200 protein-coding genes, 1 pseudogene and 1 riboswitch (2 of these 202 only partly in view) are annotated in these 230,686 nt (G+C 63.9%); of the genes and pseudogenes, 91 read left to right on the forward strand and 110 right to left on the reverse strand.

From position 1 onward, the window contains the following. The 8 genes from EA795_RS02425 to EA795_RS02460 all read left to right on the forward strand — a co-directional run. Positions 1-147: the end of an NAD(P)/FAD-dependent oxidoreductase gene (locus tag EA795_RS02425; protein WP_122075360.1), read on the forward strand. Its footprint begins 1,110 nt before the window's first position; only the last 147 of its 1,257 coding nucleotides appear in the window; the start codon falls outside the window, past its left edge; its stop codon occupies positions 145-147. 10 nt (positions 148-157) lie between these two features. Further along, entirely contained in the window at positions 158-682 is a 525-nt protein-coding gene (locus EA795_RS02430; RefSeq protein WP_170162208.1) for a DUF3261 domain-containing protein, read from the forward strand. Continuing rightward, positions 679-1,866, forward strand: a complete 1,188-nt coding sequence (locus EA795_RS02435) for a beta-ketoacyl-[acyl-carrier-protein] synthase family protein (protein ID WP_122075364.1) — start codon at positions 679-681, stop codon at positions 1,864-1,866. The genes EA795_RS02430 and EA795_RS02435 overlap by 4 nt, the downstream gene beginning before the upstream one ends. Continuing rightward, the gene (locus tag EA795_RS02440; RefSeq protein ID WP_122075366.1) at positions 1,863-2,312 is read left to right on the forward strand and encodes a hotdog family protein; all 450 of its coding nucleotides are present in this window, start codon (positions 1,863-1,865) and stop codon (positions 2,310-2,312) included. The genes EA795_RS02435 and EA795_RS02440 overlap by 4 nt, the downstream gene beginning before the upstream one ends. After that, positions 2,305-3,033 (forward strand): 3-oxoacyl-ACP reductase FabG, encoded by a 729-nt coding sequence (gene fabG, locus EA795_RS02445; protein ID WP_122075368.1) that lies wholly within the window; start codon positions 2,305-2,307, stop codon positions 3,031-3,033. The genes EA795_RS02440 and fabG overlap by 8 nt, the downstream gene beginning before the upstream one ends. After that, positions 3,033-4,259, forward strand: coding sequence for a beta-ketoacyl-ACP synthase (locus tag EA795_RS02450; RefSeq protein WP_122075370.1), 1,227 nt, complete (start codon positions 3,033-3,035; stop codon positions 4,257-4,259). Before fabG ends, EA795_RS02450 begins: the two co-directional genes overlap by 1 nt. A 136-nt stretch (positions 4,260-4,395) precedes the next feature. Next, complete coding sequence (locus EA795_RS02455; RefSeq protein ID WP_014851445.1) at positions 4,396-4,833, forward strand: hypothetical protein; 438 nt, start codon at positions 4,396-4,398, stop codon at positions 4,831-4,833. Between the two features lie 156 nt (positions 4,834-4,989). Next, positions 4,990-5,286 carry a hypothetical protein gene (locus EA795_RS02460; RefSeq protein ID WP_122075372.1) on the forward strand — a complete coding sequence of 99 codons (297 nt, stop codon included), beginning with the start codon at positions 4,990-4,992 and terminating at the stop codon, positions 5,284-5,286. A 48-nt stretch (positions 5,287-5,334) separates the two neighbouring features. On the opposite strand, the gene hemE is transcribed toward EA795_RS02460, so the two are convergent. The 11 genes from hemE to EA795_RS02515 form a co-directional block, all read right to left on the reverse strand. After that, complete coding sequence (gene hemE, locus EA795_RS02465; RefSeq protein WP_115027411.1) at positions 5,335-6,402, reverse strand: uroporphyrinogen decarboxylase; 1,068 nt, start codon at positions 6,400-6,402, stop codon at positions 5,335-5,337. 142 nt (positions 6,403-6,544) lie between these two features. After that, positions 6,545-7,963, reverse strand: a complete 1,419-nt coding sequence (locus EA795_RS02470; RefSeq protein WP_058074019.1) for an FAD-dependent oxidoreductase — start codon at positions 7,961-7,963, stop codon at positions 6,545-6,547. Positions 7,964-8,059: 96 nt separating this feature from the next. Next, on the reverse strand, positions 8,060-12,508 hold the full coding sequence (gene gltB, locus EA795_RS02475) for a glutamate synthase large subunit (protein ID WP_122075374.1): 4,449 nt from the start codon (positions 12,506-12,508) through the stop codon (positions 8,060-8,062). Between the two features lie 176 nt (positions 12,509-12,684). Then, entirely contained in the window at positions 12,685-14,205 is a 1,521-nt protein-coding gene (locus EA795_RS02480; RefSeq protein WP_122075377.1) for an AAA family ATPase, read from the reverse strand. Between the two features lie 9 nt (positions 14,206-14,214). Beyond that, complete coding sequence (gene aroB, locus EA795_RS02485; RefSeq protein ID WP_014851439.1) at positions 14,215-15,315, reverse strand: 3-dehydroquinate synthase; 1,101 nt, start codon at positions 15,313-15,315, stop codon at positions 14,215-14,217. Between the two features lie 23 nt (positions 15,316-15,338). Continuing rightward, positions 15,339-15,887 (reverse strand): shikimate kinase AroK, encoded by a 549-nt coding sequence (gene aroK / locus EA795_RS02490; RefSeq protein WP_276310931.1) that lies wholly within the window; start codon positions 15,885-15,887, stop codon positions 15,339-15,341. Continuing rightward, on the reverse strand, positions 15,888-17,993 hold the full coding sequence (locus EA795_RS02495; protein WP_122075379.1) for a type IV pilus secretin PilQ: 2,106 nt from the start codon (positions 17,991-17,993) through the stop codon (positions 15,888-15,890). A 53-nt stretch (positions 17,994-18,046) separates the two neighbouring features. Then, entirely contained in the window at positions 18,047-18,574 is a 528-nt protein-coding gene (locus EA795_RS02500; protein WP_058074025.1) for a pilus assembly protein PilP, read from the reverse strand. Continuing rightward, positions 18,571-19,194, reverse strand: coding sequence for a type 4a pilus biogenesis protein PilO (gene pilO, locus EA795_RS02505; RefSeq protein WP_122075382.1), 624 nt, complete (start codon positions 19,192-19,194; stop codon positions 18,571-18,573). The genes EA795_RS02500 and pilO overlap by 4 nt, the downstream gene beginning before the upstream one ends. Beyond that, positions 19,191-19,763 carry a type 4a pilus biogenesis protein PilN gene (gene pilN, locus EA795_RS02510; RefSeq protein ID WP_058074026.1) on the reverse strand — a complete coding sequence of 191 codons (573 nt, stop codon included), beginning with the start codon at positions 19,761-19,763 and terminating at the stop codon, positions 19,191-19,193. The genes pilO and pilN overlap by 4 nt, the downstream gene beginning before the upstream one ends. Continuing rightward, positions 19,763-20,827 carry a pilus assembly protein PilM gene (locus EA795_RS02515; RefSeq protein WP_058074027.1) on the reverse strand — a complete coding sequence of 355 codons (1,065 nt, stop codon included), beginning with the start codon at positions 20,825-20,827 and terminating at the stop codon, positions 19,763-19,765. The genes pilN and EA795_RS02515 overlap by 1 nt, the downstream gene beginning before the upstream one ends. 179 nt (positions 20,828-21,006) lie before the next feature. Here EA795_RS02515 and EA795_RS02520 point away from each other — a divergent pair, with 179 nt between their 5' ends. Next, positions 21,007-23,439, forward strand: a complete 2,433-nt coding sequence (locus tag EA795_RS02520; protein WP_122075384.1) for a penicillin-binding protein 1A — start codon at positions 21,007-21,009, stop codon at positions 23,437-23,439. A gap of 122 nt (positions 23,440-23,561) precedes the next feature. Here EA795_RS02520 and EA795_RS02525 read toward each other — a convergent pair whose 3' ends face one another. From EA795_RS02525 to rpmE, 3 genes are all read right to left on the reverse strand, one after another. Next, on the reverse strand, positions 23,562-24,830 hold the full coding sequence (locus EA795_RS02525) for a malic enzyme-like NAD(P)-binding protein (protein ID WP_014851431.1): 1,269 nt from the start codon (positions 24,828-24,830) through the stop codon (positions 23,562-23,564). Positions 24,831-24,974: 144 nt separating this feature from the next. Next, positions 24,975-25,775, reverse strand: a complete 801-nt coding sequence (locus EA795_RS02530; protein WP_122075386.1) for a thermonuclease family protein — start codon at positions 25,773-25,775, stop codon at positions 24,975-24,977. A 22-nt stretch (positions 25,776-25,797) separates the two neighbouring features. Beyond that, positions 25,798-26,010 (reverse strand): 50S ribosomal protein L31, encoded by a 213-nt coding sequence (rpmE, locus tag EA795_RS02535; RefSeq protein ID WP_122075388.1) that lies wholly within the window; start codon positions 26,008-26,010, stop codon positions 25,798-25,800. Positions 26,011-26,203: 193 nt separating this feature from the next. On the opposite strand from rpmE, the gene EA795_RS02540 reads away from it, so the two are divergent. The 3 genes from EA795_RS02540 to EA795_RS02550 all read left to right on the forward strand — a co-directional run bounded on the left by EA795_RS02540 (position 26,204) and on the right by EA795_RS02550 (position 30,962). Further along, positions 26,204-28,426 carry a primosomal protein N' gene (locus tag EA795_RS02540; RefSeq protein WP_122075390.1) on the forward strand — a complete coding sequence of 741 codons (2,223 nt, stop codon included), beginning with the start codon at positions 26,204-26,206 and terminating at the stop codon, positions 28,424-28,426. 130 nt (positions 28,427-28,556) lie between these two features. Further along, positions 28,557-30,296, forward strand: coding sequence for an arginine--tRNA ligase (gene argS / locus EA795_RS02545; protein ID WP_122075392.1), 1,740 nt, complete (start codon positions 28,557-28,559; stop codon positions 30,294-30,296). Then, positions 30,297-30,962, forward strand: a complete 666-nt coding sequence (locus EA795_RS02550) for an SPOR domain-containing protein (protein WP_122075394.1) — start codon at positions 30,297-30,299, stop codon at positions 30,960-30,962. It begins immediately after the preceding gene. Positions 30,963-31,009: 47 nt separating this feature from the next. Here EA795_RS02550 and EA795_RS02555 read toward each other — a convergent pair whose 3' ends face one another. The 4 genes from EA795_RS02555 to trxA form a co-directional block, all read right to left on the reverse strand. Next, on the reverse strand, positions 31,010-31,981 hold the full coding sequence (locus EA795_RS02555; RefSeq protein WP_122075396.1) for a CDP-6-deoxy-delta-3,4-glucoseen reductase: 972 nt from the start codon (positions 31,979-31,981) through the stop codon (positions 31,010-31,012). A gap of 106 nt (positions 31,982-32,087) precedes the next feature. Then, positions 32,088-33,554 (reverse strand): 4-hydroxy-3-polyprenylbenzoate decarboxylase, encoded by a 1,467-nt coding sequence (gene ubiD, locus EA795_RS02560; RefSeq protein WP_122075398.1) that lies wholly within the window; start codon positions 33,552-33,554, stop codon positions 32,088-32,090. Positions 33,555-33,677: 123 nt separating this feature from the next. Beyond that, a complete protein-coding gene (rho, locus tag EA795_RS02565; protein WP_122075400.1) occupies positions 33,678-34,937 on the reverse strand; it encodes a transcription termination factor Rho in 1,260 nt (419 codons plus the stop codon). Positions 34,938-35,168: 231 nt separating this feature from the next. After that, the gene (gene trxA, locus EA795_RS02570) at positions 35,169-35,495 is read right to left on the reverse strand and encodes a thioredoxin TrxA (RefSeq protein ID WP_014851423.1); all 327 of its coding nucleotides are present in this window, start codon (positions 35,493-35,495) and stop codon (positions 35,169-35,171) included. 151 nt (positions 35,496-35,646) lie between these two features. On the opposite strand from trxA, the gene ppx reads away from it, so the two are divergent. Continuing rightward, positions 35,647-37,158, forward strand: a complete 1,512-nt coding sequence (ppx, locus tag EA795_RS02575; RefSeq protein WP_122075402.1) for an exopolyphosphatase — start codon at positions 35,647-35,649, stop codon at positions 37,156-37,158. An 81-nt stretch (positions 37,159-37,239) separates the two neighbouring features. Here the strand turns inward: ppx and EA795_RS21355 are convergent. The 3 genes and pseudogenes from EA795_RS21355 to hemB form a co-directional block, all read right to left on the reverse strand. Beyond that, a pseudogene (locus tag EA795_RS21355) lies at positions 37,240-37,369 on the reverse strand (TonB-dependent receptor domain-containing protein); the annotation flags it as partial. 6 nt (positions 37,370-37,375) lie between these two features. Next, positions 37,376-39,583, reverse strand: coding sequence for a polyphosphate kinase 1 (ppk1, locus tag EA795_RS02585; protein ID WP_122075404.1), 2,208 nt, complete (start codon positions 39,581-39,583; stop codon positions 37,376-37,378). 19 nt (positions 39,584-39,602) lie between these two features. Further along, the gene (hemB, locus tag EA795_RS02590) at positions 39,603-40,616 is read right to left on the reverse strand and encodes a porphobilinogen synthase (RefSeq protein WP_014851415.1); all 1,014 of its coding nucleotides are present in this window, start codon (positions 40,614-40,616) and stop codon (positions 39,603-39,605) included. Between the two features lie 297 nt (positions 40,617-40,913). Between hemB and elbB the strand changes: the two genes are divergently transcribed. Further along, positions 40,914-41,579: an isoprenoid biosynthesis glyoxalase ElbB gene (gene elbB / locus EA795_RS02600; protein WP_122075408.1), complete on the forward strand. Its 666-nt coding sequence runs from the start codon at positions 40,914-40,916 to the stop codon at positions 41,577-41,579. 305 nt (positions 41,580-41,884) lie between these two features. Beyond that, complete coding sequence (locus EA795_RS02605; protein ID WP_122075410.1) at positions 41,885-42,352, forward strand: thioesterase family protein; 468 nt, start codon at positions 41,885-41,887, stop codon at positions 42,350-42,352. A gap of 112 nt (positions 42,353-42,464) precedes the next feature. On the opposite strand, the gene EA795_RS02610 is transcribed toward EA795_RS02605, so the two are convergent. The 5 genes from EA795_RS02610 to EA795_RS02630 are packed head-to-tail and all read right to left on the reverse strand — an operon-like array spanning position 42,465 to position 46,859. After that, positions 42,465-42,914: a YaiI/YqxD family protein gene (locus EA795_RS02610; protein ID WP_014851412.1), complete on the reverse strand. Its 450-nt coding sequence runs from the start codon at positions 42,912-42,914 to the stop codon at positions 42,465-42,467. 19 nt (positions 42,915-42,933) lie between these two features. Next, on the reverse strand, positions 42,934-43,566 hold the full coding sequence (locus EA795_RS02615; RefSeq protein ID WP_122075412.1) for a LysE family transporter: 633 nt from the start codon (positions 43,564-43,566) through the stop codon (positions 42,934-42,936). A gap of 34 nt (positions 43,567-43,600) precedes the next feature. After that, complete coding sequence (locus EA795_RS02620) at positions 43,601-44,362, reverse strand: TerC family protein (protein ID WP_122075414.1); 762 nt, start codon at positions 44,360-44,362, stop codon at positions 43,601-43,603. Positions 44,363-44,367: 5 nt separating this feature from the next. After that, positions 44,368-44,952 carry a mechanosensitive ion channel family protein gene (locus EA795_RS02625; protein ID WP_014851409.1) on the reverse strand — a complete coding sequence of 195 codons (585 nt, stop codon included), beginning with the start codon at positions 44,950-44,952 and terminating at the stop codon, positions 44,368-44,370. Next, on the reverse strand, positions 44,949-46,859 hold the full coding sequence (locus EA795_RS02630; RefSeq protein ID WP_122075416.1) for an ATP-binding cassette domain-containing protein: 1,911 nt from the start codon (positions 46,857-46,859) through the stop codon (positions 44,949-44,951). The genes EA795_RS02625 and EA795_RS02630 overlap by 4 nt, the downstream gene beginning before the upstream one ends. 65 nt (positions 46,860-46,924) lie before the next feature. Between EA795_RS02630 and EA795_RS02635 the strand changes: the two genes are divergently transcribed. Further along, the gene (locus EA795_RS02635; RefSeq protein WP_122075418.1) at positions 46,925-47,404 is read left to right on the forward strand and encodes a TIGR02444 family protein; all 480 of its coding nucleotides are present in this window, start codon (positions 46,925-46,927) and stop codon (positions 47,402-47,404) included. Here EA795_RS02635 and EA795_RS02640 read toward each other — a convergent pair. From EA795_RS02640 to EA795_RS02680, 9 genes are all read right to left on the reverse strand, one after another. After that, a complete protein-coding gene (locus EA795_RS02640; protein WP_122075420.1) occupies positions 47,380-48,072 on the reverse strand; it encodes an AlgP family protein in 693 nt (230 codons plus the stop codon). The two genes, EA795_RS02635 and EA795_RS02640, sit on opposite strands and share 25 nt — an antisense overlap. Positions 48,073-48,163: 91 nt before the next feature. After that, complete coding sequence (locus EA795_RS02645; RefSeq protein WP_014851405.1) at positions 48,164-48,628, reverse strand: Rsd/AlgQ family anti-sigma factor; 465 nt, start codon at positions 48,626-48,628, stop codon at positions 48,164-48,166. Between the two features lie 281 nt (positions 48,629-48,909). Beyond that, complete coding sequence (locus EA795_RS02650) at positions 48,910-49,401, reverse strand: disulfide bond formation protein B (protein ID WP_122075422.1); 492 nt, start codon at positions 49,399-49,401, stop codon at positions 48,910-48,912. Positions 49,402-49,454: 53 nt separating this feature from the next. Continuing rightward, a complete protein-coding gene (locus tag EA795_RS02655) occupies positions 49,455-50,708 on the reverse strand; it encodes a heme biosynthesis HemY N-terminal domain-containing protein (protein WP_122075424.1) in 1,254 nt (417 codons plus the stop codon). 5 nt (positions 50,709-50,713) lie between these two features. Continuing rightward, the gene (locus EA795_RS02660; RefSeq protein WP_122075426.1) at positions 50,714-51,850 is read right to left on the reverse strand and encodes a uroporphyrinogen-III C-methyltransferase; all 1,137 of its coding nucleotides are present in this window, start codon (positions 51,848-51,850) and stop codon (positions 50,714-50,716) included. 16 nt (positions 51,851-51,866) lie between these two features. Further along, entirely contained in the window at positions 51,867-52,628 is a 762-nt protein-coding gene (locus EA795_RS02665) for a uroporphyrinogen-III synthase (RefSeq protein ID WP_122075428.1), read from the reverse strand. Beyond that, entirely contained in the window at positions 52,625-53,563 is a 939-nt protein-coding gene (gene hemC / locus EA795_RS02670; protein WP_122075430.1) for a hydroxymethylbilane synthase, read from the reverse strand. The genes EA795_RS02665 and hemC overlap by 4 nt, the downstream gene beginning before the upstream one ends. 194 nt (positions 53,564-53,757) lie before the next feature. Then, positions 53,758-54,504: a LytR/AlgR family response regulator transcription factor gene (locus tag EA795_RS02675; protein WP_058074049.1), complete on the reverse strand. Its 747-nt coding sequence runs from the start codon at positions 54,502-54,504 to the stop codon at positions 53,758-53,760. Beyond that, the gene (locus tag EA795_RS02680; RefSeq protein ID WP_115027405.1) at positions 54,501-55,586 is read right to left on the reverse strand and encodes a sensor histidine kinase; all 1,086 of its coding nucleotides are present in this window, start codon (positions 55,584-55,586) and stop codon (positions 54,501-54,503) included. The genes EA795_RS02675 and EA795_RS02680 overlap by 4 nt, the downstream gene beginning before the upstream one ends. 249 nt (positions 55,587-55,835) lie before the next feature. Between EA795_RS02680 and EA795_RS02685 the strand changes: the two genes are divergently transcribed. The 7 genes from EA795_RS02685 (at position 55,836) to EA795_RS02715 (ending at position 64,985) form a co-directional block, all read left to right on the forward strand. Next, a complete protein-coding gene (locus EA795_RS02685) occupies positions 55,836-57,767 on the forward strand; it encodes a methyl-accepting chemotaxis protein (protein ID WP_122075432.1) in 1,932 nt (643 codons plus the stop codon). Positions 57,768-57,912: 145 nt separating this feature from the next. Further along, positions 57,913-59,307, forward strand: a complete 1,395-nt coding sequence (gene argH / locus EA795_RS02690) for an argininosuccinate lyase (RefSeq protein WP_122075434.1) — start codon at positions 57,913-57,915, stop codon at positions 59,305-59,307. 46 nt (positions 59,308-59,353) lie between these two features. Next, complete coding sequence (locus EA795_RS02695; protein WP_122075435.1) at positions 59,354-60,508, forward strand: NnrS family protein; 1,155 nt, start codon at positions 59,354-59,356, stop codon at positions 60,506-60,508. Between the two features lie 81 nt (positions 60,509-60,589). Then, the gene (locus tag EA795_RS02700) at positions 60,590-61,117 is read left to right on the forward strand and encodes a hypothetical protein (protein WP_115027401.1); all 528 of its coding nucleotides are present in this window, start codon (positions 60,590-60,592) and stop codon (positions 61,115-61,117) included. 84 nt (positions 61,118-61,201) lie between these two features. Then, a complete protein-coding gene (locus tag EA795_RS21150) occupies positions 61,202-61,624 on the forward strand; it encodes a hypothetical protein (protein WP_065985600.1) in 423 nt (140 codons plus the stop codon). 68 nt (positions 61,625-61,692) lie between these two features. Further along, positions 61,693-61,938 carry a TIGR02647 family protein gene (locus tag EA795_RS02710; protein WP_014851392.1) on the forward strand — a complete coding sequence of 82 codons (246 nt, stop codon included), beginning with the start codon at positions 61,693-61,695 and terminating at the stop codon, positions 61,936-61,938. 224 nt (positions 61,939-62,162) lie between these two features. After that, positions 62,163-64,985 carry a class I adenylate cyclase gene (locus tag EA795_RS02715; protein WP_122075436.1) on the forward strand — a complete coding sequence of 941 codons (2,823 nt, stop codon included), beginning with the start codon at positions 62,163-62,165 and terminating at the stop codon, positions 64,983-64,985. Positions 64,986-64,999: 14 nt separating this feature from the next. Here EA795_RS02715 and rnk read toward each other — a convergent pair whose 3' ends face one another. Continuing rightward, positions 65,000-65,407, reverse strand: a complete 408-nt coding sequence (gene rnk / locus EA795_RS02720) for a nucleoside diphosphate kinase regulator (RefSeq protein ID WP_014851390.1) — start codon at positions 65,405-65,407, stop codon at positions 65,000-65,002. Between the two features lie 156 nt (positions 65,408-65,563). Further along, a complete protein-coding gene (cyaY, locus tag EA795_RS02725) occupies positions 65,564-65,896 on the reverse strand; it encodes an iron donor protein CyaY (protein WP_014851389.1) in 333 nt (110 codons plus the stop codon). A gap of 145 nt (positions 65,897-66,041) precedes the next feature. On the opposite strand from cyaY, the gene lptM reads away from it, so the two are divergent. The 6 genes from lptM (at position 66,042) to EA795_RS02755 (ending at position 70,669) form a co-directional block, all read left to right on the forward strand. Then, the gene (lptM, locus tag EA795_RS02730; RefSeq protein ID WP_014851388.1) at positions 66,042-66,182 is read left to right on the forward strand and encodes an LPS translocon maturation chaperone LptM; all 141 of its coding nucleotides are present in this window, start codon (positions 66,042-66,044) and stop codon (positions 66,180-66,182) included. 13 nt (positions 66,183-66,195) lie between these two features. Beyond that, on the forward strand, positions 66,196-67,443 hold the full coding sequence (lysA, locus tag EA795_RS02735) for a diaminopimelate decarboxylase (protein ID WP_122075437.1): 1,248 nt from the start codon (positions 66,196-66,198) through the stop codon (positions 67,441-67,443). A 10-nt stretch (positions 67,444-67,453) separates the two neighbouring features. After that, positions 67,454-68,284, forward strand: a complete 831-nt coding sequence (gene dapF, locus EA795_RS02740) for a diaminopimelate epimerase (RefSeq protein ID WP_122075694.1) — start codon at positions 67,454-67,456, stop codon at positions 68,282-68,284. After that, on the forward strand, positions 68,281-68,976 hold the full coding sequence (locus tag EA795_RS02745) for a DUF484 family protein (protein ID WP_058074058.1): 696 nt from the start codon (positions 68,281-68,283) through the stop codon (positions 68,974-68,976). The genes dapF and EA795_RS02745 overlap by 4 nt, the downstream gene beginning before the upstream one ends. A gap of 92 nt (positions 68,977-69,068) precedes the next feature. Beyond that, on the forward strand, positions 69,069-69,968 hold the full coding sequence (gene xerC, locus EA795_RS02750; protein WP_014851384.1) for a tyrosine recombinase XerC: 900 nt from the start codon (positions 69,069-69,071) through the stop codon (positions 69,966-69,968). Next, on the forward strand, positions 69,965-70,669 hold the full coding sequence (locus EA795_RS02755; RefSeq protein ID WP_122075438.1) for an HAD family hydrolase: 705 nt from the start codon (positions 69,965-69,967) through the stop codon (positions 70,667-70,669). The genes xerC and EA795_RS02755 overlap by 4 nt, the downstream gene beginning before the upstream one ends. A gap of 169 nt (positions 70,670-70,838) precedes the next feature. Here the strand turns inward: EA795_RS02755 and sutA are convergent, their stop codons facing one another. The 4 genes from sutA to glnK all read right to left on the reverse strand — a co-directional run bounded on the left by sutA (position 70,839) and on the right by glnK (position 73,512). Continuing rightward, entirely contained in the window at positions 70,839-71,168 is a 330-nt protein-coding gene (sutA, locus tag EA795_RS02760) for a dormancy-specific transcriptional regulator SutA (protein ID WP_014851382.1), read from the reverse strand. A gap of 75 nt (positions 71,169-71,243) precedes the next feature. Further along, positions 71,244-71,669 carry a secondary thiamine-phosphate synthase enzyme YjbQ gene (locus EA795_RS02765; protein ID WP_122075439.1) on the reverse strand — a complete coding sequence of 142 codons (426 nt, stop codon included), beginning with the start codon at positions 71,667-71,669 and terminating at the stop codon, positions 71,244-71,246. Positions 71,670-71,821: 152 nt separating this feature from the next. Continuing rightward, positions 71,822-73,135, reverse strand: coding sequence for an ammonium transporter (locus EA795_RS02770; RefSeq protein ID WP_122075440.1), 1,314 nt, complete (start codon positions 73,133-73,135; stop codon positions 71,822-71,824). A 38-nt stretch (positions 73,136-73,173) separates the two neighbouring features. Next, on the reverse strand, positions 73,174-73,512 hold the full coding sequence (gene glnK, locus EA795_RS02775) for a P-II family nitrogen regulator (RefSeq protein ID WP_003096476.1): 339 nt from the start codon (positions 73,510-73,512) through the stop codon (positions 73,174-73,176). Between the two features lie 381 nt (positions 73,513-73,893). Here glnK and EA795_RS02780 point away from each other — a divergent pair, with 381 nt between their 5' ends. The 4 genes from EA795_RS02780 (at position 73,894) to rep (ending at position 79,954) form a co-directional block, all read left to right on the forward strand. Next, positions 73,894-74,157, forward strand: coding sequence for an accessory factor UbiK family protein (locus EA795_RS02780; protein ID WP_014851379.1), 264 nt, complete (start codon positions 73,894-73,896; stop codon positions 74,155-74,157). Positions 74,158-74,190: 33 nt separating this feature from the next. Continuing rightward, positions 74,191-75,690 carry a YifB family Mg chelatase-like AAA ATPase gene (locus EA795_RS02785; protein WP_122075441.1) on the forward strand — a complete coding sequence of 500 codons (1,500 nt, stop codon included), beginning with the start codon at positions 74,191-74,193 and terminating at the stop codon, positions 75,688-75,690. Positions 75,691-75,850: 160 nt separating this feature from the next. After that, positions 75,851-77,824, forward strand: a complete 1,974-nt coding sequence (locus EA795_RS02790) for a BCCT family transporter (protein ID WP_115027398.1) — start codon at positions 75,851-75,853, stop codon at positions 77,822-77,824. A 120-nt stretch (positions 77,825-77,944) separates the two neighbouring features. Then, entirely contained in the window at positions 77,945-79,954 is a 2,010-nt protein-coding gene (gene rep / locus EA795_RS02795; RefSeq protein ID WP_122075443.1) for a DNA helicase Rep, read from the forward strand. Between the two features lie 297 nt (positions 79,955-80,251). On the opposite strand, the gene EA795_RS02800 is transcribed toward rep, so the two are convergent. The 5 genes from EA795_RS02800 to gap all read right to left on the reverse strand — a co-directional run bounded on the left by EA795_RS02800 (position 80,252) and on the right by gap (position 85,569). Then, a complete protein-coding gene (locus EA795_RS02800; RefSeq protein ID WP_122075445.1) occupies positions 80,252-81,016 on the reverse strand; it encodes an IclR family transcriptional regulator in 765 nt (254 codons plus the stop codon). Between the two features lie 154 nt (positions 81,017-81,170). After that, positions 81,171-82,673: a CoA-acylating methylmalonate-semialdehyde dehydrogenase gene (locus tag EA795_RS02805; RefSeq protein WP_014851375.1), complete on the reverse strand. Its 1,503-nt coding sequence runs from the start codon at positions 82,671-82,673 to the stop codon at positions 81,171-81,173. 4 nt (positions 82,674-82,677) lie between these two features. Then, complete coding sequence (locus EA795_RS02810; RefSeq protein WP_122075447.1) at positions 82,678-83,844, reverse strand: iron-containing alcohol dehydrogenase; 1,167 nt, start codon at positions 83,842-83,844, stop codon at positions 82,678-82,680. Positions 83,845-83,971: 127 nt separating this feature from the next. After that, positions 83,972-84,559 (reverse strand): cyclodeaminase/cyclohydrolase family protein, encoded by a 588-nt coding sequence (locus EA795_RS02815; protein ID WP_122075449.1) that lies wholly within the window; start codon positions 84,557-84,559, stop codon positions 83,972-83,974. Next, positions 84,559-85,569: a type I glyceraldehyde-3-phosphate dehydrogenase gene (gene gap, locus EA795_RS02820; protein WP_058078873.1), complete on the reverse strand. Its 1,011-nt coding sequence runs from the start codon at positions 85,567-85,569 to the stop codon at positions 84,559-84,561. The genes EA795_RS02815 and gap overlap by 1 nt, the downstream gene beginning before the upstream one ends. Before the next feature lie 183 nt (positions 85,570-85,752). On the opposite strand from gap, the gene EA795_RS02825 reads away from it, so the two are divergent. From EA795_RS02825 to xpt, 3 genes are all read left to right on the forward strand, one after another. Next, positions 85,753-87,288 carry an alpha-amylase family glycosyl hydrolase gene (locus EA795_RS02825; protein WP_122075451.1) on the forward strand — a complete coding sequence of 512 codons (1,536 nt, stop codon included), beginning with the start codon at positions 85,753-85,755 and terminating at the stop codon, positions 87,286-87,288. Position 87,289: 1 nt separating this feature from the next. Continuing rightward, positions 87,290-88,909 (forward strand): alpha-amylase family protein, encoded by a 1,620-nt coding sequence (locus EA795_RS02830; protein ID WP_122075453.1) that lies wholly within the window; start codon positions 87,290-87,292, stop codon positions 88,907-88,909. 306 nt (positions 88,910-89,215) lie between these two features. Continuing rightward, positions 89,216-89,788, forward strand: coding sequence for a xanthine phosphoribosyltransferase (gene xpt / locus EA795_RS02835; protein ID WP_122075455.1), 573 nt, complete (start codon positions 89,216-89,218; stop codon positions 89,786-89,788). Here xpt and EA795_RS02840 read toward each other — a convergent pair. The 5 genes from EA795_RS02840 to EA795_RS02860 form a co-directional block, all read right to left on the reverse strand. Then, positions 89,778-90,311, reverse strand: a complete 534-nt coding sequence (locus EA795_RS02840) for a cupin domain-containing protein (RefSeq protein ID WP_122075457.1) — start codon at positions 90,309-90,311, stop codon at positions 89,778-89,780. The two genes, xpt and EA795_RS02840, sit on opposite strands and share 11 nt — an antisense overlap. Positions 90,312-90,451: 140 nt before the next feature. Next, positions 90,452-90,877: a c-type cytochrome gene (locus tag EA795_RS02845; RefSeq protein WP_122075459.1), complete on the reverse strand. Its 426-nt coding sequence runs from the start codon at positions 90,875-90,877 to the stop codon at positions 90,452-90,454. A gap of 132 nt (positions 90,878-91,009) precedes the next feature. Beyond that, positions 91,010-91,558, reverse strand: a complete 549-nt coding sequence (locus tag EA795_RS02850) for a cupin domain-containing protein (protein WP_014851366.1) — start codon at positions 91,556-91,558, stop codon at positions 91,010-91,012. A gap of 201 nt (positions 91,559-91,759) precedes the next feature. Then, entirely contained in the window at positions 91,760-92,131 is a 372-nt protein-coding gene (locus EA795_RS02855; RefSeq protein ID WP_115027390.1) for a RidA family protein, read from the reverse strand. Beyond that, the gene (locus EA795_RS02860) at positions 92,106-93,404 is read right to left on the reverse strand and encodes a D-amino acid dehydrogenase (RefSeq protein WP_122075461.1); all 1,299 of its coding nucleotides are present in this window, start codon (positions 93,402-93,404) and stop codon (positions 92,106-92,108) included. The genes EA795_RS02855 and EA795_RS02860 overlap by 26 nt, the downstream gene beginning before the upstream one ends. Positions 93,405-93,552: 148 nt before the next feature. Between EA795_RS02860 and EA795_RS02865 the strand changes: the two genes are divergently transcribed. The 4 genes from EA795_RS02865 to EA795_RS02880 all read left to right on the forward strand — a co-directional run bounded on the left by EA795_RS02865 (position 93,553) and on the right by EA795_RS02880 (position 97,995). Then, positions 93,553-94,041, forward strand: a complete 489-nt coding sequence (locus tag EA795_RS02865; protein WP_014851363.1) for an Lrp/AsnC ligand binding domain-containing protein — start codon at positions 93,553-93,555, stop codon at positions 94,039-94,041. 92 nt (positions 94,042-94,133) lie between these two features. Beyond that, positions 94,134-95,444 (forward strand): NAD(P)/FAD-dependent oxidoreductase, encoded by a 1,311-nt coding sequence (locus EA795_RS02870; RefSeq protein ID WP_115027388.1) that lies wholly within the window; start codon positions 94,134-94,136, stop codon positions 95,442-95,444. Positions 95,445-95,555: 111 nt separating this feature from the next. Further along, positions 95,556-97,100, forward strand: coding sequence for a phospholipase D family protein (locus EA795_RS02875; RefSeq protein WP_122075463.1), 1,545 nt, complete (start codon positions 95,556-95,558; stop codon positions 97,098-97,100). Positions 97,101-97,248: 148 nt separating this feature from the next. Beyond that, positions 97,249-97,995 (forward strand): hypothetical protein, encoded by a 747-nt coding sequence (locus EA795_RS02880; RefSeq protein WP_122075465.1) that lies wholly within the window; start codon positions 97,249-97,251, stop codon positions 97,993-97,995. On the opposite strand, the gene EA795_RS02885 is transcribed toward EA795_RS02880, so the two are convergent. Then, positions 97,971-99,572, reverse strand: coding sequence for a methyl-accepting chemotaxis protein (locus tag EA795_RS02885; protein ID WP_058077073.1), 1,602 nt, complete (start codon positions 99,570-99,572; stop codon positions 97,971-97,973). The two genes, EA795_RS02880 and EA795_RS02885, sit on opposite strands and share 25 nt — an antisense overlap. A 292-nt stretch (positions 99,573-99,864) precedes the next feature. Here EA795_RS02885 and EA795_RS02890 point away from each other — a divergent pair, with 292 nt between their 5' ends. Then, entirely contained in the window at positions 99,865-101,205 is a 1,341-nt protein-coding gene (locus EA795_RS02890) for a hypothetical protein (protein WP_122075467.1), read from the forward strand. Here the strand turns inward: EA795_RS02890 and radC are convergent, their stop codons facing one another. After that, a complete protein-coding gene (gene radC, locus EA795_RS02895; RefSeq protein WP_058077071.1) occupies positions 101,206-101,880 on the reverse strand; it encodes a RadC family protein in 675 nt (224 codons plus the stop codon). 119 nt (positions 101,881-101,999) lie between these two features. Between radC and coaBC the strand changes: the two genes are divergently transcribed. The 4 genes from coaBC (at position 102,000) to argB (ending at position 107,219) form a co-directional block, all read left to right on the forward strand. Beyond that, entirely contained in the window at positions 102,000-103,214 is a 1,215-nt protein-coding gene (gene coaBC, locus EA795_RS02900; RefSeq protein ID WP_122075469.1) for a bifunctional phosphopantothenoylcysteine decarboxylase/phosphopantothenate--cysteine ligase CoaBC, read from the forward strand. A gap of 5 nt (positions 103,215-103,219) precedes the next feature. After that, positions 103,220-103,675: a dUTP diphosphatase gene (gene dut, locus EA795_RS02905; RefSeq protein WP_122075472.1), complete on the forward strand. Its 456-nt coding sequence runs from the start codon at positions 103,220-103,222 to the stop codon at positions 103,673-103,675. A gap of 1,224 nt (positions 103,676-104,899) precedes the next feature. Beyond that, positions 104,900-106,288 carry a phosphomannomutase/phosphoglucomutase gene (gene algC / locus EA795_RS21280; RefSeq protein ID WP_204934983.1) on the forward strand — a complete coding sequence of 463 codons (1,389 nt, stop codon included), beginning with the start codon at positions 104,900-104,902 and terminating at the stop codon, positions 106,286-106,288. A gap of 19 nt (positions 106,289-106,307) precedes the next feature. Next, positions 106,308-107,219 carry an acetylglutamate kinase gene (argB, locus tag EA795_RS02915; RefSeq protein ID WP_014851353.1) on the forward strand — a complete coding sequence of 304 codons (912 nt, stop codon included), beginning with the start codon at positions 106,308-106,310 and terminating at the stop codon, positions 107,217-107,219. Between the two features lie 40 nt (positions 107,220-107,259). Here the strand turns inward: argB and EA795_RS02920 are convergent, their stop codons facing one another. Then, complete coding sequence (locus tag EA795_RS02920; RefSeq protein ID WP_205891464.1) at positions 107,260-107,844, reverse strand: DUF4124 domain-containing protein; 585 nt, start codon at positions 107,842-107,844, stop codon at positions 107,260-107,262. A 297-nt stretch (positions 107,845-108,141) separates the two neighbouring features. Continuing rightward, positions 108,142-108,783, reverse strand: a complete 642-nt coding sequence (gene pyrE / locus EA795_RS02925) for an orotate phosphoribosyltransferase (RefSeq protein ID WP_122075475.1) — start codon at positions 108,781-108,783, stop codon at positions 108,142-108,144. Positions 108,784-108,932: 149 nt separating this feature from the next. Here pyrE and crc point away from each other — a divergent pair, with 149 nt between their 5' ends. After that, a complete protein-coding gene (gene crc / locus EA795_RS02930) occupies positions 108,933-109,712 on the forward strand; it encodes a catabolite repression control protein Crc (protein ID WP_014851350.1) in 780 nt (259 codons plus the stop codon). Between the two features lie 18 nt (positions 109,713-109,730). Here crc and cpdA read toward each other — a convergent pair whose 3' ends face one another. The 3 genes from cpdA to nudF all read right to left on the reverse strand — a co-directional run bounded on the left by cpdA (position 109,731) and on the right by nudF (position 111,735). Beyond that, positions 109,731-110,546, reverse strand: coding sequence for a 3',5'-cyclic-AMP phosphodiesterase (gene cpdA / locus EA795_RS02935; RefSeq protein WP_122075477.1), 816 nt, complete (start codon positions 110,544-110,546; stop codon positions 109,731-109,733). A 128-nt stretch (positions 110,547-110,674) separates the two neighbouring features. Continuing rightward, complete coding sequence (locus tag EA795_RS02940; RefSeq protein ID WP_014851348.1) at positions 110,675-111,121, reverse strand: DUF1249 domain-containing protein; 447 nt, start codon at positions 111,119-111,121, stop codon at positions 110,675-110,677. Further along, entirely contained in the window at positions 111,118-111,735 is a 618-nt protein-coding gene (nudF, locus tag EA795_RS02945) for an ADP-ribose diphosphatase (protein ID WP_014851347.1), read from the reverse strand. The genes EA795_RS02940 and nudF overlap by 4 nt, the downstream gene beginning before the upstream one ends. Positions 111,736-112,215: 480 nt before the next feature. Between nudF and EA795_RS02955 the strand changes: the two genes are divergently transcribed. After that, complete coding sequence (locus EA795_RS02955; protein ID WP_122075479.1) at positions 112,216-112,947, forward strand: RsiV family protein; 732 nt, start codon at positions 112,216-112,218, stop codon at positions 112,945-112,947. A gap of 79 nt (positions 112,948-113,026) precedes the next feature. Here EA795_RS02955 and thiC read toward each other — a convergent pair whose 3' ends face one another. Then, the gene (thiC, locus tag EA795_RS02960) at positions 113,027-114,907 is read right to left on the reverse strand and encodes a phosphomethylpyrimidine synthase ThiC (protein ID WP_058077064.1); all 1,881 of its coding nucleotides are present in this window, start codon (positions 114,905-114,907) and stop codon (positions 113,027-113,029) included. A 103-nt stretch (positions 114,908-115,010) separates the two neighbouring features. Further along, positions 115,011-115,117, reverse strand: a riboswitch (TPP riboswitch). 175 nt (positions 115,118-115,292) lie between these two features. Between thiC and EA795_RS02965 the strand changes: the two genes are divergently transcribed. After that, the gene (locus EA795_RS02965; RefSeq protein ID WP_122075481.1) at positions 115,293-116,720 is read left to right on the forward strand and encodes a TolC family outer membrane protein; all 1,428 of its coding nucleotides are present in this window, start codon (positions 115,293-115,295) and stop codon (positions 116,718-116,720) included. A 20-nt stretch (positions 116,721-116,740) separates the two neighbouring features. Here EA795_RS02965 and EA795_RS02970 read toward each other — a convergent pair whose 3' ends face one another. The 3 genes from EA795_RS02970 to waaA form a co-directional block, all read right to left on the reverse strand. Next, on the reverse strand, positions 116,741-117,511 hold the full coding sequence (locus EA795_RS02970; protein ID WP_122075484.1) for a lysophospholipid acyltransferase family protein: 771 nt from the start codon (positions 117,509-117,511) through the stop codon (positions 116,741-116,743). Further along, entirely contained in the window at positions 117,511-118,254 is a 744-nt protein-coding gene (gene olsB / locus EA795_RS02975) for an L-ornithine N(alpha)-acyltransferase (protein ID WP_122075486.1), read from the reverse strand. Before olsB ends, EA795_RS02970 begins: the two co-directional genes overlap by 1 nt. A gap of 415 nt (positions 118,255-118,669) precedes the next feature. Then, complete coding sequence (gene waaA, locus EA795_RS02985; protein WP_122075489.1) at positions 118,670-119,941, reverse strand: lipid IV(A) 3-deoxy-D-manno-octulosonic acid transferase; 1,272 nt, start codon at positions 119,939-119,941, stop codon at positions 118,670-118,672. Between the two features lie 290 nt (positions 119,942-120,231). Between waaA and EA795_RS02990 the strand changes: the two genes are divergently transcribed. From EA795_RS02990 to EA795_RS03000, 3 genes are all read left to right on the forward strand, one after another. After that, positions 120,232-121,419 (forward strand): NAD(P)/FAD-dependent oxidoreductase, encoded by a 1,188-nt coding sequence (locus tag EA795_RS02990; RefSeq protein ID WP_122075491.1) that lies wholly within the window; start codon positions 120,232-120,234, stop codon positions 121,417-121,419. After that, on the forward strand, positions 121,416-122,225 hold the full coding sequence (locus EA795_RS02995; RefSeq protein ID WP_122075493.1) for an aldo/keto reductase: 810 nt from the start codon (positions 121,416-121,418) through the stop codon (positions 122,223-122,225). Before EA795_RS02990 ends, EA795_RS02995 begins: the two co-directional genes overlap by 4 nt. Positions 122,226-122,287: 62 nt before the next feature. Then, positions 122,288-123,172, forward strand: coding sequence for a metal ABC transporter ATPase (locus EA795_RS03000; protein WP_122075495.1), 885 nt, complete (start codon positions 122,288-122,290; stop codon positions 123,170-123,172). Between the two features lie 31 nt (positions 123,173-123,203). Here EA795_RS03000 and hldE read toward each other — a convergent pair whose 3' ends face one another. Further along, a complete protein-coding gene (gene hldE, locus EA795_RS03005) occupies positions 123,204-124,625 on the reverse strand; it encodes a bifunctional D-glycero-beta-D-manno-heptose-7-phosphate kinase/D-glycero-beta-D-manno-heptose 1-phosphate adenylyltransferase HldE (RefSeq protein ID WP_058074280.1) in 1,422 nt (473 codons plus the stop codon). Positions 124,626-124,716: 91 nt separating this feature from the next. Next, positions 124,717-126,534, reverse strand: coding sequence for a lipid A export permease/ATP-binding protein MsbA (msbA, locus tag EA795_RS03010; protein WP_043942490.1), 1,818 nt, complete (start codon positions 126,532-126,534; stop codon positions 124,717-124,719). A gap of 107 nt (positions 126,535-126,641) precedes the next feature. Between msbA and EA795_RS03015 the strand changes: the two genes are divergently transcribed. After that, entirely contained in the window at positions 126,642-128,489 is a 1,848-nt protein-coding gene (locus EA795_RS03015) for an O-antigen ligase family protein (RefSeq protein WP_122075497.1), read from the forward strand. Between the two features lie 145 nt (positions 128,490-128,634). On the opposite strand, the gene EA795_RS03020 is transcribed toward EA795_RS03015, so the two are convergent. The 13 genes from EA795_RS03020 to glnE all read right to left on the reverse strand — a co-directional run bounded on the left by EA795_RS03020 (position 128,635) and on the right by glnE (position 144,440). Further along, complete coding sequence (locus tag EA795_RS03020; protein ID WP_014851334.1) at positions 128,635-129,501, reverse strand: glycosyltransferase; 867 nt, start codon at positions 129,499-129,501, stop codon at positions 128,635-128,637. Continuing rightward, positions 129,494-130,639 (reverse strand): glycosyltransferase, encoded by a 1,146-nt coding sequence (locus tag EA795_RS03025; protein ID WP_043942489.1) that lies wholly within the window; start codon positions 130,637-130,639, stop codon positions 129,494-129,496. Before EA795_RS03025 ends, EA795_RS03020 begins: the two co-directional genes overlap by 8 nt. A gap of 2 nt (positions 130,640-130,641) precedes the next feature. Next, positions 130,642-131,556: a glycosyltransferase family 2 protein gene (locus EA795_RS03030; RefSeq protein WP_122075499.1), complete on the reverse strand. Its 915-nt coding sequence runs from the start codon at positions 131,554-131,556 to the stop codon at positions 130,642-130,644. Continuing rightward, positions 131,543-133,297, reverse strand: a complete 1,755-nt coding sequence (locus EA795_RS03035) for a carbamoyltransferase family protein (RefSeq protein ID WP_122075502.1) — start codon at positions 133,295-133,297, stop codon at positions 131,543-131,545. Before EA795_RS03035 ends, EA795_RS03030 begins: the two co-directional genes overlap by 14 nt. Before the next feature lie 172 nt (positions 133,298-133,469). After that, positions 133,470-134,891: a BUD32 family EKC/KEOPS complex subunit gene (locus EA795_RS03040; RefSeq protein WP_122075505.1), complete on the reverse strand. Its 1,422-nt coding sequence runs from the start codon at positions 134,889-134,891 to the stop codon at positions 133,470-133,472. Then, positions 134,888-135,643, reverse strand: a complete 756-nt coding sequence (locus EA795_RS03045; RefSeq protein ID WP_122075507.1) for a lipopolysaccharide kinase InaA family protein — start codon at positions 135,641-135,643, stop codon at positions 134,888-134,890. The genes EA795_RS03040 and EA795_RS03045 overlap by 4 nt, the downstream gene beginning before the upstream one ends. Beyond that, positions 135,640-136,356, reverse strand: a complete 717-nt coding sequence (locus EA795_RS03050; RefSeq protein ID WP_219851904.1) for a lipopolysaccharide kinase InaA family protein — start codon at positions 136,354-136,356, stop codon at positions 135,640-135,642. The genes EA795_RS03045 and EA795_RS03050 overlap by 4 nt, the downstream gene beginning before the upstream one ends. Before the next feature lie 17 nt (positions 136,357-136,373). Next, positions 136,374-137,189 carry a lipopolysaccharide core heptose(I) kinase RfaP gene (rfaP, locus tag EA795_RS03055; protein ID WP_122075509.1) on the reverse strand — a complete coding sequence of 272 codons (816 nt, stop codon included), beginning with the start codon at positions 137,187-137,189 and terminating at the stop codon, positions 136,374-136,376. A gap of 82 nt (positions 137,190-137,271) precedes the next feature. Continuing rightward, a complete protein-coding gene (locus EA795_RS03060) occupies positions 137,272-138,393 on the reverse strand; it encodes a glycosyltransferase family 4 protein (protein WP_122075511.1) in 1,122 nt (373 codons plus the stop codon). After that, positions 138,393-139,394: a lipopolysaccharide heptosyltransferase I gene (waaC, locus tag EA795_RS03065; RefSeq protein ID WP_122075512.1), complete on the reverse strand. Its 1,002-nt coding sequence runs from the start codon at positions 139,392-139,394 to the stop codon at positions 138,393-138,395. The genes EA795_RS03060 and waaC overlap by 1 nt, the downstream gene beginning before the upstream one ends. Beyond that, positions 139,395-140,444 (reverse strand): lipopolysaccharide heptosyltransferase II, encoded by a 1,050-nt coding sequence (gene waaF, locus EA795_RS03070; RefSeq protein ID WP_014851324.1) that lies wholly within the window; start codon positions 140,442-140,444, stop codon positions 139,395-139,397. It abuts the gene before it with no gap. Between the two features lie 81 nt (positions 140,445-140,525). After that, positions 140,526-141,449 carry a branched-chain amino acid transaminase gene (locus EA795_RS03075; RefSeq protein WP_122075514.1) on the reverse strand — a complete coding sequence of 308 codons (924 nt, stop codon included), beginning with the start codon at positions 141,447-141,449 and terminating at the stop codon, positions 140,526-140,528. Between the two features lie 45 nt (positions 141,450-141,494). Beyond that, positions 141,495-144,440: a bifunctional [glutamate--ammonia ligase]-adenylyl-L-tyrosine phosphorylase/[glutamate--ammonia-ligase] adenylyltransferase gene (gene glnE / locus EA795_RS03080; protein WP_014851322.1), complete on the reverse strand. Its 2,946-nt coding sequence runs from the start codon at positions 144,438-144,440 to the stop codon at positions 141,495-141,497. A 281-nt stretch (positions 144,441-144,721) separates the two neighbouring features. Here glnE and aceE point away from each other — a divergent pair, with 281 nt between their 5' ends. Both aceE and aceF read left to right on the forward strand, forming a co-directional pair. Continuing rightward, positions 144,722-147,367 carry a pyruvate dehydrogenase (acetyl-transferring), homodimeric type gene (gene aceE, locus EA795_RS03085; protein WP_065985680.1) on the forward strand — a complete coding sequence of 882 codons (2,646 nt, stop codon included), beginning with the start codon at positions 144,722-144,724 and terminating at the stop codon, positions 147,365-147,367. A 27-nt stretch (positions 147,368-147,394) separates the two neighbouring features. Next, positions 147,395-149,383: a dihydrolipoyllysine-residue acetyltransferase gene (gene aceF / locus EA795_RS03090; protein WP_122075516.1), complete on the forward strand. Its 1,989-nt coding sequence runs from the start codon at positions 147,395-147,397 to the stop codon at positions 149,381-149,383. A gap of 84 nt (positions 149,384-149,467) precedes the next feature. On the opposite strand, the gene EA795_RS03095 is transcribed toward aceF, so the two are convergent. Continuing rightward, positions 149,468-151,117, reverse strand: coding sequence for an acyl-CoA dehydrogenase family protein (locus EA795_RS03095; protein WP_122075518.1), 1,650 nt, complete (start codon positions 151,115-151,117; stop codon positions 149,468-149,470). Between the two features lie 189 nt (positions 151,118-151,306). Between EA795_RS03095 and EA795_RS03100 the strand changes: the two genes are divergently transcribed. The 10 genes from EA795_RS03100 (at position 151,307) to lnt (ending at position 160,973) form a co-directional block, all read left to right on the forward strand. After that, positions 151,307-152,098, forward strand: coding sequence for a bifunctional hydroxymethylpyrimidine kinase/phosphomethylpyrimidine kinase (locus EA795_RS03100; protein WP_122075520.1), 792 nt, complete (start codon positions 151,307-151,309; stop codon positions 152,096-152,098). Positions 152,099-152,112: 14 nt separating this feature from the next. Beyond that, on the forward strand, positions 152,113-152,754 hold the full coding sequence (gene thiE / locus EA795_RS03105; RefSeq protein WP_122075521.1) for a thiamine phosphate synthase: 642 nt from the start codon (positions 152,113-152,115) through the stop codon (positions 152,752-152,754). 53 nt (positions 152,755-152,807) lie between these two features. After that, a complete protein-coding gene (gene hemL / locus EA795_RS03110) occupies positions 152,808-154,091 on the forward strand; it encodes a glutamate-1-semialdehyde 2,1-aminomutase (protein WP_058074257.1) in 1,284 nt (427 codons plus the stop codon). Positions 154,092-154,096: 5 nt separating this feature from the next. Then, a complete protein-coding gene (locus EA795_RS03115; protein ID WP_122075523.1) occupies positions 154,097-154,711 on the forward strand; it encodes a hypothetical protein in 615 nt (204 codons plus the stop codon). Between the two features lie 121 nt (positions 154,712-154,832). Beyond that, positions 154,833-155,363 (forward strand): tetratricopeptide repeat protein, encoded by a 531-nt coding sequence (locus EA795_RS03120; RefSeq protein WP_014851314.1) that lies wholly within the window; start codon positions 154,833-154,835, stop codon positions 155,361-155,363. 230 nt (positions 155,364-155,593) lie between these two features. Further along, on the forward strand, positions 155,594-156,907 hold the full coding sequence (gene miaB / locus EA795_RS03125) for a tRNA (N6-isopentenyl adenosine(37)-C2)-methylthiotransferase MiaB (protein ID WP_122075526.1): 1,314 nt from the start codon (positions 155,594-155,596) through the stop codon (positions 156,905-156,907). A gap of 171 nt (positions 156,908-157,078) precedes the next feature. Further along, on the forward strand, positions 157,079-158,080 hold the full coding sequence (locus tag EA795_RS03130) for a PhoH family protein (protein ID WP_122075528.1): 1,002 nt from the start codon (positions 157,079-157,081) through the stop codon (positions 158,078-158,080). Beyond that, on the forward strand, positions 158,073-158,525 hold the full coding sequence (gene ybeY, locus EA795_RS03135) for an rRNA maturation RNase YbeY (RefSeq protein ID WP_122075696.1): 453 nt from the start codon (positions 158,073-158,075) through the stop codon (positions 158,523-158,525). The genes EA795_RS03130 and ybeY overlap by 8 nt, the downstream gene beginning before the upstream one ends. A gap of 36 nt (positions 158,526-158,561) precedes the next feature. Next, positions 158,562-159,410 (forward strand): CorC family transporter, encoded by an 849-nt coding sequence (locus tag EA795_RS03140; protein ID WP_122075531.1) that lies wholly within the window; start codon positions 158,562-158,564, stop codon positions 159,408-159,410. A 39-nt stretch (positions 159,411-159,449) separates the two neighbouring features. Then, positions 159,450-160,973, forward strand: coding sequence for an apolipoprotein N-acyltransferase (lnt, locus tag EA795_RS03145; RefSeq protein ID WP_122075533.1), 1,524 nt, complete (start codon positions 159,450-159,452; stop codon positions 160,971-160,973). A gap of 187 nt (positions 160,974-161,160) precedes the next feature. On the opposite strand, the gene EA795_RS03150 is transcribed toward lnt, so the two are convergent. After that, positions 161,161-162,000, reverse strand: a complete 840-nt coding sequence (locus EA795_RS03150) for a 23S rRNA (adenine(2030)-N(6))-methyltransferase RlmJ (RefSeq protein WP_014851308.1) — start codon at positions 161,998-162,000, stop codon at positions 161,161-161,163. A gap of 186 nt (positions 162,001-162,186) precedes the next feature. On the opposite strand from EA795_RS03150, the gene EA795_RS03155 reads away from it, so the two are divergent. After that, a complete protein-coding gene (locus tag EA795_RS03155; RefSeq protein WP_014851307.1) occupies positions 162,187-163,230 on the forward strand; it encodes an NAD(P)H-dependent flavin oxidoreductase in 1,044 nt (347 codons plus the stop codon). Here the strand turns inward: EA795_RS03155 and fni are convergent. After that, positions 163,227-164,264: a type 2 isopentenyl-diphosphate Delta-isomerase gene (fni, locus tag EA795_RS03160; protein WP_014851306.1), complete on the reverse strand. Its 1,038-nt coding sequence runs from the start codon at positions 164,262-164,264 to the stop codon at positions 163,227-163,229. The genes EA795_RS03155 and fni overlap by 4 nt on opposite strands. Before the next feature lie 435 nt (positions 164,265-164,699). Here fni and EA795_RS03165 point away from each other — a divergent pair, with 435 nt between their 5' ends. The 4 genes from EA795_RS03165 to selO all read left to right on the forward strand — a co-directional run bounded on the left by EA795_RS03165 (position 164,700) and on the right by selO (position 173,463). Beyond that, complete coding sequence (locus EA795_RS03165; RefSeq protein ID WP_122075535.1) at positions 164,700-166,502, forward strand: acyl-CoA dehydrogenase; 1,803 nt, start codon at positions 164,700-164,702, stop codon at positions 166,500-166,502. Between the two features lie 135 nt (positions 166,503-166,637). Continuing rightward, complete coding sequence (locus tag EA795_RS03170; protein WP_065985694.1) at positions 166,638-168,383, forward strand: potassium/proton antiporter; 1,746 nt, start codon at positions 166,638-166,640, stop codon at positions 168,381-168,383. A gap of 140 nt (positions 168,384-168,523) precedes the next feature. After that, the gene (gene mscK / locus EA795_RS03175; RefSeq protein ID WP_122075537.1) at positions 168,524-171,799 is read left to right on the forward strand and encodes a mechanosensitive channel MscK; all 3,276 of its coding nucleotides are present in this window, start codon (positions 168,524-168,526) and stop codon (positions 171,797-171,799) included. A 203-nt stretch (positions 171,800-172,002) separates the two neighbouring features. Continuing rightward, the gene (gene selO / locus EA795_RS03180) at positions 172,003-173,463 is read left to right on the forward strand and encodes a protein adenylyltransferase SelO (RefSeq protein ID WP_122075539.1); all 1,461 of its coding nucleotides are present in this window, start codon (positions 172,003-172,005) and stop codon (positions 173,461-173,463) included. A gap of 18 nt (positions 173,464-173,481) precedes the next feature. Here the strand turns inward: selO and EA795_RS03185 are convergent, their stop codons facing one another. The 5 genes from EA795_RS03185 to EA795_RS03205 form a co-directional block, all read right to left on the reverse strand. Next, positions 173,482-174,666 carry a hybrid sensor histidine kinase/response regulator gene (locus EA795_RS03185; protein WP_122075541.1) on the reverse strand — a complete coding sequence of 395 codons (1,185 nt, stop codon included), beginning with the start codon at positions 174,664-174,666 and terminating at the stop codon, positions 173,482-173,484. An 8-nt stretch (positions 174,667-174,674) separates the two neighbouring features. Next, a complete protein-coding gene (locus tag EA795_RS03190; protein WP_122075543.1) occupies positions 174,675-175,277 on the reverse strand; it encodes a chemotaxis protein CheB in 603 nt (200 codons plus the stop codon). Beyond that, entirely contained in the window at positions 175,274-176,092 is an 819-nt protein-coding gene (locus EA795_RS03195) for a CheR family methyltransferase (RefSeq protein WP_014851299.1), read from the reverse strand. Before EA795_RS03195 ends, EA795_RS03190 begins: the two co-directional genes overlap by 4 nt. Position 176,093: 1 nt before the next feature. Continuing rightward, positions 176,094-179,597 carry a response regulator gene (locus tag EA795_RS03200; protein ID WP_122075545.1) on the reverse strand — a complete coding sequence of 1,168 codons (3,504 nt, stop codon included), beginning with the start codon at positions 179,595-179,597 and terminating at the stop codon, positions 176,094-176,096. 232 nt (positions 179,598-179,829) lie between these two features. Then, positions 179,830-179,988 (reverse strand): YqaE/Pmp3 family membrane protein, encoded by a 159-nt coding sequence (locus EA795_RS03205; RefSeq protein ID WP_122075547.1) that lies wholly within the window; start codon positions 179,986-179,988, stop codon positions 179,830-179,832. Positions 179,989-180,415: 427 nt separating this feature from the next. Here EA795_RS03205 and EA795_RS03210 point away from each other — a divergent pair, with 427 nt between their 5' ends. Further along, entirely contained in the window at positions 180,416-181,408 is a 993-nt protein-coding gene (locus EA795_RS03210) for an SDR family oxidoreductase (RefSeq protein ID WP_058077024.1), read from the forward strand. A gap of 9 nt (positions 181,409-181,417) precedes the next feature. Here EA795_RS03210 and EA795_RS21155 read toward each other — a convergent pair whose 3' ends face one another. Next, positions 181,418-181,576, reverse strand: coding sequence for a hypothetical protein (locus EA795_RS21155; RefSeq protein WP_014851295.1), 159 nt, complete (start codon positions 181,574-181,576; stop codon positions 181,418-181,420). Continuing rightward, entirely contained in the window at positions 181,573-182,412 is an 840-nt protein-coding gene (locus tag EA795_RS03215) for an MBL fold metallo-hydrolase (RefSeq protein ID WP_122075550.1), read from the reverse strand. Before EA795_RS03215 ends, EA795_RS21155 begins: the two co-directional genes overlap by 4 nt. 190 nt (positions 182,413-182,602) lie before the next feature. Between EA795_RS03215 and EA795_RS03220 the strand changes: the two genes are divergently transcribed. Genes EA795_RS03220 through EA795_RS03230 form a run of 3 tightly spaced genes read left to right on the forward strand, consistent with a single transcriptional unit; the run spans position 182,603 to position 185,223 of the window. Beyond that, the gene (locus EA795_RS03220; protein ID WP_122075552.1) at positions 182,603-183,964 is read left to right on the forward strand and encodes an NfeD family protein; all 1,362 of its coding nucleotides are present in this window, start codon (positions 182,603-182,605) and stop codon (positions 183,962-183,964) included. A 3-nt stretch (positions 183,965-183,967) separates the two neighbouring features. Then, a complete protein-coding gene (locus EA795_RS03225; RefSeq protein ID WP_058074238.1) occupies positions 183,968-184,729 on the forward strand; it encodes a slipin family protein in 762 nt (253 codons plus the stop codon). Positions 184,730-184,737: 8 nt separating this feature from the next. Beyond that, positions 184,738-185,223, forward strand: a complete 486-nt coding sequence (locus tag EA795_RS03230; RefSeq protein ID WP_043942706.1) for an LEA/WHy family protein — start codon at positions 184,738-184,740, stop codon at positions 185,221-185,223. A 267-nt stretch (positions 185,224-185,490) separates the two neighbouring features. On the opposite strand, the gene treF is transcribed toward EA795_RS03230, so the two are convergent. Together treF and EA795_RS03240 are read right to left on the reverse strand one after the other, a co-directional pair. Then, positions 185,491-187,119: an alpha,alpha-trehalase TreF gene (treF, locus tag EA795_RS03235; protein WP_122075554.1), complete on the reverse strand. Its 1,629-nt coding sequence runs from the start codon at positions 187,117-187,119 to the stop codon at positions 185,491-185,493. Then, positions 187,116-187,883 (reverse strand): SDR family NAD(P)-dependent oxidoreductase, encoded by a 768-nt coding sequence (locus EA795_RS03240; protein ID WP_122075556.1) that lies wholly within the window; start codon positions 187,881-187,883, stop codon positions 187,116-187,118. Before EA795_RS03240 ends, treF begins: the two co-directional genes overlap by 4 nt. A 181-nt stretch (positions 187,884-188,064) precedes the next feature. Here EA795_RS03240 and rarD point away from each other — a divergent pair, with 181 nt between their 5' ends. Further along, positions 188,065-188,958, forward strand: coding sequence for an EamA family transporter RarD (gene rarD / locus EA795_RS03245; RefSeq protein WP_058077019.1), 894 nt, complete (start codon positions 188,065-188,067; stop codon positions 188,956-188,958). A gap of 31 nt (positions 188,959-188,989) precedes the next feature. Here rarD and EA795_RS03250 read toward each other — a convergent pair whose 3' ends face one another. Next, the gene (locus EA795_RS03250) at positions 188,990-189,508 is read right to left on the reverse strand and encodes a glycine cleavage system transcriptional repressor (RefSeq protein ID WP_122075558.1); all 519 of its coding nucleotides are present in this window, start codon (positions 189,506-189,508) and stop codon (positions 188,990-188,992) included. Positions 189,509-189,736: 228 nt separating this feature from the next. Between EA795_RS03250 and EA795_RS03255 the strand changes: the two genes are divergently transcribed. The 6 genes from EA795_RS03255 (at position 189,737) to EA795_RS03280 (ending at position 198,231) form a co-directional block, all read left to right on the forward strand. Then, positions 189,737-191,917, forward strand: coding sequence for a malate synthase G (locus EA795_RS03255; RefSeq protein ID WP_122075560.1), 2,181 nt, complete (start codon positions 189,737-189,739; stop codon positions 191,915-191,917). A 209-nt stretch (positions 191,918-192,126) separates the two neighbouring features. Continuing rightward, positions 192,127-193,749, forward strand: a complete 1,623-nt coding sequence (locus EA795_RS03260; protein WP_058074389.1) for a methyl-accepting chemotaxis protein — start codon at positions 192,127-192,129, stop codon at positions 193,747-193,749. A 22-nt stretch (positions 193,750-193,771) separates the two neighbouring features. Beyond that, positions 193,772-194,902 (forward strand): porin, encoded by a 1,131-nt coding sequence (locus EA795_RS03265; protein WP_122075562.1) that lies wholly within the window; start codon positions 193,772-193,774, stop codon positions 194,900-194,902. 11 nt (positions 194,903-194,913) lie between these two features. Continuing rightward, positions 194,914-195,318, forward strand: coding sequence for a phosphate ABC transporter substrate-binding protein (locus EA795_RS03270; protein ID WP_122075564.1), 405 nt, complete (start codon positions 194,914-194,916; stop codon positions 195,316-195,318). Positions 195,319-195,595: 277 nt separating this feature from the next. Further along, positions 195,596-197,530 (forward strand): putative nucleotidyltransferase substrate binding domain-containing protein, encoded by a 1,935-nt coding sequence (locus EA795_RS03275; RefSeq protein WP_014851284.1) that lies wholly within the window; start codon positions 195,596-195,598, stop codon positions 197,528-197,530. Continuing rightward, positions 197,527-198,231 carry a 3'-5' exonuclease gene (locus tag EA795_RS03280; RefSeq protein ID WP_014851283.1) on the forward strand — a complete coding sequence of 235 codons (705 nt, stop codon included), beginning with the start codon at positions 197,527-197,529 and terminating at the stop codon, positions 198,229-198,231. The genes EA795_RS03275 and EA795_RS03280 overlap by 4 nt, the downstream gene beginning before the upstream one ends. A 131-nt stretch (positions 198,232-198,362) precedes the next feature. Here the strand turns inward: EA795_RS03280 and EA795_RS03285 are convergent, their stop codons facing one another. The 6 genes from EA795_RS03285 to rloA2 all read right to left on the reverse strand — a co-directional run bounded on the left by EA795_RS03285 (position 198,363) and on the right by rloA2 (position 204,828). Further along, positions 198,363-199,016, reverse strand: coding sequence for a DUF2931 family protein (locus tag EA795_RS03285; RefSeq protein WP_058074393.1), 654 nt, complete (start codon positions 199,014-199,016; stop codon positions 198,363-198,365). A 12-nt stretch (positions 199,017-199,028) separates the two neighbouring features. Continuing rightward, entirely contained in the window at positions 199,029-200,642 is a 1,614-nt protein-coding gene (locus EA795_RS03290) for a phospholipase effector Tle1 domain-containing protein (RefSeq protein ID WP_240644980.1), read from the reverse strand. Between the two features lie 351 nt (positions 200,643-200,993). Further along, positions 200,994-201,515 carry a hypothetical protein gene (locus EA795_RS03295; protein WP_058074394.1) on the reverse strand — a complete coding sequence of 174 codons (522 nt, stop codon included), beginning with the start codon at positions 201,513-201,515 and terminating at the stop codon, positions 200,994-200,996. Between the two features lie 100 nt (positions 201,516-201,615). Then, positions 201,616-203,385 carry a sodium:solute symporter family protein gene (locus tag EA795_RS03300; RefSeq protein ID WP_058074395.1) on the reverse strand — a complete coding sequence of 590 codons (1,770 nt, stop codon included), beginning with the start codon at positions 203,383-203,385 and terminating at the stop codon, positions 201,616-201,618. Between the two features lie 6 nt (positions 203,386-203,391). After that, positions 203,392-203,655 (reverse strand): DUF4212 domain-containing protein, encoded by a 264-nt coding sequence (locus EA795_RS03305; protein ID WP_014851280.1) that lies wholly within the window; start codon positions 203,653-203,655, stop codon positions 203,392-203,394. Positions 203,656-204,318: 663 nt separating this feature from the next. Then, positions 204,319-204,828, reverse strand: a complete 510-nt coding sequence (gene rloA2 / locus EA795_RS03310; RefSeq protein WP_014851279.1) for a retropepsin-like aspartic peptidase RloA2 — start codon at positions 204,826-204,828, stop codon at positions 204,319-204,321. Positions 204,829-204,985: 157 nt separating this feature from the next. On the opposite strand from rloA2, the gene dbpA reads away from it, so the two are divergent. The 3 genes from dbpA (at position 204,986) to EA795_RS03325 (ending at position 209,961) form a co-directional block, all read left to right on the forward strand. Beyond that, the gene (gene dbpA / locus EA795_RS03315) at positions 204,986-206,365 is read left to right on the forward strand and encodes an ATP-dependent RNA helicase DbpA (protein ID WP_058074396.1); all 1,380 of its coding nucleotides are present in this window, start codon (positions 204,986-204,988) and stop codon (positions 206,363-206,365) included. Between the two features lie 112 nt (positions 206,366-206,477). Then, positions 206,478-208,673, forward strand: a complete 2,196-nt coding sequence (gene yccS / locus EA795_RS03320; protein WP_058074397.1) for a YccS family putative transporter — start codon at positions 206,478-206,480, stop codon at positions 208,671-208,673. A gap of 73 nt (positions 208,674-208,746) precedes the next feature. Continuing rightward, the gene (locus EA795_RS03325) at positions 208,747-209,961 is read left to right on the forward strand and encodes a BaiN/RdsA family NAD(P)/FAD-dependent oxidoreductase (RefSeq protein ID WP_058074398.1); all 1,215 of its coding nucleotides are present in this window, start codon (positions 208,747-208,749) and stop codon (positions 209,959-209,961) included. A 56-nt stretch (positions 209,962-210,017) separates the two neighbouring features. On the opposite strand, the gene EA795_RS03330 is transcribed toward EA795_RS03325, so the two are convergent. The 6 genes from EA795_RS03330 to EA795_RS03355 all read right to left on the reverse strand — a co-directional run bounded on the left by EA795_RS03330 (position 210,018) and on the right by EA795_RS03355 (position 214,759). Then, positions 210,018-210,197, reverse strand: a complete 180-nt coding sequence (locus EA795_RS03330; RefSeq protein WP_122075566.1) for a hypothetical protein — start codon at positions 210,195-210,197, stop codon at positions 210,018-210,020. A 62-nt stretch (positions 210,198-210,259) separates the two neighbouring features. After that, positions 210,260-210,595 carry a hypothetical protein gene (locus EA795_RS03335; protein WP_065985720.1) on the reverse strand — a complete coding sequence of 112 codons (336 nt, stop codon included), beginning with the start codon at positions 210,593-210,595 and terminating at the stop codon, positions 210,260-210,262. Positions 210,596-210,714: 119 nt separating this feature from the next. After that, positions 210,715-212,979 carry a putative bifunctional diguanylate cyclase/phosphodiesterase gene (locus EA795_RS03340; protein WP_122075568.1) on the reverse strand — a complete coding sequence of 755 codons (2,265 nt, stop codon included), beginning with the start codon at positions 212,977-212,979 and terminating at the stop codon, positions 210,715-210,717. Between the two features lie 151 nt (positions 212,980-213,130). Continuing rightward, positions 213,131-213,604 (reverse strand): PA2171 family ribosome-binding persister protein, encoded by a 474-nt coding sequence (locus EA795_RS03345; RefSeq protein WP_014851269.1) that lies wholly within the window; start codon positions 213,602-213,604, stop codon positions 213,131-213,133. Positions 213,605-213,684: 80 nt separating this feature from the next. After that, positions 213,685-213,960, reverse strand: coding sequence for a DUF3509 domain-containing protein (locus tag EA795_RS03350; RefSeq protein WP_115027349.1), 276 nt, complete (start codon positions 213,958-213,960; stop codon positions 213,685-213,687). A 178-nt stretch (positions 213,961-214,138) separates the two neighbouring features. Then, complete coding sequence (locus EA795_RS03355) at positions 214,139-214,759, reverse strand: class I SAM-dependent methyltransferase (RefSeq protein ID WP_122075570.1); 621 nt, start codon at positions 214,757-214,759, stop codon at positions 214,139-214,141. 362 nt (positions 214,760-215,121) lie between these two features. On the opposite strand from EA795_RS03355, the gene EA795_RS03360 reads away from it, so the two are divergent. After that, on the forward strand, positions 215,122-215,502 hold the full coding sequence (locus EA795_RS03360; RefSeq protein ID WP_014851266.1) for a response regulator: 381 nt from the start codon (positions 215,122-215,124) through the stop codon (positions 215,500-215,502). 198 nt (positions 215,503-215,700) lie between these two features. Here the strand turns inward: EA795_RS03360 and fba are convergent, their stop codons facing one another. The 7 genes from fba to EA795_RS03395 all read right to left on the reverse strand — a co-directional run bounded on the left by fba (position 215,701) and on the right by EA795_RS03395 (position 223,023). After that, entirely contained in the window at positions 215,701-216,765 is a 1,065-nt protein-coding gene (fba, locus tag EA795_RS03365) for a class II fructose-bisphosphate aldolase (RefSeq protein ID WP_014851265.1), read from the reverse strand. A gap of 172 nt (positions 216,766-216,937) precedes the next feature. Beyond that, positions 216,938-217,270, reverse strand: coding sequence for an MliC family protein (locus EA795_RS03370; protein WP_043942704.1), 333 nt, complete (start codon positions 217,268-217,270; stop codon positions 216,938-216,940). 29 nt (positions 217,271-217,299) lie between these two features. Next, positions 217,300-217,491 carry a hypothetical protein gene (locus EA795_RS03375; RefSeq protein ID WP_058078325.1) on the reverse strand — a complete coding sequence of 64 codons (192 nt, stop codon included), beginning with the start codon at positions 217,489-217,491 and terminating at the stop codon, positions 217,300-217,302. Positions 217,492-217,575: 84 nt separating this feature from the next. Beyond that, positions 217,576-218,736: a phosphoglycerate kinase gene (locus EA795_RS03380; RefSeq protein WP_122075572.1), complete on the reverse strand. Its 1,161-nt coding sequence runs from the start codon at positions 218,734-218,736 to the stop codon at positions 217,576-217,578. Between the two features lie 48 nt (positions 218,737-218,784). Then, a complete protein-coding gene (gene epd, locus EA795_RS03385; protein WP_122075574.1) occupies positions 218,785-219,831 on the reverse strand; it encodes an erythrose-4-phosphate dehydrogenase in 1,047 nt (348 codons plus the stop codon). A 109-nt stretch (positions 219,832-219,940) separates the two neighbouring features. Then, positions 219,941-221,938 carry a transketolase gene (tkt, locus tag EA795_RS03390; RefSeq protein WP_122075576.1) on the reverse strand — a complete coding sequence of 666 codons (1,998 nt, stop codon included), beginning with the start codon at positions 221,936-221,938 and terminating at the stop codon, positions 219,941-219,943. Positions 221,939-222,102: 164 nt separating this feature from the next. Next, complete coding sequence (locus EA795_RS03395; protein WP_240644981.1) at positions 222,103-223,023, reverse strand: LysR substrate-binding domain-containing protein; 921 nt, start codon at positions 223,021-223,023, stop codon at positions 222,103-222,105. 150 nt (positions 223,024-223,173) lie between these two features. Between EA795_RS03395 and EA795_RS03400 the strand changes: the two genes are divergently transcribed. The 7 genes from EA795_RS03400 to EA795_RS03430 all read left to right on the forward strand — a co-directional run bounded on the left by EA795_RS03400 (position 223,174) and on the right by EA795_RS03430 (position 230,360). Further along, a complete protein-coding gene (locus tag EA795_RS03400; RefSeq protein WP_122075580.1) occupies positions 223,174-224,067 on the forward strand; it encodes a TauD/TfdA family dioxygenase in 894 nt (297 codons plus the stop codon). After that, entirely contained in the window at positions 224,064-224,666 is a 603-nt protein-coding gene (locus tag EA795_RS03405) for a LysE family translocator (protein WP_014851257.1), read from the forward strand. The genes EA795_RS03400 and EA795_RS03405 overlap by 4 nt, the downstream gene beginning before the upstream one ends. 99 nt (positions 224,667-224,765) lie before the next feature. Then, a complete protein-coding gene (locus EA795_RS03410) occupies positions 224,766-225,767 on the forward strand; it encodes an ArsR/SmtB family transcription factor (protein ID WP_122075582.1) in 1,002 nt (333 codons plus the stop codon). A 14-nt stretch (positions 225,768-225,781) separates the two neighbouring features. Beyond that, a complete protein-coding gene (gene metK / locus EA795_RS03415; RefSeq protein WP_058074415.1) occupies positions 225,782-226,972 on the forward strand; it encodes a methionine adenosyltransferase in 1,191 nt (396 codons plus the stop codon). Positions 226,973-227,158: 186 nt separating this feature from the next. Beyond that, a complete protein-coding gene (locus EA795_RS03420) occupies positions 227,159-229,081 on the forward strand; it encodes a type VI secretion system family protein (RefSeq protein ID WP_122075584.1) in 1,923 nt (640 codons plus the stop codon). Then, complete coding sequence (locus tag EA795_RS03425; protein WP_122075586.1) at positions 229,078-229,710, forward strand: DUF2931 family protein; 633 nt, start codon at positions 229,078-229,080, stop codon at positions 229,708-229,710. The genes EA795_RS03420 and EA795_RS03425 overlap by 4 nt, the downstream gene beginning before the upstream one ends. A gap of 2 nt (positions 229,711-229,712) precedes the next feature. Continuing rightward, the gene (locus EA795_RS03430) at positions 229,713-230,360 is read left to right on the forward strand and encodes a DUF2931 family protein (protein WP_122075588.1); all 648 of its coding nucleotides are present in this window, start codon (positions 229,713-229,715) and stop codon (positions 230,358-230,360) included. Positions 230,361-230,382: 22 nt separating this feature from the next. On the opposite strand, the gene EA795_RS03435 is transcribed toward EA795_RS03430, so the two are convergent. Further along, positions 230,383-230,686, reverse strand: the 3' end of a protein-coding gene (locus tag EA795_RS03435; protein ID WP_014851252.1) for an ABC transporter permease. 458 nt of this gene lie beyond the right edge of the window; only the last 304 of its 762 coding nucleotides appear in the window; its start codon lies off the right edge, out of view — the gene reads right to left on this strand; the stop codon is at positions 230,383-230,385.

The raw sequence follows: 230,686 nt of genomic DNA on the forward strand, positions 1-230,686 counted from the left end.
ATCTACTACGAACACGCCCAGCCGGAGATCCGCCGGATGATCAGCTCGATTCTCGCCGGCTATGCCTGGGACGAAAAGAACCCCTATGTCGCCGAATCCAGACGCCGCCTGCGCGTACTGGCCGAACTCTGCCGTGGCGATCGCTGACCCGCCCCGCATGAGCGCCTGTCGCGCCTGGCTCTGGTTGCCGCTGCTGACGGTACTGCTGAGCGGCTGCGCCCAGCGACTGCCGTTGCCCAGCGAACAGCCGGGGCTGCCATTGCCCTTGCAGCTGCACATCCAGGAGCGTGACGGCTCGCGAACGCAGGATCGGCTGCTGGTGATCCAGCATGAAGGGGCCGCCCTGCGCTGGTCATTGCTGAGCCCCCTCGGCGTGCCGCTGGCGCGCCAGTTGCTCGTCGATGGCCGCTGGCAGGCGGACGGCCTGTTGCCTCCCAATGCCCAGGCGCGCGAGCTCTTCGCCGCACTTTTGTTCGCGCTGACCCCGGCCGATCAGCTGGACAGGCTGTACGCGGCGCAGGAACTGCACGTGCGCGATGCCGAGCGCGCGATGCTGACGAGCAATGGCACCCACTGGCGGGTGCGTTACACCCAGCCCGAGCGTTTCGATCTCGACGTCGGCGCGGCACTGTCCTATGGTGTCGCCCCCCTCGCCGCACCTGACGGAGCCAGCCCTCGATGACCGCCTACCTGAACGCGCTCGGCGTGCTCTGCGCACTCGGCCGAGGCAAGGCTGAAGTGGCCGCGCGCCTGCTGTCCGGTGATGCCAGCGGCATGCAGCCGTACCCGCAACCGGTTGCCGGCCGTCAGCTGCCGGTCGGCGCGGTTCCCGGCGAGCTTCCGGCCCTGCCTTTCCAGGACTTGTACTACCAGACGCGCAACAATCAGCTGCTGCTGGCGGCCGCGCAAGAGATCGAACCACAGATCCGCGCGGCCATCGCGCGCTACGGTGCCGGGCGTGTCGGCGTGGTGCTGGGCACCAGTACCACCGGCATCCAGGAGTCCACCCAGGGCATTGCCGGGCTGATCCAGCACGGGCAACTGCCAGACGACTACCACTACGGCCACCAGGAGCTCTCGGCCCCGGCGAGTTTCCTCAGCGACTGGCTGCAGCTGGCCGGCCCCAGCTACTGCATATCCACCGCCTGCACTTCCAGCGCACGCGCCCTGCTCAGCGCCAGGCGGCTGCTGGATGCCGGGCTTTGCGACGCGGTGATCTGCGGCGGCGTGGACACTCTCTGCGACCTGACCCTGCAGGGTTTCAGTGCGCTGGAGGCTACCAGCGAACGCTTGTGCAATCCGTTTTCGGTCAACCGCGACGGCATCAACATCGGCGAGGCAGCCGCACTGTTTCTGATGAGCCGCGAACCGGCGCCGATCGCGCTGCTCGGCGCCGGCGCCAGCTCCGACGCCCATCACATCTCCGCACCTGATCCGCAAGGCAAAGGCGCCATCGAGGCGATGCGCCTGGCATTGCGACAGGCCGACATCGCCGCCGAGCAGCTGGACTACCTCAACCTGCACGGCACCGCCACCGCGCACAACGACGCGATGGAAAGCCTGGCCGTCAGCACGCTGTTTCCCGCCGGTGTGTCCTGCTCGTCGAGCAAGCCCATGACGGGCCATACCCTGGGCGCCGCCGGCGCACTGGAAGCGGCCTTCTGCTGGCTGAGCCTCTCGCCGTTCAATCCCGAACAGCTGTTGCCGCCGCACCTGTGGGATGGCCAGCAGGACCCGGCCCTGCCGACGCTCGAGCTGGTCGCCCCCGGCACGCGTCTGAGCCGTTCGGCACCGCGCCGCATGATGAGCAATTCCTTCGCCTTCGGTGGCAACAACATCAGCCTGATTCTGGGAGATGCACCGTGATTGCCTGGCCGATCGCCGAACTCTTGCCACACGCCGGGGACATGATCCTGCTGGATGCCGTCGAATCGTTCGATGACGACGCCGTGGTGACCTGCCTGAAGGTGCGGCCCGGCCTGCTGAGCCTGCCGGACGGCGGCCTGCCCGCCTGGGTCGGCATCGAGATCATGGCCCAGAGCGTCGCCGCCTTCGCTGGCTGTCAGGCACGCCAGGCCGGCTTGCCGGTCGAACTGGGCTTCCTGCTCGGCACGCGCAACTACCAGTGCAGCGTCGAGCACTTTCCCCTCGGCAGCGAACTGCGGATTCGCGCCCAGCGCTCCTTGCAGGACGACAACGGCATGGGCGTGTTCGAATGCCATCTCGACGGCCCCGGCATCCATGCCGAGGCCCGTCTCAACGTGTTTCGCCCGCCCGAAGTGGCGCGCTACCTGGAAGAACCCCATGAGTGAAACCATCCTCGTCACCGGCTCCAGCCGAGGTATCGGCCGTGCCATCGCGCTGCGTCTGGCCCGCGCGGGCTACGATATCGTCCTGCACTGTCGCGCCCGCCGCGATGAAGCCGAAGCCGTTCAGACAGAGATTCAGGCGCTGGGCCGCCAGGCGCGCATCCTGCAATTCGACATTGCCGATCGCGCCGCCTGCCGTGAACAGCTGGAAGCCGACGTCGAGGTCAACGGCGCTTACTATGGCGTGGTCTGCAATGCAGGCCTGACCCGCGACGCGGCCTTTCCGGCGCTGACCGACGAGGACTGGGACCAGGTGCTGCGCACCAACCTGGACGGCTTCTACAACGTCCTGCAGCCGCTGACCATGCCGATGATCCGTCGTCGCCAGCCGGGCCGCATCGTCTGCATCACCTCGGTTTCGGGCATGATCGGCAATCGCGGCCAGGTCAACTACAGTGCGTCGAAGGCCGGGGTAATCGGCGCGGCCAAGGCGCTGGCGGTGGAACTGGGCAAGCGCCGGATCACCGTCAACTGCGTCGCGCCGGGGCTGATCGACACCGAGATGCTCGATGAAGACCTGCCGATCGAGGAGATGCTGAAGATGATTCCGGCGCAACGCATGGGCACGCCCGAAGAAGTGGCCGCTGCGGTGAATTTCCTGATGTCGACCGAAGCCGCCTACATCACGCGCCAGGTGCTGGCCGTCAACGGCGGGCTGTGCTGATGAAACGCGTGGTCGTCACCGGCATGGCCGGCATTACCTCGCTGGGCAGCGACTGGACCAGCATCGAAGCCAACTTCAGCGCCAACCGCAGCGGCATCCGCCGCATGCACGAGTGGGATCGCTTCAGCGAGCTGAACACCCGCCTGGCCGGGCCGGTGGACGTTTTCGCCGTACCGGCCCACTGGACACGCAAGCAGTTGCGCAGCATGGGGCGCGTCTCGCGTCTGTCGGTCAAGGCCGCCGAACAGGCCTTGCAGCATGCCGGCCTGCTCGACGACAGCAGCATCCGCGATGGCCGCATGGGCGTCGCCTGCGGCTCGTCCACCGGCAGCACCGAGGAGATCAAGGCGTTCGGCAACATGCTGCTCAACTCGGTGGCCGACGGGCTGAATGCCAACTCCTACATCCGCATGATGCCGCACACCACAGCAGCCAACATCAGCATCTTCTTCGGCCTTACCGGCCGGGTGATCCCCACCTCCAGCGCCTGCACCAGCGGCAGCCAGGGCATCGGCTACGCCTACGAGGCGATCAAGTTCGGCCGCCTGCCGATGATGCTCGCCGGTGGTGCCGAGGAGCTGTGCGCCACCGAGGCCATGGTCTTCGATGCACTCTACGCCACCAGCCTGAAGAACGACGCGCCGCATACCACGCCGCGCCCCTACGACAGCGGCCGCGACGGGCTGGTGATCGGCGAAGGCGCCGGCATGCTGGTGCTCGAGGAACTGGAGCATGCCCTGGCGCGCGGCGCCACCATTCATGCCGAACTGGTGGGTTTCGGCAGCAATGCCGACGGCTGCCACGCGACCAAGCCGGAGCAGCTGACCATGCGCCGCGCCATGGAGCTGGCGCTGGAGGATGCCGGCCTCGCGCCGGAAGCCATTGGCTACGTCAACGGCCATGGCACCGCCACCGAACAGGGCGATATCGCCGAGACCCAGGCGACCCAGGCACTGTTCGGCTCGTGTATGCCGATCAGCTCGCAGAAGAGTTATCTCGGTCATACGCTGGGTGCCTGTGGCGCGCTAGAGTCCTGGTTCAGCATCGAGATGATGAATCGGGACCGCTATATCCATACGCTGAACCTGGACGCCATCGACCCACGCTGTGGCGACCTGGATTACCTGGTCGGCGCACCTCGGACGATGCAGCACCAGTACGTGATGAACAACAATTTCGCCTTCGGTGGGATCAATACTTCCCTGATCTTCCGCCGTTGGTCCTGACAGGCAGTTGAAAACCACCTGCGTTGGCAATGCTGCGCTAAAAGCAGACTCGGAACGCTCGTAATTCCGCTGCCTCGCCTACGCTTTCAGCAGCCCGACTGAACGTTTTACTCAAAACACCGCAAGGAGATGAACAATGAAAAAAACCACATGGATCGGTGCGGCGCTCGTGCTTTGCGCCCTGCCCGGTATCAGTCAGGCGCGTGACACCACCCATTACCTGCCCTTCGATGCAGTGGTCGCCGAAGCCACCGCTGCGGGTCGGCTGGATGGCAGCGTGAAGTTCTACCTCGCCAAGCGCCCGGCGGGTGCGAAGATCATCCGTAGCGACGTGTCCACCAGCAAGAAGACCAATGCCTTCAACAAGACGGACGAAGCAGCCTGCAGCTGGGCCCTGCAGTCCGCGCTGATCGGCATGGAAAAGGCGGCCAAGGCCGCTGGCGCCAACGCCGTGGTGGATATCGTCAGCAACTACAAGCACGTCGAGTACAAGGACAGCAGCAAGTACGAATGCCACGCCGGCGCGGTCATCGCGGGCGTCGCCCTCAAGGGCAGCCTGGCCAAAGTCAAGTAAACGCTCCGCTCCTCGGCCCGCGCCAGCGGTGCCGAGGTTACCTGTCCATTCCCGACCCCGACCGTCGGGCGGCCTTCCAGCCAGGCCGAAGGCTTCGAACGAATAACTGGACCTGCGAGTCAACAGTGCAGTACCCAACCCCATTGGAGGACTGCCATGCTCGGAAACAGACCACCCCACAAGTTCGAAGTGAACTATATCTTTCAGAACGATCCACGCGCGCAGATCATCGAAGCGGACGAGGAAAGCCTTTCGCAAGGCGAGGCGGCCCGGCGCCTGATCGAGCACCACAACGCCGATGCCGAGAACAGCCTGGTCATGCCCGATGCACAAGCCGACGAAACCGAGCTGCTGCGCCAGGCCGAGGTCGTGGGAATCACCGACATCCGCATCACCCGGCTGGTCCACGAGCATGAGCCGGGTACCACACCAGGGCATTATCAGCAGCCCTGAAAAAAGAGGCTGGAAGCCTCGCCTCCAGCCCCCATCTTCTACGTTCGCTTACCGGTGGTATTGCGCCGACAGTTCGTGCACCGCCTCGAAGAAAGCCTTGGCGTTTTCGGGGTCGACTTCCGGCGTGATGCCATGGCCCAGATTGAACACATGGCCTGCGCCATGGCCGTAGGCCGCGAGGATGCGTGCAACTTCAGCGCGGATCGCTGCGGGGCTGGAATAAAGCACCGCCGGGTCCATGTTGCCTTGCAGCGCCACCTTGCTACCCACCCGCGACCGGGCACTGCCGATGTTGCAGGTCCAGTCGAGGCCCAGCGCTTCGGCGCCGACATCGGCCATGGACTCGAGCCACAGGCCACCACCCTTGGTGAAGAGAATCACCGGCACGCGGCGCCCTTCATGTTCACGGATCAGCCCATCGACGATCTTCTTCATATAGGCCAGCGAGAACTCGCCATAGGCCGCATCAGAGAGGCTGCCGCCCCAGGAGTCGAAGATCTGCACCGCCTGCGCACCGGCCAGGATCTGACCGTTGAGGTAGCTGGTCACCGACTGCGCCAGCTTGTCCAGCAAGGCATGCATGGCCTCGGGGTCGTTGTAGAGCATGGCCTTGCTCTTGCGGAAGTCCTTCGACGAGCCGCCCTCGACCATGTAGGTGGCCAGCGTCCAGGGGCTACCGGAGAAGCCGATCAGTGGCGCGCGACCATTGAGCTCGCGGCGGATGGTGCGCACGGCATCCATCACGTAGCCCAGGTCCTTCTCCGGGTCCGGGATCGGCAGCGCCTCGATGTCGGCCAGGCTGCTGACATGCTTGCGGAAGCGCGGCCCTTCGCCGGTCTCGAAGTACAGCCCCTGCCCCATTGCATCGGGGATGGTGAGGATGTCGGAAAAGAGAATCGCCGCGTCGATCTGCGGATAGCGATCCAGCGGTTGCAGGGTAACCTCGCACGCCAACTCCGGATTCTTCATCAGACTCACGAAATCGCCGGCCTTGGCACGGGTGGCGCGGTATTCCGGCAGGTAACGCCCGGCCTGCCGCATCATCCACACCGGGGTGACGTCGACAGGCTGCTTGAGCAGGGCACGAAGGAAACGGTCGTTCTTCAAGGCAGTCATGTCTGGGTTCCAGCAAAAAAGTGCCGAGCATTGTCGCAAAGCCCATGACAAAAGGCACGGCGGGGGCCGTGCCTTTTATGATCGCCTTGATTCATGTCAGGCCGCGCCGGCCGGCCGTGCCTGATTCAAGCTGCCATCGGTATCAGACGCCCAGATAGTCGAGGATGCCTTCCGCCGCCTGGCGTCCTTCGAAGATCGCCGTGACCACCAGATCGGAGCCGCGCACCATGTCGCCGCCGGCGAAGATCTTCGGGTTGCTGGTCTGGTGCTTGAACGTACCCATTTCCGGCGCGATCACCCGTCCCTGGCCGTCGGTCTGGATGTCCTGCGTGGCGAACCAGTCGGCCGGGCTCGGGCGGAAACCGAAGGCGATCAGCACCGCATCGGCCGGGATCACTTCTTCGGAGCCGGGAATCGGCTCGGGGCTGCGACGACCCTTTGCATCCGGCTCGCCCAGGCGGGTCTCCACCACCTTGATGCCTTCTACCCGGCCTTCGCCGACGATGGCGATGGGCTGGCGGTTGAAGAGGAACTTCACCCCCTCTTCCTTGGCATTCTTCACCTCGCGACGCGAGCCGGGCATGTTCGCCGCATCGCGACGATAGGCGCAGGTCACGCTCTTGGCACCCTGGCGGATGGAGGTGCGGTTGCAGTCCATCGCGGTGTCGCCACCACCGAGCACCACCACCTTTTTGCCCTTCATGTCGACGAAGTCGTCGGCGGACTTCTCGAAGCCGAGGTTGCGGTTGACGTTGGCGATGAGGAAATCCAGGGCATCGTGCACGCCCGGCAGATCCTCGCCCGGGAAACCGCCCTTCATGTAGGTGTAGGTGCCCATGCCCATGAACACGGCGTCGTAGTCGGCCAGCAGTTGCTCGATGCTGACGTCCTTGCCCACCTCGGTATTGAGGCGGAACTCGATGCCCATGCCGCTGAAGATTTCGCGGCGACGGCTGAGTACGCTCTTCTCCAGCTTGAACTCGGGAATGCCGAAGGTCAGCAGGCCGCCGATCTCCGGGTTGCGGTCGAACACCACCGGGGCCACGCCATTGCGTACCAGCACGTCGGCACAACCCAGGCCGGCCGGGCCGGCGCCGATGATGGCGACGCGCTTGCCGGTCGGCTTGACCTGGGACATGTCCGGCCGCCAGCCCATGGCGAAGGCAGTGTCGGCGATGTACTTTTCCACCGAGCCGATGGTCACCGCGCCGAAGCCGTCGTTCAGGGTGCAGGCGCCTTCGCACAGGCGATCCTGCGGACAGACGCGGCCGCAGACTTCCGGCAGGGTGTTGGTCTGGTGGGCCAGCTCGGCGGCGGCGAGGATGTTGCCCTCGGACACCAGCTTGAGCCAGTTGGGAATGTAGTTGTGGACCGGGCACTTCCACTCGCAGTACGGGTTGCCGCACCCCAGGCAGCGGTGTGCCTGCTCGCACGCCTGCTGCGGCTTGAAGGGTTCGTAGATCTCGACGAATTCCTTCTTGCGCTGGCGCAGGAGTTTCTTCTTCGGGTCCTTGCGACCGACCTCGATGAACTGGAAGTCGTTGTTCAGACGTTCGCTCATTTCATAAACCTCATCGGCGACTCGAAGCCGGAAGCCTTCCGCTGGAAGAAGACGTGCCGCTTCCAGCGTTCAGCCTCGAGCTCACAGCTCAATTTCTTATTGCGGATTCGCGCGGGTACTCGACAGCAGCGAAGCCAGGTTGGCCGCCTTTGGCTTGACCAGCCAGAAGCGGCGCAGGTAGTCGTCCAGGTCTTCCAGCAGTTCGGCGCCCCATGCGCTGCCGGTCTCGGCCACGTATTCGCGCAGCACGCCCTGCAGGTGGCTGCGGTAGGCCTCCATCGCCTCACCGGTGATGCGCTGCAGGTTGACCAGCTCGTTGTTCACCCGGTCGATGAAGCTGTTGTCCATGTCCAGCACGTAGGCGAAGCCGCCGGTCATGCCCGAGCCGAAGTTGTGCCCGGTCTTGCCCAGCACGCAAACGAAACCGCCGGTCATGTATTCGCAGCAGTGGTCGCCCGTGCCTTCCACCACCGTATGGGCGCCGGAGTTGCGCACCGCGAAACGCTCACCCGCAGTGCCGGCGGCGAACAGCTTGCCGCCGGTGGCGCCGTACAGGCAGGTATTGCCGATGATCGCCGAATCCTTCGAGCGGAAGACGCTGTCCTTCGGCGGCGTGACCACCAGCTTGCCGCCGGTCATGCCCTTGCCCACGTAATCGTTGGCATCGCCTTCCAGATAGAGGTGGAGGCCACCGGCATTCCAGACACCGAAGCTCTGCCCAGCAGTGCCCTTGAAACAGAAGGTGATGGGTGCGTCCTTCATGCCCTGGTTGCCATGCACGCGAGCGATCTCACCGGACACGCGACCGCCGATGGAGCGGTCGCAGTTGCCGATCTGCAGTTCGAATTCGCCGCCGCTCTTGGCGTCGATGGCTTCGCGCGCCAGGCTCACCATCTGCTCCGCCAGCAGACCCTCATCGAACGGCGGGTTCTTCTCCACCTGGCAGTACTGCGGCTTGTCGAGCGGAATCCGGTCGCTGCCCAGCAGGGGCGTGAGATCCAGATGTGCCTGCTTGGCGGATTCGCCGGGCAGGATTTCCAGCAGGTCGGTACGCCCGATCAGCTCCTGCAGGCTGCGCACACCGAGTCGGGCCAGCCACTCGCGAGTTTCCTCAGCGACGAAGGTGAAGAAATTCACCACCATGTCCACGGTGCCGATGAAGTGATCCTTGCGCAGCTGGTCGTTCTGGGTGGCGACCCCGGTGGCGCAGTTGTTCAGGTGGCAGATGCGCAGGTACTTGCAGCCCAGGGCGATCATCGGCGCGGTGCCGAAACCGAAGCTCTCGGCGCCGAGAATCGCCGCCTTGACCACGTCGAGGCCGGTTTTCAGGCCACCGTCGGTCTGCACCCGGACCTTGCCGCGCAGGTCGTTGCCGCGCAGGGTCTGGTGGGTTTCGGCCAGGCCCAGTTCCCAAGGTGAACCGGCGTAACGGATCGAGCTCAGCGGCGAGGCACCGGTGCCGCCATCGTAACCGGAGATGGTGATCAGGTCGGCGTAGGCCTTGGCCACACCGGCAGCGATGGTGCCGACACCGGGTTCGGCCACCAGCTTCACCGATACCAGCGCCTTGGGGTTGACCTGCTTGAGGTCGAAGATCAGCTGCGCCAGATCCTCGATGGAGTAGATGTCATGGTGCGGCGGCGGCGAAATCAGCGTCACGCCCGGTACCGCATAGCGCAGCCTGGCGATCAGGCCGTTGACCTTGCCGCCCGGCAGTTGCCCGCCCTCGCCCGGCTTGGCGCCCTGGGCCACTTTGATCTGCAGCACTTCGGCGTTGACCAGGTATTCCGGCGTGACCCCGAAGCGGCCGGTGGCCACCTGCTTGATCTTCGAGCTGCGTGCGGTGCCGTAGCGTGCCGGGTCCTCGCCACCTTCGCCGGAGTTGGAACGTCCGCCGATACGGTTCATGGCTTCGGCGATCGCTTCGTGAGCTTCGGGCGACAGCGCGCCGAGGGAAATGCCGGCGGCATCGAAGCGTTTGAGAATCGCATCCAGCGGCTCGACGTCCTCCAGCGCCAGCGGCCGCTCGGCCACCTTCAGCTTGAGCAGATCGCGCAGCATGGACACCGGGCGCTGGTCGACCAGCGCCGTGTACTCCTTGAACAGCCCGTAATTGCCGCTCTGCACCGCCTTCTGCAGCGCGCCGACCACGTCCGGGTTGTAGGCATGGTATTCGCCGCCATAGACGAACTTGAGCAGGCCACCCGGCTGGATCGGCTTGCGGTTGTTCCAGGCCTCGGCGGCCAGCGCCTGCTGCTCGGCTTCGAGATCGACGAAACGCGCACCCTTGATGCGGCTGGCGACGCCACGGAAGCTGAGCTCCACCACCTCATCGGCCAGCCCCACCGCTTCGAACAGCTGTGCACCGCGATAGGAGGTGATGGTGGAGATGCCCATCTTCGAGATGATCTTCAGCAGGCCCTTGGTGATGCCCTTGCGGTAATGCTTGAACACTTCGTAGAGATCGCCGAGCACTTCGCCGGTACGGATCAGGTCGCTCAGCACTTCATAGGCGAGGAAGGGATAGACCGCCGTTGCGCCGAAGCCGATCAGCACCGCGAAATGGTGCGGGTCGCGCGCGGTGGCGGTCTCCACCAGAATGTTGCAATCGCAGCGCAGACCGGTCTCGATCAGCCGATGATGCACCGCCCCCACCGCCAGCGAGGCATGCACCGGCAGCTTGCCGGGCGCGATATTGCGGTCGCTCAGCACCAGCAGTACCTTGCCGCCGCGCACGGCTTCCTCTGCCTGATCGGCGATATTGCGCACCGCGGCTTCGAGCCCGAGCGCTTCATCGTAGTTGAGGTCGATGACCAACCGCTCGAAGCCCGGCCGGTCGAGTTCCATGATGGTCCGCCACTTCGCCGGGGAAATCACCGGCGTGGTGAGGATCGCGCGGTTGGCGTGATCGGCGGTTTCCTCGAAGACGTTGCGCTCGGCGCCCAGGCAGGTTTCCAGGGACATCACGATGGCTTCGCGCAGCGGGTCGATCGGCGGGTTGGTGACCTGCGCGAACTGCTGGCGGAAATAGTCGTAGGGCGAACGCACCCGGCGCGACAGCACCGCCATCGGCGTATCGTCGCCCATGGAGCCCACCGCCTCCTGGCCCTGCTCGGCCAGCGGGCGCAGCACCTGGTCACGCTCCTCGAAGGTGACCTGGAACATCTTCATGTACTGTCTGAGCTGGTCGGCATCGTAGAAGGCCGAGCCATGATCGTTGTCGTCCAGGGTCGACTGGATGCGCAGCGCGTACTGACGCAGCCACTTCTTGTAGGGGTGCTGGGATTTCAGCCGGTTATCGATGTCGTCGGTGTGCAGCACCTGCCCGGTGTGAGTATCCACGGCCAGGATCTGGCCCGGGCCGACGCGGCCCTTGGCGATGACATCCTCGGGCTGGTAGTCCCAGACGCCGACTTCCGAGGCCAGAGTGATGTAGCCGTTCTTGGTGGTGACCCAGCGCGCCGGACGCAGGCCGTTGCGATCGAGCAGGCAGATCGCGTGGCGGCCATCGGTGAGCACCACACCAGCCGGACCGTCCCAGGCCTCCATGTGCATGGAGTTGTATTCGTAGAAGGCGCGCAGGTCCGGGTCCATGGTTTCCATGTTCTGCCAGGCCGGCGGAATGATCATGCGCAGACTGCGGAACAGGTCCATGCCGCCGGTGACCAACAGCTCCAGCATGTTGTCCATGCTCGACGAGTCGGAACCGCTACGGTTGATCATCGGATCGAGGCTTTGCAGATCCGGCAGTTGCTCGTTGGCGAACTTCAGGCGGCGCGCCTGGGCCCAGTTGCGGTTGCCGGTGATGGTGTTGATCTCGCCGTTGTGGGCGAGAAAGCGGAACGGCTGCGCCAGCGGCCATTGCGGCATGGTGTTGGTGGAGAAGCGCTGGTGGAAGACGCAGATGGCGGTGGCCAGACGCTTGTCGCTGAGGTCCGGGAAGAACTGCGCCAGGTCCGCCGGCATCATCAGGCCTTTGTAGATGATGTCCTTGTCGGAGAAGCTGCAGACGTAGAACTGCTTGTCCTCGGCCAGGGCCACTTCGGTCCGGCGACGTGCCATGAACAGCTTGGTGCCGAACTCACGCTCGGACAGACCTTCGGCACTGACGAACACCTGCTCGATGCGCGGCAGCCGCTCCAGCGCCAGGCGACCCAGCACGCTGGTATCGACCGGCACCTCGCGCCAGCCGACCAGGGTCAGTCCTTGCGCGGCGATCTGCTCGTTGAAGCACGCGCGGGCGGCATCGGCTTGGGCACTGTCCTGGCTGAGAAAGACCATGCCCACCGCGTACAGATCCGGCAGCTCGGCATCGAAGTGCTGGCGGGCCATGGCGCGCAGGAAGGCATCCGGCTTCTGCATCAGCAGCCCGCAACCATCGCCGGTCTTACCATCGGCGTTGATGCCGCCGCGGTGGGTCATGCAGGTCAGTGATCGAATGGCAGTCTGAAGCAGGTGATGGCTTGCCTCGCCCTGCATGTGGGCAATCAGACCGAAGCCGCAGTTATCCTTGAACTCTTCAGGACGAAACAGACCTGCTCTCATAGGCGCTCCAACACTAATACGTTGTAAATCAACCCCTTACTGGCCAGGCAGAGCGACGCCCCAACTTGGACGCGAGCAAAGGGGGAGCAGTTTACAAAGCGTGCTAGAACGACACAATTATTTTTTGCAAGCCCCAAAAAGGTGCATTGCGCACTTTTTTAGGGCATTTTTTACCTTTATTTACGCATTTCCTTCTGGACACTGGCAAAGCTACGTGCCCAAGGCTTGCCGGACTGAAGCGCAGCCGGCAGCGTCTTGATCGCGGCCAAAGCGGCCGCGCGATTGGCGAAATTGCCAAAGGTGACCACGTAGAGTGGCTTGCCTTCATGTTCCTTCACGAAGTAGCGATAGTCACTGCCGCGCTGTGCGACCAGCGCCTGCGCGTTCTTCTCCGTTCGCGTGCCCAGGATCTGCACCAGGTAGCGGTTACCCCCCTGCTCGGCATACCAGGCAGAGTGGGCCGAAGCGGCGGGCGCCGCAGGTGCAGGCTGGGCAGCAGGTCGAACGACTTCAGGCGTTTTCAGTGCAGGCGCCTCAGGTACCACAGGCTCCGGAGCAGGTTGCGCGACCGGCGCTGGCGCTTCCTTCTGGGTCACAGCGGGACTCGGAGCCGCACCATCCTGGTGCGTGATGGACGCGGAATTTTCTTCCGAAACATCTTCTGCAGGCTCGACGGCAGCCGTTCGAGCGCTATCGGTATTCGCCGGTTCGGCTGCCGCTGGTGTTTCGAATTCGATCTTCGAAGGCGACTCAGGCAGCGTGACCGGACCGGCAGCCGACTCTGGCGCACTACCCGGAGCATTACCCAACGCCAGAGGCGTGTTCGTCTGCACCTCGGGCTCGTCCTCTCCGCCTCGCAGCAGGAATGCGACCGCGATAATACAAAGCACCGCGAGCACTGCCAGCAGATGCCTCATCGGCAAGGGGAACGGCCAACCTTTGGTGGCCTTGCGGGTTTTCGAGTGCTTTATCGCTTCGATCAGTTCTTCACGCGCCACCAGGTTGATCGCACCCGGCCAACCACCGGACTGCTCATGGATACGAGCGATCTGTTCCTCGGACAAAGTTTCAAGCCCTGCACCGGCACCTTCCAGGCGCTGCGCCAGATACTCGCGGGTTTCGTCCTCTTCATATGGCTGCAACGCAATCACATGGAAACGTTCCTCGCCTTCGACCAGCGCCTCCAGCCTGGACACCAGCGAATCCTCGCCGAATAGGAACACGTGCGGCCTGGCCTCGGGGCTGCCGGCGGCCAGACGCAGCAGGGTCTCGACCGCGGCGCCGGTGAGCTGCTCGGCGTCATCGACCAGCAGATAGACTTCCTGCCCAGTCAGCGCCAACTGGACGATCTGCGCCATCACCCCGTCGAAGTCGGCGTGCTGGATATTCAACGCCTGCCCGATCTGCTGCAGGACGGCGCTGGAATCGGCGGTGCCCTGCGGGGTGATGACCACGCTCATGACGGCCTGCTTGTTGCTGCTTGCCACCAAGGCCTGGCGCACCAGCGTCTTGCCGCTTCCCTCCGGCCCGGTCACGACCAGCAGGAGCTGGCTGTAGCGCGCCAGATGATGCAACTGCCCCAGCACCGGCTTGCGCTGGGCGGGGAAGAACTTGAAGCCCGGCACGCGCGCCGCAAAGGGGTCGTGGCTGAAACCGTAATGGTCCAGGTAGGAATCGTCGGCAGACAAACTGGTCATGAAAATCCCTTATGCGTTGGGCGATGGGGTCAGCGCGTTGTAATCCGCATTCAATGTTGACTCCAGCACATCGCGCGAAAAATCACTGGTGACAACCGCTTCACCCAATGCCTTGAGCAGCACCAGACGTAGTTGGCCGTTGATCACCTTCTTGTCCACCGCCATGTGCTGCAGGAAATCCTCGGCGCTCATCCCCGCTGGCGGGACCACCGGCAGGCCGGCACGTTGCAACAGGCGTACGCCGCGATCCCTATCAGCCTGTTGAATCCAGCCAAGTTGCTGCGACATCTCCAGCGCCATCACGGTTCCCGCCGATACCGCTTCGCCGTGCAACCAGGCGCCATAGCCCTGGTGCGTTTCGATGGCATGGCCGAAGGTATGGCCGAGATTGAGCGTGGCGCGAATGCCGGACTCCCGTTCATCAGCTGCCACTACCGCAGCCTTGGCGGCGCAAGAACGGTGGATGGCCTCGGTAAGCGCCTGCGGATCGAGCGCAAGCAGCCGCTCCATGTTCGCCTCGAGCCATCCCAGAAAGGGCTCGTCGCAGATCAGTCCATATTTGATGACTTCGGCCAGACCGGCGGACAGCTCACGCGCGGGCAATGTGGTCAGCGTCGCGGTATCGATCAGCACAGCCTGCGGCTGATAGAAGGCACCGATCATGTTCTTGCCCAGCGGGTGATTGATACCGGTCTTGCCACCTACCGAGGAATCGACCTGCGACAGCAACGTGGTCGGCACCTGGATGAAATCGACCCCGCGCTGGTAGCTAGCCGCAGCGTAACCGGCCATGTCACCCACGACACCGCCGCCCAGCGCGACAACGGTGGTACGCCGGTCATGGCGGGCCGCCAACAGGCCGTCGAAGATCAGTTGCAGGGTTTGCCAGTTCTTGTATGCCTCGCCGTCAGGAAGAACGATCGGCGTGACGGAGAAACTTTGGAGGTGCCGAGTCAGGCGTTCGAGATACAGCGGCGCGACCGTCTCGTTGGTGACGATGGCAACCTGTTTGCCCCGGATGTGGCGAGAGAGGAAATCGCCATCGATCAGTTGCTCGCCAATGAGAATGGGATAGCTACGCTCGCCGAGATCGACCTGAAGAGTCTGCATTGGGGCCCCCTGGATAAAGGGGGCTAGGATAGCGCAGTTTCGTCGCGGCTTTCACGAGGCGGAAGACTGCGCAATCTTTCCAGAATCTCGCCGACGACCAGGCGCGGCGGGCGCTCGTCCGTCTCGACCACGACATCGGCTATCTCGCGGTACAACGGATCGCGAATCGCCATGAGATCGGTCAGAACCTTCCGGGGGTTAGCCGTCTGCAGCAATGGCCGATTGCGATCGCGAAAAGTGCGATCGAGCTGCTGATCGACCGAGGTACACAGATAGATGATGCGCCCGCCCATCTGCAGCACCCGGCGGTTCTCCGGCCGCAGTACCGCACCTCCTCCGGTCGCCAGAACGACACCATCCAGCTGACACAGATCCGCGATGACATGGTGCTCCCGCTCGCGAAACCCCTGCTCACCCTCGACGTCGAATATCAGCGGAATGCTGGCACCCGTTCGCCGCTCGATCTCCTTGTCGGAGTCCCTGAACGGCAGCCGTAGCTCCTTGGCAAGCAAACGCCCGATGGTGCTTTTTCCAGCTCCCATCGGGCCTATGAGGATGAAGTTGTGCGCCAATTAACGATTCACTGCGATAGCCTGGTTGTTCAGAATTCTAGGGGTCAGGAATACCAGTAGCTCAGATTTGGCATCAGTCACGACATCACGACGGAACAGCCGCCCCAGGAATGGTAAGTCACCCAAGAACGGCACCTTGTCGACGCTCTTGGATTGACTGTTCGAGAATACACCACCAATCACTACAGTTTCTCCATCGCTCACCAAAATTTTGGCATTGACTTCGTTCTTGTCAATCGGGGGAATACCGTTCATTGCATTACGGAAATCAGGGGCATCTTTAGTGACCTTCACTTCCATGATGATGCGGTTGTCCGGTGTAATTTGAGGAGTGACCTCGAGAGACAAGGCCGCCTCTTTGAACGATGTGCTGGTCGCGCCGCTGGAGCTAGCTTCCTGGTAAGGCACTTCTGTGCCCTTCAGAATCTTGGCTGTTTCTTTGTCTGCAGTCATGACCTTCGGCTGGGATACCACCTCTCCGTTTCCGGTTTTCTCCATTGCCGAAAGTTGAAGATCCAACATGACATGATCAGAGATAAAACCGATCCCAACGCCAGACGTACTACCCAAGACGCCCATATCAACGAATGGCACCGGGGCTACACCTTCGTCCAACTTGAATCCACCGACTGTATCGGTGCCAGGTAGCCTAACGAAGCCATCATCATCGACCGAGCGACTGCCATCCTTTCCGTAGGCACTCCATTGATCATTGACATAGTTCCCGCCCCAACGAACCCCAAGCGCCTTATCGTAGTCCACGTTCGCCTCGACGATCCGCGCCTCGATCATCACCTGACGTACCGGAATGTCCAGCTGCGCCACGATGCGACGCAGCTCGTCCAGCCGTTCCTGTGTCTGATAGGCGATAATGTTGTTGGTGCGATCATCGACGGCTATCGAGCCGCGATCTTCTGTCGAGGCCCCATTGCTGGTCACCGACTGGAACAGACGTGCAATGTCGGCGGCCTTCGCATAGTTGACCTGCACTACTTCACGACGCAGCGGCGCCAATTCGGCGATCTGGCGCTGGGATTCCAGCTCCTGACGCTCACGTGCGGCAATCTCGTCGGCCGGCGCAACCAGCAGTACGTTGCCGACCTGACGCTTGTCCAATCCCTTCGTCTTGAGCACCAGTGCCAAGGCCTGGTCCCAAGGCACGTTCTGCAGACGCAGCGTGATATTGCCCTGCACCGTATCACTGGCGACCAGGTTCAGATCGGTAAAGTCCGCGATCAGCTGCAACACCGAGCGGACGTCGATGTCCTGAAAGTTGAGCGAGAGCTTCTCACCGGAATAGGCGAAATGTTCTGCGTTGCGCTTCTCCGCTTCATCCGCGGTCAGCGGCTTGATGCTGATGGTGAGCTTGTCATCCGTCTGATACGCGAGGTAGTCATAGCGACCACTCGGCTCGATGGCGATGCTCGCGGCACCTCCTTGACTGGTCGCATCGACGAACTTGACCGGGGTAGCGAAATCCTGCACATCCAGCCGAACGCGCAGGGCCTCCGGCAATTGTGTCTTGGCGAAGGTGACGCGAATCTTGCCACCCTGCTCTTCGATGTTCGGGCTGATCGATGGATCCGACAAGGAGATGACGACGTTGCCTGCTCCATCGTCCCCACGGCGAAAATCGATGTTACTGATGGACTTGCTCTGCACCGCTGCCGGAGCCGGCTGGGCGACCGGAGCGGCTACAGGAGCAACGGCTGCCGGAGCGGCTGCACCGCTTTCACCGAGTACCACGAAAAGATTGTTGCCATCGACACGGGTCGAATAAGGCACCAGCGTGGTGAGATTGACGATCAGACGAGTCCGCCCTTGAGCTTCCACCACCGTTACGCTGCGCGCGTTACCGACACCCAGCTCACGGTTCTTCGAATCCAGCTTGCTGGAGACACCGGGAAGGTCCAGTGCGATGCGCGCCGGCTGATCGAGCGTGTAGCCGCGCGGTGCAGCGACGGGCTCGTCGAAAGCCAACTTCAGCTCCACCCGATCCCCGGGCAGCGAGGCAACGTCCAGGGCGTTAAGGTTGGCAGCCAGCAAAGCAGGTGAAGCAAGGGCCGCCATCAGGGAAAGGCCGAGGCGAGAAAGGGTGCTGTTCATAAAAGGCTTCCGTTGTGCAGACCGGTACAGGTTTTCCATTTTTTGCCCCAAACTCAGGTGCGCTCTTTCAAGGTCAGGCTACGCGGGCGCTCCAGCCAGCCACCATCGCCATCAGGCACGATTTCAAGCACATCGACCTCCGCCTCGCTGATGTCAACGATGCGGCCATGGTTGCGCCCCAGATAATCACCGATCTTCACGCGGTGAACCCCATCACCACCCCGAATCAGGGCATACATGCCTGCGTCATTGGTCAAGGTTCCGACCATGACGAAGTTTTCGATATTGAACTCTTCGAGGAACTGCTTGATGCGTGTCTCGTCGGGGCGAATGTCCTTCGAACCCTTCTGCCGCTGTGCCAGATCGAGCTTCATCGGCGGCTGGAACGGGTGACGCAGGGAGGCTGCGCTATAGGTGAAGGCTTCGTAGGGCAGAAACGTAGGCAGAGGTTCGATCGAGCCTTTCGGCTTCGCCCGCACCTCATCCATATAGATTTGCAGGTCGGCAAAGTCGCGATCGGCACCGCAACCCGAAAGAAGCAGAGCTCCCAACCCCACGGCAATAACTTGGGCTCTGATCATTTCTGCAGCCCCTTGTCGTTATATCGATACGTCTTGGCCAGAATATTCATGTGCAACTTCGAGGAAGTCTCGTTCTTCTCGGGTTTTATCTCGAAGTCGTGCAGTGTGACGATACGCGGCAAGCTGGATACGCCACTCACGAAAGTCGCAAGATCGTGATAACCACCCACAACTTTTATCTGTATCGGCAGTTCGATATAAAACTGCTGCGCCACTTCGGGTTGCAACTTGATCTCTTCGAACTCCAAGCCACTTCCCAATCCGGTATGCGTGATGTCTTCCAACAGGCCGGGCACTTCCGTGTCGCTGGGCAACTGACGCAAGAGGGCGCCGAAAGAAGCCTCCATCTCGGCCATCTGGGCCTTGTAGGCTTCGAGGTTCGCCGCCTGGAAGGCCTTGGTCGAAAACTGTTGCTTCAAGGTTTCTTCCTGGGCTTTCTGGCTATCGAGCTGGACCTGCAGATCACTCAGGTGGAAGTAATAACCAAGTCCCAGCACCGCAACCAGCAACAGCACGGCGCTGATGAACTTCACGGGGCCCGGCCAGGAGCCGATATTGTTCAGGTCCAGATCGGAAAGATCGACACTGCGCAGGCCCTGCATCGAATCGGCGAGACTCATGGCTTGCCTCCTTCAGCCGCGACGGCAGGCTGGGTCTGTTGCACGGTGAGGCGGAAGACGTTCTCCTGATCGACAGCACCGGCCGTAACGGCCTTGACTTCATTCAGGTTCGGCGCGTCCAGCCAGTCCGAGCCATCCAGGTTGCGCATCAAATTGGAAACACGATTGTTGGATTCGGCTGCACCGACAATGGCAATGTTCTTGCCCGTCATCTTCAGTTCGGTGAAATACACGCCATCCGGCAGGGTGCGCACCAGCTGATCGAAGACCCGGCCAATAATCGGCCGGTTGCCCTGCAGGTCCTGGATGATCTTCATCCGCTCGAGCAGTTGCTGGCGACGCTCGCGCAACTCCTTGATCTCCGCGATGCGCTTGTCGAGCACGGCTATTTCCTGCCGAACGAAATCGTTGCGCGCGACCTGCCGCTCGATAGCATTCTGGAAGTACTGATCGGCCAGGAACACGAGGCCACCGGCCACGATCAGAACGCCGACGAGCGACACGAGGAAGCGCTGCTTGCGCTCTTCGCGAAGCTGTTCCCGCCAGGGAAGAAGGTTGATCCGCGCCATCAGTCGAAACTCCTCAGCGCCAGTCCGCAGGCGATCATCAGGGAAGGCGCATCACTGGCCAACGCGCCCGCGTTGACCTTGCCGCTCAGGGCCATGTCGGCGAATGGATTGGCAACCAGCGTCTGGGTACCGATCTTCTGCTGGATCAGCCGATCGAGGTTGGGAATCGACGCGGTGCCGCCAGCGAGCAGGATGTAATCGACATCGTGAAACTGCCCGGCAGCAAAGAAGAACTGCAGCGAACGCGAGACCTGCTGAACGACGGCCTCCTTGAACGGCTGCAGCACTTCGCTTTCGTAGTCGTCCGGCAAGCCACCCTGCTTCTTGGCAAGGCCGGCCTCTTCCATGGAAAGCCCGTAACGCCGCTGGATTTCTTCCGTCAACTGGCGTCCGCCGAACAATTGCTCACGCGTATAAATGGTGCGACCGTTGTGCAGGACGCTCAGGGTGGTCATCGTCGCCCCAATGTCGACCAGCGCAACGGTCAACTCATCGTGGCCCGCCCCCAGCTGGGGCGCCAGCAGGCTGTAGGAACGCTCCAGAGCGTAAGCCTCGACATCCACGACTTTGGCAGTCAGACCGGCCAGAGCCAGCGCGGCCTCGCGGATCTCGACGTTTTCCTTTCGGCAAGCGGCGAGCAACACTTCCACTCGCCCGGGCGATCGCGCGGCAGGGCCCTGCACTTCGAAGTCGATCGCGACCTCTTCAAGCGGATAAGGAATGTACTGGTCGGCTTCGATCTTGAGCTGGTTTTCCAGCTCGTCGTCGGAAAGGCCGGCATCCATCTCGATGCTCTTGGTGATGACCGCCGAGCCGGAAACCGCGACCGCCGCGGACTTGACGCCGCTCTTGGCCTTGTTCAACAGACGCGACAAGGCCTGGCCGACACCCTCGAGTTCGGCGATGTTCTTTTCGACAACGGCATTCGCCGGCAGCGGCTCGACAGCATAGGCTTCGACCCGATACCGATTGCCGGTGCGACTTAATTCCAGGAGCTTGACGGACGTCGAACTGATATCGATCCCGAGCAGCGTATTCGCTTTCTTAGTGAAGAGCCCTAGCACGGCCGATTTCCTATCTTTATCCGTGACTTACGGATTAATTATGTTTATCCACATTAGATAACAGCCTTGACAGAAGCGCAAATGGCTCCCCAGCAAAAAAACCGCTTATAATGTGATCGGTTTTTCCCTTTCAGCATCATCTGCAATTACCCCCCTCCATCCTGGATTCAAAAACCCCAATGCGTTTCCTGAAGTTTTTCCTTTGGTCGTGTTTCGCTGTTTTCTGCGGACTGTTGCTCAGCCTCAGCGGGGCTTTTCTTTACCTGAGCCCCTCTCTTCCATCCGTCGAATCCCTGCGTAGCATCCAGCTACAGATCCCGCTGCGTGTCTACAGCAGCGATGCCAAGCTGATCGCACAATTCGGAGAAATGCGCCGCACCCCGATCGCCTTCGATGACATCCCCCAGGACTTCATCGCTGCGCTGCTGGCCGCCGAGGACGACAATTTCGCCAATCATTATGGCGTCGACGTGAAAAGCCTGATGCGCGCTGCCACGCAATTATTGAAAACGGGGCAGATTCAGACCGGCGGTAGCACCATCACCATGCAGGTGGCGAAGAACTACTTCCTCACCAGCGAGCGCAGCTTTTCGCGCAAGATCAACGAAATCCTGCTGGCGCTGCAGATCGAACGCGAACTCAGCAAGAACGAGATCCTCGAGCTCTACGTCAACAAGATCTACCTCGGCAATCGTGCGTATGGGATCGAAGCCGCCGCGCAGGTCTACTATGGCAAATCGATCGACGAACTGACGCTGGCGCAGTTGGCCATGATCGCCGGCTTGCCGAAGGCGCCATCGGCCTTCAATCCATTGGTCAATCCCGAGCGCAGCAAGGAGCGACGCGACTGGATTCTCGGGCGCATGTACAGGCTCGGCTCGATTGACGAAGCGCGCTGGCAACAGGCGCTGGCCGAGCCCGTGGACGCGTCCTATCACGGCGCGACGCCCGAGCTGAACGCGCCTTATATAGCCGAGATGGCCCGCGCGGAGATGGTTGGGCGCTTCGGCAGCGCAGCCTACACCGATGGATTCCGGGTATTCACCACCACCAGCAGCGAACGTCAGGAAGCGGCCAACCTGGCATTGCAACAAGGACTGATCGAATACGATCAGCGACACGGCTATCGAGGCCCCGAGGCGCACCTGGCAGATGCGAGTCCGGAAGCCCGGCTGTCACAGTTGAGCACCCGCCGCAGCTTGAGCGGCATGCATCCCGCCGTCGTGACCCAGGTCGGCAGCGACGGAATTCATGCCATGACCCGCGATGGAGCGGAGCACGCGGTGGCATGGGAAAGCATGAAATGGGCACGCCCCTATCTCGGTACCAACAGCCTCGGCCCGGCTCCCAAGCGGCCCGCCGACGTGGTCAAACCGGGCGATGTCATCCGCATTCGCTGGCAGGAAGAAAGCGCCCTGTTCAGCCAGGTTCCGCAGGCCCAGGCAGCGCTGGTCTCGCTCGATCCCTCGGATGGCTCGATCGAAGCGCTGACGGGTGGGTTCTCCTTCGAGCAGAGCAACTACAACCGGGCAATCCAGGCCAAGCGCCAGCCCGGCTCCAGCTTCAAACCCTTCGTTTACAGCGCCGCGCTGGACGCCGGTTTCAATCCCGCCAGCCTGGTGAACGACTCACCGATCGTTTTCGTTGAAGAAGGCATGGACCGGATCTGGCGGCCGAAGAACGACAACAACACCTTCCTCGGCCCCATCCGCCTGCGCGAAGCGCTGTACAAATCCCGCAACCTGGTCTCGATCCGCCTGCTGCAAACCATCGGCATCTCCTATGCGGTGGATTACATCACGCATTTCGGCTTCAGGCCGGAGGATCTGCCACACAACCTGTCGCTCGCACTGGGCACCGCGACACTCACCCCCATGGAGATTTCAACGGGCTGGGCCACTTTCGCCAACGGCGGCTACAAGATAGAGCCCTATCTCATCGAGCGAATCGAGGACCGCGACGGCAAGCTGCTGTTCGAGGCAAACCCCGCTCGCGTACCGGACTCCAAGGTTGCAAGCGAGCAGCCTGGCGACGACTCGAATACCATCGCCTTCGCTCAGCACGACACGGCACTGGAAGCCGAAGAGGCTGACCAGCCTGTACATGCCAAGAAAATCATCGATGGACGCACCGCCTACATCATGACCAGCATGCTGCAGGATGTGATCAAGCGAGGCACCGGCCGCCGCGCGCTGGAGATGGGCCGAAGCGATATCGCCGGCAAGACCGGGACTACCAACGAATCGAAAGACAGTTGGTTTTCAGGCTACAACGCCGATTTCGTCACTACGGTCTGGGCCGGCTTCGACCAGCCGCAAAGCCTGGGCCGGCGTGAATATGGCGGAACCGTGGCGCTGCCGATCTGGATGAAGTACATGAGCGCCGTCCTCGAAGGCCGCCCCGAGCATCCGCCTGCCGAACCGGAAGGCCTGGTGACCCTGAGGGTCGATCCTCACACGGGGCGAGCAGCGTCGCCCGGCACTCCAGACGCCTATTTCGAGCTGTTCCGGCTCGAGGAATCGCCACCCGAAATGGGTGAACTGGAGCCCGGCGCGCCTCTGCCCGGTAGCCCCCTCCCCGCTACGGAAGCAGCACCGATAGACCTGTTCTAGAGCGCCGCGCCGCCCTCTATCGCTGGCCGATGGCTTGAAACAAAAAAACCGAAACCCAATGGGTTTCGGTTTTTCTTTTCAAGCGTCCAGCCACTCACCATGGCAAGTGGCTGATCAGCCTATCAGCGACCGAATACGTCTTCCACCGACTGCAGCGGGTAGTTCGCCGGGTAGGGCAGGGTCGCCACGCCACTGTCGATCGCAGCCTTGGCCACCGCATCGGACACCAGGGTGATCAAGCGCGGGTCCATCGGCTTCGGAATGATGTAGTCGCGACCGAATTCCAGATTATCCAACCCGTAAGCCGCGGAGACTTCCGCAGGAACCGGAAGCTTGGCTAGGTCACGCAGCGCGTGAGCGGCCGCGATCTTCATTTCTTCGTTGATGCGCGTCGCACGAACATCGAGCGCACCGCGGAAGATGAAGGGGAAGCCCAGCACGTTGTTGACCTGGTTCGGATAGTCCGAACGACCGGTTGCCATGATCACGTCGGAACGCGTCTCGTGCGCCAGTTCCGGGCTGATCTCCGGATCCGGGTTGGAGCAGGCGAAGACAACCGGATTGGCAGCCATGCGCAGCAAGCCTTCAGGGGAAAGCAGGTTGGCACCGGACAGGCCCACGAACACATCGGCGCCGTCCAGCGCGTCGTCCAGCGTCCGCTTGTCGGTCTCGTGGGCGAACATCGACTTGTACTGGTTGAGATCGTCACGACCGGCATGGATCACGCCCTTGCGGTCGATCATGAAGATGTTCTCGATCTTCGCGCCGAGGCTGACCAGCAGCTTCATGCAGGAAGTGGCAGCAGCGCCGGCACCGAGGCAGACGATCTTCGCGTCCTCGATGGTCTTGCCGGCGATTTCCAGGGCGTTGAGCATGCCGGCCGCGGTGACGATGGCGGTACCGTGCTGGTCGTCATGGAATACGGGGATATCGCATTGCTCGATCAGCGCACGCTCGATCTCGAAGCACTCCGGTGCCTTGATGTCCTCGAGGTTGATGCCGCCGAAGGTGATGGAGATGCGCTTGACGGTATCGATGAAAGCCTGGGGGCTTTCCGCATCGACTTCGATATCGAATACATCGACGCCGGCGAAACGCTTGAACAGCACGCCCTTGCCTTCCATAACCGGCTTCGATGCCAGCGGGCCCAGATTGCCCAGACCGAGAATGGCGGTGCCATCGGAAATCACCGCCACCAGGTTGCCCTTGCCTGTGTACTGATAGGCGAGCGCCGGGTCACGCCCGATTTCGCGTACCGGTGCGGCAACGCCCGGGCTGTATGCCAGCGCAAGATCGCGCGCAGTTGCGGTGGGCTTGGTCAGCTCGACACTCAGCTTTCCGGGACGGGGATTGGCGTGATAGTCGAGAGCGGCAGTTTTAAGGTCAGTCATGGCATTTCCGCGTTTATTTTTACTTGGGACAGACAGGCGATCGAGCATACGCCAACAAGGCGCGCACTCACAACCTGCTCCGAAGCCGGCCTTGTAGCGGGCTGTTAACCGCGATTTAGACTTGGTTCCACGCGTTAGAGACACTCAATTTCGTGTCTCCGCCAACATCGCCGGATGGCTGACCTGTACCAGCCAGCGTGATCGCGGCGTGGAGCCTTGGCGCCTGGCCCGATCGATCACCCAGCCCCGCACCTCGACGCTGCGCCCTCGCAGCTCGTCCAGATGCCCCTGCCGGAACGCATCCAGCGCCGCAACCGGCACCTGAACGGCCACCCCGCCCTCGAGCTCCAGCCAGATGCCACCGCGATTGCGCTCGACACGCTGCACTCGCCCCTCGAGCAGCGCGAAGCCGCCTTGCCGAACGTTTCGTGCCGACTGCACCGGTGATTGACGCCAGAGGCCGAGACCAGCCTCGCGGGCGCCTCGCTCTGCCAGGAGATGACAAGCGGCCAACGCGGCATTCGGTCGCACCACAACGAAGTAACCCAACCCCTCCGCGAGCAGCGACGCCTCCAGATTGCTTCCGGCCGAGTCGAACGCGTGCGCCAGCCAGCGCCCGTAATTGTCGCGAGCCTGCTCGCCGGAATGCAGTCCGACCTGGCCACCGTTGGCCTCGACCAGGGCCTGCAATCGACGCTTGGCCCTTTCCGCGAAGGGCTCGGCGCGACGCCCCTTGCGCCCGAGCTCAGGCGTGTTCAGACCTATCAGACGTACGCTACGGCCATCAACCAGGCGCAGCGTATCGCCGTCGATCACCTGCGCCACTTTCTGAACCTGCAGCGGACCGGGCGGCGAGCAGGCCGCCGACGCAGCCGCGGCAAAAAACGCAGAAACGAAAAAGGCGCCCACCAGGGACGCCTTTCTCAGTTGCTCGGAAAGTCTCACGGACTTCCTTCGCGGTGTCGGCTTACTTGGCGCCGAACACGCCGAAACGCTGCTTGAAGCGATCGATGCGGCCGCCGGTATCCAGCACTTTCTGCTTGCCGGTGTAGAACGGGTGGCACTCGGAGCAAACGTCGATGCTCAGGTTCTTGGCCAGCGTGGAGCGAGTCTTGATGACGTTGCCACAGCTGCAAGTCGCTTCGATTGCTACGTACTCAGGATGGATATCGGCTTTCATGAAAAATCCTCTAGGACTTGTGCCGCCACCCGACCCTATGCCGAGTACCGCACGAATTAGGGCGCGAATGATACCAGAGCACTGATGTGATGCAAGCGCAGGTGATCGGCGAATTCAGACCCTTCGAACGAGCCGGTGCGGCCCGGCGGAGTCGCAATCGTTTACCATCGGCGGCCCTTGTCAGGACTTACGCATGCCGCAACCCATTCTTCGCCTCGCCCTGCCCTCGCCGCTGCGCCGATTGTTCGACTATCGCGCCCCGGCCGGCGTGCCGCATGCCGCATTGCTGCCCGGCGTTCGGCTGAGGGTACCGTTCGGCCGGCGCGAGGTGATCGGCATACTGGTGGAACTGGCCGACAGCAGCCCGGTTGCGGACGACAAGCTCCGCCCCGCCCTGGAACTGCTGGATACCCGCCCGCCGTTGCCGGCGGCGCTGTTCAGGCTGTGTCTGTGGACAGCGCAGTATTACCAGCACAGCCTTGGCGACACCCTGAGCTGGGCGCTGCCCGTGCTGCTGCGCCAGGGCGAGCCCGCGGAAGCGCGCCAAGAGCGTTTCTGGCATCTGGCCGAGGGCGCTCACCTCGACGACCCCCGACTGGCGCGCGCGCCACGCCAGCGCGACGCTCTGAAAGCTATTGCACAACACACTCACGGCCTCGCCCACGGCCTGCTCGGCAAATTGCAGCTGAACAAGGACAGCCTCGATCTTTTGCTAGCCAAGGGGCTGGTGCGGGTCGAAACGCGACGCAGCCACACCCACGCGGCGCATCAGGGCTCCTGGCTGCTGCAGCCGGAGCTGACGCTCAACGGTGAGCAGCGTGCCGCGTTCGAGGCGATACGCGCCGGCCTCGGCAGCTTTCGGCCGTTCCTGCTGGCCGGCGTGACCGGCAGCGGCAAGACCGAGGTCTACCTGCAGCTGATTCACCAGGTCCTCAAGGCCGGCAAGCAGGCACTGATCCTGATCCCTGAAATCAATCTGGGCCCGCAGACCCTGGCGCGCTTCGAGAAGCGCTTCAATGCCCGTATCGCCCTGCTGCACTCCAACATCAATGATCGCGAGCGATTGGACGCCTGGCTGGCCGCCCGTGATGGCGAGGCGGACATCATCATCGGTACGCGCTCGGCGCTGTTCACCCCGCTGAAGAATCCAGGCTTGATCATCCTCGACGAGGAACACGACGCCTCCTACAAACAGCAGGAAGGCCTGCGTTATCACGCACGCGACCTGGCGGTGGTGCGTGCCCGCCAGGAAAACCTGCCGATCCTGCTGGGCTCTGCCACGCCCTCGCTGGAAAGCCTGCATAACGCCCACGCCGGACGCTATGCGCTGCTCAAGCTGACGCAGCGAGCAGGCGGCGCCCAGCCACCACGCTTCCTGCGCCTGGACATCAAGAGCCGGCCGCTGGATTCAGGCATTTCCGGCCCCCTGCAACAGGCCATGGCGCAGACCCTGTCCGCGGGCCAGCAGGTGCTGGTGTTTCTCAACCGGCGCGGCTTCGCCCCCTCGCTGCTCTGCCACGACTGCGGCTGGCTCAGCCAATGCCAGCGTTGCGACGCGCGCATGACCCTGCATCAGCGCCACAACGAGCTGCGATGCCACCATTGCGGGTATGTCGAACGGCCGCCACGAAACTGCCCCAAATGCGCCAGTGTCGACCTGCGCCCCGTCGGCGCCGGGACCGAGCGCGCCGAAGAGCGCCTGGGCATTCTGTTTCCCGATTTTCCGGTGCTGCGTATCGACCGCGACAGCACCTCGCGCAAGGGCGCCATGGAGCAGTTGTTCAACACCATCAACCGTGGCGAGCCCTGCCTGCTGGTCGGCACGCAGATGCTCGCCAAGGGGCACCACTTTCCCCGCGTGACGCTGGTGGCGATTCTCGATGCCGATGGCGGTCTGTTTTCCGCCGACTTTCGCGCCAGCGAACGCATGGCACAGCTGATCGTGCAGGTCGCCGGACGTGCCGGGCGCGCGGAAGAAGCCGGCAAGGTCATCATCCAGACGCACCTGGCTGACCACCCGTTACTGGTACAGCTTACCGAGCAGGGTTATTTCGCCTTTGCCGAACAGGCCCTGAGCGAACGTCGCGCAGCGGGCCTGCCGCCCTTCAGTCATCTGGCCCTGCTGCGCGCCGAAGCCCACAAGCCGGGGCAGGCAGAGGTTTTTCTCGACCAGGCCTGTGAGCAGGCCGAGGCGCTGCTACAACAACTCGCTCTCACTGGCATCGAATTGCTCGGGCCAGTACCAGCGCCCATGGAGCGCCGTGCCGGACGCTATCGCGCGCAATTGCTGCTGCAAGGCAGCGCGCGGGCACCCCTGCATCGCTTGCTGCATGCCTGGCTGCCCGGCGTGGAGCAATTGCCCGGCAGCCGCACGGTGCGCTGGTCGCTGGATATCGATCCGATCGATCTGTTCTAGTCACTCTCGTCCAGCCGTCCGGCCGCCAGCACATCCGCCCGACTCATGCCTGCCCCCTGTGGCTTGCAACTTGGCGCTACCCCTATAATGCTCGGTTTTCGAGCAAAGCCTCCGGCCGACAGAGCAGACGATGAAAGACAGCATTCGCCACCTGATCCAGCAAGCCCTCGACCGCCTGACCACCGAAGGCGTGCTGCCCGCGGGGCTGACACCAGCGATCCAGGTCGAGAACACCCGCGACAAGAGCCATGGCGACTTCGCCAGCAACATCGCCATGATGCTGGCCAAGCCCGCCGGGATGAAACCACGCGACCTGGCGCAGAAACTCATCGACGCGCTGCCACAGGATGCGCAGATCAGCCAGGTCGAGATCGCTGGCCCCGGCTTCCTGAATTTCTTCCAGAACACCGATGCGCTAGCCGAACGCCTGGAGGCGGCCCTGGCCGACCCGCAGCTTTCGGTACGCAAGCCCGGCGCGCCGCAGCGCGTGGTGATCGATCTTTCCTCACCGAACCTGGCCAAGGAAATGCACGTCGGCCATCTGCGCTCGACCATCATCGGCGACGCGGTCGGCCGCGTGCTGGAATTCCTCGGCGACGAAGTGATCCGCCAGAACCACGTTGGCGATTGGGGCACTCAGTTCGGCATGCTGCTGGCCTATCTCGAAGAAAAGCCAGCCGCTGCGGAGACCGAGCTGTCTGATCTGGAACAGTTCTACCGTGCAGCCAAACAGCGCTTCGACGAATCCGCCACCTTCGCCGACCGCGCCCGTGAGCTGGTGGTAAAACTGCAAGCCGGCGATGCGGAATGCCTGCGCCTGTGGACGCGTTTCAACGAGATATCGCTGTCTCACTGCCAGAAAATCTACGACCGCCTCAACGTCAAGCTCACCCCAGCCGACGTCAAGGGCGAGAGCGCCTACAACGCCGAATTGCCCGGCATCGTCGACGCACTGTGCGACAAAGGCCTGCTCACAGAGGACAACGGCGCCCAGTGCGTTTTTCTCGAGGATTTCAAGAACGCCGAAGGCAATCCGCTGCCGGTGATCGTGCAGAAGGCCGGCGGGGGTTATCTCTACGCCACCACCGACCTGGCCGCCATGCGCTACCGCAGCCAGGCGCTACATGCCGATCGCGTGCTGTACTTCGTCGACCAGCGCCAGGCCCTGCATTTCCAGATGGCCTTCGAAGTGGCGCGTCGCGCCGGCTTCGTGCACGACGGCATGCAACTCGAGCACATGGGCTTCGGCACCATGAACGGCGCCGATGGCCGTCCGTTCAAGACCCGCGACGGCGGCACTGTGAAACTGATCGACCTGCTGGACGAGGCCGAGCAGCGCGCCTATAGCCTGGTGAAAGAGAAGAACCCCGACCTGGACGACGCCGAACTGCGGCAGATCGCCCGCGCCGTGGGGATCAGCGCGGTGAAGTATGCCGACCTGTCCAAACATCGCACCAGCGACTACCGATTCAACTTCGAGCTGATGCTGAGCTTCGAGGGCAATACTGCGCCCTATCTGCTCTATGCCTACACCCGCGTGTCCAGCGTGTTCCGCAAACTGGGCAAGGGCATTGACGAGATCGAAGGCCGTATCCAGCTCGAAGCCGAGCAGGAACTGGCCCTCGCTGCCCGGATAGCGCAGTTCGGCGAGACGCTGAACAATGTCGGCGAGAAGGGCGAGCCGCACTTGCTGTGCAGTTACCTGTACGATCTGGCCGGGTTGTTCTCCAGCTTCTATGAGCACTGCCCGATTCTCACGGCCGAAACCGAACAACAGAAGCAGAGCCGTCTGCGCCTCGCCGCGCTCACCGGCAAAACCCTCAAGCAAGGCCTGCAATTGCTCGGCCTGGAACCTCTGGAGCGGATGTAAGTGGCTGCACGGAAGAAAGCCGCACCCAAGCGTGGCGCCAGTCGCTACCAGGCACCTGCGAAGAAGCCCGTTCCCGGCTGGGTGTGGCTGGTCTGCGGCGTGGTGATCGGCGGTTTCATCGTATTCCTGATGAACCTGGAGCCGGGCAGCGACGCGGTCAAGCGTAACAAGGAGGCACCCAAGCCACCGCGGGAGCAGCCCAGGCGCACCGACTCGAGCGGCCAGTCGATGAAACCCAAGTACGATTTCTATACGCTGCTACCCGAGTCGGAAGTCATCCTGCCGCCAGAGACCAAACAGCCGGAGGCCCCGCCGAGCAAACCGGTGACACCGGAAGAGGCGGCGAAGATCGACGAAGCCCGGGCACAGGCCGCGCTCAATGGCGAAGTACCGCCGCCACCGCCGACAGTGGCCAAGGCGCCAGTGGTCCAGTTCTTCCTGCAGGCCGGCTCGTTCCGCCAGCAGGCCGAGGCCGACCGGGTGCGCGCGCAGATCATCCTGCTTGGGCAGGACGTGCGTGTGGAAAACGTCAAGGTACGCGACGAGCCTTGGTTCCGCGTGCTGGTCGGCCCCTACAGCAGCCGTGAACAGCTGAATGCGGCGCAGAAAACCCTGGCCGCCAGCGGCTACAAGAATCTGCTGCTGCAACAGCGGCAGGTTCGCTGAAATGAAAACGCCGGGCTAGCCCCGGCGCTTTTGCATCAGGCTTGCACTCAATCCTCACGCGGCGCGTAAGCGAACACATCGGCGCGCATCTGGTGCGGGTCCATCCCCGCCTCCACCAGCGCATCCAGCGTGCCGTAGACCATGGCGGGCGAGCCGCTGGCATACACATGCAAGGGCTTGAGGTCGGCAAAGTCCTCGCAAACCGCTTCGTGCAGCATGCCGCAGCGCCCCTCCCAACCGCAGATATCACTGACCACCCGGTGCAGGTGCAGATTGGCCATACCCAGCCATTCATCCCAGTGCGGCAACTGATAGAAGTCCTCGGGTCGACGCACACCCCAGTACAGATGCACCGGATGCGCGAAACCGGCCGCTCGGCAATACTCGATCAGGCTGTGCATCTGCGCCATCCCGGTGCCGGCTGCGATCAGCACCAACGGGCCATCGGGCAATTCCGCCAGATGGGTATCACCGAATGGCAGTTGGATACGGGCGAAGCCCTGCTTGCGAACGAACGTCAGCAACTCGATGACCGAGTCCTCGCGCGCCAGCACGTGCAGCTCGAGCTCACGCCCACCGTCCGGTGCCGAGGCCAGGGAAAAGGCGGACCATTCACCGTCCGCGCGCTGCAACAACAGGTACTGACCCGCGTAGTAGCGTGGCTGCCGCCCGGCCGGCAAACGCAGGAGCAGGCGTACCACATCGCCGCCGAGGTCCTGGTAGTCGGCCAGCTGACAGTTCAGTTCCCGCACCGGCAGCTCGCCCGGCAGCAGAACGCCATCCCAGAGCACCACGCAATCCTCCAGCGGCTCAGCCACGCAGGCCAGCAACTCGCCATGGTCGCGAATTTTCCCGTCCTGCCTGACGCGGCCTTCCACCAGCAGGGCGGCGCAGATATGGCAATTGCCGTTGCGACAGCTCTTCGGGCATTCATACCCAAGGCGCTGCGCCGCATCGAGGATGCGTTCGCCCGGCCGGACATCGAGCACGGTGCCGGCGGGCTGCAAGGTTACTTTCATATGCACGTCATCATTGAGCGGGACAAGCCCGCCAAGGCTCCGGGCGTGTCGACAGATCGCGAAAAACGCTTCTTCAACGATCCGTTACCGCCACTGTTTAGTTATGTCAGTCGATGCCCAGCTGGGACCAGAGTTCATCGACCCGCTGCTTCACCGCCGGATCCTGAACGATAGCCCGGCCCCATTCACGGCTGGTCTCACCCGGCCATTTATGAGTCGCATCCAACCCCATCTTCGAACCGAGACCGGAGACCGGCGAAGCGAAATCGAGGTAGTCGATGGGCGTGTTTTCAATCAGAACCGTATCGCGTTTGGGGTCCATGCGCGTGGTGATCGCCCAGATCACGTCGTTCCAGTCGCGGGCATTGATGTCGTCATCGGTGACGATAACGAACTTGGTGTACATGAACTGGCGCAGGAAGCTCCACACGCCGAGCATCACCCGCTTGGCATGGCCGGGGTACTGCTTCTTCATGGTCACCACCGCCATGCGGTAGGAACAGCCTTCGGGGGGCAGATAGAAGTCGGTGATCTCCGGGAACTGCTTCTGCAGGATCGGCACAAAGACTTCATTCAGCGCCACGCCAAGGATCGCCGGCTCATCCGGCGGCCGCCCAGTGTAGGTACTGTGGTAGATGGCGTCGCGGCGGCGAGTGATGCGCTCCACGGTGAACACCGGAAAGCTGTCCACCTCGTTGTAGTAGCCGGTGTGGTCGCCGTAAGGCCCCTCATCGGCCATTTCGCCGGGATAAATGTGCCCTTCGAGAACAATTTCGGCACCGGCCGGCACCTGCAGATCACTGCCGCGGCATTTCACCAGTTCGGTGCGCGAACCGCGCAGCAGACCGGCGAAGGCATATTCGGACAGCGAATCGGGCACTGGCGTCACCGCGCCGAGAATGGTTGCCGGATCCGCGCCGAGCGCCACTGCAACCGGGTAGGGCCGGTCCGGATACTTCTCGCACCACTCGCGGTAATCCAGTGCACCGCCGCGATGACTGAGCCAGCGCATGATGACCTTGTTGCGACCGATGACCTGCTGACGGTAGATGCCGAGGTTCTGGCGCTCTTTATTCGGGCCCTTGGTGATGGTCAGGCCCCAGGTGATCAGCGGCGCGGCGTCGCCCGGCCAGCAGGTCTGCACCGGCAGCGTAGACAGATCGACGTCCTCGCCCTCGATCACGACTTCCTGGCAGGGGGCATCCTTGAGCACCTTGGGCGCCATGCTGATGACCTTCTTGTAGATCGGCAGCTTGCTCCAGGCATCCTTCAGGCCCTTCGGCGGCTCCGGCTCCTTGAGGAAGGCTAGCAGCTTGCCAATCTCGCGCAGCTCACCGACCTCCTCGGCGCCCATGCCAAGGGCGACACGCCCCGGCGTACCAAATAGATTGCCGAGCACCGGCATGTCGAAACCAGTCGGATTCTCGAAAAGCAGCGCCGGGCCCTGTTTGCGCAGGGTACGGTCGCAGATCTCGGTCATTTCCAGAACGGGAGACACGGCAGCCGTGACGCGTTTGAGCTCACCGCGTTTTTCCAGGCCGCTGATAAAGTCGCGCAGATCGCGATACTGCATGCTTGAGCCTCGCATGGGCCGGCAGGGTCGGGGCGCAAAGTTTAGCCCCAGCGCCGTGTTTTCCAAAACCTGCAGACAGACGAAGGCCGGGTTTCCCCGGCCTTGTTGGTAACGACGCGTTGCTTACTTGCGCTTCATGGACATGAAGAATTCGTCATTGGTCTTGGTGTCCTTGAGCTTGTCGAGCAGGAACTCGATGGCGGCACTTTCATCCATCGGGTGCAGCAGCTTGCGCAGGATCCAGATGCGCTGCAGCTCTTCCTCACTGGTCAGCAACTCTTCGCGACGGGTGCCGGAACGGTTGATGTTGATGGCCGGGAACACACGCTTCTCGGCGATGCGGCGATCCAGTTGCAGCTCGAGGTTACCGGTGCCCTTGAATTCCTCGTAGATCACCTCGTCCATCTTCGAACCGGTTTCCACCAGCGCGGTGGCGAGGATAGTCAGCGAACCGCCCTCCTCGATGTTGCGCGCAGCGCCGAAGAAACGCTTGGGCTTCTCCAGAGCATGAGCATCGACACCACCCGTGAGCACCTTGCCGGAGCTTGGGATCACGGTGTTGTAGGCGCGCGCCAGACGGGTGATGGAGTCAAGCAGGATAACTACATCCTTCTTGTGCTCGACCAGACGCTTGGCTTTCTCGATCACCATCTCGGCGACCTGCACGTGGCGGGTCGGCGGCTCGTCGAAGGTGGAAGCGACCACTTCGCCACGCACCGTGCGCTGCATCTCGGTCACTTCTTCCGGGCGCTCGTCGATCAAGAGGACGATCAGATGGCACTCGGGGTTGTTGCGGGTGATGTTGCTGGCGATGTTCTGCAGCATGATGGTCTTGCCCGCTTTCGGCGGGGCGACGATCAACCCACGTTGGCCCTTGCCGATCGGGGCACAGAGATCGATCACGCGGCCGGTCAGGTCTTCGGTGGAGCCGTTGCCGGCTTCCATCTTCAGGCGCTCGTTGGGGAACAGCGGCGTGAGGTTCTCGAACAGAATCTTGTTCTTCGCATTCTCCGGCCGATCGTAGTTGATCGAGTCGACCTTGAGCAGGGCGAAATAGCGCTCACCTTCCTTCGGCGGACGGATCTTGCCGACGATGCTGTCGCCGGTGCGCAGGTTGAAGCGGCGAATCTGGCTGGGCGAGACGTAGATGTCGTCCGGGCCGGCCAGATAGGAAGAATCCGCGGAGCGCAGGAAGCCGAAACCGTCCTGGAGAATCTCCAGCACGCCATCACCGGAAATTTCCTCGCCACTTTTCGCATGCTTCTTGAGCAGGGAAAAGATGACGTCCTGCTTGCGCGAACGGGCCATGTTGTCGATGCCCATCTGCTCGGCCATTTCCAGCAGATCGGTGATGGGCTTTTGCTTGAGTTCGGTCAGATTCATAGAAAGAAGAGATCAGGAAGGAAGGAGAAAGCGTTGAGCTTGAGAAGCCGCGCAGCAGGAAACGAACGAGGCGTTGTGCGTTATGGGGCTGAAGTGCGTCGGCAACGAATGCAGAGGGCGACGGAAGAAACGTCGCGAGGCCGAATTTAGCACCACTCAGGCGAAGCGTCCACCCTGCGCGCACAAAAAAGCCCCCATGAACAGGAGGCTTTTTTGCCGCGTGGCGGAAAATCAGATGTTGCTGTCGAGGAACGCCATCAGCTGCGATTTGGACAGCGCACCGACCTTGGTGGCCTCGACGTTGCCGTTCTTGAACAGCATCAGCGTCGGAATGCCGCGCACACCGTATTTCGGCGGGGTTTCCTGGTTCTCGTCGATGTTCAGCTTGCAGACCTTCAGCTTGCCTTCGTAGTCCTTGGCGATCTCGTCGAGCACCGGCGCGATCATCTTGCAGGGGCCACACCACTCGGCCCAGTAGTCGACCAGCACGGGACCCTCGGCCTGGAGCACGTCCTGCTCGAAACTGCTGTCGCTGACATTGTTGATGTAGTCGCTCATGGAATGTCTCCAGGGTCGGAACTGAAAAGTGCCGCCATCATAGCCCGGCTGTGGACGGACCGAAAGACGCAGGCGTCGGGGAGCCGCACTGTTCGTTGGCGGATGAAGTCTATCGTGTCAGGATATCGGTGTTTTGTATCGAGACCGTCCAATGCCCCCGTCTGCTCCCGCATCTACCGAATCGCCTCCGATGATCGCCGCCCTGGACCTGGGCTCCAACAGTTTCCACATGGTGCTGGCCCGCACCAGCAACGGCGAGGTGCGGATCCTCGAGCGGCTCGGCGAGAAGGTTCAGCTCGCGGCCGGCATCGACGAAAGAAGAGAGCTCGATGAAGCGGCCATGCAACGTGGTCTGGATTGCCTGCGTCGCTTCGCCCAGCTGATCAACCATCTGCCCCAGGGCGCGGTACGCGTCGTCGGCACCAACGCGTTGCGCGAAGCCCGCAACCGGGCGCAGTTCATTCGCCGCGCGGAAGAGATCCTCGACCATCAGGTCGAGGTCATCTCCGGCCGCGAGGAGGCGCGCCTAATCTACACGGGCGTCGCGCATACCTTCCATGGCGCACCCGGACAGCGGCTGGTGGTGGATATCGGTGGCGGCAGCACCGAGTTCATCATCGGCCAGGGCTTCGATTCGCAGCTGCGCGAAAGCCTGCAGATGGGCTGCGTGAGCTTCACCCGACGCTTCTTCGCGGACGGCAAGATCACTTCCGCACGCTACGTCCAGGCCTATACGGCCGCGCGGCTGGAGCTGATGAGCATCGAGCCGGGCCTGCGACGCCTCGGCTGGCAGGAGGCAATCGGCGCCTCGGGGACCATCCGCGCCGTCGGTCTGGCGATCAAGGGCGCCGGGCTCGGCAACGGCGAGATCAATGCCGAAGGCATCGCCTGGCTGAAACGCAAACTACTCAAGCTCGGCGATGTGGAAAAGCTCGACATCGAGGGCATCAAGCCGGACCGCAGGAGCATCTTCCCGGCGGGTCTGGCGATCCTGGAGGCCATATTCGATGCGCTGGAGATTTCCGCCATGGCGCACTCCGAGGGCGCGCTGCGTGAAGGCGTGCTCTACGACCTGCTCGGTCGCCATCATCACGAGGACATTCGCGATCGCACGCTGAGCTTCCTCATGGAGCGCTACCACGTGGATGTCGACCAGGCCGCGCGCGTCGAGGCCAAGGCTCTCGAAGCCTTCGACCAGGTCGCCGATGACTGGAAACTGAACGAGAACTGGCAGCGCGAACTGCTGGGCTGGGCGGCACGCATTCACGAGGTCGGCCTGGACATCGCCCACTACCATTACCACAAGCACGGCGCCTACCTGATCGAGCACTCCGACCTGCCGGGCTTCTCGCGTCAGGACCAGCAGATGCTGGCGCTGCTGGTGCGCGGCCACCGCCGCAACATCCCCCAGGACAAGTTCAGCGAAACCGGCGCCGATGCCGACACCCTGGTACGCCTCTGCATCCTGTTGCGCTTCGCCATCCTGTTTCACCACATCCGCTGCACCCAAGCCGTTTCCGAGGTGCGCCTGCAGGCCAGCGAGCGACGCCTTGAACTGCTTTTCCCGCGCGGCTGGCTGAACGCCAACCCGCTGACCCGCGCCGACTTCGAAGCCGAAGCCGCCTGGCTTGCACGCGTCGGCTACGAACTGCGGATCAAGTGAACGCACGCGGGGCAGCAATTTTCGTCGCTGCCCCGCCAAGCTGGCGCCGGCCCTCGTCTGGCTCGTGCGCCCCTGAACCGCTTAGAACGACGTACTGATGCTGGTGAAGAAGGTCCGGCCCGGCTCGTTGTAGGTATAGGCCCCCCGCTTCACGGGCGTTGCCCTCGCGATACAGCCGCTCGTCGAACAGGTTGCTAAAACCTTTGCGCAATCATCCTCAGCGGGCGCTCATCACCGGGGCGGTCAACTTCTCCAGGAAAGTGGCTTGCACGTTGCGCGGGTTCTGGTTGCCGCTGGGACTGTTGCGCAGGTAGCTGCCGTCCGGCTGCAGCTGCCAGCTCTGGGTGTTGTCGCTCAGGAAGGTGTCCAGTTCCTTCTTCACCCGCGTCAGCAGCTTCTTGCCTTCGACGGGGAAGCAGGTCTCCACGCGCCGGTCCAGATTGCGCTCCATCCAGTCGGCGCTGGAAAGGTACAGTTTCTCGTCGCCGTCGTTGAGGAAGTAGAACACCCGGCTGTGTTCCAGGAAGCGACCGATGATGGAGCGCACCTGGATGTTGTGCGAAACCCCGACGATTCCCGGCCGCAGGCAGCACATGCCGCGCACGATCAGGTCGATGCGAACGCCAGTCTGGCTGGCCTTGTACAGAGCGCGAATCATCTTCGGGTCGGTCAGCGAGTTGACCTTGAGAATGATGTGCGCCGCCTTGCCTTCGCTGGCGTGCTGGGTTTCCTGAGCGATCAGGTCGAGCAGGGCCTTCTTCAGGGTGAACGGCGCATGCAGCAGCTTCTTCATGCGCATGGTCTTGCCCATGCCGATCAGCTGGCTGAACAGCTTCGACACGTCTTCGCACAGCGCATCGTCGGAAGTGAGCATGCTGTAGTCGGTATACAGGCGCGCGTTGCCGGCGTGATAGTTGCCGGTGCCCAGATGCGCATAGCGCCGCAGCTCGCCATTCTCGCGGCGCAGGATGAGCATCATCTTGGCGTGGGTCTTGTAGCCCACCACGCCGTAGATGACCACCGCGCCGGCCTGTTGCAGGCGGCTCGCCAGCTGCAGGTTGGACTCCTCGTCGAAACGCGCGCGCAGCTCGATGACCGCGGTGACCTCCTTACCATTGCGCGCCGCTTCCACCAGCGCATCGACGATTTCCGAGTTGGCGCCCGAGCGATACAGCGTCTGCTTGACCGCCAGTACGCAGGGGTCCTTCGCCGCCTCACGCAGCAGGTCGACCACCGGCGTGAAGGACTCGAAGGGGTGCAGCAGCAGGATGTCCTGCTTGGCGACGACGCTGAAGATGTTCTGGCTGTTCTGCAGCAACTTCGGAATCGCCGGGGTGAAGGGCGCGTACTGCAGCTCCGGATGACTGTCCAGGCTGGTGACGCTGAACAGCCGCGTGAGGTTGACCGGGCCGTTGACGCGGTACAGCTCGCTCTCGCTCAGGCCGAACTGCTTGAGCAGGAAGTCGGCCAGGTGCTGCGGGCAGGTATCGGCCACCTCCAGACGCACCGCATCGCCATAGCGCCGGGACATCAGCTCGCCCCGCAGCGCCCGCGCCAGGTCCTCGACATCCTCGGTGTCCACCGAAAGGTCGGCGTTACGCGTCAGACGGAACTGATAGCAACCCTTGACCCGCATGCCGTGGAACAGATCGTCGGCGTGGGCGTGGATCATCGACGAGAGGAAAACGAAGTTGTCGCCCTCGCCGCCCACCGCTTCCGGCACGCGGATCACCCGCGGCAGCAGGCGCGGCGCCGGAATGATGGCCAGCCCCGAATCGCGGCCGAAGGCGTCGATGCCTTCCAGCTCGACGATGAAGTTGAGGCTCTTGTTGACCAGCAATGGGAACGGATGCGTCGGATCGAGGCCGATCGGGGTGATGATCGGCGCGATCTCGTCACGGAAGTAGCGACGCACCCAGGTCTTGAGCTTGACCGTCCAGTTGCGACGGCGAATGAAGCGGATCTTGTGTTTGGCCAATTCAGGCAGCAGCACCTCGTTGAGGATCGCGTACTGCCGGTCCACCTGCTCGTGCACCAGCTCGGAAATCCGTGCCAGCGCCTGATGCGGCTGCAGGCCGTCGGCACCCGCCTGCTCGCGGGCGAAGGTGACCTGCTTCTTCAGGCCGGCGACACGGATCTCGAAGAATTCGTCGAGGTTGCTGGAAAAGATCAGCAGGAACTTCAGCCGCTCCAGCGGCGGGTAGGACTCGTCCAGCGCCTGCTCCAGCACGCGAATGTTGAACTGCAGCTGCGACAGCTCGCGGTGAATGTACAGGCTGCTGTCATCCAGGTTCGGCACCGCGGCCGCAACCGCGACCGGTGTTTCTTCCATCACCTCGACTGGCAATTCCGTCTCCACCTCCAGCGACGGCTGCTCGCCGTCGACGTGCTGCAATTGCGTATCGCTGAGTCCCTGACTGTTCATCAAACCGCCTCGGGAGGGCTCACTGCCCTCGTTTCAATTGTTGTGCCGCCTGTTTGGCGAAGTAGGTAAGAATGCCATCGGCCCCGGCGCGCTTGAAGGCCACCAGGGATTCGAGGATCACCGCCTCGCTCAGCCAGCCGTTCTGGATCGCCGCCATGTGCATCGCATACTCACCGCTGACCTGATAGACGAAGGTCGGCGCGCGAAAGGCATCCTTCACCCGCCAGACGATGTCCAGATAGGGCATGCCCGGCTTCACCATGATCATATCCGCGCCTTCGGCCAGATCGGCGCCCACCTCGTGCAACGCCTCGTCGCCGTTGGCCGGGTCCATCTGGTAGGTATTCTTGTTGCTCTTGCCGAGATTGGCCGCCGAGCCCACCGCATCGCGGAACGGCCCGTAGTAGGCGCTGGCGTACTTGGCCGAATAGGCCATGATGCGCACGTTGTGATGTCCCGCCACTTCCAGCGCCTCGCGAATCGCCTGGATGCGTCCGTCCATCATGTCCGAGGGCGCCACCACCTGGGCACCGGCCTCGGCGTGGGACAGCGCCTGCCTGACCAGCGCATCGACGGTGACGTCGTTCTGCACGTAGCCCTTCTCGTCGAGAATGCCGTCCTGGCCGTGGGTGGTGAAGGGGTCCAGCGCCACGTCGGTGATGATGCCCAGTTCGGGGAAACGTTCACGCAGCGCACGGGTTGCGCGCTGGGCGATGCCCTCGGGGTTCCAGGCCTCGGCCGCATCGAGGGATTTCTTTTCCAGCGGCGTCACCGGGAACAGCGCCAGCGCCGGGATGCCCAGCGCTACCAGCTCTTCGGCCTCCTCGAGCAACAGATCGATGGACAGCCGTTCCACACCCGGCATCGACGGCACCTGCTCGCGACGATTCTCTCCGTCGAGCACGAATACCGGCAGAATCAGGTCATCGACCGTCAGCACGTTCTCGCGCACCAGGCGGCGGGAGAAATCGTCACGCCGATTGCGGCGCAGGCGTGTGGCGGGGAACAGTCGATTGGCAGGAACAATACTCACAACGGACTCCTGACCCGCAATGCGGGCGAATATGACGTTTATAGGCGCGCTTGATGACCGGAAGATGACATTACCGGCCACCGACTGGGCAACATTGTCGCCAGCCACACCCGTCAGGACCAGTGCTTTCGATCAAGCGAAAGCACTGGTCCTGACGCCGTCGCCCGCTGAACGACGGCGCATGCAGCGCATCCAAGTGCTAGTGGCAGGGCTTATCACGGGGCAGGTCAGGCATTAGCATCGACCAACAGGAAGCCCGTTCGCCGGGCCGTTGAAAAATCGACCAGGAGTATGGCTATGAACAAGAAAATCGCCGTGATTCTTTCCGGCTGTGGGGTGTACGACGGCTCGGAAATCTACGAGAGCGTGGCCACGCTGTTGCGGCTCGACCAGCGCGGCGCCACCGTGCAGTGCTTTGCGCCGAACATTCCTCAGTTGCACGTGATCAACCACATGACCGGCGAGGAAATGCCCGAAACGCGCAACGTGCTGGTGGAATCGGCCCGCCTGGCGCGCGGCGCGATCAAGGACCTGGCGGAAGCGCGCGCCGAGGATTTCGACGCTCTGATCGTGCCAGGCGGCTTCGGTGCCGCGAAGAACCTGTCCGATTTCGCCAGCCAGGGCGCCGGCTGCAAGGTGTTGCCGCAAGTGCTGAGCGTGGCGCAAGCCTTCGCCCAGGCCGGCAAGCCGGTGGGCATGATGTGCATCGCACCGACCATGGCCACGCAGATATTCGGTGCCGGCGTGATCTGCACCCTCGGTCATGACGACGACGCGGCAGCCGCGGCAGTACGGGAAATGGGTGCCGAACATCAGGCCTGCGAAGTCAGCGACATCGTCGAAGATTCCAATCACCGGCTGGTCACCACCCCGGCCTACATGCTGGCGCAGTCGATCAGCGAGGCCGCTTCCGGCATCTACAAGCTGGTCGACCGCGTGCTCGAAATGACCGCCGAAAGCTGATCGGCGTTTCCCTGACCCCGGCCGCCATGACACTGGCGTCCGGGCCTTCGGGACAGCAACCTGCCTTCCCTGACCGCAGCTCGCAGCATCTTCGCCGCGAGCGCGGCTTCCACAAGCGCGATGCGATGCAAGCCGCACCCCGTGGGAGCGCCGCCCTCGGCGCGAAGCGTTCAAGCTTCTAGTCTGTGACTCGCAACGGATTCCTTACGCGAAAGCCGCCAATCCACCCGGCGCTCCCGCCGCCGCTCTGGTCAGACCGGCGAACCTCGTGCAGCGTTGTCGCTCATCCAGCAGGAACGCAGACCATGAACGACGATGACGCACTGCTCGCTGAGCATGCCCAGGCGGTACGCCAGATGTTCGAGCGCATTCCCTTCAACCTCGTGCTGGGGATCGAGCTGGACGAAATATCCGCCGAGCGGGTGATCATGCACCTGTCGATGAGGGATGAGCTGGTGGGCAACTTCGTGCACGGCATCCTGCACGGCGGTGTCATCGCCTCCTTGCTCGACGTAGCCGGTGGCGCCATGGCGATGGTCGGCGCGATGGACAAGCACCGGCACCTCCACGCCCCGGAGCGGGCTGCGCAACTCGCGCGCCTGGGTACCATCGATCTGCGTATCGACTATCTGCGCCCCGGGCGGGGTCAGCGCTTTACCGCGACCGCCATGTTGCTGCGTTCAGGCAACAAGGTGGCGGTGGTGCGCTCGGAGTTGCACAACGAGAAGGGCACGCTGGTGGCGGTGGGGACCGGAACCTATCTGTGCGGGTGAAGGCTGGAGGCTGGAGGCTGGAGGCTGGAGGCTGGGGAGTGTCCGACCTAACGCCATATCCCCGTTAGGCTTTTTCGTCCAGCCTTCCAGCCTCCCGCGCCTCTATCGGCTTTTACGGCTTCAACCGCGTCAGCAACCGGTCCAGCGCATTGGCGAAGGCCTGTCGGTCACGCTCGCCGTAAGCGGCCTGTCCGCCACCCACCTGTCCCTGCTCGCGCAGATCGGTGAACAGGTTGCGCACTGCCAGGCGCTCGCCCATGTTGCGCTCGTCGAATTCGCGCCCGCGCGGATCCAGCGCCGCAACGCCCTTCTTCACCAGCCGATCGGCCAGGGGCACGTCGCTGCAGATCACCAGGTCGCCGGGTTCGGCGTGCTCGACCAGGTAGTCGTCGGCCGCGTCGGGCCCGCTCGGCACCACGATCAGGCGCACGCAGGCGAACGCCGGCTTGACCTGGCCCTGCCCGGCCACCAGCAGCACCTCGAACTTGCGCTTGAGCGCGAACTTGACCACCTGGTCCTTGGCCGCCCGCGGGCAGGCATCGGCATCGATCCAGACACGCATCGAACTCAGCTCCCGTGCCTCACGTCGCTGCTCGCTTCACCGTCGCCAGCAACGCCGCGGCGCCGGCGAACATGGTCGCGAAACTGCGATTGACCAGCCGCTGCTGGCGCGGGGTGCGCAGCAACCGCAACACCCTGGCTGCCAGGCCCGTATAGCCGGCCATGACCAGCAGATCGACGACCACCATGGTCGCGCCCATCTCCACGTATTGCAGCAGCAGCGGTTTGGTGGGGTCGAGAAACTGCGGCAGCACCGCCAGGATGAACACGATGGCCTTGGGGTTGCTGGCATTAACCACGAACCCGCGCAACACCAGGCTCAGCGGACGGCCAATGGGTCGCGGCGCGGCAGAATCATCCAGCGCCTGCGGCAGGGCCTGCCACTGTTTCCAGGCCAGCCACAGCAGATAGGCGACACCGAACCACTTGATCAGGCCGAACGCCAGCTCGGAGGTGGCCAGCACTGCGCCGAGGCCCGCCGCCACGACGGCGATCTGCAGCACCAGCGCGACCTGCAAGCCAATGGCGTTCCAGTAGCCGCGCCAGAAACCGTACTGCAGCCCGCAGGACATCGAGGCGATGGCGCCGGCGCCCGGCGACAGGCTGATCACCCAACTGGCGACGAAGAAGGCGAGCCAGGCTTCAAACGACATCATGCACTCCTCTTTCGATGGTTCCGACCGGGGTTCAGTCCGGCAGGTCCTTGCCGAGCTTCACCGGTTCCTTGAGCTTGCGCCCCATGGCCTTGCGCATGCGGATGTTCAGTGCCTCGACTGCCAGCGAGAAGGCCATCGCGAAGTAGACATAGCCTTTCGGCACGTGCGCACCAAACGCCTCGGCGACCAGCAGGGTGCCGACCACGATCAGGAACGACAGCGCGAGGATCTTCAGCGTGGGGTGCTTCTCGATGAAATCGCTGATGGTGCCCGCCGACAGCATCATCACCCCGACCGCGATGACGATGGCAGCAATCATCACCTGAACGTTCTCCACCAGGCCTACGGCGGTGATCACCGAATCCAGCGAGAAGACGATATCAATCACCGCGATCTGCAGGATGATCCCGACGAATCCGGCCTTCACCGCACCGCCTGTGCCGCTCGCCTGCTCTTCCTCGCCCTCGACGCTGTGCCAGATTTCCATGGTGCTCTTGAACAGCAGGAACAGGCCACCGAAGAACAGGATCAGATCACGCCCGGAAACCCCGTGGTCCATGATGGTGAACAGATCGTCGGTCAGGCGCATGACCCAGGCGATCGACAGCAACAGCAGGATCCGCGTACCCATCGCCAGGGCCAGGCCGAAGAAGCGCGCCTTGGGTTGCTGCTCCTTGGGCAGGCGCGCCACCAGGATCGAGATGAAGATGATGTTGTCGATACCGAGGACGATTTCCAGGGCGGTCAGGGTCAGGAACGCGACCCAGATTTCAGGGCTGCTCAGCCATTCCATAAGGTTTAATTCTCGTTGGAGCTGTGGTTGTAGAGCCGTACTTCGCTGCCGCGCCAGCGACGCACGACCTTCTGGAAGAACAGGCTATTGGGCACTTGCACGATCGCGCCGGTTCCACTCTCGACTACCTCCTCGAGGGTGGTGTACAGCAGGTTGATGTTGATCACCCGGCCTTTGACGATGGGCTTGTCGAAACTTTCCACCAGTTCCACCACGTCCCCCAGCCGGAAGGGACCAACGGTCAGGATCAGCACGGCGCAAAGCAGGTTGGACAATACGCTCCAGATGGCGAAGAACGCGATTGCCGCCACCGCAACGAAACCGGACAGCGCGGTCCAGAGCACCGTCGCGGAGACGCCGACACGCTCCAGCACCATGATCAGCGCACCGCCCATGATGAACCAGCGAATACCACCACGCACCGGTAGCAGCAGCTCCGGCGGCAGTGGATAACGCTCGGCGATTCGGTTCAGGCCGCGCGCCACGAACCGCTGCAGGATATAGGCGACCAGCAGAATCAGCAGGATCTGCGTGCCCAGCAGCAGTTGTTCCTGCCATTGCTCGAACATTCGCAACAGCTGCTCGTTCATGAATTGGCCTCCAGTTGGCTCTGCAGGGCTTCCAGCGTTTCCAGCGCCTGCAGCCAGGCCTCCTCCAGCTCACCCTCACGCACCTTCAGCGCGGCCTGACGGGCCAGCAGATCGCGCAGTTCGTCCTTGCGAGCGGACTCGTACAGCGCCGAGTCGGCAAGGCGGGCATCCAGGCCGGCAAGCTGCTCATGGACCTCGGAAAGATTCTTTTCCAGCTTGTCCGCCTCACGCTTGTGCGGCGCCAGTTGCTGGCGCAGGGCCGCTGCGGCCTGTCTTTGCGCGCGCTTGTCGGTCTTGTCCGCGGCCGCTTCAGGCGCGGCGGCCGGCTGCTGGCGGCTCCGGTAGTCGACCAGCCAGCGCGCGTAATCGTCGAGGTCGCCGTCGAAATCCTCGACCCGGCCATCGGCGACCAGGCGGAACTCGTCGGTGGTGCTCTTGAGCAGGTGGCGATCGTGGGACACCACCAGTACCGCACCTTCGAAATCCTGCAGCGCCAGCGTCAGCGCCAGGCGCATTTCCAGGTCGAGGTGGTTGGTCGGCTCATCGAGCAGCAGCAGGTTCGGCTTGCCCCAGGCGATCAGCGCCAGGGCCAGGCGCGCCTTCTCGCCGCCGGAAAAGTTCAGCACCGGCTCGTCGCAGCGGTCGCCGCGAAAATCGAAGCCGCCGAGAAAATCGCGCAGCGTCTGTTCGCGCTCGCCGGCGGCGATGCGCTGCAAGTGCAGCAAGGGGCTGGCCTTGGGGTCCAGCGCATCGAGCTGGTGCTGGGCGAAGTAGCCGATCACCAGGTTCTCGCCACGCTGCAGATGACCGCCGAGCGGCTGCAGCTCGGCGGCCAGTGTCTTGATCAGTGTGGATTTGCCGGCGCCATTCGGCCCGAGCAGGCCGATGCGGGCGCCGGGCACGAGCTGCAGCTTGACCTTGTCCAGAACCTGCTTGCCGGGATAGCCGAGGGTCCCTTCCGACAGATCCAGCAGCGGGCTGGATACCTTGTCCGCCTCGCGGAAGGAAAAGTCGAAGGGCGAATCTATATGCGCCGGCGCCAACTCTTCGAGTTTCTCCAGCGCCTTGATCCGACTCTGCGCCTGACGCGCCTTGGTGGCCTTGGCCTTGAAGCGGCGGATGAAGCTTTCCATGTGGGCGCGCTGCGCCTGCTGCTTCTCGAACGCTTGCTGCTGCTGCGCCAGCCGCTCGGCCCTGGTGCGCTCGAAAGCCGAGTAACCGCCGCGGTACAGGGTCAGCTTGCGCTGTTCGAGATGCACGACGTGATCGACCACAGCATCGAGGAAGTCGCGGTCGTGGGAAATCAGGATCAGCGTGCCCGGATAGCTTTTCAGCCAGTCTTCCAGCCAGAGGATGGCATCGAGGTCGAGGTGGTTGGTCGGTTCGTCGAGCAGCAGCAACTCGGAGGGGCACATCAGCGCCTGCGCCAGATTCAGGCGCATCCGCCAGCCGCCGGAAAAGCTGCCGACCGCCAACTCCATCTGCTCGTTGGAAAAACCAAGGCCAGCCAGCAGCTTGCGGGCGCGGGCATCGGCGGTATAGCCGTCGGCACTGTCCAGTTCGCTGTGCAGGCGCGCCAGGGCGACGCCATCGTGTTCCTGCTCGGCGGCCACCAGTTGCGCCTGGACGCGACGCAGCGTCTCGTCGCCGTCCAGCACGTAATCGACCGCCAGCCGTTCGAGGGTATCGACCTCCTGGCGCATGTGCGCGATGCGCCAGTCCGGCGGCATCTGGCTATCGCCGCCATCGGGCATCAGTTCGCCACGCAGCAACGCGAACAGGCTGGACTTTCCGGCGCCATTGGCGCCCACCAGCCCGGCTTTCTGGCCGGGATACAGGGTCAGTTCGGCGCCTTCCAGCAGACGCTGGGGACCACGCTGTAGAGTAAGGTTCTGAAGTCGGATCATAATGGCGGCGGAGTTTATCAGTTCGCCCTGAACGCCAGCCGACCGCCAACGAAAAAAATCAGCTCATGCGCACTACCGATCTCTGGTCCTTCTCCCTCGCCTGCTACGCCCGCCCCGGAGTGGAAAGGCTTTGCCTCGATCTGCAGGAACAGGGTGTAGATATCTGCCTGCTGCTTTGCGGGGCCTGGCTCGAGGCACGTGCAATCACCTGCACGCCGCAGCGCCTGGAACGACTGCGGCAACTCGCCGACCACTGGCAGCACGAAGTCGTCACACCATTACGCAGCCTGCGTCAGAACTGGCGAGGCGCGGCGCAGTCGGACCCGCAGCTGAAGGCGCTCAGGGAGCAGCTGAAGGCACTGGAACTGGCGGCGGAGAAGACGTTGCTAGGCAGGCTGGGGCGTGAGACGCACGACTGGTCGACGCAGAGCGGCCCTGCCGCCTGGCTGGAGCCGCTCACCAGGAGCGTGAGTGATGGCGATGCGGCACGGGAATTCCTGCGCCGCATCGCAGCCGCGGTTCAGCTGGAGCTCGCGGGCGCCTGAGTGGCTCTGGCCGGCTTGCGTGTCGCGGGTTTGCGCGGGGCCGGTTTCTTCGCTGCGGCGGGCTTCGCCGCGTCTACCGTGGGCTTGGCTGCGGCTGCCGGTTTGGCTTTGCTGGTCGTCGAGCGTGTTGCACGCGGTTTAGCCGCGGCTGCCCTGGCCGCCGGTGCCGGCTTGGTTCCGGCAGCCTTGGTCGCCGCCTGCGCGGGAGTGGTTTTCGGAGTACTGCGCTGCCTGCTTCTGGAAGGCGCGGCGGCCGAGGCGCTCTTGGCCGGTGCTATCACCGTCTGGGCGGCGGCCTCTTCAACCCGACGGATGCCTTCCGCCAGCTTCAGGCTCTGCTGGGTATCGCGTTCGAGATCGGCCAGATAAGCCAGGGTTTCGCGCTGACGAACATCGAGCAGCGCCAGCGCTTCGTCAAGCTCATCGATACGCGCGCGCGCCTTGCCTTGCGCCTTGGACTTACCGGCTGCGCCCGCTTCGTCCAGCTTCGCCCGCGCCCGGACAAGCTTGTCGCGGGTCTTGCCGCGCTGCTTTTCCAACTTCGCGAGCAGGCCGTGCGCCTCTTTCTGCGCATCGGCGCAGGCCTTTTCCAGATGCTCGACGAGACTGCGTGACAGCTGCTGCAGCAAGTGCAATGGACTGCTGACCGTCTTTTTCTTTGCTGGCATTGCGGCGCCTCCTGGCAGGTAAGATGCCGTCATACTAGACGGCCCGCCGACATCCGCCAACAGCAGGCGCCTCGCTCATGAAGAGCGGTGACTACGCGGTCGCAGCCGTCTGCCGATGCGCCGTATGCAGCACTTCGATCAGGCAGTCTTCCAGCTCGAATCGCTCGTGCAGCAGCTGCCCGAGACGCTTCAGTTCATCGGGCAGATCGGGGCTCTCCAGGCAATCGCCGTTATCGCAGCGATCATTGAATGCCACCGCCGCTCCGGTAATGGCCTCGATGCGGGGATAGATCTGCCTGGCCAGTTCCAGGCCGCGCTGATCGCCGAATGCCTCGCCTTCATGGATTAGCTGCTCGTAGATCTCGAAATGGCCTGCCGACACGTAGTCGAGCAGCAGCTGGCAGAATTTCTGCAATGCCGGGCGGGTCACCGGTTCGACACCCGTATGCAGTTCATGGAAAGCAGTGATCAGTGCGTGGCGTTCCTGCAGCCAACGATCAATCAGCAGATGCACACCTCCCCAGCGTTCCTGGGCGTTCCGACAGCTCTCGAGCATGATGACCTCACTTCCCTAATCGATAATGCTTATGGCGCCTTCCGAGACGATCTTTTTGTCTACCGGTATCGGCTTGGGTGAGTGGCGGCGGCTATGGCGATAACCCTACACCGCCCGAGCAGACTATGCCGGCACGATGGAAGGTTCAAGCAATGCCGGCAAAATTCGCCAGACGGCTCGGCGCGGGTCGAACAAGCGCAACGAGCCGTGCATCATGGACCACCGGGCGCGGTGATCATTCCCTCGGGGATGTTTCCGTTTCGTACAGAGCCGGGCCGGCCTCAGTCGCGCCGCAGCATCTGCCAGATGCAGAACAGCGACATGGCGATGAATGCCAGCAGGGTCCATTCGGGAATGCTCATGCCCAGCAGCGTCCAGCTGACTTCTGCGCACTCGGCCGTGCCATGCAGCACCAGGCGAGCGATCTCCTGGAACGGCAGCGCATCCATCATGTATTCGAGGCTTGGCAGGCAGCTGGGAAGCTGGTCGGCCGGCACGCTCTGCAGCCAGATCTGCCGGCCAGCGGTCGCGGCACCGAGGATCGCGAACAGCAGTGCCAGAACGGAGTAAGCCACACGTCCGCCGCGCCCCGGCGAGTGGATGCCAGCCACCAGGCAGACCAGCCCGAAACCGATGATGCAGATCCGCTGCACGATGCACAGCGGGCAGGGCAGCAGCCCCATCACGTGCTCCATGTAGAGCGCCACGCCAATCAGCAACGCACAACCTGCAAAGGCGAGAAAGAACAGCGAACGGGAGCTGGCCAGATTCATGACGATTCCGCGAGTAGAAAAGCCCGATACGGTAGAGCGCCCCACGTGATGCATCAAGCCTCGAGTTTCGGTTTTGCCAGCGGCAACCTGTCGCGACCGACATTGCTGCGATCGAGCAGGCCCAACCCCTCCAGGAACAACCGGTTACTACGCTCCGACTCACCCAGTTGGGCAAGCAACCGCGCCAGCTCGGCGCAGGTTTCCGGCCGATGTTCCATGCGCAGGCTGGCCTCCAGATAATCGCGGGCCTTGCCCCACAGCTCGTTACGCAGACTCAGGCGGCCCAGCGCCAGCAGCAGCTCGGCGTTCTCGGGATGCGCCTTGAGCCACGCCTCGGCATGCGACAGCTGCCGGGAGGGCTCGCGCCCACGCACACGGCCGTAACGCTCCACCAGTCGTTCGTCGAAGTCGCGCTTGAGCGCCGCGAGCAGCACCTCCTCGGCCTTCGCCTCGGCGCCCAGGCGGCTCAGCCCGTCGGCATAAGCGCGCACGATCAGCGGCTCGCTGCGCAGCGCATTCGGCACTGTCTGCCAGCGTTGGCTCAGCGCCGACGTCGGATCGCCCTCGACCGCCCCCTGTACTCGACCGACCTGTTCGAGCGCGGCCGTCCAGGCCAGCAACTCCAGTTCGCTCAATCGCGCAGGCGGCAACGCACGTTGCTTGCGCAACTCCGGCAACAGGCGGCACAGCGCCGGCCAGTCTTCCAGCTGTACGTAGAGCTGCTGCAACATGCTCAGGACATAGGAATGGCGGGGATATTCATCGTGCAGTGCGACCAGCGAATCGCGTGCCTCGACATACTGGCCACGGGCGATCTGCAGCTGCGCCTGAGTCAGGCCCACCGCCAGCCTGGCTTCCGGTGCCCGCTCGCGGGCCTGACGCAGCAGTTCATCGCTCTGTTCGTACTCGCCCAGCTCGTTGGCGGCACGTGCGGCGCCCAGGTAATGCACCAGCGGCTGGCGATCATGCTCCGCCGCAGTCCGCAGGTGCGCCAGCGCCGGGCTCCACTGGCCTTCCGCCAATTCGCGCAAACCATCGTGCGAAGCCTTGGCCAGACGACGCTCGCGATGCCGGCGCGACCAGGGATTGACCAGCGCGCCCGAGGCCTGCAGCAGCCCCAACAGCCAGTGCACCGCCATCGCCAGCAACCAGACGCAGGCGAGCAGCGCCAGAAATACCCAGAAGCTCGACTCATAGCGGAACTGGTCATAGGTGATCAGCACATAACCGGCGCTCCGGCTGATCGCCCAACCGAGAAAGCCGACGACGGCGAGCAGGAGAATGAATACCAGGGCCAGGCGTTTCATGTGCGCTACGCCTCCTGTTCCGGCATTTCGGGCTCGGCCGGCGTCTCATTCGGCGCCTCGCGTTTCTCGACGTAGGCCTGCAATGCCTTCAGCGCCGAGGACAGGTCCGGCAGTTGCACCTCGACCTCACGTTGCGCCAGCGCGTCGATGCGCTCGCGCAAGCCGCGCGCTTGGCCGTTGTCTTCGCTGAAATGATCCGAGATCAGCGCGCTCGCCTGCTGCAGCGCCTGCCGGTACACCTCGGCATTGCCGTTGAGCACGGCCCACTGCGCCTGCTCGATGGCCAATGACAGCGCCAGGCGCACCTGCCCCAGCGTCTGCCCGGCCAGCAGCGGCTTGACGTCGGCACTGGCATCGAAGTCGACGCGCACATAGCGGGTCAGTTCATCCAGCCAACGCTGCCAGCGGCTCTGGCCGAGATCTTCGGGCCCCGCCTCGCCATTGACGAATTCAGGCGCCAGGGCACTGAGCTGGCTGCTCTGCCCACGCAACGCACCGAGTTGCAGGAACAGCCCGGTACGATCGAGCTGCGGCAGGCTGCGCAGCGCTTCGAGGCCTTCCAGCAGTTTCTGGCGGGCGGCGTAAGCGCTCGGATCGTCCTGCTTCTGCAGGATGAGGTCGGCTTCGGCGACCAGCATTTCAGCGCTTTTCACGTCCTGCATGGCCGACAGCTGCAGCATGGCCATGCGCAGCAGATGTTCGGCTTCGGCCAGGCGCCACTCCTCGCGACTGGCGCCCAGCACCTGCTCGACGCGCCCGGCCAGGCGCTGCTGATCGCTCTGCAAGGTGGCGAGCAGGCGCCGCCGTTCATCCAGTTCGGCCGCTGAGGGCAGCTGCTCCAGGCGCCCGAGACGCGCGGCCAGTTGCTGATTGCCGGCAGCCAGTTGCCGCGTCTGTTCATCGGCCTTCTGCAGCGATGCCTGCCGGTCGGCTTCCTGCGCACCGAGCTGCTGCAGTTGCCAGTAGCTGTAGCCGCCCAGCGCCATGCCGCCAAGGCCGACCAGCAGCGCCAGCGATGCAACGGCCTTGGCGCCGCCACTGGACGCTGGCCGGGATGGTACGGGCTTGGCAGGTTCGGCAGCGTGTGCCGGCTCACTGGCAGGGGTTTGCAGCGGGTCTTTGTTGGAGTCTGCTTCGCTCACATTTCCATCCTTTGCTTCAAGGGGCGGTCTCGCGCAAGGCCGTCAGCAAGGCCGCGGCACCAGCGCCACGGCAATCCACGATTCGTTTGGCACCCAGCTGCCGCGCCATCTCGGCCACACGCGGGCTGGGTACGAACAAGGTTAGCTCAACCATCTCAGGCCAGGCATCAGCAGCCAGTTCACGCAGCGACTGCAGACCCTGCCCACTGCTGACCACCAGGCCGTTGAGCCGTTCCGCTTCGATGGTCGCCGGCAGCGCTCCCGGAGGATGGCTCGGCAGGTTGCGTCGGTAGAGCTCGAGAAAATCCACCGGCACGCCACGGCCACGCAGGGTTTCGGCGAAGAACTCGCGTCCGCCCTCGCCACGCAGGATCAGCACCCTGGGGCTCGGAACCGCCAGCGCCTCGCTCAGGCGCGGCAGGGCCAGCAGCGCTTCGCTGTCATCCCCCGTATCGGGCCAGCTGACATCCAGCCCATGGTCCCGGAGGATCGTGCCGGTGGCGGCGCCGACACTGAACCACGGCTGAGCGAATGGCGGCTGCGGCCAGTAGCGGTCCAGCCATTCGATACCCAGGCGCGCGGCCGGTTTGCTGACCACTACCACGGCGCAGTAGCGATCCAGCTCGCGCATCAGCGCGCGCTGTTCGGGCGTCTCGGGCAGCGGCTCGATGCTCAGCAGCGGCAGGCTGGCGCTGTGAACGCCCGCCTCGGCCAGCGTGGCCGCCAGCGCGGCGCACTCCTCGGTAGGCCGGGTCAGCAGCAGACGCCAGCCGGTCACTCGTGCCCGGCCTCGCCGTATACCGCCTTGAGAATCTGCGCGGCGCCCTGCGCCAGCAGCGCTTCGGCAACCTGCACGCCCAGCGCTTCCGCCTGCTCGGCCGGCGCGCGGCCCTCGGCGCGCAACAGTTGCGTACCGTCGGGCTGACCGACCAGGCCGCGCAACCAGAGCTGATCGCCTTCGAGCACGGCATAGCAGGCGATCGGCACCTGGCAGCCGCCGTTGAGATGGCGGTTCAACGCGCGCTCGGCGGTGACACGGGTGGCGGTTTGCGGATCGTTCAGGCAGGACAGCAATTGGTGCAGCTCGACATCGTCGGTGCGGCATTCGATGCCGACCGCGCCCTGGCCACCGGCCGGCAGACTCTCGTCAACGCCGATGCTGGAGCGGATGCGCTCGCCGAAGCCGAGGCGAATCAGGCCCGCGGCGGCGAGGATGATGGCGTCGTACTCGCCGGCATCGAGCTTGGCCAGGCGGGTGTTGACGTTGCCACGCAGGAACTGGATCTTCAGGTCCGGCCGGCGCGCCAGCAGCTGGGCCTGGCGGCGCAGGCTGGAGGTGCCGACGACGCTGCCGGGCGGCAACGCATCGAGGCTGTCGTAGCGGTTGGAGACGAAGGCATCGCGCGGGTCTTCGCGCTCGCAAATGCAGTACAGGCCGAGCCCGACGGGAAATTCCATCGGCACATCCTTCATCGAATGCACGGCGATGTCCGCCTCGTTTTCCATCAGCGCCGTTTCCAGCTCCTTGACGAACAGGCCCTTGCCGCCGATTTTCGCCAGTGGCGCATCCAGCAACTTGTCACCGCGGCTGACCATCGGCACCAGGCTGACCACCAGCCCGGGGTGCGAGGCTTCCAGTCGCGCCTTGACGTACTCGGCCTGCCACAGGGCCAGGGCACTCTTGCGGGTGGCAATGCGAATTTCGCGGGACATGGGCAATTCCAGAACAGTGAATTGCCGGCGATGATAACAGGACCGACGCGCGGGCTGGGCTGGCCGGGATCAAGGAAAGCGGCTGGAGGAGGCTGGAGGAGGCTGGAGGCTGGAGGCTGGAGGCTGGACAAGGTGCGGCCTAACGCCAACCTCCGTCAAGCTTTGTCGTCCAGCCTTCAGCGCTTTTATCGGCTTTAAAGACTCTGCATCAACTTGCGGACCCCCGCGACATGCCGCCGGCTGACCGTCAGCGGCTCGCCTTCGAGCCCCTTCAGGTGCAGTTGGAAGTGCCCCAGCGGCGTACGTTGCAGGCGTTCGATACGGTCACGGTAGACCAGCGCGTTGCGATGCACCCGCACGAAACGCTCGCCGAACTCCTCTTCCAACGCCTTCAGCGGCTCGTCCAGCAGCACCTCGCCGGATTCGTGGCGCAGCGTCACGTACTTGTGATCGGCGATGAAATAGATCACCTGATCCAGCGGAATCAGTTCGATGCCTTTGCGAGTGCGCGCACTGATATGGCTGCGCGGCCCGGCACCGCTGACCGCCGCAGGACGGGTCAGCGCCGCCAGTTGCACGCGGTTCGGGCGCTCGGCCTTTTTCAACGCCTCGCTGAGGTGTTCCAGCCGGACCGGCTTGACCAGATAGCCGACCGCGCTGACCTGGAAGGCTTCGATCGCGAATTCATCATGGGCGGTGCAGAAGATCACCGCGGGCGGCGCGTCCCGCTCACAGAGCTTGGCGGCGACCTGCAATCCGTCCAGGCCGGGCATACGGATATCCAGCAAGACGATATCGGGCCGCAGCTCCTCGATCAGGGAGAGGGCCTCTTCGCCATTGCTGGCGGAAGGTTCCAGGACACGATAGCCGTCAAGCTCACCTACCAGTCGGCCGAGGCGCTCGCGGGCTAGAGGTTCGTCATCGACAATCAGCACATTCATATGGATCTGGCTTCCTGCTTTTGTCTCGCGCACGGATAGCGTAGACAGGTGTAGTGGCGGCCTTCACGGCGCTCCACGCTGAGACTCGCTGCAGACCCGAAAAGTGCCGTTAGTCGTGCGTCTATGTTGCGCAAACCCTGCCGTGTACCCCGGGAAGGCGGCGCTTGAGCCGTTTCGTCATAGGGGTTGCTGACCTCAAGATGAAACACGCCATCGGCATAATGGGCCGCCACACCGACCACGCCGCCCTCGATGCGCGGCTGGATACCGTGAATCAGCGCATTTTCCAGCATGGGCTGGAGCGTGAGCTGAGGAATCGGCAGGTCCTCCGGCACACCTTCCACCTGCCAGTCCACCCGCAGCCGGTCACCCAGCCGGTATTGCTCGATGGACAGGTAGCGTCGGGACAGTTCCAGCTCCTCGCCCCAGGTCACCAGGCTGCCGGGGCGCGCCAGGCTGGCGCGGAACAGGTCGGACAGGTCCAGCACGGCCTGTTCGGCCCGTGAAGGGTCACTCACCACTAGGCTGGCGATGCTGTTCAGGCTGTTGAACAGGAAATGCGGGCGGATACGCGCCTGCAGCGATTCGATGCGTGCGTGCAGCTCCGCCTGCTCCTGACGTCGCCACTGACTCTGCAGATAGAAATAGCGCAGCAACAGGCCCGACATGATCAGGCCGATCAGCGCATGGCGCAGATAGAGATTGGCCTCGCCGTCACGTGTGAGCGGCCCGCCGAGCTGGTAGATGTCCGCCACCGCCGTGCAGGCCAGGGTCAGGCCCACCACCAGCGCGCAACACACCATCCCGGCCAGCGCCGCCCGCAGCCGCGCCAGCAGCGGCCGCAGCAGGCACATGGTGCCGGCCGACAGCAGCACGATCCATTGCACGAACAGCGAGACCAGCGCCAGGCGCATCCAGTTGAACGCCGGCTGCATGGGCTCGGCCAGCACCAGCACCAGCACCAGCAGTTCGGCGAGCAGCACCAGGCCGAGCAGCGCTTCCGACTCGCACAGCTCGGGTACGAAGAAATCGTCGACCAGGGCAACGGAGCCTGGTCGTTTGAGCCTTTTCGCTGTTTGCATGGCTTGTTCCGCGCAGAGCGCAAAGCGATGAAGGAGGAAGCGCAGCGGGCGCCGCAACCGTGAAGGCATAGTCTATCGACGCCTCACCTCGCCGTTGTGATGCGCCTTCGCAACTTCACCTCGCAATGCACGGCATGGGACCAGCGGGGCGATTAAAGAGCTGAACGGGCGAGCCGATACGCCAATTGTGGCGTGAGGATTGCTCTGTACCTTCAAACATTAGTCGCCCCTGGCGGCAGGAGTTGAGCCGTGCTGCTGTTTTCCTCTTTGCGGAGCCGTTTGCTCCGTCCGGTATTCCTCACCCTGTGTGGCGCAGTGGTGGTGCAGGTGGTACTTGCGCTTGCACTGACCCGGGGCACGATCGGCGCGCTCGAGCAGGAGATACAGCAGAGCCTGAGCGCAGACGCGGCACGCCTGCTGGGCGAGCTCCAGGCGGCCGACGTGGAGGTACGCAATGGCCTGTCCGGCCTGTCCAAACGCATGCAGAGCGATCTCGCCGAGGGGCTGGCCCAACGGTTGACGGACGAACAGTCGCAATTGCAGACCGTGCTGGAACGCCATCTCAAGCAGTCGGGCGATGACCTGGCCATCCTCCTGGCCGGCGTCGCACCCGCGGCCATCTGGGATAACGATATTCCCGCGCTGACCGAATTCGTCAGGATGGCGCACCAGAATCCGGCCGTCGTCTTCGTCGTCTACTTCGATGCCGATGGCAATCAGCTCACCCGCCACCTGAATCGCAAGGACCCCAGAGTCAAGGCGCTGCTGGACAAGGGGACCGGCCGATCCGCTTTCGACAAGGTGCTTTCGGCAGCCGAGAGCGATCCGGCGTTCTACCTCGCGAAAACCGCCATCAACCCCAAGGGCGCGGAGATCGGCCAGGTCGTGCTCGGCCTGTCCACCTCGGCCATAGACACCGAACTTGCTGCCTTCGACAGTCGCTTCCAGGCGCTCATCGCCAGCACCGCGGGCCTGGTCGAAAACGGCCTGGCCGCCACCGCGAGCGACAGCGCGCAGATGCTGGCGGCCCGCCTGAGCGCGGCTGCCGAGGTCGCGGAAGCCATCGACGCGAACAGCCAGCAGGCCGTGCAGCGTTCGGCGACCGCCCTGCTTTGGCAGATCAGCCTGGGGCTGGCGATTGCCGGCGTTCTGCTGCTGATCGTCCTGACCCTGGTGCTCGGCCGGCAGGTGTTGCGCCGCCTGGGCCTGCTGGTGACGGCGCTACGAGGCCTTTCGGCCGGCCATGGCGACCTGACCCAGCGCGTCGAGATTCACAGCGCTGACGAAGTGGGCGACATGGCTGACGCGGTCAACCTGTTCCTGGCCAAACTCCAGCCCATCGTCCAGGAAGCACGCGCCATCTCCGTGCAGACTGGCGCTGAAATCGATGCACTGGCTACCCGCAGCGATGCCGCGTCGGCCGCCGCGGAACGTCAGCGCGACGAGGTCGCCGGCAGCCTGCAGGCACTCGCCGAGATGACGCACCGCGCCCAGGAGGAAAACCGGGCCATGCAAACCGCGCTGGAGCAGGTCGAATCGATCCGCAAGGCCGCACGCGACAACGAGGCGATCTCGGAGCAGGTCGGCAAGACGATCGAGGCGCTCGGCCTGGGCGTACGGAACAGCGCCGGGGTGATCGAGAAACTGGCCAAGCAGAGCGAGCAGATCGAGGTGGTACTGACGGTCATCCAGGGCATCGCCGAACAGACCAACCTGCTCGCCCTGAACGCGGCCATCGAAGCGGCGCGCGCCGGGGAGAGCGGCCGCGGCTTCGCCGTGGTGGCCGATGAGGTACGCGCCCTGGCCAGCAAGACCCAGCAGTCCACGGGCGATATCCGCGCGCACATCGAAAGCCTGCAACGGGGCGCGCTCGATGCCGTCACGGCAATCGGCCGCACGGGCGAACAGGCCGATAGCGGCCTGGCCTCGCTCTCCTCCAGCCGCGAGTTGCAACGATCGCTGCAGCTCGCCGTGGCGCAGGTGCACACCGTCGTCCAGGAGGCGACCCACGGAGCGGAGCAGCAATCGCACACGGCGACCGACGTACGCGCACGCGTGCAGGTGATCCTCACCGAAGCCGAGCGCGCCGCCGAAGCGGTTGCCGCGACGGCGGCCAGTGGACATGAGCTGGGTAACCTGGCGAAACGGCTGGAGGCCAGCCTGGGTCAGTTCAGGGCCTGACGCCGGCGGCGGCACCAAGCGCCGCGAGCGGCGACCGCGGCCCGAAGGCACTCGCATGGCGCGAATGCCGGGCCGATGAGGGACGGCGCAACCCTGTTATCATTCGGCCCTTTCCATCGCCCAACCGATTTCAGCGAGCGCATTCATGAGCACCGACAAGACCAACCAGTCCTGGGGCGGCCGTTTCAGCGAGCCCGTAGACGCCTTCGTCGCCCGATTCACCGCCTCCGTCGAGTTCGACAAGCGCCTCTACCGCCACGACATCATGGGCTCGATCGCCCACGCCACCATGCTGGAAAAGGCCGGCGTGCTGAGCAGCGATGAGCGCGACCAGATCATCTCCAACCTGAAGGACATCCAGGCCGAGATCGAAGCCGGTACCTTCGACTGGCGCGTCGATCTGGAAGACGTGCACATGAACATCGAGGCGCGGCTGACCGACCGCATCGGCGTCACCGGCAAGAAGCTGCATACCGGCCGCTCGCGCAACGACCAGGTGGCCACCGACATCCGCCTCTGGCTGCGCGACGAGATCGACACCATCCTCGCCGAAATCACCCGCCTGCAGCAGGGCCTGCTGGGCCTGGCCGAAGCGGAAGCCGGCACCATCATGCCCGGCTTCACCCACCTGCAGACCGCGCAGCCGGTGACCTTCGGCCACCACCTGCTGGCCTGGTTCGAGATGCTCAGCCGCGACTACGAGCGCCTGGTCGACTGCCGCAAGCGCACCAACCGCATGCCGCTGGGCTCGGCCGCGCTGGCCGGCACCACCTACCCGATCCAGCGGGAGATCACCTGCGAGCTGTTGGGCTTCGAAGCGATCTCCGGCAACTCGCTGGATGGCGTCTCGGATCGCGACTTCGCCATCGAATTCTGCGCCGCCGCCTCGGTGGCGATGATGCACCTGTCGCGCTTCTCCGAAGAGCTGGTGCTATGGACGTCGGCGCAGTTCCAGTTCATCGACCTGCCCGACCGTTTCTGCACCGGCAGCTCGATCATGCCGCAGAAGAAGAACCCCGACGTGCCGGAGCTGGTGCGTGGCAAGACCGGCCGCGTGTTCGGCGCACTGAGCGGCCTGCTGGTGCTGATGAAAGGCCAGCCGCTGGCGTACAACAAGGACAACCAGGAAGACAAGGAACCACTGTTCGACGCCGCCGACACCCTGCGCGACAGCCTGCGCGCCTTCGCCGACATGGTTCCGGCGATCAAGCCCAAGCGCGAGATTATGCGCGAGGCGGCGCTGCGCGGATTCTCCACCGCGACCGATCTGGCCGACTACCTGGTGCGCAAGGGCCTGCCGTTCCGCGACTGCCACGAGATCGTCGGCCACGCGGTGAAATACGGCGTCGACACAGGCAAGGATCTGGCCGAAATGAGCCTGGACGAGCTGCGCCAGTTCAGCGATCAGATCGACGACGACGTCTTCGCCGTGCTGACCTTGGAAGGCTCGGTGAACGCCCGCGACCACATCGGCGGCACCGCGCCGAATCAGGTCCGCGCCGCCGTGCAGCGTGGCAAGGCCCTGCTCGCCAGCCGCTGATTCACGCAACGGAGCGGGTGCCCGCCCGCTCCGCACGGAGACGCGCATGTCGCCGCGCAAACCTCGCCTGCCCTTCGCCAACGCCTGGTTCTTTCCCGCCGCGGCGCTGTATGCGGCATTGCTGCTGCCCTGGTCGATCCTGACCCTGCTCGGCCTGGTCCCCGCATTGCCCGGCTTGGCGACTCCGGCCGGCCATGCCCACGAGATGCTCTTCGGTTTCGCCCTGGCCGTGGTGGCAGGCTATCTGCTCGGCCCGCAACGCCCGGGTTTGACGCTCGCGCTGCTGTCCTGCTGGTGCCTGGCACGCCTGGGGTTCCTGCTCTGGCCCGGCTCCTGGTTCGCTACGCTCGCCGCCATTGCCTTCGCCATCGGCCTGGCCTGGAACGTCGTCCCGCGCTTTCTCGGGGCGGCGAAGAAGTGGCGCAACCAGACCGTGGCACCGGTGGTCGTCGGCTTGAGCCTGCTCAGCGCCGGTGCCGGTCTGGCGCTCGCCCGGCCGTTCGCCTCGACGCTGCTGCACGAAGCCCTGCTGTTGCTCGCCCTGCTGATGTTCTTCATGGGTGGGCGCATCCTGGCACCGGCGATCGCCGGCCATGCGCTGAGCCAGCGCCGCAGCCAGGACGCCCGCGTACAGCCTTGGCTGGAAGGCAGCGTGCTGATCGTGCTGCTGGTGGCGCTGCTGCTGAACTTGCTGTCGCCCTGGCTGGCCACCGCCAGGTTCACCGGCAGCCTGATGCTGTTGGCGGGTGTGCTCACGACCATCCGTCTGCTGCGCTGGCGTCCCTGGCAGTGCCTGGCGCGACCCGATCTTCTGGTCCTGCTGCTCGGTTATGCCTGGCTGGCGCTCGGCCTGATGCTCACCGGCCTGGCCATCGCTGGCCTGCTGCCGCTCACCGCCATGCTGCACAGCATCACGGTGGGTGCGCTGGGCAGCCTGACCTTCGGCGTGATGGCCCGCACACGCTTGATCTACCGCTTCCGCGATGCCAATGCGCGCCCCTGGATTCACCCGGTCGTGCTGTTGATCAGCCTGGCCGCCCTGGCGCGCATGGCGCCAGGCTTCCCGGGAGCGGATCAGCACCTCTGGCTGCTCGGCGCCGCCGTCTGCTGGTCGCTGGCCTTCCTGTCGCTGGCCGTGCTGCTGTGGCAGACCCGCGGCGCGCACCCCGACAGTGGGCGGCGCGGCGTCGACACGGACTGAACCGGCCGGAACTCCTCGGCGCCAGTCTTGACCTACATAGAGCCCCGTTAACGTTGCATCGCGAGTCGAATCGAGACCGGCATGGCTGACCTGCGCACCCTGCTCCTGAACCAGGACACCGGCGGCGGCGAACTCTTCGAGTCGCCGCGCGAGCGCCTGGCCTTCTACCGCTCGGAGATACACTTCGAAGCCGGCCTGCTGGCCGAGCGCACCACCTCCTATCTCACCTCCCAGTCGTTCCTGATGATCGCCTTCGCCTCTTCCATGGCCAACGACAACCCGGACTGGGGCGAACTGTTCCGCCTGGTGGTGCCCACGGTGCTGGCACTGCTCGGGCTGATCACTTCTCTGCATGCGATGCCCGGCATCAAGGCCAACTTCGACGTGATCGAGCGCTGGCACCAGAAGCAGTCCGAGCTGCTGCAGGTCGAAGGCCGGGTCGGGCTGTTGCCCAACCAGGAATCGGCGCTGTTCGGCGAAGGCAACAGCCCGGTCGGCGGCCATCGCTACAAGAAGAGCCTGATGTTCTCGCTGCGCACGCCGGTGATCTTCTCGCTGGTCTGGGCCATCTTCGGTGCGATGTGCCTGATGCTGAACCTCAGCGACTGAGCAGCACTCGCCCGCGACGCCCGGGCGCTGCCCCTGTCGCTCGCTCCATGGCAGACTGCAGGCGTGCACATCCGGAGATCGCCGATGACCGCCTCCAAGCGCCCACGCTTTCGCGTCGATGCCGACCGCCAGGCCGCCAGCCGACGGGTTCGCTATGTCGAGACCAATCGACCCGACGACGGCAGCTGCACCCTGTGCCAACTGGACGAAGAAAACCCACCGCCATTCGAGAATCGCGCCATGTCCGAACCGCAAGACGATGAAGAGGCCTTCGCCGAGGAAACCCTGATCCAGGCGATCGAGAACCAGCTGGAAGCCGGCGATCCGCCTGCCGCCCAGGCCACGCTGAACAAGCTGACGCTGGTCGGCTACGAACGTGAGGAGAGCATCAAGCTGATGGCCCTGGCGCTGGCACGCGAGATCCGGCAGATGCTCGACGAGGATCGCCCCTTCGACGCCGAAGGCTACGAGACCCTGCTGCGTGGCCTGCCCGAGCTACCCGAATAGCCTGGTCGCCACCGACGCAGCAACTACACTCTGCAAACAAGGGCCACGGTCCATCCCAAGGAGCGAACATGTCTTACACCCCCGATCTGGTAGCCGAGCTGGAGATTCTTCGCCTGTTCAATCTGGACAACACCCTGGAGGGCCTGAAGGTCCATCAGAACGCCGATCCGAATGCCATCGCCGCCACCCAGCGATTGCATGCCAAGGGCCTGACCTCCCAACCCGACGGCGGCTACCTGACCAGTCTGGGACGTGACGCCGCCGAGCATGCACAGAGCCTGCTGACCATCCTTTCCGGCGAGCGCCTTGCCTGACACCCCCATCCGGTGCGAGCTCGCCTCGCACCGGAAAGAACCTGCCCCCAGCGCCGGTCGGCGGCTCCTTTACCGCTGTCACATGCCCCGTGGTACTTTTCCGCGCCTGCCGCCAGCTTTGACCGACCACGCTCAGCACACCGAGGAAGGTCGTTTACTTTTCCTTATAAATCAATCATGTAGCGTAAGATAGCTAGAACCAGCGGGCTTGTACGAACGACTCCATGACTCAGCAAATCCACCCCATCCTCGAAGAGGGCATCGACCGCAAGGTGCTCGCCGCGTTGCGTGCACGCTTTCTGACAGTCAACACCGAGCGCCTCGATCGCGCTTTGCTGGCCATGTCGACGCGCCAGCAACTGGTGCTCAGGCTGTTGCCGCTGCTGTTTCACGTCAATCATCCGCGCCTTCCCGGCTACGTCTCCGGCCTCGCACCGGCCGGACTTGCGGGGTACGAGCCGGATGCCGAAACGCTGGCCGAAGCCCAGCGCCTGACCCGCTCGTTCGCCTACAAGCCGCTACGCGGCCAGCCACCGCAGCCCATTCTCGGGCTGTACCTGATGGGCAGTCTCGGCACCGTAGGCCAGGATGAGCGGAGCGATCTGGACGTCTGGGTATGCCATGACCCCGAGCTGCCGCCCGAGCAACTGGCCGAGCTGCGCCGCAAGTGTGATCTGCTGACGGCCTGGGCCGCCAGCCAGGGCAGCGAGGCCTATTTCTTCCTGATCGATCCGGTCGCGTTCGCCCGGGGCGACCGCAGCGGCCAGCTGACCAGCGACGATTGCGGCACCACCCAGCACTTCCTGCTGCTCGACGAGTTCTACCGGACCGCCATCTGGCTGGGCGGACGTACGCCGCTCTGGTGGCTGGTACCCGAATACGAGGAGCATCGCTACGCCGAATACGCCGCTACGCTCCTGGCCAAGCGTTTCATACGCCCCGAGGACGTACTCGACCTCGGCAGCCTGGCCAGCATTCCGCCTGGCGAGTACCTGGGCGCCGGACTGTGGCAGCTGTTCAAGGCCATCGGCTCGCCCTACAAGTCGCTGTTCAAGCTGCTCCTGCTGGAGGTCTATGCCAGCGAGCACGAGCAGGTCCGCTGCCTGAGCCTGGACTACAAGCAGGCCGTGTATGCCAACCAACTGGCGCCGGACGAGCTGGACCCCTACGTCGCCGCCTATCGGCGGATCGAGACCTACCTCCAGAACCGCGGCGATCACGGGCGTCTAGCACTGCTGCGACACTGCCTCTACCTGAAGGTCAACAAACCGCTCAGCCAGCCGCCGCGAAACCGTCAGAAAAGCTGGCAACGCCAATTGCTGGAACGCCTGACCCGCGATTGGGGCTGGGACGAGCGCCAGTTCGCCCTGCTCGACGGGCGCGCCCGCTGGAAGGTCGGCCAGGTCGATCGCGAGCGGCGGGCGTTGGTCAACGAACTGACCTACGGCTATCGCTTTCTCAGCGAGCTGGCGCGCCGCCTGCAGGCCACCAGCTCGATCAACAGGCGCGACTTCGCGGTGATCGGGCGCTTCCTCAGCGCCGCCATCGAGCGCAAGGCCGGCAAGGTCGAGCTGATCAACCTGGGCATCTCGCCGGACATGTCCGAACACAGCCTGACGCTGATGCATGCCTTCGATGCCACCGGCGAAGCGTCCTGGTCGCTGTACCCGGGCAGCCTGAGCCTTCCGGATACCTCGAACCATGCGCCCGTCAAGCGCACCCGTGAACTGCTCCCGCTGCTCGCCTGGGGTCATCGCAACGGCATCATCGATGCGGCGACGCACCTGTCGCTGCACCCGGGCGATAGCGGCCTCGGCGAGGCCGAGCTGTTCGCGCTGCTCAATGCGCTGCGCCAAGCCTTCCCCATGCCGCTGGAAGAGCCCTCCGAGGAGGCGCTGCTGACCAGCAGCATTCCCCGGCAGACCCTGCTGCTGATCAACGTCGGCCTCGACCCGTTCAGCGCTCGGCACCTGCCGGCAACGGACGAAGGGGCCGATGCGTTCCGTTATTCGGCTGCCCGCGAGAATCTGGTGCTGAGCATCGACCAGCTGACGCTCAACTCCTGGAGCGAATTGATCGTCAGCCACCATACCGGCCCCTTCGCGCTGGCCAACTGCCTGAGCGGTTATCTCGCCAGCCTGCCGGAGGGCAACCCGCCAGGCCTGCAGGTTCGCTGCTTCGGCCATCACGCCGGGTCGGCCATCGCGCGCCGCGTGGAAGAGATCATCGGCACCCTTCAGCACACCCGTGACGAGGCGAGCCCCAGCCAGTTCCTGCTGCAGGTCAGGCAGCATTTCCATCTGTTCGATCTGCGCTCCGGCCAGGCGAACCACACCCCGCTCAACGACCTGGGCGCGCTGATCGAGCATCTCGGCGAGGCTCACCATCGTCATCGCTCGTTGCGGCTGGACCGCAACGTCCTGGCGGGGGAGGATCTGCCCTTGATACTGGCGCTCGCCAAGCCCGACTGCCTGCAGATCTTCTACCGTATTGATGGCGACCAGGCCGAGCTCAGCGTGCTCGACGAGTTCAACGCGCTATGGCGTCAGCGCATGCCCTATCGCAACGAGCAGAGCCTGCTGACGCCGCTACGGCGTTTCCTGCATTCGATGAATCATCGCCGCAGCGCGCAGCTGGCGCTGGATGAAAGCAACGGCGCGACGATGGAGATTCTTTTCTATCGCGTGCTGCCGGCCCATGGCGACCGGCCGGTCTGCGTGGAACGGCGCAATCCGCCTGGAATCGATGTGAGCGACCCGCTGCACGACGTGCAGGCCATCGTCGAGCCCGGCGGGCAGAACCGCCCGCAGGTCACCCTGTACTGCAATCACCAGGAGTTTTCCAGCCTGGAGCACGGCAGCGGCCTGTTCGCCGCTGTGGCCCGCTACATCCTGGCCCAGCGCCGCCTGGGCGAGCGCTACCCCTGCTACATCACTGATCTGGACCTGTCGGCACTGCATGGCGGCGGTCGCTCGCAGACGGTGCAGTACCTGCGCTACAAGGCGCGCCTCGAAGCGGCGCTGAATCAGGCCATGGCGGCGGGGTGATCGGCGCCTGAAAGTTACAGGTTGAGGTCGCCGGCCGCTTCCGGCTGATACTCCACCGCCAGCAGGGTCAGCTTGAGTACCTTGCCGCCGGGGGTCGGCCAGTCGATGTGCTGGCCGACGGTCATGCCGAGCAGCGCGGTGCCGACCGGTGCCAGTACCGAGACGGTGCCTTCCTTGCCGGCATCCTGGGGGAATACCAGCGTCAGGTGATAATCCTTGCCACTGCTTTCTTCGCGGCAATGAACGCGGGAGTTCATCGACACCACGCCAGCCGGCAGCTCCTGACGAGCCACCACCTTCGCCCGCGAAAGCTCCTGCTCGAGCGCCTCGGCCGCCGGACCGTACTCAGCCAGGCTATCGAGCAGTCGCTCAAGTCGTTGCAGATCCTGTTGCGTAATGATGATCGGCGGTGCACTGGTCATGGGGTCTGGCTAGCTCCTGGGAAAACTGGATTGCGGAAAAGAAGAAACCCCGCCCGAAGGCGGGGTTTCTATGAACTGAGAAGCGACCCTATCACAGCCGATCAAATAAGCAAGTGGGCCACGCATCGTGGCCGCTCAGCCCCCCAGCGGCGGGGCTCAGAGGTCTTCGAAATCCAGCGCTTCACCGCCCTGTTCCTCGGTCACCCGGGCGAGCAGTTCGCCCAGCCGCTCGTCGTTGGCGTCGCAGATCCACAGCGAGCTGGCCTCGTCGTAATCGAAATGGAAACCACCCGAGCGAGCCGCGACCCAGAGCTGGCGAAGCGGCGGCTGGCGACTGAAGATCAGCTGCGTGCCGTTTTCGAAGCGCACGGTCAGCACTCCGCCAGAGTTGTCCAGATCGACGTCCAGACCACTGTGATCGAACACATCCTCGATTTCTTCCTGCACCGCATCGACAAGGTCGTGGAAGCGCGCTTCGCTAAGGCTCATGAATCGTTTTCCTGCTGAATGGATGACGGCTCTCGCCGCGATACGCCGGCGAGCTTAACAGGCCCGGCGCGGGGTTGCCGCTTACATAGGCAATTCAGTGGTCGCTGGGTATACTCGCAGCATTCGTTTTTCAAGGATTTTCCCCATGAAGCGTCTGCTGCTTCCCATTATCGCCCTCGCCGTGCTGGCCTCCGCGCTCGGCGGTTGCGGCCAGAAAGGCCCGCTGTACCTGCCGGACGACGAGGCCACCGTCAAAGACCGTTCCAAAGACCGATTCGAACTGTAAAGGAGGCATCATCATGGAGGCCTTCTCGTACCGCGACGGTCAACTCTTCGCGGAGGGCGTGGCGCTGCCCGCTCTCGCGCAACGCTTCGGCACCCCCACCTACGTCTACTCCCGCGCGCACATCGAAGCGCAGTACCGGGCCTATGCCGACGCACTGTCGGGCATGCCGCACCTGGTCTGCTTCGCGGTGAAAGCCAACTCCAACCTCGGCGTGCTCAACGTCCTGGCGCGCCTCGGCGCGGGCTTCGACATCGTCTCGCGCGGCGAACTGGAGCGCGTGCTGGCTGCCGGCGGCAAGCCGGAGCGCATCGTCTTCTCCGGCGTCGGCAAGACCCGCGACGACATGCGCCGCGCGCTGGAAGTCGGCGTGCATTGCTTCAACGTCGAATCCACCGACGAGCTCGAACGTCTGCAGCTGGTCGCCGCCGAGCTGGGCGTCATCGCCCCGGTGTCGCTGCGCGTCAACCCGGACGTGGATGCCGGCACCCATCCGTACATCTCCACCGGCCTCAAGGAAAACAAGTTCGGCATCGCCATCGCCGATGCCGAAGCGGTGTATGCGCGCGCCGACGAACTGAGCAACCTCGAAGTGATCGGCGTCGACTGCCATATCGGCTCGCAGCTGACCACGCTGCCGCCCTTCCTCGATGCACTGGATCGCCTGCTGGCGCTGATCGATCGCCTGGCCGTGCGCGGCATCCGCATTCGCCACCTCGACCTGGGTGGCGGTCTCGGCGTGCGCTACCGCGACGAACAGCCGCCGCTGGCCGGCGACTACATCAAGGCCGTGCGCCAGCGCATCGAGGGTCGCGACCTGGCATTGGTGTTCGAACCCGGTCGCTCCATCGTCGCCAACGCCGGCCTGCTGCTGACCCGCGTGGAATACCTCAAGCACACCGAGCACAAGGATTTCGCCATCGTCGACGCGGCGATGAACGACCTGATCCGCCCTGCGCTGTACCAGGCCTGGATGGACGTGGTGCCGGTGCAGCCGCGCAATGGCGAGGTCCGCCATTACGACATCGTCGGGCCGATCTGCGAAACCGGCGATTTCCTGGCCAAGGAACGTCCGCTGGCCCTGGCCGAAGGTGATCTGCTGGCCGTGCGTTCAGCCGGCGCCTATGGCTTCGTCATGAGTTCCAACTACAACACTCGCGGCCGCGCCGCCGAAGTGCTGGTGGACGGTGACCAGGCTTTCGAAGTGCGCCGCCGCGAAAGTGCGCAGGAGCTCTACGCCGGCGAAAGCCTGCTGCCTGCCTGAGGCCAAGATGATGCTTCTGCGCTTCACCAAGATGCACGGCCTGGGCAATGACTTCATGGTCATCGACCTGATCAGCCAGCACGCGCATATCCAGCCCAAGCACGCCAGGCAATGGGGCGACCGACATACCGGCGTGGGCTTCGACCAGTTGCTGCTGGTCGAACCGCCGCACGATCCGGACGTCGACTTCCGCTACCGCATCTTCAACTCCGACGGTTCGGAAGTGGAGCAATGCGGCAACGGCGCGCGCTGCTTCGCGCGCTTCGTGCTGGACAAGCGCCTGACCACCAAGCGCCGGATACGCGTCGAGACCAAGGGCGGCGTCATCGAGCTGAACATTCGCGCCGACGGCCAGATCGGCGTCGACATGGGCCCGCCGCGACTGGTGCCGAGTGAAATCCCCTTCCAGGCCGATGCCGAGGCGCTGAGCTATCCGCTGAAGGTCGACGGCCAGCAGCTGGAGATCGCCGCGATCTCCATGGGCAACCCCCACGCCGTGCTGCGTGTGGATGATCTCGACAAGGCGCCCGTGCACGAGCTGGGCCCCAGGATCGAGCATCACCCGCGTTTCCCCCAGCGGGTCAATGCCGGTTTTCTGCAGGTCGTCGATCGCCAGCATGCGCGGTTGCGCGTCTGGGAACGCGGCGCCGGCGAAACCCAGGCCTGCGGCACCGGCGCCTGCGCCGCCGCCGTCGCCGCGATTCGCCGGGGCTGGATGGATTCGCCGGTGCAGATCGACCTGCCGGGCGGCCGTCTGTCCATCGAATGGGCAGGCCCTGGCCAGCCCGTTATGATGACCGGCCCCGCCGTTCGCGTTTACGAAGGACAGGTTCGCCTATGACCGAGCAGAATCAGAGCAAGCCGCAGTTGCCCGACGCCGAAGCCGTCGCCGCTTATCTGAGCGCTCATCCGGAATTTTTCGTCGATCACGACGAGCTGATCCTCGACCTGCGCATTCCGCATCTGCCGGGCGGCGCCGTGTCGCTGGTCGAACGCCAGGTGAAGTTGTTGCGCGAACGCAACATCGAGATGCGCCATCGCCTGTCGCAGCTGATGGACGTGGCCCGCGACAACGACCGCCTGTTCGACAAGACCCGCCGCCTGGTGCTCGACCTGCTCGATGCCGGCAGCCTGGAAGAAATCATCGGCGCGGCGGATGAAAGCCTGCGCCACGAGTTCCAGGTGCCCTTCGTCAGCCTGATCCTGTTCAGCGAAACGCCGCTATCGGTCGGCCGTAGCGTCAGCAACGCCGAAGCCCAGCAAGCCATCGGCGGCCTGCTGGCCGGCGGCAAGACGATTTGCGGTGTGCTGCGCCCGCACGAGCTGGCGTTCCTCTTCGGCGAAGAGGCCAGCAAGGAAATCGGCTCCGCCGCGGTGGTCGCGCTCGATCACCAGCAGGGCATCCTGGCCATCGGCAGCCGCGACCCGCAGCATTACAAGAGCTCGCTGGGCACGCTGTTCCTGGGTTACATCGCCGAGGTCCTGACCCGCGTCCTGCCGCGTTTTTCCGCGCCGCTGCGGTCGGTGCGCTGAGGCTTAAGGCTGGCCGGCGTGCCGACCGACGCCGAAAGCGACCGCGCTTTCGGCCAGCCTTGAGCGCTTTTATCGGCTCCTGAGGCTTTAACATGCAGACCGTCCTCGACGCCTATTTCCAGCATCTGCGCAGCGAGCGACAGGTTTCGCCGCACACCTTGGACGGTTATCGGCGCGATCTGCTCAAGGTGACCGACTACTGCGACCGCCAGCAGGTGCGCCAGTGGTCCGAGCTGAAAGCCCATCATGTTCGCCAGTTGATCGCCGACCAGCATCGCCGGGGCCTGTCCAGCCGCAGCCTCGCGCGATTGCTGTCCTCTCTGCGTGGCCTGTACCGCTATCTGAATCAGGAAGGACACTGCAGCCACGACCCGGCCGCCGGCCTCTCCGCCCCCAAGGGCGAGAAACGCCTGCCTCGGCTGCTGGATACCGACCGGGCGATGCAACTGCTGGATGGCGGCATCGAGGACGACTTCATCGGTCACCGCGACCAGGCCATGCTGGAACTGTTCTATTCGTCCGGGCTGCGCCTGTCGGAACTGGTCGGCCTGGATCTGGACCAGCTCGATCTGCCGGCCGGGCTGGTGCAGGTGCAAGGCAAGGGCAACAAGGCGCGTGTGCTGCCGGTCGGGCGCAAGGCACGCGAGGCCCTGCAAGCCTGGCTGCCGCTGCGGGCGCTGAGCAATCCCGCCGATGGCGCGGTGTTCGTCAGCGAGCAGGGGCGCCGCCTGGGCGCGCGTGCGGTGCAGCTGCGGGTGCGCCAGGCCGGTGTGCGCGAGCTGGGCCAGCACCTGCACCCGCACATGCTCAGGCACAGCTTCGCCAGCCATATGCTCGAATCTTCGCAGGACCTGCGTTCGGTGCAGGATCTGCTCGGCCATGCCGACATAGGCACTACGCAGATCTACACCCACCTGGATTTCCAGCACCTGGCCAAGGTCTATGACCAGGCGCACCCGCGCGCCAAACGCAAGCAGGACAGTGAATCATGAGCATCCGACTGATCACCTTCGACCTCGACGACACGCTCTGGGACGTCCGCTCCGTCCTGCACAGCGCCGAGCTTACCCTGCGCGAGTGGCTGGCCCGGCACACACCCGATCTGAACGATTTCTCCGTCGAGGCGCTGGGCGCCATCCGCCGCACCCTGCTGGACGCGCAGCCGGAATTGCGTCATCGCATCAGCGAGCTGCGCCGACGCATTCTCTGCCATGCGCTGGAGGAAGCCGGCTATCCGCGGGACGAAGCGTGCGAGCTGGCCGAGCAGGCCTTCCAGGTGTTTCTCGAAGCGCGGCATGCGGTGCAGCTGTTTCCCGAAGTGCACCCGACCTTGGAGCTGCTCGCCAACCACTACAGCCTCGGCGTGCTGACCAACGGCAACGCCGACGTGCGCCGCCTGGGGCTGGCCGATTACTTCGATTTCACGCTCTGCGCCGAAGAACTGGGCGTCGGCAAGCCCGATCCGCGCCCCTTCTGCGAAGCCCTCAAGCGCGCCGGCGTCGCGGCCGAGCACGCGGTGCATATCGGCGATCACCCGAGCGACGACATCGGTGGTGCGCAACGGGCCGGCATGCGCGCGATCTGGTTCAACCCCACTGGCGGGCCATGGCAACAGGATGACGGCCATCCGGATGCGGTCATCGGCAATCTGGCGGAGCTGCCGGCGCTGCTCGACAGCTGGCGCAAGCCGTAGGGCCGAATTCATTCGGCCTTTGCCGGTTAGTTGTGAGGACAGCGGAGTAACCGACTGATCGCAGACGAAAAAGCCCAGCAGCCAATTGGTGCTGGGCTCCTTGGGATGAAGCCTGGAGCGCTACCGGCGAAGCTTCAAGCCGCCGCGCCCGCCTCCCCACTTCGCTCGATCAGATAGGCCGGCTGCCGTACTTGCTGTCCGGCTTCTTCGGCGGGTCGGCGACTACGTTGGGCTCCACTTCCTGCACCCGGCCACCGCGTGCCAGGTACTCTTCCATGGCCCGCGCCAGCTCATCGCGTTCGCGCTGCTTGGCTTCCAGGCTGGGCAGCTCCTCGAGTTCCACAGCCTTGGCCTTGGCCTTTTTCGGCGTAGGCGTCGCGCGCTCGCTGTCGGTGCCCTCGTCATCGCTGGCATCGCCGTCATCCGCGGCGTCCAGCTCCTCCCCGTCGTCGTCCTCGCTAACGTCCAGATCGTCTTGTTCTAGTTCTTCGTCACTCATGTCCCAACCTCGTTGCCTAGCCCGCGATAAGTTATAGCCCAGCGATGCGCGACTTCCGCCACCGCAAGAAAAAATTCAACTCGCCATCCCGTGCAGCGTTGCGACCACCTGCCGCGGGCCGCCCTGATCCCGGTGCTCACCGAGATAGATGCCCTGCCAGGTGCCCAGCGCCAATTTCCCTTCCGTCACCGGCACACTCAGCTGACAGCCCAGCAGGCTGGCCTTGAAGTGTGCGGGCAAGTCGTCCGGCCCTTCGTAGTCATGCTCGTAGCCACCCATCCCCTGTGGCACCAGCTGATTGAAGAAGCGCTCGAAATCACGGCGGACCGCAGCGTCGGCATTCTCGTTGATGGTCAGCGAGGCCGAGGTGTGCCGCAGCCACAGGTGTAACAGACCAACCCGGCATCGCCGCAGTTCCGGCAATGCGGCCAGCAGTTCATCGGTGATCAGATGAAAGCCCCGCGACCGGGGGCGCAAGGTGAGGATGACCTGATGCCACATATGCCAAGGGCCTGCTCCGGAGTGTTCCGCGCGCATTCTAGCGTGGCTCCAGAAAAAGCAAAGGGCGCCAAAGCGGCGCCCTTATCAGGTCAGTGCACGGAACCGGCTTCGGCTGATCTGCGAATGAATCTCCAGGCCGGGCCGGAAGGCTGTCAGAGGTTGTAGCCGCGCTCGTTGTGTAGGCTGAGATCGAGGCCGTTGACCTCCTCTTCCTCGGTGACCCGCAGGCCCATGACCAGATCGACGACCTTGAGGATGATCCAGGTGAGGATGCCGGTGTAGACCACGGTGAACAGCACGCTTTCGGTCTGGATCCACAGCTGGGTGGCGATGCTCTCGATCTCGCCGAAACCGCCCAGCGACTGGGCACCGAAGGCACCGACCAGGATCGCGCCGACGATGCCGCCGACACAGTGCACGCCGAACACGTCCAGCGAGTCGTCATAGCCCAGCTTGCGCTTGAGGCTGGTGGCGCAGAAGAAGCAGATCACGCCGGACGCCAGACCGATTACCAGAGCGCCGACCGGGCCGACCGCGCCAGCGGCGGGGGTGATGGCCACCAGGCCCGCGACCACACCGGAGGCGATACCCAGGGCACTGGGTTTACCGTGGCTGACCCACTCGGCGAACATCCAGGCCAGGGCGGCGGCAGCGGTGGCGATCTGGGTCACCAGCATGGCCATGCCGGCGGTGTCATCGGCGGCGGCGGAGCCGGCGTTGAAGCCGAACCAGCCGATCCACAGCATGGCGGCGCCCATCAGGGTATAACCGAGGTTGTGCGGCGCCATCGGCGTGGTCGGGAAGCCCTTGCGCTTGCCCAGCATCAGGCAAGCCACCAGGCCGGCGATGCCCGCGTTGATGTGCACCACGGTACCGCCGGCGAAGTCGATCACGCCCGCATCCCACAGCAGTGCGCCATCGCCGCCCCAGACCATGTGGGCCATGGGCGCGTAGACGATGGTGAACCACAGGGTCATGAACACCAACATGGCGGAGAACTTCATACGTTCGGCGAAGGCACCGACGATCAGGGCCGGGGTGATGATGGCGAAGGTCATCTGGAAGGTGACGAACACGCTTTCCGGGAAGGCGCCGACCAGGCTGTCCTTGGTCAGATTGCTCAGGAAGGCGTTATCCAGGCTGCCGACGATGGAATTGATGTTGAACACACCCGCTTCCATGCCTTCGGTGCTGAACGCCAGGCTGTAGCCGTAGGCGAACCACAGAATGCTCATCAGGCCGGTGATGGCGAAGCATTGCATCATCACCGAGAGCACGTTCTTGGAGCGCACCATACCGGCGTAGAACAGCGCCAGACCGGGAATGGTCATGAACAGCACTAGAGCGGTGGAGGTCAGCATCCAGGCGGTGTCGCCTGAATCGAGCGTTGCCTCCTGCGCCAGAGCGAGGCCGGGGGTTATCAGAGACAAAAGGGCTGCTAGCCCTGCGAATTTTCGCAGAGTCATGGGTTTTACTCCTGGGGCGTGGGGTTCGGAGGGCTTGCTTAGATCGCGTCGGTATCGGTTTCGCCGGTACGGATGCGGATGGCCTGCTCCAGATTGACGACGAAGATCTTGCCGTCGCCGATCTTGCCGGTGTTGGCCGCCTTGGTGATCGCCTCGATCACTCGATCGAGCTGGTCGTCGGCAATCGCCACGTCGATCTTCACCTTCGGCAGAAAGTCGACGACGTACTCGGCACCGCGATACAGCTCGGTGTGTCCCTTCTGTCGACCGAAGCCTTTGACTTCGGTGACGGTGATGCCCTGTACGCCGATTTCCGACAGCGACTCGCGTACGTCGTCCAGCTTGAACGGCTTGATGATGGCAGTGACTAGTTTCATGAAAACTTCTCCCGTTTAGGTGGACTTGCCCCAGAAGTACGAACCCGGTGACAAGTCTAAGCTCAGTGTCTGGCTCTTGTAACGCGCCACTGCAATCCGACGCTGCTCAGACACCTTCTGCCGCTTCGGCGAAACATCCCGAATCGCCTGTGCACCGTCCCTTCTGGTGCCTGGGCCACTGGGTGCCAAGCAGAATCGATGCCAATTCCATACACCCCCGATCCAGGGCTCGCGCCGCCTCGCTGAGGGCCCTCCGAGCGGAGCCGATGCACCAGATCGAACCCTGCGCACCAGCCAATGCCCGCTTATCGTGCACGACCTTGAAAAATCATCCGCAGGCGGCGTGATACACTGCCCGCCGCTCAGAAACAGGTGATGCCCATGTTCCCACCCAAAGCTTTTCTCGATGCCATCGGCTCCCAGGCCTCGCGCCTGTTCAACGGTGAAACGCCCCTGCCAAGCGCGGAGATCGAAGCCCGCTTCAAGAGCATCGTGCAAGGCGCCTTGAGCAAGCTCGATGTCGTCAGCCGTGATGAATTCGACAGTCAGATGGTGGTGCTGGCCCGCACCCGCGCACGCCTGGAGGCCCTCGAAGCGCGGGTCGCCGAACTCGAAGAGAAACTCACGCCGCCCACCTCCGAGTAGGTACGGCGGCGACACGATCAAAGGAGTGATCGAATGTCCCTCGCCATCGTCCACAGCCGTGCCCAGGTAGGCGTGGAAGCGCCTTGCGTCACGGTCGAGGCGCACCTTGCCAACGGCTTGCCGTCGCTGACCCTGGTCGGCCTGCCGGAAACCGCCGTGAAGGAAAGCAAGGACCGCGTGCGCAGCGCCATCCTGACGTCCGGTTTCGACTTCCCTGCCCGGCGCATCACCTTGAACCTCGCCCCGGCCGATCTGCCCAAGGATGGCGGGCGTTTCGACCTGTCCATCGCCCTGGGCATCCTCGCCGCCAGTGGGCAGATTTCCGCCGACAGCCTGGACGGCATCGAATGCCTGGGCGAGCTGGCGCTTTCCGGCGCGTTGCGGCCGGTGCAGGGCGTATTGCCGGCGGCCCTGGCGGCACGCGAAGCCGGCCGTGCGTTGCTTGTGCCACGGGCCAATGCCGAGGAAGCCAGCCTGGCCTCGGGCCTGACTGTCTACGCCGCCGAACACCTCTTGGAAGTCGCCGCGCACTTCAGCGGCCAGACGCCTATCCCCGCCTACCAGGCCCAAGGGCTGCTGCGACAGGTGCTGCCCTACCCGGACCTTGCCGATGTGCAGGGTCAGCTGTCCGCCAAGCGCGGCCTGCTGATCGCCGCCGCAGGCGCGCACAACCTCCTGTTCAGCGGCCCGCCCGGCACCGGCAAGACACTGCTGGCCAGCCGTCTGCCCGGTCTGCTGCCGCCGCTGGAGGAGCAGGAAGCGCTGGAAGTGGCGGCGATCCAGTCGGTGGCCAGTCAATCGCCGCTGGAGCACTGGCCGCAGAGGCCGTTTCGCCAGCCCCATCACAGTGCATCGGGACCGGCACTGGTGGGTGGCGGCAGTCGTCCGCAGCCGGGCGAGATTACCCTGGCCCATCAGGGGGTGCTGTTTCTCGACGAGTTGCCGGAGTTCGACCGCAAGGTACTGGAGGTTTTAAGGGAGCCCCTGGAAAGTGGCCATATCGTGATCGCCCGTGCCCGGGATCGCGTGCGGTTCCCCGCGCGCTTCCAGCTGGTGGCGGCGATGAATCCCTGCCCTTGCGGCTATCTCGGCGATCCCGGCGGGCGCTGCCGCTGCACGCCGGACCAGATCCAGCGCTACCGCGGCAAGCTCTCGGGCCCGCTGCTCGACCGCATCGACCTGCACCTGACCGTCGCCCGCGAAGCCACTTCGCTCAACGCGACGCCGGCCAGCAGCGAGAACAGTGCAACGGTCGCCGCCGAGGTGGCGCGTGCACGCCGGATCCAGCAGGCGCGCCAGGGCTGCGCCAACGCCTTCCTCGACCTCACCGGCCTGCGCAGCCATTGCGCGCTGAGCGCAGAGGACCAGCAATGGCTGGAGCGCGCCTGCGAACGCCTCGCCCTGTCCCTGCGCGCCGCGCATCGAATTCTCAAGGTCGCACGAACCCTGGCCGACCTGGAAAGCAGCGCCGCGATCGGCCGTCAGCACCTGGCCGAAGCGCTGCAGTATCGACCGGGAAGCCAGGCGGGTTGAGGCGCAAAGAAGTCGAAAGCCAAAGCGATATTCGGTGACCGGACGTCTACGCTGTGAATAGACAACGGTCCCTCGATTCGGACCTGGGCGGTCAGTGATGTTAAATTGCGCCCCTTCGCCACAGGCGGCCACTCCCAAATAAGCAATCAAGGAGCGCAGCATGGAGGCCAACAAGTCTTCCCCTTCCACCATCAATCCGCCGGTCTTCTACGGCTCGGCGGTATTGATCCTCGCGCTGGTACTGTACAGCGTCATCTTCCCTTCGCACGCACAAGGACTGTTCAGCCAGGTGCAGGCCTGGATCATCTCCAACCTCAGCTGGCTGTACATCCTCACGGTGGCGATCATCCTGCTGATGGTGGTGCTGGTCGCCTTGAGCCGCTACGGCGATATCAAGCTCGGCCCTGATCATAGCGAACCCGACTACAGCAGCCTGACCTGGTTCGCCATGCTGTTTTCCGCCGGCATGGGCATCGGCCTGATGTTCTTCGGCGTCGCCGAGCCGGTGATGCACTTCATCTCGCCCCCCACCGGCGAAGGCGGCACCGTTGCCGCCGCGCGCGAGGCGATGAAGATCACCTTCTTCCACTGGGGCCTGCATGCCTGGGCGATCTACGCCATCGTGGCGATGATCCTGGCCTATTTCGCCTACCGCCATGGCCTGCCCCTGACCCTGCGTTCGGCGCTCTATCCATTGATCGGCGAGCGCATCCACGGCCCCATCGGCCATTCGGTGGACATCTTCGCCATCATCGGCACGGTGCTCGGCGTCGCCACCTCGCTGGGAGTCGGCGTCACCCAGATCAACACCGGTCTCAATCATCTGTATGGCCTGCCCATCTCGGTGCCGGTGCAAATCGTGCTCATCATCGCCACCACGGCCCTGGCGACCATTTCGGTGGTCACCGGCCTGGATAAGGGCGTACGGCGGCTTTCCGAGCTGAACCTGACGCTCGCCGTGCTGTTGATGCTGCTGGTACTGGTCGTCGGGCCGACGGTGTTCATCCTGCAGACCTTCGTGCAGAACACCGGCAACTACCTCTCGCAGATCGTCACCGCCACCTTCAACCTATACGCCTACGAACCGAACGACTGGATCGGCGGCTGGACGCTGTTCTACTGGGGCTGGTGGCTGGCCTGGTCGCCCTTCGTCGGCCTGTTCATCGCACGCATTTCCCGTGGCCGGACGATCCGCGAATTCGTCAGCGGCGTGTTGCTGGTGCCCACCGCCTTCACCCTGTTGTGGATGACCGTGTTCGGCGACACCGCCATCCACATGATCCTCTGGGAGCACGTGACCAGCCTGGGCGAAGCCATCGATCGCGACAGCTCGCTGGCGCTGTTCGCCTTCCTCGAACATTTCCCGTTCGCCTCAGTACTGTCGCTGGTGGCGATCATCATGGTGGTGGTGTTCTTCGTCACCTCGGCGGACTCCGGTGCGCTGGTGGTGGACATGCTCGCCTCCGGCGGCCAGGAAGGCACGCCGGTCTGGCAGCGCATCTTCTGGGCCGGTTCGATGGGCGCCGTGGCCGTTGCCCTGCTGCTGGCCGATGGCCTGACCGCGCTGCAGACCGCCACCATCGCCAGCGCCCTGCCCTTCACCATCGCGCTGCTGTGTTCGATGTGGGGCCTGCTCAAGGCGCTGCGCCTGGATGCCACCAAACAGACCCTGCGTTATCAGGCCATCACCACGTCGCCGGCCACGCCACGAGCCTACAGCGACTGGCAGCGCCGCCTGCGCAACCTGATGATGTTCCCGCGCCGCTCCCATGTGACGCGCTTCATCGCCGAAGTGGTCCGGCCAGCCTGCGAGGACGTCGCCGTGGAAATGCGCAAGCAGGGCTATGACGTGACGGTCAGCGAAGGCGAGGACCGCCGCATCCGCATCGAGATCGTCCACGAAGGCGAGCCCGACTTCATCTACGAGGTGCGTCCGCGCGCCTACGCCATGCCCAGCTTCGTGCCCGGCAGCGACGAGGACGAACCGGGCGAGCGCAAGTACTTCCGCGCCGAAGTCCACCTCAAGGAAGGCGGCCAGGACTACGACGTCATGGGCTGGAGTCGCGAAGGCGTGATCGGCGACATCCTCGATCAATACGAGAAGCACATGCATTACCTGCATATGGTTCGATAAAAGCAGCCTGAAGCGGGAAGCCTCGAGCTGGAAGAGACGCGCCAGCCATCGCTTCCAGCTTCCTGCTTCAGGCTCCGCTCCTGCTAAACTCCCGCCCCGCCTTCAACAACCCGAACGACCATGTCCCGACTCAATCCCCGGCAGCAGGAAGCCGTGAACTACGTCGGCGGCCCCATGCTGGTGCTCGCCGGCGCCGGCTCCGGCAAGACCAGCGTGATCACCCGCAAGATCGCCTACCTGATCCAGCAGTGCGGCATCCGCGCCCAATACATCGTCGCCGTGACCTTCACCAACAAGGCCGCCCGCGAGATGAAGGAACGCGTCAGCAGCCTGCTGCGCGGCGGCGAGGGACGCGGGCTGACGGTCTCGACCTTCCACAATCTGGGCCTGAACATCATCCGCAAGGAGTACGCCAGGCTTGGCTACAAACCGGGCTTTTCGATCTTCGACGACGGCGACATCAAGGCGCTGCTGACCGACATCATGCAGAAGGAATACGCTGGCGATGACGGCGTCGACGAGATCAAGAACTACATCGGCTCCTGGAAGAACGACCTGATCACGCCCGAGCAGGCGCTCGCCGAGGCGCGCAATCCCAAGGAGCAGACCGCCGCCATCGTCTATACCCACTACCAGCGCACGCTCAAGGCGTACAACGCGGTGGATTTCGACGACCTGATCATGCAGCCGGTGAAGCTCTTCCAGGACCACCCCGAAGTGCTGGAAAAGTGGCGCAACCGGGTGCGCTACATGCTGGTGGACGAATACCAGGACACCAACGCCAGCCAGTACCTGCTGGTCAAGCTGCTGGTGCAGGAACGCGCGCACTTCACCGTGGTGGGCGACGACGACCAGTCGATCTACGCCTGGCGCGGCGCGCGGCCGGAAAACCTGATGCAGCTGAAGGAAGACTTCCCCTCGCTGAAGGTGGTAATGCTGGAGCAGAACTACCGCTCCACCAGCCGCATCCTCAAGTGCGCCAACGTGCTGATCGCCAACAACCCGCACGCCTTCGAGAAGCAGCTGTGGTCGGAAATGGGCCACGGCGACCCGATCCGCGTGATCCGCTGCCGCAACGAGGAAGCAGAGGCCGAGCGCGTGGCGATGGAAATCCTCACGCTGCACCTCAAGACCCAGCGGCCCTACAGCGATTTCGCCATCCTCTACCGCGGCAACTACCAGGCCAAGCTGATCGAGCTGAAGCTGCAGCACCACCAGATTCCCTATCGCCTGTCCGGCGGCACCAGCTTCTTCGGCCGCCAGGAAGTGAAGGACCTGATGAGCTACTTCCGCCTGCTGGTCAATCCGGACGACGACAATGCCTTCCTGCGGGTGATCAACGTGCCGCGCCGGGAGATCGGCTCCACCACCCTGGAAAAGCTCGGCAACTACGCCACCGCGCGCAAGATTTCCATGTACGCCGCCTGCGACGAGATCGGCCTGGGCGAGCTGATGGACAGCCGCTTCACCGACCGCCTGTCGCGCTTCAAGCACTACATGGACAACCTGCGCCAGCAGTGCGCGCAGAACGACCCCATCGCCGCCCTGCGCAGCATGGTCATGGACATCGACTACGAGACCTGGGTGCGCTCGCAGACCTCCAGCGACAAGGCCGCGGACTTCCGCATGAGCAACGTCTGGTTCCTTATCGACGCGCTGAAGAACACCCTGGAGCGCGACGAAGAAGGCGAGATGACCATCGAGGAAGCCATCGCCAAGCTGGTGCTGCGCGACATGCTCGAACGCCAGCAGGAAGAGGAAGAAGGCGCCGAGGGCGTGCAGATGATGACCCTGCACGCGTCCAAGGGCCTGGAATTCCCCTACGTGTTCATCATGGGCGTGGAAGAGGAAATCCTCCCGCACCGCTCCAGCATCGAGGCGGACACCATCGAGGAAGAACGACGCCTGGCCTACGTCGGCATCACCCGTGCGCGGCAGAACCTGGCGATGACCTTCGCCGCCAAGCGCAAGCAGTACGGCGAGATCATCGAATGCATGCCCAGCCGCTTTCTCGACGAACTGCCGCCCGAAGATCTGGAGTGGGAAGGCCAGGAAGACGCGCCGGTGGAGGTCAAAGCGGCGCGTGGCAACGATGCGCTGGCAGCGATGCGCGCGATGTTGAAGCGCTGAGCGAGCCGCCTGGACGGCGGCCTGATGGTGCCTCAAGCGGTGGATGTAAAAAAGCGACATCCACCCTACACCCGCCACGCGTAGGGTGGAAAACCGCGAAGCGTTTTCCACCGTTCCGGACGTTACCGCAACACGTGTGCCTGTTGGTGGATAAGGCTGCGCCGTTATCCACCCTACCTGCGAGGGCGGGGCGGGCCCTAGACCTGTAGGAGCGAGCTCGCGATGTTGGCGGCACGGCGTGCGACCCTTCGCCAGCAAGCTGGCTCCTACAGCTTGGCGCCCGCCTTTCCGCTGCCGTTAACCTCCGACGATGCTTTCCAGCTCCTTCGCCGCCGCGCGCAGTCGCGGCACGAAGCCCAGCAACTGCTCCATGGAACAGCGGATCACCGGCGCGTGGCTGAACAGGCAGGCCAGCAGCCGGCCCTGGGCATCGCGCACCGGCACGGCGCAGGCGACCATGCCGTCGATGAACTCTTCAGAATCGGTGCCCAGGTTTTCCTCGCGCACGCGGGCGAGATCGTCGCGCAGGGCGCTGAGGTCGGTGAGGGTGTTGCGCGCCATTTGCTGGATCGGCAGACGCGGCAGCACCCGCTCCAGCTGCTCGGGCGGCAGCGAGGCGAGGTAGAGCTTGCCGCTGGCGGTACACCAGAGCGGTGTATGGCTGCCGATGGGCAGATTGATCTGCAGCGGCCAGTTGGTCTGCACGCGGTCGAAATAGAGCATGTCCAGCCCATCGGGCACGGACAGCCCGCAGGTTTCGCCGATGTCTGCGGACAGCTCGCGCAGGATTGCCTGGCGCAGCGCCTTGTGCCGGCCGCTGTTGAGGATGTTCACCGCCGTGGCATGCAGACGCTCGCCCGGCAGCAGTCCGCCACGCAGACCGAACTGCAGAAAGCCTTCGCTCTCCAGCGTCTGCACCAACCGATGGGCGCTGGCCTTCGGAATATCCAGTTTTTCCGCCAGTGCGGTCGGCGTCAGCGGGTCCTTCGCAGCGGCCACTGCCTCGATGATTTCCAGCACACGGGTGATGGAAGAGCCTTTTTCTCTGGGGGTACTGCGCATGGATCGAAGCCCGGTTGCGGTTATGGAGCAAAAGGAGCCGCCCCAAAGGGCGGCGAAGTTTAAATGAAGCGCTGGAGCCAGACGTAACCCGATGCCAGCTGTTTCTACGTCCGGCCTTTCAGCTTCCAGCGCTTTTATCGGCTCTTCGCCGCAGTTACTTCATCGTCGGCATGGCGAACTCGGCACCGGCGCGGATGCCAGTGGGCCAGCGCCGGGTCACGGTCTTCATCCGGGTGAAGAAGCGCACGCCATCCGGGCCGTGCATGTTCAGCGGGCCGAAGATCGAGCGCTTCCAGCCGCCGAAGCAGTGGAAGGCCATGGGCACCGGGATCGGCACGTTGACGCCGACCATGCCGACGTTGACACGCTCCTCGAACTGCCGCGCGGTATCGCCGTCGCGGGTGAAGATAGAGGTACCGTTGCCGTATTCGTGGTCGTTGACCAGTTGCAGCGCCTCCTCGAACGAAGCGACCCGCACCACGGCCAGCACCGGCCCGAAGATTTCCTCCTGATAGATGCGCATCTGCGGCGTGACGTGATCGAACAGCGTCGGGCCGACGTAGAAGCCGTTCTCGTAGCCTTCGACCTTGATGCCGCGACCATCGCAGACCAGGGTCGCGCCCTCCTCCACACCAAGGTCGATATAACCGCTGACCTTCTGCTGATGCTCGCGGGTGACCAGCGGCCCCATGTGCGGCTCGGGCTCGACGCCCAGGCCGGGGCCGGTGCGCATCTGGCCGATTTCATCCTGGAGCATGCCGACCAGCTTGTCCGCCACCTCATCGCCGACGCAGACCGCTACCGAGATCGCCATGCAGCGCTCGCCCGCCGAGCCGTAGGCCGCGCCCATCAGCGAGCTGACCACCTGCTGCGGGTCGGCGTCGGGCATGATCACCATGTGGTTCTTCGCGCCGCCCAGCGCCTGGCAGCGCTTGCCGTGGGCCGAGGCGGTCTTGTAGATGTACTCGGCGATCGGCGTGGAGCCAACGAAACTCACCGACTGCACGCGCTCGTCGGTCAGCAGCACGTCCACCGCTTCCTTGTCGCCGTTGACGATGTTCAGCACACCCGCCGGCAGACCCGCCTCGGCCAGCAGTTCGCCGATCAGCATGGTCGCGCTGGGGTCCTTCTCCGACGGCTTGAGCACGAAGGTGTTGCCGCAGGCGATGGCCACCGGCAGCATCCACAGCGGCACCATGGCCGGGAAGTTGAACGGGGTGATGCCGACGCAGACACCCAACGGCTGCATCAGCGAGTTGGAATCGATGTCGCGACCGACATTGGAGGAAAACTCGCCCTTGAGCAGGTGCGGGATGCCGCAGGCGAACTCGACCACTTCCAGTCCGCGGGTGACCTCGCCCTGGGCGTCGGAGAAGACCTTGCCATGCTCGCTGGTGATCAGCCGCGCGACCTCGTCGCGACGCGCTTCGAGCAGCGCCTTGAAGCGGAACATCACGCGTGCGCGCACCAGCGGCGGCGTCTTCGACCAACCTTCGAACGCGGCTTGGGCGGCGGCGATGGCCTCGCGGGTTTCATCAGCCGAGGACAGCGACACGTACAGGCGCGGCTCGCCGGTGGCCGGGTTGTAGACGGTCGCGTGGCGTTCGGAACGGCCGGCGACGGCCTGGTTGTCGATCAGGTTGCCGAGGGTCTGCATGGGGTCACTCCTGGTTCCAGACGGTTTCGTAGAGGTCGATGATTTCCGCTTCACTGGGCACGCGCGGGTTGTTGCCTGGCGAACCCGAGGCCAGGGCCTGCTTGGCCATGGTTTCTCGCAGTTCGAAGAAGCGTTCGCGGGCGATGCCGAACTGCGCGGGGCTCGGCACCTGGAGTTCCTTGTTCAGTGCGCGCAGCTCGCTCAGCAGCTTGTCGTTGGCGGTCTCGACACTGTCGCCCTCGCTCGCCACGCCCATGGCGCGGGCACAGTCGGCGTAGCGCTCCGGCGCCGCCGGAATCGAGAACGCGGTGACCGCCGGCAGCAGCATGGCGTTGGACAGCCCGTGCGGCACATGGAAAAAGGCGCCGATGGGCCGGCTCATGCCATGCACCAGCGCCACCGAGGCGTTGGAGAAGGCGATGCCGGCCAGGGTCGCGCCGAGCATCATCGCCTCACGCGCGGCCAGGTTGCGCGGTTCGTGGAAAGCGCTGCGCAGGTTCGGCGCCAGCAGGCGCATCGCTTCCAGTGCCTGGGCGTCGCTGTAGAGGCTGGCCTTGCGGCTGACATAGGCCTCGATGGCATGGGTCAGCGCGTCTATACCGGTGTCGGCGGTGATGCGCGGCGGTAGCGAGAGGGTCAGCTCATAGTCGATCAGCGCGGCGACGGGCATGAAGCCGAGGCCCGCGCAGAGCATTTTCTCGTCGCTGGTCTCGTCGGTGATGATGGTGAAGCGCGTCACCTCGGAACCGGTGCCGGCGGTGGTGGGGATGGCGATCAGCGGCAGCCCGGCGTCGCTGACGTCGCGCGGGAAGCGGTAATCGCGCATCTCGCCGCCGAACTTGCCGAGGATGCCGATGGCCTTGGCCGAGTCGATGGGGCTGCCGCCCCCGAGGGCGACGATAGAGTCGAAATCGCCCTCGCGGACCATCTGCACGCCAGCTCGGATCGAAGCGGCGGTGGGCTCGGGCGCGGTATCGGCGAAGCAGCGACTAGCGATGCCCGCCTGTTCCAGTTGTTCGGCCAGGCGGGCGGCATAGCCGAGTTCGACCATCATCCGGTCGGTGACGATCAGCGGTCGGCTGCAACCCAGGCCACCCAGCACGGCGGCGAGCTGCTGACTGGCGCCAGCGCCGATCTCCATCAGGCGCGGCAGGACGATACGGTGACTCATGGCTCACTCTCCGTTGAGGGCCGCTTGTGTCTAGCGGCTTCTTATATTGAGACTGTTTGTCTCGAATTACTGGAGAGTAGGAAGTGGATTCGTCACAGTCAATGAAAAATGAGACCACCTGTCTCATTCAATGGTCGCACAAGGTGATCCTTTCCAATCGAGCATGCGCCTCCGATTGCAGTTTCCTGCATATCTCGCGCAGCTCTTCCTTGGAATCCGGATCGTCCAGGCCAGCCAGGTCGGCTTCGGCATTCAACAGCACCGCATCGATCGCAGCGCCGATCAGCAAAGCACCGGCCCGCACATCGCAACGCACCGACTCGACAACCTCCGGCCAGGCGGCCTCGGCGATGGCAAGGGCCTCGTTACAGACGCGGGCGGTGGCCAGCGGCACGGCACAAGCCTGGCGGGATGCCATCTGTTGCGCCTCAGGGCCTTCGGCGTCCAGATAGCCCTGAAAAGCGGCCACATCATCATCGGCAAAGGCCCCCGGCCGGCCGAGCAGCGCCTGTGCCGATTGCAGCAGATCGCCCCGTCCCTCGCAGCGTGCGCGTTCCTCGCTGACCCGCAGCGCCTTGACCACCAGCGCCAGGCCGCAATCAGCGACCACCGCCGCGACCGCCCCGCAACCCGGCATCCCTCGGCTTGCTGTCGCTCCGCGAAATTGCGCCAGGGTCAGTTCCCACAGCGGCGTCTCGGACCGGGTCGCGCTCATCAACTGGCGCGCTGCGGTTGCCAGGCCAGCAGCACGTCGAGCATGCGGTTGGAGAAGGCCCACTCGTTGTCGTACCAGGCCAGCACCTTGACCAGGTCGCCCTGCACACGCGTATGGCTGAGGTCGGCGACGCAGGAGGTCGGATGGCCGAAGAAATCCCGCGAGACCAGCGGCAGGTCGTTGCACTCCATGACCCCGAGCGGCATCTGCTGCGCGCCGTCGCGCAGGATCTGGTTGACCGCCTCGACACTGGCCGGCGCACGCTCGGCGGTGAAGGTCAGGTCCACCAGCGAGACGTTCGGCGTCGGCACCCGCACCGCCAGGCCATCCAGGCGCCCGGCCAGCTCCGGCAACACCAGGCCGATGGCCTTGGCCGCGCCGGTGGTCGACGGAACCATCGACTCCGCCGCGGCGCGGGCGCGGTAGAGATCCTTGTGTGCCTTGTCCAGCAGGTTCTGGTCGTTGGTGTAGGCGTGCACGGTATTGAGCAGGCCCTGGCGAATGCCGACCGCCTCATGCAGCACCTTGGCCAGCGGCGCCAGGCAGTTGGTGGTGCAGGAGGCGTTGGACACCACCCGCTGACTGCCCAGCAGTTCGTGGTTGACGCCATAGACCACGGTCAGGTCGGCGCCATCGAGCGGGTGCGAAGCGAACACCCGCTGGGCGCCGGCCTGCAGATGCTGGTCGACCAGCGCGCGCGACTTGAACTTGCCCGAGCATTCCAGCACCACGTCGACGCCGAGCTGCTTCCAGGGCAGCTGCGCGGGGTCGCGCTCCTGCAATAGGCGGATCGACTGGCCGCGGATCTGCAGCATGTCCTCGTGCAGGTCGACCTGCCCCTGAAAACGCCCGAAGGTGGTGTCGAAGCGCGTCAGGTGGGCCATCGCCGCCCGGTCGCTGAGGTCGTTGATCGCCTCGATGCGAATCTGGTTTTCCAGATTGCGCTCGAACAAAGCGCGTAGAACAGCTCGGCCGATACGGCCATAACCATTGATGGCGATACGCAACATGGCGGTCTCCTGGGTTCGTGGGTCGGGATTCGCTGGTGAGTGTTAGGCGGAGTATGGACCACGACGTTCACTTCGATCCGACGCGGATCAAGGAACTCGCGAACCTCCTCGCCTCGCTGCAAGTCACAAGGCAGACAGGCTGCACGCAGCGGCGCAGGCACATCGACGATACGGGAGCCCAGCATGCGCGACTCGAGCGATCATCCGTGGTGGAAAGGCGCGACCATCTACCAGATCTACCCGCGCTCCTTTGCCGACAGCAACGGCGACGGCATCGGCGATCTCAACGGCGTACTGCACCACCTCGACCACTTGCAGAAGCTGGGCATAGACGCCGTCTGGCTGTCGCCGATCTTCCGCTCGCCGATGCTGGATGCCGGCTACGACATCAGCGATTACTGCGATGTCGACCCGCTGTTCGGCTCGCTGGACGACATCGACCGCCTGATCAGCGCGGTGCACGCACGGGGCATGCGCCTGCTGCTGGATTTCGTACCCAACCACACCTCGGACCAGCACCCCTGGTTCGTCGAGTCGCGCAGCTCGCGCGACAACCCCAAACGCGACTGGTACGTCTGGCGCGACCAGCCGAACAACTGGCGTGCACAGCTGAACGCCGGCGGCGCCTGGACCTGGGACGAAGGCACCCAGCAGTACTACCTGCACCTGTTCCTGCCGCAGCAACCGGACTTGAACTGGCGCAACCCCAAAGTGGTCGAGGCGATGCACGGCGTATTGCGTTTCTGGCTGGATCGCGGCGTGGATGGCTTTCGCATCGATGTCATCCACTGCACCGGCAAGGACCCGAGCTTCGCCGACGATCCGCGCTGCCTGGCCGGCGAACCGCTGGCCAACTTCAACGACCAGCCCTACAGCCACGAAGTGCTACGCGGGATACGCCGGGTGGTCGACAGCTATCCCGGCGAACGCGTGCTGGTCGGTGAGGTGAACATCCGCTCCACCGAACGGGTGCTGCAGTACTACGGGGCCGGCGACGAGCTGCACATGTCGTTCAACTTCGCGCCGCTGGACGCGCCCTGGGAGCCGGTGATGTTTCGCACTTGCATCCGTGACGTCGAGCTGCTGCTGGCGCCGGCCGGCGCCTGGCCCACCTGGGTGCTGTCCAACCACGACAACAGCCGCCAGCGCAGCCGCTACCACGGGTCGCTGCGCAGCGCCCGGGCCGCGGCCGTGATGCTGCTGACACTGCGCGGCACGCCCTTCATCTACCAGGGCGAGGAACTGGGTCTGGAGGATGCGCAGATCGGCGCCGAAGAGCGCGTCGACCCGGGCAACCGCGACGGCTGCCGGGCGCCATTGCCCTGGCTGGCCGAACCGCCCCACGGCTGGTCCGGCGAGGAGCCCTGGCTACCGTTCCCGCCGGATGCAGACGAGCTGGCCGCGGAGCGCCAGGTGGGCGCCGCCAACTCGACCTTCGACCTCTACCGCCGGCTGATCGCCGCACGCAAGGCCAGCCCGGCGCTGACCCACGGCAGCTGGGAAGAACTGCGCTCACACCCCGAAGTGCTGGCCTACCGCCGCCGGCACGGCGCCGACGAGCGAATCGTCTGCATCAACTTCGCCGACAAGCCCCACGTCTGCCCGATCAACGGCCACTGGCAGGTGCAGATCGCCAGCGATGGGGTCGGCGAAGAACAGCCCTACAGCGGCGAACTCGCGGCCGGCCAGGCCCTCATTCTCTGTCCACAGGAAGCCTGACATGCGCCCCTTCTGGTACCGCAACGCCGTGATCTACCAGATCGACCCGACCCTCTTCCGCGACCACGACGGCGACGGCTGCGGCGATCTGCGCGGCGTCACCGAGCGCCTGGACTACGTGCGCGGCCTCGGCGCCACCGCCATCTGGCTGATGCCCTTCTATCGCTCGCCCTTCGAGGACGCCGGCTACGACGTCAGCGATCACCTGCAGGTCGACCCGCGTTTCGGCGACCTGGCCGACGTGGTCAACCTGCTGGAAAAGGCCGAAGAGCTCGGCCTGCACGTGATCATCGAACTGGTGGTGCAGCACACCTCCATCGAGCATCGCTGGTTCCAGGAGGCGCGACGCGACCGCCACTCGCCCTTCCGCGACTACTACCTCTGGGCCGACGAGCCGGACGACAGCATCGAGCCGATTTTCCCCACCATCGAGGACAGCGTCTGGACCTGGGACGAGGAAGCCGGCCAGTACTACCGGCACCTGTTCTACAAGCACGAGCCGGACCTGAACCTGGCCAACCCGCGGGTGGTCGAGGAGATCGAGCGGATCATGGCGTTCTGGCTGCGCCTGGGGGTTTCCGGCTTCCGCGTCGATGCCGCCTCGCACCTGATCGAACAGGCCGGCGAAGGCGACAGCGCCAAGGGCTACTGGTTGCTCGAACATTTCCGCGACTTCGTCTCCCTGCGCCGCCCCGAAGCCGTGCTGCTGGGCGAGGTGGACGTGGAGCCGGAGCACTACGCCGACTACTTCGGCGATGGCGACCGGCTCACCCTGCTGCTGAACTTCTGGGCCAACAACCACTATTTCCTGGCGCTGGCCCGCAGCGACGCCAGCCCCCTGACGCGTTCGCTGACCGAACAGCCGACGCCGCCCCGCCGCGCGCAATACGCCACCTGGATACGCAACCATGACGAGCTGGATCTGGAGCGCCTGACCGAGGAAGAGCGCGAGGAGGTGATGCAGGCCTTCGCCCCCGATCCCGACATGCGCGCCTACAACCGCGGCATTCGTCGGCGGCTGGCGCCCATGCTGGAGGGCGACGAACACCGCCTGGCGATGGCGCATGCGCTGCTGTTCTCCCTGCCCGGCACACCGATCATCCGCTACGGCGAAGAAATCGGCATGGGCGAGGACCTGTCGCGGCCCGAGCGGCTGGCCGTGCGCACGCCGATGCAATGGTCCAACGAAGTGAACGCCGGCTTCTCCTGCGCCGAAACCGCCAGACTGGTGGTCGAGCCGATCGACGAAGGTCCGTTCAGCTACCGCACGCTGAACGTCTACGCCCAGACCCTGCGCGATGATTCGCTGCTGGCCAAGACCGGCAACATGATCCGCAGCCGCATCGGCCTGCGCGAAATCGGCGAAGGCAAGGCCTGCCCGGTGGATGTCGGGGTGCCATCGGTATTCGCCATTCGCCACGATGCCGATTCGACGGTACTGATGCTGGTGAACCTGGCGGACGAGGAAGTCACCGTCGAAATCCACGACAAGGACCTGGAGCAGCTGGTCGATATCCTCGCCGACAGCGATTACGAACAACCCGAGGGACATCCGCTGAGGCTGCGCCTGTCGGGTTACGGCTACCGCTGGCTGCGCTGCAAGCAGCAACTGTTCGGCTGACGACACCGATAGTTCCGCCCGGGCGGCCCGCCAGCAGTGCGCCGATTCAACGGCACCGGGTGCCCCTGACCGGGCGGCCGCTCGTCCGAACGGCGAAACGGACTGCAGCAGCCTTTGAATTTGGAGGGGAAATTGAGCGAGAATGCGCGGCTTTCCGGACTCACGGAAAGCTCCAACGCTCGCCATCACCATTTCACGGCAGCCTGCACGCCCCGTTTCACGGCGCGGTGCCTGCCGCGTCACTGCGTATCGGGTCAAAGGGTTTCCGAAGTCTGTCCCGTGGGGTTCGCTTGAGGTAGCGCGTTCGTGGAACAGCTGAAACAGAAAATTCGCAGTGAAGGTGTCGTACTCTCCGACCGGGTACTCAAGGTCGACGCTTTCCTGAACCATCAGATCGACCCCCTGCTGATGAAGCAGATCGGTGAGGAGTTCGCCCGCCGCTTTCGCGACGAGGGCATCACCAAGATCGTCACCATCGAAGCCTCCGGTATCGCTCCGGCGATCATGGCCGGACTGGAGCTGGGTGTGCCGGTGATCTTCGCCCGCAAGCACCAGTCGCTGACCATGACCGATCATCTGCTGACCGCCTCGGTGTATTCCTTCACCAAGCAGGTGGAAAGCACCATCGCGATCTCCACCAACCATCTTTCAGCCGATGACCGCGTGCTGATCATCGATGACTTCCTGGCCAACGGCAAAGCCGCCAAGGGCCTGATCGCCATCATCCAGCAGGCCGGCGCCAGCATCGCCGGGCTGGGTATCGTGATCGAGAAGTCCTTCCAGGTCGGGCGCCAGGAGCTGGAAGAAGCCGGCTTTCGCGTCGAGTCGCTGGCGCGGGTTCAATCGCTGCACGACGGTCAGGTTCAGTTCATCGACTGACCGCGACACCTTCACGCCAGAGCGTCACCAGCGCCCCTTGTGTGCCGGTCAGCGGATCGCTGATCGGCACGCCGACCCGGGCGATGCGCTCACGCGCCGCATCGTGGCTGCATTCATCTGGACGCAGCAGGTCGTAGCGCTGGTCCGGCGGACAGCCCGCCACGACCTGAAAATCGGCACTTGCCTGAACGCCGCAATGGCCGGTCCCGGCCGGTAGCACCAGGGCATCGCCCGCCCGCAGCTCGACTTCCCGCCCCTGCTCGCCACCCAGCACCAGCCGCGCCCAGCCGCTGGTTACGCCGAGCACCTCATGGGCGGTGGAGTGGTAATGGTGGTAGTCATAGACACTGCCCCGCCACTGCGCCGGCCATAAATGGCTGGCGAACAACCGCTCGAAGGCGGCGGCGAGGTCTGCATCGTTCAGCGGCAGCTGGCGATAGATCAGTACCGGGTGCGGACTGTTGGGCGTGCGCCCGTCGCTGGCGAAATGCAGCTGTTCAGGTTGCGGCGCGGAACTGGACATGACGACCTCTCGTGACGGCGCAGACCCCGGGTTCGGTGGCCACAGGCTTCGAGACATCGGACCCGACAGGTCGCAGCTTTGCTCCCGCAGATACGACAAAGCCACCCGAAGGCGGCTTTGCGATGACGCGGATTATCCGATCAGAGACCGGACATGTGCTGGATCGCGCTCTTCAGTTCGTCGTCCGAGCAGTCCGCGCAAGTGCCCTTCGGCGGCATGGCGTTGATACCGCTGATGGCGTGCTTGAGCAGGCCGTCCAGGCCGCCAGCCGCGTCCGCGCGACCTTTCCAGGCGGCGGCATCGCCGGTCTTGGGCGCATTGAGCAGCCCGCTGCCATGACATGCGGTACAGAACTTGCCATAGACCTCTTCACCGCTACGGGCAGCGCCGCCAGCGGCAGCCACGGCACCGGCATCCGCCGCCGCACATTCTTCGCCTTGAATACAGACTTCACCAACCGGCTTGAGACGCTCGGCGATGGCTTCATCGGTCGCAGCCTGAGCGCTCATTGCCCACAGGGCTACTACGGCAGTCTGCGCTACCAGGATCTTCTTAATCAGGTTCACCTTATCCCCTCATGTGGCTTGATACGCTCGCGGCCACGGTACGCGAGCGGCGGCTAGTATAGCGGCAAGCCGGGCCTGCCGAAACAACCCTTATGTCGCAAGCATGCCGGGCATCGGCCTGCGACTCGTCCATCAGAAATTCGCGGGCGTGGTGGCGCTGATCAGGCGCGCCGGCTCGCCGAACGGATTGCGAAAACGATGGGGTTTGCTGCTTTCGAAGTAGTAGCTGTCGCCGGTTTCCAGCACATGGACCTGGCCGTTCACGGTCAATTCCAGACGCCCCTCCACCAGCAGGCCGGCCTCCTCGCCCTGATGCGCGAGCATCTCCTCGCCGGTGTCGGTGCCGGGCGGATAGGTTTCGTCGAGAAAGGCGATGGCCCTGCTCGGATGCGCCTTACCTACCAGTTTCATGCTCACTGCGCCGTCGGAGATGTCGATCAGCTCACCGGCCTTGTAGACGACCTGGGTATCGCTGTCCTGATCGCCATCCGGGGAAAAGAACTCCACCAGCGACATGGGAATGCCGCCCAGGACCTTCTTCAACGAGCTGATCGAAGGGCTGACGCTGTTCTTCTCGATCATGGAAATGGTGCTGTTGGTGACGCCCGCACGCTTGGCGAGTTCACGCTGGGACAGGCCCTTGAGCTTGCGAATGGTTTGCAGTCGAACGCCGACGTCCAATACGGGAGCCCCCTTTCAAGAGCGAAGCGATGAGGGCGCTAATGATGGCAATGGCGTTCAGTATTTACAACACGCTGGTGCGATTTTCCGGGCACTCCGGATGGGCATGATGCCGTAGGGTGGATAACGCCGCTTGCGGCTTATCCACCACCACGATGGGCAAGGCTGCCCCGTTGTCCACACTATGCGGGATTGCGGCGCCTAGAGCACCGGTCCGGCCAGGTCGGGCATGGCGGCCACCACGGTGATCTCCACACGCACTTGCGGCCGGTACATCAGTGCCTGCACCGCCGTGCGCGCCGGTGCGGCTCCCGCAGGGAGCCAGGCATCCCAGACTTCGTTCATCCCGGCGTAATCGGCCATGTCGCGCAGATGTATGGTCGCCGACAGCAGCCGCGACTTGTCGCTGCCGACCTCCGCTAGCAAGCGCTCGATGCTGGCGAGCGTCTCGCGGGTCTGCTGGTGGATGTCGCCCTCGAGATCATCGGCCAGCTGGCCGGAGAGATAGACCGCGCCGGCGTGAATGACCGCCTCGCTGTAACGGGTTTCAGTGTACAGACGCCGGATGGGCATGCTTGCCAGCCTCCTTGTGCTTGCCATAGCGGAAGATATCCAACCCCTCGGTGCTGATCTGCGGCCGCCTGGATAGCAGCAGGTCGGCCAGCAGACGCCCCGAACCGCAGGCCATGGTCCAGCCAAGGGTACCGTGTCCGGTGTTGAGAAACAGGTTGCGATAGGGTGTCGCGCCGACGATCGGCGTTCCGTCCGGAGTCGCCGGGCGCAGGCCGGTCCAGAGCTCCGCCGTGGCGGGATCACCGCCCAGCGGGAACAGATCGCTGACCACCATGGCCAGGGTGGCGCGCCGACGCGGATCGAGCGACAGGTCATGCCCGGCGATCTCGGCCATGCCGCCGACACGGATGCGCTGGTCGAAGCGGGTGATGGCGACCTTGTAGGTCTCGTCCAGCACCGTGGACACCGGCGCCATCGCCGCATCGCTGATCGGCACCGTGAGCGAGTAGCCCTTGAGGGGGTACACCGGGGCGCGCAGGCCGAGCGGCTCGAGCATGTCGGCGCTGTAGCTGCCCAGCGCGAGCACGTAGCGATCGGCCTTTTCCAGCTTGCCGTCGATCCACACGCCGGAAAGGCGATCGCCGGCGTATTCGAGGCGCTGGATGTTCTGCTCGAAACGGAACTCGACGCCCAGCTCGCGCGCCATCCCGGCCAGGCGCGTGGTGAACATCTGGCAATCGCCGGTCTGGTCGTTGGGCAGACGCAGGGCGCCGCTGAGTTTGTCCGAGACCCGCGCCAGCGCCGGTTCGGCACGGGCGATGCCGACGCGATCGAGCAGCTCGTAGGGCACGCCCGAGGCCTCGAGCACGGCGATGTCCTTGGCTGCCGCATCCAGCTGTGCCTGGGTGCGGAACAATTGCGTGGTGCCCAGTTGGCGCCCCTCATAATCGATCCCGGTTTCGGCACGCAGCTCGTCGAGGCAGTCGCGGCTGTACTCGGACAGCCGCACCATGCGCTCCTTGTTCACTGCATAGCGCGCCGCCGTGCAGTTGCGCAGCATCTGTGCCATCCACAGGTATTGGCGGATGTCGCCAGTGAGCTTGATGGCCAGCGGCGCGTGCCGCTGCATCAGCCACTTGATGGCTTTCAACGGCACGCCCGGCGCGGCCCAGGGCGAGGCATAGCCGGGGGAAACCTGCCCGGCGTTGGCGAAGCTGGTTTCCATCGCCACGGCCGGCTGACGGTCCACCACCACCACTTCGAATCCGGCCCGGGCCAGATAGTAGGCACTGGTAGTGCCGATCACGCCACCACCGAGGATCAGTACACGCATTGCAACCTCCCACCCGTTCGACGAGCTTGTTCGGGACACGCTATTGAAAGGGAGTATAGGAAGGCTCGCCTGGTGAAATTCACTATATAAGCAGCTATCTTTGCGCTTTATTCACGTCGATAACGCTTTTCCCGGAGGGAATACACCTATGCGCACCCGGCACCAGGTACGCCGTGAACTGGACAGGATCGACCGCCAGATCCTTCGTTTGCTGCAGGCCGAAGGGCGCATGCCGTTCACCGAACTGGGCGAGCGCATCGGACTGTCCACCACGCCCTGCACCGAGCGCGTGCGCCGCCTGGAGCGCGAAGGCATCATCATGGGCTATTCGGCGCGCCTGAATCCGCACCACCTCAAGGGCGGGCTGCTGGTATTCGTGGAAATCAGCCTGGCGTACAAGTCCGGCGATATCTTCGAGGAGTTCCGTCGCGCGGTGCTCAAACTACCCCACGTCCTCGAATGCCACCTGGTCTCCGGCGATTTCGACTATCTGATCAAGGCGCGCATTTCGGAAATGGCCTCGTACCGCAAGCTGCTCGGCGACATCCTGCTCAAGTTGCCCCATGTGCGCGAATCCAAGAGCTACATCGTCATGGAAGAAGTCAAGGAATCGCTGGAAATGCCGGTGCCGGACTAGGTCAACGCAAAGCCGCCGGACGGGGCGTCCCTTTGCCCCGCAACGAGCCACCGGTCTACCCTTCTGCCACGCCATTCATCCAGGAGCCTTTCATGCGCGCCCGCCAAGCCGCCATTCACAGCGAAGATCACCCGGCCTCCTACTACGCCGCCAGCATCAACCGGCCGTTCGAGCTGCCTCGCCTGGAGGGTGAGCAGACGGCCGATGTCTGCATCGTCGGCGGCGGTTTTACCGGACTCAATACCGCGATCGAACTGGCCGAGCGCGGTCTGTCGGTGGTCTTGCTCGAGGCACGGCGTATCGGCTGGGGCGCCAGCGGTCGCAACGGCGGCCAGCTGATTCGCGGAGTGGGCCACGACGTCGAGCAGTTCGCCCCGGTGATCGGCGAAGACGGCGTGGACGCGCTCAAGCGAATGGGCTTCGAGGCCGTCGAGATCGTCCGCCAGCGCATCGAGCGCTACGGCATCGACTGCGATCTGACCTGGGGCTACTGCGACCTGGCGACCAAACCGCGACACCTGGACAACTTCGAGGAGGAGTATGCCGATCTCCAGCGCCTCGGCTACCCCCATCCGTTGCGACAGATCGCCAAGGCCGACCTCCACGAAGTGATTGGCTCTGAGCGCTACTTGGGCGGGCTGTTAGACCCCGGTTCGGGCCACCTGCATCCACTCAACCTGGCCCTGGGCGAGGCCGCCGCGGCGCAGACGCTGGGCGTGCGTCTGTACGAACACTCCGCCGCCGAACGGATCGACTACGGCGCCGAGATTCGCGTCCGCACCGCAACCGGCACGGTACGCGCCCGGCAGCTGGTGCTCGCCTGCAATGCCTATCTCGGCCAGTTGCATCCGCAGCTGGCGGGCAAGGTACTGCCCGCCGGCAGCTACATCATCGCCACCGAGCCGCTGCCCGAAACGCTCTGCCGGGAGCTGCTGCCGCTGAACAGCGCCGTCTGCGATCAGCGCGTGGCGCTAGACTACTTTCGCCTCTCGGCAGACCGCCGGCTGCTGTTCGGTGGCGCCTGCCACTACTCGGGACGCGACCCCAGCGACATCACCGCCTACATGCGACCGAAGATGCTCGAGGTGTTCCCGCAACTGGCGAGCGTCGGCATCGACTATCAGTGGGGCGGGATGATCGGCATCGGCGCCAACCGCCTGCCGCAGATCGGCCGGCTCGCCGAACAGCCCAACGTCTACTTCGCCCAGGCCTACGCCGGCCATGGCCTGAACGCCACGCACCTGGCCGGTCGGCTGCTGGGCGAAGCCATCAGCGGGCAGCTCGACGGTCGCTTCGACCTGTTCGCCAGGGTGCCGCACCCGACCTTCCCCGGCGGCCGCCTGCTGCGCTCGCCGCTGCTGGCGCTGGGCATGCTCTGGTACCGGCTCAAGGACAGATTCTGAATTCCGCCGTCGCGCTGACGTCCAACTGCCAAGAAGAAACGTTAGGGTCTGTTCCCGTTTCGACGCAATCGGCGTACGAAACGGGCGCAGATCCCAGGAGTGTCCTTGCGCATGCGTCTGCTGCTCTTGACGGTGCTGTTGCTGGCAGGCTGCGCCACCCAGGTCGTGCCTCGCCCTACCTCTTACGCCCTGCCGGCCCATGACTCGCCGCTGGCTTCGCGGCTGCGCGAGCTGGCGGCGGAACGATCACCGGGGCATTCGGGATTTCGACTGCTGTCGGCCAGCAACGAAGCCTTCGCCGCACGGATGAAGATGATTCGCGCGGCGCAGGTCAGCCTCGACGTGCAGTACTACATCGTTCATGACGGCCTGACCACGCGCGCGCTGGTCAACGAACTTCTCGAGGCGGCCGATCGCAGCGTGCGCGTGCGGGTACTGCTGGACGACCTCACCAGCGACGGCAGCGACTACCAGATCGCCACGCTGGCTGCGCACCCGAACGTCCTGATTCGCGTCTTCAACCCTCTCCACCTGGGCCGCAGCAACATCCTCACCCGCTCGCTGGGCCGCCTGCTGAACCTATCGCAGCAACACCGGCGCATGCACAACAAGCTGATACTCGCCGACGGCAGCCTGGCCATCGTCGGCGGGCGCAATCTGGGTGACGAATATTTCGATGCCGACCAGACGCTGAACTTCACCGACATCGACCTGCTGGGCGCGGGGCCGGTCGCCGCGCAACTGGCCATCAGCTTCGATCAGTACTGGAACCATTCGCTCAGCGTGCCGATTCAGCAATTCCTGCGCCGCCCACCAAGCGTCGACGAACTGGCCGAAGCCCGACGGCAGCTGGACGATTACCTGGAAACCGAACGCGCGCGCGGCGATCCGCGTTACCGCAAGCTGCTGGTCGAGCAGCGCCAGACGACGCTCGACCAATGGCTGCGCGAGCTGACCTGGGCGCCCAGCGAAGCGCTCTGGGATCATCCGGACAAGATCAGCGCCGAGGGCATGCCCGACCCGTCGCTGCTGCTGACCAGCCAACTGCAACCCACCCTGGACAATGTGCGCCAGGAGCTGACGCTGGTTTCGGCCTATTTCGTGCCCACCGACGAGGGCGTCGACTACTTCGCCCGACTGGCCGAGGCCGACGTCGATATCCAGGTGCTGACCAACTCCCTGGAAGCCACCGATGTACCGGCGGTGCATGGCGGCTACGCGCCCTATCGCCACGAACTCCTGCGCCTGGGCGTGCGCCTGTTCGAACTGCGCCGGCAACCGGACCAGGAAGCCCGCTTCAGCCTCAGCGGCGACTCGGAGTCCAGCCTGCACAGCAAGGCCGCCATATTCGACCGCCAATCGGTGTTTCTCGGCTCGCTCAACTTCGATCCGCGTTCGGTACTGTGGAATACCGAGGTGGGCATCCTGGTACATAGCCCGGAGCTGGCCAGCGAAGCCCATCAGCTGACGCTGGAAGGCACCGCGCCCGCCATCAGCTATGAGGTCCGCCTGATCGAAACGGACGGCCGGGAGCGGCTGATCTGGATCGCCGAGGATCACGGCCGGCGCGTGGTCCTGCACAAGGAGCCTGGCGGCCTGTGGCGACGCCTCAACGCCTGGATAGCGGATGTCATCGGCCTGGAGCGAATGCTTTAAGCCACGCCATTTGCGCCAAAGATCAAGTTTTTTCCGCCGACGCCTGCGCTTGTACGCCCCCAGAGTGATACCACTAGGCCATTGACTGACTAGTCTATCGGCCTGCCATCGGTACTTGCTTCTAATAAAAACAAAAGGGAGCGTCACCATGAAACAACGCAAATGGATAGCGATGCTCATGCTCCTGGCCTGCTGGTTTCCAGGGCTGGCCAGCAACGCCCAGGCGCAAGAACTCAACGCCCTGGAACGCATGCAGATCCACGCCAACCGCGCGACCAGCAGCCTGCTGCTGTATCGCGGCGAAGGCTTCCAGAAGGCCCACCTGCAACGCCTGGAAAGCGACATCCAGGCCCTCGATACGGCGCTACGAAGCTTTCCCTCCGCCAACGCCGAGCTGCTTGCACAGCATGCCGAGTTGACGGCCAAGCTCCGCGAAGGCGCCGCCTTCGGCTATCAGGAGGACGACATGCCCTGGGGCTGGCCCTTGCAGATGAGCAAGGCGCTGCGGGACTTCCTTACCGCCGTGCGCAGTCAGCAGGGCGCCGACATGAAGGCGGAGCTACCCGCCAAGGTCGAATACCTCGCCGTGCAGTACCTCAGCCGCGCCTATGTCGGCTCCTTCGAAACCGCGCGCGAGCAACCCGAGACCTACCTCGGCCAGGACGAACGCAGCCTGGTGCCTTCCATCGACGAACAGCTCAGCCAGCTCGACAGCGCCGCGAACCCGGCCGTCGCTCAGTTGAAGACCCGCTGGGAGTTTCTGAAAGTTGCGCTGGAGGACATGAACAGCGGCAACAATAGCTTCAATACCGCCTCCGGCCGCCCCTTCGCGCCGATCACGGTCGACCGGCACGCACGCAGCCTGAGCAATCAATGGATGGCGCTGTCACCCTGAGCGATGACCGAGTCCTCGGGGCGATAGCCCAGGCGCAGGCCGCCCCAGTGCCGACCCCGAACCATGATCGGCACCGAAAGGTCATGCATCAGCTCGCCGGTATCGCGACTGTAGGTCTGCAAGAGCAACCTGCGTTCATGGCTGCCGCAGCGCCCTCCGGTGCGATCGTTGAACAAACGCTTGCTGCGACACTTGACCCGGTCCACCTGAGGATCGCCCGTGGGTGGCGCGCTGAAGGCACGGTTATGGGTCGGCACGTAGCCTTCCGGCGTGGTGGCGATGGCGTAGACCAGCGCTTCGTGCTGCGTCAGTAGCGGCTCCTGGATCGCCGGCAGCACCTGGTCGGCGTAGCGATCGAAACGGGTGTTGTAGCGCGTCGGGTCGGTACCCGGTTGCGCCTTGTAGTTGCGATCGAAGAGGTCGTCCAGGCTGAGCGTGCCCGCGTCGATGTCTGCCTCGAAGCGCGCCGCAATCGCCGCCGCACCCTGGCGGGCCAGGTCGTAGATGTACTGGTGATAGTCATCCAGTTGCACCTCGGCCAACTGCTCACTGGCCTGTTCCGCCTGTGCGACGAGGTTTTCGGCGGCCTGCTCCAGTTGCCGGGTCTGGACATTGCTGTCGTTGGCATCGCCGCGCAACTGATCCAGCGCGACGAACAAGGCGGTCAAACGCTCATGATTGCTGGCGGTGCCGGACGCGATCTCGGCTACTTGAATCTCGACGTCGCCGGCCAGTTCGGCGATGCCGGTGAACTGTTCACCGATCACGGCGATCTGCTCGGCAGCCTCGTCCAGCTCACTGGCCTGACGCTGGATGTAGTCGACCACCGCCCCGCTCTGCTCACGGATATCGCCGACCATCCGCTCCACTTCTTCCGTGGCGCTGCTGGTTCGCCCCGCCAGACTGCGAACCTCGTCGGCGACCACCGCGAATCCCCGCCCGGCCTCCCCGGCACGCGCTGCCTCGATCGCGGCATTGAGCGCAAGCAGGTTGGTCTGGCTGGCGATGGACTGGATCACATCGGTGATCTGGCGGATCTCGTTGGTACGGGCCGAAAGGCCGTCGATCAGTTCGCGGCTGGCCTGGGTGTTGGCACTCAGTTGCTGCATTCTTTCGATCGCCTGCTGCAACTCGGCACGCCCGCTGTCGCTGCTGCGGCGCACCGCCTCGGCGGCCTCCTGCGCCTGTTGCGCGCGCCGCGCGCTGTCCTGCTCGGTCCCTGTCATCGCCTCGGCACCACTGGCGATCTCGCCAATTGCCGCCATCTGCGACTGCAGCTTGCGCGACAGCTGCTCGGCACTGAAGGCGACCTGTGCCGCGGACAATGCATTGTGACAGGTGCGCCGTGACAGACTCTTGCTCAACGCGCCGAAATCCGCCGCCTGGACATCGGTGGCAGCCCCACGCTCGACAGGGTTCCACCAGGGGCCCAGCCATGGCCAGAGCGCCAGAATCGATACGGAAAGACCGATCAGCCAAAACGGCACGCCCATCCACTGGTGAAACAGCAACAATCCCAACAGGGCGGCCGCATGCAGCAGGCAGGCCCGGGGATGGCGACGGAAGGCTGGACGCATTGTCGGCCCCTCTGGTTGTTATGCGTTCGCTTTTTTAACCCGCTCGGTCGTGGAAACACAGTAGCGCTTGGTAGCAACTTGCCTGTACTTCATAACCGATAGCGGCTGTTGGCGAAATTGCTGAAGCCCGCGATTGCAACGCCTTCATATTTCGCCAAGCGAAATCCTGTTCTGCGTAATTGACCAGAAGCCTCGGTCGCTGAGAGACTGCCTCTCGCCAGACAGTGACCATCCGCGAGCACCCGCCTTGCTGGCCGCTCCGAACGACCCGCAACCGCAACGGCCTTTCCCGATGATATTCCTGCTTCCTTCGGCGCTGCTCTGCGAGCTGGTTGCGCTGATCACCCGCAGCCAGGCTTTGAGCGTGGTCAGCGGTGCGCTGCTGACGTCGTTCTTCATCGGCCGCTGGCGTTCGCTGATGCCCTATCCACGGCGCCTCGGCATCATCACGCTGGCGCTGCTGACATACTGGCTGCTGAGCGCCGAGCCCGACTGGCCACAAGGCGCGCAGTTGCTCGCTTCGGCCGCTTACTACGCGGCCTTCGTCGGCGCGTTGGGCCTGATGCACTGCCTGATCCAGCGCCTGCCTCAACTGGGCGAACTGCATCGTCTGCTGCTCGCCGGCCCGCGTCACTCGCTCTACCCCGGCTACCTGCTGAGCGCCTTCGCCATCGGTTCGATCCTCAGCTTCGGCATGCTCAACCTGCTCTGCGGGTCGCTGGAACGCCACCTGCAGCAGGGTTCTCTGGATGAAACCCGGCGCCGCGAGGGACGTCGGGCGGTGATGGTCAGCGCGCTACGCGGCTTCGCCCTGGTGCCCTTGCTGGCGCCGACCAGCGTGGCGGTAGCCATTCTCACCCGTGAACTGCCCGGTCTGAGCTGGAACCAGTTGCTGCCGTTCGGCCTGCTTGCGGCACTGACGCTGCTGGTCGCCGGCTGGCCGGTGGAGAATCGCCGCCTGCAGCACCTGCTCGATCCGTCCCGCCCGTCGCAGCAGACCGGTGCGCCTGGCAAACAGCGCTTTCGCGGCCTGCTCGGCGGCTGCCTGGCCGGTATCGCCCTGATCGGCCTGCTCGCCAGCACCACCCCGCTTTCGGCAACCCAGGCCGCCATGCTGCTGGTGCCGCTCGGCGTGGCCGGCGTGATGTTGTGGCGTGATGTCCCTGTCCGCCGCATCTACACCGAGTTCAGCGATACCCTGGCCGGCATGCGTAACGAGGTATTCATCTTCGCCTGCTCGGCGGTGCTCGCAGGCCTGGTCGCAGATCTGCTGCCGGTAGGGCACCTGGCCGTGCATCTCGACGCAACGCCGCTTGCGCTCTTCATCCTTGGCGCGCTGGGTGCCCTGTCGATCATCGTCCTGGCGTTGCTCGGCGTCGCGCCGATCATCTCGCTCAACCTCGGCGCCGCCTTCCTGGCCCAGCTCGCCGGCCAGGGCGTACCGGTGCTGCAACCGGCGCTGGCCCTGCTCATCGGGTTCTCCCTCGCCATGCTGCTGTCGCCCTATGGTCCCTCGGCGCTGCTGCTGGCCCGACATGCGCAGCTGTCGCCCTGGCGCATCGCCTTCGACTGGAACGGCCGGTTCGTGCTGATGGTGATCGGCCCGCTGCTGCTGATTCCGCTGCTGGCCTGATCAGATCCAACCGTACTCGGCCATGGACAACGGCTCGCCATCGCCGACGATGAAATGATCGAGCACGCGCACATCGATGTAGGCCAGCGCATCCTTGAGACGCTGGGTCAGTTGCCGATCCGCCTGGCTCGGTTCGGCGACACCGGAGGGATGGTTGTGCGTCAGGATCACCGCCGCCGCATTCTGCGCCAGCGCGCGCTTGACCACCTGCCTGGGGTAGACGCTGGCACCGTCGATGGTGCCCTGAAACAGCACCTCGAACGCCAGCACGCGGTGCTTGGAATCGAGGAACAGGCAGCCGAACAGTTCGTGCGGCTCGTGCCGCAGTCGCGCCTTGAGGTAGTCGCGAACCGCCTGCGGGCTTTCCAGCGCCGAATCGCGCCGGATACGCTCGGCCAGGTGCCGCCGGGCCATCTCCAGCACGGCCTGCAGCTGGGCGAACTTGGCCGGACCAAGCCCCAGATGCTGGCTGAACTGCGGCAGATCGGCTTCCAGCAACGCGCGCAGGCTGCCGAACTCGCTCAGCAACTGGCGCGCCAGGTCCACCGCGCTCTTGCCGGCCACCCCGGTACGCAGGAATATCGCCAGCAATTCGGCGTCGGAAAGCGCGAACGCGCCCTGTTCGAGAAGCTTTTCCCGCGGCCGTTCCGCCGCCGGCCAGTTACGAATGCTCATGTTTCCTCCCTGTCGAGCAGGCCCTATTTCCATATGGGCGCTGTGCTATCTTAGCGGCCTTTTTTCGACGGTGGCCGGCCACGGCCGGAACCAGTTCTCACCCGCAACAAGGCAGGCCTATGCAGCGGCTTTATCGTAAACGCATCGTCCTGGGCGTCGGCGGCGGCATCGCCGCGTACAAGAGTGCCGAGCTGGTTCGCCGGCTCCGCGACCAGGGTGCGGAAGTCCGGGTGGTGATGACCCAGGGCGGTCGCGAATTCATCACCCCGCTGACGCTCCAGGCGCTCTCCGGCCACCCGGTCCATCTCGACCTGCTCGATCCGGCGGCCGAAGCGGCGATGGGGCATATCGAGCTGGCGCGCTGGGCCGACCTGATCCTGGTCGCTCCGGCTACCGCCGATCTCATGGCACGCCTGGCCCAGGGCATCGCCAACGACCTGCTGACCACGCTGGTGCTGGCCACCAACGCGCCCGTGGCACTGGCGCCGGCGATGAACCAGGCAATGTGGGCCGACCCGGCCACTCAGGCCAACCGCCAACTGCTCGAGCAGCGCGGCATTCGCCTGTTCGGCCCCGCCTCGGGCAGCCAGGCCTGTGGCGACATCGGCCCGGGACGCATGCTCGAAGCCGAACAACTGGCCCAGGCCGCCGCCGATTGTTTCGAGCGCAACCTGCTCACCGGCCGGCACATGCTGATCACCGCCGGGCCGACCCAGGAAAACATCGATCCGGTGCGCTACATCACCAACCACAGCTCCGGCAAGATGGGCTTCGCCCTGGCCGAGGCCGCTGCCGAGGCGGGCGCGCGCGTGACCCTGGTCGCCGGGCCGGTCTTCCTGCCGAGCCCCGATCGCGTCCAGCGCATCGACGTGGTCAGCGCCCGCGACATGCTCGCGGCCTGCGAAGCGGCAATGCCGTGCGATCTGTTCGTTGCCGCCGCGGCGGTCGCTGACTATCGCCCCGAGGTGATTGCCCCGCACAAGCTCAAGAAAGACCCCACCACCGGTGATGGCCTGCTCCTGCAGATGGTGCGCAACCCCGACATCCTCGCCACGCTCGCGGGGCGCCCGGACCGGCCCTTCAGCGTCGGCTTCGCCGCCGAAACCGAGAACCTGCTGCAGTACGCCACGCGCAAGCTGCGCGACAAGAACCTCGACCTGATCGTCGCCAACGATGTGGCCAACCCCAGCATCGGCTTCAACAGCGAGGAGAACGCGGTCACCGTGATCGACCGTCAGCAGCACGAAACCCGCTTCAGCCAGGCCAGCAAGGGCCATATCGCCCGCCAGTTGGTCGCCTTCATCGCCGACCGTTACCATCAGGCCCGAGCCTAAAGACCATGCACAAACTCCAAGCCAAGATTCTCGACCCACGCCTCGGCCAGGACTTTCCCCTGCCGGCATACGCCACCCCCGGTTCCGCCGGCCTCGATCTGCGCGCCATGCTGCAGAGCGATACCACCCTGGAACCCGGCCAGACGCTGCTGATTCCCACCGGCCTGTCGATCCACATCGCCGACCCCAGCCTGGCGGCCATGGTGCTGCCGCGTTCGGGCCTGGGCCACAAGCACGGCATCGTGCTGGGCAACCTGGTGGGGCTGATCGATTCCGACTACCAGGGCGAACTGATGGTGTCCTGCTGGAACCGCGGCCAGAGCACGTTCAGCATCGCCGTGGGCGAGCGCATCGCCCAACTGGTGCTGGTGCCGGTGGTGCAGGCGCAGTTCGAGCTGGTCGAGACATTCTCCGACAGCCATCGCGGCGCCGGCGGTTTCGGACATTCCGGCAGCCACTGACCCCTCCATCAGGACGACCCGAGGAGCTCCATGAAACTCTTCAAGCGCGGCGCCAAGGACCCTGGCGCACTCAACCCCACCGACAGCAAATCCTCGCAACGCCGTCCCGGGGGCAGTCTGGGCGGCCTGCTGCCCGGCCTGACCTGCGGGCTGCTCGGCCTGGGCATCGCCGGCGCGCTGATCGGGGTCGGCCTGCAATCCAGCCAGCAGGCACACAGCGCACAGGTCGCCAGGGCCTGGGGCGAAAGCCAGGTCAGCGCCCTCGACCAGGCGTTGAAGCAACTGGCGTCCGATACCCGCGGCCTGGCCGGCGACCCGCAACTGATCGATGTCCTGCTCAGCGGCGAGCCGCAGCGAGTACACGACGCCGAACGCGATCTTGCGCTTCGCGCCAACGTCTTCGATGCGCACCTGTACCGGCGTGACCGCGCCAGCCCCAGACCCGACCGGGCCGGCCCGGTCACCTTCGCCGCGCTGGACATGCTGCAGCGCGCCGAGAATGGCGAGACGCCCGCGCCGGAAGCCTATCGGATCGAGGGCCAGTGGCTGCTCTACAGCGCCATTGCGCTGCAATCCGCGCCGAATCAGCCAATTCAGGGAACGCTGCTGGTGGTCAGCCCCCTCGACCGGCTGCTCGCCACGCTACCGACGCTTCCAGCCGACGCCGGCCAGATGCGCCTGAACCAGCAATTCAACAAGGGGCCCGCGCAACTGCTGGCCCAACGCGGCGCGGGCGAGCTGGAGGAGCAGGCTCTGGACCTGCCCAGCAGCAACCCGAACTGGGGCCTCCGCTTTCTGCCCAGCTCTCAGGCAAGCGCCGCGATACTGCCGCCATTGGTGTTGATCGGTGCGCTGCTGGCCGCTCTCAGCGGCTTGCTGATCGCCCTGCAGCTGACCCTGAGCGGCCAGCAACGACGCCTGCGTGAAGACGTTCTGCGGATGGGCCAGGCACTGCAGGAACTCTCGAAAGGCAGAGCCATCAAAATGCCGACCTTGAGCCTGCCGGCACTCGATGCGCTGGCCAAGAGTCTGGCCCGCCTACCGTTGCGGGCCGCGACGCCTGACGCAGGCAAGGCCCCGGCCCCGGCGTCAGTTGCCGCACCGCAAAGCAAGCCTAGCGAGTATGTCGACCCCATGTTCCAGACCACCGACATTCTCGACATCGATATTCTCGACGAGGACCAGGATTGGATGGGCCTCGACACCAAGGAGCGAGAAAGCGCAATGAGCCCGAAAGCCCCGCAGTTACCTGCCAGCATTTTCCGCGCCTACGACATTCGCGGCGTGGTCGGCGACAGCCTGACCACGGAAACCGCGTACTGGGTCGGCCGCGCGGTCGGCTCCGAAAGCCTTGCCAGGGGCGAACCCAACGTCTCCGTGGGCCGCGACGGCCGACTGTCCGGCCCCGAGTTGGTCGAACATCTGATCCAGGGCCTGGTGGACAGCGGCTGCAGCGTCAGCGACGTCGGCATGGTGCCGACTCCGGTGCTCTATTACGCAGCCAACGTGCTGGCCGGCAAATCCGGCGTGATGCTCACTGGCAGCCACAACCCGCCGGACTACAACGGCTTCAAGATCGTCATCGCTGGCGACACCCTGGCCAACGAGCAGATTCAGGCGTTGCGGCGGCGCATCGAGACCAACGACCTGGCCGAAGGCATCGGCCAGGCCGAGCAGGTCGACGTGCTGGAGAGCTACTTCAAGCGCATCCGCGAGGACATCGCGCTGGCCAAGCCGATGCGGGTGGTGGTCGATTGCGGCAACGGCGTCGCCGGCGTGATCGCGCCGCAACTGATCGAAGCCCTGGGTTGCAAGGTGATTCCGCTGTTCTGCGAGGTCGACGGCAACTTCCCCAATCACCATCCCGACCCGGGCAAGCTGGAGAACCTCGAAGACCTGATCGCCAAGGTCAAGTCCGAGAATGCCGATCTGGGTCTGGCCTTCGACGGCGACGGCGACCGCGTCGGCGTGGTGACCAACACTGGAACCGTGGTCTATCCGGACCGTCTGCTGATGCTGTTCGCCAAGGATGTGGTCTCGCGCAATCCCGGCGCCGACATCATCTTCGACGTCAAATGCACGCGCCGCCTGACGCCACTGATCAGCGGCTACGGCGGCCGCCCGGTGATGTGGAAGACCGGGCATTCGCTGATCAAGAAGAAGATGAAGGAGACCGGCGCCCTGCTGGCCGGCGAGATGAGCGGCCATATCTTCTTCAAGGAGCGCTGGTACGGCTTCGATGACGGCATCTACAGCGCCGCGCGACTGCTGGAAATCCTCAGCCAGGACAAGCGGACGGCCGAACAGGTGTTCGCGGCGTTCCCCAACGACCTGTCGACGCCGGAAATCAACATCACCGTCACCGAAGAGAGCAAGTTCGCGATCATCGAGACCCTGCAGCGCGACGCGCAGTGGGGCGAAGCCAGTGTCACCACACTCGACGGCCTGCGGGTCGATTATCCGAAGGGCTGGGGTCTGGTGCGCGCCTCCAACACCACGCCGGTGCTGGTGCTGCGCTTCGAGGCCGAGAGCGAGGAGGAGCTCAAGCGCATACAGGACGTCTTCCGCGCTCAGCTTTATACTGTCGCGCCTGATCTCAAACTGCCGTTCTGACTTATTTGCGGAGCCCTGCATGACCCTCAGCCGTGAAGCTGCCACCCAATTCGCCCAGGTCCTGTCCGAGGCGCTGCCCTACATTCGCCGCTTCGTCGGCAAGACGCTGGTGATCAAGTACGGCGGCAACGCGATGGAAAGCGAGGAGCTGAAAACCGGCTTCGCCCGCGACATCGTGCTGATGAAGGCCGTCGGCATCAACCCGGTGGTGGTCCACGGTGGCGGCCCGCAGATCGGCGACCTGCTCAAGCGACTGAACATCGAGAGCCGCTTCATCGACGGCATGCGCGTGACCGACAGCCAGACGATGGATGTGGTGGAGATGGTGCTCGGCGGCCAGGTAAACAAGAGCATCGTCAGCCTGATCAACCAGCACGGCGGCAGCGCCATCGGCCTGACCGGCAAGGACGCCGGCCTGATCCGTGCGAAGAAGCTCAAGGCCAGTCGCAAGACGCCGGAAATGTCCCAGCCGGAAATCATCGACATCGGCCAGGTCGGTGAAGTCACCGGCATCAACACCGAGCTGCTGGAAATGCTGGTGCATGGCGACTTCATCCCGGTCATCGCTCCCATCGGTGTCGGCCCGGATGGCGAGTCCTACAACATCAACGCCGACCTGGTCGCCGGCAAGGTGGCCGAGGCGCTGAAGTCGGAAAAACTGATGCTGCTGACCAACATCGCCGGGCTGATGGACAAGCAGGGTCAGGTCCTGACCGGATTGACCACCGCCCAGGTCGACGGGCTGATCGCCGACGGCACCATCTATGGCGGCATGCTGCCGAAGATCCGCTGCGCGCTGGATGCCGTGCAGGGTGGCGTCCACAGCGCCCATATCATCGACGGCCGGGTACCCAACGCCGTGCTGCTGGAAATCTTCACCGATATCGGTGTCGGCACCCTGATCACCAATCAGCAGCAGGCACAGTCGTAGGGTCGCCAGCGGTCGTTGAAACGAGCGAACTCAGCGGCCGCTACTGAGTGCTACCCAGCAGCTCGGCGACACGTGCCTGGTCACGGCCGAAGTTTCTTTCGGCCTCCTGACGGACCCTCAGGTAACGCTCGATATCCCGCTGCAAACTGGCCTGTTCCCTGTTCAGGTTGCCGATTTGCGTCAGCAACTGCTCGGGCACGGCACGCCCGGCGCGCTCATGATTCGCCGCCTGGCTTTGCAGGTTGTCCTGCTGGGTACGCAGCGCCTGCAGATTGCCGCGACTGATGCCGATCACACCGTCCAGCTCTGCCAGCTTGCGCTTCTTGGCCCGCTCGACATCCTGAACACTCGCGTACAAGCGCAGCAACTGCATGTCGGAACTGGCTCGCGCCTCCGCTTCCAGCAACTGTTGGCGTTCCTTCGCCGTCGGCGCGGCACGCACCACGCGAATGACCCGCCCCTGCTCGTTGAGCACCTCGTAGCCTTTACCGATGTATTGCGGCGGAACACCATGGCGGTCCAGTACCACAACACCCTTATCGTCGACGTAGCGATACAGGTCGCCGAAGGCCAGATCCGCGCCCAGCAACCCCAGCAGCACCAGCATTCCTTTACTAATCCGCATAATCAACCTCTTACAGGGACCTATCGACGTTTCGCTGGGCCGCACCGCCCTGCAGGTGCGCTCTACGTACCGAAATGCTGATCCCTGCTGGCAGCATTCAGAAGTCACTTGTTGAGCCTCGAACCAGCCCGCTGCATGAAACGCGCCAGCTCGCAATAACCTGGGCGCTGGCTAACGTCACCTTCGCCCCGGATTCGCTGCCGAACCCTACGGCGAAACCTGCTCCCTACTCAGCCAAGCAAAGCAACCACCAGCTCACAAAGCAGAGCCGCCGAACGCCACACATCCAGGTCGTCGTCAGATGCCGTACTGGTCCCGATAGGCCTCGACAGCCGGCAGGTGCTGCCTGAGCTGCTCGTCCTGGGACAGGTAGTCCAGCACCTGTTCCAGGGAAACGATGCTGACCACAGGCATACCGTAGTCCCGCTCCACCTCCTGGATGGCCGACAACTGGCCCTGCCCCCGCTCCTGACGATTGAGTGCGATCAGCACTCCGGCAGCCTGTGCTTCCTGGGCACGAATGATCTGCATCACCTCTCGAATGGCGGTGCCGGCCGTGATCACGTCGTCGACTATCAGCACCCGTCCCGTCAGCGGCGCACCGACCAGCGTCCCGCCTTCACCGTGATCCTTGGCTTCCTTGCGATTAAAGCACCAGGGCAAATCGCGGCCATGCTGCTGCGCCAGAGCAATGGCAGTGGCGGCAGCCAGGGGAATGCCCTTGTAGGCTGGCCCGAAAACCACGTCGAAGTCGAGCCGGCTGTCCATGACCGCCGCAGCATAGAAGTCGCCCAATCGGGCAAGAGCCGAACCACTGTTGAATAGGCCCGCGTTGAAGAAATAGGGGCTGGTGCGCCCGGACTTCAACTTGAATTCACCAAAACGCAGCACCCCGCGCTCGATGGCGAAGCGAATGAATTCGCGCTGGTACGCCTGCATGAAAAATTCCCGAAAAATGACGGAGTGAAACCACCAGACTGGTGAAATCTATCAAGCGGAACGATGCCGTCCGCTGCGTAATTTTCAATAGCCTGCTAATTGTGAAGAGCTTGGGTTATCATACATGCACGTGTTTTTAGGGGCCATTTATGCGGATCATCAGTGTCAACGTGAATGGCATTCAAGCGGCGGCACAGCGAGGTCTGCTCAGCTGGCTGCAAGCGCAGAATGCCGACGTCATCTGCTTGCAGGATACTCGCGCCTCGGCAGTGGAACTCGATGACCCGGCCTACCAGCTCGACGGCTATTTTCTTTATGCCTGCGATGCGGACATTCCCGAGCAAGGCGGCGTAGCGCTTTATTCCAGATTGCAGCCGAAAGCGGTAATCATGGGATTGGGTTTCGAAACGGCCGATCGCTACGGCCGTTACCTGCAAGCGGATTTCGACAAGGTCAGTATTGCCAGCCTGCTCCTACCCTCGGGGCACGGCAGCGACGAAGCGCTGAACCAGAAATTCAAGTTCATGGACGATTTCGCCCACTATCTGGACAAACAGCGCCGCAAGCGTCGGGAATACCTGTATTGCGGCTCACTCTACGTGGCGCATCAGAAACTGGACGTGAAGAACTGGCGCGACTGCCAGCAGGACGTGGGCTTTCTGGCTCCCGAGCGCGCCTGGCTGGATGAGGTCTTCGGCAACATGGGCTACGTGGACGCGCTGCGCGAAGTCAACCGTGAAGGCGATCTCTACAGCTGGTGGCCGGATACCGAGCAGGCCCAACTCCTCAACCTGGGCTGGCGGTTCGATTACCAGATCCTGACGTCTGGCCTGCGCCGTTTCGTGCGCAGCGCTCGCCTGCCGCGCCAGCCACGCTTTTCACAGCACGCGCCGCTGGTCGTCGATTACGACTGGACGCTGAGCCTCTAACCGCCAGACCCGGATCGCTCAATAGCCCTTGATGCTGTAATCGATCTCGAAATCGATGCCGCTGACGCGTGACACGCCGGTATCCAGGCTGCCATCCGCGTGCAGGCGCAGCCAGCGATATCCGGGCGCGAGGCTGTCGACCTGGAAATCCTCGCTGCCCGGTGCGAACTGCACACCGGTGGAGGGCGAAGCCAGCAACCGCACAGCGCCCCTCCGGTCGTCGAACTCCTGATGGATGTGCCCCCAGAGCAGCGCACGTACGTTGCTGTGGCGATCGATGACCTCGAACAGCTGTTCGCGATTATGCAGGCCAATGGTGTCCATCCAGCGGCTGCCGATGGTCACCGGATGGTGGTGCAGGCAAACCAGGACATGGTGCTGCGGAGCCTCCGCCAGAGCACGCTCGAGAAGCACCAGCTGTTCAGCGTCCAGGAAGCCAAATACCGAGCCGGACACCAGCGTATCGAGCATGACCACGCGCCAGCCGCCAATATCCAGTACCGGCAGCATCATCTCGCTATCGCGAGTCGCCTCACGCATCGCAGCCAGTTCGTCATGGTTGCCCGGGCACCAGCGGAATGGAGCGGGAATACGCTCGGCCAACTGGCGAAACCGGCGATAGGAAGCAACCGAGCCATCCTGGGAAAGGTCACCAGTGGCCAGTACCAGATCAACCTTCGGCTGCTCCTCCAGCACCAGATCGACAACCCGCTCCAGGCTCTCCGCCGTGTCCATGCCCAACAGCTTCCCACCCGCCTCGGCGAACAGGTGGCTGTCGGTCAGCTGCACGAGCAGCACCGAATCCTCAACGGCGGTCAGGGGCGCAGCAGACAAGGCCCTTCTCCTTTGGCGAAACACGCAGAGGAATTAATTATGGTGGTAGCGCCTTGCAAGGGAAACCGCGCGTAACGGGCATGAGTCACAGAACGGGCCGCAAGCTCGCCCTGGCGGCAAGTCTGCGGTTAAACCACGGGCGCCAACTCGTGCCCGCACGCCAGGCAATGCCCCAGCCACTCACCGAGAAACAGATTGAGCTGGGTCTTCTCGTCGGGCTGGTGCATCTGCGCGTTGGGATAGGCATAGATGCCGCGAAAGCGCCGGGTGTTTTCTGCGCAAGTCACTTCCGCCATGCGTGCATCGTGATACACACGCACCTCCATCTGGGGCACCGGGAGCCACGGCAGGCAGTGTTCCTGCGTGATTCGCAGGGTGCTGGTGTAGGGGCAGTTTTCCAGCACCTGAAGCACCAGTACCCCCAGCAGCCTGTCGCCCTGACTCATGGCTACGCGACGGGTATCCTGGCTCGTACGCATTTGCGGCAACAGCCGCATCAGGCGCAGGTAGTTCGCCTCGCAGGCGGCCTGCAGCTCCAGCAGATCGACCCGGTAACGGTCGCGGGCCAGTTTCATGACCAGGCCCCTCGGACTTCGTCACGGTTCAACGCCAGCCATTGCAGGGCGATGATGCTCGCGGCGTTGTCGATCTTCCCGTCACGCACCGCCGCCAGCGCCCGCTCCACGGACCAGACGTGCACCTTGATGTCCTCGCCCTCCTCGGGCAGTCCGAATATGCCTTCGGCACCTTCGCTGTCGCAGCGGCCGACGTACAGATGCACCTGCTCGTTGCTGCCGCCCGGAGAAGGGAAGTAGCGGCACACCGGCCACAACGCCCCAAGCTCAAGACCTGCTTCCTCCATCGCCTCACGGCGCGCGACCTCCTCCGGCTGTTCGTCCTTGTCGATCAGTCCGGCCACCAGCTCGATCAGCCAGGGGTTGTCCGCCTTGTCCAGTGCTCCGGTACGGAATTGCTCGATCAGCACCACCTCGTCGCGCCGGGGGTCATAGGGCAGCACGCAGACGGCATCGTGCCGAACGAACAACTCGCGTTCGATCTGCGCGCCCATCTCGCCACTGAACAGGCGGTGGCGCAGCTGCAGGCGCTCCAGGCGATAGAAACCGCTGAAACATTGCTCTCGCTGCAGGATCTGGACATCATCGGTGCCGGGTTTGAAGGTATCGCTCATGGCTCACTCACATCTCGGTTTGTTCCGTGCCTACGGCGCCGGAAAGACTGCAACCGTCACATCGTGAGCGGTCTCTTCGTAATCATCCTAGCGCGCCGTTTGTATGGGCGCAGCCCTTAGGGTCTGTTGGCATTTCGTCGCGGCCGCGTTGCTGCGCCAGATGTCGCCAGGCAAGGCGCGGGACGCAGGTAATGGCGCGCCATTGCCAAGTCTCGCAACGCCGGATGGCGACATCAGGCGCGCAACCCTTCGGGCCGGGCCTGTTTTTACGCGATGCTGCGTTTCTCGTCGCTTATTTGGAATGACCAAACTTCGCTCCTCGTGCCTTGCCTCGCGTAAAAACAGGCTCCGGCGCAGCGGTGTACGAAATGTCAACAGACCCTACAGACCACTCGCACCTGGAAAAATGCCGCTCTGGCACAGGCCGAACTTCAACCCCTGCCAGCAATCGAACCGACATCTCAGATCATGAAACGACCCATGCACGCTCACAAGACTCTCACTCTAGCCATACTCGGCCTGCTTCTCTCTGCCTGTCAGCACATCGGTGGCGAAGCGCCGCTGAAAGTCCTGCAGATCGTCAGCGAACAACGCGCCAGCGGCTGTGCCGAAAATGACGAACGCTGCCCGTTGGTCAATATCGACACCGAACACTTTGCCGACGAACCGGCGCTGAACGCGTTGATCGACGAACGGCTGCGCAGAATGACAGTGAACACGCCCGACGCCGAAATGCCGGCGACGCTGGAGGACTATCAGCAGGAGTTTCTACGCAATGCCGAAGAAGGCTGGAGCAGCTACCTGCAAGCCAAGCTGCGCGAACAGCACGGTTCGCTGCTGGTGATCGAGCTGTCGAGCTATCTCTTCACCGGCGGCGCCCACGGCATGCCCGGTCGCGGTTTCATCAACTACGACCGCGAACAGGACCGCGAACTGCGCCTGAAAGACGTGCTGGCCCCCGGACAGGAAGGCAATTTCTGGCGTGCCGCCCGCCGGGCGCATCAGCGCTGGCTGGTGGAGAACGAACACGACCGGGACGCCGAATTCATCGAATTCTGGCCTTTCCAGCAGACCGCCCACATCGCGCTGCTCAAGGACAGCGTGCTGCTCAAGTACGACGTCTACAGCATCGCACCCTACTCCAGCGGCCACCCCGAGCTGAGCATTCCGCATGATCAGCTCGAAGGCATCGTCAGGCCGGAGTATTTGTAGCGGAGCACTTCGTAGGGCCGAATTTGTTCGGCCTTGGTGAAACCGGCCGAATGAATTCGGCCCTACAAGGCCGCAGCAGCTACACCTGCCGGTAGATCACCGAGCCCTCGTCCTTGAAGCGTTCGGCCTGTTCCGCGAAGCCTGCCTCGATGGCCTTCTGCTCGTCGGTCAGGCCGTTCTCGGCGGCGTACTCGCGCACTTCCTGAGTGATCTTCATCGAGCAGAACTTCGGCCCGCACATGGAGCAGAAGTGCGCGACCTTGGCCGAATCCTTGGGCAGGGTCTCGTCGTGGAAGGCGCGCGCAGTGTCCGGGTCCAGGCCCAGGTTGAACTGGTCTTCCCAGCGGAACTCGAAGCGCGCCTTGGACAGGGCGTTGTCGCGGATCTGCGCGCCCGGATGGCCCTTGGCGAGGTCGGCGGCATGCGCGGCGATCTTGTAGGTGATGATGCCGGTCTTGACGTCATCCTTGTTCGGCAGGCCCAGGTGCTCCTTGGGCGTGACGTAGCAGAGCATGGCGCAGCCGAACCAGCCAATCATCGCCGCACCGATGCCGCTGGTGATGTGGTCGTAGCCCGGCGCGATGTCGGTGGTCAGCGGGCCGAGGGTGTAGAACGGCGCCTCGTCGCAGCATTCGAGCTGCTTGTCCATGTTCTCCTTGATCAGGTGCATGGGCACGTGGCCGGGGCCTTCGATCATGCACTGCACGTCGTGCTTCCAGGCGATCTTGGTCAGCTCGCCGAGGGTTTCCAGCTCGCCGAACTGCGCGGCATCGTTGGCGTCGGCGATGGAGCCCGGACGCAGGCCGTCGCCCAGCGAGAAGCTGACGTCGTAGGCCTTCATGATTTCGCAGATGTCTTCGAAGTGGGTGTAGAGGAAGTTTTCCTTGTGATGCGCCAGGCACCACTTGGCCATGATCGAACCACCACGGCTGACGATACCGGTGACGCGCTTGGCGGTCAGCGGCACGTAGCGCAACAGCACGCCGGCATGGATGGTGAAGTAGTCGACGCCCTGCTCGGCCTGCTCGATCAGGGTGTCGCGGAACAGCTCCCAGGTCAGGTCTTCGGCGATGCCGCCGACCTTCTCCAGCGCCTGGTAGATCGGCACCGTGCCGATCGGCACCGGCGAGTTGCGGATGATCCACTCGCGGGTTTCGTGGATGTGCTTGCCGGTGGACAGGTCCATCACCGTGTCCGAGCCCCAGCGGATGCCCCAGGTCAGCTTGGCGACTTCTTCCTCGATGGAGGAACCCAGCGCCGAGTTGCCGATATTGCCGTTGATCTTCACCAGGAAGTTGCGGCCGATGATCATCGGCTCCAGCTCGGTGTGGTTGATGTTGGCCGGGATGATGGCGCGACCGCGGGCCACTTCGTCACGGACGAATTCGGGGGTGATTTCCTTGGGGATGCTGGCGCCGAAGCTCTGGCCCGCGTGCTGCTGATCCAGCAGGCCGGCGGCACGATGCTCCTGCAGCTTCATGTTCTCGCGAATGGCGATGTATTCCATCTCGGGCGTGATGATGCCCTGACGCGCGTAGTGCATCTGGCTGACGTTCCTGCCAGCCTTGGCGCGGCGCGGGTTGCGCACATGGGCGAAGCGCATGGCAGTCAGCTCGGCATCGTCCAGGCGGCGCTGGCCGAATTCGGAGGACAGGCCGGGCAGGCGCTCGGTGTCGCCGCGATCTTCGATCCAGGCGCTGCGCACATCGGCCAGGCCCTTGCGCACGTCGATCTGCACATTGGGATCGGTGTAGGGGCCGGACGTATCGTAGACCAGCACCGGCGCATTGATTTCGCCACCGAAGGCGGTGGGCGTGACGTCGAGACTGATCTCGCGCATCGGCACGCGAATGTCCGGGCGCGAGCCCTGCACGTAGATTTTCTGCGAACGCGGGAAAGGCTGGATCGACTGCTGGTCGACCTGGGCGGATTCACTGAGATGTTGTTGTTCTGCACGCATCAGACTGGCTCCTCGATAGTTGTCGGAGCGAACCTGAAAAACACGGCGGGATAAGGGCATCGGGGTGCGCCGGGATTGGCGCCGAGAGACTCGCGGGAGAAGCTGGCGAGCACATCTTGTTCCCTACGCAGGCCTTAACCTGATCAGGTTCAACGGGATCCGGAACTTTCCGATCTCAGCCTTCGATTCAAGGCACCCCGACAAGAACGCGACCGAGTCTAATCAAGAGCCCAGGAGAAAGCCATGCCAAAGCGTGCAAATCGCGACCGCCGGGTCACGCATGTGCCGCCGTATCCGCCTCTTGCGACGTGACGCTCGGTACCTTGACCCCCTTGCCTGGCGCCGCTTAGCCTTGCCCATCACTCCGCTTCAGGGAAAGACGCCAATGCTGCGCCGACTCACGCTGGCAATCGCAGTCACCACTTCTTCAGGCCTGCTCTGGGCCGAAACGACGGCTTCGCTTTCGGCCCGGACCGATCTGGTCAGCGTCTATCGCCAGGCCGTAGCGAACAACGCGGACCTGGCCGCCGCACGCGCGCAGTTCCAGGCGACCAGGGAAGTGGTGCCCCAGGCCCGGGCCGGTCTGCTGCCCAACCTGAATGCCGGTGCCGAGCTGAACGACACCCGCACGGACGTCGATACCAGTGCCGGCGCACGCTCGCTATCGCGTAGCGGCGTGGTCTACCAGGCCACCCTGAGCCAGCCGCTGTTCCGTGCCGATCGCTGGTTCCAGCTGCAGGCGGCGGAGGCGATCAGCGAGCAAGCGGCACTGGAATACTCGATTGCCGAGCAGAATCTGATCCTGCAAAGCGCCCAGGCTTATTTCGCGGTACTGCAGGCCCAGGACAACCTGGCAGCGGTCAAAGCCGAGGAGGCAGCCTTCAAGCGACAGTTCGATCAGGCCAACGAGCGCTTCGAGGTCGGCCTCTCCGACCGCACCGATACCCTCGAAGCGCAGGCCGGATTCGATACCGCACGGGCGAACCGGATGATCGCCGAGCGCCAGGTGGAGGATGCGTTTCAGGCGCTGTTCACCCTGACCAACCGCAGCCATGTCGCCCTGGAAGGCATCGAACACAGCCTTCCGGTGCTCCCACCGATGCCCAACGACGCCACTGCCTGGGTCGACACGGCGACGCAGCAGAACCTGACCCTGCTGGCGGTGGATCAGGCCGTCAATGCCGCCGGCGAAACCCTGCGCCAGCGACGAGCCGGCCACGCACCGACGCTGGATGCGGTGGCCAGCTACCGCAAGGGCGACAACGACAGCCTGGGCTTTTCCAATACGGGGATGGACGAATTCTTCCCTGGTTATCCACGCTACAACGGCGACGTCGAGCAGGGCAGCATCGGCCTGCGGCTCAACATTCCGCTCTATAGCGGCGGAATGACGAACTCGCAGACCCGCCAGGCGTTTCATCAACTGACCCAGGCCGAACAGCAGCGCGAAAGCCTGCGCCGGCAGGTGGTGGAGAACACCCGCAACCTGCATCGCGCGGTGAATACCGATATCGAGCAGGTGCAGGCGCGACGCCAGTCGATCATCTCCAACCAGAGCGCGCTGGAGGCCACCGAGATCGGTTATCAGGTCGGCACCCGCAACATCGTCGACGTGCTGGACACCCAGCGCCGCCTGTACGCGGCAGTGCGCAACTACAACAACGCGCGCTACGACTACATCCTCGACAACCTGCGGCTCAAACAGGCCGCCGGCACGCTCAGCCCCGACGATCTGCAGGACCTGGCCGCCTACCTGAAGGCCGACTACGACCCGGACACCGACTTCCTGCCGCCGGACCTGCATCAGCGCTGAAGGCTTGCCACTGCTGCGTCCTAGGCGGCTTGCCTGTCCGTTTGCGGTTCGTCGTCCAGCGCCGCCTCTATCGCGGCACGAGCCTGACGCGCCAGGGTCGAGCGTTGGCCGCCAACGCTGGCGATGGGCTCCAGCAACTGGATTCGCAGCACCGCGTGGTCGGCCGCGAACAGACGCAACAGATGTGCGGGCAGTTCGTCCTCGCCGATGAAAGGCGCCAGCGAATCCACCAAGCCGTCACGCATATAACGCAGCGCCACCGGCTGCAGCGGTACGCCCGCCTCTATCGCCCCGGCCAGCAACCGGCCGTGGAAAGGCAACACCTGTTGGCCATCGCTGCTGGTGCCCTCGGGAAACACCAGCAGCGGACAGCCACCGCCAAGGCGCTCGGCTATCCGCCGGGCGAGTAGCAATCCATCCCCCGCACCGCGACGGATGAACAAGGTGCCCGCGCACTGCGCCAGCCAGCCGGCCAGCGGCCACTGGCGAACCTCCGCCTTGGCCAGGAAAGACAGCGGCGCCAACTGCCCGAGCAGCGGGATATCGGTCCAGGACACATGATTGGCGACCCAGAGCATCGGCTGCTCCGGCAGCTGACCGCTGAGCTCCAGGCGAAACGGCAGCGCCGCGGCCAGCCAGCCCATGAAGCGCTGGCTCAGGCGTTGTCGCAGGGCTTGCAACTCACGCCGCGCGAGCGACTCGGCGACGGATACCAGACCGGCCAGCAGCACCCCGCCGCCAAGCGCCGCGAAGAATCGGACCAGGCGCAGGCCCTGGCGCAACCTGCGCATCAGACCGCTGCCTTGAAGTGCCGTGCGTAGCGTGGGCAGAGCTGATCACGCTTGAGCAGGATGAACAGGTCGGCAACCTGGAAGTCCGGGTCCCAGCAGGGTTCGCCGCAGATTTTCGCCCCCAGGCGCATGTACGCCTTGAGCAGCGGCGGCAGTTCAGCGCTGAGATTGTCCGGCAGGTGCAGCGCTGGCAGCGGGTTGCGCGGCTCGGCACGCAGGTGTTCATGGCACAGGTAGCGCTCGCGCAGACGCTGCATGATCGCCTGGGCCTGGATACCGCCGTCCTTCATCGGAATGCTCGCACAGCCCATCAGGTAACCGTAGCCGCCTTCGTTGAGCACCTCGGCCAGTTCGGCCCAGAGCACGGCTATGGTCGCGCCGTTGCGGTAGCGCGCATCGACGCAGGTTCGGCCGATTTCCAGCACCGGTCCATCCAGATGCGCCAGGCCGTGCAACTTGAACTCACTTTCACTGTAGAAACGCCCGAGGCGGCGGGCGGCCTGGTGATCGAGCAAGCGGGTGGTGGCGACCAGGCACCCGCTGTCAAGATCGCGCACGCCGATGTGTGTGCAATGGGCGTCGAACTCATCAGCGTCCAGACCGCTTTCGGCGCCTTCCAGGCGTGCCTCCAGCTCGTCGCTGAATACGGCGAAGCGCAGGGCCTGTGCTTCGAGAAGGGCGCTCCCGCCTGCCAGGCGCACGGCCTGCAAACGACGTGAGGGGCGCGAATCGATCTTGTGCATCGGTCAGCCTCCAGTGAGCATCGCCGCGCGTGTGCGGACGTGTTCTGCAGGCTCAGGCTAGGTAGCGGCCGAGGCAGCTCCATGAAGGTTCGGTGATAGTTGCATGACAGCGATTGGCCATCTGCCTTGGTTCGCGGAAAGCGGGCCTCTAGGGTCTGTTCCCGTTTCGTACGCGTCCGCGCCGGAGCCTGTTTTTGCGCGAGGCAAGGCACGAGAAGCGAAGTTTGGTCGTTCCAAATAAGCGACGAGAAACGCTGCATCGCGCAAAAACAGGCCCGGCCCGAAGGATTGCGCGGCAAATGTCGCCATGCGGCGTTGCGGAACTTGGCAAGGGAGCGACCATTGCCTGCGTCCCGCGCCTTGCCTGGCGACATTTGTCGCAGCAACGCGGAGTGCGACGAAACGGGAACAGACCCTAGCGCTGGAGCAGGGCTTCCAGGCCGCTCAACAACCGTTGCAGCGCGCCCTGGTTGTTCGCCAGCACGGACAGACCCGCCGCACGGCTCTGCGCGGCGCGTATCGGGTCCTGCAGAAAGCCATCGACCACGGCAGCCAGTTCGTCGGCATCGACTACTTCCCTCAATACACCGGCGTCGCGTAGCTGTGCCGCGATCTCGAGGAAATTGAACAGATGCGGGCCGCTGATCACGGGCTTGCCCAAGGCTGCCGGCTCCAGCAGGTTGTGGCCGCCGTTGGGCACCAGGCTGCCTCCGACGAAGGCGATATCCGCCAAGGCATAGAGAAACAGCAGCTCGCCCATGGTGTCGCCGACCAGTATCTCGGTCTGCGCGGTAACGGCCTCGCCCTGGGAGCGCCGAACGCTGGCGAACCCCGCTTTGCGGCACAGCTCGACCACCGAGCCAAAGCGCTCCGGGTGCCGTGGCACCAGGATCAGCAGCGCCTGCGGGTGCTGCACCAGCAACTGCCGGTGCGCGGCCAGGATGATCTCGTCCTCACCGGCATGGGTGCTCGCCGCGATCCAGAGTGGCCGTTGCGCGGCGCTCCACTGCGCGCGCAGTTCGCTGGCACGCATCAGCAGGGCAGGATCGATGGTCAGGTCGAACTTGATCGAACCGGTCACGTCGATGCACTCGGGCCGTGCGCCCAGTTGGCGAAAACGCTCGGCCTCGGCAGCGGTTTGCACCGCAATCAGGCTCAGTTCGGCCAGCATCGGCGCGGTCAGCCGGGCGAAACGCGCATAACCGCGCGCCGAGCGCTCGGACAGCCGTGCGTTGGCCAGCGCCACCGGGATGCCACGCCGCGCGCACTGGTGAATGTGGTTGGGCCACAGCTCGGTTTCCATCACCACGGCCAGCCTCGGCCGGACCCGATCGAGGAAGCGTGCCGCCGCCCAGGGCAGGTCATAAGGCAGGTAGCAGTGCTGCACCGAGTCGCCGAACATCGCCTGGATCCGCTCGGAACCCGTTGGGGTCATGCAGGTGACAGTGATGGGCGATCCGGGGTGGCGCGCCATCAGTTCGCGAATCAGCGGCGCCGCCGCGATGCTCTCTCCCACCGACACCGCATGCACCCAGATGCCCCCTGGCCGGAGCGGCGGCAGGCCAACGGCAAAGCGCTCGCCGATGCGCCGCGAATAGGCCGGCGCCCGCCAGGCACGCCAGAGCAGACGCAGGCAAACCAAGGGCAGGCCGAGGTGGAACAGAAGGGTATAGAGGGTGCGATTCATGGTGGCGGAGTTTACTCGAAAGCTGCATACGGGAATGGTGGAGTCATAAATAGAGAACTGTCTGTAGCGGCAGACCTTTTCCACCACAGCCCAAGAAAAGCAAATCTGAACGCGTGACGACCGCTACCCGTAGGGCCGAATTTATTCGGCCAACGATGCGCAGCCGAACAAGTTCGGCCCTACAGAAACACAGGAGCCATGTGGCCGCTTTACTTGAGCGTGTGGCTTGCAGCTTGCCGCTGCTCCATCCGGTTTATACTGCCGGCCTGTTTTCCCCAGCGAGGTCTGCCATGCCCGAATCACTCAGCACTGACGTCCTTATCGTGGGCGGCGGTGTCGCCGGTCTCTGGCTCAATGCGCGCCTGCGTCGCGAGGGTTTCGCGACGGTACTGGTGGAGAAAGGAACGCTGGGCGGCGGGCAGAGCGTGAAGTCCCAGGGCATCATCCATGGCGGCACCAAGTACGCCCTGCAAGGAGCGCTGACCGGCGCATCCGAGGCCATCGCCGACATGCCACGCCGCTGGCGCGAGGCGCTGTCGGGCAACGGCGAACTGGATCTTTCGGGTGTGCGGCTGCTGTCCGACGCCCACTATCTATGGTCGCCCGGTACCCTGGCCGGCAACCTCACCAGCTTCTTCGCCAGCAAGGCCGTGCGCTCGCGAGTCGGCCAAGTCAAGGGCAGCGAGCTGCCGCCGGCGCTGCAGCATCCGAAGTTCAAGGGCAAGGTCTATCGTCTCAGCGAACTGGTGCTGGACGTGCCGAGCCTGATCACCCGGCTGGCGGAACTCGCGGGCGACAGCCTGCTGACCGGTCAACGAATCGAGCCGTTGCGCGAGGGAGATGAACTGGTCGGCCTGCGCATCGATGAGCGGGACGTTCGCGCCCAGCGGATCGTCTTCAGCGCGGGCGGCGGCACCGCGGAACTGCTCGCCACGCTGGGCCTTCAGCAACCGGCCATGCAGCGCCGCCCGCTGCACATGGTCATGGTCAAGGCGCCGACATTGAAGCCGCTCTACGCCCATTGCCTGGGCGGCGGTACCAAGCCGCGGATTACCGTGACCAGTCATCCGACAGCGGACGGCGAGTGGGTCTGGTACCTGGGCGGCGACCTGGCCGAAGCCGATGGCGTGGCGCGCGACGAAGCCAGCCAGATCGCCACGGCGAAGAAGGAGCTGGCCGGGCTGGTGCCCTGGATCGACCTGTCCGCCGCGCACTGGGCAACCTTGCGCATCGATCGCGCCGAGCCGGCGCAATCCAGCCTGGCCCGTCCGGACAACGCCTTCCTTGCCGCCCCTCTATCCACAAGCAGCCGCCTGCTGGTCGGCTGGCCGACCAAGCTGGCGCTGTCGCCGGATTTCGCCGATCGCGTGCTGGCGGCGCTGGAGCGCGACGGCATCCGTCCGCAGCGCCAGCCTCCCCTCCCACCGCTGCCACGGCCAGCCATCACCGGCCCCTTCTGGGAAGGATTGCTGCCATGACCACCACCTTGCATCAATTGCATCGCCCGCTGGGCAGCACCGGGCTGATGGTTTCCCCGCTGGGCCTGGGCACGGTGAAGCTGGGCCGCGACCAGGGCGTGAAATACCCCAACGGTTTCAGCATTCCCGACGACGAACAGGCGCGGCAGTTGCTGGCGTTGGCCCGCGACCTGGGCATCAACCTGATCGACACCGCACCGGCTTATGGCGTCAGCGAGGAACGCCTGGGGCCACTGCTGGCCGGCCAGCGCGACGAATGGGTGATCGTCAGCAAGGTCGGCGAGGAGTTCGAGAACGGCCAGTCTCGCTTCGATTTTTCCCCGGAGCACACGCGGTTCTCCGTCGAGCGCAGCCTCAAGCGCCTGCGCACCGACCGGATCGAGTTGGTGCTGGTGCATTCGGACGGCAACGACCTGGAAATTCTGCGTGACAGCGGCGTCTACCAGACCCTCGCCGAACTCAAGCGCGAAGGCAAGATTCTCGCCTTCGGCCTCTCCGGCAAGACCGTCGAAGGCGGGCTGCTGGCGCTGGAGCAGGGCGATTGCGCCATGGTCACCTACAACCTCAACGAACAGGCCGAACGTGCGGTGATCGACTACGCGGCGGCGCACGGAAAGGGCATTTTGGTGAAGAAGGCATTGGCCAGCGGCCATGTCTGCCTCGAGCCGGGTGAAGATCCGCTGCGACGCAGTTTCGAGCTGCTGTTCGGCCAGCCGGGCATCGGCAGCGCCATCGTCGGCACGATCAATCCCCGGCATCTCACCGACAACGTGCGAACGGTCGCAGCCGTGCTGACAGGCAGTTGATCGGTAGCTGCGCTAGGCTTCTCCATCCGTCATAGGGCCGATCCGCCGCGAGGAGCAAGCCAATGCCGAAAGTTCTGCTACGCAAGAGCCCTGCCGCGTTCAAGACATTGCCCCTGCATGTCGAAGCCAGCCAGGACAGCCTGGGTTATCAGAGCCTCGGCAGACCCCTGAACTTCAGCGAAGTCATCGAGCGACGGCGTCCGGTAGAAATACCGGACCCCGAGCATTTCACCGCCGAACTGGCCAACCTCGGCGTCTCGGTGCGCCTGACCCTCTGCTGGCAGGGCCGCGAGTACTGGGTACTGGTCCGCCAGCAACGATTGGACCGTGGCGACGTGGTGCTCAAGTTGATTTCCGGCTACATTCCGGCACACGAGCTGAACCTGCCGTTACTCACCACGATTCAGGAAATCGCCGAAGAGTGCCTGCTGGAAACACCCGAGGGTTGGCTCGCCGGGCGCTTCGGCGACACCTGGCTACCAACGCCCTATCAGGCCAGCCTGCACTATCGGGAAGCGGTGCATTTCAATCTCGCCTCGCAGTCGGGTGCCACGCGCCCAGTGCAGTGCGGCAACAGAGTGCTGATGGAGCGCCCGCGCGCCTACGTGCACCTGCCCACCGCCTCGCTGCAGTTGGTCTACGATATGCGCCTGGAACTGCCCAGAGATGTGCGTCAGCTCAGCCTGTTCCACGTCGACGAACGTCTCGAAGACGACCAGCTGGTAGCGCGCCTGGACCGCAGCAAACCCGATCTCTACCTGATTCCGCTGCATGAGGGCCAGCCGCAGGAACAGCTGCTGCAATTGCGCAACGGCCAGTTCAGCTCGGTAACTACACGGGGGCTATGGCTATCGGAAAGCTTCGCGCCGCAAAGCGGCTGGCTGGTGCGTGAAGAGCGTGTCCGGTGGAGGGACTGGTGGGCGGCGAGACCCGCCGCCGGGTGCTGAGTTGGTGTATCAGCCCCCCGGCAGCTCCCATCTATGCCTTGCGGATCTTCTCGACGATGGCGGTGGTCGAGCTGTTCTCCACGAGCCCCAGCACCTTCACCACACCGCCATAGGCCTTGACCAGTTCGGCGCCGACCACCTGATCGACGCCGTAGTCGCCGCCCTTGACCAGCACATCGGGGCGCACCTGGGCCAGCAGGTTTTCCGGCGTGTCCTCGGTGAAGCACAGCACCCAGTCCACCGCCTCGAGCCCGGCCAGCACCGCCATGCGGCGATCCACCGAGTTGATCGGGCGCCCCGGCCCTTTCAGGCGGCTGACCGAGGCATCGTCGTTGACCGCGACGATCAGCCGGTCGCCCTGCGCCCGGGCCTGCTCCAGATAGGTCACATGACCGGCATGCAGGATATCGAAGCAGCCGTTGGTGAAGACGATCTTCTCGCCCTGCGCCCGAGCGTCCTCGACCACTGCAAGCAACTGCTCGACACCCATCACGCCCCGCTCCGACCCCTCCTCGCGCTGCACGGCGCGGCGCAGCTCAGGCGCACTGATGGCCGCGGTACCGAGCTTGCCGACCACGATTCCGGCAGCCAGGTTGGCCAGCGCCACTGCCTGGGGCAGCTCCTCGCCGGCGGCCAGTGCAGCGGCCAGCGTGGAAATCACCGTATCGCCTGCACCGGTCACGTCGAAGACCTCACGTGCACGCGCCGGCAGGTGCAGCGGCGCATGCTCGGGACGCAGCAGCGTCATGCCATGCTCGCCGCGAGTGACCAGCAATGCGCCCAGCTCCAGCTTGCGCATCAGCTCGCCCCCCCTGGACACCAGTTCGGCCTCATCGGCGCACTGGCCGACGATCGCCTCGAACTCGCCCAGGTTCGGTGTGATCACCGAGGCGCCGCGATAGATCTCGAAATCCTTGCCCTTGGGATCAGCCAGCACCGGGATGCCACGACGGCGAGCCGCCTGGATCAGCATCTGATGATTCTTCAGCGCGCCCTTGCCGTAGTCGGACAGCACCAGCACCTTGACCCCGGCCAGCAGCCCCTCCACCTCGGCAAGCAGCGCTGCGGGGTCGGTATCGAACGGTTCTTCGAAATCCATGCGCAGCAGTTGCTGATGGCGGCTCATCACCCGCAGCTTGACGATGGTCGGCTGATGCTCGATGCGCTGGAAATAGGCCTGCACACCCGCAGCAGCCAGACTGTCGGCCAGGCTCTGCCGCGCCTCGTCCTCACCGGTCACCCCCACCAGCGCAACCGGCCCGCCCAGCGCCGCAATGTTCAGTGCGACGTTGGCCGCACCACCGGGACGATCCTCGATCTGCTCGACCTTGACCACCGGCACCGGTGCCTCCGGCGAAATCCGCGACGTGCCACCATGCCAGTAACGGTCGAGCATCACATCACCCACCACCAGAACGGGGGCTTGATCGAAACGGGGCATGGTCAGCTTCATGGAGGCTCCGGAGCGGAAGAAAAAACGGTGCAAAGCATACCAGCATGAAGCCGACCAGTTCATTCAAGTCTGCGGTCTGGCCAGCCATCAGTCAGGCGTCGTCTTCATCCTTGAACTGCTTGGCATGCAGGCCGGCGTAGGCTCCGTTCGCGACGAGCAGTTCGGCATGGGTGCCACGCTCGACGATACGGCCCTGCTCCATCACGAGGATAAGGTCAGCCTTCTCGATGGTGCTCAGGCGATGAGCGATGACCAACGTGGTACGCCCCGTCATGGCATGGTCCAGCGCACCCTGAATATGGCGCTCGGACTCGGTATCCAGGGCCGAGGTTGCCTCATCCAGAATCAGCACTGGCGCGTTCTTCAACAGCGCGCGCGCGATCGCCAGACGTTGACGCTGACCGCCTGAAAGCAGCACGCCATTCTCCCCGACCTGCGTCTGGTAACCCTGAGGCATCTGCTGGATGAACTCTTCAGCGTAGGCATCGCGGGCGGCGCGCTGGATATCCTCCAGCGGCGCGCCGGCCAGATCGCCATAGGCGATGTTATTGGCAACAGTGTCGTTGAACAGCGTGACCTGCTGCGTAACCAGCGCGATGTGCCGCCGCAGGTTGCGTAACCTATAGTCCGCGACCTCCACACCATCCAGTAGAATCTGCCCTTGATCATGCTGGTAAAAACGAGGAATCAGGTTCGCCAGTGTAGACTTGCCGCTACCCGAACGACCGACCAGCGCCACCATCTGCCCGGGCTCGACCGTGAAGCTGATATCGTGCAACACCTGTTTGTCAGTGCCCGGATAGACGAAGCCGAGACCACGCACTTCCAGATGCCCGCTGACCTTGTCACGCTCCACTGTGCCGACATCCACTTCAGCAGCTTCGTCCAACTGCTCGAAGATGCTCTCCGCACCCGCTACGCCCTTCTGAATCGTCGAACTGACCTCCGAAAGCTGGCGGATCGGCTTCGGTAACAGGCCTGCCAGAGTGATGTAGGCCACCAGATCACCTGCCGATGCATCTCCGCGTAACAACAGAACCAGAAACATCAGCAACGCCATTGCGCTGTAAATCACCAGCTGCAGGGAAGGCGTATAGACTGCGTTGGTCTTGACCATGCGCAGTTGCTTGGCAGTGTTATCAGTGCTGGAAGCCAAAAAACGAGTCTGCTCGTAGGCCTCGCCACCAAAGCTGCGCACTACGCGATAGCCCTGGATGGTCTCGGATGCCACATGGGTCACATCGCCCATCGCCACTTGGATTTTCTTGCTCTGCTTGCGAAATTTCTTGCTGGCACTGGATACCATCACGCCGATTACCGGCAGGATCGCCACCATCACCAGCGTCAGCTTCCAGTTCATCCACAGTAGCGTGCCGAACAGGAAAATGACGGTCATGCCTTCGCGCACCACCACTTTGATCGCATCGGTCGCCGCCCCCGTGACCATCGTCACGTTGTAGGTGATGCGCGAAATCAGATGCCCGGAGTTGTGGCTGTCGAAATAACGATTGGGCAACGTCAGCATGTTGTTGAACAGCGCGACGCGCAGATCGTGAACCAGCCCCAGCGAGACACGGGCCAGGAAATAGTTTCCGAGAAACGAGCCAATGCCCTGCAACAGTGCGATGAGCACGATCAGCAACGGCACTGCCTGCAACAATTTCAGTTCGGCCAGCCATTCCAGCTCGTTCAGGTGGGGCACCTGGGCGAAAAAGCTGGCGTCCGGATTGTTCAGTCCATCGACGAAAAACTTGAGAATGTAGCCGAGCATGGGCTGGGTAGAGGCAAAGATCAGGAAGCCGAGAATACTCAGCATGAATAGGGCGACGTAAGGCTTTACGTAGCCGAGCAAGCGAAGGTAAATCTTCAGGCTGGAAGACTGGCTAGCGCTGGGTTGATGATCTGGCATGCGTCCACGTATCAACGTTTGAAAAAGGCGAGAGAGATTACCATACAGCTGCGGCTGCCTCTCCTCACGCTATTGCTTTACCATGCCGGCTCCGTAGCAATAGCCGAATGACTTTCACTGTGACGAGATTACTTCCTTCTGCACACTCTCTAGACGAGTTCATCGCTCGCCGCTGGCTAATCGTTGGTTACGTTGCACTTCTGACTGGATTGTTCTGGCTGGACGATACCAGCTCGTATACCAAGCTCTACTATGGATTGATGGCGGCACCCGCGCTAATAGCTCTCATCGTCCGCCCACGCTACTGGCTGATTGTGCTTCGCGAGCCAGTCATACTGGCTTTTCTGGCTCTGGCAGCCTGGCTGTTACTGAGCCTCTCGTGGACTAGCAGCGAAGACGATCCAAGCGGGCTCGCGAAGCGCCCGATTTACGTATTCATGATGTTCGCAGCCTGCGCGATCATAGCGCTGAAGAATCAAGACCACCTCCTTAAGGCACTACGCTTTGCTGCGATGCTGGCCTCGCTTGCAGCCTTGGTCGGCCTAGCCATGTTCCTGAGCGGGCCAGAGCAAGACCGCATGATCGGCACAGGCGCCTTGTCCAACCCTCTTCTCTCTTCCCATGTGTTTGGTTTCTTCTGTACCTACTGGGTGGCGGTTTGGTTAACGGATCGCGACTGCCCATCCTGGCTTTCAATCATTTTCACGATTCCGCTACTGGCGGCCGTGCTGGCAACCGGCTCGCGTACTCCTCTGATGGCGATGGCCTTGACGAGTTTCTGGATGGTAGCGCTGGCCGGACGGCGTGCGCTGTATCTGGTGGCAGCAGTAATCATCACCGTGATTGCAGGTATTGTGCTGATGCCGGAAATACTGCTCCAGAGAGGGCTTTCCTTCCGCCCTGAATTATGGAGCGATGCCATACGGCAGGCCTCCGATCATTTTTGGATCGGCCATGGCTATGGTGCGGAGTTCGGCTTCGATATAGCCGAACTCGGATTTACTCTGACGGATCCGCACAACGTTCAGTTAGCAGTACTTCTGGAGCTGGGAATAGTAGGACTTGCTCTTTGGCTATTGATGTACCTGCTAGCATTCTTCCGCTGTCTTTCCCAACAGCATCATGCCAGTCTCCAGCTGGCTTCAGCCTTGGTGGTTTATGGCCTGGCTGCGGGACTTACCGAAGGAAGCAACTTTCTTTCCCGTCCTAATGAAAACTGGTTTCTCATCTGGATACCTCTCTCATTGATCACTGCAATTTCCATAAGCTTGCGGCAAGAAGCTCCACGGAGCAGAACCTTGAGCAGAAGCCAGCTCAATGAGCTGCTACAAACTGCCCGTATCATTGAAGAAGATGGTCACGGAGTGAAGGTCGCAGAGCTGGCGGATGGCAATTACCTGAAGCTGTTTCGACGCAAGCGCATGGTCTCTTCAGCACTTTGGTCTCCCCCGTCGCGCCGCTTCGCCGACAACGCCAAACAGCTGCAATCGCTTGGCGTGGCGGCCCCTCTAATTGATTGCTTCGTCCGGGTACCCGCAGCCAAACTGGACGGCATAATTTATCGACCACTTCCTGGTGATACGTTGCGCAATCGTTGGCGAAGCTTGGGAGATGAGGAGCGCGAAGAGGATATTCGCCAATTTGGCACCTTTCTCGGCCAGCTCCATCAATTAGGCGTTTACTTTCGCTCGCTTCACCTGGGCAATGTGCTGATGCAGCCGAACGGAAGACTGGCCCTGATCGATGTTGCCGACATGACGATCGCTCAGCACGCACTTTCTCCTTGGAAGCGTCGCCGCAACCTCACGCACATGCTGCGTTATAGCGAGGATAGCCATTGGCTGACAGTGCAACATATTTCCGCTCTGGCTTCAGGCTATGCCGATCGATGCGGCCAACCAGCCGCCCGAAAGTTGGAGCAGCGACTACGCACCATCAGTCATAGTGCCTCGTGAGCGTCATGGCAGTTCGGAAGAGCAGCGCCGAGCGCTGCTTGAAACCGCTTTTTGAGCCTTTTTTTTCAGAGCGGAATTAGAGCAATTCCACCATATTCTGCTTTGACGATTGGCCCCACTTTCCGCTTGCGCGGACCCGCCCCACTCAATTGAGAAACAAACGCCCTAGTCCACGTAGCGTTTTCATATCCCAGTAGCGTGGCGGTAATTTCCGCAGCAATTCCCGCGCTAACACCTTATCGTCATTAGCACACTTGAGCAGCATGGAATTCAGAAACTTGGCACAAGCATTCGGGTAGTCAGGATGATCTCGGAAACAGGCGTAGGTTGCCATCACCTGTTCCACCATGAAGCGCCGATTCTTGTATGTATTGGCACCATGAACTCGGTATTTCGCCAAGACGTCGCTCAATACATCGATAAAGAAGCCTGCATGGGTAATTTTCAGCTCGACCTGCAAATCCTCCAGACGTATCTCCGGATCAAAGCCCCCTACCGCTTCCAGCGCTTCGCGCCGAAATAGTAATGTCGGAGCAGGAGGCCCGACATCCGTTGCGTTGAACATCGCATTGAAGTCCAACCGACGAAACTCTCTGACTCGGCAGCGCCTTTGAATGATATTGCCTTGGGCATCGATCGTTTGGATGTTTCCCGCGCAGATCCCTACCTCTGGCTTGTCCTGGATATAAGCCACCTGAGTGGCGATACGCCCCGGCAACATCACATCATCCGAGCCAAGTGGCGCGATCAGATTTCCTTGAGCTCTAGCAATGCAATCATTCAGCGTTCGGGCAAGGCCTTGATTGGGCTGAGTACGAAAATCAAACTCGTATCTCTCCTGCAAGCGCTGAATTCGCTCGACGCTGTCATCCTTCGAACCATCGTCCACGACCAACAGCTCAATATTTGGATATGTCTGCTGCAGAACGCTCAGAATGCTCTCTTCGATGTAAGGCCCGTGGTTGTACGAGGCGATAATCACCGTTACGAGTGGGAAATCGAGATCACTCATGGTTCCGCTTTCCATTACTCAGCATTTCTTCGAGCAGATCTCGGTACTGCTTGCGAAAATCCTCAATAGCATGCGCCCGACAAAGATACTCGTATGTTCGCTGCCCCTCTTTTGCGCGCTCCTGGGGTGTCAGCAAAACAATCTCCCGCAACCGCTCCGCCAATAACATCGGCTGGCCAGCAGGATAAGTACGCCCACCACTGTCCTCCAGAATTGGTCGCATGCTGTCGATATCCGAGCCGACAACCGGCAAGCGGGCACTCATCCCCTCAAGCAGTGCCAGAGGCAAGCCTTCACTGACAGAAGACATCACGAAAACATCATAGGCTCTGACATATTGCAGGGCATCGTCCTTTGCCCCCAGCAAACGTACCCGCCCGCCCAACTGGCGAGCCTGGATTATCGCCTCCATTTCCTGGCGTAAGCGTCCCTCGCCAATAATGGCCAGTAGCGCTTGAGGATAATCATCCTTTATCTCGCTGAACGCCTCCAGCAACTGGACATGCCCTTTGGCCGGAACCAAGCGTCCGATGGTACCGATCACAAACGCATCCTCGGGTAAGCCCAGCAACTGCCGTGCTTGCGGCTTGGGATGTTGCAAGCGTTCGGCGCGAGAAATATCGATAGCGTTGTTGATCTGCCGAACGTTATACGGTTTGAAGCCCGCACCGCTGTTGATCAAGTCATCGCAAACAGCGCGGGAAACTCCCACCATTCGCCAAGCCTTACTGATCAAGGCGCGACTTTCCCAGCGGCGATAAGGGCGATCATACTCGCCAAGGCCATGCAAGACCCCGACACAGGCTGGTATGCGCAGAACGAGATTCAGCAGCATCATCATATTGATAGGCTTGAAACGATGTGCAATGACCGCATCGTAGCCCTGAGCACGACAATGCCTGTACAGCAGCCAAAGTGCTTTGAGACGCAGCCCCTTGGTCGAAGCGCTGCTCAAGTCGAAATACACCGAGCGTGCCGCCCGGCTTTCAGGCTCGCCAGGTTTTGGTCGGCCACGCAGAAATACGGTGGTCACCTCGTAGGTTTGCGTCGGTAACCCTTGAATTACCTGTTCGGCGAGATCCGAAGCATTGACGTTATAGCGATTCTGCAGCTGTAAAACTTTGATCTTACGAGTCATTGCTAACTGCCCAGCCACAACCGCAGCGCCTTGCGCGCATAGGAAACATTCAACAGTACACGGCGGTCATGCCGTAACGCCGTACGAAAGTACTCCTTGGCGGCGCCAGCATCACCCGCCAAATAAGCGCTGCGAAACAACGACAGGCATCGCTGCACGGCAAATTCCTTTTTCAATATTTGAAATTCCTCGTCCAACCGTTGCGGTGAAAAGACCTCATCAACCAATGCCAATCCTCCGGCTTTGGCATGACTGAACTGATGTCGAAGGCTGTCGTCATGTTTGTGAATCACAGCCAGGGGCTGCGCCAGCACTGTGCACGGATAATTGGCCAGCACCTGACTGAATACCGGGATATCTTCTGCACTACGGAATTGCTCGGGATAGCCACCGCGCGAAAACACCTCGCAATGCATGGCGCAGGCTCCGTTGGACAACGCGAACCGCTTGTCCAGCAGGTAACCACGCAGCCTGTCCAGGCGTGATTCCGGCAGAGTGGGAGGGGTATAGGAGCGACACTTGCCATTGCTCAAGATCGCATCGTGACCACCGATGACCATACGCGTCTCGGGGTGCCGCTCGATGTGCTGCACCAGCGCTTCCAGCGCCCCGGGAGCCATCTCGTCATCGGCGTCGAGAAAAACCAGATACGTCCCCCTGGCTTCGCGGATGCCTCTATTCCGCACCGATGCCGACCCACCATTCTCCTTGCGCAGCGCTCGGAACCGCCCAGGCTGACTGGCCAAAAGCGTTTCGATTACCTGCGGCGTGTTATCGCTCGAACCATCATCGATCACGATCAGTTCTGCGACGGCTTCATCCAGTTGCGCCAACACAGACTCCACTGCACGTGGCAGAGTCAGCGCATAGTTATAAGTCGGGATGACGACGCTGATCAGCGTTTCAGAGGACGTCATACCCGCTCTTCTCTTCCTTCACCACGAGGATATCTTCCATGATCAGATACTGCAGATCCGACCCATAGAACATATTCAACGCATCAGTCGGCGAGCAGATCATCGGCTCACCGCGGCGGTTGAGGGAGGTATTGAGCGAGACGCCGTTGCCGGTGAGCTTTTCCAGCTCCAGCATCAGGTCGTACCAGCGCGGGTTGTATTCGCGCTTGAGCACCTGGGCGCGGGAGGTGCCATCTTCGTGGACGACTTCGCCGACACGCTCCTTCCAGCCTTCATTGACCTCGAAGGTGAAAGTCATGAAGGGGCTGGGATGGTCGACCTTGAGCATCTGCGACGCGACGGTATCGAGCATCGAGGGGCAGAAGGGTCTCCAGCGCTCGCGGAACTTGATCTGCTCGTTGATACGGTCGGCCACACCCGGCACGCTGGGGCAGCCAATGATGGAGCGGCCGCCGAGGGCGCGCGGACCGAATTCCATACGCCCCTGGAACCAGGCGACCGGGTTGCCATCGACCATGATTTTGGCGATGCGCTCGGGGACGTCGTCGATCTTCTGCCACACCGGCTTGTTGGGGTGGCGGGCGCAGGCAGCAATGACGTCCTCGTTGCTGTAGGACGGGCCGAGGTAGACGTGTTCCATCTTTTCCACCGACACGCCGCGCTGGTGGGAGACGTAGGCGGCGGCACCCACCGCGGTACCGGCGTCGCCGGAAGCGGGCTGAACGAACAGCTCCTTCACCTCGGGCCGGGCGATGATTTTCTGGTTGAGCTTGACGTTCAGCGCGCAGCCGCCGGCGAAAGCGATCTTGCCGGTCTGCTTGATGATGTCGCCCAGATAGTAGTCCATCATCTCCAGCGCCAGCTTCTCGAACAGCGCCTGCATGGCGGCGGCGTAATGGATGTACGGGTCGTCGGCGATATCGCCTTCGCGCTTGGGCCCGAGCCAGTCGATCAGCTTGGGCGAGAAGTAGTAACCCTTGCCGTTTTCCTTGTAGCGACGGAAACCGATGACGTTGGCGTAGTCGGTGTTGATGGTCAGCTCGCCGTTCTCGAATTTGGCCAGACGGGAGAAATCGTATTTGGCCGCGTCGCCATAGGGCGCCATGCCCATGACCTTGAACTCACCGTCGAGCATCTCGAAGCCGAGGTATTCGGTGATCGCACCGTACAGGCCGCCCAGCGAATCCGGGTCGTAGAATTCCTTGATCTTGTGGATCTTGCCGTTCTCGCCCCAGCCGAAGAAGGTAGTGGCGTATTCGCCCTTGCCGTCGATACCGAGGATGGCGGTCTTCTCGGTGAAACCGGAGCAATGGTAGGCACTGGAGGCGTGGGCCAGATGATGCTCGACCGGCTGCAGCTTGACCTTCTTCAGGTCGAAGCCGAGCTGCTGCAGGCACCACTGGATGCGCTTCTTGTAGCGATGGTAGCGACGGTTGCCCATGAGAATGGCATCCAGCGCGCGATCCGGCGCGTACCAGTAGCGCTTGGCGTAGTGCCAGCGGGCCTTCTCGAAGATGCTGATGGGCGCGAAGGGAATCGCCACCACGTCGACGTCGGACGGCTTGATGCCGGCCTGCTCCAGGCAGAACTTGGCCGACTCGTAGGGCATGCGATTCTTGGCATGCTTGTCGCGCACGAAACGCTCTTCTTCGACGGCTGCGATCAGTTTGCCGTCGATGTACAGAGCGGCGGAAGGATCATGACTGAGGGCGCCGGAAAGGCCGAGAATCGTCAATGCCACAGGAAGGCCTCTGGAACAGGTAATAGCGCAAGGCTATCACGGAATATCGGACACGATCGCGGTACGCGATCACTGACAAAGAGCGGAATTATACCGACACGGCTGCCGAGGAAGTACACGACAAAGCGCGAAACTTCGCGCAGGCTACGAACGGCACACGGGTTCAGAAAGGTCAGAGTCGTGGCAGACGCTCTTCAAGCAGGCGATGAAGCGCCGAGTCGGTCGGCCAGTTTCGCAGGAATCTTGCACGATCCTTGGCGTAGGCACGGGCGAAACTGGCATCGCTACCGTGCTGCTGAACCGCATCGAGGTCGATGAGCGCCCAGCAGCCCTGCTCCCACAAAAGGTTGGTGCCCTTCATGTCGCCATGGCTGATTCGTTCACGCAGCAATGCGGCAAACAGCTGATCAAGTGCCAACAACTCGGCTTCAGGCGGTGGACTGGAGAGATATGGCTGGAAACGGGTAGCGATATCCTCACCCGCGCCGTACTCGGTAACGAGATAACTGCGTCGGCGTAGCCCCAGCCAACGCAACTCCAGCACTGCCAGCGGTCGGGGCGTGGCGATATCGAGAAACATCAGGCGATTGCCTTCGACCCAGCTGTGCCAGGCGCGACTCGGACGCCAGCAGCGACGTAGCCAGTGTCCAACGCCCTTGATGTTGTAGCGTTTGATCACCAGTCGCCGGCCACCCTGCTCGATTAGCGCTACTGTCGAACTACCGCCCAGCTTCAGCGCTCGCCCCGTTTCGACAGCCACATCAGGTGCAACCAGCAGCTCCTGCAGGGCCGACTCTTCCTCGCGGCGCACGACACGCAGCTGGCTTAAGCGGCGGCTTGCGCTGAACAAGGAACAATCACGCCCAAGCTTGCCGAGGTAGTCTCGCAGCCGCCAGCGTCGCACGCTGGCAATCTCCCGTAGCAAGGCCTCCAGGGGAAGCGCATGCTCGCCATTGACCAACAGGTAATGCACGAGCAATTCCTCGATATGAGGCTCCAGGCTGGCAGGCAACTGAGCGAAGAACACGCCGAGGTTCGCCAGCACCTTGTCACGCTCGAGCGGTTGACCCGGTGTCTGCGCCTGTACGCCACCGCCGTCGATGAGATGCAGTTTTCCCTCATGCCGCAGCAGATTCTCCAGATGCAGGTCGCTCTGCCAAAGCCCCTTGGCATGCAACTGTGCAATGGCGCCAAGCGCCTCGCCCAGCACGCCCTGCTGCGCATCGGACAGCATGGGTTGCCGCGCCACCTCGCGCCACGCCTGCTCCAGACTTTCGGCTCCGGCCAGGTAGTCGAACAACAGCCAACCACCCTGCCCCTCCGCCAAACCTTCGGCAAGTAGTGCTGGCGTAGTCATGCCCTGTTCCGCAAGCAATCGGGCACCGCGCCGCTCACGCTCGAAATGCCGCTCGGCCTTGCTTCCTACCAGCAACTTGGCCAGTACCTCGCGGCCTTGCCAGAGCGCCTTTCCGACATAGCGCTGCCCCGGCAGTACACGCAGCCACTGCTGCACCTTCAGTTCACCAGCGGGCAATGCCAGCATCAGCGGTATTACCGGGGAGCGGCCGGCCTGAGCGAGTTCTGTCAGTTTCATGCGCGTACTGCCTTGCGCTGTCGGCGCCCGGCGATTTTATCCAACCAGATATCGACAACCGACTCACCGGCATCTGGCGCGAGATAGCTCTCGATCAATTGCCGCACCTCGCCTTCGCTCCAGATCGCCGCACGCCGGATCAGCGCCTCGAGGTCGAGAGTTCGATCACGTCGTCCAAGCAGCAGAGGACGGGTCTTCTCCAGATCGATGAGGCACGCCTCGAACCGCTCGCCGGCCGGACGCAGAAAGATATGCTTGGGATAGAAGCAGCCATGGCGTTGGCCGGCCTGGTGCAGGGTTCGTGCAAGCTCGGCGCAGGCTAGCAGCAGCGCCTCGCGCGTCGGAGCATCCAGCTCGCGCCAGTCGTCCAGCCAGCCGTGCAGATCCCGCCAGTCATCCAGCGCGCGAGTGAGCAGAATGGCGCGGCGCTCGCCAGCAATGCGGCGCTCGCCGAAGTATGCCGCCTGCAGAGTGGGAATTCCCAGGCGCTGGTACCGCCGGATATTGCGGAACTCGCAGGCGAACGTCGGCTCGCCGAACGGGCGGTGCAGGGTATGGGTCAGGTAATTGCTCTGGCGCTTGAGGTAATAGGCCGTCTCGCCCAGTTCCAGGCGGAAAACGCTGCTCCAACCACCGCGCGCGTTGTTCGGCGCATCCACCGAATCGAGCTGTAGCGCCCAGAGCGCATCGAAGCTATCCAATCCATGCGCCTGCAGGAGCGCCCTGTCACTCGCGGAAAAATGCTCACTCATTCGCGTCCCTCGAAATACTTGAGCACCTGATCGATAAAGGCGCGATCACCCGGCACCAAGCGCGTACGCTGCTGGTACTGCAGAAAGAAGCGCAGCCGCTGGGTGCGACTCAGGCGGTATTTGGCCACCTTGTCCAGGCACGCCAGGTCCTTGATGATTCTGCGACGCAGAAAGGGCCCGCGCCAGAAATCACCGGACGGACAATCGATCAGGAAAAGTTCGCCAGTATCGTTGACCAGCAGGTTCCGCCACTTCAGATCGTTGTGGGCAAAGCGGTGATCGTGCAGCGTACGTGTCGCCTGAGCCACCTGTCGGCTGATGTGCTCGACCCAGTGGCGGTCAGCCAGTCGCGGATCCGCATGGGTGGCGATCGCGGCCATGTCCATGGTTCTGGGCACTTCCAGCGTGATCAGCGCTCCACGCGAAAATGCTCCAGCACGACGCTCCAAGCCCCATGCCACCAGAGGCGCCACGGGTATCCCCCAGCGCTCGAAATGTTTGAGATTCTGCCATTCGGCCTTGACCCTGGGACGACCCAAGTAGCGGCGCAATCCCTTTCCTGCAGCCCAGTAGCGTTTGACGTAATAGCGTAAACCACCGAGTTCGACACGAATCACTTCCGACAGCGGGTCGCGTGCGATCGGCTCACCCTCGAGCGCGAATACCGAGTCCAGATCGGCAAAGGCCTCGGCCGCTTCTGCGCTCGTTCCCATGACGACCGTCCAGGCGCTCACTCTTGTGCTCCCGGGGCGTATCTACGCTCATAACGAATCTGCAAACGCTCGGCCTTGCTCTCCAGCCAACTCAACAACGCTGCCTCATCTGCGAGAATCTCCCGCAACGACCGCTGGAAGTACCCGCGCAGGAAACGCAGTTTGTCGCGGCGGGTCAGGCCGATATTCAACGCAGAGAAATACAGTCCGGCCAGATCCTTGTTGCGCCAGCGGCGTGGCGTGGCGGCACGGGTCTGGGCGCGGTGCAGGTCGATCAGCGACAGGCGGAAATCGTCGGCGGTCACTGCCTTGTCGGTGTGCAGCAGGAAGTGACAGATGTAGAAGTCCCGATGATTGACCCCGGCACGGTGCATGGTGCCAGCCATCTGCGCAACTTCGGCGATGAGGGCGCGTTTGAGTGTCGGCGCGGGTGGCTGCTCGAGCCAGTTGGCCGCGAAGTCTTCCAGGCTGATGGTCGGCGCCAGCTCTTCGGTGATGATGAACGAGTGCTGCGTCGCTGGGTTGCTGCCGCGCTCACCGTAGGCGACGGCAGTCATGGTCGGCACGCCGACCTCGTGCAGGCGCTGGATGGCGCGCCACTCCTGGCCGGCGCCGAGCACAGGAGCCTTGGCGGTGAGCAGATTCTTGGCGATCTCACCCCAGCCGATGCCGCGGTGAATCTTGACGAAGTAGCCGCGACCGTCGACCTCGGTACGCAGGGTGCGACGGCCTTCCAGCTCGCGGTAGACCTGCCCTTCCAGGTGCTCGACTTCGACGAAGGCGTCCTTGTCGCGCCAGAGGGTTTTAAAGGGCTCAGCGAGAATCAGGCGCATGCGGCCTCCCTGTAGGAGCCCGTTTGCTGGCGATGCTCTTGTGCAGTCAGGATCGCCAGCAAGCTGGCTCCTACAAAAGCATTCATGGGCGCCCCGCCAGAATTACATCCGCAGCCTTCAGCGGCATCGAATAGAGATCGGCGCTATCGGCATAGATCAGGCCATTACGGCGCCAGATGGCGCGCTGTTCATCGTCGGCGAGCACCTGCGCCAGCATGCTGTCCAGCGTGGACTGCTCGAACGGGCTCGGCACCACGCGTCCGGCGTCGGCATCCTCGATGTAGTGGGCGTAACCACAGACATCGGTGACCAGCGCCGGCAGGCCAGACACCAGCGCCTCCAGCAGCACGGTGCCGGTGTTTTCGTTGTAGGCCGGGTGAATCAACAGGTCGGCGCCGAGCAGGAAGCGCGGAATGTCGCTGCGACCCTTGAGAAACTCCACCTGGCCCGACACCCCCAGCGCCTTGGCCTGCAGCTGGAAGGGCTTGGGATCGTCCTGGCCGATGACGTACAGCCGGGTGCGCTTCTTCAGCTCGCGCGGCAGTGCGGCGAGTGCCTTGAGGCTGCGGTCGACACCCTTGGTCTTGAAGCCCGAGCCGATCTGCACCAGCAACAGCTCATCAGCGCCCAGCTCGAATTCCTCGCGAAACTCTGCGCGGACCTCAGCCGCATTGGCCGGTGCACGGCGGTCCTGGGCGATGCCCGGTGGCAGCAGGTGAAAGCGTGCGGCCGGCGTACCGTAATGCTTGACGAACAGCGGCTGCTGCACTTCGGAAATCATCAAGACGTCAGTCTTCGAGTCGGGGGCAAACACCGCGCGCTCGTACTCGGCGAAGTGCTTGTAGCGCCCCCAGCGGCGATAGATCGGATTACGCAGGGTTTGCGCCTTGTCCTCGAAGCAGGGATCGGCGGCGTAGTAGACATCCAGCCCGGGCATCTTGTTGAAACCCACCACACGATCCACCGGGCGCGCGGCAAGGTCACGCTCGACCCAGGCGGTGAAGCGCTCGTTGCGGGTGTGGTTGAACAGCGCCTTGACCGGTGCGATCAGTACCTCGAAGCCGTCCGGCACCTCGCCTTCCCAGATCATCGCGTAGACACGGATGCCGTGGCCGCGGCGCTGGCACTCCAGGGCGATGCGCATGAAATCGCGCTGCAGCCCGCCAAAGGGAAAGTATTTGTAGAGGATAAAGGCCAATTGCATCAGTTCGTCTCCGCTGACCGCAACAGGGCCTTGAGTTCGCTGGCGACGCGCTCGGGCAGCAGGTCGTCGAAGCAGGGTTTGACGCGGTCGCCCTTGCCGGCATCCGGGCCGCTGGCGCACAGATGCACCTGCGAGCGACCGTAGGCGCCTACGCGGCCCGGCAGGGTCGGACCGTAAAGCGAAATGCTCGGCACATCCAGTGCGGCAGCCAGATGCCCGAGCCCGGTGTCCACCGCCACGCAGGCACGGGCACCGGCGACCACCTTGGCCACGCCGCCGAGATTCAGCCGGGGCAATACCGAGGCACCGGCGATGCCCTCGGCGATGCGTTCGGCGCGGGCCTTTTCCTCGGCATTGCCCCACGGCAGGCGAATCGCCCAGCCGAAGGCGCTCATGCGCTCGGCCAGCTCGCGCCAATAGGCTTCCGGCCAGTGCTTGCTCGGCCATGTGGTCCCATGCAGGAACAGCAGATAGGGTTCCTCGCCCGGCGTGGCCAGCTGGGTGCGATCCAGGCCGTAATCGCCGATGCCCTGCGGTAATTCGTAGCCCAGTGCCTGGGCGAAAAGTTGGCGCACCCGCTCCAGCGCATGCTGGTCGCGCGGCACGGCGTAGCGCCGGTCATAGAAGCGCGAGGCCAACGGCTCGCGTGCCGAGTCGCGGTCCAGGCCGGCCACCGGCGCCTTGACGTAGCGGGTCAGCCAAGCGCTTTTCAGCAGGCCCTGGGCATCGATCACCAGGTCGTAACGGGTTTCCCGCAGACGCGCCTTGAAGCGCCGCCATTCGCCGGAGCGCAGTGTCTGCCAGAGGTTCTTGCGCCAGCGGCGGATAGCCACCGGAATCACCTGAGCCACCGCCGGATGCCAGGCGGGAATCTCGGCGAAACCTTCCTCGACCACCCAGTCGAACTGGATGCCGGGAATCGCCCGTTGCGCATCGGTCAATGCCGGCAAGGTATGCACGACGTCGCCCAGCGACGAGGTCTTGATCAGCAGAACGCGCACTCAGTGCTCCAGCGGCAGCGGGTCGGCCAGCGGGTCGCCGGCCAGGCGTTGCAGCGCATCCAGCACCGGCTGCGGATGCAGGTCGCGCAGGCAATTGTAGTGGCCGAAACGGCAGGTACGGTCGAAACAGGGACTGCATTCGAGCCCCAGGCGGACGATTTCCACCTGCTCAGCCAACGGTGGCGTGAACTGCGGCGACGTCGAACCATACACCGCCACCAGCGGACGGTTGAGCGCAGCAGCCACGTGCATCAGACCGGAGTCGTTGGAAACCACCGCGCTGGCACAGGACATCAGATCGATGGCCTCGGCCAGGCTGGTTTCGCCGCACAGGTTGGTCGCCTCCTCCTGCAGGCCGGGGATCAGCTCGCCGCGGATCGCCTCGCCCACCGGATGATCCTTCTTCGAGCCGAACAGCCACACCTGCCAGCCAGCACGAATCTTCGCCTCGGCCACGGCGGCGTAATGGCCGGAGGGCCAGCGCTTGGCTTCACCGAATTCGGCGCCTGGACACAGCGCCAGCACCGGGCGATCCAGCTCCAGGCCGAACTTGGCGAGCGCCGCCACGCGGCTGGCTTCGTCGATCTGCAGGCGCGGCTGCGGATAGGGTTTGGGCAGCTCGGCATCCGCCTCGAACGCCAGCGCCATGAAGCGCTCGATCATCAGTGGGTAGCGCTGTTTGTCGAGCTTGCGCATGTCGTTGAGCAGGCCGAAGCGCATCTCGCCGCGCCAGCCGGTACGCTTGGGAATGCCGGCGAAGAACGGCACCAGAGCGGACTTCAAAGAGTTGGGCAGCAGGATCGCCTGGTCGTACTGACCACGCAGGCCCTGCGCGACGGTGCGCCGGGTCGCCAGGTCCAGCACGCCGTGGCCAAGCGGGAAACTCAGGGCCTGGCGCACCTCGGGCATGCGTTCGAGAATCGGCCGGCTCCACTCGGGCGCCAGCACGTCGATCTGGCAGTCGGGATGGCGCTGTTTCAAGCAGACGAACAGCGTCTGCGCCATCACCATGTCGCCAACCCAACTGGGACCTACGATCAGTATGTTCATAAGCTGAAAGCCATAAGCGTGAAGCTGGAAGCAGGTGCCGGAGAGCGTTTCACCGCCGGCCCTCGGCTTCCAACCGCTGGCTTATCTGACCAACGTCCGCCATTCGGCGTGCGCATCGGTCTTGCCGGTGACCAGGTCGAAGTAGGCCTTCTGCAGCTTCTCGGTGACCGGGCCGCGGCGGCCGATGCCGATCTGACGACCGTCGAGCTCGCGAATCGGCGTGACCTCGGCAGCGGTGCCGGTGAAGAAGGCCTCGTCGGCGATGTAGACCTCGTCGCGGGTGATGCGCTTCTCGACGATCTCGATACCCAGCTCGCGCGCCAGGGTCAGCACGGTGCCGCGGGTGATGCCGTTCAGGCAGGCGGTGACTTCCGGGGTGTAGATCACGCCGTCCTTGATGATGAAGATGTTCTCGCCGGAGCCTTCGGCCACGTAGCCTTCCGGATCGAGCAGCAGCGCCTCGTCGGCACCGGCGGACACCGCTTCCTGCAGCGCCAGCATCGAGTTGACATAGCTGCCGCTGGACTTGGCGCGGGTCATGGTGATGTTGACGTGATGCCGGGTGAAGGAGCTGGTGCGGATCTTGATGCCTTTCTCCAGCGCTTCGTCGCCCATGTAGGCACCCCAGTGCCAGGCAGCGACGACGACGTGCACCTTCAGGTTGTCGGCGCGGATGCCCATGCCTTCCGATCCGTAGAACACCAGCGGACGCACGTAAGCCGTTTCGAGATTGTTTTCGCGCACTGCCGCGCGGGTCGCCTCGTTGATCTGTTCCTTGGTGAAAGGAATCTTCATGCCCATGATGTGGGCGGAATCGAACAGGCGGTCGGTGTGCGCCTGCAGGCGGAAGATCGCCGTACCCTGCGGGGTGTTGTAGGCGCGCACGCCCTCGAACACGCCCATGCCGTAGTGCAGGCTGTGGGTCAGCACATGAGTGGTCGCGTTGCGCCATTCGACCAGTTCGCCGTCATACCAGATCACGCCCTCACGATCGGCCATCGACATTTGTTGCCACCTCGAAATTCAATTACGTTGGGTTACCGACGAGCCTCAGCGGAGCCCAAGCTCACGCCAGATGCGCATGACCGCGCGACGCTCGTCATGAAATCGGTCCCCGCTCACCACTTCAGGCAATTTTTGCAGTGATTGCCGGTGGGCCGCGGCACGGTAGGCCTTGTAGGCGTCCTGCAGCAGCCGAACCTCATCGCCGGTCATCAACCCGGCCTGCTCCAACCCATCGAGAATGCGGATGTTATCGGTATAGCGCAGCAGTTGTGGATGCTGGTGCGACCACGCCAGAGCCGCGTATTGCACCATAAATTCGATATCCACGATACCACCGGCGTCGTGCTTGAGATTGAAGTCCACCTCCGCCTCGAACGCCTTGTCGGCCATGCCCGCTTGGGTAATGCGCGTGCCGAGGTTGTCGCGCATCTTCGCGCGCATCTCGCTGACCTCCTGGCGCAGCGCCTCCACATCGCGCTGCCGACCGAGCACCTCGGCACGCACGCGCTCGAAATCCTCCGTCAATTGCGGGCAGCCCACCAGCACTCGCGCGCGCACCAGCGCCTGGTGCTCCCAGGTCCAGGCTTCCTGTGCCTGGTAGCGTTCGAAGGCACTCAGCGAACTGACCAGCAAACCCGATGCGCCCGAGGGCCGAAGGCGCATGTCCACTTCGTAGAGCTGCCCCGAAGTGGTCTGGGTGGTGAGCAGATGGATGATGCGCTGACCGAGGCGGGTGAAGAACTGCGCGCCATCGATCGGCTTGGCGCCGTCGGTCTCGGCATTGGAGTCGCCATCGTGGATGAACACCAGGTCCAGGTCGGACCCGTGGCCCAGCTCGATGCCGCCGACCTTGCCGTAGCCGAGGATGATGAACGCCGGGTCGCACGGCGAGCCATCGCTGCGTTTCGGCTGGCCGTGGCGGGCGACCGTATGCCGCCAGGCCAGTGCCAGGACTTCCTTGAGAATCGCCTCGGCCAGCCAGGTGAGGTAATCGCTGACCTTCATCAGCGGCAGTGTGCCGGCGATTTCCGACGCCGCCACCCGCAGCCGGTGCGCCAGCTTGAAATGGCGCAGCGCCTCCATCTGCTGCTCCAGATCGTCCTCGGGAATGCGCGCCAGCCGCTCGTTGAGCTCGGCCGCCAGCTCCGGCGCCTGCGGCGGCTTGAACAGGCGGCCGGCGTTGAGCAGTTCGTCGAGCAACAGTGGGAAGCGCGCGATCTGCTCGGCGATCCAGGGGCTGGCGGCGCAGAGCTCCAGCAACCGCTGCAGGGCACCGGGATTCTCGGTCAGCAGCACCAGGTAGGCCGAGCGCCGTGCCACCGCCTCGATCAATGGCAGCACCCGCTCCAGCGCCAGATCGGGATCTTCCTGCTCCACCGCCTGCGCCAGCAGGCGCGGCACGAAGGCATCCAGCCGCTCGCGGCCGAGCCGCTGCATGGTCCGCACCTGGCTCGCGCTGCGCAGCGCCGCCAGCCCACGACATGCCGCGTGGCCGTCGCGGAATCCCGCTTCGGTCAGCTGTCGGCAGGCGAATTCCTCGTCCCAGTCCTGTTCCCACAACGGCAGCCACTCACCGCCGACCAGCTCTTCACCCTCGCTCAGTTCGTCCTCGTCGGGATCGGCGATCACCTGGCGAAAATGCCAGTCGATCCGCTCGCGCCAAAACAGCAGCCGCGCATGGAACTCGTCCCAACTGTCGAAACCCAGCATGAAGGCGACCCGCACGCGATCGATCGGGTTGTCGGGAAGCATCTGCGTCTGCCGGTCGTCGATGGCCTGCAGCGCATGCTCGGTGTAGCGCAGGAATTCATAGCCCTCGCGCAATTCCTTGACCACTGTCGAAGGCAGGTAGCCCTGCCCGTCCAGGGTCGTCAGCAGCTGCGCCAACGAGCGCAACTGCAAGCTCAGATCGCGCCCGCCATGGATCAGCTGGAACGCCTGACCGATGAACTCCACTTCACGAATGCCGCCGGCACCCAGCTTGATGTTGTCGGCCATGCCCTTGCGCCGGACCTCCTGCTGGATCAGCTGCTTCATGCCGCGCAGCGCCTCTATCGCAGAGAAATCCAGATAACGCCGATAGACGAAGGGTCGCAGCATGTTGAGCAGTTCCCGGCCGGCTTTCTGATCGCCGCCGATCACCCGCGCCTTGATCATCGCGTAGCGCTCCCAGTCGCGTCCCTGGGTCTGGTAGTACTGCTCCAGCGCATTGAAGCTGAGCACCAGCGCGCCCGATGAGCCGTAGGGACGCAGGCGCATGTCGACGCGGAATACGAAGCCGTCGACGGTGGGCGCATCGAGCACCTTGATCAGGCGCTGGCCGAGCCGCAGGAAGAATTGGTGATTGTCCAGCGAGCGCTTCTCGCCCTGGGTTTCGCCGCTTTCCGGGTAGCCGAAGATCAGGTCGATATCCGAGGACAGGTTCAGCTCGTGGCCACCGAGCTTGCCCATGCCGAGGATCACCATGTGCTGCGGCTTGCCGCTCCGGGCACCGATGGGCACCCCATGCTGCTCGCAATGGCGCGCGTACAGCCACTGGTAGGCCAGGTCGACGCAGGTATCAGCCAGATCGGACAGATCGCCGCAGGTTTCGGCGAGGCCCGCCTGGCGTGTCAGGTCGCGCCAGATGATCCGCACCTGCTGGCGGTTGCGAAAACGCCGCAGGGTACGCTGCAGCCGCGGTTCGTCGTCGCAGTCGGCCAGTTCGCCGTCCAGCAACGAACGCATCTCACCGAGGTTCAGCGAGCGCTCCAGCAGCCCCGCCTCGGCCAGCCCCAGCAACATCTCCGGATCTCGGCTAACCTGTTCGATCACGAAGTTGCTGGCCGCGCAGACCCGGCCAAAGGCTTCACGGCGCTCGGCCGGCCAAGCGTCGAAGCGTTCGAGCGCCTGCTCCGACAGATCGCGCAATGCGCTGAGGAACATCTCTTCGGCACGACGGACCAAAGGCAGAAGCGGCGTCGGCATTGCAACCAGCGATGGCAGACTCATGATAAGTTCCTCAAGCGCCGATAACGGCTGTCGCAACAGCGATATCGCCCGGTCCAGAGCCTTGGCCGTGAGCAATGACAGTCTGATTCAGACGCTGACGCTGTAGTTTTACTACGAAAGAATACTCGGCGGGGCTGATTCGGAAACGGTTTTGTAGTAAAACTACAGAAGCCCGGACCTACCCCCGGTAACAAAACATCCAAGAACATACGCACCGGCCCACAAAGCCGGTAGCGAAGCAGGCAACCGATTCTGGAAGCCTTTCCGCCCTGGAGCAAGCCATGCAAGATCTCGATCCCGTCGAAACCCAGGAATGGCTGGACGCCCTCGAGTCAGTACTCGATCGCGAAGGTGAAGACCGCGCCCACTACCTGATGACCCGGATGGGTGAACTGGCCACCCGTAGCGGCACACCCCTGCCCTACGGCATCACCACGCCCTACCGCAACACCATCCCCGTCACCCGCGAAGCGAAGATGCCCGGCGACCTGTTCATGGAGCGTCGCATTCGCTCCCTGGTCCGCTGGAACGCCCTGGCGATGGTGATGCGCGCGAACCTGAAGGACCCCGACCTGGGTGGACACATCTCCACCTTCGCCTCCAGCGCGACCCTGTACGACATCGGCTTCAACTATTTCTTCCAGGCCCCGACCGAAGAACACGGCGGCGACCTGATCTACTACCAGGGCCATGCCTCTCCCGGCATCTACGCCCGCGCCTTCCTCGAAGGCCGCCTGACCGAAGATCAGATGCTGAACTTCCGCCAGGAAGTCGATGGCCACGGGCTCTCGAGCTACCCGCACCCGCACCTGATGCCGGACTTCTGGCAGTTCCCCACCGTTTCCATGGGCCTGGGCCCGATCACCGCGATCTACCAGGCGCGCTTCATGAAGTACCTGGAAAACCGCGGTTTCATTCCTGCCGGCAAGCAGCGCGTCTGGTGCTTCATCGGCGACGGCGAGTGCGACGAGCCGGAAACCCTCGGCGCGATTTCCCTGGCCGGTCGCGAGAACCTCGACAACCTGGTGTTCGTCATCAACTGCAACCTGCAGCGTCTGGACGGCCCGGTGCGCGGCAACGGCAAGATCATCCAGGAACTGGAAGGCGTGTTTAAAGGCGCCAACTGGAACGTCAACAAGGTGGTCTGGGGCCGCCTGTGGGATCCGCTGTTCGCCGCTGACGAAGACGGCCGCATGCAGCGCCGCATGGACGAGGCGATCGACGGCGAGTACCAGAACTACAAGGCAAAGGACGGCGCCTACGTGCGCAAGCACTTCTTCGGTGCCGATCCCGAGCTGCTCAAGCGCGTCGAGAAGATGTCCGACGAGGAAGTCTGGAAGCTCAACCGCGGCGGCCACGATCCCTACAAGGTCTATGCGGCCTACCACCAGGCGGTCAACCACAAGGGCCAGCCGACAGTCATCCTGGCCAAGACCATCAAGGGCTACGGCACCGGTGCCGGTGAGGCGAAGAACATCGCCCACAACACCAAGAAGGTCGATATCGACAGCCTGAAGATGTTCCGCGACCGCTTCGACATTCCGGTCAACGACTCGCAGCTCGAAGAACTGCCGTTCTACCGCCCGGCCGAAGACAGCGCGGAAATGCGCTACCTGCGCAAGTGCCGCGAAAAGCTCGGTGGTCATCTGCCGCAGCGCCGCGCCAAGAGCTTCAGCATTCCGACGCCACCGCTGGAAACCCTGAAAGCCGTGCTCGATGGCTCCGGCGATCGCGAAATCTCCACCACCATGGCGTTCGGCCGCATCCTGTCGCAACTGATCAAGGACAAGGATCTGGGCAAGCGCATCGTGCCGATCCTTGCCGACGAAGCCCGTACCTTCGGTATGGAAGGCATGTTCCGCCAGCTCGGCATCTACTCCCCCGTGGGGCAGCTGTACGAGCCGGTCGACCGCGACCAGGTGATGTACTACCGCGAAGAGAAGAACGGTCAGATCCTGCAGGAAGGCCTGAACGAAGCCGGCGCCTTCTCCTCGTTCATGGCCGCCGGTACCGCCTACAGCAACTACAACCAGCCGATGCTGCCGGTCTACATCTTCTATTCGATGTTCGGCTTCCAGCGTATCGGCGACCTGGCCTGGGCGGCGGGCGATGCCCAGACCCGCGGCTTCCTGCTGGGCGGCACCTCCGGACGCACCACGCTGAACGGCGAAGGCCTGCAGCACGAGGACGGCCACAGCCACATCCTCGCCAGCACCATCCCCAACTGCCGCAGCTATGACCCCACCTACGGCTACGAGCTGGCGGTGATCATGCATCACGGCATGCACGAGATGATGGAGCAGCAGAAGAGCGTCTACTACTACATCACCGTGATGAACGAGAACTACCAGCAGCCGGCCATGCCGCAGGGCGTCGAGGACGGCATCATCAAGGGCATGTACCTGCTCGAGGAAGCCAAGGGCGACTTCAAGCACCGTGTGCAGCTGCTGGGCAGCGGCACCATCCTGCGCGAAGTGCGCGCTGCGGTGGACATCCTCGCCAAGATGGGCGTGGGCGCCGACGTCTGGAGCGTGACCAGCTTCAACGAGCTGCGCCGCGACGGCCTGGCGGTCGATCGCTGGAACCGCCTGCACCCGACCGAGGAGCCGCGCAAGAGCTACGTCCAGCAGTGCCTGGAAGGCCGCGAAGGCCCGGTGATCGCCTCCACCGACTACATGAAGCTGTTCGCCGACCAGATTCGCCAGTGGGTTCCGTCCCGCGAATACCAGGTGCTGGGCACCGACGGCTTCGGCCGCAGCGACTCGCGCGCCAAGCTGCGCGACTTCTTCGAAGTCGACCGCCGCTGGGTGACTGTCGCCGCGCTGCAGGCACTCGCCGATCGCGGCGCCATCGAACGCAAGGTCGTGGCCGAGGCCATTACCGAGTTCGGTATCGACCCCGAGAAGCGCAATCCGCTGGATTGCTGATGCTGCGTGCGCACAGGAGAATCTATTGTGAGTGAAACCATACGCGTACCCGACATCGGCAGCGGTGAGGGTGAAGTAATCGAGTTGTTCGTCAAGGTCGGCGACCGTATCGAAGCCGACCAGAGCATCCTGACGCTCGAGTCCGACAAGGCCAGCATGGAAATTCCCGCGCCCAAGGCCGGCGTGGTGAAGAGCCTGAAGGTCAAGATGGGCGACAAGCTGAAGGAAGGCGACGAGCTGCTGGAGCTGGAAGTCGAAAGTGGTGAAGAAGCTGCAGCTTCAGCGGACGAGCCTGCCGGCGCCGCCAGCGGTGGCCCTGCCGACGAGACCGAAGCCTCGACACCGGCGGGTGACGAAAATCCTTCGGCTTCGGCTGGTGAAGGCGAATCCCAGGAAATCAAGGTGCCGGACATCGGCTCCTCGGGCAAAGCCAGCGTGATCGAGGTATCGGTCAAGCCCGGCGACACCATCGACGCCGAGCAGGCGCTGATCACGCTCGAGTCCGACAAGGCCAGCATGGAGATTCCCTCTCCGGCGGCAGGCGTCGTCGAGAGCATTTCGGTCAAGGTGGGCGACGAAGTTGGGACCGGTGATCTGATCCTGATCCTCAAGGGCGCGGCGCCCAGCAAGCCTGCGAGCGCAGCCAGCGCACCGGCGGAAAAGCCCAAGGCGCAGCAATCGGAAGCATCCGAAGAGCCAGCAGCCGAGCCGGCCGGCGAATCCGTGGAAGAGGTCCGTATCCCGGACATCGGCTCCAGCGGCGCCGCCAACGTCATCGAAGTCATGGTGAAGGCCGGCGACAGCGTCGAGGCGGACCAGTCGCTGATCACGCTCGAATCCGATAAGGCCAGCATGGAGATTCCGGCGCCCAAGGCCGGCGTGGTGGAATCCCTGTCGATCAAGGTCGGTGACGAAGCCAAGACCGGCGATCTGATCCTGACGCTGAAGGTGAAGGGCGCCGCCCCGGCGAAGAAGCCCGAGGCCAAGCGCGAGGAAGCCGCACCGCAACAGCAGGCCGTGGCACCGAACAAGCAGGGCGTGCCGGAAGCCAAGGCGGCGGCGACGCCTGCGCCGGCGGTGAGCGGCCCCAGCAAGGCTGGCAGCAAGGTCCACGCGGGCCCGGCGGTGCGCATGACGGCACGCGAGTTCGGCGTCGATCTCGCGGACGTTTCAGGCACCGGCCCGAAGGGGCGGATTCTCAAGGAAGACGTCCAGGCGTACGTCAAGAGCATGATGGGCAAGGCCAAGCAGGCGCCGGCAGAAGGCGCTGCGGGCGGCGCGGGCATCCCGCCGATTCCGACCGTCGACTTCAGCCGCTTCGGTGAAGTCGAGGAAGTGGCGATGACCCGCCTGATGCAGGTCGGCGCCGCCAACCTGCACCGCAGCTGGCTCAACGTGCCGCACGTGACCCAGTTCGAATCGGCTGACATCACCGAGCTGGAAGCCTTCCGCGTTTCGCAGAAGGCCGCCGCGGAAAAGGCCGGGGTGAAGCTGACCGTGCTGCCGTTGCTGCTCAAGGCCTGCGCACATCTGCTCAAGGAACTGCCGGACTTCAACAGTTCGCTGGCGCCGAGCGGCAAGGCGCTGATCCGCAAGAAATACGTGCACCTCGGCTTCGCCGTGGACACGCCGGACGGCCTGATGGTGCCGGTCATCCGCAACGTCGACCAGAAGAGCCTGCTGCAACTGGCGGGCGAAGCGGCGGCACTGGCCGAGAAGGCGCGCAACAAGAAGCTGTCGGCGGACGAGATGCAGGGCGCCTGCTTCACCATTTCCAGCCTCGGTCATATTGGCGGCACCGGCTTCACGCCGATCGTCAATGCACCGGAAGTGGCGATCCTGGGTGTCAGCAAGGCGACCATGCAGCCGGTATGGGACGGCAAGGCCTTCCAGCCCAAGCTGATGCTGCCGCTGTCGCTGTCCTACGATCACCGCGTGATCAACGGCGCCGCGGCGGCGCGCTTCACCAAGCGCCTGTCGGAGCTGCTGGCGGACATCCGCACCATGCTGCTGTAACGCGACGAGTCAGCCGCAAGGCTGCCCCCGAAGCCCCGAGCCTTCACCGGCTCGGGGCTTTTTCGTTTCAGCGACCTGAAAAGGTCATACCCTGGCAGGCGCACTGCGGGCCAGCACCGTCCCGATATCCAACCCGCGCGGCAAAGTGCCGTAGGCGTGCCCGCGCCCTTCCAGCCGGCTGGCGATGAAGGCGTCGGACACCGCGGCGTTGCCCGCTTCGAGCAGCAGCTTGGCCTGCAACGCGACCGCCACATCCTCGGTGAGCTGGCGGGCGCGGTACTGAATGTCTTCGGTGTCGCGGAACGCGGCCTTGAGCCCCTCGATATGCCTTCCGAGGCGCGGATCACCGTGACCATCGCCAAGCTCGGCGAAGAGCGCGTCGAGCACGCCGGGCTCCTTCGACAGGGCACGCAGCACGTCCAGGCACTGCACGTTGCCCGAGCCCTCCCAGATGGAATTGACCGGCGCCTCGCGGTACAGCCGCGGCAGTATGGTCTCCTCGACATAACCGGCGCCGCCCAGGCACTCGGACGCCTCGGCGATCATGTTCGGCGCGCGTTTGCAGATCCAGTACTTGCCGACCGCCGTGACCAGGCGGGCGAATCCGGCTTCCTGCTCGTCATCCGGATTATCCAGCGCACGACCCATGCGCAATGTCAGCGCCAACGCCGCTTCGCTTTCCAATGCCAGGTCGGCCAGCACGTTCCGCATCAGCGGCTGCTCGATCAGCGCCCGCCCGCCGACCTGGCGGTGCGCGCAGTGATGGAGGGCCTGGGTCAATGCCTGACGCATCAGCGAGCTGGAGCCGATCATGCAGTCGAAGCGGGTCATGGCGACCATTTCGATGATGGTCGCCACACCGCGCCCCTCCTCGCCGATCAGCCAGGCCAGCGCACCACGGTATTCGACCTCGCTGGAGGCGTTGGCCCAGTTGCCCAGCTTGTTCTTCAACCGCTGGATGTAGAAGGCGTTGCGTGTGCCGTCCGGGCGATGGCGCGGCAGCAGGAAACAGGACAGCCCCTTGTCGGTCTGCGCCAGGGTCAGGAAGGCATCGCACATGGGCGCCGAGCAGAACCACTTGTGCCCGACCAGCTCGTACGGCTGGCCCGGCCCGCCGGCACCGACCGGCCAGGCCCGGGTGGTATTGGCGCGCACATCGGTGCCGCCCTGCTTTTCCGTCATGGCCATGCCGATGGTGGCGCCACGCTTGTCGCCGACCGGCACGTTGCGCGGGTCGTATTCGGTCGCCAGCACCTTGGGCAGCCACTTCGCGGCGATATCCGGCCGCAACTTCAGGGCAGGGACGCTGGCGAAGGTCATGGTGAGCGGACAGCTGCTGCCCGCTTCAGCCTGGTTGTGCAGGTACATCAGACCTGCGCGGGCCACATGGGCGCCCGGTCGAGGATCGGTCCAGGGCAACGAGGGAATGCCGTGCTCGATGGCGGCCTGCATCAACTGGTGATAGGCCGGATGAAAATCCACCTGATCGATGCGATGACCGTAGCGATCATGGCTGCGGAACAGCGGCTTGTTCTCGTTGGCGAGAAAACCCGCCATCATCAGCGGCCCGCCCGCGAGCGCGCCATAGGCGTCCAGGCGCGCTTCGGCCCAGCCGCCCTGATAACGCTGGACCCATTCCTGCAACGGCACGTCGAGCCGGTAGAGGTTGGCGCCTTCGAGTGGCGGCACCTGGTTGGTGACTTCATGGGTTTCGGCAAGAAGATGCGGCTGCATGGCGATTGCTCCATGGCTCAGGGGTGCGACCCAGTGAAGCATGGACCATGGCCGAAAAAAAGCGCGGTATCGGCCAAATCAAGGGACGCTTCCTGGGCGTCATCCAGCTCGAAAACGCCTTTGCGTCCAGCTTTCCAGCCCAGGCGCTTCTTATCGTCTTCCCGTCGTTTAGTGCTAAGCTCGCACGCCATGAAAACGCCAACTTCCCGTCCCGTCGTCCTCTGCCTTTCCGGCCACGATCCCAGTGGTGGTGCCGGTCTGCAGGCGGACATCGAGGCCCTGCTCGCCCAGGGCTGCCATGCCGCTCCGACCGTTACTGCGCTGACCGTGCAGGACACCGTCGATGTTTCCGATTTCCGCGTGCTCGACCGCGACTGGGTCATGGCCCAGGCCAACGCGGTGATCGCCGACCTGCCGGTCGCCGCCGTCAAGCTGGGCATGCTCGGCTCGGTCGAGATGGTCGACACCGTGCTCGACATCATGCGCAAGCTGCCCAGCGTACCGCTGGTCTGCGACCCGGTATTGCGTGCCGGCGGCGGCGGCGCGCTGGGCCGCGACGAAGTCGGCTTCGCCATGCGCGAGCGACTGTTCCCCGTCGCCACCATCGCCACACCGAACCTGCCCGAGGCGCAGATTCTGGCCGAGCTGCCCAATGGCACGGCGGATCAGTGCGCCGAGAAGCTGCTCCCCTACATAGGCCATCTGCTGATCACCGGCGGCCATGGCGACGAAACCGAAGTTCACAACCGGCTGTACGCCCGCGACGGCAGCCTGCACACCTTCACCTGCCAGCGGTTGCCGGGCAGCTATCACGGCTCGGGCTGTACCCTGGCCAGCACCCTCGCCGGCCGCCTGGCCCTGGGCGAGAGCCTGACCAGCGCGGTCGAGTCCGCCCTCGACTACACCTGGCGCACCCTGCGCGACGCCGAAGCCCCGGGCCACGGCCAGTACATCCCGCGCCGTCTGCCGCTGGAACTGTGAGCGAGGCACGGCGCATGAACGAAACCTCTCCGCTGCGCGGGCTCTACGCGATCACCGACAGCCAGCTGCTCGCCGAAGGCCGCCTGCTGCCCTACGTCGAAGCCGCGCTGCGCGGCGGCGTGCGGCTGTTGCAGTACCGCGACAAGTCCGGCGACGAAGCGCGCCGCCAGCGTGAAGCCCAGGCACTGGCTGAACTCTGCGCGCGCCACGGCGCGGCGCTGATCATCAACGACGACCTGGAACTGGCCGCCCATCTGGGCGTCGGCCTGCACCTGGGCCAGGAAGACGGCTCGCTGGCCATCGCCCGTGAACGGCTCGGTCCGCAGGCGATCGTCGGTGCCACCTGCCATGCACAGCTGACACTGGCCGAGCGGGCCATCGAGGACGGCGCCAGCTATGTCGCCTTCGGTCGTTTCTTCAATTCCAATACCAAACCCGGCGCCCCAGCCGCCGACGATGCCTTGCTGCAACAGGCCCGTGCGCGTTTTCGCCAACCCATCGTCGCGATTGGCGGCATCACCCTGGACACGGCGCCACGACTGATCGCCCAGGGCGCCGACCTGATCGCCGTGATTCACGCGCTGTTCGCCGCCGACTCGGCCGCCGAGGTCGAACAACGCGCACAAGCCTTCAGTCGGCTGTTCACAATCCCCTGATTTCATCGGCGGGCCATCGCCGACCCGCCCATCTTTTTTTCGAGAGGTTCAGCATGTCCCGTTCCGAAATACTGTTCGCCAGCGCCCAGACCCATATCCCCGGCGGCGTCAACTCACCGGTGCGCGCCTTCCGCAGCGTCGGCGGCACACCGCTGTTCCTCAAGCACGCCGAGGGCGCCTACGTCATCGACGAGGATGACAAGCGCTATGTCGACTACGTCGGCTCCTGGGGCCCGATGATCCTCGGCCACAGCCACCCGGACGTGCTCGACGCGGTGCGCCGCCAGCTCGACCACGGTCTGTCCTACGGTGCGCCGACGGCCATGGAAACCCAGATGGCCGAGCTGGTCTGCAGCCTGGTGCCGTCGATGGAGATGGTGCGCATGGTCAGTTCCGGCACCGAAGCGACCATGAGCGCGATCCGCCTGGCCCGCGGCTACACCGGTCGCGACGCCATCATCAAGTTCGAAGGTTGCTACCACGGCCACTCCGACAGCCTGCTGGTCAAGGCCGGTTCCGGCGCCCTGACCCAGGGCGTGCCCAGCTCGGCCGGCGTACCGGCGGATTTCGCCAAGCACACCCTGACCCTGGCCTACAACGACCTGGCCGAAGTCGAGGCCACACTGGCCGAGAAAGGTGAACAGGTCGCCTGCATCATCGTCGAACCGGTGGCCGGCAACATGAACTGCGTGCCGCCGGCGCCGGGCTTCCTCGAAGGCCTGCGCAGCCTGTGCGACAAGCACGGCGTGGTGCTGATCTTCGACGAGGTGATGACCGGGTTCCGTGTCGCCCTCGGCGGTGCCCAGGCGCATTTCGGCGTCACGCCGGATATGTCCACCTTCGGCAAGATCATTGGCGGCGGCATGCCGGTCGGCTGCTTCGGCGGCAAGCGTGCCATCATGGAATGCGTCGCGCCGCTCGGCCCGGTCTACCAGGCCGGCACCCTGTCGGGGAACCCGCTGGCGATGGCCGCAGGCCTGACCACGCTGAATCTTATCAACCGCCCCGGCTTCCATGCCGAGCTCACCGACTACACCACGCGCATGCTGGCCGGCCTGAAGGAACGCGCCGAGGCAGCTGGCATTCCGTTCGTCACCACCCAGGTCGGCGGCATGTTCGGCCTGTATTTCAGCGGGGCCGACGACATCGTCACCTTCGCCGACGTGATGGCCAGCGACGCCGAGCGCTTCAAGCGCTTCTTCCATCTGATGCTGGACGGTGGCGTGTACCTGGCGCCGAGCGCGTTCGAGGCGGGTTTCACCTCCATCGCCCATGGCGAAACCGAGCTGAAGATCACCCTGGACGCCGCCGAGCGCGCCTTTGCCCAGCTGGCATAAATCCGGTGCCTGAGCTGTTGCAAGCCACGCTGCTGACGCTTGCCGCGTCAGCTGGTGTGATCCGTCTCGGCATCGCGCGCCGCGGTTACGGCGAGCCCTACCAGCCCGCGTTGTTCTGCGTCCAGCTGGCGTTCGCTCTCGCCGCCGGCACCGGCGCTTGCGCCGTGGCGCAGCTGGCGTTCGGCTTCGACACGCTGGAGGCACGCCGCTGGCTGTTGCAGGCGACCCTGCTGCTCGGCTTTCCGTTGATCGGTACCGTCGCGCTGACGCTGGCAAGCCGCTGGACCTGGAGTAGGCCCGGTTGGGGACGAATGGTGCTCGGCCTATGCGCGTTCTTCGAACTGGCCCGCCAGCTCGGCTGGAGCGAGCCCTATGCGCTGGGCCTTGGTCTCGGCAGCGCCTCGCTGGTGCTTTATGCCGGCCTGGTGCAAAGGCCGGCACGACTGCCGACAGGCGCCGGCATGCTGGGTTGCGTGTTGATGCTGGCGGCGCTGCCATGGCCGACACTGCCGCTTGCGGATTACCAGCTGCTTTGCCTCGGTCTGGCTTGCCTGCCGCTGGCCTGGCTGCTGCCGAATCTGCGAAACAATTCGAACGAACGAGTCGAAACGTCCGCATAAAAGGCACTCCGCGCCGTGAAAGGCTTTGTAAGCCGGCGAGAGCTTATCCATAATGTGACGGCCGGCTCGTTTCTGACCGGCCAGTTCTGTCAACGCCCTGCTCTTCGAGGCGCCTCGAGCCATGATTCGCACCGGTCGCAGCCTTACGTTGGGTTGCCTGTTGCTTCTATCGCCCCTGCTGTCGGCTGCGGGCGGCAATTCCCTGCTGATTCCGGCAACGGCCCGCTGCACCCTCAATACCCTTCCCGAGGAGCTTCCCGACGCGCTGCGCGCCTGCCAGCAGGCGGCCAGCCAGGGCGACCTGCAGGCCGCCTACGAGTTGGGCGAGTTCCATTACGACGGCCGCCGCGCGCCGCGCGACCTGAACAAGGCGCTGCACTGGTTCGAGCAGGCGTCGCTGAAAGGCCATGCGCTGGCGCAGCACCGCCTCGGCACCATGTTCTTTCGTGGTGAAGGCGTGCCGGCCAGCAACGTGCAGGCCTACATCCTGCTGAAGATGTCGGCGGTAAACGGTGCCGAAGAGGCGCTGGACACCGCGGACCGGGTCTCGGCACAGATGCGCCGTGACGAGCTGGAAATCGCCGTCCAGGTGCTGGGACAGATCTTCCGCAATTACCTGATGGACCTGCAGACCGTCGAAAATCCGCGCTGAGGGCCGCTTGCTCGCGTCGACGTCCAGCGGGATCGCCAGCAAGCTGGCTCCTACAGCCATGCCTCATATCGCGCCGTTTCTGTAGGCGCGAGCTTGCTCGCGATCAGCGCTCATAGAAGGGCCAGCAAGACTGACGGCCCCTGCAACAGCTTTCCATGCTTATCAGCTTTTCTCACCCCTACTCCCGGCCTATAATCGCCGGTCATTTTTTGCACAAGCCGGCCCGTACCATGACCCGTAAGCTTTTCATCGAAACCCATGGCTGCCAGATGAACGAGTACGACAGCTCGCGCATGGTGGATCTGCTGGGCGAAGGCCAGGCCATGGAGGTAACCCAGAACGCGGCCGAAGCCGACGTGATCCTCCTCAACACCTGTTCGATTCGGGAGAAGGCCCAGGAAAAGGTCTTCTCGCAACTGGGTCGCTGGCGTGAGCTGAAGCTGGAAAACCCGCAACTGGTGATAGGTGTCGGCGGCTGCGTGGCCAGCCAGGAAGGCGCCGCCATCCGTGATCGCGCGCCCTATGTCGACGTAGTGTTCGGCCCGCAAACCCTGCATCGCCTGCCGGAAATGATCGATGCGGTGCGCACCACCAAAACGCCCCAGGTGGACATCTCCTTCCCCGAGATCGAGAAGTTCGATCGCCTGCCCGAACCACGGGTGGACGGCCCCACCGCCTTCGTCTCGGTGATGGAAGGGTGCAGCAAGTACTGCACCTTCTGCGTGGTGCCCTATACCCGCGGCGAGGAAGTCAGCCGGCCGATGCCCGATGTGTTGGCGGAAATCCTCCACCTGACCGAGAACGGCGTGAAAGAGGTCACCCTGCTCGGACAGAACGTCAACGGCTACCGCCACGATGGCCACGACTTCGCCGACCTGCTCCACGCCGTGGCGGCGATCGAGGGGATCGAGCGCATCCGCTACACCACCAGCCATCCGCTGGAGTTCTCCGACGCCATCATCCAGGCCCACGCCGACCTGCCGCAGCTGGTGAAGTACCTGCACCTGCCTGTGCAGTCCGGCTCCGACCGAGTGCTGGCCGCGATGAAGCGCAACCACACGGCGCTTGAATACAAGTCGCGCATCCGCAAGCTCAAGGCGGCAGTGCCGGAGATCCTGATCAGCTCGGACTTCATCGTTGGTTTCCCCGGCGAAACCGACAAGGATTTCGAACAGACCATGAAGCTGATCGAAGACGTGGGCTTCGACTTCTCCTACTCGTTCGTCTACAGCGCCCGCCCCGGCACGCCGGCTGCGGAGCTGGCTGACGAAACGCCGGAAGAAGTGAAGAAGCAGCGGCTGGCGATCCTCCAGCAGCGCATCAACCAGATGGGCTTCGAGAACAGCCGACGGATGGTGGGCACTACCCAGCGCATTCTCGTCACGGACTATTCCAAAAAAGACCCGGGTATGCTGCAGGGCCGCACCGAGCACAACCGCATCGTCAATTTCCGCTGCGACAACCCACGCCTGATCGGCCAGTTCGTCGAGGTCCAGATCGACGACGCACTGCCGCACTCGCTGCGTGGCACGCTGGTCGCCTGAGCGCGACGGCCAGAGCACCTGCGGCTTGCGCCTCTCGAAACGACGCAAGCCGCGGATCCGGCCCTAAGCCTGATTCACGCCCATCGCTTTTATCGTTTCCCGCTGTTTTTTTCCATTTACAGCGCTATTCTTCGTTTTCCTTATCTGCCGAGCACGGTCACCAAAAAGCCCTTGAACGCCCCCATAGAACCTCATCGCTTCACCCTTGAACCCTTTGATGCCGACCGCTTCGCCAATCTCTGCGGCCAACTCGACGAGCACCTGCGCCTGATCGAACAGCGGCTGGCGCTGGAAATCCGCAACCGTGGCAACCAGTTCGAGCTGGTCGGCCCCGCCGATGTCGCCAAATCCGCTGAAACCTTGCTGCGCCGCCTGTACCGCGAAACCAAGAGCACCGAGCTGTCGCCGGACATGGTTCACCTGTTCCTGCAGGAATCGGGCATGGAGCAACTGGGCGAAACCTCCGCGATCCCGAACATCACGCTGCGTACCCGCAAGGGCAACATCCGACCCCGAGGCGCGAATCAGCAGCGTTACGTCCAGTCGATCCTGGATAACGACATCAACTTCGGCATCGGCCCGGCCGGTACCGGCAAGACCTATCTGGCCGTGGCCGCTGCAGTGGATGCACTGGAGCGCGAGCAGGTGCGCCGCATCCTGCTGGTGCGACCAGCGGTCGAGGCCGGCGAGAAACTGGGTTTCCTCCCCGGCGACCTGGCGCAGAAGATCGACCCCTACCTGCGCCCGCTGTACGACGCGCTCTATGAGATGCTCGGCTTCGAGCACGTTGCGCGGCTGATCGAGAAGCAGGTGATCGAAATCGCGCCGCTGGCCTACATGCGCGGGCGTACGCTGAACAACAGCTTCATCATCCTCGATGAAAGCCAGAACACCACCCTGGAACAGATGAAGATGTTCCTCACCCGGATCGGCTTCGGCTCGACCGCGGTGATCACCGGCGACATCACCCAGGTGGACCTGCCACGGGGCACCAAATCGGGGCTCGCCCACGTGATCGAGGTGCTCAAGGACGTCAACGGCATCAGCTTCACTCACTTCCAGCCCAAGGATGTGGTGCGCCATCCGCTGGTACAGCGCATCGTCGAAGCCTACGAGGCGTTCGAGCAGAAGCAGGCGCCATCCGCTCGAACGCAGGATGGCAGAAGTGCTTGAGCTCGATCTGCAGCGCGTCAGCCAGGGCGAAGCGCCCAGCGACGAGGACTTTCGCCAGTGGTGCGAGCTGGCGCTGCGCCAGCGCACAGCCGATTCCGAGCTGACCATCCGCCTGGTGGACGAAGCCGAAGGCCGCGAACTGAACCGCACCTGGCGGCAGAAGGACTACGCCACCAACGTGCTGTCGTTCCCGGCGGACGTTCCCGACGAGTTGCTGGACATTCCCCTGTTGGGAGATCTGGTAATTTGCGTTCCGGTCGTCGCCCGCGAGGCCGCCGAACAGGGCAAGCCGCTGATGGCCCACTGGGCGCATCTGGTCATTCACGGCTGCCTGCACCTGCTGGGCTACGACCATACTGAAGATGCCGAGGCCGAGGAGATGGAAGATCTCGAACGCCAGCTGCTGGCGGAGTTGGGCCATCCCGACCCCTACGCCGAACATTAGCCCCAAGGGCAACCAAAGGACCTTTGAGTCAAAGACATGAGTGAAGATCGATCAATCAACGGGCAGAAGTCCTGGCTTGGGAAGATCACCCAGGCTTTTGCCCACGAACCCAAGACCCGCGACGAACTGCTCGAGGTGCTGCGCGGGGCCCATCAGAACAAGCTGCTCGACAACGAAGCGCTGGCCATCGTCGAAGGCGCCATCCAGGTTGCCGACCTTCAGGTTCGCGACATCATGGTGCCGCGCTCGCAAGTGATGAGCATCAGGGCCGACCAGTCGCCCAAGGAATTCCTGCCCGCCATCATCTCTGCCGCGCATTCTCGCTACCCGGTCGTGGGCGAAAGCCTTGATGAGGTGATCGGCGTGCTGCTGGCCAAGGACCTGCTGCCGCTGATCCTGCAGGACGACCAGCACAGCTTCGACATCAAGGACCTGCTGCGTCCCGCCACCTTCGTGCCGGAGTCCAAGCGCCTCAACGTGCTGCTGCGCGAGTTCCGCGCCAACCACAGCCACATGGCCATCGTCATCGACGAATACGGCGGCGTGGCGGGCCTGGTGACCATCGAGGATGTGCTCGAGCAGATCGTCGGCGACATCGAGGACGAACACGACATCGAGGAAGACAGCTACATTCGGCCGCTGCCCAGCGGCGACTTCCTGGTCAAGGCGCTGACGCCCATCGACAGCTTCAACGAGTTCTTCCACAGCGCCTTCCCCGACGATGAATTCGACACCGTCGCGGGCCTGGTGATGAGCACCTTCGGCCACTTGCCCAAGCGCAACGAAATCACCGAGATCGACGGCTTCCGCTTCCGCGTGCTCAACGCCGACAGCCGCCGTGTACACATGCTGCGACTCACCCGGATCAGAGGTGAGAATCGGTAGAGCCGGAATTCGCGCTGACCGTCTTTTCAAGGAGCGCCGATGCGCTGGATGAATCGTCCCGGCTGGCCGGGCAATCTGCTTGCCATGGCTGGCGGCGCACTGACCACTTTGTCGCTGGCGCCTTTCGATATCTGGCCGCTGGCGTTGCTCTCCATCGCTCTGCTCTATTCGGGGTTGCGCACGCTGGGGCCGAAACACGCCGCGCAGCGCGGCTGGTGCTACGGCTTCGGCCTGTTCAGCTCCGGCGTCAGCTGGGTCTACGTCAGCATCCATGACTTCGGTGCGGCCTCGCCGCCACTGGCGGGCGCCCTCACCCTGGGTTTCGTCGCGGGACTGGCGCTGTTCTTCGCCCTGCTCGGCTGGCTCTGGAGCCGCTGGCTGCGGCGCGAACAGACGCCCCTGGCCAACGCGTTGGCATTCGCCGCGCTCTGGCTGGCGCTGGATGCGCTGCGCGGCTGGGTGCTGACCGGTTTTCCCTGGCTGTATGCGGGCTACAGCCAGCTGGAAGGCCCGCTGGCGGGTCTGGCGCCGGTGGGCGGCATCTGGCTGCTGACCTTCGCCGTCGCGCTGAGCGCGACGCTGCTGGTCGAGTTGCCACGGCTGTATGCCAGCAAACTCGCGTTCGGCGGCGCCCTGGTGTTGCTGGCCGCGCCCTGGGCGGCAGGCCTGGCACTCGACGGCCACGCCTGGACAGAAACCAAGGGCAAGCCCCTGAGCGTTGCCGCGGTGCAGGGCAACGTCGCCCAGAGCCTGAAGTGGGACCCCAAGCAGCTCGAAATGCAGCTGCTGCTCTATCGGGACATGAGCTTCGCCAGCCGTCCGGCTGACCTGATCGTCTGGCCCGAGACTGCCGTGCCCATCCTCAAGGAACACGCCGCCGGCTACCTGACGATGATGGACGGCTTCGCCCGGGACCGCGATTCGGCGCTGATAACCGGTGTGCCGGTACGCCAGCGCAACGCCGAAGGCGAGCTGCGCTATTACAACGGCCTGACCACCACGGGCGACGCGCAAGGCACCTATCTGAAGCAGAAGCTGGTGCCCTTCGGCGAGTACGTGCCGCTGCAGGACCTGCTGCGGGGCCTGATCGCCTTCTTCGATCTGCCCATGTCCGATTTCGCCCGCGGCGAACCCGGCCAGCCGCCGCTGACGGCCAAGGGCCATCGGATCGCGCCGTTCATCTGCTACGAAGTCGTCTACCCCGAATTCGCTGCCGACCTGGCGGCCGAGAGCGACGTCCTGCTGACCGTCAGCAACGACGCCTGGTTCGGTCGCTCCATCGGCCCGCTGCAACACCTGCAGATGGCGCAGATGCGCGCGCTGGAAGCCGGACGCTGGATGATCCGCGCGACCAACAACGGCGTCACGGTGCTGATCGACCCCTTCGGTCGCATCACCGAACAGGTGCCGGCGTTCGAGCAGGCGGTGCTCTACGGTGAAGTCATTCCGATGCAGGGCCTGACGCCCTATCTGCAATGGCGCTCCTGGCCGCTGATCCTGGTCTGTGTGCTGCTGTTGGGTTGGGCAATTGTATCGAGGCCCGCAAAAGGTCTAGCCAGGTAGGGCCGAACTTGTTCGGCCTTTTTGCAACAGGCGGTGGCGCCCGGCCGAATGAATTCGGCCCTACCGACACGTCCACAATCGGTGGCCGATCCAAGGGACCAATCGCCGAGATCACCGCTCATACCGTTCGGCGCACCGAAAGGGATCGCACCGTACCCTGCTCAAATACCTCCGCCAGAGCCCCCGCTCAGCTTTCCTCGATCAACCAGTCCAGCCGCCAACCACCCTGGCTCTGGCCCAGCTGCTCGGCCAGCCACGGCAGCAGTTCGCGCAGTTCTTCTTCCAGCCCCCAGGGCGGGTTGCTGATGGCCAGCCCCGAGCCATTGAGACGCGAGGCGTCGTCGGCGGGGTGGACCAGCAGCTCGGCACGCAACAGTTTCGGCGCGCCGCTGCGCGACAGGTCCTGGTAGAAGCGTTTGAGCTGGCGCTCGTCCTTGATCGGGTACCAGATCACGCCGATGGTCTGGCGCATTCTGCCCAGCGCCTCCCCGAGCGCCGCCACGCAACGCCCGAGTTCGTCGGCCTGCTCGAAGGGTGGGTCGATCAGCAGCACCACGCGCTTTTCCTGGGTCGGCATCAATGCCCGCGGTACATGCCAGCCTTCGCCCAGGTGCACCGCGACACGACGATCACCGGCCATGTTGTCCTTGAGCAGGCGGCCATCTTCGGGATGCTTTTCATTGAGTTGCAGGCGGTCCTGCGGACGGGTCAGTTGCCGCGCCAGCTCCGGCGAGCCCGGGTAGTAGCGCAGCTGGCCATCGGGATTCAGCGCGCGAACCGCCCCGAGGTAGTCATCGAGCAGCGCCGGGTGCCGTTCGGCGCGCCAGATGCGCTCGATACCCTGCAGCCACTCGCCGGTGCGGCTGGCCTGATCGCCGGCCAGGTCGTAGAGGCCCACGCCCGCGTGACTGTCGAGATAGGCCAGCGGCGCCTCCTTGCGCGACAACAAGGCGAATAGTCGTGCCAATACCAGGTGCTTGAGGACATCGGCATGGTTGCCGGCATGGAAGGCGTGGCGATAGTTCATTGACGGCTCCTAGGGTCTGTTGCCATTTCGTCCGCGGCTGGAGACGAAACGGCAACAGACCCTGGGCGAGCCGCGCAGTTTACCGTGCGCGCCCGCGCGGCGCAGAACCTTCACGACCAATGCCGTTTCCTGCAAGCGCTCCGAGGTCTACAGTGAGGCTTCCCCAATGACTGAACGGAGCTGACCATGGACCTGCGCGATCTTCTTGGCACCGAGCTTCCCATCATCCAGGCGCCCATGGCGGGCGCCCAGAATCACTTGCTGGCCGCCGCGGTCTGCGAAGCCGGCGGCCTGGGCTCGATTCCGGCGGGCATGCTCGATGCTCCGGCGCTGGAGGCCGAACTGAGCGCCATCGAGGGGCTGACCGAGCGCCCCTACAACGTGAATTTCTTCTGCCACCAGACGCCCACGGCCGACCCCGCGCACATCGCGGCCTGGCATCAGATGCTGGCGCCCTTGTTCGCCGAATTCGGCATCGACCCGGGCACCATCCCCAGCGGCCCGACCCGCCAGCCGTTCGATGCGGCGATGGCCACGGTGCTGGAGCGGCACCGCCCGGCACTGGTCAGCTTCCATTTCGGCCTGCCGACCCCCGAACTGCTGCAGCGCGTCCGTGCCACCGGGGCGAAGATCGCCTCTAGCGCCACCACGCTGGAGGAAGGTCTCTGGCTGCAGGAGCATGGTGTCGACGCCGTGATCGCCCAGGGCCTGGAGGCCGGCGGCCACCGCGGCATCTTCCTCGGTGAGGAACTGACTACCCAGCTCGGCACCTTCGCCCTGCTGCCGCAGCTGGTCGCCGCGCTGGACGTACCGGTGATCGCCGCCGGCGGCATCGCCGATGCCCAGGGCGTGGCGGCGGCGCAGGTGCTGGGCGCTGCGGGCGTGCAACTCGGCACCGCCTACCTGCTGTGCCCGGAAAGCCGCACCAATGCCCTGCACCGCGCCGCCCTGAAAAGCCCGCGGGCCCGACATACCGCACTGACCACGCTGTTCACCGGGCGCCCGGCACGCGGCATCGTCAATCGGATCATGCGCGAACTCGGTCCGCTGCCCGCGGACGTGCCGGACTTTCCGCTGGCCGGCAACGCCATCGGCGCACTACGGGCCAAGACGGAAGCCCTCGACCTGGATCACTGCACGCCGCTGTGGGCCGGACAGAACGTCAGTGGCTGCCGCGAAACGCCGGCGGCCGAACTGACCCGCGAGCTGGCCAGCGGCTGGCGCGATTAGCGCGAACCGAGCAACGGGGCCTGTGCCAGCTCGGCCAGATTCGCCGAGCCGGTGCAGAAACAGACGATGCGCAGTTGCTCGATCAGCGTCTGGAAGTGCGCCGCCACGGCCTCGCCGGAGATCAGCGCGCTTTCCAGCACCGCCGCCGCCTGACCCACCAGATCGGCTCCGAGGCGAATCGCCTTGGCGGCGTCGATGCCATCGCGGATGCCGCCGGAGCCGATCAGGATGGCATCGGGGCAGGCACGACGCACCTCGGCGATGGCCTGCGCGGTAGGAATGCCCCAGCCGGCGAACGCCTCGGCCACCGCACGCTGCTGCGGACTGGCGCTACGCGCCGCTTCGACCGCTGCCCAACTGGTGCCACCGGCTCCGGCCACGTCGAGCGCCGCGACGCCGGCGTCCAGCAGTTGCCGCGCCACCCGCGCCGACAGGCCCGAGCCAACCTCCTTGACCACCAGTGGCGCTTCCAGCGTCACGGCCAGGCGCTCGATGGCCACCAGCACGCCGCGCCAATCGCGATCACCCTCGGGCTGCACGGCTTCCTGCAAAGGGTTGAGATGGATGATCAGCGCATCGCCTTCGATCATCTCGATCGCCCGCCGTGCCTGGTCCAGGCCATACCCCTGCACCAGTTGCGCCGCACCGATGTTGCCGAGCAACGGCACGCTGGGCGCCAGCCGGCGCAGCTCACGCGAAAGCCCCGCATCATCGCCGCCGGCTTCCAGCGCGACACGCTGCGAACCCACCGCCAGGGCGATGCCGAGCGCCTCGGCCGCCTCGGCAAGGTGCCGATTGATCGCTTCGGCCCGCTGCGCCCCGCCGGTCATGGAGCTGATCAGCAGGGGTGCCGCCAGCGGCTTGCCGAACAGGCTGCCGGACAAATCCACCTGCGCCAGATCCAGCTCGGGCAGCGCGCAATGTTCGAAGCGCACGGCCTCGAAGCCATTGCTCACCGCCGGCCGAGTGCGCAGCGTGGCCAGGACCTGGTCCAGGTGCTCGTTCTTGCGCGTCGTCAGTTCGGTTTCGTGCATGACTCCTCCTCGATGAATTGGAGGGCGCGAAGGATGCCAGAAGTTCCGCCCTGGCAGGCCAATGAAAGCGCTAGGGTCTGTTGCCATTTCGTCCGCGGCCGCGCCGGAGCCTGTTTTTACGCGAGGCAAGGCATGAGGAGAAAAGTTTGGTCATTCCAAATGAACGACGAATAACGCCGCATCGCGTAAAAACAGGCCCGGCCCGAAGGGGTTGCGCGGGAAATGACGTCAGCTGTCGTTGTAGGACTTGGCAAGGGAATAACCATTGCCTGCGTCCTACGCCTAACCTGGCGTCATTTCTCGCAGCAACGTGGCTCGCGACGAAACGGCAACAGACCCTAGGAGGTTTGGTGGGCGTATCACTCGAATGTATGGTGCTGGTCATTCTCGCGCGGCGCTCCGTAGACTCGAACGATAAAAACGGAGGCTCCATTCATGTCCGAAACGCTGCTTTGCCCACGCAATCTCGCCTTCGAACTCTACGAAGTGCTCGACGCCGAGGCGCTGACCCGCCGCGCGCGCTTCGCCGATCACAGCCGCGAAACCTTCGATGCGGCCCTGGGTACCGCCCGCCAGATCGCGCAGAAGTACTTCGCCCCGCACAACCGCACGTCCGACGAGCATGAACCGCTCTACCAGAACGGCGAGGCGGTGCTGATTCCCGAGGTCAAACCGGCGGTGGATGCCTTCATCGAGGCCGGCTTCCACAACGCCCAGCGCAGCTTCGAGGATGGCGGCATGCAGCTGCCGAACCTGTTGTCGCGGGCCTGCTTCGCGCATTTCCAGTCAGCCAACATCGCCACCAGTTCCTACCCGATGCTGACCATGGGCGCGGCGCACCTGATCGAGACCTTCGGCAGCGACGACCAGAAGCAGCGCTTCCTGCAGCCGATGATCGAGGGGCGCTACTTCGGCACCATGGCGCTCACCGAACCCCATGCCGGTTCCTCGCTGTCGGATATCCGCACCCGCGCCGAGCCGGCCGGCGACGGCAGCTATCGGCTGAAAGGCAACAAGATCTTCATTTCCGGCGGCGACCATCCGCTCTCGGAGAACATCGTGCACATGGTGCTGGCCAAGCTGCCGGACGCGCCGCCCGGGGTGAAGGGCATCAGTCTGTTCATCGTGCCGAAATTCCTGATCAACGATGACGGCAGTCTCGGCCCGCGCAACGACGTGCTGCTGGCCGGGCTGTTCCACAAGATGGGCTGGCGCGGCACCACCAGTACGGCGCTGAACTTCGGCGATAACGGCAACTGCGTGGGTTATCTCGTGGGCGAGCCGCACAAGGGCCTGGCCTACATGTTCCAGATGATGAACGAGGCGCGCATCGGCGTCGGCATGGGCGCAATCATGCTCGGCTATGCCGGTTACCTCTACTCGCTGAACTATGCCCGCGAACGTCCCCAGGGACGCCTGCCCGATGGCAAGGACCCGGCCTCGGCGCAGGTGCCGATCATCGAGCACACCGACGTCAAGCGCATGCTGCTGATGCAGAAGGCTTATGTCGAAGGTGCCTTCGATCTCGGCCTCTATTCGGCGCGGCTGGTGGACGACCAGCACACCGCCACAAACGAGGAGGAACGCCGTAATGCCGGCGAACTGCTGGACCTGCTCACGCCCATCGTGAAGTCCTGGCCCTCGGAGTTCTGCCTCAAGGCCAACGAACTGGCGATCCAGATTCTCGGCGGCCACGGCTACACCCGCGAATACCCGGTGGAGCAGTTCTACCGCGACAACCGCCTCAACCCGATCCACGAAGGCACCCACGGCATCCAGTCGCTGGACCTGCTGGGCCGCAAGCTGATGCAGAACAATGGCGCCGGCTTGCAGCAGCTGCTCGGGCTGATCCAGGATTGCTGCCAGCGGGCGGCCGCCCACGAAGCCCTGGCCCCGCTGCGTCAGCCCCTGGAGCAGCATGTTGCGCAGCTGACCCGCGTGACGCAGGCGCTGCTCGGCGACCTGATGGCCGGCAAGATCAACCAGGCCCTGGCCAACTCGGCGCTCTACCTGAAGGTATTCGGTCATGCCGTGATCGGCTGGCGCTGGCTGGAGCAGGCGTTGCGCGCCGAACACGGGCTGACCGACGGCAACCCCGCCGACGCCGACTTCTATCGCGGCAAGCTGCAGGCGGCACGCTACTTCCTGACCTGGGAAGTACTGGGCTGCCAGCCCGAATTGACCCTGCTGGAAGCGCGCGACGATACCTGCCTGAACATGCAGGAAGGCTGGTTCTGAACGGGTGATAACCCCTCTGCGCCGACGCCCCGAACCTCGGGGCGTTTTTTTGACAGACCGTCAAGCCCTCAGGTTAGAATCACTGGCATGTCACATGCATGCCGCATGATCTGACTTACTGGATAGGAGCTGGGTTTGGACGTTGGCAACATCAATCACCTGTTTTTCATCGGTGGCGTGTTAGTTGCCGCAAGCATCCTCATGAGCTCCATCTCGGCCCGTCTCGGCGTGCCTATCCTGGTGATTTTCCTCGCGGTCGGCATGCTCGCGGGCGTCGACGGCATCGGCGGCATCGTCTTCGAGGATTACAAGCTCGCCTTCGTCATCAGCAACCTGGCACTGGCGGTCATTCTGCTCGACGGCGGCATGCGAACACGCAAGTCCACCTTCCGCGTGGCGCTCTGGCCATCGATGTCACTGGCCACCTTCGGCGTGGCGATCACCGCCGGCCTGACCGGGGTGGCAGCCGCCTGGCTGTTCGACCTGCGCCTGATCGAAGGGCTGCTGATCGGTGCCATCGTCGGTTCCACCGATGCCGCGGTGGTATTCAACATGCTCAACGGAAAGGGGCTGAACGAACGTGTCGGCCCCACGCTGGAGATCGAATCGGGCAGCAACGACCCGATGGCGATGTTCCTCACCGTCACCCTGATCAGCATGATCGCCTCGGGCGAGACGTCCTTCACCTGGATGGTGCTGGTGAGCCTGGTACAACAGTTCGCCATCGGTATCGCGCTGGGCCTTGGCGGCGGCTGGCTGCTGTTGAAGTTGGTCAACCGGCTCGCGGTGGCCGATGGCCTCTATCCGCTCCTGGCAGTAGCCGGCGGCATCATGATCTATGCGCTCTCCGGCGCGGTCGGCGGGAGCAGCATCATCGCCGTCTACGTCTGCGGCCTGATGCTGGGCAACAACCCCATTCGCAACCGCCATGGCATCCTGCACATGTTCGATGGCCTGGCCTGGCTCAGCCAGATCGGCATGTTCCTGGTGCTGGGCCTGCTGCTGACTCCCAGCGAGCTGTTGCCGATCGCCATACCGGCGCTGCTGCTGTCGGCCTGGATGATTTTGTTCGCACGTCCGCTATCGGTGTTCATCGGGCTGCTGCCGTTCAAGAGCTTCAACCTGCGTGAGCGCATGTTCATCTCCTGGATCGGCCTGCGCGGCGCGGTGCCGGTGATCCTCGCGGTGTTTCCGCTGGTAGCCGGCCTGGACAATGCCCAGCTGTTCTTCAACGTGGCGTTCTTCATCGTCCTGGTTTCGCTGCTGCTGCAGGGCACCACCCTGACCTGGGCGGCCAAGAAGGCCAAGGTGGAAGTCCCTCCTTCGCCATCGCCGATTTCTCGTACCGGGCTGCAGATTCACCCCACGAGCCAGTGGGAAATCTTCGTTTACCGTCTGAGCGCCAGCAAATGGTGCGTCGGCGCGGCGTTGCGCGAGCTGAACATGCCGGAAGGTACGCGCATCGCTGCCCTGTTCCGCGGCAAGGCGTTGCTCCATCCATCCGGCAGCACACGTCTGCAGGTCGATGACGTTCTCTGCGTGATCGGCCATGAAGAAGACCTTCCGGCACTTGGCAAGCTCTTCAGCCAGGCACCGCAACGGGGCCGCGACATGCGCTTTTTCGGCGACTTCATCCTGGAGAGCGAAGCCGAACTCAGCGCCCTCGCCGCGCTCTATGGACTCAAGCTGGGCGATGTCGACGGTCATCAGCCGATCGGCCCCTTCATCGCGGCAAAAGTCGGCGGCAGCCCGGTGGTCGGCGACCAGGTCGAATGGGCTGGCCTGACCTGGACCATCGCCGCCATGGAAGGTGGTCAAGTGCTCAAAGTGGGCCTGAAGTTTCCCGATGGCAGCAAACCTGGCGCGGCCTTCGTGCTCTAGTAAACCACCAGTGAACCACCCGGAATTTCAGCCAGGTGTGACTGCCCCGAGGGCGAATCCATACATCCGTCGTGTGGACTCGCCCTGACATCCCCTCAACGCTTAGACTCGGCATTCTGTTCATTGCCTGATGCCGTTTCATGCCTTCTTTGCGTTTCCTCGCTCTGGCCCTCCTGCTGGCCCTCCTTCCCGCACTGCCCAACGCCCATGCCGCGCCGGGGATTGGCGGCCTGATCGGCGGCTCTTCCCAGGCCTCGGCCAAGGAAGAGCCCCAGAGCAACGCACAACCCAACGCCGATGAGCGCAAACAACGGCTGCTCAGCCAGGCCGAGGAAACCCGGCAGCGCCTGACCGATCTCAAGGCCGAGCTCGCCAGCGCACCCAAGGAGATCAGCGAAGCCCAGCGTACGCTCTCCAAACTGGTGAGCGAGGACAACAGCGATCTGTCCGAGCGCCTCTCCAAGCTTTCGGTACCGGTACTGGAGCAACGCCTGGCGGCCCGTGTGGACGAGCTCGCCCTCTGGCAACAGGCGCTCAGCGCGGCCAACAGCATGCTCATCAGCGCGCAGACCCGGCCCGAGCGCGCCCAGGCCGATATCAGCAAGAACCAGTTGCGCATCGATGAGATCAACGGCCTGCTGAAAAGCGGTCGGGAAAACAACAAGCCGCTGACGGACGAACGTCGCGCGCTGCTCGAGGCGGAAAAGGCCGCCCTGAATGCTCAGATCGAACTGCGCCGGCAGGAGCTGGCCGGCAACAGCATGCTGCAGGATCTCGGGCAGAGCCGCCGCGACCTGCTGACCACGCAGATCGCCCGTGCCGAGCAGGAGAGCATCGCCCTGCAGACGGCAATCAACGACAAGCGCCGCGAGGAGTCCGAGCAGACCGTCGCGGAGTTCTCGGCCAAGGCCGAGAAGGCCGGCTCCGACAAGCTGCTGCCGGCCGAAAGCGAGGAGAACCGACGCCTTTCCGGCTACCTGCTGCGCGCGACCGAGCGCCTCAACGACCTGACTCAGCGGAATCTGCAGACGCGCCAGCAACTGGACATCCTCAGCCAGACCGACCAGGCTCTGGAGGAACAGATCGCGGTGCTCGAAGGCAGCCTGCTGCTGTCCAAGGTGCTCTACCAGCAGAAACAGGCGCTCCCCCAGCTGAGCCTGGACCGCAACCTCGCCGACGAAATCGCCGATATCCGGCTCTACCAGTTCGAGCTGAACCAGCGGCGCGGGCTCAGCGGCAATGTCGAGGACCATGTCGACAAGCTGCTGTCCAGCCAGCCGGACGCCACGATCACGCCCGAGCTGCGCAATGCCCTGCTGGAGTTGATGCGCACGCGTAGCGAACTGCTCGACCGGCTCAATCACCAGCTCAACGCGCTGCTCAGCGAATCCATCACACTGCAGCTGAGCCAGAAGCAGCTGCAGAGCAAGGTACGCACGCTCAGCGAAACCCTCGACGAGCAGATGTTCTGGATCCCCAGCAACAAGCCGCTGGACCTGAGCTGGTTCAAGAATGCGCCGCTGCTGCTGGAGCGCCAGCTCAGCGCCATGCCCTGGGCTTCGACGGTACAGGCTCTGGGCGCCGGGCTGCTGGAACGACCGCTGTTCTTCCTGCCGCTGTTCCTGGTGATTCTCGCGCTGCTCTGGTGGCGTCGGGCAATCAACGCCAAGCTCGAGCGGCTCAGCGGCGAGGTGGGGCATTTCCGCCACGACAGTCAGCTGCACACGCCGTTGGCGTTGCTGCTGAACCTGTTGCTGGCGCTGCCCGGCACCCTGTTTCTGGCCCTGTGCGGCTACCTGCTACAGATGGACGGCCGGGGGCAGAACGTCGCGCTGGGCGTGGCCTTCTACCAGATGGCACAGGCCTGGCTGGTGTTCTACACCGCCTACCGCATGCTGTCGCCGAACCGCGTGGCCGAGGTCCACTTCGGCTGGCTCAAGCCGCAGGTGGCATTCCTGCGCAACGAGATCAGACGCCTGGGTCTCGTCGTCCTGGCGCTGGTCGCCGTGGTGGCGGTCGCCGAGCATCAGCCGGCCAGCCTGGTCGACGACGTGCTCGGCATCGCGGTGGTGCTGACCTGCTACGCCATGATGAGCTGGCGCCTGACCCGCCTGCTGCTCAAGGGGCCGGCGAGCCAGAACGCGCCGCCGGTGCGGCGCTTCATCGGCTTGCTGTTCAGCCTGTTGCCGCTGGCGCTGATCGTGGTGGTCGGCCTGGGCTACTACTACACCGCGCTGAAACTCACCGGCCGCCTGATCGACACCCTTTATCTGCTGATGGCCTGGGTCGCCATCGAGGCGACTCTGATCCGTGGTCTGACGGTTGCCGCCAGGCGGCTGGCCTATCAGCGCGCGCAGGCCAAACGCGAGGCGCAGACGGATGACAGCGGCGACGAGGCCCCCGGCGAGCCGGAGCTGGACATCGAACAGGTCAACCAGCAGTCGCTGCGCCTGACGCGCATGGCGATGTTCGGCCTGTTCTTTCTGGTGCTCTACTGGGTCTGGGCCGACCTGATCAGCGTGGTGTCGTACCTGGATAACGTCACCCTGTACGAATTCGTCTCCGGCGATGCCGAATCGGCCATCACGCTCAACAGTTTGCTCGGCGCCCTGCTGACCATCGCCATCACCTTCGCCTTGGCGCGCAACCTGCCGGGCCTGCTCGAAGTCACGGTGCTGTCGCGCCTGCACCTGGCGCCGGGCAGCGCCTACGCCATCGGCACGCTGCTGTCCTACACGCTGGTCGGCACCGGTATCGTCTCGATGCTGTCGACACTCGGCGTGAGCTGGGACAAGCTGCAGTGGCTGGTGGCCGCGCTGTCGGTGGGGCTGGGCTTCGGCCTGCAGGAGATCTTCGCCAACTTCGTCTCCGGCCTGATCATCCTCTTCGAAAAGCCGGTGCGCATCGGCGACGTGGTGACCATTGGCAACCTGTCCGGCACCGTCAGCCGCATCCGCATCCGCGCCACCACCATCACCGACTTCGATCACAAGGAAATCATCGTCCCAAACAAGACCTTCGTCACCGACCAGTTGCTCAATTGGTCGCTGAGCGACACCGTGACCCGGGTGACCATCCGCATCGGCGTGGAATTCGGCTCCGACCTGGAGCAGGTGCGCGCGCTGCTGTTCCAGGCCGCCCGGGAAAACCCGCGGGTGCTCAAGGACCCGGAGCCGCAGGTATTCTTCCTCAACTTCGGCGACAGCCGCCTGGAACACGAACTGCGCCTGCACGTGCGCGACCTGGCCGACCGCAATCCGGTGATCGACGAGATCAACCGGCGCCTCGACTCGGAGTTCCGCGAGCACGGCATCACCATCGCCTTCCGCCAGCTGGATGTGCACCTGAAGAACCGCAACGGCCAGGAGCTGCGCCTGGATCGATCCGAGGCCTGCGCCACCGACGGTCAGGCCTGAGGAACGGTGCGCCAGCCCCTGACCTCCATTTTTCACCGATGGTGCCCATGCTCCTGCGTGGGCACCATCGAAGGTCGCCAGCGTCCTGACACAGCGCACCCGCGCGGAAACATGGGTGCGATCGAACAACCTCGCCCCGCCAGCGGGGTCATAATCCCCGTGGCGCGCGCCTGTTCCTGGCGCGCCGTGCGCCAGGAGCCGCCGTGAAAACCCTGACCGAACTGAACTTCGACAACCGCTTCGCCCGCCTGGGCGATGTCTTCTCCACCGAGGTGATGCCTCAGCCGCTGGCCGAACCGCAGCTGGTGGTCGCCAGCGAGGCGGCCATGACACTGCTCGACCTGAACCCGGCCGAGGCCGACACGCCGCTGTTCGCCGAGCTGTTTTCCGGCCACAAGCTGTGGAGCACCGCCGAGCCGCGGGCCATGGTCTATTCCGGCCATCAGTTCGGTGCCTACAACCCGCAATTGGGCGACGGGCGCGGCCTGCTGCTGGGCGAGGTGATCAACGACGCCGGTGATTACTGGGACCTGCACCTCAAGGGCGCCGGCAAGACGCCCTATTCGCGCATGGGCGACGGGCGCGCGGTGCTGCGTTCGTCGATTCGCGAGTTCCTCGCCAGCGAACACCTGCACGCGCTCGGCATTCCCAGCTCGCGCGCGCTCTGCGTGACCAGCTCGCAGACGCCTGTGTATCGCGAACGTCAGGAACGAGGCGCCATGCTGCTGCGCCTGGCGCCCAGCCACGTGCGCTTCGGCCACTTCGAATTCTTCTACTACACCCGCCAGCACGACGCGCTTCGCCAGTTGCTCGATCACGTCATCGCCTGCCATTTTCCCGATTGCCTGGAACATCCCGAGCCCTACCGCTCGTTCTTCCGACAGGTTCTGGAGCGCACCGCCGGAATGATCGCCCGCTGGCAGGCCTATGGCTTCTGCCACGGGGTGATGAATACCGACAACATGTCGATCCTGGGCATCACCTTCGACTTCGGCCCCTACGCCTTCCTCGATGACTTCGATGCCCGCTTCATCTGCAACCATTCCGACGACACGGGGCGCTACTCCTTCGAGAATCAGGTACCTATCGCCCACTGGAACCTGGCGGCACTGGCGCAGGCGCTGACGCCCTTCGTCGAGGTCGGCGCGCTGCGGGAAAGCATGGACCTGTTCCTGCCACTCTACGAAGCGCAGTGGCTGGCGCTGATGCGCGGCCGGCTCGGCTTCGTCCAGGCCGATGACGGCGACCAGGTGCTGATCCAGGACCTGCTCAAGCTCATGCAGGGCAGCGCGGTGGACTACACCCGCTTCTTCCGCGAGCTCGGCGACAGCCCCGCGGAGCAGGCACTGTCACGCTTGCGTGAAGACTTTGTCGATCTGCAGGGTTTCGACCGCTGGGCGCAGGCTTATCGTCAGCGCAGTGAATGCGAAGGCACCGACCAGGCTGCGCGCCAGACGCGCATGCAGGCGGCCAACCCGAAATACATCCTGCGCAACTACCTGGCCCAGCAGGCCATCGAAGCCGCCGAGCAGGGCGACTACGAGCCGGTACGCGAGCTGCATGCCGTGCTCAGCCGCCCCTTCGACGAGCAACCGGGTATGGAGCGATACGCACAGCGACCACCCGAGTGGGGCAAGCATCTGGAGATCAGTTGCTCATCCTAGGGACGCCGGCGCTCACGCCTACAAGGGCAGCGTGACCCGAAACAACGCGCCCTCGCCTTCCCGGCTTTCGACCTGGATGCATCCGCCGTGGGCCTTGACGATCTGTTCGGCGATGAACAGGCCCAGGCCCAGACCGGCGCTGCTTTCGCTGCCTTCGGCGCGTTCGAACTGGTGGAAGATCCGCTCCAGACTTTTCTGGCTGATGCCGATGCCATGGTCCCGCACTTCGATGCAGGCGGCGTCCGGTCGGGATGAAACCCGGATCTGCACCGGCTTGCCCGCGCCGTAGCGCATGGCGTTGGTGAGCAGGTTGACCAGCACCTGCTCTACGCGGAAGGCGTCCCAGACGCCGACGATGGTCTCTGCGCAGAGGTATTCGAGCGCACAGCCGGCGGCCTCCATCTGAGCGGCGAAATCGTCCACCACGCCGCCGACCAGTTGCCCCAGATCCACCCGCGAGGTGCGGATCGACAGCTTGCCGGTGCGGATGCGCGAGACGTCGAGCATGTCGTCGATCAGGCGGATCAGGCTCTGTATCTGCCGCTCATCCCGGTTCACCATGGCGTGCAGCCGATCATGCTCGAAGGCGGCAAAGTTGTTGCGGCTCAGCTGCAGCTTGCGCAATTGCACTTCGAGTATCAGCGTGTTGAGCGGCGTCTTCAGTTCGTGGGAAACCACCGACATGAAGTCGTCGCGCATGCGCACCGCCTCCTCCAGCTCGGCCTTGGTGCTGCGCAGCTCATCGAGCAGCACCTCCTGCTCGCGCCGGCTCCTTTCCAGCGCTTCCACCTGGCGCGCCATGCGCTTGCTGTTGCGATACAGGTCGACGAACACGCTGACCTTGCTGCGCACCGCGTGGATGTCCAGCGGCTTCTGCATGAAGTCCACGGCGCCGGTTTCATAGCCCTTGAAGGCGTAGTTGAGTTCGCGCCCGGCGGCGCTGACGAAGACGATGGGGATCTGCTTGGTGCGCTCGGAACCGCGCATCAGTTCGGCCAGCTGAAAACCGTCCATGCCGGGCATCTGCACGTCGAGGATGGCCAGCGCGAACTCATGGCACAGCAGCAGTTCCAGCGCCTGTTCCGCCGACTCCGCGCGATGGACCCGGATGTTCGGCGCCTGCAACAGGGCTTCCAGGGCCAGTAGGTTTTCCGGCAGATCATCGACGATCAGCAGATTCGCTTCATCGGTTTGATCGGGCATGGATCGGGTCACTCCATTTCTCGCAACAATCGGTGGATGTCGCGCAGAGGCAAAATATAGTCCGGGGTAATACGTTGCAGGGCCGCCAGCGGCATGCTCGCCACCTCGGCCTCCTGCGGGTCCTGCACCACCGTCAGGCCGCCGGCGCGCTGAATGGCTTGCAGGCCTGCCGCACCATCCTCGTTGGCACCGGTCAGGAGGATGCCCGCCACGCGCGGGCCCCAGGCGTCGGCCGCCGACTCGAACAGCACATCGATGGAAGGCCGCGAGAAATGCACGGCATCGTCCTGGCTCAACGAGAGGCTGCAATCCTGTTCCACCAGCAAGTGGTAGCCTGGAACGGCGAAATACAGCGTGCCCGCGACGATCGACTCCTTGTCTTCGGCTTCCTTCACGCGCAGCGCCGTCTTGCGCTGGAAGATTTCCACCAGTTGCGTCGGGCCGTGGGCCGGCACGTGCTGGACGACCAGCAAGGGCGACCGCCGGTCAGCCGCGAGGCCGTCCACCAGAACCCCCAGGGCCGCCAGGCCGCCTGCGGAGGTGCCGACTACCACCGCCTCGATCGGCGGCGCGCGTCGCGAGAGCGACGTTGCAGGCTGGACGCTTTTCATAGCTTGCGAAAGATCCTTTCCTGCTTGTCGAAGGCTTCGTACTGGTTGGCATAGCCGGAAAACTCCACCGTTTCCCTGCTGCCCAGCCCGAGGAAACCACGGTGGCACAAGGATTCGTGAAAGAGCCCGAAGGCGCGGTCCTGCAACGGCTTGTTGAAATAGATCAGAACGTTGCGACAGGAAATCAGCTGCGTCTCGGCAAATACGCTGTCGGTCGCCAGGCTGTGGTCGGCGAAGGTGACGTGGTCCTTCAGCGACTTGTCCATGATCGCCGAGTCGTAAGCAGCGGTGTAATAGTCCGAGAAGCTGCGCTTGCCGCCGGCTCGCTGGTAGTTCTCGGTGTACTGCTGCAGATCGTCGATGCCGAAGATGCCCTGCCGGGCCTGCTCCAGCGAGCGCGGATTGATATCGGTGGCGTAGAGGATCGAACGCTCCAGCAGGCCTTCCTCGCGCAGCAGAATGGCCAGCGAGTAGACCTCTTCACCCGTGCTGCAACCGGCCACCCAGATCTTCAGCGAAGGATAGGTCCGCAGCACCGGCACCACCTGTTCACGCAACGCCAGGTAGTAGCTGGGGTCGCGAAACATCTCGCTGACGGGGATGGTGAGGTACTGCAGCAGCTCCATGAAAACCTGCGGATCGTAGAGAATCTTGTGCTGCAGTTCGGAAATGCCCTCGCATTGCAGTTGCCGCAGCGCCAGCAGCACGCGGCGCTTGAGCGACGCGGCGCTGTAGCCGCGAAAATCGTAGCCGTAGCGCAGGTAGATCGCCTCGATCAGCAGCTTGAGCTCGATCTGCTGGCTTCGATCGGCCATATCAAAGCAACTCCATCTTCGGCAGCCAGACCCGGATCAGCGAGAACAGGCGATCCAGCTCGATGGGCTTGGCCAGGTAATCGTTGGCGCCGGCGCGCAGGCAGCGCTCCTGGTCGTTCTTCATCGCCTTGGCGGTCACCGCGATGATCGGCAGGCGGGCGAAGCGTGGCTCCTTGCGGATTTCCTCCATGGCGGTGAAGCCGTCCATCTCCGGCATCATGATGTCCATCAGCACCAGGTCGATGTCGCCGATCTGCTGCAGCTGCGAGATGGCTTCATGGCCGTTGCGCGCGATCTCGACCAGCGCGCCCTTCTGCTCCAGCGCACTGGTGAGGGCGAAGATATTGCGCACGTCGTCGTCGACCACCAGGATCTTGCGCCCTTCGAACGCCTTCTCCCGGCTGCGCACGCTCTTGAGCATCTTCTGTCGCTCCAGCGGCATGTCCGACTCGACCTTGTGCAGGAACAGCGTGACCTCGTCGAGCAGGCGCTCCGGCGAGCGCGCGCCCTTGATGATGATCGAGCGCGAGTACCTCAGCAGCGCCGCCTCCTCATCGCGGGTGAGGTTGCGACCGGTGTAGACGATGACCGGCGGGAAGGAGCAGATGTCCTCGCGGGCCATGCGCTCGAGCAGCTCGTGGCCGTCCATGTCCGGCAGCTTGAGGTCGATGATCATGCAATCGAACACCGTCGAGCGCAGATGCTCGAGCGCCTGTTCGCCGAACTCGACCGCGGTGATTTCCACGTCCTCGTCCTCGATCAGCTGCGACATGCTTGCACGCTGCAGCGCGTCGTCCTCGACCAGCAGGATGCGTTTGACCTTCTGCACCAGTTTGGCCTCCAGCCGGCTGAATACCTCCTTGAGATCCTCGCGGGTCGTGGGTTTCAGCGCATAGCCCACCGCGCCCATCTGTAGCGCGGTTTCCTTGCGATCCTCGACCGATACCACGTGCACCGGGATGTGCCGCGTGAAGGGACTTTCCTTGAGCCGCTCGAGCACCGTCAGCCCCGAGTGGTCGGGCAGGCACATGTCGAGCAGGATGGCATCGGGGCGGTATTGCAGCGCCGTATCGAAACCCTCATCGGCGTTCTGCGCGATCAGGCAGCTGTACTTCAACTCATGGGCCAGTTCGCGCAGGATGCAGGCGAACTGCGGCTCGTCCTCGATCACCAGCACCATGCGCTCCTTGAACGGCATGACGTCGCGGTCGTCGATGATCGGCGCCGGCTGTGCCTGCGAGCTCTCGCGCAGCCGACGCGCGGCAGGCGCGGGCGGGGCCGACACCGTATTCGACTGCTTCGGCAGCGCCGCAGGCAGCACGGGCGCCTCCTGCGCTTCAGCCGGTTCACTGTAGGTTTCCGGCACGAGCAGGGTGAAGACGCTGCCGGCGCCCGGCTCGCTGCGTACCTCGAGCGTGCCGCCCAGCAATTGCGCCAGCTCGCGGGAAATCGACAGCCCCAGGCCGGTGCCGCCGTAACGGCGATTGGTCGTGCCGTCGGCCTGGCGAAACGCCTCGAACACCACCGCCTGCTGGTCCAGCGGAATGCCTATACCCGAATCGCGCACCGCGAAGGCGATCTGCCCGCTGTCGTGGCGCCGAACGCTCAGCCTCACCGAACCCTTTTCGGTGAACTTGAACGCGTTGGACAAGAGGTTGCGCAGGATCTGTTCGACGCGCTGGCGATCGGTGAACAGGCTGGACGGCGCCTCGTCGTCGATCTCCACGTCGAAGTGCAGCGATTTTTCCTGCGCCTGGGCGTTGAACAGGTGCTTCAGGCCCTCGAGCATCCGCGGCAGGTTCAGCAGTTCGGGATGGATGTCGAGCTTGCCGGCCTCGACCTTGGAGATGTCGAGGATGTCGTTGATCAGGGTCAGCAGGTCGTTGCCGGCCGAATAGATGGAGTGAGCGAACTGCACCTGGTCGTCGCTGAGGTTGCCGTCGGGGTTGTCCGCCAGCAACTTGGCCAGGATCAGCGAACTGTTGAGCGGCGTGCGCAGCTCGTGGGACATGTTCGCCAGGAATTCCGACTTGTAGCGACTGGCCCGCTGCAGATCCTCGGCATGGGATTCGAGCAGCAGTTGCGCGTCGCGCAGGCGATCGTTCTTCTGATCCATTTCGTCGCGCTGGCGGGCCAGCTCCAGCGTCTGCTCGGCCAGCTGTTCGTTGGTCTGCTCCAGCTCGGCCTGCTGCTCCTCCATGTGCATCTGCGATTCTCGCAGGGCATTGGACTGCTCTTCGAGCTCCTCGTTGGCGGCACGCAACTCTTCCTGCTGAACCTGCAGTTCTTCGTTGAGCTGCTGGGTTTCGCTGAGTACACGCTGCAAACGCTGGCGATAACGCGCGGCCTCGATGCCCGAGCCGATGCTTTCGGAAATGCGCCGCAGCAGCTCGCTGTCCTCCTCCCGCAGCGGGCGCATGAAGCCGATCTCCAGCACCGCATTGAGCATGCCGCTGTCCTCCACGGGGAAGATGAGCACGCTCCGCACATCGGTACTGCCCAGCGCCGAGCTGACCTTGAGGTAGTCCTTCGGCAGGCTGTCCAGCGCCATCGGTCGACGTTCCAGCGCCACCTGCCCCACCAAACCTTCACCCAGTTCCAGCGAGCGGCTGGAGGCCAACTGATCCTTGTCCCAGGCGAACTCGGCCACCCGTTGCAGCTTGCCATCCTGCTCGGTATACAGCGCACCCACTGCCACATCGAGATAACGGGACAGGAAGCCCAGGACGCTCTGCCCGAGGGTCGGCAGCGTCTGCTCGCCGATGATCGCCTCGCTCAGCTGGGTCTGGCCGGTGCGATACCAGGCCTGCTTTTCCAGGGCGGCGGCATGCGCCTTCTGCTGATCCAGCGCTTCGGTGTAGGTCTGTGACAGGCCCACCAGGTCGCGCCGTGCGCGGTAGACCAGAAAGCCGCTGAAGAGCAGGCTGAACAGCAGGAAGCCACCGATCAGCGCCGTGGTGATCGTCTCGGCGCTGTCGCTGCGTGCAGCACGCACGCGACGTTCTTCCTCGATCAGTTCGTTGAACAGGGCCCGCATCTCTTCGATCAGCTGGCGGCCACGGTCGGAACGAATGTATTCGACGATCGGCAACCCTTCGCGCCGCCGCTCGATACCGGTCCGGGCGAAGTCCTGCCATTGCTGCAGCAGCGTTTCGATCCGCTCGATCCGCCGAAGCTGCAGCGGATTCTCACCGATCTGCTCCCGCAGATCGGCCATGCCACGCTCCAGCACCGGCAAGCCGTTCAGGTAGGGCTGGAGAAACAGTTCCTCACCTGCGATCAGATAGCCGCGCATGCCGCTTTCCAGGTCGATCAGGACCTTGAAGGTTTCATGCGCCACGGCTACTTCCTCCACCGAGCGTTCGGCGGTGTGGTTGACGTTGAGCAGGTAGTAGACGATGGCACTGAAGAAGAACGCGCTGAGGAAACCGAAGCCGAGCGGCAGGCCGACATTGCGATTGAGGATGCGTCTGAAACTTTGCTGATCGATCGAGGAGTCGCTCATCGGGGGTTCCTTTCCGGCGACCTGCGTACGGCGGTGACTACAGGTTGGCAGGTACGCACGAGCGGTTGGTTTCGACAGCCCGCCCGTTACGCCTGTATATCCGGCTTGTTCGTGTAAGTTCGGCGCGAAATTTCTCATGCACCGAAGCGAGAGCGAGCGACTTTACACGCCTGAAGAGGCGAGCACAAAAAGCCTGTCGCAATGCGCGCTCCAATTGTCGATCAGTTGGATATCAGCGCCGCGCGATGATCCACACCGCGTGAATGATGCCCGGCAGGTAGCCCAGCAAGGTCAACAGGATATTCAGCCAGAACGCACCGCCAAGCCCGACTTGCAGAAACACGCCCAACGGTGGCAGCACGATTGCGATCAGAATTCGGATCAGGTCCACGGAAGCTCCTGCAGCTATTGTCGAAAAGGTTCTGAATCGACCTGATCGCGCGGTTCGGGTTCCGTTTCGATCGGGGAAGGAACCAGCCGCTGCCGATAGGCGACGGCTGGAGGTTCAGCGAGCGGCCGGATAAGCCACCGGAGCGCCATGGGCGCAAGAGGAAGAAACGCGGCGGGCCAGCCGATGAGGCGATGACCCATGCGTTCGGCCGCCTGCCTTGTGAGCGAGCGACAGCGCCAAGCTTACGCTTAGCTTGCTAACTATTACAGCGCCGGCCTCGCCCTTCAATTGGCCGAAGGTCGAACATCGCCGCCCGTTCACGTCTGATCGGAACTCACATATCCCTGTCCGGTCGTCTTTGAGACGGTCTCCGTTGTTCCGCTCTCGCTCGGCGATGACAAACGCCTCCACTGCGCAGGAGAAGTACATGACTGCACCAACCGTGGTTATCTGCGGCGCGACCGCCGGGGTTGGCCGCGCCACGGCACGGGCCTTCGCCCAGGCCGGCTACGCCGTTGCACTTGTCGCCCGCGGCGAGCGCGGGCTGATGGATACCCGGGCCGAGCTGGAGCGGCTTGGCGCCAGGGTGCTGTGCATCGCGGCCGATGTCGCCGATGCCGAGGCCATCGATCAGGCTGCGGCACGCGTCGAAGCGGAACTGGGGCCGATCGGCGTCTGGGTGAATGCCGCCATGGCCACGGTGTTCGGCCCCATCGAACGGCTGAGCGCCGCGGAAATCCGCCGAGTCACCGAGGTGACCTATCTGGGCGCCGTGCACGGCACCATGGCTGCCCTGCGTCACATGAGGGCGCGCGACCAGGGCACCATCGTGCAGGTCGGTTCGGCGCTGTCATACCGCGCTATTCCCTTGCAGTCGGCCTACTGCGCGGCCAAGTTCGCCCTGCGTGGCTTCACCGATTCATTGCGCTGCGAGCTGATTCACGACAACAGTCGGGTGCGCGTGACCATGGTTCAGCTGCCGGCGCACAACACCCCGCAGTTCGACTGGGCCCGCAACAGGATGGGCAAGCGATTGCAGCCGGTGCCGCCGATCCATACGCCGGAGGTGGCGGCGCGGGCGATCCTGCGCGCGGCGATCGAGGCGCCGCGCGAACTCTGGCTGGGCAAAGCCAGTTTCCAGGCGATCATCGGCACCCTGTTCATGCCCGGTCTGCTCGACCGGATGATGGCTCGCCAGGCGTGGAGCGGGCAGCTGACCGCCGAGGATGCCGCGAGCGATCGCCCCGACAACCTCTACCAGCCGGTCGAAGGACTGCATCATACCGAGGGCCGCTTCGGCGAGCAGGCCAGGGACAAGGCGCTCGGCCTGGCTTCCGAGACGGTAGGCAAACTGGCGGTACTCGGGGGTGCCGCCATCGCCTTGCTGGCAGGGCTGATCATCGCCTGGCTGGCAGACTGAGCGCACTCGTCACGGCCGCGGCCGATCATCGCGCTTGCGCCGGATGTTGACCCATGAAAGCACGGCCAGGGCCAGAAGCAGACCGGCCATGTTGAAGTTACCCAGCCACAGGTATCCCAGCCCCGCGACCGAGCAGGCAATCAGGCCGATCCAGCGCACATAGCTCATGGCGACGGCGCCCTGGACTGCATGCGTTCGAGTTCCTTCGCGTCGTGGCTGCAGAACAGCGTGACTTCGTCCCGGTGCTCCAGGGAAAGGGTCCACAGCCGGTGCTGGTTGCCCAGCCGGGCCGGCCGGTCGACTTCCATCATTCGCTGATAGAAACGCAGCCCCGGCGTGCAATGCCGCTCGGTCTGGCCGACCTCGTCCCGGTAGAAGTAGGCATCGCCGGCGTGCAGCAACCAGCCATCGGCGGTTTGTACGGCGACGCCCGCATGCCCGTGGGTGTGCCCGGTCAGTGGAATCAGCAGGATTTCCGGCGGCAGGCCGCGCAGCTCCTTGACCGCCTGGAAGCCGAACCAGAGATCGCCGCCCGGCTCGTAGAACTGCCAGTTGCGCACCTCGTCCCATTGCCGACGGCGGTAGCGCCGATGGCCGAGAAAGCTGTGGGTCGAGCGCGCGGCATCCATCTCGCGCTGCAACAGATGCACCTGAGCGCCGGGAAAATCGCTGAGGCCACCGGCATGATCGAAATCCAGATGGGTGAGCAGGATGTGCCGCACGTCTTCGGCGGCGAAACCCAGCTGGCGGATCTGTTCCAGCGCGGTGAAACGGCGCTCGAACCTGATGTTGTTGAAGGCGATGAAGAAACCGCTCAGGCGTTTGCGCGGCTCCAGCACATCGCACTCGCCGAAGCCCGTATCGACCAGCACCAGGCCATGACGCTCGGTCTCGATCAGCAGGCAGTGGCAAACCAGCTGGGCCGTCGGGCCCTTGCTGAAGCCATCGAACAGCGCGCCCCCGAGTGGGCACATGCAACCGCAATTGAGGTGATGAACACGCATCGCCGACTCCTCGCTGTCCTGGCCTTTGAATTTCGAGGTTCGTTGCGCATCCGGAGTTCAGTGCGGTCGGCTCCCGGCAGCGCCATGGTGTCGCAATCGGAAGCGGCCGGCCTTGAACTATCCTCTCTGGTACTCCTCCACCGAGCATCCGCCTGGTTCGGTGTCCCGATGTCTTTGCGAGGAAAGCGACATGCTCGGCCAGTTGCGCCTTCGATCGTTGTGCACCCTGACGCTGCTGCTCGCGCTGGCAGGGCAGGCGCTGGCGGCCGAGGCGGTTACGGTGTTGCGCGTGCAGGGCGTCATCGGCCCGGCCAGCGCCGACTACGTGATCCGCGGCTTGCAACAGGCCGAGCAGGACGCGGCGCAACTGGTGGTGCTGCAACTGGACACCCCTGGCGGGCTGGACGACTCCATGCGCGCGATCATCCAGGCGATCCTCGCCAGCCCGGTGCCGGTGGCCAGCTACGTATCGCCGAGCGGCGCGCGGGCGGCCAGCGCCGGCACCTATCTGCTCTATGCCAGCCACGTCGCGGCGATGGCGCCCGGCACCAACCTCGGCGCCGCCACCCCGGTGCAGCTCGGCGCGCCGACGGGTGCGCCCCAACCGGAGAAAGGCGAAAGCGAACAGCAGGCCGGTGGCGATGCCATGAGCCGCAAGCAGGTCAACGACGCCGCCGCCTATATCCGCGGCCTGGCGCAGCTGCGCGGGCGCAATGCCGAATGGGCCGAACAGGCGGTGCGTGAAGCTGTCAGCCTGTCGGCCAGCGAAGCGCTGGAGCTGAAGGTGATCGATTACCTGGCCGCCGACCTTCCCGGCCTGCTCATCCAGCTCGATGGCCAGACTCTGCAGACCTCCACCGGCGAGCGACAACTGCAGACCGCCAACGCCCCGCTGGTTCACCACGAGCCGGACTGGCGGGTGCGCCTGCTGGCAGTGATCACCAACCCCAGCGTGGCACTGATCCTGATGATGATCGGCATCTACGGGCTGATCTTCGAATTCGCCAACCCGGGCACGGGCGCCGGTGGCGTGATCGGTGGCATCTGCCTGCTGCTGGCGCTCTATGCGCTGCAATTGCTGCCGGTCAGCTATGCGGGGGTAGCGCTGATCATGCTGGGCATCGCCTTCATGGTGGCCGAGGCCTTCATGCCGAGCTTCGGCGTGTTCGGCCTGGGCGGCGTGGTGGCGTTCGTCACCGGCGCGGTGATCCTGTTCGACACCGAAGTCCCGGGCTACGGCATTCCGCTGGCGCTGATCGTCACCCTCGCGCTGGTGAGCGCGCTGCTGCTGTTCGCCATCGTCGCCATGGCTCTCAAGGCGCGCCGGCAGCGACTGGTCAGCGGCGACAGCCAATTGGTCGGTTGCCTGACGCCAATCATCGCCCTGCAACAGGACGACGCCGGCAGCGGCTGGGTTCAGCTGCAGGGCGAACGCTGGCAAGTCCGCAGTTCCACCCCGCTGCACGAGGGCCAGCAGGTGCGCGTGATCGCACGGCGCGGGCTGCAGCTGGACGTCACCGCGGCGCAAGCGCCGCCAACCGAGAAGAGGTGAACCATGGGTTTTGAATTGAGTTTCGTCGCGGTGGCGGTCCTGGTGATCGCCCTGCTCGCCTCGGCCTTTCGCATCCTGCGCGAATACGAGCGCGGCGTGGTGTTCCAGTTGGGGCGTTTCTGGAGGGTCAAGGGGCCGGGGCTGATCCTGATCATTCCAGGATTGCAGCAGATGGTCCGGGTGGACCTGCGCACCCTGGTGCTGGACGTGCCGACCCAGGACGTGATCTCCCGCGACAACGTCTCGGTCAAAGTCAACGCGGTGGTCTACTACCGCGTGCTGGATGCCGAGAAGGCGATCATCCAGGTCGAGGACTACCACTCGGCGACCAGCCAGCTGGCCCAGACCACGCTGCGCGCCGTGCTCGGCAAGCACGATCTGGACGACATGCTGGCCGAACGCGAGAAGCTCAACAACGACATTCAGCAGGTGTTGGACGCGCAGACCGACGCCTGGGGCATCAAAGTGGCCAACGTGGAAATCAAGCACGTCGATCTCGACGAATCCATGATCCGCGCCATCGCCCGCCAGGCCGAAGCGGAACGCGAACGGCGGGCCAAGGTCATTCATGCCGAGGGCGAGCTGCAGGCCTCGGAGAAACTGATGCAGGCCGCCGAGATGCTCGGCCGCCAGCAGGGCGCGATGCAGTTGCGCTACATGCAGACCCTGAGCAACATCGCCGGCGACAAGAACTCGACCATCGTCTTTCCGCTGCCCATGGAGCTGCTGCAGGGGCTGGGCAATATCACCAGAAAACCGGAGTGAAGAACCCCATGCGTCTGACCCGCTTGCTGACAATCACGCTGCTGGCGCTGAGCCTGGCCGCCTGCGCGGCGTTTTCCTCGCGCGACCCGCTGATCGTTCAGGTGGCCGGCATCCAGCCGATGACGGGCGAAGGGCTGGAGCTGCGCATGCTGGTGAAGCTGCGGGTACAGAATCCCAACGACACGGTCATCGATTACCGGGGCGTCGCGCTCGATCTGGAAGTCAACGGCCGGCGCCTGGCCAGCGGCGTCAGCGACCAGCAAGGCAGCGTGCCCCGCTTTGGCGAAAGCGTGCTGAGCGTACCGGTGACCGTCTCGGCCTTCTCCGCCGCCCGTCAGGCGCTGGGCCTGGCCGAGCATATCGGCTTCGACGAGGTACCTTACGTGCTGCGCGGCAAACTGGCCGGCGGGCTGCTCGGCACCCAGCGTTTCGTCGAGAAAGGCACGCTGGATCTTTCCGGTGCCGTGGCCAATCCCTATCGGCGCGAACGCTGAGGCTTGAGTCCGTCGGGCAAGAGCTTCGCGCCGGGGGCGGCGCTCCCACGGCTACGCCATACCGACTATGGGGGGTTCCCACGCGGGAGCATGGGAACCATCGGAGCTATGCGTGGTTGATCGCGCCCATGCTCCGCATCGCTGGGCACAGAGCGCCCCGGTTGGGGATCCCACGCAGTAGGATGGAAACCATCAAGCGCTTTAGTGGGAGGCGCGCCCTCGCGGCGAACGCAGGCGCCAGCCTGCCATCTCACAGCTCCGCAAACCTCAATCGGCATCACCCAACGATTCGGCCCATTCCGGCCGGCATTGCCCGGCTCGGCAGCGATGCACTTCGTGCCGGGCGTCCTCCTGCATCAGCTTGCGGGTGACGCCGTTGGTCCAGCCGAAACCGTCCTGCAAGGGATACTCGCCGCCGCCGGCATGCTCGGCACTGGGCCGCAGCACGTATTTTTCCACCAGCTTGCTTTCCCGCTCGAACAGCTGACCGACGATGGCCAGCCAGCGCCGCTCGATATCCAGCGCCAGCACGTCGTGCCCATAGTTCTGCAGCCCGCGAATCCCCATCCATTGCAGCGGTGCCCAGCCATTGGGGCGGTCCCACTGCTCGCCGGTGCCGCTGAGCTCGGTGGTCGACAGGCCACCGGGCGCCAGCAGCCGCTCGCGCACGACGGCGGCGACCCGCTCGGCCTGCGTCTTGCTGGCGATACGCACGAACAGCGGCGTCAGGGTCGCCGCGGTCAGGTTGTCGCGCGGCTGGCGGCGTTTCCAGTCGTAATCGAAGTAGGCGCCGACCTCGTCGTTCCACAGATAGCGGTCGATGGCCGCCAGCCGCACTTCGGCGCGACGGTGGAACTCCTCGGCGCAGGCCTGCCAGCCTTTGACCTGGCTGAGCCGGGCGATCTGCCGCTCCAGCTTGTAGAGGAAGCTGTTCAGGTCCACCGGCACTATGGCGGTGGTGCGGATGCTCGATAGCTTCTGCGGGTCGTCCAGCCAGCGCGAGCTGAAATCCCAGCCCGATTCCGCCCCGGCGCGCAGGTCGCGATAGACCTCATAGGGCAGGCGGTCGCTTGCCTGTGCGGTTTGCCGGTCCTCCAGGTAGGACTCTTCGCGCGGCGTGTCGCGATCATCCCAGTAGCGGTTGAGCAGGCTGCCGTCGGCCAGGCAGACGCAGCGCCGGTGAGCCTCTCCCGGCCGCAGGTGCTCGCCACCCTCGCTCCAGAAGGCATATTCCTTGCGCAGCTGGGGCAGATAGTCGGTGGCGCGGTGCACGCCGGTGTCCTCGAACAGGTCGGTCATCAGCGCGAACACCGGCGGCTGCGAGCGGCTCAGGTAGTAGGAACGGTTGCCGTTGGGCACGTGGCCATAGGTGTCGATCAGGTAGGCGAAGTTGTCCGCCATGGAGCGCAACAGCTCGCAATGCCCGCTTTCATCGAGGCCGAGCATGGTGAAGTACGAATCCCAGTAGTACAGCTCGGTGAAACGCCCGCCGGGCACCACGTAGTCGTGCGGCAAGGGCAGCAGCGAGGAAAACTCGGGATGCTGCCGGGGCTTGCGTGTGAGCACCGGCCAGAGTCGGTCGATGTGCTCGGCGAGGCCGTCGTCCGGGTTGGCGACGAACTCGGTCGGCGCCATTTCGTAGCGGATGAAATGCTCATGCACGAAAGCGCGCAGATCGAAGCCCGGCGTGCCGCAACGGGCGCGATAGAGTTCCAGGATCCGCTCCGGATGCTGGCGCGGCGCGCAGTCGACGAAGGTCTTGCTGTCGGGAAACACCCGCTGCATCTGCACCGCGACGAAGAGCTCCTGATAGCGGTCGGCAGGGGTCAGGGTATCGGCTGCGGAAACGGCACGGGTGTCGTAGTCGAAAATCGCGTGCTGATCGGTTCTGTTCATTGCTCGCTGTAGTTCCATAGCAGCCCGCCATCCACCACCAGGGTGGTTCCGGTGACGTAGCCGGCATCGTCCGAAGCCAGAAAGGCCACGGCGCCGGCCACGTCCCGCGGCTGCCCCAGGCGTCCGGCCGGAATGTTGCCGAGCAGATTGGCCAGCTTGTCGGGCTGGTTCATGAGGCTGCGATTGATCGGCGTCTCGATCGCACCGGGCGCAACGTTGTTGACGGTGATGCCCAGCGGCGCCAGCTCGATCGCCAGGTTGCGCATGAGCATCTTCAGGCCGCCCTTGCTGGCGCAGTAATCGCTGAAATTGGGGAACGGCAGTTCTTCATGCACCGAGCTGTTGTTGATGATGCGCCCGCCCCGGCCGCTGTCGCGCCGGTGACGGGCGAAGGCCTGGGAGAGGAAGAAGGGGCCGCGCAGGTTGACGCCCAGGACGTCGTCGAAATCCTCTTCGCGAGCGTCGAGAAAGGCGGCGTGCTTCTGGATGCCGGCGTTGTTCACCAGGATATCGAGGCCGCCCATCTGCTCGGCGGCCTGCGCCACCAGCCGCCGGCAATCGACCACCGAGCCGACATCGGCGGCGATGAAACAGGCACGCACGCCCAGCGCGCGCACCTGCACCAAGGCCTCCCGCGCCGGCCCGCCCTCCTTGCGGCCATTGAGCACGACAGCGGCACCCTCTTCAGCCAGCCGCCGCGCGATCCCGAGGCCGATGCCATGGGAGCTGCCGGTCACCAGGGCGACCTTGTTGCGCAATTTCATGTCTCACCTCGCAAGCCGTACCGCCTGTCTCAGATTTTTGACGACTCGATACCGGGCACGTTCATTTCGAGGGGTCGAGGGTCTGTCGACGCTTCGTTCCGGCACTGCCACAACGGCAGACAAACCGGCCGGGGCGGCGCAGAATGTCGCACCTCCTCATCCGCCGTGCTTAAGGGCAATCATGGCCACCGCCGATTTGCGAAAAGGTTATTTGCTGGGCCTCACCACGTTCTGCATCTGGGGGCTGTTTCCGCTCTACTTCAAGGCTGTCGAGCAATACAGCGCGCTGGAAATCGTCACCCAGCGCGCCATCTGGTCGGCGCTGTTCGGTTCATTGGTGCTGCTGTTGTGGAGGCACCCCGGCTGGTGGCAGGAACTGCTCGCGCACCCGAAAAGAATCGGCGTGCTGATGATTTCCAGCGTGCTGATCGCCAGCAACTGGCTGATCTACGTCTGGGCGGTGAACAACAACCACATGGTCGAGGCCAGCCTCGGTTACTACATCAACCCGCTGGTCAACGTGGTGCTGGGCCTGCTGATCCTGCGGGAGCGCTTGCGTCCGCTGCAGTGGCTGGCGGTGGCGATGGCGGCGCTCGGCGTCGCGCTGCAACTGATCACCCTGGGCGAGTTTCCCTGGGTATCGATCGCGCTGGCGCTGAGCTTCGGCACCTACGGCCTGCTGCGCAAGCAGGCACCGGTGGCGGCGCTGCCGGGGCTGGTGGTGGAAACCTGGTTGTTGCTGCCCATCGCACTGGTCTGGCTGCTGGCGTTCGGCGAAGGCGCCAGCACGCAAGCGGCCTTCTGGACCGATCCGCAGGCGCTCTGGCTGATGGCCGCCGGCCCGGTCACGCTGATCCCGCTGCTGTGCTTCAACGCGGCCGCGCGCCATCTGCCCTACTCGACCCTGGGCTTCCTGCAATACATCACGCCCACCCTGTTGCTGGCACTGGCGGTGCTGGTGTTCAAGGAGCCCTTCCCTGCCGATCGCCAGCTGGCGTTCTTCTGCATCTGGGCGGGGCTGGCGGTCTACAGCTACGACGCCTGGCGAGTGGTGGGCAGAAGCGCCGTCGCCTGAAGCGGCGGCGCGATAGCGGCTCGCAGGGCGCTCACTCGGCCGCTTGCAGCTTGAGCTCCACCATCAGATCGTCCGCCAGGGTTTCCAGGTGCTGCTGCAATTGCTCGAGCGACAGCCCGGTCGGCACCGCCAGGCGGGCGTCGGCGTGGAACAGCGATTCGTTGGTCATCGGCGCGGGCGCGATTTCCGTTTCCAGGCTTTCCAGGTTGACGCCGTGGCTGGCCAGCAGCCGGGTGATGTCGCGCACAATGCCTAGGCGGTCATTGCCGACCAGCTGCAGCCGGACCATCCGCCAGCTGCGCCCGGGCGCGCTGCCGCTGGGCGCCAGCAGCACGCGAATGCCCTGGCTTTCCAGTTCGCGCAGCGCGTCGAAGAGTTCGGCCTGCGCGGACGTCGGCACCGCCACCTGCAGGATGCCCGCGAACTGCCCGGCCATCCGCGACATGCGACTGTCCAGCCAGTTGCCGCCGTGGCGCGCGATGCAATCGGCCAGGCGCTCGACCAGCCCTGGCTGATCCTCGGCAATGACCGTGAGAACGAGGTGATCCATGGGTGGCTCCTTCATCTTGAGTTGGGGTGCACGCTGAACGCGGCCTCATAGGTATAGAACAAAGCACCCGTTTCGCGTTCTCGACCTGTCGCCCGCCAGAGTGTTCGGCTCGCGGAAGGGAGCCGCCGGCCCGACTGATTTTCCGTATCGTTTCAGGTAGTATCCGTCGACCCGGACTACAAGAAGAATCGTCCGTCGGATTTGAAGAAGAACCAAGTGAGGCGAGTAATGACTGAGCGCGTTCAAGTCGGTGGCCTGCAGGTCGCCAAAGTCCTGTACGACTTTGTGAACAACGAAGCGATTCCCGGTACCGGCGTCGAGGCCGCGGCCTTCTGGGCCGGTGCCGACAGCGTCATCCACGATCTGGCGCCGAAGAATCGCGCTCTGCTGGCCAAACGCGACGACCTGCAGGCACAGATCGATGCCTGGCATCAGGCTCGCGCTGGTCAGGCCCATGACGCCGTCGCCTACAAGGCCTTCCTGCAGGAAATCGGCTATCTGCTGCCCGAAGCCGAAGACTTCCAGGCCACCACCCAGAACGTCGACGAAGAAATCACTCACATGGCCGGCCCGCAACTGGTGGTGCCGATCATGAACGCTCGCTTCGCGCTCAACGCCGCCAATGCCCGTTGGGGTTCGCTGTATGACGCCCTGTACGGCACCGACGCCATCTCCGAAGCAGATGGCGCCAGCAAGGGCCCGGGCTACAACGAAATTCGCGGCAACAAGGTCATCGCCTACGCCCGCGCCTTCCTCAATGAGGCCGCGCCGCTGGAAAACGGCTCGCACGTCGACTCCACCGGCTACCGCATCGAAGGTGGCAAGCTGGTCGTATCGCTGAAGAATGGCAGCACCAGCGGCCTGAAGGATTCGCAACAGCTGCTCGGCTTCCAGGGCGATGCCAGTGCGCCGATCGCCGTGCTGCTCAAACACAACGGCATCCACTTCGAGATCCAGATCGACCCGTCCAGCCCCATCGGCCAGACCGACGCCGCCGGCGTGAAGGACATCCTGATGGAAGCGGCGCTGACCACCATCATGGACTGCGAAGACTCCATCGCCGCCGTCGATGCCGACGACAAGACCATCGTCTACCGCAACTGGCTCGGCCTGATGAAGGGCGACCTGGTCGAGGAACTGGAAAAGGGCGGCAAGCGCATCACCCGCGCCATGAACCCTGATCGCGTCTACACCAAGGCCGACGGCAACGGCGAGCTGACCCTGCATGGCCGTTCCCTGTTGTTCATCCGCAACGTCGGACACCTGATGACCAACGACGCCATCCTCGACAAGGAAGGCAACGAAGTGCCGGAAGGCATCATGGACGGCCTGTTCACCAGCCTCGCCGCCATGCACAACCTCAAGGGCAACACCACGCGCAAGAACACTCGCACCGGCTCGGTCTACATCGTCAAGCCGAAGATGCACGGTCCGGAAGAGGTGGCCTTCGCGACCGAACTGTTCGGTCGCGTGGAAGACGTTCTCGGCCTGGCTCGCAACACCCTGAAAGTCGGCATCATGGACGAGGAGCGCCGCACCTCGATCAACCTCAAGGCCTGCATCAAGGAAGCGCGCGAGCGCGTGGTGTTCATCAACACCGGCTTCCTCGACCGCACCGGCGACGAGATCCACACCTCCATGGAAGCCGGCCCGGTGGTACGCAAGGCCGCGATGAAGGCCGAGAAGTGGATCAGCTCCTACGAGGACAACAACGTCGACGTCGGCCTGGCCTGCGGCCTGCAGGGCAAGGCACAGATCGGCAAGGGCATGTGGGCCATGCCCGACCTGATGGCCGGCATGCTCGAGCAGAAGATCGGCCACCCGATGGCCGGCGCCAACACCGCCTGGGTTCCCTCGCCGACCGCCGCTACCCTGCACGCCCTGCACTACCACAAGGTCGACGTGTTCGCCCGCCAGGCCGAGCTGACCCAGCGCGCCAAGGCCTCGGTCGACGACATCCTGACCATCCCCCTGGCCAAGGACACCAACTGGAGCGAAGAGGAAAAGCGCAACGAGCTGGACAACAACTCTCAGGGCATCCTCGGCTACATGGTGCGCTGGGTCGAGCAGGGCGTGGGCTGCTCCAAGGTGCCGGACATCAACGATGTCGCGCTGATGGAAGACCGTGCCACCCTGCGTATCTCCAGCCAACACATGGCCAACTGGATGCGCCACGGCGTGGTGAGCCAGGAGCAGGTCGTCGAAAGCCTCAAGCGCATGGCGCCAGTAGTCGACCGCCAGAACGAAGGTGATCCGCTGTACCGCCCGATGGCGCCGGACTTCGACAACAGCGTGGCCTTCCAGGCCGCACTGGAACTGGTCCTCGAAGGCACCAAGCAGCCCAACGGCTACACCGAGCCGGTACTGCACCGTCGCCGCCGCGAGTTCAAGGCCAAGAACGGCCTGTAAACCGCAGCAGCGCCAAGGAAAACCGCCCTCCGGGGCGGTTTTTTTATGGCCGGGAATAAGGGGAAATCCGCCGAATGGCCTTCAGGTTCCGCCAGCAGGGGTCGATAACGTGACCGAAAGAACAGATTCAGTCACAATATTTCCGACTAGTGGCCTTTCAGTATCACGCCCTGTTCCGTAGTATCCGCTGCCCGCCGTGGAGTTGAGCAATGTTCAAGAATTTCTCCCTGACCGCCAAGCTGCTACTGGTGCCTGCCGTCGCTCTGTTCGGGCTGATCCTCTATGTCGGCTACACCTCGCTGCAGCTGTCGGCCACCGATTCGCGCCTGGTGATGCTGGAAACTCAGAGCTACCCCACCCTGGAAAAAGCCGACGCGGTGATCTTTCAGTTCTCACGCATACCGGGATTGCTCAACAACGCGGTGGCCGCCGGGGAAGCCGGAATTCTCGGCGAAGCGCGCGAAGTGCTGCAGGAAATCGACACGCAGCACCAGGCGCTGGCGGCACTGCTGAGCGACCAGCCCCAGCGACGTGCTGCGCTGGATAGCTGGCGCAACGCCGTGAAGGGCTATGCCGACAACGCGCTCGACGCCTCGGCGAAACTGATCGACGGCAGCGCTTCGTTCGACGACCTGCGGCCCAGCCTCGATCGCATGGCCAACGATCTGGCCCAGGCGCAGAAACAGGCGGCCGATTTCCGCTCCGGCGCCTACGAGGACTTCCAGCAGACGCTCGCCCAGACCCGCGAAGCCAATGCGGCGACCACGCGCCTGGGGATCATCCTCAGCCTCGCCCTGGTGATTCTGGTAAGCCTCGGCGCCTGGCTGGTGATCCGCAGTGTGATGGCCAACGTGCGCGGCGTGATCGCCTCGCTGCAGTCCATCGCCCGCGGCGATGGCGACCTCACCCAGCGTGTCAACGTCGAGTCGAACGACGAAATCGGCGCCATGATCGAGCTGTTCAACGGCTTTCTCGACAAACTGCAGGGCACCATTCGCCAGATCATCGATGCGGCCTCGCCGCTCGGCCAGGTGTCGACCGAACTGTACAAGCTGACCCAGGGTTCGGAAGAGAACGCCAAGTCGCAGCAGCACCACACCGATTCCATCACGCGCGACATTCTCACCATGACCGGCAGCATCCAGGAAGTGGCGCAGCGCTCGCGCCAGGCCTCCGACGAGGCCAACGCCGCCGCTCGCCAGACAGCGACCGCACGCGAGCATGTCAGCAGTCTGTCCTCCGGCATTCACGACCTGGGCGACAGCGTGATGAGCGCGGTGCAGGCCATGGAGCAGCTGGAAGAGGAAACCCAGGAGGTCGGCTCCGTGCTGACCGTGATCCGCAGCATCGCCGAACAGACCAACCTGCTGGCGCTCAACGCAGCCATCGAGGCGGCCCGCGCCGGCGAGCAGGGCCGCGGCTTCGCGGTAGTCGCCGATGAAGTGCGCAACCTGGCGCAAAAGACCACCGCCTCGACCGCCGAGATCCAGCAGATCATCCAGCGTCTGCAGAACAGCGCCAACACGGTGCTCAACGTCATGACCAGCAATGGCGAGAAATCCCGCGCGAGCATCGAACGCTCGCTGGAGGCCACCCAGCTGCTGGAGACCATCGCCCGGACGGTCAACCAGATCGACGAACTCAACGCCGGCATCGCCCAGTTCACCCAGGAGCAGATCGGCCTGTCGAGTTCCATCCAACAAGAAACCCAAGTGTTGCAGCAGGACGCCCAAGCAACCGCAAACGGCGCCGAAGCCACCGCTCGTCTCGGCGAGCAGCTGGTCGGTACCGGCGACCACCTGCGGGCGGCCACCGCCCAGTTCCGTGTTTAATCTGTCTTAGGAGCATCACCCCATGACCGCAGTACGTGCCTTGAGCCTGGCAGTCGCCTGCCTGGCCGCAACACCGGCGTTCGCGCTGGATCAGGGCGACTATCGCTTCAACGGTTTCGGCACCCTCGGCTTCACCCATCTGGGTGGCGAAGAGGATGGCCGCAGCTATGGCATTCAGGGCCAGACCAACGACTCCTGGCGCGGCGACCAGTTGTCCAAGTTCGGTGCACAATTTTCCTATGGCTTGACCGATACCCTCGGCGTGACCGTGCAGGCCACTGCCAAGGCCGAGCAGGACGAGTGGAAGGCCAACCTGGAGTGGGCGTACCTGTCTTGGCAGGCAGATGACAACCTGATGCTGCGCGGCGGCCGCCTGCGCAGCCCGGTGTTCATGTATTCCGAAACCCTGGACGTGGGTTACACCTACCCCTGGCTGCGCCTGCCGGATGAGGTCTACAGCCTCGTGCAGCTGACCAGTTACGAAGGCGCCGACGCCGTCTACACCCTGCCGTTGTCCTATGGCTCCGTTACGTTCCAGCTCGCCGGCGGCCAGGCCAAGGATCGTGACTACTACGCCTACGATGACCTGCACGACATGGACTACAAGGACATCTTCGGCGCCAGCGTGAGCCTGGCTAGCAACGACTATGGCACCCTGCGCGTCGGTTATGTCGAAGCCGCCCTGGATTCGCTGATTCAGGGCTACGTGCCAAGCATCGACCAGACTCTGCCCTGGCTGGAACTGCGCGGCGCGAAAGGCAAGTTCACCTCTGTTGGCTACCAGTACGACAACGGCGCCTGGCTCACCGCCAACGAATGGGTGCGTCGCGTCATCGAAGGCGACGGGCAGCAGGCCATCGACGCCTTCTACCTCATGGGCGGCCGTCGCTTCGGTGACTTCCTCGCTCACCTGACCTACGCCCAGCTGGACGAGCAGGACGGCCGCCAGAACTCCTGGACAGCCGGCCTGAACTATCAGTTGCGGTCTACCGTGGTGCTGAAGGGCGAATACAAGCGCGTCGATACGTCCGGTGGTTCGGACGGCGTGTTCACCCGCAATGCGCAGGAAGTATTCGACAATGCCATGGGCGCCGCCCCGACCCGCAACTACGACGGCGATATCGTCTCCGTCGGCGTCGACTTCGTATTCTGAGGAGCGTCCAGATGAAAGCATCCATTCGCGCCCTCGGTGGCCTGGCGCTGCTCGGCGTGGCCGTCCTGGCCCAGGCCGAGGTCTCCGTGATCGTCAACCCCGGCGCAACCAAGGCACCGTCGCAATCGGAAGTCGCCAACATCTTTCTGGGCAAGGACAAGTCCATGAAAGGCGTCGACCTCAAGGACTGGACACCGACCAAGGAAAGCTTCTATTCGGCCGTCACCAACAAGAACGAGTCGCAGCTGAAGTCCTACTGGTCCGGCCTGATCTTCACCGGCAAGGGCCAGGCAATGGCCAGTGTCGCGGATGATGCGGCCGTGGTGGCCAAGGTCGCGGCCGAAGCGGACGCCATCGGCTACGTCGACAGCGCCGCGGTCAACGATTCGGTCAAGGTGCTGTTCACCCTGCCCTGATCGGCGAAAGCCCCGGACAGGGGCTTTCGCTCAGCGTTCTCCCGCACAAGCCGGCACCGCACCGCTTTCGCGGACGCGTCCTCGCGGCGAGCACGAACGTCCCGCGCGCTCGAAGTCAGTCCTACAGCGCCCGTCGCCGGCTCTTTACCTGCAGTAACACCTTGGGACGGCTGGCTGATCTCGGTCAGTCGGCCGCTCCTTTCCCCGGGCTAGACTTACGTCCAATGTGCCCTGAGCCCTCTGCGGCACACCATGTCCAGAAAACGGAAGGGGAACCATGAGCAAAGCTGACGCCTTCGCCGAGGCCGGGAAGACGGCGGTGCTGCAGAACGTCCACGGCACCATGGAGTTTCTGCGCAAGCACCCGCCCTTCAACCAGATGGAGCAGGTACATCTCGCCTATCTCGTGGAAAACTGCCAGCTGCGTTTTTATGCCGAAGGCGAGTGCATCCTCTCCCCCGACGATGGCACGGTCGAACACTTCTACATCATCAAGCAGGGCCGCGTTCACGGGCAGCGCCCGCATACCGCCAAGCGCGGTACCGAAACCACCTTCGAGGTCATCGTCGGCGAATGCTTCCCGATGGCCGCGCTGATGGGCGAGCGTGCCACCCGCACGGCGCACCTGGCGGCCGAGGACACCTTCTGCCTGTTGCTGAACAAACCGGCCTTCGTCAAGCTGGTGTCCATTTCGGACGAATTCCGCGAGTTCGCCATGCGCGGGGTCAGCAGCCTGCTCGACCAGGTCAACCAGCAGGCGCAGCTGCGCGCGGTGGAAAGCCTGGGCGAAAACTATTCCCTGGAAACCCGTATCGGTGAGCTGGCCATCCACGAACCCGTCTGCTGCGCGCCGGACATGCCGCTGAACCAGGCCGTCAGCCTGATGCACTCGCGCAACGTCGGCAGCGTGGTCATCGTCGACGGGCAGATGCATGCGCAAGGCATATTCACCCTGCGCGACCTGCGCCGGCTGGTGGGCGAAGGCATCGCCGATCTGTCGTTACCGATTGCACAGGTGATGACGCCCTCGCCTTTCGGTCTGCCACCCGATGCCACGGCCTTCGACGCGGCGATCGCCATGACCGAACGGCGCATCGCCCATATCTGCGTGATCAACAAGGGACGTCTCTGCGGCGTGCTTTCCGAACGCGACCTGTTCTCGCTGCAACGCGTGGATCTGGTGCATCTGGCGCAGACCATCCTGCATGCCGACCGTATCGAGACGCTGGTGTCCATACGCGATCGCATTCGCCAGCTGGTCGACAACATGCTCGCCCATGGCGCCTCTTCGACGCAGATCACCCACATCATCACGCTGCTCAACGATCACACCGTACGACGAGTCATTGAGCTGGCCATCGCGGACGTTGGCGACCCGGGCGTCCCGTTCAGCTGGTTGTGCTTCGGCAGCGAAGGCCGCAGCGAACAGACCCTGCACACCGACCAGGACAACGGCATCCTGTTCGAGGCGCAGGACACCGCCGAAGCCGCGCACATCCGCGGGCGCCTGCTGCCGCTGGCCGAGCGCATCAACCGCGACCTGGATACCTGCGGCTTTACCCTGTGCAAGGGCAACATCATGGCCGGCAATCCGCAGCTGTGCCTGTCGCGCCAGGAATGGAGAAGACGCTTCAGCTCGTTCGTCCGCGAATCGACGCCGGAGAACCTGCTCGGCAGCACCATCTATTTCGATCTGCGCGTGGTCTGGGGGCCACCCGAAGGCTGTGATCACCTGCGCGAGCAGTTTCTCGAAGATATCCGGGACAACCGCATCTTCCAGCGCATGATGGCCGAGAACGCCTTGCGCCATCGCCCGCCGGTGGGCCGCTTCCGCGATTTCGTGGTCACGCGCAAGGGCGAAGGCAAGGCCACGCTCGACCTCAAGGTGCAAGGCCTGACGCCCTTCGTCGACGGCGCGCGCCTGCTTGCCCTCAGTCACGGCGTCGGTGCCTGCAACACCTTGGAGCGCCTGCGTCAGCTGGTCGAGCAGGAGGTAATCGACAAACAGGATGGTGCGGCCTACGAAGAGGCCTATCATTTCATCCAGCAGACGCGCATGCAGCAGCATCAGCAGCAGGCGCGCGCGGGTCAGCCCTACTCCAACCGGCTCGACCCCGACACCCTCAATCATCTGGATCGGCGCATCCTGCGCGAATCCTTCCGGCAGGCGCAGCGCCTGCAGAGTAGTCTGGCAATGCGTTATCAACTATGAATATGGCCTGGTTCAAAGCGCGAGGCCCCTTGCTGGATCTCGAACAGATTCAGCGTCGTGACCGACTGTCGTCCCCGGCCCCGCTGGACGACTGCCCACTCGAGCAGCAACGCCTGGTCGTGCTGGATCTGGAAACCAGCGGCCTGGATACCCGCCGCGATGTCGTGCTGTCGATAGGCGCGGTGGTCATCGACCAGGGCGCTATCGATCTGGGCGAACAGTTCGAACGCACGCTGCGGCGCCCCGACCAAGAGCTCAGCGAGAGCGTGCTGATCCACGGTATCGCACCCAGCGAGCTGGCATCGGGATGTGAACCGGCCGAGGCGCTGCTGGATTTCATGGAGTTCGTCGGCGACAGCCCGATCCTGGCCTTTCACGCCGGGTTCGACCAACGCATGCTCGCCCGCGCCCTGAAAACCTCGCTGGGCTACAAGCTGCGCCATCCCTTCATGGATGTCGCGGAAATAGCTCCGATGCTCTGCCCGGACAACCGTCCCAGCCGCAACGGCCTGGATGACTGGACCCGGCACTTTCGCCTGCAGGTGCTGCAACGCCACCATGCCAGTGCGGATGCGCTGGTGACCGCCGAGATCGCACTGATTCTCTTCAGTCGTGCCCGCCGGCAAGGGGTGAACAGCATGAAAGCCCTGAACCTGCGGCTGGCCAACTGGCGCAAGCGGCAACAGGCACGCCTGATGTGATGCTGCCTCAGCGTGCAGGCTGATAGCGAGCGACATGCATTCAGTTAACGCCGGTACCGTCAAAGCTCCCACTTCCCCAGTGGGAGTTCATGTACCGGAGACATGGTGACACATCAAGCAGCCTCTCCAGCTCACCAACTCCCGTACGGAATACCGAAGCGCTCGATGTAACGCTTGGAGGCTTCGGGTAGTGGGTAGTAGTGACCATTGGACTGGCCCTGGTGTGGCCCTAGCGGTTCTACCTCGGCCTGGCCGCGGGCGACTTTGATCGGGCGATAGCAGCTATCCCAGGCCCAGACCTGTATGACGCCACCCGGCGCGAGGCCCAGGGTCAAGGTTGCGAAATAACTGGACGGTTCGTCAGGCTGCTCGGGGCAGCGCCGAGCGGTGGCATCGTGCATCACCTGTCGGGCTTCATCCGGTATATCCACCCAGGCGCGGTACGTCCGCTCTTCCACTATCGACTGCCAGCGGACGAATACCCGGCGCGGCAATGCCGCGCCGATCGCAGGCCTACCGCCAGCACCCACCCACTTCCAGCCCCGCGCGGACTCCGTCCCGTCCTCGGGCTGGGCACTGGACGCCAACCCGGAACTCACCCGTCGGATCAACTTGCCTTGCACATCTTCAACGGCGGCGATTTCAACCCACACGGTCATGTAGGCCGGCGTGGAGAAGCCCAGTTGCCACCAGCGTGCATGCGGGTCTCCTTTCCCCGACAGCGGGTCCAAGGCCTGACAGCCGGTCACGAACATCACACCCAGCAAGGTTAGAAAAAACTTCATGAGTGGCACTCCTTAGCCGGACACATGGGGATGCCGAACCCGCACGGCATCCGCCGTGGGAGCATTGATGTAGAACAGCTTCATGCTGGTTCGCGGAGACTGGCCCTGCAACCGTAAAGGTGAGTTCCAGTGCGCGGAAACATGGATATAGCGCAGCTTGAGCAATGCCTCTTCGCTGGCCGTGGTGCTGTAGTCGCCCGCAACAAAGCGGTCGCACAGAGGCTGGAGCTCTGAAGGGATGGAATAGCTTGGGTCATGTTCATCGATCACGTTGAACCGCACGCCCTTCTGCCTAGCCAATTCATACATGACTCGCAAATACACCCGCGATAATTCGCCACGCACTGGCCGCTTGAGCTGCAAGGCGGCATAGACCCGCTTCTGCCGGGGCCCGTTGCGATCCTGCGGGTCCGGCTCCAGCAGTATCGGCTCTGGCGTCACGACTTCGAGCATATCTTCCGGCCAGCCGTTGGCTAGCCATTGGGCTCGCGCTTCGAGCGCGTCGCGATAGATGGAAGTGGTCTGCACATCGGTGCGTTCCCATACCGTCAGCGCCTGCATGGGGCTGACCAGCACGCACTCTTCGGCTTGTGCGTGGTAGCCGCCGCCGATATCCGAATGGACACCGGGCAGAACGATTTCCTGATGATCGGGCTTGACGTGGCTCAAGGGAAAGTTGGCGCGATGCTCGTCGCGGGCCACCAACTGGATCACGTTGGGAAACAGCCGGCGCGACAAATGCAGGTTCAGGCCGGGGATGGCGGCACTGCGTACGTTGCCCAGATTGCCCAGCCCACCCACCGCCGCCACGGTATCGAACAGACCGATGAACCCCATATGGATGTCGCGCTGGTACTGGTCGATGAAGAAGCGGCTGAAGCCGTTCCCCGAACCCGGAATGGCCTCCCTCAGCGGCCCTCGGTCACCCCGCGCGACCTCGTTGGCGAAATGCCGCGCGGCCGCTGCGCCCCGGCTGAAGCCGAACGCATCGAAGGTAAGGGATGTGATCTCGATGTTTGGATTTTGATTTAAAAAAAGATTGAGACGCACCTTGACCTCGACAAAGGCGCCATACACCCGCGCGGCGATGCCCGTCTCCCCGCGCCCAAGTCCGGCGCCAAGAAGATTGTCTTCCCCTCCCGCCTGAGTACCGATGCCTTCGATATAAATCTTGAGACGCCCCTGTTTCTGTTCTCCGGCGCCCTCCGGGGTTGGCGATTCAGCATACAGATCCCAAAGCTTGTAAATATTGCTGACATCGTTGCCATAGCTGCTGTCCGGGTCGCTCATATAGGGTTTGCAAATGGGATCCAGATCCTCTGGTCCAACCGGATGCTGGGCACCACAAAGAATACCCGTCGCAGTATTGTCAGCGTTGTTGCCGGTGCCATCGAAGAACACTGCGATACGCATCGCGACGGGCGTTTTAGGTTCGGGCCTGGATAGCGGCGCGTGCTCGACGGTTGCCGGCTGGGCGAACCCCACTGATGCAACAGCCGCATTGGCCGTCAGTCCGGCATCTCTTCGGGAGCGCGGTCCTGCAAGCGGAGGGTTGGGCATGGCGGGCCGGCAAACACTGGGCATCACATGGTCGCAGGCCTTTTCCCAGTCACCTTTTCCATTCATTGCTTGTCATCCTTCCTTGGATTGTTTTCGGCTCCTTTGCCGCAGGCATTTCAAGCGATGCCCCATCGTCGCTAAGGCGAGCGATACACCCGGCGGATTATCGACCCAGTACCGAAGCACTGCCGTGACGAGCTCCCCGAATCACATTTCTCGCCCGAAGCAGACATGGCTTGCGCTCTTGAGCTAGGTTTACCGCTCCCTAGTCGTTCGCGGCACCACCAGGGCCATCGTAAAAAGAGCCGCACACCATGAGCAACGCCGACGCCTTCGCCGGGAGAGGGCCTGGCAAAGGGGGCAGATTCCATCCTGCTTGAGCTGCGCATTCGCTGCATGCGTTTATATGCGAGGCGCCTAAGATCGGGCGGAAACACAGACGGTCTGGTAAAGCGGCTCATCCACCTGCATCTCGGTCATGGCTTCAAGCTTCGCCTGGCCGTCCTCGTTCAGCCGGAACATCACCTTCTCGGTACAGAGCGCCTGGTAATTCGCGCTTTTCACTGTGGACATCAGATGATGTTTCTCGAAGCGATACAGGGTGAACCGGGCGATGCGGCCCTTTTCCGTGTCCTCGACCTGCGCATTGGCAGCATCCAGCACCGTATAGGCCAGCGGCATCGGGAATTTCATGGTCCAGGGGCGCCACAGCATATCGCCCTCTTCGCTCGAAACCACTACCGAACCTTCAGGCAGCCGCGCCTGCTTGCTCTCGAACCAGGTGTATTCGTAGTGAATGGTATAACCGAGCATGCCCAGACCGGCGAACACCGGGATGATCCACTTCGGCAGCCAATTGCGAGACAGATTGCGCAACAGCAGCGCAACCCCTGCACCTGCAAGGGCAGCAGAGATTGCAGCAACGAGATGCCAGATCATAAATAGACTTCCTTAAAAAAGTCGGGCTTCCAAATGGAAGCCCGACTCGTATCTCAACCCTGGATCGGGTTCGTCACCCGACTTCTGGTCGAATTATCACTTAGTGAGCGATTGCAGCACCAGCACCCTTGGGAGTACGTACGCTTTCCACCAGGTCCTGGATTTCCTTCGGCGGAGCCTCGGTAGCCAGGGATACGGCGTAGGCCACTGCAAAGTTCAGGATCGCACCAATCGCGCCGAACGCCTGCGGGGAAATACCCATCATCCACTGATCAGGAGTGTTGGCGAAGGTGTTGGTGCCAGGGATGAAGAACCAGCCCAGGTACAGGAAGATGTACACGCTGGTGCTCACCACACCAACCACCATCCCCGCAACCGCGCCCTTGCTGTTCACACGCTTGGAGAAGATCCCCATCATCAGCGCCGGGAACAGGCTCGATGCGGCAAGACCGAACGCCAGTGCCACCACCTGCGCCGCGAAGCCCGGTGGATTCAGGCCCAGCCAGGTAGCCAGGATGATCGCCGCCGTCATGGACAGACGTGCCGCCATCATCTCGTTCTTCTCGCTGATTTTCGGGTTGATGATCGTCTTGATCAGGTCGTGACTGATGGCCGAGGAGATGGCCAGCAACAGACCCGCAGCAGTGGACAAAGCAGCAGCGATGGCACCCGCAGCGATCAGACCGATGACCCAGCCCGGCAGGTTGGCGATTTCCGGGTTGGCCAATACGATGATGTCGTTGTTGACGGTCAGCTCGTTGCCGTTCCAGCCGCGCTCCTGCGCAGTGGGGGCGAACGCAGCGTTGGCGTCGTTGTACATCTGGATACGACCATCGTTGTTCTTGTCTTCAAACTTGATCAGACCGGTTTCTTCCCAGGTCTTGATCCAGCCCGGACGCGCTTCGTACTGAATCGCCTCGGCCGCAGGACCTTCCGGATAAATGGTATCCACCAGGTTCAGACGAGCCATGGACGCAACCGCCGGAGCAGTCAGGTACAGCAGCGCGATGAAGATCAGGGTCCAACCAGCCGACCAACGGGCATCGGCCACTCTCGGTACGGTGAAGAAGCGAATGATGACGTGCGGCAGACCGGCGGTACCGATCATCAGCGACAGGGTGAACAGGAACATGTTCAGCTTGTTGTCGACATCAGCAGTGTAGGCAGCGAAACCCAGGTCCTGAACGACGGTATCCAGCTTGTCCAGTAGCGGCATGCCGGATTCGACGTGGGTACCGAACATCCCGAACATCGGGATCGGGTTGCCGGTCAGCTGCATGGCAATGAACACCGCCGGAATGGTGTAGGCGATGATCAGTACGATGTACTGCGCCACCTGGGTGTAGGTGATGCCCTTCATGCCGCCGAATACCGCATAGGCGAACACGATCGCGGCAGCGATCCAGATACCCGCGGAGTTGCTCACTTCGAGGAAGCGGGAGAAGGCCACACCAGCGCCGGACATCTGGCCGATCACGTAGGTCACGGAGATCAGGATCAGACAGATAACCGCAACCAGACGCGCACCGCGGCTGTAGAAACGGTCACCGATGAAATCCGGCACGGTGAACTTGCCGAACTTGCGCAGGTAGGGCGCCAGCAGCATTGCCAGCAGTACATAACCACCGGTCCAGCCCATCAGGTAGACCGAGGTGGCGTAACCACCGGAAGCGATGATACCCGCCATGGAAATGAAGGATGCCGCGGACATCCAGTCCGCTGCCGTCGCCATACCGTTGGTCACGGGATGAACGCCCCCGCCAGCGACGTAAAACTCCTTGGTTGATCCAGCACGGGCCCAGACCGCAATCCCGATATAAAGCAGGAAAGAGGCGCCCACGAACAGCATGTTAATCCAATATTGGCTCATTCCGGCTTACTCCTCGACCCCAAATTCCTTGTCCAGTTTGTTCAGCCGCCACGCGTAGTGGAAGATGATCAAAATGAACGTGATGATGGAGCCCTGTTGAGCAAACCAGAATCCCAGATCTGTACCACCGACCGGAATACCGGACAGCATTGGACGCAAGAGAATGGCGAAGCCATATGAGACCAGAGCCCAGACCACCAGGCTCCATGTTATGAGGCGAACGTTCGCCTTCCAGTACGCAGCAGCATTTTCTTTGTCATTGTCGGCCATTGACGTTCTCCGCCTTATTGTTATTACGAGAGAAGGAACCACGGCAGGAATCTAGCAAAGGTGGGTTACCGAATGAAAGCCCCGACTTTAGTCTGACGAAGGCTCTACAACGCATCTGATTTCCTTAACCAGCCGCTTCACAAAAGGCCATCCGGGTTCCATCGAGCCACTCTGCCATGGCTACCTGAATCTTCGTGTTTTCAGGCAGAAACGTCTCGAGCGCACCGCAGCCAGGAAGAGCCTTTCAGAACAACCTTGTCGAATGCAAGGACAATGCAGGAGCGCTTTCGAGCGCCCACCCGGCCTGTTTGTTTTTTGAACATCGAATTCTGTCAGCCATGACAGTCGACATTAATGAATCAGCAGTCATGAACAAACAGAGATTGTAAAGTGCAAACCACCGAATGACCGGAAAGTCACAAAACAACAAAACCAGTCATTGCCAATTTGAATATATTAAAAGCTTCAAGAAAGCTTCTTATATCCACAATAAAGTTTTAATACTACGAAGAATACAATCCACCACATAACTACCAATGGTGACGACATATATAGGGGAGTCGCTCCGCATAAGTCACCAACGGACCGACTGCGATAAAGGAGCGGCCCCAAGGCCAGCGGCACGGCCCCATGGACAGCCATGCCGCACCCTGACGTTTCACCTCAACAGGTAGGCCGACCTGCGGTGTACCTGTCCGCCGGATCGATCGCAGCGCCCAGGTCGCGGATGGTTTCGGCGCCGATCAGGAGTGGATAGCTGAAATGGCTGCGGTCGGTGAGATTGACCTCGGCCTCGCGCAACTCGCCACCGATGCACAGCTGCATGCCGATGATCGGCCGCTCGACCCGCGGCGGTTCGCCATCCGGATCGATCTCACCCACCTCCTCGGCACGCGACTTGATCCGACTGATGCCGATCAGCGGCTGCTCATAGAAGGTGTCGTCGGCCCCTTCGACAGCCAGACGGAAGCGAACCCAATCTTCACCATCGCGCTGGAAACGTTCAATATCACGCGCCGACAAGGATGCGGTCATGGCGCCGGTATCCATCTTGGCGGGCAGGGTCTTGCCGATTTCTTCGATCTTGATGTGCTCGTAACGGCCATAGAGGACGGGGTCGGCGGCAAACGCCGGCAGCGCAAGCAGCGCCGTGAAGAAAACAACGCGAGACAAAACAAGCTCCTGTGTACTGCTAGTGGGTAATTATCGATGGTCTTCGCGCCGCTGGGTTCCATCCGGCGTCCTTACAAAAGGTTTCGCGCTCGACACGACCACGGGCGCGCTGGCGGCCTGCTAGACTGCAGGCCGTTTCCTGCCGAAGACTTCCTCCGTGCCCAGTACCGCCTTTTCTGACCTGCCCCTTGGTGCCAGTACGCTGGCCAACCTCGCTTCCCTTGGCTACGCCGAGATGACGCCGATCCAGGCCCAGAGCCTGCCCATCATGCTCAAGGGCAGCGATCTGATCGCCCAGGCCAAGACCGGCAGCGGCAAGACGGCGGCCTTCGGCATTGCCCTGCTGGAACCGCTCAACCCACGTTACTTCGGCTGCCAGGCGCTGGTGCTCTGCCCAACGCGCGAGCTGGCCGATCAGGTCGCCAAGGAGCTGCGCCGGCTGGCCCGCGCGGCAGACAACATCAAGATCCTGACACTGTGCGGCGGCGTTCCCATCGGCCCGCAGATCGGCTCGCTGGAGCACGGCGCGCACGTTATCGTCGGTACGCCCGGACGCGTGCAGGAGCACCTGAAGAAGGGCACGCTGAAGCTCGACGGGCTCAATACGCTGGTGCTCGACGAAGCCGATCGCATGCTCGACATGGGTTTCTACGACGCCATCGCCGAGATCATCGGGCAGACGCCGAGCAGGCGGCAGACGCTGTTGTTCTCCGCGACCTACCCCGCCGGCATCGAGCAGCTCAGCGCTGCCTTCATGCGTGCCCCGCAGCAGGTGCGAGTGGAGGCCATGCATGACCAGAAGCAGATCGAGCAGCGCTTCTACGAGATCGATCCGGCCGAGCGCATGCCGGCCGTGATGCGCATCCTCGCCGGCTTCCGACCGGAAAGCTGTGTGGCCTTCTGCTTCACCAGGCAGCAATGCCAGGAACTGGTCGAATACCTCGGCGCCAAGGGCATCTCGGCCATGGCGCTGCATGGCGACCTGGAACAGCGCGACCGCGACCAGGTGCTGGCGATGTTCGCCAACCGCAGCCTGTCGGTGCTGGTAGCCACCGATGTGGCCGCCCGCGGGCTGGATATCGACGCCCTGGACATGGTGATCAACGTCGAGCTGGCGCGCGACTCGGAAATACATGTGCATCGCATCGGGCGAACCGGGCGTGCCGGCAAGCGAGGTGTCGCGATCAGCCTGGTCGCTCCGGCGGAAGCCCACCGTGCCCGGGCCATCGAGGAGCGTCAGCAGGCGCCCCTCGACTGGTATCCGCTGAGCGATCTCAAGGCGCTGCCCGGCGAACCCTTGCAACCGCCGATGGTGACGCTGTGCATCGCTGCCGGGCGCAAGGAGAAGCTGCGCCCCGGCGATATCCTCGGCGCCCTGACCGGCGATGCGGGGATACTCGGCGCACAGGTGGGCAAGATCGCCATCTTCGACTTCCAGGCGTTCGTTGCCGTCGAACGTAGTGTTGCCAGGAAAGCGTTGGCACGCCTGAACGCCGGCAAGATCAAGGGACGCTCGCTGAAGGTTAGGGTGCTGTAGCAGCCGGGGCCTGCAACGCTCGCCGCGGCTTTTCGCTCGGCCTCCCGCAGCAGGCGTGACGCGACCTTCCCCTCGCGGCATCCTATAGCCCTCTCCGCCGGGGTTCGATTCGATGCGTCTACCCTCACTCAGCCTGTCCCTGCGTCGCCTCTGGGCGCTGGAAAAGTTCGGCTACAGCCTTCGCGTTCTGGTGGCACTGGCGGGCAGCATGGTGCTGAGCTGGTATCTGCGCCAGCCAGCGCTGGTGATTCCGCTGTTCCTGGGCATCATCGCCAGCGCCCTGGCGGAAACCGACGACAGCTGGCGGGGGCGCCTGGTGGCGCTGGCGGTGACGCTGCTGTGCTTCAGCATCGCCGCGGTGGCCGTCCAGCTGCTGTTTCCCTACCCCTGGCCATTCGCAATCGGATTGGCGCTGGCCACCTTCGTGCTGGTGATGCTCGGCGCCCTGGGCGAACGCTACGCGACCATTGCCCAGGCGACCCTGATCCTGGCGATCTACAGCATGATCGCCGCCGATCAGCGCGGCGAGAACCTGCATGTCTGGCGCGATTCAATGCTGCTGGTCGCGGGTGCGGCCTGGTACGGGCTGTTGTCGGTCCTGTGGAACGCGATCTTCACTCACCAGCCGGTGCAGCACAGCCTGGCCCGCCTGTATCGGGAGCTGGGCGAGTATTTCCGGCTCAAGGCGGCGCTGTTCGAGCCGGTGCTCCAGCTGGATCTCGAAGAACGCCGCCTGGAGCTGGCCCAGCAGAACTGCCGGGTGGTGGCCGCGCTGAACGAGACCAAGGAAACCCTGCTGCATCGCCTCGGCAATCGCCCGGCCGGGGGCCGGATCAACCATTACCTGAAGCTGTACTTTCTCGCCCAGGACCTGCACGAGCGGGTCAGCTCCTCGCATTACCCCTATCAGGCCCTGGCCGAGGCCTTCTTCCACAGCGACGTGCTGTATCGCTGCCAGCGACTGTTGAAGTTGCAGGCGCGCGCCTGTGTGGAACTGGGCACGGCCATCCGCTTGCGCCAGCCGTTCGTCTACAGCGAGGCCAATGCCCAGGCGGCAAAGGATCTCGAAGCCGCGCTGGCGCACCTGCGGCAGCAGAACAACCCCGCCTGGCGCGGCCTGCTGCGCTCGCTGCGCGCGCTGCTGGGCAACCTGACGGCCATGCAGCTCCAGCTCGCCAGCGCCAGTAACCCCGATGCCCTGGAAGGCACGCAGGACAGCAGCCTGCTGGACCGCCAGCCGCAATCATTGCGCGACGCCATCAGCCGCATACGCCTGCAATGCACGCCCACTTCGCTGCTGTTCCGCCATGCGCTGCGCATGACCCTCGCGCTGATCGCCGGCTACGTGGTGCTGCACACCGTCCAGCCGGAACAGGGCTTCTGGGTGCTGCTGACCACGCTGTTCGTCTGCCAGCCCAGCTATGGCGCCACGCGGATCAAGCTGGTGCAGCGCATTTCGGGCACCGTTCTCGGCCTGATCGCCGGCTGGGCGCTGTTCGGCCTGTTCCCCAGCCAACTGATCCAGGCGCTGTTCGCGGTGGTCGCCGGCGTGGTGTTCTTCGCCACGCGCAGCAGCCGTTACACCCTGGCCACGGCGGCGATCACCCTGCTGGTGCTGTTCTGCTTCAACCAGGTCGGCGATGGCTACGGGCTGATCTGGCCGCGACTGATCGATACCCTGCTCGGCAGCCTGATCTCCGCCGCCGCGGTGTTCCTGATCCTGCCGGACTGGCAGGGCCGGCGCCTCAATCAGGTGGTAGCCACGACTTTCAGCAGCAACAGCGAATACCTGCGCCAGATCATGCACCAGTACCAGAGCGGCAAGCGCGACGACCTGGCCTATCGCCTGGCACGACGCAACGCGCACAACGCCGAGGCGGCACTGTCGCGCACCCTGTCCAACATGCTGCTGGAACCCGGCCACTTCCGCCGCGACGCCGAAACCGGCCTGCGCTACCTGACGCTGTCGCACACGCTGCTCAACTACCTGTCGGCGCTGGGTGCCCATCGCGAAAGCCTGGCGGACGATGCCCGCGACCCCTTGCTGGAAGACGCCGCGCGGCAACTGGCCGACAGCCTCGACGCGCTGGCCGGCGCGCTGCGGCAGAACCAGCCTGTGGCGGTTCACAGCGAAGCGGAGGAAGCCCTGGCACAACGGCTCGAACAACAGGCGCCAGAGGACCTCGACGACAACCATCGCCTGCTGCAGACCCAGCTCGGCCTGATCTGCCGGCAACTGGCTCCGCTGCGCAGCATGACCGCGCATCTGCTCAAACAGGATGCCGATCGAGCCGCCCAACCACACTAGGGTCCTGCCGTTTCGTCGCGAGCCGCGTTGCAGCGAGAAATGGCAACAGACCCTGGGGTCTGTTGCCCCTACAATGCGCGGCTGCGAACCAGGGGAGCAAGCGGTGTTAACCACAGACGTCACCATCATCGGCGCCGGCGCCGCCGGCCTGATGTGCGCATTCAGCGCCGCCGCACGCGGGCGCCGGGTCCTGCTGCTAGATCACGCGAACAAGGCCGGCAAGAAGATCCTCATGTCCGGCGGCGGACGCTGCAACTTCACCAACATGTACACCGAGCCGGCCAGCTTCCTGTCCGGCAACCCGCACTTCTGCAAGTCGGCGCTGGCCCGCTACACCCAGTGGGACTTCATCGAGATGGTCGCCCGGCACGGCATTCCCTATCACGAGAAGAAGCTCGGCCAGCTGTTCTGCGACAACAAGGCCAGCGACATCCTGAACATGCTGCTGGACGAATGCGCACAGGCGGGCGTCGAACTGCGGCTGGACACCCGGATCGAGGCCGTGGAAAAAGACGCGCAAGGCTACGCGCTGCGGACCAGCCTCGGGCCGGTACGTTGTGCCTCGCTGGTGATCGCCACCGGCGGCCTGTCGATCCCGACGCTGGGCGCGAGCGGCTTCGGCTATCAGCTGGCGCGCCAGTTCGGCCACAGCGTGCTGCCCACACGCGCCGGGCTGGTGCCCTTCACCATCACCGAGCCGCAGCTCAAGGCCATCTGCGACGAGCTGTCGGGTACTTCGGTGGAGGATTGCCTGGTGAGTTGCAACGGTCAGAGCTTTCGCGAAAACATTCTGTTCACTCACCGTGGGCTGTCCGGGCCGGCGATTCTTCAGGTGTCGTCCTACTGGCAGGCCGGCGACGCCATCGAAATCAACCTGTTGCCGCACCTCGATCTCGTCGAGTGGCTGAGCGAGCAACAGCGCGAGCGACCCAACAGCGAGCTGAAGACGATTCTCGGCGAGCTGTTCACCCGCAAGATGGCCGGCCTGCTCGCCGAGCACTGGTTCAGCTCGAAGCCGCTCAAGCAGTACGCCCCGAGCGAGCTCGAACAGATCGCAGGAAAGCTCTCCGCCTGGCAGCTGGTGCCCTCCGGCACCGAAGGCTATCGCACCGCTGAAGTCACTCTAGGCGGGGTGGATACGCGCGAGGTGTCATCCAAGACCATGGAATCGCAGAAATCGCCCGGCCTGTACTTCATCGGCGAAGTGCTGGACGTGACGGGTCATCTGGGCGGGTTCAATTTCCAGTGGGCCTGGGCTTCCGCTTATGCGGCGGCGCAATACGTGTAGGGCCGAATCATTCGACCGATGACCAAGGCCGAACAGCTCCGGCCCCAGGTCGGGAATTACTCGTTGGCCATGTTCGACGGCGGCGACAGCTTGCGCGGGCCGGCCGGGTCGGTGGCGGTGTTCTGATGTTCCTGCTGATTGCGGCTGTTGTTGTCCAGCGCCGACTCCTCTTCGGGAGAGCAGCCGGTCAGCGTCAGTGCAAGCAGGACGCCCAGGATCGGAAACTGCAGCTTCATTGATGTCCTCCTGCTCGAGGCGCTTCATCCCTCAGGTGAAGCGCCCCGTCGCACGGCGATGCTTACTGCCCGGTACCAGTGCCAGTGCCAGTGCCAGTGCCAGTGCCAGTATTAGGCGCTGTACCGCTGCCCGATTCGGTACCGAGGCCGCTGCCGTTATCCGCCGGTGGCGTGCTCACCCCACCGCCGGTGCCGTTGTCCATGGTGCTGTTGCCGCTGGAGGTGCCCATTCCCGGTGCAGGTTCGTTGGTCTCAGGCACCGTGACGTCGTCCGCAGGGGCGGATGGCTGCTCGGTGGTGGGTGGCGGCGGAGTCACTTCACGTTCAGCCTCTTCGTCCGGGCCGCAACCGACCAGCATCAGAGCGAGTACGGGCGGTAGCAAATAGGTCATGCGCATGGTTGGTCTCTCCTGCAGAGTGGGCCGGCGACTGGCCGGCAAAGTACTGGATTCATCAGATCCACAGGAGCGTTGACCTTGTATTTGAGCAAGAGTGCCGCGCGAGTGCAGCAAGGGCGCTATGCAGTCCGACTCCCGCTCGGCGTGCAGACGCCTATCCGCCGCACGTTGGCGGCGTGATCGGGCAACAGGCACCAGAGTTCCTCGAAGCAGCCCTCGGCGCTGAACGAGCGCTGCAGATCGGCGGCCGCTTTGGGTCGGCTGAAACCGTAGCCCTGGGCGTAACGGCAACCGGCGTCGATCAGGAATTGCATGTGCTCGGGACGCTCAACCCCTTCGGCGATCACTTCCAGCCCGAGACTCTGTCCGAGGCCGATGATCGCCCGGCTGATGACCGCCGCGTCGGCATCCTCGGGCACTCCGGCGATGAAGCTGCGATCGACCTTGAGCAGATGCAGCGGAAACCGCTTCAGGTAACCGAGCGAACAGTAACCCGTGCCGAAATCGTCCAGCGCCAGGCGTACACCGAGGTCGGCGATCTGCTGCAGCGTGGCCATCACCGTATCGCTGTGCTGCATCAGCAGGGTTTCGGTGATCTCCAGCACCAGTCTGGAAGGCGCCAGCCCCGTTTCGTCAAGTATCGCGATCAGGCGGTCGGTGAAGTCGGGCTGCTGCAACTGGCGAATCGACAGATTGACCGAGCAGTAGAGCTGCGTCTGCCCCAGTAGCTGCCAGCAACGCACCTGATGGCAAGCCTCGCGCAGCACCCACTCGCCGACCCGGACGATCTCCCGCGATTCCTCCAGTATCGGAATGAATTCCTGCGGGCCGATCAGTTGCCCGTCATGCTGCCAGCGCAACAGCGCTTCCACCCCCACCAGATAAGGCCGCCCGTTCTCGAGGCGGCAGATGGGCTGGTAATGCAGTACGTACTCGTCGCGCGCCACCGCCTGGGACAGCGCGCTTTCCAGGTCCAGCCGGCGCTGCGCGCTGCCGCGTAGATCGTCGAAGTACAGCGAGAACTGGTCCTTGCCGGCATTCTTCGCGCGGTACAAGGCAAGGTCGGCCGCTTGCAGCGCATCGAGCGGCCTGCCGTCGAGCCAGAGCGGCGCGATGCCTATGCTGGCGCTCAGCGAGAGCGTGCGCTCGCCAAGCTGAAGCGGCTGGCGCAGCGCATCCAGCATTCGCTGCGCGACGCGCTCGGCATCCGCCGCACAGGCCAGGTCGCCCAGCAGCGCGACGAACTCATCGCCACCGAAGCGGGCCAGGTGATCACCCGGGCGAACGCAACGGGCCAGGCGCTTGGCGACCTCCATCAGCACCAGGTCGCCGACACCATGCCCCAGGCTGTCGTTGATCAGCTTGAAGCGGTCGAGGTCGACGAACAGCAAGGCCGAATCCCGGTTGCTGGTGCGCTGCTGCGCGGCATGCAGCAACTCGTCCAGATGCAGGCGGTTGGCCAGCCCGGTCAGCGAATCGTGCCGTGCGGCATGGCGCAGCCGCCCCTCGGCGGCCTTGCGCGAGCTGATATCGGTCTGCGAACCCGCCATCCGCCGCCCGCTCCGCCGGCAATCCTCGACGACGCCGCGCACCAGCACCCACAGGTAATCCCCGCAACGGGTGCGGATCCGGTACTCATGGACCAGCGAGTTGGTGTGCCCTTGCAGATGCGCGCCGATCGCCTCGCGCAGGCCGGACAGATCGTCCGGGTGGACGCGATCGAACCAGCGATTGCTACTGCTCGTGGATTCGGCCGGCAGGCCGAGCATCTCGGTCCAGCGTTCGGAGAGGTACAGCCTGTCGGCCTCGATATCCCAATCCCAGATGCCGTCTTCGCTGCCACGCAGCGCGCGTGCCAGCCGCGCCTCGCTGTCTTCCAGCGCCTGACGCTGGGCGGCGCTGTAGGTGTCGATGGCGAGGATCATGTCGAAGAAGACGGCCTTGAGCAGGCTGTCGAAGACCTCGCGCTGTGGCGAGTCCTCCAGCAAGTGTCCGAGCATCTCCGCCAGATAGAGCCGGTATGCGCCCAGGTACCATTCCAGATCGACGCCGACGCGCTGGTGGACGAGCCCCACCAACAGGCGATCGTTCACGTAACCCCGATCATAGGGCCCGCTCCAGAGACGCCGGTAGTAGTCGGTCTGGCTGTGCTTGAGACGTGCCAGTCGCGCCTCGTCGCCGAGGGTCGTGGTCAGAACGTCGAAGTTGCCCAGGTGCTCGTACAGCTTGTCGGTGAACGCCTGATGCGCTTCTTCCATCCGCGACGCGAGCCGGTTCAACCGCTGGCCGTCGCTGGCCTTCCATTGCAGAAAGCGTGTACGGGTGAGAATCGTCTGGCCGCCAAGCCCAACCCGCTCGACCAGCGCCTTCAGCTCGTTTTCCATGCTCGACCTCTCCCGACTCTTTTCGAGTGCAGCCGAGATTGCCCAGCCAACCCGTGACACAGCGGCAAAGACTGACAGCCGGCCGGTAACGAGTCATTGACGCAGGTCATCGACGCCGCTCGCGCGGCGTCTGGAAATCAAAGCGGGTTGCTCAGGCCGCCCTGGCTGCGCTGAGCTCCTTCTTCAGGCGATTCCTTAATTGCGTCATCTGCTCGCCCATCTCCTTGAGCCGGGCCTCGTCGAAGAGTTCGCGGGCCTGCGGAAACATCTCCGACTCCTCTTCCTCGATATGGTGCTCGAGCAGTTCCTTGCAGACCTTGACGCGCCCCGAGAACTGCACGGTGGACGGGTCGGTCGCCTTCAGGTCCGGCAGCACCAGCGAGTCGACGGCCCGGTGTTCTTCCTTGGCCTCGTGGTACATCTTCAGCTCTTCCTTGCCGCCGGCTTCCTTGTAGGCCGGATAGAGAATCTGCTCCTCGAGCTCGGTATGGATGGTCACCTCCATCTCCAGCTTCTGCAGCAGCTCGGTTCGGGTCTTCACCGCTCGCTCGGTGGACTCGGTCAGGCGCGTCAAGAGGTCCTTAACCCGCTCATGGTCTTCGATCAGCATGTCAATGGCGTTCATGGTGATTCCTCACGGCTAACGGCTAGTTGCGATGCCGGCTCTGCGGCCGGCTGGTTCGTCTCGGCGTCTTCTGCTGCGAGTCAGGCATATTCGTAGGTCGGTAAAGCTGTACGGCTTTGGCTCTGCAGACGCGCAATGGCCGGCGACATTCCGGCTTCCAGCGCCAGGTCGCGGCGAATCGAGCTGATGACCCATTCCAGTTGGATCGCGGTTTGCGTCTGTCCCTTGGATACCGCCCGTTTAAGGACTTCTCGGCCATCGTTGCGCAGGACCAGCAACAGACCACCGTCCGGTCGTTGAGTGGTCAGGACTTCGAACTCGGGGAAAGCGGCAGTAAGAACTTGTTCAGCGATCATTGTTATGGACTCCGGTTATGTTCCAGCATCCATAGCAGGAGCAGCCTTCGTGCCAATTTACGTCACTTTAAAATCTCTTATTAATCAATAAGTTGCCAAAACAAGTAGCAATTTGACGCCATGCAAAACGCATGACCAAGGGTGGCAGGGCATGCATTCTGAGCATTCCCCAGCCCCGTCAGGGCCGGCGCCAGACGCTTGCAAGCCAGGGCTGTCGTTCACGCGGCAAGCCAGCAGGCCGGTAGAAATGCTCCAGCTCGGCAAAACCGGCCGCTATGACATGCGCCCTCCAGGTCGGCCAGTCATACCAGACGCCGTAGCGCTCGCCACTCCAGCCCTCCTGGTTATCGCCGCGCGGATTGGAGCAGAACAGCACGCCACCGGGCTTCAGTGCGGCCCAGAGCTGGGTCAGCACACGCGGCAACTCCTGGCTGGGCACATGGAACAGCACGGCATTGGCGAAGATGCCGTCGAATCGCTGCGAAGGGAGTTGCAGCTGGAGGAGATCCTGGTGCCAGACCTCGCAGCCGCTCTGCCTGGCCATCGCGACGAAGGGCTCGGCGCCATCCAGCCCGACTGCCAGATGTCCAAGCTGAGTGAAGGTACGCAAGTCGCGCCCGGGACCGCAGCCGAGATCGAGAATACGAAACGGCGGCGCCCCTTCGATGTGCCGCAGCAGCGCGTCGATATTCTGTGATACGTCGTGATCGCGCGTGCCTTCGCGGAACGCTTCGGCGCGCTGGCGGTAGTGATCGAGCGTGCCCTCGCTGATGGCATGTACGTCTTCTGAATCGGACATCCTGTGGTCTCTCGGCAAAGCACATGACGAGCCTACCCGCGGACATACCGGATGCCAATTGCCGATCGCATTGCGCCCGTCCTCCCGAACCGTAGCGGCCAGCGACGGGAAACGCCCAGTCATAGCGTCAATTTGCCATCTGGCGCTATTACCCTAATGTCGGAAGGCTGGAATGGATCGCCGTGCCATGATGAAAGTACGTCACGCGTCTGCAGATGTGCCGACTGGGTCACGTTCCGCTCGCCAGGACGACCGCCCGGCTGGTTCGGCTGAACTCGAGAAGCATCGACTGTCGAAAAGGATGTCGCATGATCCGCCATTACCCGCCTTCGAGCGTTCAGAGAAACGTCGAGAATGCATGCATGAAACAAGCACCACCCAAGGTCGTTCTCATCGTTGAAGACGAACCCCATATCCTTGATCTGCTATCCGACTTCCTCGCCGACGAAGGCTACCGGGTGCTGGCTGCGGAAAGCTCGGCCAAGGCATTCGAGATTCTCGCCACCAAGCCGCAACTCGACCTGCTGATTTCCGACTTCCGCCTGCCGGGCAACGTGTCGGGGGTGATGATCGCCGAGCCTGCGCTCAAGCTGCGACCGGACCTGAAGGTGATCTTCATCAGCGGTTACCCCATCGAGATCTACGAATCCGGCAGCCCGATCGTGCGTACGGTGCCAGTACTGGCCAAGCCGTTCTCGTTGGATTCTTTGCACGGCCAGATCCAGCAACTGTTGGCTGGCTGAGCGCCATACAAGAACGAAAAAGCCCGCGTTCAGGCCGCGTGAAAACTACTGCACTCGGCCAGGCTGCGTTAAAAACAGGCTCAAAATGCTCATTTACAACTCGTAAACTCCGCTTTTTCGCCTGTTTTTGCTTGCCTGACCTTCGCTCGCTACGTTTTCACACGACCTGCATTGCCGGCTTTTTTTCACAGGCAGCGATCAGTTGATCTTCGGATCCAGCTCGCCGCTGGCGTAGCGCTGGAACATGCCTTCCAGGGAGATGGGCTTGATCTTGCTGGCATTGCCGGCGGTGCCGAAGGCTTCGTAACGGGCGATGCAGATGTCGCGCATGGCGGCGACGGTCTTGGCGAAGTATTTGCGCGGATCGAACTCGCTGGGGTTCTTCGCCAGGAACTCGCGAATCGCGCCCGTGGAGGCCAGACGCAGGTCGGTGTCGATATTGACCTTGCGCACGCCGTACTTGATGCCCTCGACGATTTCCTCGACCGGCACGCCGTAGGTCTCGCCGATCTCGCCACCGTATTCGTTGATGATCTTCAGCCACTCCTGCGGCACCGAGGAAGAACCGTGCATCACCAGATGCGTGTCGGGGATGCGCGCATGGATTTCCTTGATGCGCTGGATCGACAGGGTGTCACCGGTCGGCGGCTTGGTGAACTTGTAGGCGCCGTGGCTGGTGCCGATGGCGATGGCCAGGGCGTCGACCTTGGTCTTGGCGACGAAGTCGGCGGCCTCTTCCGGGTCGGTCAGCAGCTGGCTGTGGTCGAGCACGCCTTCGGCGCCGACGCCGTCTTCCTCACCGGCCATGCCGGTTTCCAGGCTGCCCAGGCAGCCCAGCTCGCCTTCCACGGAGACGCCGCAGGCATGGGCGAAGGCCACGGTCTGCTGGGTCACGCGCACGTTGTAGTCGTAGTCGGCGGGGGTCTTGCCGTCTTCACGCAGCGAGCCGTCCATCATCACCGAGGAGAAGCCCAGCTGGATCGAACGCTGGCAGACGTCGGGGCTGGTGCCGTGGTCCTGGTGCATGCACACCGGGATATGCGGGAATTCTTCGATCGCCGCCAGGATCAGATGACGCAGGAAAGGCGCACCGGCGTATTTGCGCGCACCGGCGGAAGCCTGGACGATCACCGGGGAATCGGTCTTGTCGGCCGCTTCCATGATGGCGCGCATCTGCTCGAGGTTGTTGACGTTGAATGCCGGCACGCCATAGCCGAACTCGGCGGCGTGGTCGAGCATCTGGCGCATGCTGATGAGTGCCATGTTTTCCTTTCTCCCGGTTGGGTCGTTTAATCGTGTAAAGCCTGCCGCAGGGGCCGGCGCTGTTCAAGCGCCGCGCGGTATGGCGCGGCATTGTAGTGGCGGTCGAACCAAAAGCCACCAGGCCAGGCGAAAACGCTTCGTTTTCAGCGCGCGAACCTGCGGCGATCCGCCGTCAGAAGGTGATCAGCGAAGCGCTGCAGCCATGGGCGAGCAGCTTGTCATCGGCCAACCGATAGACCAGCGCCTGATTGCCCTTGTCATGAAATCCCACCTGGCCGTCGCTATAGAAAGCACCGCGGGTGGCGGGTTCCTTGCGCAGGTGATGAACCTGCTCGCTGTTGCCGATCTTCAGGTCCACGCTCTGGCGCTCGGCATCCGCGTAGCGCCAGGCAATGTTCTGCTGGCTCTGGCATTTCCAGCGTACGAAGGGGGCGTCCGGGCCTGACTGCCAATGGCCGCAGCCACCGAGCAACACCGCCGCCGCCAACAAGAACAGGCCTTTCATCTTCAACTCCCTGACCGGCTTGTGTTCCATCAGCAATCCTGAGCATCCGCGGCGGTGCCTGCCGTGGGATCACCGGTACTGTGCATTTCCACCCGCTGATCGTTCTGTGTCGTCGGGCTCTGCACCGGCGGCGGGTCGAACACTTCGCAGGCCGAATCGGGCGAGCCGCCCGCACACCCGGCCAGGCCAAGGCAACAAACAGCAACGGCAACATAACGCATGGCAAGTCTCCATTCCTTGTACAGACAGAACAGAGACAGCAATGAACCTCAGGGGTGCCCTCGCCGTTGCGCTTGTCGCGTCGCTCAGCCTGCGCGCTGCTCGAGCACCTCGACAGCCGGCAATACCTTGCCCTCGACGAACTCCAGGAAAGCACCGCCGCCGGTGGAGATATAGGAAATGCGCTCGCCGACCCCGTACTTGTCGATGGCCGCCAGGGTGTCGCCACCACCAGCGATGGAGAACGCCGGGCTTTCGGCAATGGCTTCGGCCAGCACCTTGGTACCGTTGCCGAACTGATCGAACTCGAACACGCCGACCGGGCCGTTCCAGAGAATGGTCTTCGAGGACTTGAGCAGCTCGGCGAAATTGGCCGCGGTCTGCGGGCCGATGTCGAGAATCATGTCGTCTTCGGCCACCTCGCCCGCCGCCTTGACCGTCGCTTCGGCATCCTCGGCGAAGGCCTTGGCCACCACCACGTCCACCGGCAGCGGCACGCTGACCTTGGCCGCGATGGCCTTGGCGGTGTCAACCAGATCGGCTTCATACAGCGACTTGCCCACCGGGAAACCTGCGGCAGCCAGGAAGGTGTTGGCGATACCGCCGCCAACGATCAGCTGGTCGCAGACCTGGCTGAGGCTGTTCAGCACGTCCAGTTTGGTCGAGACCTTGGAGCCGGCGACGATGGCGGCCATCGGCTTGGCCGGGCTCTTCAGCGCCTTGCCCAGCGCATCCAGCTCGGCGGCCAGCAGCGGGCCGGCACAGGCGATATCGGCGAACTTGGCTACGCCGTGGGTCGAGCCCTGGGCGCGGTGGGCAGTGCCGAAGGCGTCCATGACGAAGACGTCGCACAGCGCGGCATATTTCTGCGCCAGCTCGTCGGTGTTCTTTTTCTCGCCCGGGTTGAAGCGCACGTTTTCCAGCAACACCAGCTCACCGGGCTTCACTTCGACGCCGTCGAGATAATCGCGGACCAACGGGACTTCGCGGTTCAGCGCCTTGCTCAGGTAGTCGGCGACCGGCTTGAGGCTGTCTTCCTCGCTGAACACGCCCTCTTCGGGGCGCCCCAGGTGCGAGCAGACCAGCACCGCCGCGCCCTTTTCCAGCGCCAGCCTGATAGTCGGCAACGAAGCCAGGATGCGTGCATCGCTCTTCACCACGCCATCCTTCACCGGCACGTTGAGATCCTCGCGGATCAGCACGCGCTTACCCTGGAGGTCGAGGTCGGTCATCTTCAAAACGGTCATCTGATCTTCCTTAAATTCAAGAACGGCGAGTCTTCAAGCAGTGCGGCTTCAGGCGCGATGAGCGACCTGCAGATAGTGTTCGGCCACTTCGAGCATGCGGTTGGCGAAACCCCATTCGTTATCGAACCAGGCCAGCAGGTTCACCAGGCGCGGGCCGGAGACACGGGTCAGGCTGCCGTCGACGATCGCCGAATGCGGATCGTGATTGAAATCGCAGCTGGCGTGGGGCAGCTCGGTATAGGCGAGCAGCCCTTTCAGCGGGCCGGATTCGGCGGCTTCACGCAGTACCCGGTTGATCGTCTGCGCATCGGTGTCGCGGCTGGTCTGCAGGGTGATGTCCAGGCAGGACACGTTCACCGTCGGCACCCGCACGGCTTTGGCCTGAATCCGTCCGGAGAGTTCCGGCAGCAGCCGTTCGATGCCCTTGGCCAGGCCTGTGGACACCGGAATCACCGACTGGAAGGCCGAGCGCGTGCGGCGCAGATCGTCGTGGTGGTAGGCGTCGATCACCGGCTGGTCGTTCATCGCCGAGTGGATGGTGGTGATCGAGGCGTAGTCGATGCCCACCGCGTCGTTCAGCAGCTTGAGCAGCGGCACGCCGCAGTTGGTGGTGCAGGAAGCGTTGGATACCAGCGTCTCTGCACCATTTAGCTGCTCATGATTGATGCCCATCACCACAGTGGCATCGATATCGGAGGCGCTGGCCATCGGCTGGGAGAACAGCACGCGCGGCACGCCCGCAGCGAGAAAGCGCTGGCCGCCGGCGCGGGTGTTGTAGGCACCCGAGCACTCCAGCACCAGGTCCACGCCCAGCGCGCGCCAGTCGATGGCTTCCGGGGTCGACTCACGCAGCACCTTCACGCAGTCGCCATTTATATGCAGGCAATCGCCGTCCACGCCCACCTCGCCGGGAAAGCGACCATGGGTCGAATCGAAGCGGGTCAGGTACTCCAGGCTGGCCATGTCGGCCAGATCGTTGAGCGCGACGATCTCGAACCCGAACGCCGCGCCGCGCTCGTAGAAGGCGCGCAGCACGCAGCGGCCGATGCGGCCGTAGCCGTTGAGGGCGATGCGGTAGGGACGGGCGTTGGCCATGGGATTTTCGTCGGTCCTGCCGGTGGAAAACCGCTGCGCGGGTTTACCACCTACGGAAGGTGGAGTTACGTAGGGTGGATGACCGAAGTCATCCACCGAATCGCCGCGCTCAGTCCTCCAGCAGCTCTTCAGCCGCCGCGAGGATGTTTTCGACGGTAAAGCCGAATTCCTCGAACAGCTGGTCGGCCGGAGCCGATTCGCCGTAGGTGGACATGCCGATGATGCGACCCTCGAGGCCGACGTACTTGTACCAGTAGTCCGCATGCGCCGCCTCGATGGCGATGCGCGCACCGACTTCCACCGGCAGCACCTGCTGCTTGTAGGCAGCGTCCTGAGCATCGAACACGCTGGTGCAGGGCATGGAAACCACGCGCACCTGGCGGCCCTGCGCGGCCAGCTTGTCAGCAGCATCCACCGCCAGACTCACTTCCGAACCGGTGGCGATCAGGATCAGCTCCGGCTCGCCCGCACAGTTCTTCAGGATGTAGCCACCGCGGGCGATGGCCGTCTCGGTCTCGTTGTCACGCACATGGAACGGCAGGTTCTGGCGCGAGAAGATCAGCGCGCTCGGGCCATCCTTGCGCTCGACGGCATGCTTCCAGGCCACCGCCGATTCGACGGTATCGGCCGGGCGCCAGGTATCCAGGTTCGGCGTGGTGCGCAGGCTGGTCAGCTGCTCGATCGGCTGGTGGGTCGGGCCGTCTTCGCCAAGGCCGATGGAATCGTGGGTGAAGACGTAGATCACCCGCTGCTTCATCAGCGCCGACATGCGCACCGCGTTGCGCGCGTATTCCATGAACATCAGGAAGGTCGCGCCGTAGGGGATCAGCCCGCCATGCAGGGCGACGCCGTTCATGATCGCCGCCATGCCGAACTCGCGCACGCCGTAGTACATGTAGTTGCCCGAGGCGTCCTCGGCGACCACCGGTTTGCAGCCCTTCCACAGGGTCAGGTTGGAGCCGGCCAGGTCCGCCGAGCCGCCGAGCAGTTCCGGCAGCAGCGGGCCGAAGGCGTTCAGGCAGTTCTGGCTGGCCTTGCGGCTGGCGATGGTCTCGCCCTTGGTGGCCACGTCGCGGATGAATTTGCTGGCCTTCTCGGCGAAGTCGGCGGGCAGTTCGCCGGCCATACGGCGCTTGAACTCGGCGGCCAGCGCCGGGAATTCGGCTTCATAGGCGGCAAAGCGCTTGTTCCACTCGTTCTCGGCATCGGCGCCCTTCTGCTTGGCATCCCATTCGGCATAGATCTCGGCCGGGATTTCGAAGGGGCCATGGCTCCAGCCCAGCGCTTCGCGGGTCAGGGCGATTTCGGCATCGCCCAGGGCCGCGCCGTGGGACGCTTCCTTGCCCTGCTTGTTCGGCGAGCCGAAGCCGATGATTGTCTTGCAGCAGATCAGCGTCGGCCGGTCGCTCTTGCGCGCGGTGTCGATGGCCATCTGGATCTCGTCGGCGTCGTGGCCGTCGACGTTACGGATCACCTGCCAGCCGTAGGCCTCGAAGCGGCGCGGGGTGTCGTCGGTGAACCAGCCGTGCACCTCGCCGTCGATGGAGATGCCGTTGTCGTCGTAGAAGGCGGTGAGCTTGTTCAGCCCCAGGGTGCCGGCCAGCGAGCAGACCTCGTGGGATATGCCTTCCATCAGGCAGCCATCGCCGAGGAACACATAGGTGTTGTGGTCGACGATCTCATGACCGGGCTGATTGAACTGCGCCGCCATGACTTTCTCCGCCAGGGCGAAGCCCACGGCGTTGGCCAGGCCCTGACCCAGCGGACCGGTGGTGGTCTCGACGCCGGCGGTGTAGCCGAACTCCGGATGGCCCGGGGTCTTGCTATGCAACTGGCGGAAGTTCTTCAGGTCGTCGATGGACAGGTCGTAGCCGGTCAGGTGCAGCAGCGAGTAGATCAGCATCGAGCCGTGGCCGTTGGACAGCACGAAGCGGTCGCGATCGGCCCACAGCGGGTTGGTCGGGCTGTGTTTCAGATGGTCGCGCCAGAGCACTTCGGCGATGTCCGCCATGCCCATGGGGGCACCGGGATGGCCGCTGTTGGCTTTCTGCACGGCATCCATGCTGAGGGCGCGGATGGCATTGGCTCGCTCACGACGGCTGGGCATCGCTGAATCTCCTGCGGGGGCTTTTCACGGAAAGGCCGGCATTTTCGCCCAGCGGGCCATGCAAGGGCAATCACAGATACGACCGCTGGCTCAGCCTCAGCGATTTTGCGCAACGGACCAGACGGATGCCGGCGATTTGCCGACGCCCTGCCGGTGGCGGCCTCTCAATCCAGCAGCCGCACGACCTGCTGCTGGATATCGGGCAGATGCGCCAGCAGATGGTCACGCATGCGCGCCAGCACGCTGTGTTCCGCGCCGTGGGACGGCCACACCAGGTAATAACTGTCGCCGGTGCGTACCGCCGCGTCGAACGGTAGCACCAAGGTTCCGCGCCGCAGCTCCGGCCCCACCAGCGCCAGGTCGCCGATGGAAACGCCGTGCCCCAGCGCCGCCGCGGAAATACCCAGTTCCAGGGTGTCGAACAGCGTGCCCTTCTGCCAGTCCACCGCCTCGCCCAGCCCCACCCGCTCCAGCCAGCGGCGCCAGTCACGGCAATCGCGCGAGGGGTGAATCAGCTCGGCCGCGGCCAGGGTTTCGGCTGTCCAGGGCACATCGCCACGCAGCGTCGGCGAACAGACCGGCACCAGCCACTCATCGAACAGCTTCACGCTGCGCCAGTCAGCCGGAAAATTGCCGTTGCCCAGCAGCACCGCGCAATCGAACGGCTCGCTGTAGAAATCCACCGCATCGAGATCCATCCAGGCACTGGTCAGGTGCACCAGGCCCTGGCGATGCTCGGCATGAAAGCCATCGAGCACCTGCAGCAACCAGCGCATGGTCAGCGTCGAGGGCGCCTTCAGGCGCAGCGCCCCACCCTGCCGGCTGACCGCCACACAGGCGCTCTCGATCAGCCGGAAGCCATGCTTGAGCTCGCGCGCCAGCCGGTTGCCGGCATCGGTCAGCGCCAGCCGCGAACCATGCCGCTCGAACAGCTGGCAGCCCAGGCTTTCTTCCAGCGTCCGTACATGGCGGCTGATCGCGCTCTGGGTGATGCACAGGCTGCTCGCCGCCTGGGTGAAGGAGCCGAAGCGTGCCGCGGCCTCGAACGCGCGCAACGCATAGAGCGGGGGCAGGCGCGGACTCATGAGCGCACGCCCCGGCATGAGTAAAACTCATTGTGCCCGCTCGCTTTTTCCATTTTGAAAGCCTCCGACCTGCACCAATACTCGCGTCGCTGGCCAGGAGCCAAGCCGCTGCTCGCCATGCCCCCGACATAAGAAACAGGAAAGGATGACATGTCCAACCAAATCGACGAACTCCTGGCGGCCAGCATCGGCAGCGGAGGGCTGCGGCCGGAGCAGATCGAGCAGATCCTCAGGTTCCGGCTATTGGGTAACAGGCAGGGATTCCTGCTGCTGGAGGACCTGCCGATCGGCCGGATTCCGCCCACGCCCGTCTCACGCGCCGAACTGAACAAGGAGGACGATCGCAGCGAGCGGCTGCTGCTCCAGGCCACCATTCTGCTGGGCGAGCCGATCGGCTATATCCAGGAATCCGGCGGCAGCATCGTCAACAATTTCTTTCCGCAGCGCGCGCTTTCCGGCAGCGCCACCTCGGACAGTTTCGATAACGAACTGGACTTGCATACGGAAAACGCCTTCCATGCCATCCAGCCGGATTACCTGGTTCTGCTCTGCCTGCGCCAGGACCCGGCCGCCGAGGCGACCACCTATGTTTCCTCGGTGGACGCCATCCTGGAACGCCTCGACCATGACGAAATCGCCTGGTTTCTCAACGAGCCCTACAACTTCCTGTCCGACTATTGCCTGACGGAGAAGAACTGCCGGCTCGACATCGACAAGCACCAGCCGGTGCTTTATGGCGACCCGGACGCCCCCTTCTTCCGCTTCGATCCGCAGTTCATGGTCGCCCGTAGCGAAGAGGCACAGGCCCGGCTGAATCATCTGCGCAGCATCGCCTGGGAGGTCACCGAACCGGTCCGGCTGGCGCCCGGCAGCCTGCTGATCATCGACAACCGGCGCACCGCCCACGCCCGCAGCCCTTTCACCGCCCGCTTCGACGGCAACGATCGCTGGATGCAGCGTGCCTTCGCCATCTGCAATCCCAAGCACTACACCGAGAGGCTCGGCAAGCGCACGCGGGTATTCGAGCTGGTGGCGCAGCTATGACCGCCACCTACCTCGCCTTCGCCGCCGCGGTCGCGCTGCTGATCGCCTCGCCTGGCCCGGTGGTCGCACTGGTGATCGCCGACGCGCGCCGCAGCTGGCCGCTGTGGACCATTCTCGGCGGCGTACTGTCCGCACAGGTGTTGATGATCGGCGCCCTGCTGATGATCTATCTGGCGCTCGATCTGGACCCGGTGATCCTCAACTGGGGCCAGATACTGGGCGGCCTCTATCTCATCTGGCTGGGCGCGGATGGCCTGTGCGGCGGTGCCGAGGAGACGCGCACCGTGCAGCGCACCGAGCGCAACTATTTCTGGCGCGCCATGGCGGTGGGCCTGTCCAACCCCAAGGACATCCTGTTCTTCCTCGCCTTCCTGCCCGGGTTCATCCTGCCCACGCAACCTTTCGGAACCCAGGCGCTGGCCTTGATCATCATCTGGTGCGTGATCGACCTTTCGATCCTGCTCGCCTACAGCCTGCTCTCGCGGCATATCGCCACCTATGGCAGCGTGCAGCGCCTGCTCGATCTGCTGCCCAGCGTCTTCCTGCTCGGGCTCGGCCTGATTTCCTGCCTGCTGGGCGTAAGCCGCATGCTTGACTGACTCGCAGACCATGCGGTTCGACCGCCCACTTAATCTATATCAAGATTTTTTGATATAGACCTTGCTGGGCCAAAAGCGACTGTCTAGACTGCGTCGCTTATGAGCCTGCGCATGCCCCAGATCCGTTTCAACGACAGCGACCAGCTCGCCGCGCTGTGCAAGGCCGGCGGCGATGCGCTTCGCCTGAACGTGCTGCGGGCGCTGTCCAGCGATTCGTTCGGTGTATTGGAACTGGCGCAGATCTTTGCCATCGGCCAGTCCGGCATCAGCCATCACCTCAAGGTGCTGGCCCAGGCCGGTCTGGTGGCGACGCGGCGCGAGGGCAACACCATCTTCTATCGCCGTACGCTGCCACAGAACGACAGCCTCGGCGGTGCGCTGCATGCGGCGCTGCTGGAAGAGATCGACGGGCTGGCGCTGCCCGAAGAAGTGCAGGCGCGGATCAGCACCGTACACGCCCAGCGCAGCGCCGCTAGCGAGGATTTCTTCGCGCGCATGGCCGGCAGCTTTCAGGCGCGCCAGGACCTGATCGCCGGGCTGCCGCAGTATCGCGACAGCGTCGTGGCGCTGCTCGAGGCGCTGAATTTCGACGCACACGCCACGGCGCTGGAAGTCGGCCCGGGCGATGGCAGCTTCCTGCCGGAGCTGGCCGGCCGCTTCGCCCGGGTCACCGCGCTGGACAACAGCCTGGCCATGCTGGAACTGGCGAAGGCACACTGCGAACGGCAGACGCTGGGCAACGTCGAACTGAAGCTCGCCGATGCCTTGCACGATGACTGCCCGCCGGCCGACTGCGTGGTGCTGAACATGGTTCTGCATCATCTGGCGGCGCCGGGCGAAGCGTTGAAGCAATTGGCGCGGCTGGTCAGAGCAGGCGGCAGCCTGTTGATCACCGAGCTGTGCAGCCACAACCAGGGATGGGCCAGGGAGGCCTGCGGCGATCTCTGGCTGGGCTTCGAACAGGACGACCTGGCCCGCTGGGCCGCCGCCGCGGGGCTCGCGCCCGGCGAAAGTATCTACATTGGCTTGAAGAACGGTTTTCAGATCCAGGCGCGGGCCTTTACCCGGCCAGCCGCTGACGACCGCCTCACCCACCGGTAACAGGAAACCGTTAGATGAGCGAATACTCGATTTTCACCTCCGAATCCGTGTCCGAAGGGCACCCGGACAAGATCGCCGACCAGATTTCCGATGCCGTGCTGGACGCTATCATCGCCGAGGACAAGCACGCCCGCGTGGCCTGCGAGACCCTGGTCAAGACCGGCGTGGCCATCGTCGCCGGCGAAGTCACCACCAGCGCCTGGGTCGACCTGGAGCAGCTGGTACGCGACGTCATCATCGACATCGGCTACAACAGCTCGGAGGTCGGTTTCGACGGCGCCACATGCGGCATCGTCAACATCATCGGCAAGCAGTCGGTGGACATCGCCCAGGGCGTCGACCGCTCCAGGCCGGAAGACCAGGGCGCCGGTGACCAGGGTCTGATGTTCGGCTATGCCAGCAACGAGACCGACGTGCTGATGCCCGCGCCGATCTGCTTCTCGCACCGCCTGGTCGAGCGCCAGGCCGAGGCGCGCAAGAACGGCCTGCTGCCGTGGCTGCGTCCGGATGCGAAATCCCAGGTCACCTGCCGCTACGAAGGCGGCAAGGTGGTGGGTATCGATGCCATCGTGCTGTCCACCCAGCACAATCCCGAGGTCAAGCACGCCGACCTGCGCGAAGCGGTGATGGAGCTGATCGTCAAGCACGTGATCCCGGCCGAACTGCTGCACAAGGACACCCAGTTCCACATCAATCCGACCGGCCAGTTCATCATCGGCGGCCCGGTGGGCGACTGCGGCCTGACCGGACGCAAGATCATCGTCGACACCTACGGCGGTATGGCCCGTCACGGCGGCGGCGCCTTCTCCGGCAAGGACCCGTCCAAGGTCGACCGCTCGGCCGCCTACGCCGGGCGCTACGTGGCGAAGAACATCGTCGCCGCCGGCCTGGCCGATCGCTGCGAGATCCAGGTCTCCTACGCCATTGGCGTGGCGTTGCCGACCTCGATATCGATCAACACCTTCGGTACCGGCAAGCTCAGCGACGACAAGATCGTCGCCCTGGTGCGCGAGCACTTCGACCTGCGCCCCTACGCGATCACCACCATGCTCGACCTGCTGCATCCGATGTACCAGGCGACCGCCGCCTACGGCCATTTCGGCCGCAATCCCTACGAGATGACGGTCGGTGACGACACCTTCACAGCCTTCACCTGGGAGCGCACCGACAAGGCCGACGCGCTGCGAGCCGCCGCCGGGCTCTGACGCCGCGACAAGAAAAGCCCCGCCAGCCCTGCGCTGTGCGGGGCTTTTTGTTGCCGAGCAATTGCGCAAATTCTTGCGCAGGCGGCGTCCCAGGTGCGAACCAGCCCGAAAAAATACAGCCCGGGTTTGCGGTGGCTTTTCCCTTGGGGCATGGTGCCGCCTCGGATACCGATAAGGAGATTGGTCATGTCCGGCAAACCCGCCGCCCGCGTCGGCGATCCCACCGCATGCCCTAAGACCGGGCACGGCAACAATCCGATCACATCCGGCTCGCCCGACGTACTCTTCGACGGTCTACCTGCAGCACGCCAGGGAGACCCCACCGGCTGCGGCAGCGCCCTGACCGGCGACCTCATCGCCAACGTGCTGATCAACGGCAAACCCGTCGCCACGCTGGACAGCCTGGGGGATCATGGCAACGTGATCATCGGCGGCTCCGGCAGCATCATCATCGGCAATACGCCGGTCCCGGCGCCCTTTTCGCCACCCGCAGTCCTGAACCTCCAGCCGGCAGCCGAGCGCCAGGCCTTCGCAGCACCCACCTCACGACACTCGCCAGCCCCGCAACAGCCTGTTCCCAACCAGGCCCGGGCGTTGGACGAGAAGGCAGGTCACGACGCCCCACACGGCCTGGAAGAAGAGGAGGAAGAGGAAGAACTCGATAGCCGCCAGGCCGTCACCCTGCGTATCGGCGTGTTCTTCGACGGCACCGGCAACAATGCCGGTAATAGCGCGATCGGTGCCCAGTGTCGCGCCTCGGATATCGGGTTGGGTGAGGTGGAGGCGCAGGCCACCCTTCAGCGCTGCAATGTCCACCAGCTTGATTCCGACAGCAGTTACGCCAATGACGTCAGCAATATCTGGCGGTTGTATGACCTGTATCGGGATGACCCTAAGCCTCGGAAAAAAGAGGAAGGCGGATCAATCGGCTACGTACCCATATACGTAACTGGAATTGGCACCGAGTCCGGCAAGCGGGATAGCCTGTTTCCTGGCAAAGCGCTTGGTCGAGGCACAACGGGAGTATTGAGCAAGGTGGACGAAGCCATTCGCTTCCTCGCCGAGGCAATAAACAATCACGACGATGCTCACTCCGACGAGCCATTAGCCAATCTGGAACTGGACATATTTGGTTTCAGCCGCGGCGCGGCGGCAGCCCGACATTTCGCTAACCAAATCCTCCAGCGAGAACAGGGCCCTCTGGGCAAGCTGCAACGCTCCGGTAGGCTAAGATTGCCTAGCGACTTCAATTGGCAGCAAGACGTCCGCATCAACTTTATCGGCCTATTCGACACAGTGGCCGCCATAGGTGGTTGGGATGATTGGGGAAACCCCAAGGATGCAGTTAACGGCGGCCTCAACCTCCACCTGTCCGCTGCTGCAGCCCGACAGATCGTGCACCTAGTGGCACGCGACGAACATCGACGCAACTTCGCCCTGAACAAGGTGCTACCCGTACATCGAGAAATTGTCCTGCCCGGCGCACACTCCGATCTGGGCGGCGGCTACCAACCCGAAGCTGTCGAACGTGTCTATCTGTCCCGCCCAATCAGCAATTGGGTTCGTTGGGACACTGAACCACGTCATACCTCGGCCTTTCAGCAGGCGCAGCAGGAGACCGAACTCGCCCGCAACGCCGATCTACTAGACCCTACAGACCGTACGGCGCGATTGGAAACGGATGTATGGGAGCAGTTCTCACCTGCCAGCGGTGGACGCAACGACCAAATGAAATACGTACTGGCAGCACCCTATCTGAAGCGTAGGGTTTATGGGCATCTCTCTCGAGTCTATTTGAGAGTCATGCATGAGCTGGCTGCACAACAAGGAGTTCCCTTCAATCGAATTCAGGAAAAAGACCCGGCTATAGCGCTACCCGACGAGCTTGTTCCCATCACAGACAAGCTGTTGGACTGGGCCAAGAGCGGCAGCGGCTCGCTGGAGGTGGAAGAAGAACGCCTGCTTCGCCAGCGCTATATTCATCTTTCTTCCAACTGGAATGCCGGCGCAGGGTCGGGCGGTAGCAGGTTCGATGTAGTTTTCATCAACGCTCCGGCCGAGCGTGAGCGGGCACGATATGCCGACACGCCTCAGGATAAAAAACCATGAGGACTCCACTGCTTGCTTTCCTACTCGTACTGCTTGGCGGTTGCGCCAACGCTGGTGGTAACCCGAGTCAGCTGCCTTATCAATATTGGCGCCTGGGGTTCCTCGCACCGGACCATATGGAAGCTTGGGTAGAGACCGCCGATGTCGAGGACATTCGCGGACAAAATTTCTTCCATGTGGGCAGTGGCACTGTCTCCGTACACACTCCTTTAGGTGGCACCGGTAACGCTTTCGGCTGGAGAAAGGGCTGGGGCAAAGGTCGCCATGTCAATGGAGCCGACCTACCGAAACGCATCTTCATACGCTGGCAATCACTAGCCGAGCCACAGACCTATCGAGTCACCTTAGATATCTCCGAGCGCACCCGGCAGTTGATGAGCGAAAGGCTTGAGCCGCCCTGCCGAACCAGCGACTACCGTAACGCATTGGCCCTTGGCCTGGCCCCCGGCGGGATAGTCAGGGGCTGGGTCATGAGCCCCTGCGACGATGCCATAGAAGTGCTGCGAGTCCAGGCGGAAATAGAACCCAAGGGGCCCTATGATGGGCAGTCAGGCGGCGAGTACTATTTTCTTTCTGATGAATCCAAAGCCTATATCGAAAAATACGGTATTCCGTACGGGTCCTGGTGAGCATGGAGGGGACGACAAAAGCCCTACTTATTGCCTTCTTCCTTCCATTGGTCAGTTGCGCCAACTCCGAGCAATACGCTGGCAACCTGCCCTACCCTTACTGGCGCCTGGGCTTTCTCGCTCCAGACTATATGGAGGTATGGGTGGAGACTGCCGATGTGGAAGACATTCGAGGAGAAAGGTTCTTTCATGTGGGCAGCGGTATCGTGGCGGTGCGCACCCCTCCAGAGAATCAGGGGCACGCCGCCGGTTGGGGTGAGCGTGTCGGCTGGGGCGCAGGCCGTTACGTCAACGGTGCTGACATGCCCAAACGCATCTATGTACGCTGGCAATCAATGGCCGAGCCCCAGACGTACCGGGTAATCCTCGACATCCCTGAGCGCGCGCGGCAGCTGATGAGCGAGCGTCTCGATCCACCTTGCCGCACCAGCGAATATCGCCATGCACTGGCACTGGGTCTAGCGCCCGGTGGCATAGTCAGGGGCTGGGTGATGAGCACCTGCGGCAAGCCCATCGAGGTATTACGCGCCCAGGCGGAAATAGAGCCGAAGGGTCCTTATCGTGGCGAATCGAATGGTAAGCACCGCCCTCTTTCCGATAGCGCCAAGGCCTATATAGAAAAACACGGCATCCCCTACGGCTCCTGGTGAGCCGTTCCCCCTGAAGCCCGGCTCAGTTCTTCAACCGATACCCCGTTCTGAATATCCACCCGATCAAAACCAGGCACAGCACCAGAAAGCCCAAAGTCATGCCCAGGCTGACCGCCACGTTCACATCGGAAACGCCATAGAAGCTCCAGCGGAAGCCGCTGATCAGGTACACGGCCGGGTTGAACAGGGTGATCTTCTGCCACAGCGGCGGCAGCATTTCGATGGAGTAGAAGCTGCCACCGAGGAAGGCCAGCGGCGTGACGATCAGCGCGGGGACGATCTGCAGCTTTTCCCAGCCATCGGCCCAGATGCCGATGATGAAGCCG

The sequence above is a fragment of the Stutzerimonas nitrititolerans genome (genome assembly GCF_003696285.1).
Lineage (GTDB): Bacteria > Pseudomonadota > Gammaproteobacteria > Pseudomonadales > Pseudomonadaceae > Stutzerimonas > Stutzerimonas nitrititolerans.

What these genes read in the sequence shown, in the direction of transcription:
- EA795_RS02430 (WP_170162208.1), top strand. Translation starts at nt 158, where the DNA reads ATGAGCGCCTGTCGCGCCTGGCTCTGGTTGCCGCTGCTGACGGTACTG.
- EA795_RS02435 (WP_122075364.1), top strand. Translation starts at nt 679, where the DNA reads ATGACCGCCTACCTGAACGCGCTCGGCGTGCTCTGCGCACTCGGCCGA.
- fabG (WP_122075368.1), top strand. Translation starts at nt 2,305, where the DNA reads ATGAGTGAAACCATCCTCGTCACCGGCTCCAGCCGAGGTATCGGCCGT.
- EA795_RS02450 (WP_122075370.1), top strand. Translation starts at nt 3,033, where the DNA reads ATGAAACGCGTGGTCGTCACCGGCATGGCCGGCATTACCTCGCTGGGC.
- EA795_RS02455 (WP_014851445.1), top strand. Translation starts at nt 4,396, where the DNA reads ATGAAAAAAACCACATGGATCGGTGCGGCGCTCGTGCTTTGCGCCCTG.
- EA795_RS02460 (WP_122075372.1), top strand. Translation starts at nt 4,990, where the DNA reads ATGCTCGGAAACAGACCACCCCACAAGTTCGAAGTGAACTATATCTTT.
- hemE (WP_115027411.1), bottom strand. Translation starts at nt 6,402, where the DNA reads ATGACTGCCTTGAAGAACGACCGTTTCCTTCGTGCCCTGCTCAAGCAG.
- EA795_RS02470 (WP_058074019.1), bottom strand. Translation starts at nt 7,963, where the DNA reads ATGAGCGAACGTCTGAACAACGACTTCCAGTTCATCGAGGTCGGTCGC.
- gltB (WP_122075374.1), bottom strand. Translation starts at nt 12,508, where the DNA reads ATGAGAGCAGGTCTGTTTCGTCCTGAAGAGTTCAAGGATAACTGCGGC.
- EA795_RS02480 (WP_122075377.1), bottom strand. Translation starts at nt 14,205, where the DNA reads ATGACCAGTTTGTCTGCCGACGATTCCTACCTGGACCATTACGGTTTC.
- aroB (WP_014851439.1), bottom strand. Translation starts at nt 15,315, where the DNA reads ATGCAGACTCTTCAGGTCGATCTCGGCGAGCGTAGCTATCCCATTCTC.
- EA795_RS02495 (WP_122075379.1), bottom strand. Translation starts at nt 17,993, where the DNA reads ATGAACAGCACCCTTTCTCGCCTCGGCCTTTCCCTGATGGCGGCCCTT.
- EA795_RS02500 (WP_058074025.1), bottom strand. Translation starts at nt 18,574, where the DNA reads ATGATCAGAGCCCAAGTTATTGCCGTGGGGTTGGGAGCTCTGCTTCTT.
- pilO (WP_122075382.1), bottom strand. Translation starts at nt 19,194, where the DNA reads ATGAGTCTCGCCGATTCGATGCAGGGCCTGCGCAGTGTCGATCTTTCC.
- pilN (WP_058074026.1), bottom strand. Translation starts at nt 19,763, where the DNA reads ATGGCGCGGATCAACCTTCTTCCCTGGCGGGAACAGCTTCGCGAAGAG.
- EA795_RS02520 (WP_122075384.1), top strand. Translation starts at nt 21,007, where the DNA reads ATGCGTTTCCTGAAGTTTTTCCTTTGGTCGTGTTTCGCTGTTTTCTGC.
- EA795_RS02525 (WP_014851431.1), bottom strand. Translation starts at nt 24,830, where the DNA reads ATGACTGACCTTAAAACTGCCGCTCTCGACTATCACGCCAATCCCCGT.
- rpmE (WP_122075388.1), bottom strand. Translation starts at nt 26,010, where the DNA reads ATGAAAGCCGATATCCATCCTGAGTACGTAGCAATCGAAGCGACTTGC.
- EA795_RS02540 (WP_122075390.1), top strand. Translation starts at nt 26,204, where the DNA reads ATGCCGCAACCCATTCTTCGCCTCGCCCTGCCCTCGCCGCTGCGCCGA.
- argS (WP_122075392.1), top strand. Translation starts at nt 28,557, where the DNA reads ATGAAAGACAGCATTCGCCACCTGATCCAGCAAGCCCTCGACCGCCTG.
- EA795_RS02555 (WP_122075396.1), bottom strand. Translation starts at nt 31,981, where the DNA reads ATGAAAGTAACCTTGCAGCCCGCCGGCACCGTGCTCGATGTCCGGCCG.
- ubiD (WP_122075398.1), bottom strand. Translation starts at nt 33,554, where the DNA reads ATGCAGTATCGCGATCTGCGCGACTTTATCAGCGGCCTGGAAAAACGC.
- rho (WP_122075400.1), bottom strand. Translation starts at nt 34,937, where the DNA reads ATGAATCTGACCGAACTCAAGCAAAAGCCCATCACCGATCTGCTGGAA.
- trxA (WP_014851423.1), bottom strand. Translation starts at nt 35,495, where the DNA reads ATGAGCGACTACATCAACAATGTCAGCGACAGCAGTTTCGAGCAGGAC.
- ppx (WP_122075402.1), top strand. Translation starts at nt 35,647, where the DNA reads ATGCCCCCGTCTGCTCCCGCATCTACCGAATCGCCTCCGATGATCGCC.
- ppk1 (WP_122075404.1), bottom strand. Translation starts at nt 39,583, where the DNA reads ATGAACAGTCAGGGACTCAGCGATACGCAATTGCAGCACGTCGACGGC.
- elbB (WP_122075408.1), top strand. Translation starts at nt 40,914, where the DNA reads ATGAACAAGAAAATCGCCGTGATTCTTTCCGGCTGTGGGGTGTACGAC.
- EA795_RS02605 (WP_122075410.1), top strand. Translation starts at nt 41,885, where the DNA reads ATGAACGACGATGACGCACTGCTCGCTGAGCATGCCCAGGCGGTACGC.
- EA795_RS02610 (WP_014851412.1), bottom strand. Translation starts at nt 42,914, where the DNA reads ATGCGTGTCTGGATCGATGCCGATGCCTGCCCGCGGGCGGCCAAGGAC.
- EA795_RS02615 (WP_122075412.1), bottom strand. Translation starts at nt 43,566, where the DNA reads ATGTCGTTTGAAGCCTGGCTCGCCTTCTTCGTCGCCAGTTGGGTGATC.
- EA795_RS02620 (WP_122075414.1), bottom strand. Translation starts at nt 44,362, where the DNA reads ATGGAATGGCTGAGCAGCCCTGAAATCTGGGTCGCGTTCCTGACCCTG.
- EA795_RS02625 (WP_014851409.1), bottom strand. Translation starts at nt 44,952, where the DNA reads ATGAACGAGCAGCTGTTGCGAATGTTCGAGCAATGGCAGGAACAACTG.
- EA795_RS02630 (WP_122075416.1), bottom strand. Translation starts at nt 46,859, where the DNA reads ATGATCCGACTTCAGAACCTTACTCTACAGCGTGGTCCCCAGCGTCTG.
- EA795_RS02635 (WP_122075418.1), top strand. Translation starts at nt 46,925, where the DNA reads ATGCGCACTACCGATCTCTGGTCCTTCTCCCTCGCCTGCTACGCCCGC.
- EA795_RS02640 (WP_122075420.1), bottom strand. Translation starts at nt 48,072, where the DNA reads ATGCCAGCAAAGAAAAAGACGGTCAGCAGTCCATTGCACTTGCTGCAG.
- EA795_RS02645 (WP_014851405.1), bottom strand. Translation starts at nt 48,628, where the DNA reads ATGCTCGAGAGCTGTCGGAACGCCCAGGAACGCTGGGGAGGTGTGCAT.
- EA795_RS02650 (WP_122075422.1), bottom strand. Translation starts at nt 49,401, where the DNA reads ATGAATCTGGCCAGCTCCCGTTCGCTGTTCTTTCTCGCCTTTGCAGGT.
- EA795_RS02655 (WP_122075424.1), bottom strand. Translation starts at nt 50,708, where the DNA reads ATGAAACGCCTGGCCCTGGTATTCATTCTCCTGCTCGCCGTCGTCGGC.
- hemC (WP_122075430.1), bottom strand. Translation starts at nt 53,563, where the DNA reads ATGTCCCGCGAAATTCGCATTGCCACCCGCAAGAGTGCCCTGGCCCTG.
- EA795_RS02675 (WP_058074049.1), bottom strand. Translation starts at nt 54,504, where the DNA reads ATGAATGTGCTGATTGTCGATGACGAACCTCTAGCCCGCGAGCGCCTC.
- EA795_RS02680 (WP_115027405.1), bottom strand. Translation starts at nt 55,586, where the DNA reads ATGCAAACAGCGAAAAGGCTCAAACGACCAGGCTCCGTTGCCCTGGTC.
- argH (WP_122075434.1), top strand. Translation starts at nt 57,913, where the DNA reads ATGAGCACCGACAAGACCAACCAGTCCTGGGGCGGCCGTTTCAGCGAG.
- EA795_RS02695 (WP_122075435.1), top strand. Translation starts at nt 59,354, where the DNA reads ATGTCGCCGCGCAAACCTCGCCTGCCCTTCGCCAACGCCTGGTTCTTT.
- EA795_RS02700 (WP_115027401.1), top strand. Translation starts at nt 60,590, where the DNA reads ATGGCTGACCTGCGCACCCTGCTCCTGAACCAGGACACCGGCGGCGGC.
- EA795_RS21150 (WP_065985600.1), top strand. Translation starts at nt 61,202, where the DNA reads ATGACCGCCTCCAAGCGCCCACGCTTTCGCGTCGATGCCGACCGCCAG.
- EA795_RS02710 (WP_014851392.1), top strand. Translation starts at nt 61,693, where the DNA reads ATGTCTTACACCCCCGATCTGGTAGCCGAGCTGGAGATTCTTCGCCTG.
- EA795_RS02715 (WP_122075436.1), top strand. Translation starts at nt 62,163, where the DNA reads ATGACTCAGCAAATCCACCCCATCCTCGAAGAGGGCATCGACCGCAAG.
- rnk (WP_014851390.1), bottom strand. Translation starts at nt 65,407, where the DNA reads ATGACCAGTGCACCGCCGATCATCATTACGCAACAGGATCTGCAACGA.
- cyaY (WP_014851389.1), bottom strand. Translation starts at nt 65,896, where the DNA reads ATGAGCCTTAGCGAAGCGCGCTTCCACGACCTTGTCGATGCGGTGCAG.
- lptM (WP_014851388.1), top strand. Translation starts at nt 66,042, where the DNA reads ATGAAGCGTCTGCTGCTTCCCATTATCGCCCTCGCCGTGCTGGCCTCC.
- lysA (WP_122075437.1), top strand. Translation starts at nt 66,196, where the DNA reads ATGGAGGCCTTCTCGTACCGCGACGGTCAACTCTTCGCGGAGGGCGTG.
- dapF (WP_122075694.1), top strand. Translation starts at nt 67,454, where the DNA reads ATGCTTCTGCGCTTCACCAAGATGCACGGCCTGGGCAATGACTTCATG.
- EA795_RS02745 (WP_058074058.1), top strand. Translation starts at nt 68,281, where the DNA reads ATGACCGAGCAGAATCAGAGCAAGCCGCAGTTGCCCGACGCCGAAGCC.
- xerC (WP_014851384.1), top strand. Translation starts at nt 69,069, where the DNA reads ATGCAGACCGTCCTCGACGCCTATTTCCAGCATCTGCGCAGCGAGCGA.
- EA795_RS02755 (WP_122075438.1), top strand. Translation starts at nt 69,965, where the DNA reads ATGAGCATCCGACTGATCACCTTCGACCTCGACGACACGCTCTGGGAC.
- sutA (WP_014851382.1), bottom strand. Translation starts at nt 71,168, where the DNA reads ATGAGTGACGAAGAACTAGAACAAGACGATCTGGACGTTAGCGAGGAC.
- EA795_RS02765 (WP_122075439.1), bottom strand. Translation starts at nt 71,669, where the DNA reads ATGTGGCATCAGGTCATCCTCACCTTGCGCCCCCGGTCGCGGGGCTTT.
- EA795_RS02770 (WP_122075440.1), bottom strand. Translation starts at nt 73,135, where the DNA reads ATGACTCTGCGAAAATTCGCAGGGCTAGCAGCCCTTTTGTCTCTGATA.
- glnK (WP_003096476.1), bottom strand. Translation starts at nt 73,512, where the DNA reads ATGAAACTAGTCACTGCCATCATCAAGCCGTTCAAGCTGGACGACGTA.
- EA795_RS02780 (WP_014851379.1), top strand. Translation starts at nt 73,894, where the DNA reads ATGTTCCCACCCAAAGCTTTTCTCGATGCCATCGGCTCCCAGGCCTCG.
- EA795_RS02785 (WP_122075441.1), top strand. Translation starts at nt 74,191, where the DNA reads ATGTCCCTCGCCATCGTCCACAGCCGTGCCCAGGTAGGCGTGGAAGCG.
- EA795_RS02790 (WP_115027398.1), top strand. Translation starts at nt 75,851, where the DNA reads ATGGAGGCCAACAAGTCTTCCCCTTCCACCATCAATCCGCCGGTCTTC.
- rep (WP_122075443.1), top strand. Translation starts at nt 77,945, where the DNA reads ATGTCCCGACTCAATCCCCGGCAGCAGGAAGCCGTGAACTACGTCGGC.
- EA795_RS02800 (WP_122075445.1), bottom strand. Translation starts at nt 81,016, where the DNA reads ATGCGCAGTACCCCCAGAGAAAAAGGCTCTTCCATCACCCGTGTGCTG.
- EA795_RS02805 (WP_014851375.1), bottom strand. Translation starts at nt 82,673, where the DNA reads ATGCAGACCCTCGGCAACCTGATCGACAACCAGGCCGTCGCCGGCCGT.
- EA795_RS02810 (WP_122075447.1), bottom strand. Translation starts at nt 83,844, where the DNA reads ATGAGTCACCGTATCGTCCTGCCGCGCCTGATGGAGATCGGCGCTGGC.
- EA795_RS02815 (WP_122075449.1), bottom strand. Translation starts at nt 84,559, where the DNA reads ATGAGCGCGACCCGGTCCGAGACGCCGCTGTGGGAACTGACCCTGGCG.
- gap (WP_058078873.1), bottom strand. Translation starts at nt 85,569, where the DNA reads ATGTTGCGTATCGCCATCAATGGTTATGGCCGTATCGGCCGAGCTGTT.
- EA795_RS02825 (WP_122075451.1), top strand. Translation starts at nt 85,753, where the DNA reads ATGCGCGACTCGAGCGATCATCCGTGGTGGAAAGGCGCGACCATCTAC.
- EA795_RS02830 (WP_122075453.1), top strand. Translation starts at nt 87,290, where the DNA reads ATGCGCCCCTTCTGGTACCGCAACGCCGTGATCTACCAGATCGACCCG.
- EA795_RS02840 (WP_122075457.1), bottom strand. Translation starts at nt 90,311, where the DNA reads ATGTCCAGTTCCGCGCCGCAACCTGAACAGCTGCATTTCGCCAGCGAC.
- EA795_RS02855 (WP_115027390.1), bottom strand. Translation starts at nt 92,131, where the DNA reads ATGCCCATCCGGCGTCTGTACACTGAAACCCGTTACAGCGAGGCGGTC.
- EA795_RS02860 (WP_122075461.1), bottom strand. Translation starts at nt 93,404, where the DNA reads ATGCGTGTACTGATCCTCGGTGGTGGCGTGATCGGCACTACCAGTGCC.
- EA795_RS02865 (WP_014851363.1), top strand. Translation starts at nt 93,553, where the DNA reads ATGCGCACCCGGCACCAGGTACGCCGTGAACTGGACAGGATCGACCGC.
- EA795_RS02870 (WP_115027388.1), top strand. Translation starts at nt 94,134, where the DNA reads ATGCGCGCCCGCCAAGCCGCCATTCACAGCGAAGATCACCCGGCCTCC.
- EA795_RS02875 (WP_122075463.1), top strand. Translation starts at nt 95,556, where the DNA reads ATGCGTCTGCTGCTCTTGACGGTGCTGTTGCTGGCAGGCTGCGCCACC.
- EA795_RS02880 (WP_122075465.1), top strand. Translation starts at nt 97,249, where the DNA reads ATGAAACAACGCAAATGGATAGCGATGCTCATGCTCCTGGCCTGCTGG.
- EA795_RS02885 (WP_058077073.1), bottom strand. Translation starts at nt 99,572, where the DNA reads ATGCGTCCAGCCTTCCGTCGCCATCCCCGGGCCTGCCTGCTGCATGCG.
- EA795_RS02890 (WP_122075467.1), top strand. Translation starts at nt 99,865, where the DNA reads ATGATATTCCTGCTTCCTTCGGCGCTGCTCTGCGAGCTGGTTGCGCTG.
- radC (WP_058077071.1), bottom strand. Translation starts at nt 101,880, where the DNA reads ATGAGCATTCGTAACTGGCCGGCGGCGGAACGGCCGCGGGAAAAGCTT.
- coaBC (WP_122075469.1), top strand. Translation starts at nt 102,000, where the DNA reads ATGCAGCGGCTTTATCGTAAACGCATCGTCCTGGGCGTCGGCGGCGGC.
- dut (WP_122075472.1), top strand. Translation starts at nt 103,220, where the DNA reads ATGCACAAACTCCAAGCCAAGATTCTCGACCCACGCCTCGGCCAGGAC.
- algC (WP_204934983.1), top strand. Translation starts at nt 104,900, where the DNA reads ATGAGCCCGAAAGCCCCGCAGTTACCTGCCAGCATTTTCCGCGCCTAC.
- argB (WP_014851353.1), top strand. Translation starts at nt 106,308, where the DNA reads ATGACCCTCAGCCGTGAAGCTGCCACCCAATTCGCCCAGGTCCTGTCC.
- EA795_RS02920 (WP_205891464.1), bottom strand. Translation starts at nt 107,844, where the DNA reads ATGCGGATTAGTAAAGGAATGCTGGTGCTGCTGGGGTTGCTGGGCGCG.
- pyrE (WP_122075475.1), bottom strand. Translation starts at nt 108,783, where the DNA reads ATGCAGGCGTACCAGCGCGAATTCATTCGCTTCGCCATCGAGCGCGGG.
- crc (WP_014851350.1), top strand. Translation starts at nt 108,933, where the DNA reads ATGCGGATCATCAGTGTCAACGTGAATGGCATTCAAGCGGCGGCACAG.
- EA795_RS02940 (WP_014851348.1), bottom strand. Translation starts at nt 111,121, where the DNA reads ATGAAACTGGCCCGCGACCGTTACCGGGTCGATCTGCTGGAGCTGCAG.
- nudF (WP_014851347.1), bottom strand. Translation starts at nt 111,735, where the DNA reads ATGAGCGATACCTTCAAACCCGGCACCGATGATGTCCAGATCCTGCAG.
- EA795_RS02955 (WP_122075479.1), top strand. Translation starts at nt 112,216, where the DNA reads ATGCACGCTCACAAGACTCTCACTCTAGCCATACTCGGCCTGCTTCTC.
- thiC (WP_058077064.1), bottom strand. Translation starts at nt 114,907, where the DNA reads ATGCGTGCAGAACAACAACATCTCAGTGAATCCGCCCAGGTCGACCAG.
- EA795_RS02965 (WP_122075481.1), top strand. Translation starts at nt 115,293, where the DNA reads ATGCTGCGCCGACTCACGCTGGCAATCGCAGTCACCACTTCTTCAGGC.
- EA795_RS02970 (WP_122075484.1), bottom strand. Translation starts at nt 117,511, where the DNA reads ATGCGCAGGTTGCGCCAGGGCCTGCGCCTGGTCCGATTCTTCGCGGCG.
- olsB (WP_122075486.1), bottom strand. Translation starts at nt 118,254, where the DNA reads ATGCACAAGATCGATTCGCGCCCCTCACGTCGTTTGCAGGCCGTGCGC.
- waaA (WP_122075489.1), bottom strand. Translation starts at nt 119,941, where the DNA reads ATGAATCGCACCCTCTATACCCTTCTGTTCCACCTCGGCCTGCCCTTG.
- EA795_RS02990 (WP_122075491.1), top strand. Translation starts at nt 120,232, where the DNA reads ATGCCCGAATCACTCAGCACTGACGTCCTTATCGTGGGCGGCGGTGTC.
- EA795_RS02995 (WP_122075493.1), top strand. Translation starts at nt 121,416, where the DNA reads ATGACCACCACCTTGCATCAATTGCATCGCCCGCTGGGCAGCACCGGG.
- EA795_RS03000 (WP_122075495.1), top strand. Translation starts at nt 122,288, where the DNA reads ATGCCGAAAGTTCTGCTACGCAAGAGCCCTGCCGCGTTCAAGACATTG.
- hldE (WP_058074280.1), bottom strand. Translation starts at nt 124,625, where the DNA reads ATGAAGCTGACCATGCCCCGTTTCGATCAAGCCCCCGTTCTGGTGGTG.
- msbA (WP_043942490.1), bottom strand. Translation starts at nt 126,534, where the DNA reads ATGCCAGATCATCAACCCAGCGCTAGCCAGTCTTCCAGCCTGAAGATT.
- EA795_RS03015 (WP_122075497.1), top strand. Translation starts at nt 126,642, where the DNA reads ATGACTTTCACTGTGACGAGATTACTTCCTTCTGCACACTCTCTAGAC.
- EA795_RS03020 (WP_014851334.1), bottom strand. Translation starts at nt 129,501, where the DNA reads ATGAGTGATCTCGATTTCCCACTCGTAACGGTGATTATCGCCTCGTAC.
- EA795_RS03025 (WP_043942489.1), bottom strand. Translation starts at nt 130,639, where the DNA reads ATGACTCGTAAGATCAAAGTTTTACAGCTGCAGAATCGCTATAACGTC.
- EA795_RS03030 (WP_122075499.1), bottom strand. Translation starts at nt 131,556, where the DNA reads ATGACGTCCTCTGAAACGCTGATCAGCGTCGTCATCCCGACTTATAAC.
- EA795_RS03040 (WP_122075505.1), bottom strand. Translation starts at nt 134,891, where the DNA reads ATGAAACTGACAGAACTCGCTCAGGCCGGCCGCTCCCCGGTAATACCG.
- EA795_RS03045 (WP_122075507.1), bottom strand. Translation starts at nt 135,643, where the DNA reads ATGAGTGAGCATTTTTCCGCGAGTGACAGGGCGCTCCTGCAGGCGCAT.
- EA795_RS03050 (WP_219851904.1), bottom strand. Translation starts at nt 136,356, where the DNA reads ATGGGAACGAGCGCAGAAGCGGCCGAGGCCTTTGCCGATCTGGACTCG.
- rfaP (WP_122075509.1), bottom strand. Translation starts at nt 137,189, where the DNA reads ATGCGCCTGATTCTCGCTGAGCCCTTTAAAACCCTCTGGCGCGACAAG.
- EA795_RS03060 (WP_122075511.1), bottom strand. Translation starts at nt 138,393, where the DNA reads ATGCAATTGGCCTTTATCCTCTACAAATACTTTCCCTTTGGCGGGCTG.
- waaF (WP_014851324.1), bottom strand. Translation starts at nt 140,444, where the DNA reads ATGAACATACTGATCGTAGGTCCCAGTTGGGTTGGCGACATGGTGATG.
- EA795_RS03075 (WP_122075514.1), bottom strand. Translation starts at nt 141,449, where the DNA reads ATGTCGATGGCCGATCGTGAGGGCGTGATCTGGTATGACGGCGAACTG.
- glnE (WP_014851322.1), bottom strand. Translation starts at nt 144,440, where the DNA reads ATGAGTCTGCCATCGCTGGTTGCAATGCCGACGCCGCTTCTGCCTTTG.
- aceE (WP_065985680.1), top strand. Translation starts at nt 144,722, where the DNA reads ATGCAAGATCTCGATCCCGTCGAAACCCAGGAATGGCTGGACGCCCTC.
- EA795_RS03095 (WP_122075518.1), bottom strand. Translation starts at nt 151,117, where the DNA reads ATGCAGCCGCATCTTCTTGCCGAAACCCATGAAGTCACCAACCAGGTG.
- EA795_RS03100 (WP_122075520.1), top strand. Translation starts at nt 151,307, where the DNA reads ATGAAAACGCCAACTTCCCGTCCCGTCGTCCTCTGCCTTTCCGGCCAC.
- thiE (WP_122075521.1), top strand. Translation starts at nt 152,113, where the DNA reads ATGAACGAAACCTCTCCGCTGCGCGGGCTCTACGCGATCACCGACAGC.
- hemL (WP_058074257.1), top strand. Translation starts at nt 152,808, where the DNA reads ATGTCCCGTTCCGAAATACTGTTCGCCAGCGCCCAGACCCATATCCCC.
- EA795_RS03120 (WP_014851314.1), top strand. Translation starts at nt 154,833, where the DNA reads ATGATTCGCACCGGTCGCAGCCTTACGTTGGGTTGCCTGTTGCTTCTA.
- miaB (WP_122075526.1), top strand. Translation starts at nt 155,594, where the DNA reads ATGACCCGTAAGCTTTTCATCGAAACCCATGGCTGCCAGATGAACGAG.
- EA795_RS03140 (WP_122075531.1), top strand. Translation starts at nt 158,562, where the DNA reads ATGAGTGAAGATCGATCAATCAACGGGCAGAAGTCCTGGCTTGGGAAG.
- lnt (WP_122075533.1), top strand. Translation starts at nt 159,450, where the DNA reads ATGCGCTGGATGAATCGTCCCGGCTGGCCGGGCAATCTGCTTGCCATG.
- EA795_RS03150 (WP_014851308.1), bottom strand. Translation starts at nt 162,000, where the DNA reads ATGAACTATCGCCACGCCTTCCATGCCGGCAACCATGCCGATGTCCTC.
- EA795_RS03155 (WP_014851307.1), top strand. Translation starts at nt 162,187, where the DNA reads ATGGACCTGCGCGATCTTCTTGGCACCGAGCTTCCCATCATCCAGGCG.
- fni (WP_014851306.1), bottom strand. Translation starts at nt 164,264, where the DNA reads ATGCACGAAACCGAACTGACGACGCGCAAGAACGAGCACCTGGACCAG.
- EA795_RS03165 (WP_122075535.1), top strand. Translation starts at nt 164,700, where the DNA reads ATGTCCGAAACGCTGCTTTGCCCACGCAATCTCGCCTTCGAACTCTAC.
- mscK (WP_122075537.1), top strand. Translation starts at nt 168,524, where the DNA reads ATGCCTTCTTTGCGTTTCCTCGCTCTGGCCCTCCTGCTGGCCCTCCTT.
- EA795_RS03185 (WP_122075541.1), bottom strand. Translation starts at nt 174,666, where the DNA reads ATGCCCGATCAAACCGATGAAGCGAATCTGCTGATCGTCGATGATCTG.
- EA795_RS03190 (WP_122075543.1), bottom strand. Translation starts at nt 175,277, where the DNA reads ATGAAAAGCGTCCAGCCTGCAACGTCGCTCTCGCGACGCGCGCCGCCG.
- EA795_RS03195 (WP_014851299.1), bottom strand. Translation starts at nt 176,092, where the DNA reads ATGGCCGATCGAAGCCAGCAGATCGAGCTCAAGCTGCTGATCGAGGCG.
- EA795_RS03200 (WP_122075545.1), bottom strand. Translation starts at nt 179,597, where the DNA reads ATGAGCGACTCCTCGATCGATCAGCAAAGTTTCAGACGCATCCTCAAT.
- EA795_RS03210 (WP_058077024.1), top strand. Translation starts at nt 180,416, where the DNA reads ATGACTGCACCAACCGTGGTTATCTGCGGCGCGACCGCCGGGGTTGGC.
- EA795_RS21155 (WP_014851295.1), bottom strand. Translation starts at nt 181,576, where the DNA reads ATGAGCTATGTGCGCTGGATCGGCCTGATTGCCTGCTCGGTCGCGGGG.
- EA795_RS03215 (WP_122075550.1), bottom strand. Translation starts at nt 182,412, where the DNA reads ATGCGTGTTCATCACCTCAATTGCGGTTGCATGTGCCCACTCGGGGGC.
- EA795_RS03220 (WP_122075552.1), top strand. Translation starts at nt 182,603, where the DNA reads ATGCTCGGCCAGTTGCGCCTTCGATCGTTGTGCACCCTGACGCTGCTG.
- EA795_RS03225 (WP_058074238.1), top strand. Translation starts at nt 183,968, where the DNA reads ATGGGTTTTGAATTGAGTTTCGTCGCGGTGGCGGTCCTGGTGATCGCC.
- EA795_RS03230 (WP_043942706.1), top strand. Translation starts at nt 184,738, where the DNA reads ATGCGTCTGACCCGCTTGCTGACAATCACGCTGCTGGCGCTGAGCCTG.
- treF (WP_122075554.1), bottom strand. Translation starts at nt 187,119, where the DNA reads ATGAACAGAACCGATCAGCACGCGATTTTCGACTACGACACCCGTGCC.
- EA795_RS03240 (WP_122075556.1), bottom strand. Translation starts at nt 187,883, where the DNA reads ATGAAATTGCGCAACAAGGTCGCCCTGGTGACCGGCAGCTCCCATGGC.
- rarD (WP_058077019.1), top strand. Translation starts at nt 188,065, where the DNA reads ATGGCCACCGCCGATTTGCGAAAAGGTTATTTGCTGGGCCTCACCACG.
- EA795_RS03250 (WP_122075558.1), bottom strand. Translation starts at nt 189,508, where the DNA reads ATGGATCACCTCGTTCTCACGGTCATTGCCGAGGATCAGCCAGGGCTG.
- EA795_RS03255 (WP_122075560.1), top strand. Translation starts at nt 189,737, where the DNA reads ATGACTGAGCGCGTTCAAGTCGGTGGCCTGCAGGTCGCCAAAGTCCTG.
- EA795_RS03260 (WP_058074389.1), top strand. Translation starts at nt 192,127, where the DNA reads ATGTTCAAGAATTTCTCCCTGACCGCCAAGCTGCTACTGGTGCCTGCC.
- EA795_RS03265 (WP_122075562.1), top strand. Translation starts at nt 193,772, where the DNA reads ATGACCGCAGTACGTGCCTTGAGCCTGGCAGTCGCCTGCCTGGCCGCA.
- EA795_RS03270 (WP_122075564.1), top strand. Translation starts at nt 194,914, where the DNA reads ATGAAAGCATCCATTCGCGCCCTCGGTGGCCTGGCGCTGCTCGGCGTG.
- EA795_RS03275 (WP_014851284.1), top strand. Translation starts at nt 195,596, where the DNA reads ATGAGCAAAGCTGACGCCTTCGCCGAGGCCGGGAAGACGGCGGTGCTG.
- EA795_RS03280 (WP_014851283.1), top strand. Translation starts at nt 197,527, where the DNA reads ATGAATATGGCCTGGTTCAAAGCGCGAGGCCCCTTGCTGGATCTCGAA.
- EA795_RS03285 (WP_058074393.1), bottom strand. Translation starts at nt 199,016, where the DNA reads ATGAAGTTTTTTCTAACCTTGCTGGGTGTGATGTTCGTGACCGGCTGT.
- EA795_RS03290 (WP_240644980.1), bottom strand. Translation starts at nt 200,642, where the DNA reads ATGAATGGAAAAGGTGACTGGGAAAAGGCCTGCGACCATGTGATGCCC.
- EA795_RS03295 (WP_058074394.1), bottom strand. Translation starts at nt 201,515, where the DNA reads ATGATCTGGCATCTCGTTGCTGCAATCTCTGCTGCCCTTGCAGGTGCA.
- EA795_RS03300 (WP_058074395.1), bottom strand. Translation starts at nt 203,385, where the DNA reads ATGAGCCAATATTGGATTAACATGCTGTTCGTGGGCGCCTCTTTCCTG.
- EA795_RS03305 (WP_014851280.1), bottom strand. Translation starts at nt 203,655, where the DNA reads ATGGCCGACAATGACAAAGAAAATGCTGCTGCGTACTGGAAGGCGAAC.
- yccS (WP_058074397.1), top strand. Translation starts at nt 206,478, where the DNA reads ATGCGTCTACCCTCACTCAGCCTGTCCCTGCGTCGCCTCTGGGCGCTG.
- EA795_RS03325 (WP_058074398.1), top strand. Translation starts at nt 208,747, where the DNA reads ATGCGCGGCTGCGAACCAGGGGAGCAAGCGGTGTTAACCACAGACGTC.
- EA795_RS03330 (WP_122075566.1), bottom strand. Translation starts at nt 210,197, where the DNA reads ATGAAGCTGCAGTTTCCGATCCTGGGCGTCCTGCTTGCACTGACGCTG.
- EA795_RS03335 (WP_065985720.1), bottom strand. Translation starts at nt 210,595, where the DNA reads ATGCGCATGACCTATTTGCTACCGCCCGTACTCGCTCTGATGCTGGTC.
- EA795_RS03340 (WP_122075568.1), bottom strand. Translation starts at nt 212,979, where the DNA reads ATGGAAAACGAGCTGAAGGCGCTGGTCGAGCGGGTTGGGCTTGGCGGC.
- EA795_RS03345 (WP_014851269.1), bottom strand. Translation starts at nt 213,604, where the DNA reads ATGAACGCCATTGACATGCTGATCGAAGACCATGAGCGGGTTAAGGAC.
- EA795_RS03350 (WP_115027349.1), bottom strand. Translation starts at nt 213,960, where the DNA reads ATGATCGCTGAACAAGTTCTTACTGCCGCTTTCCCCGAGTTCGAAGTC.
- EA795_RS03355 (WP_122075570.1), bottom strand. Translation starts at nt 214,759, where the DNA reads ATGTCCGATTCAGAAGACGTACATGCCATCAGCGAGGGCACGCTCGAT.
- EA795_RS03360 (WP_014851266.1), top strand. Translation starts at nt 215,122, where the DNA reads ATGAAACAAGCACCACCCAAGGTCGTTCTCATCGTTGAAGACGAACCC.
- fba (WP_014851265.1), bottom strand. Translation starts at nt 216,765, where the DNA reads ATGGCACTCATCAGCATGCGCCAGATGCTCGACCACGCCGCCGAGTTC.
- EA795_RS03370 (WP_043942704.1), bottom strand. Translation starts at nt 217,270, where the DNA reads ATGAAAGGCCTGTTCTTGTTGGCGGCGGCGGTGTTGCTCGGTGGCTGC.
- EA795_RS03375 (WP_058078325.1), bottom strand. Translation starts at nt 217,491, where the DNA reads ATGCGTTATGTTGCCGTTGCTGTTTGTTGCCTTGGCCTGGCCGGGTGT.
- EA795_RS03380 (WP_122075572.1), bottom strand. Translation starts at nt 218,736, where the DNA reads ATGACCGTTTTGAAGATGACCGACCTCGACCTCCAGGGTAAGCGCGTG.
- epd (WP_122075574.1), bottom strand. Translation starts at nt 219,831, where the DNA reads ATGGCCAACGCCCGTCCCTACCGCATCGCCCTCAACGGCTACGGCCGC.
- tkt (WP_122075576.1), bottom strand. Translation starts at nt 221,938, where the DNA reads ATGCCCAGCCGTCGTGAGCGAGCCAATGCCATCCGCGCCCTCAGCATG.
- EA795_RS03395 (WP_240644981.1), bottom strand. Translation starts at nt 223,023, where the DNA reads ATGAGTCCGCGCCTGCCCCCGCTCTATGCGTTGCGCGCGTTCGAGGCC.
- EA795_RS03400 (WP_122075580.1), top strand. Translation starts at nt 223,174, where the DNA reads ATGTCCAACCAAATCGACGAACTCCTGGCGGCCAGCATCGGCAGCGGA.
- EA795_RS03405 (WP_014851257.1), top strand. Translation starts at nt 224,064, where the DNA reads ATGACCGCCACCTACCTCGCCTTCGCCGCCGCGGTCGCGCTGCTGATC.
- EA795_RS03410 (WP_122075582.1), top strand. Translation starts at nt 224,766, where the DNA reads ATGAGCCTGCGCATGCCCCAGATCCGTTTCAACGACAGCGACCAGCTC.
- metK (WP_058074415.1), top strand. Translation starts at nt 225,782, where the DNA reads ATGAGCGAATACTCGATTTTCACCTCCGAATCCGTGTCCGAAGGGCAC.
- EA795_RS03420 (WP_122075584.1), top strand. Translation starts at nt 227,159, where the DNA reads ATGTCCGGCAAACCCGCCGCCCGCGTCGGCGATCCCACCGCATGCCCT.
- EA795_RS03425 (WP_122075586.1), top strand. Translation starts at nt 229,078, where the DNA reads ATGAGGACTCCACTGCTTGCTTTCCTACTCGTACTGCTTGGCGGTTGC.
- EA795_RS03430 (WP_122075588.1), top strand. Translation starts at nt 229,713, where the DNA reads ATGGAGGGGACGACAAAAGCCCTACTTATTGCCTTCTTCCTTCCATTG.